Source organism: Pedobacter sp. KBW06, from assembly GCF_003852525.1.
Lineage (GTDB): Bacteria > Bacteroidota > Bacteroidia > Sphingobacteriales > Sphingobacteriaceae > Pedobacter.
In genome coordinates, this window is record NZ_QAJL01000003.1 from 1,628,701 (window position 1) to 1,826,610 (window position 197,910).

At 42.3% G+C, this 197,910-nt stretch carries 159 protein-coding genes (1 of these 159 only partly in view); 95 read left to right on the forward strand and 64 right to left on the reverse strand.

What is annotated here, in order from left to right:
• Together DBR43_RS21500 and DBR43_RS21505 are read left to right on the forward strand one after the other, a co-directional pair.
• A protein-coding gene (locus DBR43_RS21500; RefSeq protein ID WP_124584542.1) for an ABC-F family ATP-binding cassette domain-containing protein crosses the window boundary here: on the forward strand, positions 1–737 show its 3' end. The gene continues 1,180 nt to the left of window position 1, outside the view; the window shows 737 of its 1,917 coding nt (coding positions 1,181–1,917); its start codon lies beyond the left edge, outside the window; the stop codon is at positions 735–737.
• Positions 737–2,008 carry a DUF5103 domain-containing protein gene (locus DBR43_RS21505; RefSeq protein WP_124584544.1) on the forward strand — a complete coding sequence of 424 codons (1,272 nt, stop codon included), beginning with the start codon at positions 737–739 and terminating at the stop codon, positions 2,006–2,008. Before DBR43_RS21500 ends, DBR43_RS21505 begins: the two co-directional genes overlap by 1 nt.
• A 20-nt stretch (positions 2,009–2,028) precedes the next feature.
• Here the strand turns inward: DBR43_RS21505 and DBR43_RS21510 are convergent, their stop codons facing one another.
• Positions 2,029–3,519, reverse strand: a complete 1,491-nt coding sequence (locus DBR43_RS21510) for an alpha-amylase (protein WP_124584546.1) — start codon at positions 3,517–3,519, stop codon at positions 2,029–2,031.
• Positions 3,520–3,658: 139 nt separating this feature from the next.
• On the opposite strand from DBR43_RS21510, the gene DBR43_RS21515 reads away from it, so the two are divergent.
• Genes DBR43_RS21515 through DBR43_RS21525 form a run of 3 tightly spaced genes read left to right on the forward strand, consistent with a single transcriptional unit; the run spans position 3,659 to position 6,828 of the window.
• The gene (locus DBR43_RS21515; protein WP_124584548.1) at positions 3,659–5,047 is read left to right on the forward strand and encodes a phosphatase PAP2 family protein; all 1,389 of its coding nucleotides are present in this window, start codon (positions 3,659–3,661) and stop codon (positions 5,045–5,047) included.
• A gap of 28 nt (positions 5,048–5,075) precedes the next feature.
• Positions 5,076–5,597, forward strand: a complete 522-nt coding sequence (locus DBR43_RS21520) for an acyl-CoA thioesterase (protein ID WP_124584550.1) — start codon at positions 5,076–5,078, stop codon at positions 5,595–5,597.
• 40 nt (positions 5,598–5,637) lie between these two features.
• Complete coding sequence (locus tag DBR43_RS21525; RefSeq protein WP_124584552.1) at positions 5,638–6,828, forward strand: sodium:proton antiporter; 1,191 nt, start codon at positions 5,638–5,640, stop codon at positions 6,826–6,828.
• Here the strand turns inward: DBR43_RS21525 and DBR43_RS21530 are convergent.
• Both DBR43_RS21530 and DBR43_RS21535 read right to left on the reverse strand, forming a co-directional pair.
• The gene (locus DBR43_RS21530) at positions 6,825–7,232 is read right to left on the reverse strand and encodes an EVE domain-containing protein (RefSeq protein ID WP_124584554.1); all 408 of its coding nucleotides are present in this window, start codon (positions 7,230–7,232) and stop codon (positions 6,825–6,827) included. The two genes, DBR43_RS21525 and DBR43_RS21530, sit on opposite strands and share 4 nt — an antisense overlap.
• 71 nt (positions 7,233–7,303) lie before the next feature.
• Positions 7,304–7,810: a hypothetical protein gene (locus DBR43_RS21535; RefSeq protein WP_124584556.1), complete on the reverse strand. Its 507-nt coding sequence runs from the start codon at positions 7,808–7,810 to the stop codon at positions 7,304–7,306.
• 262 nt (positions 7,811–8,072) lie between these two features.
• Between DBR43_RS21535 and DBR43_RS21540 the strand changes: the two genes are divergently transcribed.
• Positions 8,073–8,441 carry a hypothetical protein gene (locus DBR43_RS21540; protein ID WP_124584558.1) on the forward strand — a complete coding sequence of 123 codons (369 nt, stop codon included), beginning with the start codon at positions 8,073–8,075 and terminating at the stop codon, positions 8,439–8,441.
• 409 nt (positions 8,442–8,850) lie between these two features.
• On the opposite strand, the gene DBR43_RS21545 is transcribed toward DBR43_RS21540, so the two are convergent.
• On the reverse strand, positions 8,851–9,093 hold the full coding sequence (locus DBR43_RS21545; RefSeq protein ID WP_124584560.1) for a hypothetical protein: 243 nt from the start codon (positions 9,091–9,093) through the stop codon (positions 8,851–8,853).
• A 543-nt stretch (positions 9,094–9,636) separates the two neighbouring features.
• Here DBR43_RS21545 and DBR43_RS21550 point away from each other — a divergent pair.
• The gene (locus DBR43_RS21550) at positions 9,637–10,407 is read left to right on the forward strand and encodes a DUF4595 domain-containing protein (RefSeq protein ID WP_124584562.1); all 771 of its coding nucleotides are present in this window, start codon (positions 9,637–9,639) and stop codon (positions 10,405–10,407) included.
• A gap of 51 nt (positions 10,408–10,458) precedes the next feature.
• Here DBR43_RS21550 and DBR43_RS21555 read toward each other — a convergent pair whose 3' ends face one another.
• The 3 genes from DBR43_RS21555 to DBR43_RS33455 are packed head-to-tail and all read right to left on the reverse strand — an operon-like array spanning position 10,459 to position 11,266.
• Positions 10,459–10,638 (reverse strand): hypothetical protein, encoded by a 180-nt coding sequence (locus tag DBR43_RS21555; protein ID WP_124584564.1) that lies wholly within the window; start codon positions 10,636–10,638, stop codon positions 10,459–10,461.
• A complete protein-coding gene (locus DBR43_RS21560; protein ID WP_124584566.1) occupies positions 10,614–10,988 on the reverse strand; it encodes a DUF6266 family protein in 375 nt (124 codons plus the stop codon). Before DBR43_RS21560 ends, DBR43_RS21555 begins: the two co-directional genes overlap by 25 nt.
• A complete protein-coding gene (locus tag DBR43_RS33455; RefSeq protein ID WP_124584568.1) occupies positions 10,931–11,266 on the reverse strand; it encodes a DUF6266 family protein in 336 nt (111 codons plus the stop codon). Before DBR43_RS33455 ends, DBR43_RS21560 begins: the two co-directional genes overlap by 58 nt.
• Before the next feature lie 419 nt (positions 11,267–11,685).
• On the opposite strand from DBR43_RS33455, the gene DBR43_RS21570 reads away from it, so the two are divergent.
• The 5 genes from DBR43_RS21570 (at position 11,686) to DBR43_RS21590 (ending at position 15,462) form a co-directional block, all read left to right on the forward strand.
• Positions 11,686–12,852, forward strand: coding sequence for an MFS transporter (locus tag DBR43_RS21570; RefSeq protein WP_124584570.1), 1,167 nt, complete (start codon positions 11,686–11,688; stop codon positions 12,850–12,852).
• Positions 12,853–12,857: 5 nt separating this feature from the next.
• On the forward strand, positions 12,858–13,523 hold the full coding sequence (locus DBR43_RS21575) for a DAPG hydrolase family protein (protein WP_124584572.1): 666 nt from the start codon (positions 12,858–12,860) through the stop codon (positions 13,521–13,523).
• A 78-nt stretch (positions 13,524–13,601) separates the two neighbouring features.
• Positions 13,602–14,417: a helix-turn-helix domain-containing protein gene (locus tag DBR43_RS21580; protein ID WP_124584574.1), complete on the forward strand. Its 816-nt coding sequence runs from the start codon at positions 13,602–13,604 to the stop codon at positions 14,415–14,417.
• Between the two features lie 35 nt (positions 14,418–14,452).
• Positions 14,453–15,019, forward strand: a complete 567-nt coding sequence (locus DBR43_RS21585; RefSeq protein WP_124584576.1) for a Crp/Fnr family transcriptional regulator — start codon at positions 14,453–14,455, stop codon at positions 15,017–15,019.
• 113 nt (positions 15,020–15,132) lie between these two features.
• Entirely contained in the window at positions 15,133–15,462 is a 330-nt protein-coding gene (locus DBR43_RS21590; protein WP_124584578.1) for a DMT family transporter, read from the forward strand.
• 223 nt (positions 15,463–15,685) lie between these two features.
• Here the strand turns inward: DBR43_RS21590 and holA are convergent, their stop codons facing one another.
• Entirely contained in the window at positions 15,686–16,711 is a 1,026-nt protein-coding gene (holA, locus tag DBR43_RS21595; RefSeq protein ID WP_124584581.1) for a DNA polymerase III subunit delta, read from the reverse strand.
• Between the two features lie 56 nt (positions 16,712–16,767).
• Here holA and DBR43_RS21600 point away from each other — a divergent pair, with 56 nt between their 5' ends.
• The gene (locus DBR43_RS21600) at positions 16,768–17,229 is read left to right on the forward strand and encodes a type I restriction enzyme HsdR N-terminal domain-containing protein (protein ID WP_124584583.1); all 462 of its coding nucleotides are present in this window, start codon (positions 16,768–16,770) and stop codon (positions 17,227–17,229) included.
• A 75-nt stretch (positions 17,230–17,304) separates the two neighbouring features.
• On the forward strand, positions 17,305–17,526 hold the full coding sequence (locus tag DBR43_RS21605; protein ID WP_124584585.1) for a DUF6965 family protein: 222 nt from the start codon (positions 17,305–17,307) through the stop codon (positions 17,524–17,526).
• 200 nt (positions 17,527–17,726) lie between these two features.
• Here DBR43_RS21605 and DBR43_RS21610 read toward each other — a convergent pair whose 3' ends face one another.
• Positions 17,727–20,396, reverse strand: a complete 2,670-nt coding sequence (locus tag DBR43_RS21610) for a valine--tRNA ligase (protein WP_124584587.1) — start codon at positions 20,394–20,396, stop codon at positions 17,727–17,729.
• 309 nt (positions 20,397–20,705) lie between these two features.
• On the opposite strand from DBR43_RS21610, the gene DBR43_RS21615 reads away from it, so the two are divergent.
• Positions 20,706–21,155: a putative immunity protein gene (locus tag DBR43_RS21615; RefSeq protein ID WP_124584589.1), complete on the forward strand. Its 450-nt coding sequence runs from the start codon at positions 20,706–20,708 to the stop codon at positions 21,153–21,155.
• A gap of 322 nt (positions 21,156–21,477) precedes the next feature.
• On the opposite strand, the gene DBR43_RS21620 is transcribed toward DBR43_RS21615, so the two are convergent.
• The 9 genes from DBR43_RS21620 to DBR43_RS21660 form a co-directional block, all read right to left on the reverse strand.
• A complete protein-coding gene (locus tag DBR43_RS21620; RefSeq protein WP_124584591.1) occupies positions 21,478–23,631 on the reverse strand; it encodes a S9 family peptidase in 2,154 nt (717 codons plus the stop codon).
• A gap of 234 nt (positions 23,632–23,865) precedes the next feature.
• On the reverse strand, positions 23,866–26,283 hold the full coding sequence (locus DBR43_RS21625) for a PQQ-binding-like beta-propeller repeat protein (RefSeq protein WP_124584593.1): 2,418 nt from the start codon (positions 26,281–26,283) through the stop codon (positions 23,866–23,868).
• A 91-nt stretch (positions 26,284–26,374) separates the two neighbouring features.
• Entirely contained in the window at positions 26,375–28,174 is a 1,800-nt protein-coding gene (locus tag DBR43_RS21630) for a RagB/SusD family nutrient uptake outer membrane protein (protein ID WP_124584595.1), read from the reverse strand.
• Positions 28,175–28,190: 16 nt separating this feature from the next.
• Positions 28,191–31,649 (reverse strand): TonB-dependent receptor, encoded by a 3,459-nt coding sequence (locus tag DBR43_RS21635; protein WP_233603140.1) that lies wholly within the window; start codon positions 31,647–31,649, stop codon positions 28,191–28,193.
• A gap of 139 nt (positions 31,650–31,788) precedes the next feature.
• The gene (locus DBR43_RS21640) at positions 31,789–32,700 is read right to left on the reverse strand and encodes a FecR family protein (RefSeq protein ID WP_124584597.1); all 912 of its coding nucleotides are present in this window, start codon (positions 32,698–32,700) and stop codon (positions 31,789–31,791) included.
• 57 nt (positions 32,701–32,757) lie between these two features.
• Positions 32,758–34,245 carry a serine hydrolase domain-containing protein gene (locus DBR43_RS21645; RefSeq protein WP_124584599.1) on the reverse strand — a complete coding sequence of 496 codons (1,488 nt, stop codon included), beginning with the start codon at positions 34,243–34,245 and terminating at the stop codon, positions 32,758–32,760.
• A 161-nt stretch (positions 34,246–34,406) separates the two neighbouring features.
• Positions 34,407–35,951: a glycoside hydrolase gene (locus DBR43_RS21650; protein ID WP_233603142.1), complete on the reverse strand. Its 1,545-nt coding sequence runs from the start codon at positions 35,949–35,951 to the stop codon at positions 34,407–34,409.
• Positions 35,952–36,098: 147 nt separating this feature from the next.
• Complete coding sequence (locus tag DBR43_RS21655) at positions 36,099–36,641, reverse strand: RNA polymerase sigma factor (protein WP_124584601.1); 543 nt, start codon at positions 36,639–36,641, stop codon at positions 36,099–36,101.
• Positions 36,642–36,791: 150 nt separating this feature from the next.
• A complete protein-coding gene (locus tag DBR43_RS21660) occupies positions 36,792–37,148 on the reverse strand; it encodes a winged helix-turn-helix transcriptional regulator (RefSeq protein WP_124584603.1) in 357 nt (118 codons plus the stop codon).
• A gap of 146 nt (positions 37,149–37,294) precedes the next feature.
• Between DBR43_RS21660 and DBR43_RS21665 the strand changes: the two genes are divergently transcribed.
• From DBR43_RS21665 to DBR43_RS21675, 3 genes are all read left to right on the forward strand, one after another.
• Positions 37,295–38,179 (forward strand): NAD(P)-dependent oxidoreductase, encoded by an 885-nt coding sequence (locus DBR43_RS21665; protein ID WP_124584605.1) that lies wholly within the window; start codon positions 37,295–37,297, stop codon positions 38,177–38,179.
• Positions 38,180–38,326: 147 nt separating this feature from the next.
• A complete protein-coding gene (locus DBR43_RS21670; RefSeq protein ID WP_124584607.1) occupies positions 38,327–39,223 on the forward strand; it encodes a DMT family transporter in 897 nt (298 codons plus the stop codon).
• 247 nt (positions 39,224–39,470) lie between these two features.
• A complete protein-coding gene (locus DBR43_RS21675; protein ID WP_124584609.1) occupies positions 39,471–41,504 on the forward strand; it encodes a M13 family metallopeptidase in 2,034 nt (677 codons plus the stop codon).
• Between the two features lie 80 nt (positions 41,505–41,584).
• Here DBR43_RS21675 and DBR43_RS21680 read toward each other — a convergent pair whose 3' ends face one another.
• A complete protein-coding gene (locus tag DBR43_RS21680) occupies positions 41,585–41,920 on the reverse strand; it encodes an MmcQ/YjbR family DNA-binding protein (protein WP_124584611.1) in 336 nt (111 codons plus the stop codon).
• Between the two features lie 99 nt (positions 41,921–42,019).
• On the opposite strand from DBR43_RS21680, the gene mnmD reads away from it, so the two are divergent.
• The 5 genes from mnmD to mazG all read left to right on the forward strand — a co-directional run bounded on the left by mnmD (position 42,020) and on the right by mazG (position 46,145).
• On the forward strand, positions 42,020–42,682 hold the full coding sequence (gene mnmD, locus DBR43_RS21685; protein ID WP_124584613.1) for a tRNA (5-methylaminomethyl-2-thiouridine)(34)-methyltransferase MnmD: 663 nt from the start codon (positions 42,020–42,022) through the stop codon (positions 42,680–42,682).
• A 160-nt stretch (positions 42,683–42,842) separates the two neighbouring features.
• Positions 42,843–43,793, forward strand: coding sequence for an aldo/keto reductase (locus DBR43_RS21690; RefSeq protein WP_124584616.1), 951 nt, complete (start codon positions 42,843–42,845; stop codon positions 43,791–43,793).
• Between the two features lie 120 nt (positions 43,794–43,913).
• Positions 43,914–45,029, forward strand: coding sequence for an AI-2E family transporter (locus tag DBR43_RS21695; RefSeq protein ID WP_124584618.1), 1,116 nt, complete (start codon positions 43,914–43,916; stop codon positions 45,027–45,029).
• Between the two features lie 3 nt (positions 45,030–45,032).
• Entirely contained in the window at positions 45,033–45,329 is a 297-nt protein-coding gene (locus DBR43_RS21700; protein WP_124584620.1) for a hypothetical protein, read from the forward strand.
• Between the two features lie 9 nt (positions 45,330–45,338).
• Entirely contained in the window at positions 45,339–46,145 is an 807-nt protein-coding gene (gene mazG / locus DBR43_RS21705; RefSeq protein WP_124584622.1) for a nucleoside triphosphate pyrophosphohydrolase, read from the forward strand.
• Positions 46,146–46,201: 56 nt separating this feature from the next.
• On the opposite strand, the gene DBR43_RS21710 is transcribed toward mazG, so the two are convergent.
• Positions 46,202–47,503 carry a DEAD/DEAH box helicase gene (locus DBR43_RS21710; protein ID WP_233603144.1) on the reverse strand — a complete coding sequence of 434 codons (1,302 nt, stop codon included), beginning with the start codon at positions 47,501–47,503 and terminating at the stop codon, positions 46,202–46,204.
• 102 nt (positions 47,504–47,605) lie between these two features.
• Here DBR43_RS21710 and DBR43_RS21715 point away from each other — a divergent pair, with 102 nt between their 5' ends.
• From DBR43_RS21715 to DBR43_RS21725, 3 genes are read left to right on the forward strand one after another with little or no spacing between them, the layout of a single operon-like run.
• Positions 47,606–48,364 (forward strand): YqjF family protein, encoded by a 759-nt coding sequence (locus DBR43_RS21715; RefSeq protein WP_199757101.1) that lies wholly within the window; start codon positions 47,606–47,608, stop codon positions 48,362–48,364.
• Between the two features lie 6 nt (positions 48,365–48,370).
• Positions 48,371–48,913 (forward strand): YfiT family bacillithiol transferase, encoded by a 543-nt coding sequence (locus DBR43_RS21720; RefSeq protein WP_124584624.1) that lies wholly within the window; start codon positions 48,371–48,373, stop codon positions 48,911–48,913.
• A 1-nt stretch (position 48,914) separates the two neighbouring features.
• Positions 48,915–49,361, forward strand: a complete 447-nt coding sequence (locus DBR43_RS21725) for a DUF2059 domain-containing protein (protein ID WP_124584625.1) — start codon at positions 48,915–48,917, stop codon at positions 49,359–49,361.
• Here the strand turns inward: DBR43_RS21725 and DBR43_RS21730 are convergent.
• From DBR43_RS21730 to DBR43_RS21740, 3 genes are read right to left on the reverse strand one after another with little or no spacing between them, the layout of a single operon-like run.
• A complete protein-coding gene (locus DBR43_RS21730; protein ID WP_124584627.1) occupies positions 49,358–51,115 on the reverse strand; it encodes an ABC transporter ATP-binding protein in 1,758 nt (585 codons plus the stop codon). The two genes, DBR43_RS21725 and DBR43_RS21730, sit on opposite strands and share 4 nt — an antisense overlap.
• Positions 51,105–52,835 carry an ABC transporter ATP-binding protein gene (locus tag DBR43_RS21735; RefSeq protein WP_124584629.1) on the reverse strand — a complete coding sequence of 577 codons (1,731 nt, stop codon included), beginning with the start codon at positions 52,833–52,835 and terminating at the stop codon, positions 51,105–51,107. Before DBR43_RS21735 ends, DBR43_RS21730 begins: the two co-directional genes overlap by 11 nt.
• A 24-nt stretch (positions 52,836–52,859) precedes the next feature.
• Positions 52,860–54,080, reverse strand: coding sequence for an ABC transporter permease (locus tag DBR43_RS21740; RefSeq protein ID WP_124584631.1), 1,221 nt, complete (start codon positions 54,078–54,080; stop codon positions 52,860–52,862).
• A gap of 81 nt (positions 54,081–54,161) precedes the next feature.
• Between DBR43_RS21740 and DBR43_RS21745 the strand changes: the two genes are divergently transcribed.
• Together DBR43_RS21745 and DBR43_RS21750 are read left to right on the forward strand one after the other, a co-directional pair.
• On the forward strand, positions 54,162–55,433 hold the full coding sequence (locus DBR43_RS21745) for an exo-beta-N-acetylmuramidase NamZ domain-containing protein (RefSeq protein ID WP_124584633.1): 1,272 nt from the start codon (positions 54,162–54,164) through the stop codon (positions 55,431–55,433).
• Between the two features lie 12 nt (positions 55,434–55,445).
• Positions 55,446–55,658, forward strand: coding sequence for a hypothetical protein (locus tag DBR43_RS21750; RefSeq protein ID WP_124584635.1), 213 nt, complete (start codon positions 55,446–55,448; stop codon positions 55,656–55,658).
• Positions 55,659–55,677: 19 nt separating this feature from the next.
• Here the strand turns inward: DBR43_RS21750 and DBR43_RS21755 are convergent, their stop codons facing one another.
• Entirely contained in the window at positions 55,678–56,733 is a 1,056-nt protein-coding gene (locus DBR43_RS21755) for a DNA topoisomerase IB (protein ID WP_124584637.1), read from the reverse strand.
• 60 nt (positions 56,734–56,793) lie between these two features.
• Between DBR43_RS21755 and fmt the strand changes: the two genes are divergently transcribed.
• Positions 56,794–57,714, forward strand: coding sequence for a methionyl-tRNA formyltransferase (gene fmt, locus DBR43_RS21760; RefSeq protein WP_124584984.1), 921 nt, complete (start codon positions 56,794–56,796; stop codon positions 57,712–57,714).
• Here fmt and DBR43_RS21765 read toward each other — a convergent pair.
• Together DBR43_RS21765 and DBR43_RS21770 are read right to left on the reverse strand one after the other, a co-directional pair.
• Positions 57,682–58,527, reverse strand: a complete 846-nt coding sequence (locus tag DBR43_RS21765) for an aminotransferase class IV (protein ID WP_124584639.1) — start codon at positions 58,525–58,527, stop codon at positions 57,682–57,684. The genes fmt and DBR43_RS21765 overlap by 33 nt on opposite strands.
• On the reverse strand, positions 58,528–59,559 hold the full coding sequence (locus DBR43_RS21770) for an RluA family pseudouridine synthase (RefSeq protein ID WP_124584641.1): 1,032 nt from the start codon (positions 59,557–59,559) through the stop codon (positions 58,528–58,530).
• 351 nt (positions 59,560–59,910) lie between these two features.
• Here DBR43_RS21770 and DBR43_RS21775 point away from each other — a divergent pair, with 351 nt between their 5' ends.
• Positions 59,911–60,783: a 1-aminocyclopropane-1-carboxylate deaminase/D-cysteine desulfhydrase gene (locus DBR43_RS21775; protein ID WP_124584643.1), complete on the forward strand. Its 873-nt coding sequence runs from the start codon at positions 59,911–59,913 to the stop codon at positions 60,781–60,783.
• Here DBR43_RS21775 and DBR43_RS21780 read toward each other — a convergent pair.
• Positions 60,776–61,165, reverse strand: coding sequence for a VOC family protein (locus tag DBR43_RS21780; protein ID WP_124584645.1), 390 nt, complete (start codon positions 61,163–61,165; stop codon positions 60,776–60,778). The two genes, DBR43_RS21775 and DBR43_RS21780, sit on opposite strands and share 8 nt — an antisense overlap.
• Before the next feature lie 96 nt (positions 61,166–61,261).
• On the opposite strand from DBR43_RS21780, the gene DBR43_RS21785 reads away from it, so the two are divergent.
• The 12 genes from DBR43_RS21785 (at position 61,262) to DBR43_RS21840 (ending at position 79,160) form a co-directional block, all read left to right on the forward strand.
• Positions 61,262–62,053, forward strand: a complete 792-nt coding sequence (locus DBR43_RS21785) for a class I SAM-dependent methyltransferase (RefSeq protein WP_124584647.1) — start codon at positions 61,262–61,264, stop codon at positions 62,051–62,053.
• A gap of 313 nt (positions 62,054–62,366) precedes the next feature.
• Positions 62,367–64,025 (forward strand): DUF3472 domain-containing protein, encoded by a 1,659-nt coding sequence (locus DBR43_RS21790; protein WP_124584649.1) that lies wholly within the window; start codon positions 62,367–62,369, stop codon positions 64,023–64,025.
• 472 nt (positions 64,026–64,497) lie between these two features.
• Positions 64,498–66,306: a type VI secretion system Vgr family protein gene (locus DBR43_RS21795; protein WP_124584651.1), complete on the forward strand. Its 1,809-nt coding sequence runs from the start codon at positions 64,498–64,500 to the stop codon at positions 66,304–66,306.
• Between the two features lie 14 nt (positions 66,307–66,320).
• Entirely contained in the window at positions 66,321–67,226 is a 906-nt protein-coding gene (locus DBR43_RS21800; RefSeq protein ID WP_124584653.1) for a hypothetical protein, read from the forward strand.
• A 15-nt stretch (positions 67,227–67,241) separates the two neighbouring features.
• The gene (locus tag DBR43_RS21805; RefSeq protein ID WP_124584655.1) at positions 67,242–67,727 is read left to right on the forward strand and encodes a DUF4280 domain-containing protein; all 486 of its coding nucleotides are present in this window, start codon (positions 67,242–67,244) and stop codon (positions 67,725–67,727) included.
• A 2-nt stretch (positions 67,728–67,729) separates the two neighbouring features.
• Positions 67,730–70,663 (forward strand): hypothetical protein, encoded by a 2,934-nt coding sequence (locus tag DBR43_RS21810; RefSeq protein WP_124584657.1) that lies wholly within the window; start codon positions 67,730–67,732, stop codon positions 70,661–70,663.
• Between the two features lie 93 nt (positions 70,664–70,756).
• Positions 70,757–71,638, forward strand: coding sequence for a hypothetical protein (locus DBR43_RS21815; protein WP_124584659.1), 882 nt, complete (start codon positions 70,757–70,759; stop codon positions 71,636–71,638).
• Positions 71,639–71,856: 218 nt separating this feature from the next.
• Positions 71,857–74,700, forward strand: a complete 2,844-nt coding sequence (locus DBR43_RS21820) for a TonB-dependent receptor domain-containing protein (protein ID WP_199757102.1) — start codon at positions 71,857–71,859, stop codon at positions 74,698–74,700.
• Positions 74,701–74,736: 36 nt separating this feature from the next.
• Entirely contained in the window at positions 74,737–75,972 is a 1,236-nt protein-coding gene (locus tag DBR43_RS21825; protein ID WP_124584661.1) for a hypothetical protein, read from the forward strand.
• A 391-nt stretch (positions 75,973–76,363) separates the two neighbouring features.
• Positions 76,364–77,266 (forward strand): prohibitin family protein, encoded by a 903-nt coding sequence (locus DBR43_RS21830; protein ID WP_124584663.1) that lies wholly within the window; start codon positions 76,364–76,366, stop codon positions 77,264–77,266.
• A 17-nt stretch (positions 77,267–77,283) separates the two neighbouring features.
• Positions 77,284–78,660, forward strand: coding sequence for an aspartate kinase (locus DBR43_RS21835; RefSeq protein WP_124584664.1), 1,377 nt, complete (start codon positions 77,284–77,286; stop codon positions 78,658–78,660).
• Complete coding sequence (locus tag DBR43_RS21840; RefSeq protein WP_124584667.1) at positions 78,660–79,160, forward strand: GNAT family N-acetyltransferase; 501 nt, start codon at positions 78,660–78,662, stop codon at positions 79,158–79,160. Before DBR43_RS21835 ends, DBR43_RS21840 begins: the two co-directional genes overlap by 1 nt.
• On the opposite strand, the gene DBR43_RS21845 is transcribed toward DBR43_RS21840, so the two are convergent.
• The 12 genes from DBR43_RS21845 to DBR43_RS21900 all read right to left on the reverse strand — a co-directional run bounded on the left by DBR43_RS21845 (position 79,157) and on the right by DBR43_RS21900 (position 95,564).
• On the reverse strand, positions 79,157–80,056 hold the full coding sequence (locus DBR43_RS21845; RefSeq protein ID WP_124584669.1) for an AraC family transcriptional regulator: 900 nt from the start codon (positions 80,054–80,056) through the stop codon (positions 79,157–79,159). The two genes, DBR43_RS21840 and DBR43_RS21845, sit on opposite strands and share 4 nt — an antisense overlap.
• Before the next feature lie 108 nt (positions 80,057–80,164).
• Positions 80,165–81,409 (reverse strand): NAD(P)/FAD-dependent oxidoreductase, encoded by a 1,245-nt coding sequence (locus DBR43_RS21850; RefSeq protein ID WP_124584670.1) that lies wholly within the window; start codon positions 81,407–81,409, stop codon positions 80,165–80,167.
• A 34-nt stretch (positions 81,410–81,443) separates the two neighbouring features.
• Positions 81,444–82,445, reverse strand: a complete 1,002-nt coding sequence (locus DBR43_RS21855) for a 4-hydroxyproline epimerase (RefSeq protein WP_124584672.1) — start codon at positions 82,443–82,445, stop codon at positions 81,444–81,446.
• Entirely contained in the window at positions 82,445–83,983 is a 1,539-nt protein-coding gene (locus DBR43_RS21860; RefSeq protein ID WP_233603145.1) for an aldehyde dehydrogenase (NADP(+)), read from the reverse strand. Before DBR43_RS21860 ends, DBR43_RS21855 begins: the two co-directional genes overlap by 1 nt.
• 11 nt (positions 83,984–83,994) lie before the next feature.
• The gene (locus DBR43_RS21865; RefSeq protein WP_124584676.1) at positions 83,995–84,912 is read right to left on the reverse strand and encodes a dihydrodipicolinate synthase family protein; all 918 of its coding nucleotides are present in this window, start codon (positions 84,910–84,912) and stop codon (positions 83,995–83,997) included.
• 292 nt (positions 84,913–85,204) lie between these two features.
• Positions 85,205–86,107, reverse strand: a complete 903-nt coding sequence (locus DBR43_RS21870; RefSeq protein ID WP_233603147.1) for an alpha/beta hydrolase — start codon at positions 86,105–86,107, stop codon at positions 85,205–85,207.
• 85 nt (positions 86,108–86,192) lie between these two features.
• The gene (locus DBR43_RS21875; RefSeq protein ID WP_124584678.1) at positions 86,193–87,107 is read right to left on the reverse strand and encodes a helix-turn-helix transcriptional regulator; all 915 of its coding nucleotides are present in this window, start codon (positions 87,105–87,107) and stop codon (positions 86,193–86,195) included.
• A 118-nt stretch (positions 87,108–87,225) separates the two neighbouring features.
• A complete protein-coding gene (locus DBR43_RS21880) occupies positions 87,226–88,986 on the reverse strand; it encodes a RagB/SusD family nutrient uptake outer membrane protein (protein ID WP_158622572.1) in 1,761 nt (586 codons plus the stop codon).
• 29 nt (positions 88,987–89,015) lie between these two features.
• On the reverse strand, positions 89,016–92,510 hold the full coding sequence (locus DBR43_RS21885; protein WP_124584682.1) for a TonB-dependent receptor: 3,495 nt from the start codon (positions 92,508–92,510) through the stop codon (positions 89,016–89,018).
• 221 nt (positions 92,511–92,731) lie between these two features.
• Positions 92,732–93,868 carry a FecR family protein gene (locus tag DBR43_RS21890; protein ID WP_124584684.1) on the reverse strand — a complete coding sequence of 379 codons (1,137 nt, stop codon included), beginning with the start codon at positions 93,866–93,868 and terminating at the stop codon, positions 92,732–92,734.
• 69 nt (positions 93,869–93,937) lie between these two features.
• On the reverse strand, positions 93,938–94,501 hold the full coding sequence (locus DBR43_RS21895; RefSeq protein WP_124584686.1) for an RNA polymerase sigma-70 factor: 564 nt from the start codon (positions 94,499–94,501) through the stop codon (positions 93,938–93,940).
• A 421-nt stretch (positions 94,502–94,922) separates the two neighbouring features.
• Positions 94,923–95,564: a DUF4272 domain-containing protein gene (locus DBR43_RS21900; RefSeq protein ID WP_124584688.1), complete on the reverse strand. Its 642-nt coding sequence runs from the start codon at positions 95,562–95,564 to the stop codon at positions 94,923–94,925.
• Positions 95,565–95,881: 317 nt separating this feature from the next.
• Here DBR43_RS21900 and DBR43_RS21905 point away from each other — a divergent pair, with 317 nt between their 5' ends.
• Positions 95,882–96,397 (forward strand): hypothetical protein, encoded by a 516-nt coding sequence (locus tag DBR43_RS21905; RefSeq protein WP_124584690.1) that lies wholly within the window; start codon positions 95,882–95,884, stop codon positions 96,395–96,397.
• Positions 96,398–96,439: 42 nt separating this feature from the next.
• Here the strand turns inward: DBR43_RS21905 and DBR43_RS21910 are convergent, their stop codons facing one another.
• On the reverse strand, positions 96,440–98,122 hold the full coding sequence (locus DBR43_RS21910; RefSeq protein WP_124584692.1) for an alkaline phosphatase family protein: 1,683 nt from the start codon (positions 98,120–98,122) through the stop codon (positions 96,440–96,442).
• A 402-nt stretch (positions 98,123–98,524) separates the two neighbouring features.
• Between DBR43_RS21910 and DBR43_RS21915 the strand changes: the two genes are divergently transcribed.
• Genes DBR43_RS21915 through DBR43_RS21950 form a run of 8 tightly spaced genes read left to right on the forward strand, consistent with a single transcriptional unit; the run spans position 98,525 to position 112,097 of the window.
• Entirely contained in the window at positions 98,525–101,455 is a 2,931-nt protein-coding gene (locus DBR43_RS21915; RefSeq protein ID WP_124584694.1) for a SusC/RagA family TonB-linked outer membrane protein, read from the forward strand.
• A 9-nt stretch (positions 101,456–101,464) separates the two neighbouring features.
• A complete protein-coding gene (locus tag DBR43_RS21920; protein WP_124584696.1) occupies positions 101,465–102,970 on the forward strand; it encodes a RagB/SusD family nutrient uptake outer membrane protein in 1,506 nt (501 codons plus the stop codon).
• A gap of 13 nt (positions 102,971–102,983) precedes the next feature.
• Positions 102,984–103,991, forward strand: a complete 1,008-nt coding sequence (locus DBR43_RS21925) for a fasciclin domain-containing protein (RefSeq protein ID WP_124584698.1) — start codon at positions 102,984–102,986, stop codon at positions 103,989–103,991.
• A 12-nt stretch (positions 103,992–104,003) separates the two neighbouring features.
• Complete coding sequence (locus DBR43_RS21930; RefSeq protein WP_158622573.1) at positions 104,004–105,050, forward strand: DUF5007 domain-containing protein; 1,047 nt, start codon at positions 104,004–104,006, stop codon at positions 105,048–105,050.
• Positions 105,051–105,091: 41 nt separating this feature from the next.
• Positions 105,092–108,244 (forward strand): SusC/RagA family TonB-linked outer membrane protein, encoded by a 3,153-nt coding sequence (locus tag DBR43_RS21935; protein ID WP_124584702.1) that lies wholly within the window; start codon positions 105,092–105,094, stop codon positions 108,242–108,244.
• A gap of 8 nt (positions 108,245–108,252) precedes the next feature.
• Positions 108,253–109,725 carry a RagB/SusD family nutrient uptake outer membrane protein gene (locus DBR43_RS21940; RefSeq protein WP_124584704.1) on the forward strand — a complete coding sequence of 491 codons (1,473 nt, stop codon included), beginning with the start codon at positions 108,253–108,255 and terminating at the stop codon, positions 109,723–109,725.
• 17 nt (positions 109,726–109,742) lie between these two features.
• Positions 109,743–110,432 carry a fasciclin domain-containing protein gene (locus tag DBR43_RS21945; RefSeq protein WP_124584707.1) on the forward strand — a complete coding sequence of 230 codons (690 nt, stop codon included), beginning with the start codon at positions 109,743–109,745 and terminating at the stop codon, positions 110,430–110,432.
• A gap of 45 nt (positions 110,433–110,477) precedes the next feature.
• Positions 110,478–112,097, forward strand: a complete 1,620-nt coding sequence (locus DBR43_RS21950) for a DUF5008 domain-containing protein (RefSeq protein WP_124584709.1) — start codon at positions 110,478–110,480, stop codon at positions 112,095–112,097.
• Between the two features lie 94 nt (positions 112,098–112,191).
• On the opposite strand, the gene DBR43_RS21955 is transcribed toward DBR43_RS21950, so the two are convergent.
• A complete protein-coding gene (locus tag DBR43_RS21955; RefSeq protein ID WP_124584711.1) occupies positions 112,192–113,208 on the reverse strand; it encodes an Rpn family recombination-promoting nuclease/putative transposase in 1,017 nt (338 codons plus the stop codon).
• Positions 113,209–113,493: 285 nt separating this feature from the next.
• On the opposite strand from DBR43_RS21955, the gene DBR43_RS21960 reads away from it, so the two are divergent.
• Complete coding sequence (locus DBR43_RS21960) at positions 113,494–114,096, forward strand: Crp/Fnr family transcriptional regulator (protein WP_124584713.1); 603 nt, start codon at positions 113,494–113,496, stop codon at positions 114,094–114,096.
• Positions 114,097–114,160: 64 nt separating this feature from the next.
• Complete coding sequence (locus DBR43_RS21965; protein WP_124584715.1) at positions 114,161–114,856, forward strand: alpha/beta hydrolase; 696 nt, start codon at positions 114,161–114,163, stop codon at positions 114,854–114,856.
• 236 nt (positions 114,857–115,092) lie between these two features.
• Here DBR43_RS21965 and DBR43_RS21970 read toward each other — a convergent pair whose 3' ends face one another.
• The 3 genes from DBR43_RS21970 to DBR43_RS21980 all read right to left on the reverse strand — a co-directional run bounded on the left by DBR43_RS21970 (position 115,093) and on the right by DBR43_RS21980 (position 120,470).
• The gene (locus tag DBR43_RS21970) at positions 115,093–116,418 is read right to left on the reverse strand and encodes a hypothetical protein (RefSeq protein ID WP_124584717.1); all 1,326 of its coding nucleotides are present in this window, start codon (positions 116,416–116,418) and stop codon (positions 115,093–115,095) included.
• Between the two features lie 507 nt (positions 116,419–116,925).
• A complete protein-coding gene (locus DBR43_RS21975) occupies positions 116,926–118,728 on the reverse strand; it encodes a serine hydrolase (RefSeq protein ID WP_124584719.1) in 1,803 nt (600 codons plus the stop codon).
• Positions 118,729–118,790: 62 nt separating this feature from the next.
• Positions 118,791–120,470, reverse strand: a complete 1,680-nt coding sequence (locus DBR43_RS21980) for a PNGase F N-terminal domain-containing protein (RefSeq protein ID WP_124584721.1) — start codon at positions 120,468–120,470, stop codon at positions 118,791–118,793.
• Between the two features lie 146 nt (positions 120,471–120,616).
• Between DBR43_RS21980 and DBR43_RS21985 the strand changes: the two genes are divergently transcribed.
• The 3 genes from DBR43_RS21985 to DBR43_RS21995 all read left to right on the forward strand — a co-directional run bounded on the left by DBR43_RS21985 (position 120,617) and on the right by DBR43_RS21995 (position 123,217).
• Positions 120,617–121,249, forward strand: coding sequence for a phosphatase PAP2 family protein (locus DBR43_RS21985; protein ID WP_124584723.1), 633 nt, complete (start codon positions 120,617–120,619; stop codon positions 121,247–121,249).
• Between the two features lie 232 nt (positions 121,250–121,481).
• On the forward strand, positions 121,482–122,813 hold the full coding sequence (gene lat / locus DBR43_RS21990; protein WP_124584725.1) for an L-lysine 6-transaminase: 1,332 nt from the start codon (positions 121,482–121,484) through the stop codon (positions 122,811–122,813).
• Complete coding sequence (locus DBR43_RS21995; protein ID WP_124584727.1) at positions 122,813–123,217, forward strand: hypothetical protein; 405 nt, start codon at positions 122,813–122,815, stop codon at positions 123,215–123,217. The genes lat and DBR43_RS21995 overlap by 1 nt, the downstream gene beginning before the upstream one ends.
• 1 nt (position 123,218) lies before the next feature.
• Here DBR43_RS21995 and DBR43_RS22000 read toward each other — a convergent pair whose 3' ends face one another.
• The 4 genes from DBR43_RS22000 to DBR43_RS22015 form a co-directional block, all read right to left on the reverse strand.
• Positions 123,219–124,580, reverse strand: coding sequence for an acyl-CoA dehydrogenase family protein (locus DBR43_RS22000; RefSeq protein ID WP_124584729.1), 1,362 nt, complete (start codon positions 124,578–124,580; stop codon positions 123,219–123,221).
• 75 nt (positions 124,581–124,655) lie between these two features.
• Complete coding sequence (gene bshB1 / locus DBR43_RS22005; protein WP_124584990.1) at positions 124,656–125,372, reverse strand: bacillithiol biosynthesis deacetylase BshB1; 717 nt, start codon at positions 125,370–125,372, stop codon at positions 124,656–124,658.
• 24 nt (positions 125,373–125,396) lie between these two features.
• On the reverse strand, positions 125,397–125,894 hold the full coding sequence (locus tag DBR43_RS22010; RefSeq protein ID WP_124584731.1) for a glutathione peroxidase: 498 nt from the start codon (positions 125,892–125,894) through the stop codon (positions 125,397–125,399).
• A 3-nt stretch (positions 125,895–125,897) separates the two neighbouring features.
• Positions 125,898–126,515, reverse strand: coding sequence for a DUF4294 domain-containing protein (locus DBR43_RS22015; RefSeq protein WP_124584733.1), 618 nt, complete (start codon positions 126,513–126,515; stop codon positions 125,898–125,900).
• Between the two features lie 347 nt (positions 126,516–126,862).
• Here DBR43_RS22015 and DBR43_RS22020 point away from each other — a divergent pair, with 347 nt between their 5' ends.
• From DBR43_RS22020 to DBR43_RS22035, 4 genes are all read left to right on the forward strand, one after another.
• Positions 126,863–129,073, forward strand: a complete 2,211-nt coding sequence (locus DBR43_RS22020) for a RelA/SpoT family protein (protein ID WP_074606775.1) — start codon at positions 126,863–126,865, stop codon at positions 129,071–129,073.
• Positions 129,074–129,136: 63 nt separating this feature from the next.
• Positions 129,137–129,628, forward strand: a complete 492-nt coding sequence (locus DBR43_RS22025) for a Fur family transcriptional regulator (protein WP_124584735.1) — start codon at positions 129,137–129,139, stop codon at positions 129,626–129,628.
• A gap of 40 nt (positions 129,629–129,668) precedes the next feature.
• Positions 129,669–130,946 carry an adenylosuccinate synthase gene (locus DBR43_RS22030; RefSeq protein ID WP_124584737.1) on the forward strand — a complete coding sequence of 426 codons (1,278 nt, stop codon included), beginning with the start codon at positions 129,669–129,671 and terminating at the stop codon, positions 130,944–130,946.
• 95 nt (positions 130,947–131,041) lie between these two features.
• Positions 131,042–132,316 carry an anthranilate synthase component I family protein gene (locus DBR43_RS22035; RefSeq protein WP_124584739.1) on the forward strand — a complete coding sequence of 425 codons (1,275 nt, stop codon included), beginning with the start codon at positions 131,042–131,044 and terminating at the stop codon, positions 132,314–132,316.
• 27 nt (positions 132,317–132,343) lie between these two features.
• Here DBR43_RS22035 and DBR43_RS22040 read toward each other — a convergent pair whose 3' ends face one another.
• From DBR43_RS22040 to DBR43_RS22055, 4 genes are read right to left on the reverse strand one after another with little or no spacing between them, the layout of a single operon-like run.
• Complete coding sequence (locus tag DBR43_RS22040) at positions 132,344–133,174, reverse strand: M48 family metallopeptidase (protein ID WP_124584741.1); 831 nt, start codon at positions 133,172–133,174, stop codon at positions 132,344–132,346.
• A gap of 12 nt (positions 133,175–133,186) precedes the next feature.
• Positions 133,187–133,834, reverse strand: a complete 648-nt coding sequence (gene plsY, locus DBR43_RS22045; RefSeq protein WP_124584743.1) for a glycerol-3-phosphate 1-O-acyltransferase PlsY — start codon at positions 133,832–133,834, stop codon at positions 133,187–133,189.
• Positions 133,835–133,886: 52 nt separating this feature from the next.
• Entirely contained in the window at positions 133,887–134,729 is an 843-nt protein-coding gene (nadC, locus tag DBR43_RS22050) for a carboxylating nicotinate-nucleotide diphosphorylase (RefSeq protein ID WP_124584745.1), read from the reverse strand.
• 36 nt (positions 134,730–134,765) lie between these two features.
• The gene (locus tag DBR43_RS22055) at positions 134,766–135,158 is read right to left on the reverse strand and encodes a DUF4783 domain-containing protein (RefSeq protein WP_124584747.1); all 393 of its coding nucleotides are present in this window, start codon (positions 135,156–135,158) and stop codon (positions 134,766–134,768) included.
• 151 nt (positions 135,159–135,309) lie between these two features.
• On the opposite strand from DBR43_RS22055, the gene gpmI reads away from it, so the two are divergent.
• From gpmI to DBR43_RS22075, 4 genes are all read left to right on the forward strand, one after another.
• The gene (gene gpmI / locus DBR43_RS22060) at positions 135,310–136,830 is read left to right on the forward strand and encodes a 2,3-bisphosphoglycerate-independent phosphoglycerate mutase (RefSeq protein ID WP_124584749.1); all 1,521 of its coding nucleotides are present in this window, start codon (positions 135,310–135,312) and stop codon (positions 136,828–136,830) included.
• The gene (locus DBR43_RS22065; RefSeq protein ID WP_124584753.1) at positions 136,830–137,363 is read left to right on the forward strand and encodes a hypothetical protein; all 534 of its coding nucleotides are present in this window, start codon (positions 136,830–136,832) and stop codon (positions 137,361–137,363) included. Before gpmI ends, DBR43_RS22065 begins: the two co-directional genes overlap by 1 nt.
• A 302-nt stretch (positions 137,364–137,665) precedes the next feature.
• Positions 137,666–138,895: a PAS domain S-box protein gene (locus DBR43_RS22070; RefSeq protein ID WP_124584755.1), complete on the forward strand. Its 1,230-nt coding sequence runs from the start codon at positions 137,666–137,668 to the stop codon at positions 138,893–138,895.
• A gap of 65 nt (positions 138,896–138,960) precedes the next feature.
• On the forward strand, positions 138,961–139,350 hold the full coding sequence (locus tag DBR43_RS22075) for a two-component system response regulator (protein WP_124584757.1): 390 nt from the start codon (positions 138,961–138,963) through the stop codon (positions 139,348–139,350).
• Between the two features lie 59 nt (positions 139,351–139,409).
• Here DBR43_RS22075 and DBR43_RS22080 read toward each other — a convergent pair whose 3' ends face one another.
• Positions 139,410–140,042 (reverse strand): tetratricopeptide repeat protein, encoded by a 633-nt coding sequence (locus DBR43_RS22080; protein ID WP_124584759.1) that lies wholly within the window; start codon positions 140,040–140,042, stop codon positions 139,410–139,412.
• Positions 140,043–140,421: 379 nt separating this feature from the next.
• Here DBR43_RS22080 and lon point away from each other — a divergent pair, with 379 nt between their 5' ends.
• The 3 genes from lon (at position 140,422) to DBR43_RS22095 (ending at position 144,467) form a co-directional block, all read left to right on the forward strand.
• Positions 140,422–142,893 carry an endopeptidase La gene (gene lon, locus DBR43_RS22085; RefSeq protein ID WP_124584761.1) on the forward strand — a complete coding sequence of 824 codons (2,472 nt, stop codon included), beginning with the start codon at positions 140,422–140,424 and terminating at the stop codon, positions 142,891–142,893.
• 39 nt (positions 142,894–142,932) lie between these two features.
• Entirely contained in the window at positions 142,933–143,442 is a 510-nt protein-coding gene (locus DBR43_RS22090; protein ID WP_124584763.1) for a hypothetical protein, read from the forward strand.
• A 62-nt stretch (positions 143,443–143,504) separates the two neighbouring features.
• On the forward strand, positions 143,505–144,467 hold the full coding sequence (locus tag DBR43_RS22095; RefSeq protein WP_124584765.1) for a lipid A deacylase LpxR family protein: 963 nt from the start codon (positions 143,505–143,507) through the stop codon (positions 144,465–144,467).
• A gap of 12 nt (positions 144,468–144,479) precedes the next feature.
• Here DBR43_RS22095 and arfB read toward each other — a convergent pair whose 3' ends face one another.
• Positions 144,480–144,890, reverse strand: coding sequence for an alternative ribosome rescue aminoacyl-tRNA hydrolase ArfB (arfB, locus tag DBR43_RS22100; protein WP_124584767.1), 411 nt, complete (start codon positions 144,888–144,890; stop codon positions 144,480–144,482).
• A gap of 81 nt (positions 144,891–144,971) precedes the next feature.
• Here arfB and cmk point away from each other — a divergent pair, with 81 nt between their 5' ends.
• From cmk to DBR43_RS22145, 9 genes are all read left to right on the forward strand, one after another.
• Positions 144,972–145,652 (forward strand): (d)CMP kinase, encoded by a 681-nt coding sequence (gene cmk / locus DBR43_RS22105; protein WP_124584769.1) that lies wholly within the window; start codon positions 144,972–144,974, stop codon positions 145,650–145,652.
• Positions 145,653–145,911: 259 nt separating this feature from the next.
• A complete protein-coding gene (locus DBR43_RS22110) occupies positions 145,912–146,499 on the forward strand; it encodes a TetR/AcrR family transcriptional regulator (RefSeq protein ID WP_124584771.1) in 588 nt (195 codons plus the stop codon).
• A gap of 29 nt (positions 146,500–146,528) precedes the next feature.
• The gene (locus tag DBR43_RS22115; RefSeq protein ID WP_124584773.1) at positions 146,529–147,689 is read left to right on the forward strand and encodes an efflux RND transporter periplasmic adaptor subunit; all 1,161 of its coding nucleotides are present in this window, start codon (positions 146,529–146,531) and stop codon (positions 147,687–147,689) included.
• Positions 147,690–147,698: 9 nt separating this feature from the next.
• Positions 147,699–150,875 carry an efflux RND transporter permease subunit gene (locus tag DBR43_RS22120; RefSeq protein ID WP_124584776.1) on the forward strand — a complete coding sequence of 1,059 codons (3,177 nt, stop codon included), beginning with the start codon at positions 147,699–147,701 and terminating at the stop codon, positions 150,873–150,875.
• Positions 150,876–150,897: 22 nt separating this feature from the next.
• The gene (locus DBR43_RS22125) at positions 150,898–152,304 is read left to right on the forward strand and encodes an efflux transporter outer membrane subunit (protein WP_124584777.1); all 1,407 of its coding nucleotides are present in this window, start codon (positions 150,898–150,900) and stop codon (positions 152,302–152,304) included.
• 108 nt (positions 152,305–152,412) lie between these two features.
• Positions 152,413–153,096, forward strand: a complete 684-nt coding sequence (locus DBR43_RS22130; RefSeq protein WP_074606814.1) for a response regulator transcription factor — start codon at positions 152,413–152,415, stop codon at positions 153,094–153,096.
• A gap of 6 nt (positions 153,097–153,102) precedes the next feature.
• Complete coding sequence (locus DBR43_RS22135; protein WP_233603149.1) at positions 153,103–154,428, forward strand: sensor histidine kinase; 1,326 nt, start codon at positions 153,103–153,105, stop codon at positions 154,426–154,428.
• 78 nt (positions 154,429–154,506) lie between these two features.
• A complete protein-coding gene (locus DBR43_RS22140; protein ID WP_124584779.1) occupies positions 154,507–154,713 on the forward strand; it encodes a hypothetical protein in 207 nt (68 codons plus the stop codon).
• Between the two features lie 106 nt (positions 154,714–154,819).
• Positions 154,820–155,650, forward strand: coding sequence for a DUF1080 domain-containing protein (locus DBR43_RS22145; protein ID WP_124584781.1), 831 nt, complete (start codon positions 154,820–154,822; stop codon positions 155,648–155,650).
• 4 nt (positions 155,651–155,654) lie between these two features.
• Here the strand turns inward: DBR43_RS22145 and DBR43_RS22150 are convergent, their stop codons facing one another.
• Together DBR43_RS22150 and serC are read right to left on the reverse strand one after the other, a co-directional pair.
• Positions 155,655–156,515, reverse strand: coding sequence for an RNA polymerase sigma factor RpoD/SigA (locus tag DBR43_RS22150; RefSeq protein ID WP_074606821.1), 861 nt, complete (start codon positions 156,513–156,515; stop codon positions 155,655–155,657).
• Positions 156,512–157,621, reverse strand: a complete 1,110-nt coding sequence (gene serC, locus DBR43_RS22155; RefSeq protein WP_233603150.1) for a 3-phosphoserine/phosphohydroxythreonine transaminase — start codon at positions 157,619–157,621, stop codon at positions 156,512–156,514. Before serC ends, DBR43_RS22150 begins: the two co-directional genes overlap by 4 nt.
• Before the next feature lie 304 nt (positions 157,622–157,925).
• Between serC and DBR43_RS22160 the strand changes: the two genes are divergently transcribed.
• The 3 genes from DBR43_RS22160 to DBR43_RS22170 all read left to right on the forward strand — a co-directional run bounded on the left by DBR43_RS22160 (position 157,926) and on the right by DBR43_RS22170 (position 160,752).
• Positions 157,926–158,387, forward strand: coding sequence for an Lrp/AsnC family transcriptional regulator (locus tag DBR43_RS22160; protein WP_069378149.1), 462 nt, complete (start codon positions 157,926–157,928; stop codon positions 158,385–158,387).
• Between the two features lie 142 nt (positions 158,388–158,529).
• Complete coding sequence (locus DBR43_RS22165; protein ID WP_124584783.1) at positions 158,530–159,678, forward strand: PepSY-associated TM helix domain-containing protein; 1,149 nt, start codon at positions 158,530–158,532, stop codon at positions 159,676–159,678.
• A gap of 99 nt (positions 159,679–159,777) precedes the next feature.
• Complete coding sequence (locus DBR43_RS22170) at positions 159,778–160,752, forward strand: GlxA family transcriptional regulator (RefSeq protein WP_124584785.1); 975 nt, start codon at positions 159,778–159,780, stop codon at positions 160,750–160,752.
• Here the strand turns inward: DBR43_RS22170 and DBR43_RS22175 are convergent.
• From DBR43_RS22175 to DBR43_RS22185, 3 genes are all read right to left on the reverse strand, one after another.
• Positions 160,733–162,058 (reverse strand): PepSY-associated TM helix domain-containing protein, encoded by a 1,326-nt coding sequence (locus tag DBR43_RS22175; RefSeq protein ID WP_124584787.1) that lies wholly within the window; start codon positions 162,056–162,058, stop codon positions 160,733–160,735. The two genes, DBR43_RS22170 and DBR43_RS22175, sit on opposite strands and share 20 nt — an antisense overlap.
• Before the next feature lie 91 nt (positions 162,059–162,149).
• The gene (locus DBR43_RS22180) at positions 162,150–163,658 is read right to left on the reverse strand and encodes a SusD/RagB family nutrient-binding outer membrane lipoprotein (RefSeq protein WP_124584789.1); all 1,509 of its coding nucleotides are present in this window, start codon (positions 163,656–163,658) and stop codon (positions 162,150–162,152) included.
• A gap of 35 nt (positions 163,659–163,693) precedes the next feature.
• Positions 163,694–166,747: a SusC/RagA family TonB-linked outer membrane protein gene (locus DBR43_RS22185; RefSeq protein WP_124584792.1), complete on the reverse strand. Its 3,054-nt coding sequence runs from the start codon at positions 166,745–166,747 to the stop codon at positions 163,694–163,696.
• Between the two features lie 76 nt (positions 166,748–166,823).
• Here DBR43_RS22185 and DBR43_RS22190 point away from each other — a divergent pair, with 76 nt between their 5' ends.
• The 5 genes from DBR43_RS22190 (at position 166,824) to DBR43_RS22210 (ending at position 172,892) form a co-directional block, all read left to right on the forward strand.
• Complete coding sequence (locus DBR43_RS22190; RefSeq protein WP_124584794.1) at positions 166,824–167,795, forward strand: helix-turn-helix transcriptional regulator; 972 nt, start codon at positions 166,824–166,826, stop codon at positions 167,793–167,795.
• A 121-nt stretch (positions 167,796–167,916) separates the two neighbouring features.
• Entirely contained in the window at positions 167,917–169,851 is a 1,935-nt protein-coding gene (gene rpsA / locus DBR43_RS22195; protein ID WP_124584796.1) for a 30S ribosomal protein S1, read from the forward strand.
• A 90-nt stretch (positions 169,852–169,941) separates the two neighbouring features.
• Entirely contained in the window at positions 169,942–171,552 is a 1,611-nt protein-coding gene (locus DBR43_RS22200; protein WP_124584798.1) for a beta-N-acetylhexosaminidase, read from the forward strand.
• Between the two features lie 68 nt (positions 171,553–171,620).
• On the forward strand, positions 171,621–172,139 hold the full coding sequence (locus DBR43_RS22205) for a hypothetical protein (RefSeq protein WP_124584800.1): 519 nt from the start codon (positions 171,621–171,623) through the stop codon (positions 172,137–172,139).
• On the forward strand, positions 172,140–172,892 hold the full coding sequence (locus DBR43_RS22210; protein WP_124584802.1) for a CPBP family intramembrane glutamic endopeptidase: 753 nt from the start codon (positions 172,140–172,142) through the stop codon (positions 172,890–172,892).
• A gap of 6 nt (positions 172,893–172,898) precedes the next feature.
• Here DBR43_RS22210 and DBR43_RS22215 read toward each other — a convergent pair whose 3' ends face one another.
• Positions 172,899–173,306 (reverse strand): thiol-disulfide oxidoreductase DCC family protein, encoded by a 408-nt coding sequence (locus tag DBR43_RS22215; protein ID WP_124584804.1) that lies wholly within the window; start codon positions 173,304–173,306, stop codon positions 172,899–172,901.
• A gap of 211 nt (positions 173,307–173,517) precedes the next feature.
• Here DBR43_RS22215 and pyrR point away from each other — a divergent pair, with 211 nt between their 5' ends.
• The 11 genes from pyrR (at position 173,518) to DBR43_RS22270 (ending at position 190,201) form a co-directional block, all read left to right on the forward strand.
• Positions 173,518–174,066: a bifunctional pyr operon transcriptional regulator/uracil phosphoribosyltransferase PyrR gene (gene pyrR / locus DBR43_RS22220; protein ID WP_073233824.1), complete on the forward strand. Its 549-nt coding sequence runs from the start codon at positions 173,518–173,520 to the stop codon at positions 174,064–174,066.
• A gap of 1 nt (position 174,067) precedes the next feature.
• Entirely contained in the window at positions 174,068–175,000 is a 933-nt protein-coding gene (locus tag DBR43_RS22225; RefSeq protein WP_074606842.1) for an aspartate carbamoyltransferase catalytic subunit, read from the forward strand.
• A gap of 132 nt (positions 175,001–175,132) precedes the next feature.
• Entirely contained in the window at positions 175,133–178,150 is a 3,018-nt protein-coding gene (locus DBR43_RS22230; protein WP_124584806.1) for a tetratricopeptide repeat protein, read from the forward strand.
• A 10-nt stretch (positions 178,151–178,160) separates the two neighbouring features.
• Positions 178,161–179,864 carry a TonB-dependent receptor gene (locus DBR43_RS22235; protein ID WP_124584808.1) on the forward strand — a complete coding sequence of 568 codons (1,704 nt, stop codon included), beginning with the start codon at positions 178,161–178,163 and terminating at the stop codon, positions 179,862–179,864.
• Between the two features lie 54 nt (positions 179,865–179,918).
• Complete coding sequence (locus DBR43_RS22240) at positions 179,919–181,673, forward strand: SPOR domain-containing protein (RefSeq protein ID WP_124584810.1); 1,755 nt, start codon at positions 179,919–179,921, stop codon at positions 181,671–181,673.
• A gap of 3 nt (positions 181,674–181,676) precedes the next feature.
• On the forward strand, positions 181,677–182,387 hold the full coding sequence (locus DBR43_RS22245; RefSeq protein WP_124584812.1) for a MotA/TolQ/ExbB proton channel family protein: 711 nt from the start codon (positions 181,677–181,679) through the stop codon (positions 182,385–182,387).
• Positions 182,387–182,788 carry an ExbD/TolR family protein gene (locus DBR43_RS22250; protein ID WP_069378162.1) on the forward strand — a complete coding sequence of 134 codons (402 nt, stop codon included), beginning with the start codon at positions 182,387–182,389 and terminating at the stop codon, positions 182,786–182,788. Before DBR43_RS22245 ends, DBR43_RS22250 begins: the two co-directional genes overlap by 1 nt.
• Positions 182,788–183,603 carry an energy transducer TonB gene (locus DBR43_RS22255; RefSeq protein WP_124584814.1) on the forward strand — a complete coding sequence of 272 codons (816 nt, stop codon included), beginning with the start codon at positions 182,788–182,790 and terminating at the stop codon, positions 183,601–183,603. Before DBR43_RS22250 ends, DBR43_RS22255 begins: the two co-directional genes overlap by 1 nt.
• A gap of 32 nt (positions 183,604–183,635) precedes the next feature.
• Entirely contained in the window at positions 183,636–184,922 is a 1,287-nt protein-coding gene (locus tag DBR43_RS22260) for a bifunctional folylpolyglutamate synthase/dihydrofolate synthase (protein ID WP_124584816.1), read from the forward strand.
• 74 nt (positions 184,923–184,996) lie between these two features.
• On the forward strand, positions 184,997–186,664 hold the full coding sequence (pafA, locus tag DBR43_RS22265; protein ID WP_124584818.1) for an alkaline phosphatase PafA: 1,668 nt from the start codon (positions 184,997–184,999) through the stop codon (positions 186,662–186,664).
• Positions 186,665–186,808: 144 nt separating this feature from the next.
• The gene (locus tag DBR43_RS22270) at positions 186,809–190,201 is read left to right on the forward strand and encodes a methylmalonyl-CoA mutase family protein (RefSeq protein ID WP_124584820.1); all 3,393 of its coding nucleotides are present in this window, start codon (positions 186,809–186,811) and stop codon (positions 190,199–190,201) included.
• Between the two features lie 76 nt (positions 190,202–190,277).
• Here DBR43_RS22270 and DBR43_RS22275 read toward each other — a convergent pair whose 3' ends face one another.
• The 4 genes from DBR43_RS22275 to DBR43_RS22290 all read right to left on the reverse strand — a co-directional run bounded on the left by DBR43_RS22275 (position 190,278) and on the right by DBR43_RS22290 (position 197,596).
• The gene (locus tag DBR43_RS22275) at positions 190,278–191,900 is read right to left on the reverse strand and encodes a RagB/SusD family nutrient uptake outer membrane protein (RefSeq protein ID WP_233603151.1); all 1,623 of its coding nucleotides are present in this window, start codon (positions 191,898–191,900) and stop codon (positions 190,278–190,280) included.
• A gap of 25 nt (positions 191,901–191,925) precedes the next feature.
• The gene (locus tag DBR43_RS22280; protein ID WP_124584822.1) at positions 191,926–195,072 is read right to left on the reverse strand and encodes a SusC/RagA family TonB-linked outer membrane protein; all 3,147 of its coding nucleotides are present in this window, start codon (positions 195,070–195,072) and stop codon (positions 191,926–191,928) included.
• A 51-nt stretch (positions 195,073–195,123) separates the two neighbouring features.
• Positions 195,124–196,347: an ROK family protein gene (locus DBR43_RS22285; RefSeq protein ID WP_124584824.1), complete on the reverse strand. Its 1,224-nt coding sequence runs from the start codon at positions 196,345–196,347 to the stop codon at positions 195,124–195,126.
• 268 nt (positions 196,348–196,615) lie between these two features.
• Entirely contained in the window at positions 196,616–197,596 is a 981-nt protein-coding gene (locus tag DBR43_RS22290) for an acyl-ACP desaturase (RefSeq protein WP_124584998.1), read from the reverse strand.
• Positions 197,597–197,910: the final 314 nt, after the last annotated feature.

A 197,910-nucleotide genomic window follows, 5' to 3' on the forward strand; every position in this document is an offset into this window, starting at 1 on the left:
TGGAGTCCTTACACCTGGACAATACCATCTTAGAAGAGCTTCAGGCATTTGCGCCTAAGCATACCGATACAGAATTGCGCGGGATCCTGGGCTGTTTCCTTTTCACCGGCGACGATGTTTTCAAAAAGATCCGCGTCCTGTCCGGAGGAGAGAAATCAAGGGTGGCACTGGCAAAATCGTTAACTACAGATTCGAACTTCCTGATTCTGGATGAGCCTACCAATCACCTGGACATCCAATCGGTAAACATCCTGATCCAAGCATTGACACAATATGAAGGAACTTTCATCGCGGTATCCCACGATAGGTATTTCCTGGATAATGTGGCCAACAAGATCTGGTTCATCGAAGATAAAGACATCAAAGAATACCCTGGTACCTATGCAGAATATGAAGAGTGGAACAGCAAAAGAGCACCTGCTGCACCTTCCAGTGTTCCGGTAAGACCAGACAAAGAGGTGAAACCAAAAGCGGTAGTAACCGAAAAACCAGCACCGAGCAATCAGCAGCAATTAAAAAAGCTGAATGAGCAATTGAAAAAGATTGAAGCAGAGATCGCTGATTTTGAACAGAATGTAAAAAATATCGAGGCAGAAATTGCAGACGAGGCTGTGTATTCAAATGCCGGAAAGTTAGCAGAAGCCAACAAAAACTATATCAGTGCAAAGCACCAGCTGGACAATGCCCAGAACAAGTGGGAAGAGCTGGCATCAGACATTATGGAGATGGAAGGATAATGATAAAATCAGGCGGATTCTTTTTCCTGCTGTTATTAAGTATACAGATTGCTGTGGCTCAGGACCGGCAATTTGTATACGATAATAAAGTGTACCTGCCCGAAATCCGGACGGTACAGTGTTACAACACAAAGAAAGAACAATCACTGCCGGTTATCGCCCTGAATTCCGATGAAAAGCTTTATTTCTCTTTTGACAACCTCAATGGAGGTGCTAAGATTTATTCCTATACGATAGAGCAGTGTACCTCAGACTGGAAGCCTTCCCGTTTGTCGCCGCTGGATTACCTGGAAGGCCTTTCGGAAGACCGCATTACGGAGTATAAATATTCTTTCAGCACCTTGCAAAAGTATACCAATTACTCCCTGGTGCTGCCCAACTCCCAGGTAAAACCAAAGATCTCCGGCAACTACTTATTGAAAGTATACGAAGAAGGCAACCCTCAGCAGGCGGTGCTTTCCCAGCGCTTTTATGTGGTCAACAACCAGGTTACTGTTGGCATTAACATTACGGCAAGTCAGCAGGTTTCCCAACGTCAAAGTAATCAGAAAGTTGATTTCACGATTGCCCATACCACGCCCATCCAGAATCCTGCTCTCGACTTAAAAGCAGTGGTGATGCAGAATGGCATCCCTCAAACCGCCATTTTAAACACCAATCCCACTTTTATCAGACCGGGCTCTCTTGTCTATAACGACCTGAACAGCAATGATTTTTCAGGAGGAAATGAATTCAGGAAATTCGACACCCGCAGCTTTCGCTATAAAGCAGAGAATGTACGGGAAATCGTCAGAGAAGACACTGCCATCAACGTCACGCTGTTTACAGACATCAATGGCAATGCTGCAAAATTCACCAACAGATTTGATGAGAACGGCAATTTCTTTATCAGGAATACTGAAGGTCGTGATCCAAATACGGACAGCGATTATGCAGACGTTCAGTTTAGCTTAAATGCAACGCCTCCGAATGCGGGAGGAGATGCCTATGTAGTTGGCCGTTTCAACAATTACGTGCTGAACGAAGCCAGCAAGCTGAGTTATGAACCCAGCCGTCGTCGTTTTTACAAGAACATCAAGTTAAAGCAAGGCTTATACGATTATAAATATGTATGGCTGGATAAACAAAGCGGAAAGACAGACCAGTCTGTTTTTGAAGGTACTTTCTTTGAAACAGAAAACACCTATCAGGTTTTCGTTTATTACCGCAGACCGGGCTCCCGCTGGGAGGAACTCATCGGTTTTTCGAATGTAAATACCACTAAAAGATAAAGTTATTCCTGCTTAAACAGTTATTTCTGCTTAAACACCCATACCGAAAGGCTTTCTGCGTTGCAGAAGAATTCTGCCCATCCCTCGTCATTTACACTGACTTCTTCTGTTCTGCCTCCGATTGCATCCACCATGACCCGGCCTGCATGCTGAACCCCCATTTCTATGGCTTTGAAGCCCTCTGCTCCATTGCTCAGCAATACCGCTAATCCAGAACCTACCTGGTCTGCAATTCCTTCCCTTGTCCAGCCAATACAATTGGGAAAATCAAGGTAATCCCTTTGTAGACCATAGGCCAGGCCTTTTCTGATTTTAATCATTTCCACCAGGCCAGACAAGACCGGAAGACTGACTTCCTGCTCCTCTCCTTCTTTATCTTCATCGGTATAAGTTGCGCCATAAAGGTCAGGGTAAAACACACAGGGAATTCCCTGTTCCCGTAGCAGGATTAAAGCATAAGCCATTGGGCGGAACCACAATTCCACATAAGACTCCAATGCCTGTAATGGCTGAGAATCGTGGTTGTCCACAAAAGTAACCGTTAACAGCGGATGTGTTTGAACGAGGGTATCTTCAAATATTTTAGTCAGGTCGTAATTTTCTCTTTCTTCCGCAGCAAGATGAAAATTCCGGTGAAGAAGCGAATCAAACAACTGCATTCTTCCTTCCGTCAGTTCCAGATACTGCTGCAATTGTTCCAGGCTTTCGATGTTCCAGTTTTCGGCCACGACAAAGAATCCTTCCGGGAAAGCATTTTTCATATGGTCCAACCAGTCGGTCAGAAAGTCGGTAGAAATGTGTTTCACTGCATCCAGCCGGAAGCCCCTCATTCCGCAGGTATTTACATACCATTCGCCCCAGCATTTCAGGTCTGCCCTGACTTCAGGGTTTCTGAACTCGACATCGTTGTACATCAGGTAATCATAATTCCCAAGCTCTGTTGAAGGAACCTCTTCCCAACCTTCCCCATATTCGTTCTGAATGGAATAGATGCCTGTTTCCTTCCGGTCTTCAGCCCAGTCGATTCCGCTAAAGCAGTCCTTGTTCCAGATAAATGCCGAATATTGCCCTTTCCTTCCCGGAAAGTTAAATTTTGTCCAGGCTTCAATCTCATAGGCTTCGGAGGTGAATTCTTCCCTGTTTTCGGGATTTACCGTTCTAACCATCATCTTTTCGAGTTCATCTCCTCCTGCTTTATGGTTAAAGACCACATCGGCGATCACTGCAATCCCTTTGTCCTGCAACACCCGGATTGCTTCCTGGTAAGCCGCTTTCGATCCGTATCTGGTTTCTATGCTGTTCTTTTGATCAAACTCACCGAGATCATAGAGGTCGTAAGGATCATAGCCAACAGAGGCTGCGCCGGAATTGGCTTTATAGGCCGGAGGAAACCAGATGGCAGTAATTCCAATTCCTGCAAGTGTTTCCGCCTCATTTTTCGCTTTAACCCATAATTTTTCTTCCTCATTGTAGTACCAGTGAAAGTACTGTATCAGCGTTTGATTGTCCATGTTTAACAATAACAGCAAGGCTTATAATTTGTTTATCAGCCTTTAAAGAATTCCGTTATCTTTGACGAAAATTAATTTTATTCGCTAATCACAGCAATTTCAGGTGGATTAGCCCGTTAAAGTTTTTTACCATTTATAAATGCAATTCAGACGCCATTTTTACCCGCTCTTATTCACCGGATGCCTTAGTTTCTTCAGTTTAGCTGGAAAAGCACAATATGCAGACAGCACTTTACAACAACCCGTTGTCAACACTTTTTGGAAAAGTACCTTTGTTAAGAAATCGACCGTTCCTTTACTCATGTTTGGTGCAACAGCCCTAACCTGGCCCCATCGTAAGGAGATCAGGGAAGTGAGAAACCGGTTTATTCCTGCTTTCAGGTATAAGTTTGACGATTACATGCAATATGCTCCGGCTGCGGCAGTGGTGGCACTGAATATGGCTGGCGTAAAAGGAAAACATACGCCTAAAAGGGCTTTTGTTTCCTATGCTTTTTCCATCGGAATTATGGGCGCCATTGTAAATGGGGTAAAACACACCTCAAGGGTGGAACGGCCAGATGCCAGTTCAAAGAACTCCTTTCCTTCGGGACATACGGCCATGGCCTTTATGAATGCGACCGTTCTGGACAAGGAATACGGCCAATATTCACATCCGCTCTATGGTGTTGCCGGCTATGCGATGGCTACGGCAACCGCTTTGGGCAGGGGACTAAACAACAGACATTGGGTAACAGATGTACTCGCAGGAGCCGGTGTGGGGATCATTTCTACTGAACTCGGCTACCTGATTACCGATCAGATTTTCAAAAACAGAGGGATGAATGAACCGGTTAAACGCAATCCTGTTCCGATTCAGGCGAAGCCAAGTTTCATTGAAATGCACCTTGGTTATGCTACGGCTACCAGTAAAGACATGACCATGGAAGAGCCCGGGGACATTCGTACGAAAGACGGATTTAACTACGGACTGGAAGGTGCCTGGTTTATCAACAAAAACTTCGGGATTGGTGGTGAGTTCGCTTTCACCAGTTTTCCTTTAAACTCAGATAAAGTAGACCTGGGCCCGGAACTGGGGGAAATCAGCAATGGCTTATTTACACAGGCACTTGGGGTAAGGTATTTGAACATTGGTCCTTATTTCAGTCTGCCTTTAGCCAACAACTGGTTTGTGACGGCAAAATTAAACGCGGGTCTGTCGTCCGGAAGTAACGGAAACATTATTTTAAACATCAAAGAGGAATACCAGAAAGAATACGGAACGGCGGAATTGCCTTACCTGAAGTATAAACCAAGGGCAGCCTTCAGCTGGTCGGCCGGAATGGGTATCCAAAAAAGAATTGGCAGAAATACAGCCATCAAAGCATATACGACTTACTTTAATTCTGCGCATAAGTTTGATATGCAGGGTCTTCAGGATATCGACGACGATGGACATTACATCTACGAACCCCTTCCTCCCGACTACAATAAAACCAGGTTTAACCACCTGACCTTTGGCCTGGGGATTACGGCTTTTCTCTGGTAACTCATTTTTACTTACTTTTGCAGCAGCTATGAGCACAAAAATAAAAAGCCCGAAAGAATCTTTCACCATCATGAATGAATTGGTATTGCCGAATGATACCAATACACTGAACAATTTAATGGGAGGCAGATTGCTTCACTGGATGGACATTGCTGCCGCTATTTCTGCTCAAAAACATTGCAACAGGATTGTGGTTACCGCATCTGTGGATAATGTATCGTTTAAACAACCAATCAAACTGGGTGATGTAATTACGATTGAAGCAAAGGTAACCCGTGCATTCAATACTTCTGTAGAAGTGAGACTGGATGTATGGGCAGAAAATATTCCTTCCGGAAGCCGTGTAAAATCTAATGAGGCCTATTATACTTTTGTGGCGGTAGACCAAAGCGGAAGGACCATTCCTGTTCCTGAGCTTAGCCCGGAGAGTCCGGAAGAAATAGAGTTATTTGCCGGAGCTTTAAGAAGAAGGCAGCTGCGCCTGATCCTTGGCGGAAAAATGAAAGCCAATGATGCTAAAGAACTTAAAGCTTTGTTCTTTGAAGATTAAAACCATCTCCGCGGAAATCCGTTATTAAAGAAAAGGAAATATGACGACATACACGACACTGATTATTTTAAGCGGACTCGTCATCTTTTCTTACCTCTTTGACCTCGTTGCCAGTAAGACCAAATTGCCTTCTGTGCTCCTGCTCCTGCTTTTAGGAATCGGGTTACGTGTCCTCGTCGATAACCTTCAGCTGCATACCTTTAATTTTCTAACGATTCTGCCTACACTGGGGACTGTTGGACTGATCCTGATCGTTTTTGAGGGCTCTCTGGAACTCAAATATGAACGGGAGAAGAACAAACTGATCAAAGGAGCGTTTCTGTCGGCCTTTTTCATTCTGATCACCACAGTATCGGTCATTACCTTTATCATCTATCAGATCACCGGAAAAGAGCTGTACGTGTGTTTTACCAACGCCATACCTTTCAGTGTGATCAGCTCGGCCATTGCCATTCCTTCTGCAGCAGCATTGAGCAATAAAAGCAAGGAGTTTATCATTTACGAATCGTCTTTTTCAGATATCCTGGGAATTATCCTCTTTAACTTTGCGATCTCCAATCCGCACATCTCAGCTTCCTCCTTTACAGGCCTGGCGCTCAGCACAACATTGATCCTGATTCTTTCTGCCATTTCCTGCATTACGCTATTGTACCTGATGGGTAGGATTTCACACCATATTAAGTTTTTCCTGATCATTTCAATTCTGATCATGGTGTATGCCATCGGACAGTCTTATCACCTGTCTTCACTGGTATTGATTCTTTCCTTTGGCTTGTTCCTGAACAATGCAGACACGATCAAACATGCCTATTTCAGGAGCATCTTTATTTATAAGAATTTATCGAATGACCTGACACAGCTCTACCAGCTGTCGGCAGAAAGTGCCTTTATTATCCGGACCTTTTTCTTTGTGATCTTCGGATTTACGATGAATATTTATGCGCTGAATGATGGCATTGTGATTGCCAACGGACTGATTATCCTGGCTACGGTCTTTATCATCCGTTTTGTTTACCTGAAGATTTTCAGAAAAGAAAACAGTGGTACAGAGTCTTTTATCGCCCCGAGGGGGCTTATCAGTATCTTATTGTATTTTAACCTGCCTCCGGAGTTGAAGATCCCGGAGGTAGGTACGGCTTTCCTGTTCCTGGTGGTACTGGGATCAAGCCTGATTATGAGTATCGGATTGCTATCTGCGAAAAAAACTGCAAAAACAGCAGCAGTACATTAAACAGAACCCATTTCCAGGATTTTATCAAACTCTTCTGCTTTCAGCTGCATCACAGATAAACGGCCTTGTCTGACTAATGAAATGTCTTTTAAGCTTTCTTCTGCTTTGATCTGCTCTAAAGTAACTGGTGTTTTTAATGCTTCCAGAGGCGCTAAATCAACCACTACCCAATTCGGATCTTCGGTAGTCGGGTCCTGATAGAACTCTCTTACCACTTTGGCAATTCCTACCACATTCTTTCCTTCATTGCTATGGTAAAATAGAACAAGGTCACCTTCTTTCATCAATTTCAGGTTGTTACGCGCCTGGTAGTTTCTTACCCCATCCCAGAAGGTTCTTCCATCCTGGTTAAACTTTTCCCAACTGTATTTAAAGGGTTCACTTTTTACGAGCCAATGATTCATGGTATTCTTTATTTAAACGGGCAATTTTGCGACTATTATTTAATAGTCCAAAACTAACAAAAGGGAATGGATTAGGAAGCAAGGTGTCCTATTTTATTCAATGCTGTATTCAACTCCTCCGGTTTATTCGTTCCGATAAGTAACCTCCCATGGTCATTAAATTCCAATTGTAATCCTTGATTTCCTGAAATATTAAAAGCTTTTCCTTCCGTTCCAATCCTGATCCCCCAACCTCCATATTCTCTAAGCGGGCTATATTGTCTGATGTAAGATCTGTCGATCTTGTCCCAGGAATAATGTTTAAAGGAACTATGAAAAGGAAAAAACCTCACATAAATCCCGTCAGTTTGAATTTTGGTTTCCAGCCGGAAGTTGAAGAACAGGATGTTCAGCAAGAAAATAAACCCTGTCCCTGCTAAAAGTACAACATCCGTTGATGACAGATTCCCAAACTTCTCCCCAACTACAACCTGCTCAAAAGCCGTAAAAACAAACAGTCCGTTTAAGCCGATCAAAATCAGCCACAACCACCATTGGTTAAACTTTTGCTTTTCCCAAAAAACAACCTCATTACTCATTTCTTTACTCCTTTTATACAGGAAAGATACCACATTACATTCAAAATTAATTCCCCGGACCAAAAAATCATTTTAAACTCAAATCGGGCTCCAATATTAATTAAAACTGTACATTCGTTCCAACATCAATACCATCATCCAGAAATTTAGTTCATTTATGAAAAATTACAGGCAAATATTACTTATAGCTCTTCTGCTTTGTGTTTCCAGCGTAGCCTTTTCTCAGCAAATCAGTATTGATCAACTGAGAAAATTTAATGAAATGGACTTAACTAGTTTTAGAAAGGAAATTAAAGAAGTACACAAATACAGTTATTACGACAAAACGGAAACAGACGATTTTCGTTTATTTGAGTACGACAGTCCGGATTACGTCAATAAAATTTCAAAATTTGATTATGTGAAGGACAAAAGCTCAAATATGATTGAGCTTTCAACAACAGATGAGAAGGCCTTTGCTGCCTACAAAAAAAACATCCTTAGCCTTGGTTATAAAGAAACAGGAACAGGCAAAGTTCCCGGCGGAGAAGCATATAAAGACTACGCTAAGAAAGAATTGCGACTCAGACTGGTATTCCCGAAAGAAAACACAGAACCTCCGAAATCATATACGATCATTGTTCTAAAATAAAGAGGATCTGTTGCCTATATCCAATTTCATACAAGGGTTCTACAAAAGCCCACGATTTCTCATGATCATTGAATAAATACTCAACCCAAATATTATAAAAGAAAAGACCATATAAATGACAACAGCAATATTTCCCTTTTTAACTGTTGCTGACGGCTCGATTTTATGTCTTTTAATTATTTTCTGATATCTCTTACGGTATTTACCTAAGATATCTATCGGCCTCCATCCGGCGACAGCAGGGAATCAATATTTTTTACATACAGCGTTCCGCAAGTATTAAAGCCACAGCCACCATTGATTAAACCGCTGTTTCTCTGAAAAAAATCACACTATTCATATTTTATTTTTTACGGAGTAGCTTCTACCGGTATTTCCTTCGTCTCCTGCTTGCACCAAACCAGGCTATTTATTTTAATAGTTTTGAAAAACTAACAGTATGATCAAAAAACTCCTCAATTATATAGAATGTGTCTACTTCTATGTCTTTTAATTTTAATATAAACACAGTTTTTCCGTCAAAAAAAGTTTCGCTGGTAGATTTTTCAACCTCCACTTCTGTGATTTTTGAAGACGCTGATATTGATTTATAAGTAAACCAACGGTATGTTTTTAAAGAAACCGTATCATTCTCAATAACTATACTTTTCACGAGATGATTTATATACTTTCTTCTCACAAAGTATGGAACACAGACAAACGCTACCACTACAATAGTTATCAGCAAGAGTGAAATAAAAAACAATCCTAAAGAAACGCCAAGAATCATACTGAAGCATCCAATAAAAAAACAAGACAGGCAGGAGCCGCCACAAAAACACTCCATTTTGTATCATTTTGCCATTTCCTATAAAAAAGCGCTCCTATATCGTTAGCGATTAAATGAACTTTATCTTTTTCTATCCTATTTTCCTTCATTACTTAAACCACCATCCATTAATATCTAAGTCACGAAAATGCCTGCTCATACCAAAACTAGCAGGTCTTAACGCTTCATCAGGTTAAAAAAATCCAACAAAGGGTTTAATTTTAATAAAATAACTCTATATGAAATAAAAATACCATAAAAATAAAACAAAACAGTAACATCAGTTAAAAAGAGCAGTCAAACAGTTGCCTTATAAGAAATCAAAACACAATCTTTGCATTACAAAACCAATTATTACAATTTTAGAAAATTACTTAAACACTCAAAATGAAAAGAACACTAATTTTAACGCTCTGCTCAGCAATACTGGCTGTCAGCTCTTGTAAAAAAAAGGACGAAATCATTGTCATCATCGATCCGCCAGTTCCCGCACCATGTCAAATGATTAAAACAAACCTCAGCTCTAATCTATTTCAGTTATCCGACGTACTGACTTATGACGACAAAGGAAGAGTCGTAAAAACACTCTCCAGCGACAAAAATGAGGTCACTTATGCCTACTCCAGTACAAATATCACCCAAACTCTGGGAAAATCTCAAACGTTCAATATCAACTATGTTCTGGATGACAAAGGCAGGGTCGGTCAGGAAAACATTTCAGAAACAGATAAGATCGTATATGTCTACAATACAGACGGCTACTTATCGGAAGTTAAGGACATAGGCAAACAAGGAGAAAATTATTCGATGGTCTATTCTTATACAAATGGAAATCTGACTAAAATCGAGAAAAAAGGAGGAACTCCAGATCCAACTTCAACCATTAATATCAGCTATGGAGCAGATATTGCGGTGTCGAACTTCTTCATTCCTTCAATTTCAGATCTACCGGAAAGCATGACCGGAGTACTTAGTCGCTATTTCGGAAAACCATCAAAAAATTTGCCTACCAAGATCACAAGAACCCTACCTGGCAGATCCTTAATATTTAGTTATGAAAAGGATGCAAAGGGAAATGTCATCAAGTTTACCAATACAACATCTGCCCCATACGAATCCCAATCATTTACATCGACTGCTGAATACAGCTGCAAATAAGAAAATGAGGAGCCACAAAATTATGGCTTCTCATTTTTACAGTAAATCTCATCACGGCCCTCTTTCATAAAACGGGTTTACAAATCCCTGGATGTCCATAACGATGTCTTTCGTCTCTGTTAATCCCGCCCTTTCATCACTATTGTCTCGTTGAGCATCCTTCATTTCCGTTTCCGGAATCACCTCCTGCGCTTCTCCTTCCTCTCTCAATACCGGCTCCGGACCTTGCACAATTTCATCCTTCCCAGATACTGGCTGTCCGACTGACTACACCTGTCTTTAGCCACTACAGCAATATAAATATCAACTTCCTTTCCAATCAAATCTTCTGAAAGCACCAGCACCTCTGTTCCGCTGCTTCTGAAATTACCTGTACTTTGAAAGGAAGCCTTTCCAGCCTCCATATCTATCGCCAGCAGCATCATCTGATCATAAGAGGAACCACCTTCAACAAAAGAAGGGTCCCAGTTAAAGCGTAACAGTCCTTCTCCTTCCTCTACAACTGCAGCTCCTGTTAAACCAGTCAGATTTCCACCGCTGATTTTAAACGCAGCCGGATCAATGTAATCTCCTTCCTCCACCGCTCTGAGGGCAATTGTCTGTTATAGGAAAGTGCAGCACGCATCCCTCCACTCTTTGTCCAATAATCTTTGAATCCAACCTTTACCAGCCCTTTAACCACATTTAAAACATCTTGTACCAGCTTAAACCGACTTCTGCTTTTCAATTCATTCTCTGTTGGCGGAGCAGTCCGCTCCGGTAAACTCCTCATCCGGTCTACACCATATAAAGTATAACCGACCACAGGGCCCACCTTTCCACTGAAACCACCCAATACACCATTTGTAATTCTTGCCATAATGCTTTATTTAAATTAATGTCATACCAACCTTATCCCTGTCTCGGGGCTAAGTTGCAGTTCACAGGACATTTACCCATTGCTTACACGCTGTTTACACGTTATCAAGCGTGTCTCCACCGAGTATAGACCGAGGATACACCTCATATAGAGCCTGGTACCGGGAAACTGATCAAGCACAAGATACGGAGCAAAACCCTTCCGGAGTGCCGGATAAGAATTGCCCTTTCATCTGTATACCCACCATAATCAACAGAAACGATCTTTAAAATGCAATTTTTGAGCAGAAGATCGTCAACACCTATTTTTCCCCCTAAAGATTACCTGTTTCCGAATAGTGCATTACCATTAGCGAATAGTACAAGATTCGCCCTCCCCCTTTCCTGACTTTTGCATCGTTGATCATTAAAACCTCAGCAATGAAAAGTCTATCAAAAACAGGAATATTTGCCCTATTACTTTGCAGCAGTCTTACCATTATGGTAGGAACAGTGATTGCCCCATCTTTAACAGAAGTTTCCATACATCTTGGTTTTACCCGCAATCCAGGTTGGTTAATCACCTTACCTGCGCTGGGGGTTGTCTTATTTGCACCCATCATTGGAAAAATAATGGACCGTAAAGGCCCTTACGTGGTCATGTGCTGGGGACTGGTTCCGTATGCCCTGTTTGGTGTCATTGGAATATGGCTGAACAATCCCATTCTCTTAATTGCAGACCGCATTCTGCTGGGTGCCGCGACTGCTGCCATTCAAGCCTCCACAACCGCACTTATTGCCTGTTTCTTTGAAAAGGAAGAGCGCATAAAAATGATCGCCTGGCAGGGGATGTCTATAGAATTAGGAGGAGTGCTGTTTCTGAGCATAGGAGGAATTCTGGCAGAAATGAATTGGCAATACCCTTTTTTCATATATCTTATGGCCCTTTTTTGCCTGTTTATGGTCCGGATTGGCATTCCAGGGATCAAGGTGAATAAAGTAACTGAGAAACTGCTCCAGCCAGAGATTATCCCTAAAAACATGATCCATATCCTGGCCTGCGTAATCATGGCCATGGTTCTGTTCTTCATCGTTGTTGTTGGCCTGCCACAATACCTCCCACAGGCTTTTGGTTTCAGCGCTTCGCTGACTGGCTATTTCATGGCATTCATTTCGGTAATTGCAGTATGTGCGGCAAGCCTGTTGCCTTACCTGATCAAACAAATCGGCTCAAAATATACGCTGGCAGCAGGTTTTACCTTCTTCGTCGCGGCACACCTCTTGTTTTCTTTTTCAGCCCATACAGGATCCCTGATCCTTGCTGCGATGGCCACAGGAATTGGATTTGGCTTTACCGTTCCCCTCCTCAACCACCTGACACTCGAAGAAAGTGATGCCTCCAACCGGGGAAGAAATCTCGGCTATTATTCCATGGGAATTTTTGGAGGCCAGTTCCTCTCTTCCTTTATGGAAATCTTATCGCTGGACCTCAAAACCACCTTTTTCATGGCCGCCGGTATCGCTGCGCTGGTTGCAGCAAGCCTCTTTTACCAGGCCAGAAAAAGCACCATCAACATTGTAAACAATAATTTTAACCTTAATAAATAAATATCATGAGAATTGAAGAAGCAAATGATCTGCTAAAACCTGGTTACCTGTCTTTTGAAGCCGGTTACAAACGTTACGAAGACGGACTGTTGGTGATTGCCGCACGTTCCAGCCTGATGAACATCACTAAAGAAATGATCGAATGGTGGGTGGGCTATGTACACAACTCCGAACAGTATTCCTGGTGGCATAAAGAAGACCATGTGTTCAGCGACTGGATCGGAGAACGTGGTACAGGCAAGTACATCGGGGGAACGCATATTGCCCATGAGCGTCTGGGTGGCGAAGAAATCCATAAGCTCAGGATCAATTTCTTAGACCCCTCAGTGATCATGGACACCAGTAAATTTGAAGCAGCCGGAGTAACGGCCATTCATGCCCGTCTGGCCCTCGACGGAGAACCTGGTTATGTGGCCAAACTGCTTCATTTTGTCCGGGATACGCCATATGGCTGTGAAATGCGCAGCAGGTTCTGGATGGGTTGTTTCGAGGGAAACGACCTGGAGAACAATTTTGAAACCCGCAGCAGGATTTACCCTGATGAAGTAGGGGCGGGATTGCTTAAACATTGTCATGAGGAAATGAGCAATCTTGGTATTTTCCTTCCCGAATTGTATGAACGCGAAACGGGCAAAAAAGTTAAAATCGGCTCCATGGCCGACGTCATGTAAGCCAATATACCAGCGGCCTGCAGGAGGAGAATGCTGCAGGCTGCTTTTCAGAATATAATCAAAATACTATCTTTACCCATGAAGTTTACCCATCGGATTGATCCGGAAAAGTTTCTTATTTACCAACTGAACGATTGTCCGGAAAGTTATCTCCAAAGCGCCCACCGCGAGGAATACTTTGAAATGATCTGGTTCAGGTACAAGGAAAATATCAATCCGCAAGCTCCTGAAGAAGGACAATACGTTTACCTGATTCCTCCGTACAGAGCTACCCCTGTCTCCATAAAAGACAAAGAAGGTTACCTGATCGCCTTTAAAAGAGATTACCTGGACGAGGATGATAAAGAATATGCGCTTGATGTTTTCAATCTCTTTAACATACAGGGTCAATATTCACTCATTCCTTTGGATGTCGCTACCGTAGGACGTTTTGTTCACCTTTATGCGCTCATTAAGGAAGAATACGGGCAACCCATGGGTACTTACCTCGTTTTAAAATCATTGCTAAAGGTTTTTCTCTTAAACCTGATCAGGATCAACCAGAAAGCTTTTTTAAATCAGGATGTAAACCAGAAACGTGTATATCAGTTTATTCTCCTGATGGATGCTCATTATGAAACAGAAAGAAAAGCATCGTTCTACGCAGGCAAACTGGGGATCAGCGTAAAAAGGCTCAACCAGATCCTGCTGGAGAAAATGCATAAAACACTCACCCAGCTGCTCCACAACCGGGTAATCCTGGAAGCCAAAAGAAGGCTGATCAGCAGTGACCATACCATTAAAGAGATCGCCTATCAGCTCAATTTTGAAGATCCGGGCTATTTCTCCAGATTTTTCAAGAAACAAACGGGCCTGAGCCCTGAAAAATTTAAAGCTTCAGCGGCGTTAAAGTAAGATCTTTATATTTGCTGAAACATCGACCTCTACGAATGGAAACCCTCAAAAAGATCATTACCGATATTGCTGCTATTTCTGAATCCTCAGCCGAAAAGCTGTGCGAGCTTTTTGAGGAAGTTCATTACCCTAAATCCCATCTCCTGTTTCGTCAGCATGAAATGGACCCTACCCTTTATGTCATCAAATCGGGAATTGCCAGGGCCTATTACCGGACCGACGACAGTGATGTTACCTTTTGGTTCGGGACCGAAGGGAGTGCTGTGGTTTCCTACAATAGTTACATCAACCAGACTCCCGGCTACGAAAGCATCGAGCTGCTGGAAGATACGGTCCTTTATCGTCTGGAACACCGGCACCTTGGTGCTTTATATGAAACCGATATAGAAATTGCCAACTGGGGGCGAAAGCTGATGGAAAAAGAAATCATCCTCGTAGAAGAAAGGCTCATTTCCAGGCTATTGCTCAATGCCACCCAACGCTACAAAAACCTGATGGACCATCAGCCGGAACTGCTGCAAAGGGTTCAGCTGACTTATATCGCCTCTTATCTGGGAATTACTCCCGTTTCTCTAAGCAGGATCAGGGCTGAGATCCGATAATTTCTTATCATTTGTTTAGTTTGCTTTCCACAGCAATTGCGGAACTTTGTCGGAGAATTTAGCAGCAATTAATGCTGTAATGCAAACCAATAAACACAAAGAACACCAATATTATGAGCTGGATATTATTAATTTTAGGAGGCCTTTTTGAAGTCGCTTTTGCTTCCTGTCTTGGAAAAATGAAAGAAACAACAGGAAACACTGCCCTGATGTGGGGAACAGGTTTCGTAGTTTGTCTGGTCATCAGTATGGGGCTGTTGATTAAGGCCACACAGACCTTACCCATCGGAACTGCTTATGCAGTGTGGACAGGGATCGGCGCAGTAGGAACAGTACTGGTTGGGATTTTTGTATTCCAGGAGCCGGCTACCTTCTGGCGTATTGTTTTCATTACGACACTGATCTGTTCTATCATCGGATTAAAAGCCGTTTCTTCTCACTAAAATCTAAGAATTAAAGGACAATAAGACTGACTTAGCAGTTTGTAAACTCATAGTAGTAAAATTGTATAAGATTCGAGGTTGCTGAGGGGTTGGTGAGGGGTTGACGTAGGGTTGACGACGTATATTACCTCAGCACCCCTTACCAACCCTTCAGCAATACCAGGGCCTATACAATTTACTGACAATTGTCCTACACTACGATAAGTTTACCTTTTGCTGTCCTTTAATGGATCATTTTAAAGAGTAATTCCTTCAACAGCTCTCCGTCCGTGATGTTTCCGGTACTGTCTACCCCTTTACTTTTCAAGTCATACTCCCTCAAAAGGCTGATGATATCAAAAGTTTTAGGCAGGCTGTAACTGCGTGCTGCAGTTTCAAAATCCTTTACAAAATAGGGGTTTACGCCCAGCTCCTTTGCCGCATCTCCTTTATTCGGCAAATAATGATATTTGAGAATCTTGGAAAAATAAGCATTCAGGTTGGCCATGACCATCACCATTGGATTGGCCTTCGGGTTGTCGGCAAAATAGTTGATGATCTGATTGCACTTCAAAACGTTCTTTACTGCCAGTGCTTTTTGCAATTCAAAAACGTTATATTCTTTACTGATCCCTATATTTCTCTGGATCAGATCGGTATCAATGGTTACTTCTTTGCCGATATTCAGCATTAGCTTCTCTACCTCATTGGCGATCTTAGAAAGGTCGGCACCCAGGTATTCAGCCATTAAGGCCGAGGCCTGAGGGGCAATCTTATACCCTTTCTCTTTCACAAAATCGTCGATCCAGGCGGCAAGCTTATAATCGCGCACCAGTTCCGACTGAAATACCAGTCCGTTTTTATCGATCGACTTATAAATTTTCTTCCGCTTGTCAAAGTTGGCATATTTATACCCGAGTACGAGGATCGTGCTGGGCATAGGTTTTTCAAAATAACTCTGAACAAACTCTGCTTCCTTACTGCTTCCTTCGGTTTCTTTGGCCCATTTCAGGTCCTGTGCTTCCTTCACCACGATCAGCTGGTAATCTGACATCATGGGATAGCGTTTAGCCGCATTCATGACAGCAGCCATATCTGTATCTTTCCCATAGAGCACCGTTTGGTTGAACCCTTTTTCCATATCAGTCAAAATATGCTCTTCCATATAATGAATAATCTGGTCTATGTAATAGGGCTCTTCACCATGTAACAGGTAAACAGGTTTAAACTTTCTGGCTTTAATGTCTTTGATTATGTCGGCAGCACTCATATATTTATCCAAATGTAACGGCTAAAAACTAAATATTAAAGGTTATTTTTGCACAAATGGCATTTACCCCTACCGCATTGAACCTTCCTGAGTATCCTTTTAAAATTACACTGAAGGATAACAGGCATTTTATCTTTGATGAAATCCGTAGAAAACACCTTGTCCTGACCCCTGAAGAATGGGTAAGGCAACATTTCATTCAGTATCTTATTCTTGAAAAAAAGTTCCCCAAAACACTGATCCAGATTGAGGGGGGACTGAACCTGAACCAACTGCAAAAAAGAAGCGACATCGTTATTTTTAACACTTCCGGAGAAAGGTTGATGGTGATTGAATGCAAAGCCCCATCGGTAAACATCACACAAGCGGTATTTGACCAGGCATCCCGCTACAATTCTGTCTATAAAGCCAAATGGCTGGTGGTGACCAACGGGCTGAAGCATTGTTACGCCCGGATTGACCATATCGCAGCGCAATTTCAGTTTAGCCCTGAGTTACCGGAATACCAACAGCTCTAAGTACCCTTCAGGAAAGGCCCTTCCTTTTTGATAAATTTATCCGGAGGAGCTTCATTTTAGTATTACCTTTGTCAAATGACAGTTCCTGAATTAGAAGATTACTTTTCCGGCATAAACCTACCGCAGTCCCTGGAGCTTTATCCGGGAACAAAACTCAATGATGTGGCACAATGTGTAGATACACATCTTACTGTACTGAAAATCTATGGCAATATCAGGCCCTATGAATGTTTCTACGACAGGCTCCTGAAGATCAAAGAAATGGTGGAGAAAGAACAGGAAAACGCCGAAGAATAAAAGAAAACTTAAAGATAAGTGCAAGGAAAAGAAGCCGCATAAAACAAATCAACGGCAGTTCATAAAACAAGCGAAAGAACAGCTGTAAAACAAGTAAAAGAGCTGCTATACAACAAGTAAAAAAACACCCCAAAAAAAGGCAACCCCTAAAGGTTGTCTTTTTCATTTGATAATGTTTATGATAAAAGAATCCTGATCAATTAAACCAGGGATTCGATCTGTCCTACAATAATGCCGATCTTAGCTTCCGCATCTGCTTTTTTATTGCGTTCGTTCTGAATGATCTCCGGTTTCGCATTCTGCACAAAACGTTCGTTGCTGAGCTTTGCATCAACAGACTTCAGGAAGCCTTGCAAGTAAACTAATTCTGCGTTTAAGCGTTCCTTTTCTGCTTCTACATCGATCGTCTCGTTCAACTGGATAAAGAACTCGTCGTTCCCCACCATAAAGCTGGCAGCTCCGACAATCTTATCATTTACAAACTCCACTTCATTGATATTTGCAAGTTTGAAAATGATGTTCATCCATTTCTCATAGTCCAGTCCGGAGTTCACCTTAATGTTTAAAGGCAAAGCTTCTTTAGGTGAGATCTGTTTGGTATTACGTACGTTTCTAATCTCTGCAACGAGGCCTTTTACGACTTCAACTTCTTTCAGCAATGCTGCATCAGCCGTTCCTACGACAGGATAAACCGCAACGATACAGCAGTCCATCTCTCCCTTTTCACCAAACAATTCATCATGCCATAATTCTTCCGTAAGGAAAGGCATATACGGGTGTAATAAGGTTAAAATCTTCTCAAAGAAACCGATGGTTACTTTCAATGTTTCCGCATCAATAGGATGCTGATAAGCAGGTTTCACCATTTCCAGATACCAGGCACAGAAATCATCCCATACCAGTTTGTAAGAAGCCATCAATGCCTCAGATAAACGGTATTGTTTAAAGTTATCTTCAATCTCAGCCAATGCTTCATTAAAGCGGTTTTCAAACCATAAGATCGCCTGTGCATTAGGATTAGCCAGGTTTTCATCTACTTCCCATCCTTTAACCAGACGGAAAGCGTTCCAGATCTTATTGGCAAAGTTCCTGCCCTGCTCGCAATAGCTCTCATCAAACATGAGGTCATTTCCTGCCGGAGAACACAGCAGCATTCCTACCCTTACCCCATCAGCACCATATTTTTCAATCAGGCCAATCGGATCAGGTGAATTGCCCAGAGATTTAGACATCTTACGTCCTTGTTTATCTCTCACAATACCGGTCAGGTATACATTGTTAAAAGGTTTCTTTCCACGGAACTCATGTCCGGCCATGATCATTCTTGCTACCCAGAAGAATAAAATCTCCGGAGCAGTAACCAGGTCATTGGTCGGATAGTAATAGTTGATCTCCGCATTGTCCGGATTTCTGATGCCATCAAAAACCGAGATCGGCCATAACCAGGCAGAGAACCAGGTATCCATTACATCGGGATCCTGTTTCACAAACGGCGCCAGCTGATGCTTAAAGCCCGCAGCTTCCGTCGCCGTAAATACACCGTCAATATCTTTAAGCTTTAAAAATTCATCTAAAGCAGCTTCTTTAGTTTTTGCAACCACCCAGTTTCCCTGGTCGTCGTACCATACCGGAATCTGGTGTCCCCACCATAACTGCCTGCTGATATTCCAATCCCGGACATTCTCCATCCAATGACGGTAAGTATTTCCAAACTTCTCCGGAATCAACTTTATATCACCGTTTAACACATCTTCCAGTGCCGGTTTAGCCATCTCATCCATCTTACAGAACCATTGTAAAGACAATTTCGGCTCAATGGCCACATCTGTACGCTCTGAAAAACCAATCTGAGATTTATAATCTTCTACCTTATCCAAATGTCCGGCCTCATCCAATAACACCGCGATCTTTTTTCTCGCAATGAAACGGTCCTCACCAACAAGGATTACCGCCAGCTCATTTAAAGTACCATCGTCATTTAAGATATCGATTACAGGAAGCTTGTGCTTAATTCCAAGTTCATAATCGTTTAAATCATGCGCAGGTGTAACTTTCAAACATCCTGTTCCGAAATCCATCGTCACGTACTCATCCTCAATCACAGGAATCTCCCTGTTGATCAACGGAACAAATACTTTCTTCCCTTTCAGGTGTGTATAACGCTCATCATTCGGATTGATACAAATTGCAGCATCCGCCATGATCGTCTCCGGGCGGGTAGTCGCAATGGTCAGGAACTCCTGATCATTCGTACCTGCAACCGTATATTTGATGTAGTATAATTTCTGATTTACCTCTTTACGGATTACCTCCTCGTCAGAAACTGCAGTCTTACCCGCAGGATCCCAGTTCACCATCCTTATACCACGGTAAATTCTTCCCTGCTTATGCAAATGAATGAAACAGTCAATCACCGCCTCAGACATTCCTTCGTCCATTGTAAAACGAGTCCGCTCCCAATCGCAGGAAGCACCCAGCTTTTTCAATTGCTCCAGGATAATACCTCCGTACTTTTCCTTCCACTCCCACGCATATTTCAGAAACTCTTCCCTGCTCAGGTCCTTCTTCTCAATACCCCGCTCCTTCAACATCGCCACAACTTTCGCCTCTGTAGCGATGGAAGCGTGGTCTGTACCAGGTACCCAGCACGCATTCTTTCCCTGCATCCTCGCCCTGCGGACCAAGACATCCTGAATCGTATTGTTCAACATGTGTCCCATGTGTAAAACACCAGTCACATTGGGCGGTGGGATTACAATGGTGTAGGGCTCGCGCTCATCCGGCTCAGAATGGAAAAAGTTCTTTGACATCCAGTAGCTGTACCATTTATCTTCAGTCGCTGCCGGGTCGTATTTTGTAGAAATGCTCATTTTAAAAAGAAAAGTATCAGTTGAGCTGCAAAAATAAGAAAAAAAATAGGGATACTATTCGCTGGCTCAAATCTTTTGCTGAAGGGCAAAACATTTGGAAGGCCAGCTCATAGCACCCAATTTTTTGTTGGGCGGCAAGGCAAGGAGGACAGTCTGGGCGTAGAAAAGAGATAGACAGGGAAACGCGCATACAGCGACAGGAGGTTTACTGTAAAGGAAAGACCATTGGGCTTAAAGAGGAATTGAAAAAATGCTAATTTAGCTTTAGAGGACAATAACCAGTAGAGATAGTGCTTTAAAGAGAAAAAAATGAGAGATAAACGATTTGTTGCTGTTCATCGTGGGGGTCCGCTTAGCAGAGACGCACATCACCAATTGATAAATTGGGCCCATAGTTGTGTTTCCCATGTATTGGCTCTTTTTCCGGGAGGCATAGATGAGCGTTTAAAGGATGCTTTGAATATTGCAGAGGCCTGGGGGAACGGGCAGGCTTCAGTTGGAGATGCCAGGAATGCTTCTTTACAAGCTATAGCTGTTGCCAATGCATCTTCCGATCCGGTTTCAATTGCCATTGCACGTGCAGTTGGACATACGGTGGCTACTGCTCATATGGCTGATCATTCGTTAAGGGCGGTAGAATATGCATTGAAAGCTATAAAGGCCGCAGACAAATCAATTGAGAAAGAAAGAAATTGGCAGGATGATCACATGCCATCAGAAGTTAGCGCACTTCTCTTATCCGCCAGATCTAAAAGTTAACAGGTCAGCATCATGCTGATACGATCCTTCTTCCGGAACTTAATTTTATAAAAAAAAAGCCTATGTGCTTTGAGGACCTGTAAAATCTTTCCTTCAAAAGATTTTGAGACCGAAAAGTACATAGGCTTTTTTTTAGTGTAAAACTTTAACACAAAACTCTAACGCAAGCTTCAACATAAAGCAATAACGCAAGCTTCGATATAAAGCACTAACACAGGCTTCAACATAAAGCGATAACTAAAGCTTCAACTTAAAGCAATAACATAAACCTCAACGCAGCGCATTAACATAAAACGTCAATACACATAACGTCAAAACCGAATTACTTCAAATGAAGCATAAAATAATCCGTTACTTTCTGATAAAGATGCGCACGGTCTTTGCCCGTCACATTGTGCTCATGCCCCGGATAAATCATATAATCTACCTGAACATTTTTATCAACCGCATGTTTTACAAAATCAACAGTGTTCTGTTGCAATACCACCGGATCCTGAATCCCGTGAATCAATAGCAGATTTCCTTTCAGATTCTCTACTTTATCAGATAAGTTAGTGGCAGCAAAACCTTCAGGATTCTCCTGAGGAGTATCCATATAACGTTCTGTATACATCACTTCATAGAACTTCCAGTTGATCACGGCACCACCTGCAACCGCAGCTTTAAAGACACCAGGATGATTTACCATAAAATCAACGGTGTTGAAACCACCAAAGCTCCAGCCAAATAGGCCCATATTGCTGCTATCTACATAAGGTAAACCTTTCAAATGATCGACAGCTTTCATCATGTCTTCCATTTGAACATCACCTACTTTTCTGAACATAGACTGCTCAAAGGCTTTACCTCTGTTATCACTGCCACGGGTATCAATGGTAAGCACCACATATCCACGCTGTGCCATGTACCTGAACCAGTAATCGCCAGCTCCGGCATTCCAGCTATTGGTAATCAATTGCGCATGAGAACCACCATACCAGTAAACAATGACAGGGTATTTTTTAGTATTGTCAAAATTGGTTGGCTTATACAGACTGCAATAAATGTCATCGCCAGTATTGCTTTTGATGGTAAAGATCGAAGACTTTTCTGTAGCATACGCCGCAAGCGGATTGGCTGCGGTAAGTAGAACTTTAGTTTTGGCAGAAGCGGTTTCTATCAGCTGGATGACCCTTGGCTGATCCTGATTGCTGTAACTGTCGATCACCGTATTCCCCGAGCTGCTCACCTGTGCATTATGAACCGCAGCTCCCAGGGTAATCCTTTTCGATTTTCCGGATTTGATGTCCAATACATATAGATTTCTTGTGATTGGCGATTCTTCGGTAGATACATAATACAGCTGATCACCTTTAGGGTTAAAGCCTTTTACTTCTATCACCTCCCAGTTGCCTTTGGTCAGTTGTTTTAGGACTTTCCCTTTAAGGTCATACAGGTATAAATGATTCCATCCATCGCGGTTGCTCTGCCAAATAAATTTTGAAGGATCGGTTTTAAGGAACAGCATTGGTACCAGTGGCTCCACGTACTTTTCATCTTTTTCCTCGAAAATGGTTTTGATAAAATCACCTGTTGCCGCATCATATTGATTGAGCTTCATGTGGTTTTGTCCGCGGTTTAAGACCGCAATATATACATATTTATCATCCGGACTCCAGGCAATATTAGTCAGGTATTGTTCTGCAGGCTGCCCGGTTTTCAGGTATACCACCGCTTTTGTTGCCGTATTATAAATGCCAACTGTAACCTCATGACTCTTGTCTCCTGCCATTGGGTATTTGATATTCACATTTTTTGCAGGGCGTGAGGTCCAGTCGATGATCGGATAGTCTGAAACCATTTGCTGATCCATTCTGTAGAAAGCCAGCTGTTTGCCGTTGTTGCTCCAGAAGGTTCCTTTGGAGATTCCAAATTCATCTCTGTGAACAGAGGAAGCATAGACGATATCTTTGGTTCCATCAGTTGTAACTTGTTTTGCTTCTTTTCCGTCGGATACGAACAGGTTGAAGTTGTCCAGATAGGCCACATAACCCGCTTCGCTTTCTTCTGCATTTGTTTTACCTGCCAGGTCTGCACTAACCACCGTTTTATAGGTATTCTTTGCGGGGTTAAAGGCTACTTTGGCACCATTCAGGAACAGGATCCAGTCGGCACCCTGGTTAAATTGAATAAAAGGCATTGCCTTTAATGTATCCTTTTGTACCGCTTTTAATTTCTGGTTCAGCTGGCTGAGGGTAAGGAAAGTTTGTTCTTCTTTAGATTTGAAATTACCGGTCATCCATACCGGGCCATTGGCCAGGCGCTTTGCATACACATAATCTTCAGTTCCATAAATGAACTGAACCTGCGAGAGGTTTTCAGGAGCAAGGGTAGTGCGGGCATTACTCATTGCATCCTGCATGGTCAGTGTTTTATTCTGGGCGATTCCATAAAAAGCAATCGATACCAACTGACATACTAAGATAAGTTTCTTCATTGTTTTTGTAATTGATGCGCCAAATGTAACAATTAACTGTGGACGAGTGTTAGGATGCAACAATATTGCAACGTTAATTTTATAACATCAGTTTTGTTTATCGTCTCATTTGAAGCATCACCCACGCTAACAGCATCATTATATAAATACTTTCAACTAAATTGTCAGGAAGGGACTCCGTTAATACCAGTTTAGATTCATGCCGAAGTCCCTCCTTCTATTCCAATAACAGATTTAGTTAATTTTCAGCGCATATACATTTCCTGCAAAATCAACCACAAAGAGCTCCTTACCCTGTAATACCGGATCAGCAAAGACAGGGGCACCGAGGTTTAGTTTTTGCAAGACCATACCTGAATCTTCATTAACCACATAAATATGGCCATCAGAAGCGCCAAACAACAATTCATTTCCGTGTTTTACAACCGTACTTTCCACTGTTCCTGATTCCGGTCCTGTATATGGAGCCGAATAAACCAGCGCATTTCCTGTAGGTCTGTTCCATACTTCTTTTAAGGTTTTCAGGTCGTAGGCCACTACTCCGTTTTTTGCCGTAGGCATCACGATATATTTATCCGTAATCAGAGGTGTAGCCATCACTTTAAACTCGTAACCTGCTTCGATTTTATCCAGGTTTTTTCCTGTTAAAGGATCGAGAATAAATAAGGTATTTAATCCTGTGATGTACAGTTTACCATCTTTATAGATCCCTGTACTGCTTCTGAAGCGGAGTCCTTCGTCGCTTCTTTTCCACAATAGTTTTCCTGTTTTACGGTCGTGCGCAAATAAGCTCTGCCAGTTGCTTCCGGTAATGATGACATCTCCTGCGATGGTCATCTTTTCCGGGGTTCCCTCCCCGCCGGTCCATTCTTTGTTTGTCCATAAGGTCTTTCCTGTTGCCACTTCCAGCGCCTGGAAATAAGCTCCGGAGCCTGTATAATAGATCCCTTTTTCTGCAATTCCGCCGGATACATAACCCGGAAGGTATTTCATTCCCAGGTCCTTTTTCCAGACCAATGTTCCATTACTGGCTTTCAACGCATAAGTAAAGCCTTCCATATCCGTACATAAGATCAGGCCTGAATCGTAAGAAATTGCGTGTTTCACAGAGTTCCGGGTTTTAAAATGCCAGGCAACTTTCCCCGTTTTAGCATCCAGTGCCGTTACGCCGCACAGCAGGTTATTCGCATCGTCTATCGTTGCTGTAAACAATTTTCCTTCCGCCAGTAAAGGGTTGGCTTTCCATACGCTTCCTTTAACGTTATTAGTCCATTTCAATGACAAATGAGTCTGCTTGTCTGATGATGATGAAGTTGTTGCTGTTGCCTGGTTACTGCTCAGTGGCAGGCTGAATTTCTGTTTCTGGATATACTCCTGTCCGTCGTTGAAGATCAGTTCCGTCTGAATCGTCAGGGATTTCCCTTTGGATAACTTTGTTACCGGAACCTGTCCGGACCAGCTCCAATCTGTATTTGCAGTTAAGGCTGTTGTGCTGAGCTGATTTCCTTTTTCATCATAGATGATGCTTTTTGCGGATTTCAGCATCGTCTCACTATCGTAGATATTTGCATTGATCTGCAATGCACCATCTTTGATCCATACCATATCCCTGCCCGAAGGACTATTCACCACCAGGTGCTTATGCAGGTAGGTATAATGCGGTTTGATCTCTTTTACTCCATCCTTATCAATCTCGATAGATAGAAATTGTCCGGCTGAATTGTCTATTCCGCCCATGCTTGGCGAAGCAGAAGAGATGTACTGAATGCCTGTTTTCTCGCTTTTTCTGACGAAGTTATTGTGCCAGTGCCCATAGACCCATGCTTTCAGGTTGTTCTCATTCAGTTGAATCGAATCGTTCTTTCCTTTGAGCACAAACTGATCATTATACGTCAGGAGGTCATGGTTAAAAATGATCACCGGCTTATTTTTATCCGTTGCCGCAAGGTCATTCTTCATCCAGCTGATCACCTCATCCACCGTGTAAGAAGGCTGAACATCTCCCGAGCGCATTGGCGTAACGATAAAATGCGCAGGCCCTGCATCGAATGAATAATATACCGGACCGAAGAGGCTTTCAAACAATTCCTCTCCGTAAGCCCCTTTTACCAGATCGTGGTTTCCGATGCAGTAAAACACCTGCTTGCCCAGGGTTTCTGCTGTTACCTGACTTGCATGGAAATTAAGACCTTTTTCATAACAGATGTCTCCGGTATGCACAATGAAGCTGATGTCCTGCTTTTTGGAGAAGTTCTTTAAGTTACCGATCCAGTCGTTGTATTTGTCGGTTTCTGTATCCGTGATTTGCAGCATTTTTACCGAAGCACCTGCACTCGTCGGATCTGGCAACAAGCCGAAGTTATACGCTTTTACTTTGTCGTCGGTTTTGATGTAGTGTTTATCGGCAAGTTTGTATCCTGCGGGAAGGGTGACGAATATAAACCTTGTTTTGGCATGTCCCGGCAGGTTAAAGTTTCCATCCTGATCCGTGCGGACCACATGCTGTCCATCAGAAACCGCCACTCCTGCCATTCCTTTTTCGGAGGCCTCGGCCGTTTTATTTCCGTTCTTATCTACAAAGACTTTGCCCTTGTATTGCGCCCCTGCAACCGAAGTCAGCAGTGCCATTGTGACCATTAAAATTAACCTCATTATTTCTATTTGTGTGTGTTTTAAAAATATAAAAAAAGCAGCAGGTCTTTCAACCTGCTGCTGGATTAAGGCATTAATTCTTCATCGTTCATTACCAACCGAATACCTGTTTCAGCTGTGGGTTCACGACCATTTCGCTGATTGGAATAGGTCTGTAATAATATTTAGGCTCTATAAAAACCCTCGGCTGATCCCTGTCGCGGGTAAAGGCGATGAAACCGGAAGTCCCCTTGCTCAGGTAGAAATTCTGGTCCTTTCCATCTTTATCCTTCAGGTAATACTTGGATAATTTTTCTTTGACAGCTGCAGGCAAGGCTGCGATCGGAGATTCATCATTTGGAGAAGCCAGGATGGCGATATCCGGTTGCCCGTCGCCCGTCACGTCCATTGCACCCAATGCGGGCACATACATTCCCTGCTGACTATCCTGAAACAGTTTACCTGATTTCCAGCGCATCAAATCATCAAAACGACGACCTTCGCAAGCCAGCTCTACCCTTCTCTCCCTGCGGATTTCCAGTAACAATGCCCGGTTTGAAGCGTTTGCATTTGGATAAGTAGCCGATAAAACAGGATCCAATGCAACACCTACATTCATTGAAGGCATTTTTACACGTGCACGCAGCAGGTTAACCGTTTGGTCCAGATCGGCCTGACCGATGGTTCCGGATTCGGCTTTCGCTTCTGCATTGATCAACAATACTTCTGCATACCTGAAGATCGGCAAATCCGTATAATTCAATTCCCATCCCTGTCTCAGGTCCGCAGAACGCGGATAAAACTTGATCTGGTTGTAACCGCCCAATGTAGGCTTGATCCGGTAAGGTTCATCCAATGTGCTCGCGCCTCTGAATGCAGGATTGATAATGGTTTCCATCATTCTCGGATCACGGTCTGCAAAAACTTCCGTGTATACTTTGGTATCATATCCGGGGCTGGACGTGAAAGGTGTACCATCAGTTTTCAGATAGGTATCTGCAAGATTTCTGCTCAGCGACCAGGTATAATCAAGAACCGTATGGCTGTTGTTTCCCAGTCCCAGTTCTTTGCTGTAATCTGCCAGCATGATCACTTCTTTATTTGCGGTAAGGTTGGCACTGGCGAACAAATCCCGGTAATCCAATCCTCCTTTTCCCGTGTTCGTGATGCTGAATCCACCATCTTTCATGATTTTTGCCGAGGCAGCAATTGCCGCATCCAGGAAGCGCTGATAATCGCCGCTCAACTGAATTTCATCATGGTATTTCCTGAACGTACCTTCATGCAAAGCGAAGCGCGACAATAAGGTTAATGCTGCCCATTTTGTAACACGGGTATTGGTGCCATCCGGTTTGATATTTTCTGCTGCATAGTTCAGATCGCTCAATACCGAGTCGGCCACCAGTGCCCTTGGGTCCTGGCCTTTCATTAAGGCTGGATCATCTGCAGTTAATGTTTTACTGAACCAGGGAACATTGTGGTATTTCCTGATTTTTTCAAAATAGAAATTGGCGCGGAAGAAGCGTGCAATACCTACAAAATGTCTGATCAATGCAGGATCGCCCTTTACCTGAGGGATGTGATCCAGCATGAAATTGATTCTGCGTAATGCTTCCCAATCTGCTTTGCCCCAACCGCTAGCATTGGCCGAGGATAAGCCACCTCTTACCAGCAGGTCTACTTCCCCATCGGCATTATAGTTCGCGATATTATCCGAATTGATGTCCGAATAACTTGGAGAAAGATACCTGTAAAAGCCATTGCTATAGGTTTCCAAATCGGCCGGCGACTGGAAGAATGAGCCTTCTGTAATTTCTGTTTGCGGATCTCTCTGCAGGAAGTCTTTCTTGCAGGCAGTCATCCCTATAGTAATCAATCCTAAAGCAAGGATATATGTTGTTCTTAGTTTCATGATGATGCTTCTTGCGTTAAAAATTAAGGTTCAAACCAAAAGAGAATGTTTTCTGGAAAGGATAGATTTTTCCGTCCAGTCCTTCAGGGTCTAATCTCGCTTTGATGTGCGACACATCAAATACGTTTTCAGCACTGAAGTACACTCTCAATTTATCCATCTTCATCTTGCTCGTTAAAGATTTAGGAAGGGTATAACCTACCGTAAGGTTCTTTAAACGCAGGTAAGAAGCATCCTGAAGGTATCTCGTCTGTGGATTTCCAAGCTCCGTTGCATCTTCAGCAATGTAAGCTTTCACCCTTGGGAAATAAGCGTTTGGTGTTTCCGGCGTCCAGTGGTCCAGGTTGTGTACCTGAACATTTGTCCATGGTTGTGCATATACACCCCAGAAGTAATGGTTGCTGGCATTTGGATACCAATCTCTTTTTCCTACACCCTGGAAGAACAGGCGGATGTCAAAACCTTTCCATCCTGCCCCCAGGTCAATTCCGTAACGATAGCGTGCTTCATCATTTCCGATGATCTTCTGATCTCCGTGATCGGCAAGTGTATTTTTTCCTTTGTTGATTTTACCATCATTGTTGAGGTCTTTGAATTTCAAATCTCCCACATCAAATTTATATCCGGTATCATCCGCACCTACTGCACTTTGATCGGCATGACTTGCCAGTTCTTCTTTGGACTGGAAGAAACCTTCGGTCTCTAATCCCCAGATTTCTCCGATTTGCCTGCCCACATAGTAATCAGATAAGAGGCCATTCGGGTTGTCGAACTTGGTAATGAAAGTTTTGCTGTCCCCCATATTGAAACCAATGTTGTAATAGAACTGGCTGTTGTCCAATAAGAAACCATCTTTCCATCCGATTCTGATCTCCCATCCTTTGGTTTTCAAATCCGCTGAATTTACTTTAGGTTCTACCGTTCCAAATGGTCCCGGAAGTGTTCTGCCTTTGGTCAGCATTCCCTCTGTATAACGGGTATAGGCATCAAAATTAAGGTCTAAGCGGTTTTTGAAGAGGCTCACATCTCCACCGAAGTTAACTGTAGATACCCTTTCCCAGGTCAGGCTTGGTGCTACTGCTGCCGGAGGTCTTACCTCTGTTGGCCTTTTGCCATCCAGAATCTGATTGATCTGTCCGGAGCCCATTGCAGGGATGTAATAATACGCGCCTACGTCCTGGTTACCCAATGCGCCATAAGAAGCGCGGAATTTCAACAGGTCGATGCCTAACTTTTCCGCCACCGGCTTAAAGAATTTCTCTTTGCTCAGCACCCATCCAACGGAAGCCGAAGGGAAGAAACCCCAGCGGTCATTGGTAGGGAAACGGGAAGTCCCGTCGTAACGGCCATTCAGTTCCAGGATATATTTATCGTCGAAAATATAATTCAAACGGTAAAACCAACCCCTTACTGCCCAGTCCTCGATGTACTCTTTACTCGTTAATTCGCCTGTAGCCAGGTTAACGGAAGGAAGTGTACTGCTGATTAGACCTTTACGGTTTACCCATGCGGCATTACGGTTTCTGTACTCCTGGTTGAAACCGGCAAGTACCTGTACATAATGTTTGGTGTCGAATGTTTTATGAAAATCCGTGTAAATGTTATAGATGTTGTGTCTGATATGTCTGTCGTCATTTTGCGCCCAGCCCGGGTTTGAACCACTATAGCTTATTGCTGAATTCGGACCTGTTTTATAAGCTACCGGAATTTCGTAAGATTTCCCTGCGGTATCGATCCTTCTGATGGTCGCATCTGCTTTCAGGTCCCAGATGTCTTTCACCAGGCTTGCTTTTGCGGTGAATGTGGTCTGGAAGTTATTGCTTCTCGTTACCGAACGGCCTCCGCTTTGCAACCTGCCAAGCAATGCTGCACCTGTAGAAGTCCAGCTTCCGTCAGGGTTTCTCGGTACGTCTAAAGAACTTTGTCTGTTCACATTGTGAAAAAATCCTTCTCCACCATACGAAGAAGCATCGTAAGTACTCGACATGAAAGAGGTATTGTTTCCGATCGTCAGCCATTTTGAAAGACTATAATCCGCTTTTGCACGCAGGTTATAGCGGTCATAGGTATCATTACCATAACGAAGCATTCCATCATTCCGGAAATACTCCGATGACATATAATAGCTCAGCTTCTCATCTTTCTTGGAGATGTTCATGTTCGCACTATAGGTCGGTGCACTTGGTTTGTACACTTCATCCATCCAGTTCGTACTGCCATAATACATCCAGGCATTGGGATCCGAAGGCGAAATAATCACTGAGGGTAAGGAAGGATTTTGAGAACGCTGTCTCGCATATTCCCTTACATTATCCGGAAAGAGGTTATACAAAGGATAAGCCGCATCATGTTTATATTCCATTACCTCTAATGGGTCGGTTACCACAGCTGGTACTTTCCCCAGGTTTCTTATGGCATAATATGTATTCACACCAACTTTCAGATCTGCACTTTTGGCGCTTTTTGTGGTGATCAATACCACGCCAAATGCACCTCTTGCACCATATATCGCAGCAGATGCCGCATCTTTCAGTGAGGTTACGCTCTCGATATCTGCAGGATTCAAAGCCATCAGCTCATCTGAGGTAAAAGGAACGTTATCTACCAGGATATAGGGTCCTCCTCCATTTACGGAAGTAAAACCACGGATATTAAAGGAAGGTGCTTTATTCACCTGTCCGCTCGTCACGCTGATGTTCAGGTTGGGAATCAATCCCTGTAAACCTGCTCCGACACTTGAAAAAGGTCTGTTTTCAATTTCTTTACTCGTCACCCCATCTACGGCACCACTCAGGTTGGTTTTCTTTTGAACACCATAACCTACTACCACTACCTCATTCAAAAATTTATCGTCGTCTTTCAGGACTACATTGATCAGCTTTCTCGTTCCGATCACTACTTTCTGTTCTGTTAGTCCGACATAAGAGAATACCAGTACATCGGCAGGAGAACCTGCTTCAATCTGATAGTTTCCATTTACATCTGTGGATACGTTTTTCTGAGTTCCCATGATGCGTACAGAAACGCCTGGAATCGGCGCGCCCTGCTCGTCGGTAACCACCCCTTTAATTAAAATTGCTTCATTGATCCAGGATAGCACCGGAACGGCATCCTGATCCCGTTTCCGGAAGATCACGACATTTTTATCTGCCTCTCTATAAGAAAAAGGCGTCCCCTTTAGCAGCTGGATCAGTACCTCATTCAATGGCATATGGCTCACGTCGAGCACAATCCCTTTCACTTTTCTCAGCTCATTATTGTTATAAGAAAAGTCCATTTTGCTCGTTTTGCTGATTTTTTCTATGGCCCTTTCCAGGGATTCGCCTTTAAGATTGATACTAACTTTAACATCTTTAAGGTTCTGGCTGAAGACCGTTTCTGCTAATAAGGTCCCCGCAGAGGTCAGTAACGTTGCAAACACTATTAATCCTACCTTCATTATCTTAAGAATTAGTGTAGTAATGTTTTTTTTCATATTTTTATTCGTTTTAAAAATTGTTTGAAACAAAGCACAGCCATCCGGAAAATTTTTCGAAGAGTTGCCCGCATGCTGTACATTCAGATCAGTATCTGCTCCAACAGGTACTGATCATTTTTTTTATACTAATGATCAATTAATTACATCCGCTACCTACTATAAGTACCTCCTTTTCTTTGATTTGGTAAGTTATTCCTTGTATATCTTTTAGGGTTTCCATTGCATCGGTCAGACTTTTTCTGGTATCGAAGTTGATCGTGGTGCTGCAGCTTTTAAACTTTTCCAAGTCGTAGTTGATTTTCACCTGAAAGGCATTCTCCATTGCCAGAATGACCTCTTCAAAACTGGCTGCATTCAGGATCACTTTGCCGCTATTCCATGCTGTCTTTTCCCGGGCTTTCACTTTTACCACGCTAGGCTTCCGGTGGTCTTTATGGTACACCACCTCCTGATCTTTTACCAATACGCTCAATTGTTTTTCGTCATCGCTTACTGCGACCTTTCCTGTGACTACCGAGACGCTCATGGTCGATAGTTTTTTATAGGATTTGACCACGAAAGATGTGCCCAGCACATTCGTCTTAATGCCCGAAGCGTCCACCACGAAAGGCACGTGTGCATCATGGACTACGTCAAAGAAACCTTCTCCATCCAACAGGTAGACCGTCCGTTTCTTTCCAAACTTCTTCGGGTATTTTAAGGTACTTGCTGAATTTAACCAGACTGTAGATCCATCGGGCAAGCGCAGTTCACGGGTCTGTCCTTTTGGAACCACCACGGTAATGTAATCCCCCTGGGATCCTGAATTTTGGTAATACAACATCAGGGCTGCGGAAATCAGGATCAGCCCGATAGCAGCAGCCATGCCGATAAAGTTTCTCTTTATGCCAGGTCTGCTTTGCTGTTTGCTATGAATTTCTTTTGTAGCCTGGATCCGTCCCAGGATTTCCTGACGGATGGCTTCCCGGTCATTTTCCCCTTCGAAAAACTCATTAGGGTCATTGATTCCGAACTCTTTATAAAGGTCTTTTTTGTCTTTTTCGTTCATATACTAAGTACATAACGAATGAGGACCAAAGAGGTACTATGCGGAAATGATCTTTTTTTATTTATTCATCAGTTTCTTCAGATGAGCAGCAGCATTGGGGTTTCCGGGCTCAAGTTCGAGCACCCGTTTATAATTAAGGATTGCAGCAGCTTTATTTCCTAAAACCTCGTAAACTTCCCCGAGGCTATCATAGGTATTTGAACTTTCGGGGAACAGGTATACATTTAGTTTAAAGATCTCCAGCGCCTTGTTCTTTTCTTTTTTTCTCAAAAACTCATAGCCCAACACATTCAATTCAGTTTCCGGCAACTTAAAAAAGGCATCCTTTTTCTTTAGCTCATTTGTGAGCACAATGGCTTGTTCAAAGCCCCGTTTATTCATGGAATCGAGTAAGATCCTGACCCCTGCAGAAAATCCGAATCCTTCTGCCGACCGCTCTTCTGCGGTAAAATAGAAAGCATTGTAAATGTTTTGAGCGAGATCAGACAATCCATCCTCCGAACCATTGTTATTTTGATTGTTCAGTACGACCACTGCAAAATTCCGCTCCGGGTAAAGCACACTATAACTCGCGAAACCAAAAGTACCTCCGGAGGCCCATATCTTACGTTTTCCATCGAAATTCGTCTTCAACCTCCAGTTTAAACCTATTCCCGAGTCGTCCGGATCTCCCCAGCGAAGCTGATGCGCCATGATCACCTGTGCTTCTTTTTCCTCCAGCTGATGACCAATATATTTGATCATATCCATCAGACTTGAGCTTAATGCCCCGGCGCTTCCTGCACTCTTTGGAATTTCCGGCATTAAAACCCCTTTCTCATTATAACCACTTGCAGCACGTGATTTTAAAGCAGCAGGTACAGTAACAAATGTGTTTTCCATTTTTAAAGGGCCGGTGATGTATTTTTTCAGTAAGTCCGTATAACTGCTCTTATAGATATTTTCCAGTAAAAAGCCCATGAGCTGCGCAGCTGTATTGGAATGTGCCGGTATTAGTCCTGGTTCCCGCGTCAATTTAACCAGATGAAGGTCTTTCAGAAACTGGCTTTGCGAATATACATCAAAAATCTTTTTTAGTTCAAAAAGCTGTCCTGCTTTGTCCTTTGATTTAAATGCGGGCATTTTTTCGGGGAGGTTATCCGGAAGTCCCGATGTGAGGTTTGCCAGATCAACCAGGCGAATCGGCTTTCCTTTATATTGCAGGTTGGGATAACTGCCTTTAAGGTATTTTCTGATGTCGTCATTTAGATCCACCTTTTTTTCATAAACTGCCTGAGCCAGTAACATGCTGGTAAAAGTCTTGGTGATGGAGCCGATCTCGTAAATCGTTTCGTTATCCGGCCTGCTGCTTTTGCCCCTCGTTGTTGTTCCAAAATGCCAGGTAGAAGCCACTCCGTTCTTCAGGACCCCAACAGAAAGTCCGGCTTTTGTTCCGTCTGCAAAGAACGGGACTGTGGCCTCCCGTACAATTGAATCTATATCCTGGGCATGAACACCCTGAATTAAACAAACAACAAGAAGGGATAAAGCGCATGTTTTTTTCATATTCAACAAATTTACCCCTGAATTAAGCAATAAGGGGTTTAACTAAGATAATCGAAATAATGAAACGAAATCAACATAGGGGGAATAAAAAAAATCTCCCGGAGGTATACACTCTGCGGGAGATTTTAATTTTATATAAAAGGACCTGTACTGTTAAACAGTTAGTTTTTCAGCCCGGTGAAAGTAGTTACACTTTGAGCCGGAATGTTCAATGTAAAACTGCCATCGGCCGCCGCACTTACAGGACTGCCCTGCTGCCAGTGTGCAGCGCTGTTTCCTGTGGTTTGATAACCGATCAGACTACCTGCAGAAAATCCCTGCAAATTCAAGGTAGTTGTCAGTTGCTGAGTTCCGGGATTGATCACCACAAGGCTAAACTTGCCCGTTGCCGGATCTTTATAAGCAGAGACTTTCAGCTCTGAGTTGTTTTGAACGTTTGCCCCAAAGCGGAAATATCCGGCACGTACATAACGGGAAAATTGCCCCATTACATCGTAGGTCTTTGGAAAATCAAGGGAACCATCTCCGTTTGTACAGATCAGCGATTCATTGTTTCTGATGGCCAGCATTCCCAGCCAATATACAAAAGCGTTGACATTACATTCTGCCATGAATTTATGCATACTTGTTGCCATTTTCAATCCACCGGTAATGCTGTTGTCGTAAGTGCCACCATCATCCGAAGTTTCGGTCATCCATACCGGCTTATTGCCTGTGGCGTAATTCCAGGTGACCGGATTTTGATTCAGGCCTCTTTTTCCTCCGATCAGCTCTCCAATTTCCACATAACCATGTCCTGCAAGAATATCTACATTGCTTTTATCCATTCCTCCGAGGAAAGTATTTGCGGTACCCCATGCTGCATTTTCGGAAGACAGGATTTTTGTTGCGTTCAGTCCCTGCTGATTTAATGCAGGTCTTAAATTATTGGTAATGAATTCTCCCAGATGAGCAGAATTCCAATAAGAAGCATCCCAATCGGAAAAGACATTTTCCGGTTCATTGGAAGGTGAGATTGCATAGAAGTTAATTCCTTCATTCTGATAGGCTTTTGCAAAACCTGCAAGATATCGCGCAAAGGCACTCGAGCTGGTGTTGAAGTTCAAGCCGTTAAACCACTTTCCGCTTTCGCTGTTTGGATTGGTTTTCATAGACAATGGCGGCGTCCAGGTACTGGCAAAGGTAATCGGTACCTGATACCTTTCTTTAATTTTCTTTAGGATCCACAATTGTCCTAAATGTTCTTTCTGAACATCTGTAAGGGTCTTATACGCATTGCTGTTTACATCCACATCAATGTCTACCCCTGTCGGCTTAATTGTCACTACTCCCGTTTGCTGGTTAAAGCCATAAGTATGCAGCACTTTGCCACGCACCATGTTCAGGTGTAAACCATTTTCGCCCCAGAGATAGGACAGGATGCTATCCCTTTTCTGGGACTCAAAGAAAGGAACAATCCTGCCACCGAAGGCACCAAAGCCATCGATCCGCTGATAAGTTTGGTCCCAGTTCAGCGTAATGCCGGCGTTTCCGGCCGCAGCGGCTGCCGACATTTCTTTTGTTTTCAGACGCGTTGCATCTGAGAGCAGATCTTCCGTAGATTTCTGCTTACAGCTTTCTGCAATGCTAAGGGTGGCCATCGCAAAAAGGGCAATTTTCAGGTTTTTGTACCTCATGGGGATTTTCGTTAAGTAACTGGTTTTCATTTACATAAATATATTTCAAGCTTTCCCATTTTTTAAATGGTTTTTACGCATAAACCGATAGTTTTTTGCGGGCTCCGAAATACATAACGGACATGAACTGAAGGAGTACTATGGCAAAAAGGGCATTTTGCCAAACTTAACAGAAACTTAATGGAAGGGATATTTTGACTTGAGTCTTTTTAAGGCACTGGTGATTTGGTTTTTCACCGTTTGTGAGGAAATGGAAAGCCGGCCGGCAATTTCATTGATAGACAACTCTTCTTCCCTGCTCATTAAAAATACCTTACGCATTCCTACCGGCATGTTTTGGATTTCCAGCTGCAGGTGTTGTGCTGTGTCCTTAGAGGCGAATTGTTCAAATAGAGAATGGTCAGTTTCGCTGCTCACTTTCAGCAGCTCATCATCATGTTTGATCCGAAGGCTTTGACGGCGGTTAAGGTCGGTGAGCTTATTTTTCAGGATGATATAAATATATCCGATAAAGGTAGTTGTGATGGTAAGGGTATGGCGCTTCATCCAGATCACCATAAACAGGTCGTGAACAACGTCTTTGGCCTCTTCCCGGTTATTCAGCTTCTTACAGGCAATGGCGTATACCACATCCCAATAACGCGCATAAATTTCATTAAATGCTTCATCATTGTCTTGTTTCAGTAAGGCCAGCAATGCCGGATCTGTCAGCGATTTCAATAAAGGTTGGTCTTAGGTGGTTTATTTGGTGATACCAATATATAAATTTATTGCAAAAATAAAGGAATAGAAAAATACCTATGGCATGGGCACCGTTAAGTTTTTATTAAGTTCTTGTCCTTATTCCTCACCTGATGACTCCAGCAGCCCTTATTCCTGTCCCTGTGGAACGACTTTCATCACATGCTCCCGGTTTTCATTTCCCCACTGGTCTAAGGCCCGGATCACAGGTAAGGTACCCTCTCCTATCTCCGTCAGGTAATATTCTACTTTTAGGGGAAGCCCGGGATAGACCTTTTTACAGATGATCCCATATTCTTCCAGCTCCCGAAGCTGCATATTGATCACCCTTGGTGCTGCAGCATCGATGTGCATGTGCAATTCACTCGGCCTTCTGATTCCCCTGTTAATGCCATCAATGATACAGGGTTTCCATTTGCCGCTCAATACTTTCATCGCTATATTAATTCCGCATTCGAGGTCTTCCGGGATTTTTCTCTCGTACATGAGCATAGATTTTATCCCACAATGTATAAAATATTTGCGGCCTGTTTTCCTTCACAGGGAATAATTATTCCCCCACTGAATCTTTTTTCCCTTATTTTCCGGCCGCACAATTCTGTTGAATTTTGTCTTCATAAAACAGCAAAAAGATGAAAACAGAAAACAACAACAAAGTAAGCGTTATAGGTCTTGGCTCAATGGGAACTACCTTGGCCAGGTTATTACTTCAGAAAGGATATGAGGTTACCGTATGGAACCGGAGCAGCGGAAAAGCCGATGAGCTGGTCAAAGAGGGGGCTATCCTTGCCAAAGACATTGCCGAAGCCATCATCGCAAGTCCCGTCATTGTCATCTGTGTTTACAACTACCAGGCCAGTCAGCAAATTTTAGATACCGCAGCAGTCAGGGCAGTACTGAATCAAAAGTTAGTCCTGCAACTCAGTACCATCAGTCCTGATGAAGCCATTGAAGCGGAATTATGGGCAGCAGAAAACGGTGCAAGCTATATCAACGGGGGCATTCAGGCAGCGCCAAGACAAATGGGACAGCCGGATACCCCGATCCTGATTTCCGGAAAAGAAGCAACCTACCTCGCTGCTGAACCAATCCTGAAAGTTTTTGGTGGTTCCATCAGTTACCTCGGCGAGAAAATAGCCGCATCCCCAACCGTAGACCTTGCCACCTTATCCTATATATATGGAGCGTCCATCGGTTTCTTCCATGGTGCCAGGATCATAGAATCCCAGGGGCTCTCTGTTGCAGCCTATGCGAAAATTATAGCAGGCATCAGTCCATCCTTTGGCGAATTTTTAAGACATGAGGGAAATATGGTACATGCCGAAAACTACACCATCACAGAAAGCCCGCTCCGCATTTCAGTGGCCGCTACTGCGCGACTGGAGCAAACAGCCATCGATGCGGGCATCAACACCCAATTCCCTGCTTTTGCCGCCGCACTCTTTAAAAAAGCAGAGCTTGCCGGTTATGGTGACCAGGAAGTTGCGGCCCTGATCAAGGTGCTCCGGGAACAGTAATCCGCATTAACATTTCATATTTCAGGATCATCATGTCATTTTTCGGACCATCGTGTCATTTTCCCGATCAATAATTTCATTTTTCCGGACCGTCATTTCATTTTAAATGGCCAGATAAACCCCCAAATTTGTTAGGTTTAACAACAAATGACAAAAGACAGCCTAAAGAACATCGGAACCGGGATATTATTTTCTATGCTTTGGGCTTCTGCATCTGTAGCTACCAAATTTGGGGTACTATCTGCTCCTCCTTTAATTCTGGCAAATATCCGTTTCCTCCTGGCCGGCCTGGTCTTACTCGGGTATTGCTATGGATGGAGCAGCAACAAAATATACCGGCTGCCCAGTGCAAGGGAATGGAAACAACTCGCCATCTTCGGCTTTTTGAACACCAGCCTTTATCTGGGCCTATACGTATATGCCATGAAGTTTACCGCCGCAGGAATCGGAAGCCTGGCCGTATCTACCAATCCCCTGCTGATTGTGCTGTTTTCTTCCTGGCTCATCGGGCGCAGGCCTACCTCTTCCGAGATCCTCAGTATTTTCCTGGGAATGTCGGGAATAGCCTTCGCCACCTATCCTTTACTGCAGGATAAAAGCACCAGCATTTTGGGCATCGGCTTGCTCCTACTCAGCATGGTGATCGTTTCTTTTGCCAGTGTTTACTATGCCCGGATTAAATGGACCTTACCGAACCTGCTGATCAACGGATGGCAGGTAAGTCTTGGTGGTTTATTCCTCTTACCTGTAACCTGCTTTTTTGCCGATTTTCAATCCTTTCATGCCGACCAGACCTTCTGGTATGCGGTACTATGGCTCAGCCTGGCCGTATCCGTGATTGGCCTCATCTGCTGGTTTTACCTGCTAAAAACAGATACTGTAAAAGCGTCTTTATGGCTCTTTCTATGTCCGCTTTTTGGCTTCTTCTACGCCTGGTGGTTAATGGATGAAGCCATCACCTGGTACACCATTTGCGGCACATTTCTCGTGATCCTTGGGCTCTATATCGGTCAGCGCAGGCGACAAAAAAAACAAACATTATAACCTATATTTTCCCCCAAGCACAATAATATATGTTAAAATATGTTAAATAGATATAAATACCCAAGATATGAAAGCGATAAAGTTAGTTTTATTTACGGGGGTGATCATCAGAAAACTCGGGTTAACCAAAATCTATTACTGGTTCAATAAGTAATATTTTCATTAAGAACATTATTTGTTAAATGGTATTTCCTAAATTGATCCCATTGAGGGATGAATACTCCTCATACTATTAACTTATTGACTTATGAACATAAAACTGAAAAGCTATTTTGCGGCTTTGGGGATTATTGCTGCGAGCTATTCTGCACAAGCCCAGTCTCCTGCAAAATTTATAGATCCTGCAAATATGGATCTTACCGTAAAACCTGGGGACGATTTCTATAAATATGCGAGTGGTACCTGGATCAAGAACAACCCTGTTCCTGCAAAAGAAACGCGTTGGGGAAGTTTCAATGCCCTTCGTGATTTCAATATCAATGCCGTTAAAGGACTGGTTGAAGATGCGGCGGCCGACAAATCTGCTCCTGCAGGTTCTGTTAAAAGACGCGTAGGTGATTTCTACACTGCAGCAATGGATAGCATTACCATCGAGAAACTGGGCTATACGCCTATCAAAGCAGATCTTGCAAAGATCCAATTGATCAAGGACATCCCTGGTATTCTGGATCATGCCGCTTACCTGCGCACTTCGGGCCTTGCTGCACCGATGTTCAGCTTCTTTGTCGGACAGGACAGAAAGAATGTTAACAAATATCTCGCACAACTCGGACAAGGAGGAACAACCCTGCCTGACCGCGATTATTATTTAAAGGACGACAGCAGGAGTGTAAAAATCAGGGAAGCCTATCAAACCTATATGACTACCCTTTTTACGCTGACAGGAAATACCGCTGCCGAGGCGAAGAAAAAAGCAACGGCAGTAATGGCCATTGAAAAGCAACTTGCAGAGGCACAAATGGCAAGGGTGGAAATGCGCGATCCACATAAAACCTATAATAAATTTACCGTTACCGAATTCAGCAAAACCACTCCGGGATTAGACTGGAGCGCAATGCTTCCTAAATTTAAGGTAAAGGGACAGGATACCATTTTAGTTTCCTCCCCTAAGTTCTTCACGAGCCTGGACGGAATGCTGAAAACCGTTTCTCTTTCAGACTGGAAAACCTATCTGGAATGGAATATTTTAAAATCTGCGGCACCGAACCTGAGTTCTCCTTTTGTTAACGCCACCTTTGCTTTTACACAGGCACAAAGCGGACAAAAAGTACAAACACCAAGATGGCAAAGGATGTCTCAGCTTACTGATGGCACCATAGGCGAGCTTTTAGGCCAGCTTTATGTGGCTAAATATTTCAAGCCTGATGCCAAAGTGCGCATGACCGAGCTGATCAGCAATCTGAGAAAAGCATTTGAGATCAGGATCAAAGGACTGGACTGGATGAGCGATGCAACCAAAGAAAAAGCATTGGCTAAACTGAATGCTTTTGTGCCAAAGATCGGTTATCCTGAAAAATGGAAAACCTATGATGGATTGGCAATAGGCCGCACTACTTATTTACAAAACCTGCGCAATTCAGGTGCATGGGCTTATAATGAAATGGTAGATCAACTGGGCAAACCTGTAGACCGGACCCGTTTCGGCATGACTCCGCCAACAGTAAATGCCTATTATAGTCCGACTATGAATGAGATTGTGTTCCCTGCGGGAATTCTTCAGTTTCCATTCTTTGACCCGAACGCTGATGATGCGGTAAATTACGGCGGTATTGGTGCAGTAATCGGACATGAGATGTCTCATGGATTTGACGATTCAGGAAGCCAGTACGATAAAGACGGAAACCTGCGCAACTGGTGGACACCGGAAGACAAAGTTAAATTTGAAGCCAAGACCAAAGCATTGGGCGAGCAGTTTGATGCCTATACAGTATTGGATACCATCCATGTCATCGGTAAATTGACCATGGGCGAAAACATTGGTGATCTTGGTGGTTTAAATGCGGCTTATACGGCATTCAAATTAACTAAACAAGGTCAGTCTGAAGATAAAATCGATGGTTTTACCCCAGATCAGCGTTTCTTCTTATCCTGGGCTCAGGTATGGAGAGGAAATGTTCTGGACGAAACCGCAGCGCAGTTGATCAAAACTGACCCGCATTCGCCAGGCCCTTACAGAACGATTGGTGCTCCGGTAAATATGGATGCCTGGTACAAAGCATTTGATGTTCAGCCAGGTGATAAACTGTATAAAAAACCTGAAGACAGAATCAGGATGTGGTAAAAACATATTGACACATAGAAATATAGATATCTATACTTCTATATATATAAAAGGCATCATTTTAATGATGCCTTTTTTGCTTATTTATACTTTTCCTGAAGCTTCTTGCTCAGCTTCGCAAGCACCAGGGCCCTTGATTCGGCAATCCTTCTTTTCAGCTCATCATCCGGCATCACTTCCAAACCATCAACCCTTACCCATTGCCTTTTGGCCATATGGGATGCCTGTTGAATTCCTGCCCTGCCAACCAGCGCATCAAAATCCTCAGGATCACATTTAATAGAAAAGCTTCCTTCTTCTAAAGAAATGATCACAAACATCTTCTCTTCAATCATGAAGCAAAGGTGTCCCCATTTCATGCCTTCGGTAGTTCCGTTTAAAGTCAGACAATGTTCTCTGAATGTTTCAATATCCATAATTTCCAAATAAAGCCTAAAGCTAATCAGCTTTTGAATAAATGCAAGCCCGTTCCTCCTGCAATTTAAAAAACATTATCTTGCGGCAGATCTGTAAAAATGAATAAAATAACCATCACTGCCGACGGCTCGAACACCTTATACAACGAGACTATTGGCGAACATTACCATTCTAAACATGGTGCACTGCAGGAAAGCAAACACGTGTTTATCGAGGCAGGCCTGAAACATGTTGCTGCGGGCCGGAAGGACATTTCCATTCTGGAGGTCGGCTTTGGTACCGGTCTTAATTTTATATTGACACTTGCACATGCAGCGGAAGAAAACCTGCAGCTCAGCTATACCGGAATAGAGGCTTTCCCCCTGGAAACGGCAGAATTGCAATCCACAGGATACGATCAATATGTTCCCGAAGAAATATGGAACAGCCTGGAAACAAATTACCTTTCCGCATTGAAGGCTCCGGTAGCAATTTTACCCGGACAACAGCTCTATATTCCACATACCACACTCGATCAGTTTCAAAGTGCCCCAACATTCGACCTGATTTATTTTGACGCTTTTTCTGTGCAGCATCAACCGGAAATGTGGTCTGATGAAATCATTGCACATACCTGTAGTTTTCTTAAACCCGGCGGCACCTTTGTGACCTATGCCATCACCGGAAAATTAAAACGTGCACTTAAGGCCAATGGGTTCAGCATTGAAAAACTGCCCGGGGCACCTGGCAAACGGGAAATGCTCAGAGGAACAAAATTGTAGTTTCAGCATAGGGTTCAAATCTACCGGCAGAAAAGTCAGCGGAATGTTTAATTCCTTCATTTCTTTATATTTTCCAGTAAGAAGCTAGATATTGTGGAACAAAATCATCCCTGATATTGTTGATCTCTCTACGTTCTCAATATCATCATATAGCTACAAAATGGAAAAAAGAAAATTAGGAAATTCAGACTTATTTGTATACCCGATCACCTTTGGTGGTAATGTTTTTGGCTGGACAGTAGATCAGGCTAAATCATTCGAAATACTGGATGGCTTCACTGAAGCCGGCTTTAACTTTATAGATACCGCAGATGTATATTCCAGATGGAAACCAGGAAATTCCGGAGGAGAATCAGAGACCATTATCGGAAACTGGATGCAGGAAAGAAAAAACCGCAGCCAGGTGATCATCGCCACTAAGGTGGGTGCCGATATGGGACATGGAAAATCCCTGTCTAAGCAAAACATCCTCGCGGCTGTAGATGCCTCCCTTAAAAGATTAAAAACAGATTACATCGACCTTTATCAGTCGCACTATGACGATCCTGCTACTCCGGTTGCGGAAACACTGGAAGCTTATGACCAGCTGATCAGGGCAGGTAAGATCCGCTGGATTGGTGCTTCCAATTATTCGGCGGAGCGTTTAAAGGAATCACTGGAGACGGCACAAAAGCTCAGTCTTCCGAAATACCAGACCTTCCAGCCGGAATATAATTTATACGCCCGTGAACGTTATGAAAAAGAACTGGAACAGGTGGCCAGTACCTACCAGCTGGGCGTGATCAATTACTATGCACTTGCCAGTGGCTTTTTAAGCGGAAAGTACCGTTCTGAGGCCGACTTAAATAAAAGTCAGCGGGGCGGTGGAATGACACAATACCTAAACGCCAGAGGTTTTAAAATCCTGAAAGCTTTGGATGAAGTTTCCGAACAATACAATGCTTCTCCTGCAAGTGTGGCCCTGGCCTGGCTGATTGCCCGCCCTTCGATAACGGCGCCAATAGCCAGTGTAACCAGCTTAAACCAGCTGGAAGACCTGAAAAGAGCTGCCGCTTTAAAATTAAACATCGAAGATATTGCCATATTAGATGAGGCAAGCGACTGGAAATAAGCCATTCAGCTTTGCTAAAAAAGAAGTCTATTAAAATATTAATGCCCTGCCGAACAATAATTGGCAGGGCATTTGTCTTTATGTGTAAATTACCTTTAATTTAAAACCCGGAAAACCCCTATGAAGAACCTCTCCTCACAACCTTTTAACACCAAACTGGCAATGGTGCTGTTCTCCATCATCTGTTTGGGATACCTGGCCATTTTAGGTCAAAGCCTGCTTGCTCCATTGCTCACCTCTTTTTTGCTTGCAGTGCTCCTGTTGCCCATGGCTAATTTCCTGGAACATAAATGGCGCTTCAAAAGGAGTATGGCTTCCATTGTATCGGTGATCATTATGATTGCCGGGATTTCCGGAATCCTTTACTTTCTGGCCAACCAGCTGACCGATCTGTGGCAGGACTGGCCACTGCTGAAGAAACAGGGAGAAACCTCTTTTCATGAGCTGCAACACTGGATCTCTTCCAGTTTTGGCGTAAATGCGCAGAAGCAGATTGAATATGTGAAAGATGGCGCTTCCAAAGCACTTTCTACCAGTGCTACCGTATTGGGTGCGACTTTACTGACCCTCTCCTCTTCTCTTTTATTTTTATTTTTTCTCCTGCTCTTCACCTTTTTCCTGCTCAATTACCGCAAGGTATTGTTCAGCTTTCTCACCTCCGTATTCGAGGAGCAGCATACAGAAAAAGTAAGTGAAATTGTAAGGCGCATACAATACATCATTAAAAAATACATTACCGGACTGTTTTTACAGATGCTCATCGTGACCATCATGATGATGCTCGTGCTTTGGGCATTGGGGGTAAAATATGCCGTATTACTGGGCTTAATAGCCGGGATTTTTAACATCATCCCTTATATCGGAATTTTCAGTGCTTTACTCATTAGTGTACTCATCACCTTTGCTACGGCAGGAGCTGCGAAAGTATTACTCGTTGTGGTGGCCTTTGCAGCGGTACATGCCGTTGACGGAAATATCCTCATGCCATTGGTGGTTGGCTCAAAAGTTAAAATCAATGCCTTGTTTGCCTTCATCGGCATTGTGGTAGGAGAAATGGTCTGGGGCATCTCGGGGATGTTTCTTTGTATTCCTTACCTCGCGATGTTAAAGATCATTTTTGACAAGGTAGATTCGCTGAAACCCTGGGGAATCCTGCTGGGTGGTGAGGACAAACCAGATAAAAAGCGAAAGGTTTACAGGATTACCAAGAACATCAAATTAGAAGAACAGGAATAGGTTATGCGAGAAAACAGGTCGCCCCATATCTTAAGTACCTCAGCAAATCTGCTGGGTTTATGTTTCATTGTACTGACCTCCATCAAGGTATCGAAGATGCAGGATGTGACGCTGATCGATGAGACCACCGCATTGGCAATTATCCTGTTTATGACCAGTTGTATCCTTTCTTTTCTGGCAATGAGAAGGAAACAGGGAAGTGACGACCGGCTGGAGAAAATTGCCGACATCATCTTTTTATCCGGCCTGATTGTTCTTTTTTTAACCACAATGATGATTACCTTTAACGTCATAAAATAATTCGTCAAAATGCCCAACCATATCGCCCCTTTAACCGCTGCTGATCCTTCTTCTGCTTTCCTCAGGTTATTAACTGTTTTAGATACCCTTCGCACAGATTGTCCATGGGATAAGAAACAAACCATGGAAAGCCTCCGTCATTTAACCATAGAAGAAACCTATGAATTGTCGGACGCCATTCTTGAAGGCGACCTGGAAGAAGTAAAGAAAGAGCTGGGAGATGTGATGATGCACCTCGTATTTTACGCAAGAATCGCCTCAGAGACCAACGATTTCAGTATTGTTGATGTATTGAATGGGGTTTGTGATAAACTCATCAACCGTCATCCGCACATCTATGGTGATGTAGAAGTTCAGGATGAAAATGATGTAAAACGCAACTGGGAGCAGATCAAACTTAAAGAAGGAAATAAATCTGTTTTAGCGGGTGTGCCTGCGGGTTTGCCTTCTTTGGTGAAAGCCAGCCGGATTCAGGAAAAAGCCAGAGGTGTTGGTTTTGACTGGGATGATAAAACCCAGGTTTGGGAAAAGGTAGAAGAAGAGCTTCAGGAATTTAAAAATGAGTTCAATACCGTAGACCATACGGCAATAGATGTGGAAAAGGCAGAAGGAGAATTTGGGGACCTTCTTTTTTCCCTGATCAATTACGCCCGTTTCATCAACATCAATCCGGAAAATGCTTTGGAGAAAACCAATAAAAAATTCATCAAACGTTTCCAGTACCTGGAAGCCAAGGCGAAGGAAAATGGAAAAGCTTTGCAGGATATGACCCTTGCCGAAATGGATGTTTACTGGAATGAAGCAAAGAAAGTATAAGTATTCTCAAAATAGCGCATAAAAAAAATGCCTTCCGGCTGGAAGGCATTTTTTTGTTAACCATGTTTCTTCTTCATGGTCATTTTGGCTTTCTGGCCAATGCCGTAGTTATAATCTTTACTATTGCTTTCTTTCTTGTCATGGTAAGCTCCGCCACCCTGAGGTGCCACATTCTTCTCCTTAACGATCCTGCTTTTATCAATACCACCTTTGGCTTTCGTTACTTTATCGATCACCAGATCCTCAGGCAATTCCATTACGGTTAGTTTCTTTCCGATAGATTGTTCGATCTTTTTCACTTCTACCAGTTCCATATCTGTAGAGAAAGTGATGGCCACCACTTCTTCCTCATTGGTTTTCACGATTCTGCTCAGGAAAGTTTCCTTTTGCTCCGGAACTTCAAAATGGAAAAGGAAAGGGATTCCGGAAAGATCTAAAGTAGAAGTACCTTCATTTGCAACGATCAGTACCCTTGCTTCAGGAGTTTCCTTGAAATCTTCGATATGGTCAAAACCTTCTTCGTCAAAGAACAAAGGGTTCAATACGGAAACGACACCAGGTCTGGCGGAATGTAAGCTTTTACCCAATTTTTGAGCCGTAAGACGGGTATTCACGAATACCACCACTTTATCAAATACCTCATCATCTCTCAACAGGAGGTTCAGCAGGTTAATTTTTGTTTTAAAGTTAGGAACAGGATACAAAATCAGTTCATGGGTATTGGCCTGGCTATCGCCCAGGTCTTCCACTTCCAGTGTTGTTGGGAAGTTCAGGAACTGATCGATCATATTGTTCAGTTTTTCATGAACCACCGTGGTAAAGATCAGGTGCTGACATTTACCGGCACTTCTTGCCAGTTCAGCAACCGGAAGCTGCATTCCCTGTTTTACGATCACTTCTGCATCATCCACAATAAACATTTGCAGTTTGCTCGTATTTAAACCCAGTTTCAGGTAAATCGCGCGGGCACGTGTTGGCAAGGCCACTACGATGTCCACGCCGTCTACCAGGTCCAGTACATCCTGTTCTGTTCCACCGGTTCCGTAAAGGCCCATGATGCGGAGATTTTTATTTCTGTTCAGTTTGTCGAATTCTGCTATGACTTCCAATACCTTTTCCTTACTCGGAACAAGGATCAGAACTTTCGGAGCTTCGTCTGTCGTATATTTAAAGCGCATTAGAACCCCAAGCACATAATTTGTTGTTTTACCCGCCCCTTCAGGAGCAACAGCTATGATATCCTGTCCGCCAAGAATTCTTGACATTGTTTTTGCCTGAATCTCTTTTGCGGATATATATCCGGCATCAGTCATCGCTGTTACCAGTTGCTTGCTTAGTTTTAATTTCTCTAATGACACAGTTTCCTTATTAGTATATAATTCTGCAAATTTACGTAATATTTAATTGAGGTCTGTAGGCTTTTCAAATTGTCTTATTAATTGCGTGTAAAAGCTGTTTAAATGATCAAAAATTGGTTTTCCGGTTACCGTTCTGCCGATCTTAATGCCATGTTAACCGAAAGCAGTCACCGGCCATGGCCCATACCTGCAGGAAAATGGCAATATTATCAGGAATGGAATAATGTATTGTTCTTTCATTGGAAAGTTCCTGCGGAGTTGTTAAGGCCCCTGATCCCTGCAGGATTGGAACTGGACCTTTTTGAAAATGAGGCCTGGATCTCCCTTGTTCCCTTTACCATGGAAAAGATCAGTCCGGCAGGACTTCCTCCTGTAGCTTTCATTTCTGATTTCCATGAAATTAACCTGAGGACATATGTGGTAACGGAGGGCAAGCCAGGCGTTTATTTCCTGAATATAGAAGGGCAAAAACATTTGTCGGTATGGATTGCAAAACTGTTATCGGGTCTTCCATACGAGAAAGCAAGGATGCAGCGCGGCAAAAACACCTATCTTTCAGACCATGCGGTAAAAGGCTTTAAGCTGGATGTTGAATTTGAGCTGAAGGCATTCATCTCTTTAAAAAGTAAGCTTGACCTTTGGCTTTCAGAAAGGTATTGCCTCTACCTGAACCGGGGGCAAAAATTGTACAGGTATGAAATCCATCACCTGGAATGGCAGATTGCGGAGATGGAATTAAAAAAAACAAAGATCAATTACGCTATAAACGGACTCAGCTTTACGGACCGGACTCCAGACCTGATCCGGTATTCTCCAGGTGTGAAAGTACTGGCCTGGGGCAGACAAGAAATTAAAAGATAAATCCCGATGTCAACAACACTTGAAAAACTTAAATTCCCGATAGGGAAACATGAAAAGCCGGCATCCATTACACCGGAATTGATGGAGCAGTACATCTCAACGATTGCGGCTTTCCCGGCAAAGCTTAAAAAGGAAGTCATCCACCTGAACGATGGGCAGCTGGATAGTCCATACCGGCCGGATGGCTGGACAATAAGGCAGGTGGTACATCATTGTGCCGACAGCCATATGAATGCCTTAATTCGTTTCAAACTGGCTTTAACGGAAGACAATCCTGTGATCAAACCCTACCATGAGGAAATCTGGGCAGAACTCGCAGACAGCAAAACAATGGAAATCGCGCCGAGCCTAACTTTACTTGAAGGATTACATGCCCGCTGGGCGCAATTGCTTCGCAGCCTTTCTCCTTCGGATCTGGAACGCAGTTTTATTCATCCGGCACATGGGAATAAAGTCTTGCTAAATGAAAATACCAGCATCTATGCCTGGCATGGGGAACATCACCTGGCACACATTACTGAATTAAAAAAGAGACAAAACTGGAATTAATATGAAAAAAATCATCATCACCCTTACTTTAATCTTAGCCGCTGCAACACTTTCCTTTGGCCAGGACAATTCTGTCTACAAAACCACGCTTCAGGACATGATGAATATTTCCGGCGCTACAGAAAGCTATAAAGTGGTCATTACACAGACCTTTAAAATGCTCAAAGAGCAAAAATCTGAGGTTCCTGCTGAAGTATGGATACAGTTTGAAAAGTCATTTCTCGAGGCTTCCCAGGAAGAACTGTTGGAAATATTACTCCCTATTTATCAGAAACACATCAGCCTGCCCGATATGAAAGCCATTATCGCTTTCTATCAAAGTCCTGCAGGCAAGAGGTTCTCAGAAAAAACACCCCTCATTATGCAGGAATCTATGCAAGCTGGCCAGCAATGGGGCTTAAGACTGGCAGATCAGTTCAATAAAAAGCTAAAAGAGAAGGGCTATTAGCTCTTCCTCTTTCCTTTAAGCAGCATGTCCATTGCATGATCAAGTGTACCGGCCCTGATCACTTCTCCCGAGTTCACAAAAAAGATTTCATCGGCATTCTCAATGGTATTTAAGCGGTGTGCAATGATGACAAGGGTGGTATCCTTAGACAGCTTTTTTAAGATCATACCCAGCAACTGTTCTGTAATGGTATCGATGTTTGCCGTTGCTTCATCCAGGATTAGCAATTCCGGATTTCGCAGCACCGCCCTCATGAAAGCAATCAATTGCTTTTGTCCGAGGCTGATGTTGTCCGATCCCGAGGTAACTGGTGTTTCCAATCCTTCGTCAAATATCGCCAGCAGAGCTTCCAGATTGGCATCTTTGATCACCTCTTCCAATTGTGCATTCGAATAATCCTTATATTTAGGATTGCCGTATAAGATGTTGTCTTTCACCGATCCGCTAAAGAGAAAAGGTTCCTGCAAGATAAACCCGATCTTGCTGCTTCTTTCCTCATCCGTATACGAACGGATGTCCTTACCGCTGAGCAGCACCGTTCCCTGGGTGGCATCATACAACCTGGCAATCAGCGAGGCTGTGGTTGTTTTTCCGCCTCCCGTAGGACCGATCAAGGCATATGTTTTGCCTTTTTCCAGACTGAAATTGATGTGATGGAGGATTTCCTGTCCCTCTGCATAGGAAAAATGTACGTTTCGGAATTCCAGCAGTGAACCGGAGGTTTCAACAGTATCTTTCAGCTGAGGAAGGTCATTTTCCAGGGATAAAATCTGTGAAACCCTGTCCCAGCTTGCCATGGCCACCTGAAAACTGGCCCATAAGGCTGCCAGCTGTCTTAATGGATTGTAAAAGTTAGTGGCATAAGACAGGTAACTCACCAATAGGCCGATCGTGAATTGCCCCTGGGAAATCAGGTAAATTCCAAACAGCAATACAATCAATTGTGCCATACCGGAAAGCAAACCATAAACCGGCATTAAAATATTATTGGCCAGTCCGGCCCCTATTGCCGTACGGTAATTATTCTGGTTGGCCTCATCAAATCGTTTTCTGAAATAATCCCTTCTGTTAAAGGCAATGATCACTTTAAAGTTATTCAGGCTTTCCTGAATCTCGGCACTCATCCCCCCTACACTCTTTAAGTTGGCTGCATTCCTTCTTTTTACCCAGGGTGAAACCACTGCCGTAAAGATCAGGATCAGTACTGCCGGTAACAATGCCACAGACCCCAGCTCAAAATTGATCAGCAACAGGAAAATACCAGCTCCTGCCATCGTTACGATACTCCCGATAAACTGCATCAGGGACTGAGAGAAAAACTGGTTAATTTTATCGGTATCACTATTTACCCGCGAAATCAGGTCGCCGGCTTTGTTCTCATTAAAAAAAGCAACCGGCAATTCCTGTAACTTATTAAAGATGGCATTTCTTAAAGTAAACAGCATTCGCTGTCCCACTCCTCCCATCAGTTTTGTTTGCAGGTATCCCGTACAAAAGGTAATCATATACATGACCAGCAAGATGCCGGAAAACTTCAAGACACCCGAATATTGTTTCGTCCGCACATAGGCATCGATCGTATGTCCGATCAGCAAAGGCCCCAGCAACAGCAAGCCTGAGTTTAAAAGGATCGTCCCTGAAGCAATCCATAAATTTCTCCGCTCATCACTGATCAGTGCTATCAGCTTTTTCAGCGCCTGATAAGTAGATCGCTTTTTCTGCGTGGTACTTTCCTGGTTAAGATTATAATTCATAATTGCTGGTGCTCTGTTGTGAGGTATAAATCTGAACGTACTCAGGACTGCTTTTCATCAGCTCCGTATGTGTTCCCTGGGCAACGATCTCGCCCTGCATCAACACAATAACCTTATCATAATGCGCTACAGACACGATTTTCTGAGTTACAGAAAGTAAGGTGATGCCCGGATAATTTCGCTGGACATTTTCTAAGATCCTCTTTTCTGTATTGTGGTCTACGCGGGAAGTGAAATCATCCAAAAGCAATACCTTAGGATTTAAAGCTAAAGCCCTTGCCAGCATGATGCGCTGTTTCTGGCCACCGGAAAGGTTCGAACCGCGTTCAGAAACAATTGTATTCAGCTGATCGGGAAGCCCTGCCACAAAATCGTTCAGCTCGGCGGTTTCAATCGCCATTTCCAGCGACTGATCTGTCACCGTATCACTAAATGCAATGTTTTCCCTGATGCTCATGTTAAAGATGATGCTATCCTGAAAAACGAAGCCTACCTGCTGGTGAAAAACTTCCTGGTTATAACTGTTGATATCATGTCCGTCAAACAAGACTTCGCCCGATTCCGGGAGGATCAATCCGGTGAGGATGTACAGTAATTGCGACTTTCCTGCTGCAGTGGGGCCGATAATGGCCGTTTTAGAACCCGCTTTTAAAGCAAAGGAAATGTTTTTCAAGGCAGGTTTCTGTCCGTAAGAGACCGAAACATCTTTCAGTTCCAGCTCCCCCCTCAATGTTGCCTTGATATTGCCATCTGCAGGATTTTCTGCAATGTTCAATACGCCTTCAATCCTTTGATAAGAGGTGGTGGCCTGGGCAATCACATTGCTCATGAAACCAATCACCAGAATCGGAAAGATCAGCAAGCTCAGATAACTCGTAAAAGCAGCAAATTCTCCCAGACTCATCGTTCCCTGGATCACGAAATGACCGCCCAGGGCAAGGATCGTTAATCCGGCCATATTGGCAACAAAGATGATCAGTGGAATCAGTCCTGCAAATAATTTAAGAATAGACAAGCCCAGGTTCTTTGCCTGGGTATTTGCCGACAGGAATTTATCATATTCCAGCTGCTGCGAGTTGATCACCCTGATCAACGCCGCGCCAAGGATGCTTTCACTGATGACTTTATTGAGCCAGTCGATCACCTCCCTGCTCTTTTTAAACAATGGCTTCACTTTACTAAGGACCAGGTAAAAAGAAGTCCCGATGATGGGAACAATCGCAATTACCGCCAAAGCGAGCTTCCAGTTCAGACTCAGCAGCAGGATACTCGCGCCGACAATAAGAAATATGGAAGAGGCAATGGACACAATGGCTTGTGAGACAAAAGATTTGATCGCATCTACATCCGTAGTCAGGTTAGTCAGCAATTTCGAAGGGTTGGCTTTTTCGATATAGGCATGGCTCTGACGGGAAATCTGATTGGAGAGCCTCGTCCTCAGGTCCCTTGCTACCCGCTCTGATGCATAAGTCTGCACCAGGCTTTGAAGGTAAGTAAACAGGAAAATGAAAAGAATGGCAATCCCGAATTCCAGGAATACTGCGCGGATTCCAAAAGTACCTGCAGTATAAGCATCAATACTGTCCGCTATAATTTTAGGGAGCAGCAGGTTCACACCATTGCTCAGCAAGGCCAGGAATATCAACAAAAAGATCATTCCCCGATATGGCTTTAGCAGACTAAAAACACTTGACTTCTTCTCTGCTTTGTTTTTTTTCATATCCTGATGAGTTGTTATAATCTGCTATTTGAACCGGATCGCTTTGAGTGGTGAGATTTTACTGACCAGCATGGAAGGCAGGATCAATACCATAAAACAGATGATCACCGTACAGACATTGAGTATTAATACTTCTGAAAAATGAATTTCTATAGGGACATAAGATAAATAATAAGATCCCTGATCCAGCTTAAACAGGTGTGTGTATTGCTGCAGGAAGCAAAGACCAAGGCCCAGTATATTTCCCAGCAACAATCCGATCCCTACCAGATAAACCGCATTGTAAAGGAAAATCTTCATCACACTAAAATCTGTCATCCCGAATGCTTTCAGCATTCCTATCATATTGGTACGCTCTAAAATCATGATCAGCAGGGCGGTAATCATATTGATCACCCCAACAATCATCATTAAGATCAGCAAGACCCTTGTATTGACATCCAGTAAAGACAACCAGGTAAAAATTGCCGGAAAAAACTCATAAACCGATTCTGATTTAAGGTTCACCTCAAGGTTCGTATAGATGTCCATTGAAACCGGCTTGAGTTTCGAGAAATCTTTAATCCGGACCTCTATTCCTCCGATCTCGTCTGCTGACCAGTTGTTTAACCTGCGGATTACATTCAGGTCTCCCAAAACAAAACCTTTATCAATTTCCTCTACGCCAACGCTATATATACCTACGATTTTAAATTTCCTGCTCCGGGGTGGGTTCTGTACGAAATTCATGATAAAAGAATCTCCCGTTTTCAGCTTGAGCCGGTTTGCAGTAAATTGAGAGATCATAATTTCCTTCATCGCCGCTGCGCTATCGGTGAAACTGATCACCCTTCCACTCACTAAATGCTCAGAAATATATTTCCAGTTGAAGCTCTTGTCTATCCCTTTAAAATTAATGCCTTCGACTTCGTCGTTCACCGAAATAATGGCAGGCTTTGTCGCATAAGGCTGAAAGTAAGCTACATCCTTGTTTTTCTTAAGGTTGCTAATCGTTTCTGCCCCCGGAACAAAAGGTGTAAGCTCAAAGGAATTATTCAGGTCGAACTTAAAGATGCGGACATCCCCGATATAGCCCCTTACCTTTTCCCGGATCTCTGTCTTAAAACCATTGATAATGGCGACCGACAGAATCATCACCGCTAAACTGAGCATGACGCCTGCTATCGCAATGCGAACGATCAGCTTGGAAAAAGTACGCTCAGATTTAATGGCTATCCGCCCTGCTATGAAATATTCTGTATTCAATCTTTTGCTATAAATGGTAACTTAGCAAAAATGCTCAATTGATTTTGATTTAAAGTTATAATTATAAAAAAAGGTTCCCCAATGAGACAATCACTTACCTATATCGTACAAGCTGCATTTCTTACTTTTAGTCTTCAGGCTTGCGCTTCCAGTCGGCCTGCAAAGATGAAACCGGCAATAACCCATTCTTCGGCAGCCAGTACCAGTAGTGCGAAACTGCAGGAAAACCCCATCCGTACCGGAGCTGAACAAACGGAAAAATACTTTCCCTACCTGAAAGGCAAGCGCATTGGAATGGTGGTCAACCCAACTTCCGTGATCGGAAATGAAACTTCCGTAGACAGCCTGTTGAAACTGGGTGTAAATATTGTAAAGATCTTTGGTCCGGAACACGGTTTCCGTGGCAATGCCAGTGCAGGGATTCATGTGAACGATGCCATAGATACCAAAACGGGAATTAAAGCGGTTTCCCTTTATGGAAAGCATTCTACACCCACCAAAGAAGACCTTGCAGATGTAGACCTCATGATCTTTGACATTCAGGATGTGGGCGTTCGTTTTTACACCTATATCAATACCCTGCAACATGTGATGGAAGCCTGCGCCGCAGAAAACAAGGAAGTACTGATCCTTGACCGCCCCAATCCGAACGGGTTCTATATCGATGGCCCCATTCTGGACCCGAAACTCGTTTCCGGAATAGGCCTGCAGGCCATTCCTATTGTTCATGGCTTAACCGTTGGGGAATACGCACAGATGCTGAATGGTGAAGGCTGGCTGAAGAACAAGGTAAAGTGTAAAATCAAGATCATCACCGTAGAAAATTACAACCACGATCTTCCATATGACCTTCCGGTAAAACCCTCACCGAACCTGAATACCCAGCAATCTATTTTACTGTATCCGACCTTATGTCTTTTTGAAGGCACTTATCTGAGCCAGGGACGGGGAACCCAGTTTCCATTTACGGTATTAGGTGCACCGGCATTGAAAGGAAAATACGATTTCAGCTTTACCCCTAAAAGTATCAAAGGAATGGCAGAAACGCCTTTGCATCAAAACAAAGTATGTTATGGCATGGACCTGAGAACTTACGATGTGGCAAAGATCCGAAGGAATAAAGCCCTGAATTTAAACTGGCTGATCGAGCTTTATAAGGCTTACCCCAATAAAGCAGATTTTTTCAACTTTAAACTCAGTACCCAGATGGGAAGTTTTGACAAGCTTTCCGGAGATTATAACCTGAAACAGCAAATCATTGACGGGAAATCAGAAAAAGAAATCAGGGCCAGCTGGGAGCCTGGATTAACTAGGTATAAAACAATGCGTCAGCAGTACTTGTTGTATCCTTAAAAAAGGATCCCAATGAACAGCGAACCCAAAAAGAAAAGCGGAAAACCGGGGAGCAATTACCTGGAAGAAATCCCTAAGGATAAGGTTCCTGCCGGAGATAAGGCAGTAAAGAAACCGGAAGACAAAGATTATCAGAAAGAAGAAGCCGATTTTAAACATCCGGCTAAAGAAAGAGAACAGGGAGAACAACCGGTACACCCTATAAAAAACGCACCTAAAACATAATCAAGGCCCTGAATTTCTCTCAGGGCCTCTTTTTTTTCTGTACCGCACGGAGAAACGACATCAGCACTTTCTCATCGTTTTTTATTCCCGCCAAAGTATTCCTCTGAGCAGGATTGATTTTTTTCAGGTACTTTGTAAGTTCCCCCTGTTCAAAGGCCTCCAGCAACATCGGATACACATAAGAACTCTTACATACTGCCCGGGTATTTCCAAGTCTTGCCGCTACACAATCCAATACTTCAACAATCATCTTTTTCTTTGGCTGCTCTTCACTGGCTCCCGCTTCACAAACTGCCAGTTGCCGCAATGCTTCCAGTGTCCCTCCCCAGGTCCGAAAATCCTTGGCACTGAAATCGCCTCCGGTGATTTCTTTAATGTAATTGTTTACCATTCCTGAATCTATCGCACGGCGTTCCGCATCATCGGCATAATACTGAAACAAGTCCTGGCCGGGGATTTCTTTACATTTCCGAAGCAAGGCAGCCAGGCTTTTATCGTTCAGGCTCAGCTCCTGCTGAACTCCCTTTTTGCCAACAAAGCTGAGTAACAAATGATTTCCATTGATCTTCACATGTTTATTCCGAAGCGTACTCAATCCGTAACTTCCGTATAATTGTTTGTAGGATTGATTACCAATCCTGATTAAGGTTTTCTGCATAAACTCCACACAGATGGCCAGCACTTTTAATTCATCAAAACTTTTGCGCCTCAGGTCCTTTGCAATCCTTGTCCTTGCCTGGGGCAGCGATTTTCCGAAATCCAGCAGCCTGAAATATTTGCTGTCCGACCGCCTGGAGGTCCATTCCGCATGATAACGGTATTGTTTCCTTCCTGCCACATCCATCCCCGTAGCCTGCAGGTAACCGTTCTTCTTTGGAGAGATCCAGACCTCTGTCCATGCCGGAGGAAGGACCAGCTTTGCGATCCTGCTCAGTTCATTTTCGTCCTTCAGCAGATTTCCGTCTTTATCTTCGTACCGAAAATGCCCTGGCTTTCCCTTCCTGTATATCCCAGGTTTGCTGTCTGTTACATAAACCAATCCGCTTGATTTGAGCGCTTCCAGTGTCTCCACCATATACTTTCCATAAAATATGCGTGAAATTTTTAGTTATTTTGTTATCTAAAACAACGGATGATGAGATTAGTTTTTATGGGTACCCCCGATTTTGCAGTAGCTTCTTTAAGCGCTTTGGTGGAAGCTGGATTTGATGTGGTTGGTGTCGTTACGGCTGCCGACAAGCCTGCCGGAAGAGGCCAGAAGCTTCAGGAAAGTGCCGTAAAACAATATGCTGCAGCAAAAGGGATCAAGGTATTGCAACCCTTAAAACTAAAAGATCCGGAGTTTATCACTGAATTAAAAGCCTTAAACGCCGATTTACAGGTAGTTGTTGCTTTCCGTATGTTACCGGAAGTGGTCTGGGATATGCCAGCAAAAGGAACGATCAACCTTCATGGCTCGCTATTGCCGCAGTATCGTGGAGCCGCCCCGATCAACCATGCCATCATCAACGGAGAAAAAGAATCCGGGGTAACCACATTTTTTCTGAAACATGAAATAGATACCGGCGATGTGATCTTCTCTGCAAGTGTGCCTATCGGCGATACCACAACCGCAGGTGAGCTTCATGATCAATTGATGAATGTAGGTGCGGAACTCCTGGTAAAGACCGTAAAAGCAATTGAGGAAGGAAATTATGAAGAACAGCCGCAGCCTCAGCATGAAGAGCTGAAACATGCGCCCAAAATATTTAAAGAAAACTGTCTGATTGACTGGAACCAGCCGTCCAGAACGATTTACAATATGATCCGCGGACTGAGCCCGTATCCTACCGCCTTTACCAGGCTCAACGACAAAACACTGAAAGTATTCCGCGCGGAGCTGGAAGAAAAAGAAACGGGCATCTCTCCCGGAGGATTCCTTTCGGATGGAAAGACCTTCCTTAAATTTGCCGCAAAAGACGGTTTCATTAAGCTGACCGACCTTCAGTACGAAGGCAAAAAACGCATGTCAACGGAGGAATTCCTAAGGGGTTACCGCATTGAGTCTGGCGCTTAGGTCTTTGGAGATCTCGTTAAAATAACGTTTCCTCCCATAGCCCATCACCCACCTGATCCCGCCTGTTGCATTCGTGATAAAAACCTCTTCTGCTTCTTTAAGCACTTCAGGATTGATCTGCGCTTCAATAAGCGGGATGTTATTGCTTTTGGCCATATTCATCACCACACTGCGCATCACTCCCGCAACACAGCCTTCCGATAAGGCAGGGGTATAAATCTGCTTATCATAAACGACAAATACATTGGAGCTGATGCTTTCACATAGAAAACCATGCTGGTTTAAAATAAAAGCCTCATCCAGGTTGTGCTGTTTTTTATACAATCCCGCCATCACATACAATAGAGAATTGGTGGTCTTGTAATTGGACAATTTGTTCACAGGCTTCGTGATTTCATCGTAAACATCTACGATCAATCCTTTCTTATTCAGCTCATAGGTTGGCTGAGCCAGTGGACTTGCTTCCAGGACATAGCCGGCTTTATTGCTTTCAGGGGTATATAAACCTTCTCCCTCCCTGTACACAGAAAGACGGAAACGGATATGGTCCTTCAGCTTGTTCTTTTTGGAAAGCTCCGCAGTTTTCTGCTTCAGAAAATACTCGTCCATCAGGTTACTGCCATCCATTTTCAAAGCCTTCATCCCTGCCCTGAGGCGATCGGCATGCTGCTCTGCAAACTTCAGTTTCCCATTGTCCATGCGCATAGATTCGAACAAGCCATCACCGTATCTGAATGCACGGTTCTGCACTCCGATCACAGGATGGTTTGCCGCTACAAACTCATCATTATGTAAAATATATTCCTGTTGCATTTACGACGGCTCAACGATATAGTTTCTCCATTTGTTTAATACCGAATCAAAATCAGCAGGTAAAGGCGCCTCAAATTCCATGTACTCTTTAGTAGTCGGGTGGATAAACCCTAACGTTTGTGCATGTAATGCCTGACGTGGCAACATCTGAAAACAGTTTTGAACGAACTGTTTGTATTTGTTGAAAGTCGTTCCTTTTAAGATCTTATCTCCGCCGTAATTGGCATCGTTAAATAAAGGGTGTCCGATATGCTGCATGTGCGCTCTGATTTGGTGTGTGCGGCCAGTTTCCAGCTGACAACTGATTAGGGTTACATATCCTAAACGCTCTAATACCGAATAATGTGTTACCGACCACTTACCTTTTTCTTCCTCATCATATACATCCATCACAATCCTGTTCTTTGCACTCCTTCCGATGTAGCCCGTCACGGTGCCATCTTCCATCACATCTCCCCAGGCCATGGCAATATATTTACGGGTAATGGTATGGTCAAAAAATTGTTTCGCCAGTTTGGTCATGGTGATCTCGTTCTTACTGATCAGCAACAAACCGGAAGTATCTTTATCAATCCGGTGAACCAGGCCAGGCCTGCCTTCATTTCCCGGTAATTGTGGTAATTTTTCAAAATGGTAGGCCAGCGCGTTGACCAATGTTCCGGTATAATTATTAAATCCCGGGTGAACCACCATGCCCGCCGGTTTATTCACCACCAACAGATCGTCATCTTCGTAAACAATATCCAATGGGATATTTTCCGGATAAACTTCCGTATCTCTCGGCGGGTGCGGGAAGACGATAGAAATCTCATCCGCAGGCTTAACCTTATAACTCGCTTTAACGGTCGACTGGTTAACGAGCACATTTCCAGCATCAATTGCATTCTGAATCCGGTTACGTGAAGCATTTTCCAGGCGCCCCATTAAGAACTTGTCTACTCTTAACAAAGACTGTCCTTTATCAACAACAATATTAAAATGTTCGTATAAATCCTGCTCTTCTAACTCCTGCACATTGCTGCTATTTTCCATGAAATGTATCTCTGTTTATGATTGTGGAAGCCATATTCTAGGATGGTTCCATAATGCAAAACTAATCTTTAACTACTACATAATTCAAAAAAAATAAATTGGTCTGCTTTTTGATAACCCCGTAGTCCGATAACAAATATAATTTTTGTGAATTCTTCAGGGCTTAGGCTAATAAAAAAGCGGGTAGCAAAGGTCTCGACGAATCAGAATTGTTAAATTTTAATTCAAGGATTATGAAAAACTTTACTCAGAACGTTAAAATTATCTTAAACTTTTTTCCTTACCTACTTAGGAAGATCTATTTTAAGCCCTAATTTATCTGCTTAACAAAAGGCGCCTATCTTTGCAGGCATGTTTACAGATATTTATAGCCCGCTACAACAATTAAAGCATCCTGTTCTTCGGGAATTCTGGATGAAAAGAGATGATTTAATTGACCCTTATATCTCGGGAAATAAATGGCGTAAACTTAAATACCTTTTATCAAAAGCATTTAAAGAGAATAAGCATCACCTCATTACTTTTGGGGGTGCTTATTCTAATCATTTACTCGCTACCGCAGCTGCTGCCTCAAGAGCAGGGTTGAAATCTTCCGCATTTGTACGGGGTGAGGCAGTAGAAAATGAAATGCTCATGCTCTGCCGGCTGTTCGGAATGAACCTGATCTTTACCGACAGAACCAGTTACAGAGAGAAAACTCAATTATTTCAGCAACACTTTGGCGATGATCCCAATGCCCTCTTTATTGATGAAGGTGGTGCAAGCCTGGAGGCAGTACAAGGCTGTGCGGAGATCATTGCAGAACTTCCAGGAGATATCGACCATCTTTTCTGCGCTGCCGGAACCGGGACTACCGCAGCAGGATTATTGAAAGGGATTCAGCAGCAAGGGTTAAAAACCATCCTCCATGTAGTTCCTGCTCTAAAAGCAGGAAGCTTTATTGAAGAAGAGGTCTTCAAATATCTGGGCAATACCGATCAGCTCATCCTCCATACGGATTACCATTTCGGAGGTTATGCAAAGACCCAACCGCCCCTCATCGACTTCATGAAAAATTTTGTAAGCAGCCAGGGCATTTTAATCGATCCGGTATACACCTCAAAGATGCTCTACGCAATTGAGGATCTTTCTGCGAAGAATTACTTTAAAAAGGAAGACAAAATCGTTGCCCTTCATACCGGCGGCTTACTCGGCATCCTTGGGATGAAGGAGAAATTTAAATAGGTGCAGAATGCAAGGCCACCCTGTTTCCTTCCGTATCCAGAAAAACAGCCATAAAACCATACTCCGGTGAAATTTCTGTTTTAGGCGCAATAATTTTTCCGCCCGCCGCTTCGATTTTATCTAAAACAAGCTGTACATCGGGATTTGCATTCAGGTAGACAAGCGTCCCGCTATCTGATGAAGGAGTATGAAAGCCCTCACACTTTACCAATGTCCCTCCAATATCGTCCATCATATTTTCAAGAGGAAACATCCGCATCTCGTAACCGGGAGAGTCCATATGAACCATTTGGATGTCAAAGATGGTTTCGTAAAATTTTTGCGCCCGGTCAAGGTCAACTGCCGGTATTTCAAACCAGCTTACTGCATTTTTAAAAATCATATCCGTAAATTTTAATAAATGAAATACACCTAAATATAATAAGAAAAATGCATCCGGCGTTTATTAAATTAGCCCCCAAGAACCTGAGCTTAACCTATGGATTTATACCATCAAACCGGACAAACCTACAATAGCACCAGAACTGCAGATCCCCTGATCACCAAACGCCTTTCTGCCCTGACCGGCAATAAAAAAGACGATAAAATCCTTGATGTAGGCTGTGGAACCGGAAACTATACCCTGGAACTCTCTGCAAGCGGTTTACAGATGTATGGAACGGACCCTTCGGATCAAATGCTGAAAATTGCAGCAGAAAATGGCAGCTCCGTTGTCTGGAAAAAAGGCTATGCAGAACATATAGATTTTCCTGATGCTACGTTTGATGGCGCTATTGCAACCTTAACTATCCACCATTGGATTGATCTGGCCAAAGCTTTAAAGGAGCTGTACAGGGTCCTTAAACCGGGCTCAGACCTCGTCATATTTACCTCCACTTCCGAGCAGATGCGCAATTACTGGCTGCATCATTATTTTCCAAAGATGATGAGCGCTGCGATGAACCAGATGCCCTCTTTTTCAAAGATCTGGGAATACGGTACCGATGCAGGTTTTGAAATTACTAAAACAGAAAAATACTTCGTCGCCACTGATCTTGAAGACCTCTTCCTCTATGCAGGAAAGCGAAAACCGGAAATGTACCTCGACCCGGAAATCAGAAAAGGGATCTCCTCTTTTTCAGATCTGGCCCAGGCCGATGAAATTTCCTCCGGACTGGAATTGCTGGAGCGGGATCTCAAATCGCAAAAGATCAATATTGTCAGGGACAGGTTTGATGACCGCATGGGCGATTACCTTTTTATTGTGCTGTCTAAAACAAATGAGTTTTAAAAATATTTCCGACAAAACAGGCCTGCCCCCAAGCTCCACACAAACGTTTGCATTATAGATCATTGACTGCAAAAAACCACAGAAACTATCCTCAGGCCGCTTTTTTAAAACACAAAAAGAAAAACCAAACAGACAACTGTCAGTCAAAGTCATAAAGCACTCATTTTATGGCATTTAAAATCCTCCGCTTATCCGCTCAGCGGCTAAATTCAGTGGTTTCGAGCTACACAATCGTTTGCGTAAAGGAAGAACCTCACATTACCATGCTTTTTAGGGAACTTCAATATAACCTAAACCCTTAACCAACAAAGACATGAAATCAACCCGATTTTTTTCCTGGCCTGTAATGGCCATGCTCTTGCTCTGTGCTGCACTTTCTGCCTGTCACAAATCCCTGGTTCCCGAAAACCCGGCGAAACAACGTGCTGAACTCAGCGCGGCAAATGCTGCCCTGGCAGGCACAGAAAATGCCGCTCCCTCCGAGCACATCTACTTTAACTTTCCTTCGGATGCGATTGTTAAATTACACAAGATAAAAATTACCGCTTCGGCCAACGCGGAATATTTCTCTGTACACAATTATTCAGGCGGCTATGCAGGCCTGCAGCAAACGCCAGACAATTCTTTTGGAACGCCCAACATCCTGATCTCCTCTTTATGGGATCCCAATACTGCGGGAGGCATCTTTTCAGAAGTCGCCTACACCGCTCCGGGAACCATCAGCAGCAGATTTGGTGGAGAGGGAGATGGCTATAAAACCATCAATCCCTACCAATGGGCCCTCAATACCTGGTACAACATTGCCCTCCGGGCCTGGAAACTGAATGGGAAACTGTACATCGGCACCTTTATTCAGAACATGACTACCGGAAACTGGTTCCATACCTCCACACTGGCTGTTCCTGAACGGACTACTTTCCTGGGATCGGGTAATGATGCCTTTCTGGAAAACTGGACAGGCAGCAATGCCGCCTACGATGGCCGTTTTATCCGAAAGGCATTCTTTAAAGATTGCTGGAACCTGAATACCGCCAATAGCTGGCAAAAACACAGCAGCAGAAGTTTCAGCGCCAATGATGGCGATCAGGGCCGGAACGGCATTTATGACCGGGCTTTTAATTCCGGATATGATGTTACTGAGGATGCCTATTTCATGGAACATGGCGGTACCGTTCAACCCAGTGCAGGTTTTGGAACAGGGCGTACACTGGCACTTCCTGATCAAACCAATCAGGGCACTGCACCCCTGCTGACCATCGCAGAGGTCCAGTCTGCCACCGCCACAAGCAGCGGAAACACCGTTACCGTAAACTGGATAAACAATCCGACTAAAAGTCCTCAGTTCTCTTCAAAGGTGGAATTGCTGAACCCTGCAGGCGGAGTGGTCAGTACCGTTAACGAGGTATTGCCTCAAAAGAGATCGGCCAGCATTTCCAGTACATTGGGAACCGGAACCTATTCAGTAAGAATTACGGTCACAGATATCTTTAACCAAAGCTCCAGTCCCATCACCATTCCTGTAACTTCAGGTATTTCCGGAACAACCTGGTATAAAATAAAGAACGCCTCCAGCGGACTCTACCTGGCACTGGAAAACAACAGTACCGCCAATAGTGCTTTTCTTGTTCAGGCAACCAGCAGTACCGGAAATGGTCAGAAATGGAAATTTACCGCGCAGGGAACAGCCTATGTGATCGTCAACGCAAACAGCAACAAGGCCATCGATATTTCAGGAGGCACACAAACCATAGGGGCAAATGTGATTCAGTACACCATCAGCAATGCAGTTAACCAGCAATGGAACCTCGTTTCTGCAGGCAGCAATCAATATGTGATCCAAAGTAACATGTCGAGTCACTATGTACTGGACAATCCGGGGAGCAGCAGTACTTCCGGCACTAAAATTACACTCTACTCCATCAATGGTGCATCAGGATCTCCAAATCAACAATGGATTCTGGAAGCGCAATAACATTGTAAAAATCAGCAAATCAATCTAAAAGCAGGAGTGAATCATTTTCATTTCTGCTTTTTTGTAATAATCTTGTTTCTCAGCGCCATTCATTCGCAAGCCAAACAAAATCCCCGGGATTAAGTCAATAATACATTCAAACTGGCAACATTTTTGTATCAACAGAGCCATACCGAATGATAATTTATTTAATAACAAGGTTTATGGCTTTCATAGTAAGACCAATTTTTTCAAATAAGAATTATAAAATTCTTCCAAATTTCATAGTGCAGGAAGCCTCTTCCTATAGAATCAAGCATTTTGAACTATTTTCCATAGTACCGAAGTCCTGCTCAGCGGACTGATTTATAAAACATTAATCTTCTAAAATTTAATTCCCCGAAAAAGCACAGGCAAAGAACTGTCCGCAATTTTAGGGAAAGAGACCATTTAAACATACACGATAGCATGAACCCTATTACAATTAAAACTTATGGAAAAAAGAACCACTATAGAAATAGAAATTAATGGAACAGAAATTCTGCACATCAGTTCTTTTAAACTAATTCAGAAATTCAATAAACACCATGAGTTCGAGTTAGTCATCAATTATGATGTTGTGGAACAAAGCGGGACACATAAGCTTGACCAGGCACAGAAATGGGTGGGAACGATCCTGACGGCCAGTTTTGATCAGGGTGCCAACAATTTCAAAGGGATCATTTGCGAAATTGGTCTTTCCCAGAATCATGGCTTAAGGTCAAATATTGTGGTAAGAGGATATTCTACAACCATCCTTTTAGACTCAGTAAAACAGATCCGTTCTTTCAGCGCAATGACCTTAGAGGAGATCGTTCAGAAAATTGCCGACCCTGAATTGTCCGGCTTCTCCAGTATGATCATCAACAATAGTTTCAAAGATCAGATTCTATATCAAACGCAGTTCAAAGAAAGCAATTTTGATTTTATAAACCGTTTGTCTTCAGAATATGGCCAATGGTTCTATAACAACGGCGTGGACATTTGTTTTGGCAAACCCCGTGACTTAAAGAGTGTACACCTCGTTCTGGGCCAGAACCTGTCCTATTTAAACTCTTCCCTACGCGTAATTCCATTGCAGTTCTCCTACTATAGCTACCAGTCTGAAGAAGACAACATGCTCGACGAGCATACCGGATCTTCGGTAAACATCAGCAACCACTATGTGGGAACCGCAGTTTCCGGATCTATGGATATCTTCCCTTCAAAAGGAAATATTCCTGTAAAACCAAGACCAGCCAATAAAAGCCAGCTTTCCAGGTTTATCCGGGACCATCAGGCCGGGCAGGCCGCAAATTTAACAGATGTGACCGGGGAAAGCACCAATTCGGCATTGGCCATCGGTTCGGTTGCCGACATCAATGTTTCCCTGAGGGATGGATTGGATAGCTTTAAAAAAGAAGCGCTCGACAAATACCTCATTACAGAAATCACCCATCAGATTGATGGCTTGGGAAGATATAGCAATACCTTTAAAGGAATCCCAGCCGATGTGAGTGTGGTGCCGGCAGATAATGTCCATAGTCCACAGGCAGAGTCGCAGGTGGCGACCGTGAAAGACAACAAGGATCCCAGCAATCAGGGCAGGGTTAAAGTACAGATGCTTTGGCAAAAACACAATGAAACCACAGACTGGATCAGGGTATTGACCCCCGATGCAGGAAGCAGTAATCTCGTCACTCAAAACAGGGGCTATGTCTTTGTTCCGGAAATCGGTGACCAGGTCATTCTTGGTTTCCGTTATAATGATCCGAACCGTCCTTTTGTACTCGGCAGTATCTTCCATGGAAAAACAGGTGCCGGAGGATATGAGAAGAATCACCTTAAGCAAATCTCGACAAGAAGTGGCCACCTCATTGAATTTGATGATGAAGAAGGAACCCAGGGGATTAAAATCACTGATCATCACAAAAACAGCATTCTCATCGATACCAAGGGCAATAATATTACCATTACTGCTTTGGAAACGATGACCTTTAATGCAAAGAACATGCAGATCAATGTGGAGGAAAACATGCAGGTCAATGTGATGAAAGACATGAATACCCAGGTGAGTCAGAACCATAAGATCAGTGTGGCAAAACAATCTACCTTACTTGCAGAAAACATTACAGAACGGGCAACGAATGATTATAAAATCACCGCTAAGAAAGTAGAAAAAACCGCAGACCATGTCAACATCAACAGTAAAGTTGAAAACCTGACCCTTTATTCGGGGAAATCTGTAGTTTCCAAAAGTGTGGAGAAAAATAAACTCTTTTAACCTGCCAAAAAACAATGCAAAAGGTAGATCTAACCAGCACCTCCCCACTTTTCTATAACCCTACAGGCTTAAAGCGAACCTATGGGGTAATTTTTGATCTGGCAAACGGAGAAAAAAAACTGCATGTTCATTTCGAGGTTGTCATAAAATACCTGGGAAAGCTTCAGGACCAATATCTTTTGATAGAAATGGATAAAAAGGACGTTTTTATCAATAATCAGATGCCCGAGAATACAATTGACCAGTTCACGGCTGCCTGTGGTGCCATATTATATCCACTGGAGGTCATCACCAGCAGCCATGGTGAGTTTCTTGGCATCAACAATAAAAAGGCGATACGGGAAAGGTGGGAAGAGAAAAAGCCGAAACTACAACAGTATTACAAGGGGGAAAAAGCAGAAGAAATTTTCACCTATATGGACCTTGCCCTGGGCAGTGATCACCACCTGGTGAATTCCGTATTTGAGGATCAGTTTGTGGCACTTTATTTTTCTAAAGCCATTGCCATCAGTCATAAGATCGGCCTTGAAACTTTCGAAATCTCGATTCCCGGGCTTCCTTACACGAGGGCGGTAAAATACGAAATCAAACAGGAAACAGACGGGAGTCCAACAGATAACGGAACTATTCAGCTCTCACAAAAAGGGCACTGTACCGATGAACGGGACCAGATTGATCCTGGTAAAGGTGAGGTAAACCTGCGTTACTCTCTGTACCGTAAAGACCATACGATCAATTCGATCACCGGAAGTTTCGACCTCTTTACAAAAGGAACCTTAAGGGCCATTCAGGTACAGGTATATCACTTAAGGGAAAAAGATGAAGCGGGAACAGCAGCGTTACAAGACAACAAAGAAGAAGAAGAAGAAGAAAAGAAAGTAGAAAAAAAGCGCAGAAGCTTTTTTTCATTTCTTGATTAAATAATTCAGAGCACTATGAGTGAGAAACATTTAGTATGTCAGGGCGCCATTTGCGAATGTAAATTCGGTTCTACACCGGATCAGCTCATGGTCCTTTCGCAGAAAAAACATTATATCAACGACGAACAGGGCTCCGAGAAGCCACTGGGTAACACCATGGACCTCGGGCAACCCTTTAAGGCAAAAACTTTTGGCAGCTGCAAGTTAATGAACAATGCAAAATGTAGTCCGGCGATTACGGCCTGGTTAAAATTTTACGAGAACGTGGTGCTCGACAACGGTGGAAAACTGTTGCTCGAAAACAGCAAAGGAACCTGTGCAGTTGCCGGGGCACCCTGTGTGGAGTTCACTTTTCACGGACAAACTGCTGCAGTTTCCAGTCAGAATACAAAAAAAGCAGAGGAGGATAGTTCCAGTTACCTGAACCCACTGATGAACGTAACGAAGATAGCCGATAAACTTTTCCGATTTGACCTTCCGGCAGCAGCGGATAACCTATAGATATGCGTATAATTAAAGAAGTAAAGATAAACGTTAGTCCTACCAAAGGAGTAGTGAACCGTGCAACGAATCAACTCACACTTTACGCTGCCGGCGATTTTAATGTGGAGGTAACGACTACCGGAGAAGAAGAGCCGGGTCCTATAGTGATTACCGCCAACCGGATCAAGGGTAAGAAAAAAAAACCTGGAACACCTGAAAAACCTCCGGTTGAACCGGTTCCTGAAATGGATTGGATCTGGAGCAGTCTTGGTGGTAAATCAAGCTTTCAAAGTATCGATAGGAACGCCAAATTATTTGGCCCTAAATTACAGATCAATTTCCCTAAGGTCATGGAAGGCGGGGGGCTGGTCTGGCTAGAGCCTTTTGTTCCTGGAACCGAACCTACAAATAAAGCACCCAACGGCTATTTTATCTCCGCCAAAGGGGAGCCTAAAATCCTTTCCGCAGTATGGCGGGAATACAGCAAGAATAACGATGGCAGGATCATCAATGGTTCCTTAAAAAAAATCAACCAGAGTGTACAGCTCCATGTTTATACACAGGCCATGTACGGTCATGACCTGCAGATCACCCTGATGGACCATGATACTTTCGATCCCAACGATATGTTGATCATTGACCAGAAATCCCAGTATGGTGCACCGGTCGCATTTTTCACTACTGAAGTCAGGGTTCATCAAATGTTGCCTGATGAAGAGAAATCCAAATTAAGGGTTGCCTCTACCCTTGCCCAGAGAGATGCTTCAAAGCCCAAGGTACTGACCGATACGAGTAAATACCATGTCCAGAAAACGGTAATAGATGTCTACCTTGAAGAAGGATGGCTGATTAATGGTGGAAGTCGTTTGCAAATTTATCCTAAAGTGAGAGGAATAGGCCGGGCCAAAGAAGAGGAATTTACAGACGCCTTTATCAATGTTCAGGGAGTGGCGAAAGAAGAATCTGCCTTAACCTTTTCCGGCAATAACCCCGTTGTGGTAGACTATATCCCTACGGAGATCGGCACTTACCATGCCTGTAAATATACAGGAATCACTTTATTGATCCCTGAGAAAGATGAAGTGAGTCAAAAGGACATCGTAAAAGATGTTATTCTCTACGAACAAAACGGCACTTACCGGAACATGAGAGAGTTTGAAGTGGTGGTAGGGGAAACCAAAAATGCCAAGAAAATCAGCATCAGGCTCGACAACCTGGAAACGCTGGAAAGTGATTGTTCTCAGCCTCAGGGGCAAAAACATAAAGGAAATGTCATGAGAATGGTTGGCTATCCTGAAAGTTCCATTGGTAAGAGTAAACCAGGGGCTGTTGTGGAAAAAAGCAAATGGAGTTCTACGTGGAAACATGGGTTTGAAGGCTTTGGTTTAGGGAAGACAGAAGAACATGCCTCAACAACGGGCGAGAATGCGCTGGAAATCCTGACCAGCACGGATGCTTTATTCGAATTCAATGCCAGATACATTTACAACAAGCAGCAGTTGAACCTGGCAGGTTTAGCCATACACTGGATTTTCAGGTATTTCTGGATCGGCAAAAATGTGCTCATCGAACCTTACGTGGTGCTGGCCAGAACCTGCCGGCATCAGCGGGAAATAAAAATATTCACTTATCCTGATGTTTCCTGGGAAATTGCACTGGAGTTTAAATCCAGCAGGTCTAAAAAGAAAGCAACCTATAGCCCCTTACCTGCCCCTCCTACTCCTCCAATTAAATTTAAACTCGGACTGGAATGGGAAATTACACTTGCACTGCATGCCAAATGGGATGACGGAGAGAAACTAGACCTTGCTGAAGACCTGAAAGACAACATCTTAAAAAAGATAAAGACCTTTACAGAGATTGCTGACATGGTCAAAAGCATTTTCAATGGAGAGCAAAACAGCAACACTTCAGAACATACCCAGCCGGATGCTGCAGCCAGGGAAAGGTTAAAAGAGGCCAGAAAGAAGTTTGGCACCGAGCAGGACGAAGCCGCTCAGAAAAGAGCAGATCTGCTTCGCCTGAAACAGCAGGTGGAGGATAGCAAAGACAAAGTAAAGGCAAATTCTGCCGATAAAAACAGTGACGAATACAAAGATGCGAGGTCCGAACAGAAAGACCTTTTCAATAGTGTCTCAGACCTCAAGAGGTCGGTTGTAGGTTTTGATGTAGAATGGCCGGAGATCGCCTTATCCTTCAGCTGGTGCAGGGTAAACACCAATGCAAAACAACGACAGGACCTTCGCAATCAAACCGGTATTTTACTAAGTGGCAGCGTTGAAGCCAAACCATTGATCGGACTGTCTGCTTATCTGGACTTCCTGGCATTGATCCAAAGGGCACACCCGATCGCACTGGCCGTAATCGCGGCAGTCGACCTGAGCATGAAACTCATCGGAGATGGCAGTAAAATTGTTTGTGAGCTTCGTGCAAAAGGAACCATCGGTGGAAAACTGGAAGGTTTCTTTAATACCGTAACGAAGGAAAACTCGTTTAACAAGGTAGACCAAGCCAATAACGCAAAGCCTCTGGCGACCATTAACGGCGACCTTGAGTTTACCCTTCTTGTACAGATTAAAATTGAAGTCAGAAAAGATTATGTACTCGTACAGGTTCAGGGAAGCGTGGAAGCCAGTCTGGAAGCCAAAGCAAAGTTCTCCGGAAGGGGAACTGTTGGCTATGACGACAAGGGATTTTATACCCAGTATTATGGTAACTTCGCCGGACTGGAAGTCGTAGGTAAAGCCAAGATCAGTGGACAGGTAAGTGGGAAAAAGTACAAAGACCCCGTACCTCCTCCTCCGGCAGGTGCTGCTCCTCCTTCCGCCGAAGAAGCAAAAAAGCCTACAGAAACCTCTTCTGCCGGAAAAGTTAACCTGGAAAAATCAATTAAATACCAGGCGATTGATAAGCAGGATGAAAAGGAACTGGGTAGATTATACCTGGGAATATGATCGAATCAACTCAATAACCATAAAATGAAAAAAACAATTCTGTATTTATTAATTGGCTGCTCACTGGCATCCTGTGCACAAGAAAAGAAAAAAATGAACGATAATTTAATTCCGGATTTATACAAAGAAGTAAAGTTTAAAGATCAAAAAATCAGCTACCGTGCCGGTATTCAGGTGGGTGCTTCCAATTTCGTTTTATTGATCAATGATGTTCCGGTAGCTCAGAATTTTGAAGAAGCAGGCGGTACTTTTAACACCAGTGCCCCTATTAACGACATGATCCTGAAAAGCGGAAAACAACACTTTAAACTCATCTTATACCCTGGTTTTAAAAACAGCCAGCCACTGACTGCCTTATCTGAAAATGTGCTTGCGAAAATCACCATCGAAGGTTTAAAATATGAAGGAGAAGGGGTAAAAACCGTGGTGGAGCCTTTCACTATTCTTGAAATCGGTGAAAATGGCAAGGCTTTTACTGAAAAAGGAAAACCCACTGCCATTTATGAAGGAACATTTGATGCCAAAGTTCCTTACGACCTGACTGCCTGGTCGAAAAGCAAAGACCTTAGAAAGGAAGATCCGAAAGTCCTGGAAAAAGAGGTACTCGCCTTTTATCAGCAATACATCAACATCGTAAAAAATAAAGATGCTGGCGCACTGGCCAAACTGGTTTATAAAAAAGAAAAGAATTATGCCCAGGCCTTGTTTCTGGATCGGGAAGGCACCCAAAATCAATGGGACTCCTACCTGGAACTGGTAAAAGACCCTACACTAGTGATGGAGCCTGTAGAAAAATATAAAATGAATTTTTATGCAAATGGCCGTCTTGTGACCCTTGAGCGCATAGATTATCCCAATATTGGTGAACCCGCATTGCGTTCTGAATCCAAAGAGAATGGAAGAGCAGTCGTGGGCTTTTATTTCTGCCAATTGCATAAACCGGAAGGCAGTAACACCCTCGAACTTATTCATTAATTCTATACCCGTTATCCAAAAAACCACCTCACATGTATTTGTAAGGTGGTTTTTTCGTTTAGAACCATCTATTTCAGATATCTCTTGACTTTTTTATAAGAATTCTTACCTTTGCGGCCGATTAGTCTTATTTAGACTTAAACTAAATAGCTATCCAAATCTCCGGGGCTTTCTCAGGAGGGGTACCATCGTTTCCGCGAACAATTAGAATACACAATATGAATAGATTTTTTACCATTTTAGGACTCACTATGCTCCTTTGCACTGCTGCACATGCGCAGCTGATCAAAGGCACCATATATGATAAGCATACAGGAGAGAGCATCATCGGGGCAAGCATTGCCATCAAAGAGCGCCCGGGAAAGGGAGTAATGGCCGATGAAAAAGGACAATTCAGCATCCAGCTTCAATCCGGAGAAACCATGATCGTTAAAATGGTCGGTTATAAAACCTACCAAAAGCAGTACCAGAGCAAAGATGGACAGCAACTGGCCATTTATCTTGAATCCGGGCTCGCTTTAAATGAAGTGATGGTGACCGCCAGTTTGGCAAATTCAAGAAGTAAAAAAGCAATTGGAACGAACGTAGACCATATTGATGCCGCAGCTGTTGCCGCAACAAGTAACCCATCTTCCCTTGCTGACATTGTAAATGGAAGAATCAGTGGTGCACAGGTTTTCAATACCAACGGTAAAGTAGGAATGCCCATTCGCTTTGACATCCGCTCTGCGGCAACGTTCAGCATGGAGCGTGATCCGCTGATCTTTATCGACGGTGTGCGTTACAACAACAGCAACACTGCCGACGTCAACTCTTCACAGGAGGCGATGAGTGCATTAAACGACCTGCCTTTAAATGACATTGCTTCGATCGATGTCATCAAAGGTCCTGCTGCTGCTGCCTCTTACGGTGCAGAAGCAGCAAATGGTGTAGTCATTATTCAGACCAAACGCGGATTAAGCGGACAAAAAGGAATTGCCGTAAATGTAAAATATACTGCCGGTTTCAGTGAACTGGCCAAAAAGTACGATCAGTTTGTCAACAATGCCCCCTTGAATGACTTCTTCAGAAAAGGATCAGAGCAACAATTGTACGCCAATCTAACTGCACAGCTGGATCAGAGCAACAGCATTTTCTTCTCTGCAAATACCAATAAAAATGCAGGTATTGTTCCGGGAAACCAGGACAACAGACAAACTTTCCGTACGGGTTACGACCTGGTAAAAGACCGTTTCAAATTATCTGTTACTGCGGGTTATGTGAAAGGAAAGCTCAGCATTCCTCAATCGGCCTCCGGACGTGATGATGCAATCTGGAACTTAATGAGAGACCGTACACCATGGCCTTTTATTTCGGAAGAAACCTGGAGAGCCATTCAAAAACAATACGACAATGACCGTTTTACCGGAAGTGTAAGATTGGGGTATACCCTTCCATTTGAAATCAAGATGGAAACGCTTGTAGGATTGGACTTAAACCACATTGAAGGCTTAAACTACCTTCCTTACGGTTATCTTCAAGGCACAAACAACACGGGAGCAAAACAAGTGAGTACCCGCCGTAATCAAAATATGAACTGGGACTTTAAACTGTCCAAAAACTTTGTGTTCAGTCCGAAATGGCAATTAAATTTAAGTGTACTTTCCCAGCTGACCAGTGCTACAGAACGGGTGAACGGAATCAGTGTCAAGAACTTTGCGGTACCGGGCATCAGTAACATCGCTTCAGCAGCGGAGATCCTGACCGTAACAGATACGGATTATGAGAAACGTACCCATGGTTTATATGCAGAAGCTTTCCTGAATTACGACAACAAATTGTTCATCAACGCAGGACTCAGAAGAGATGTTTCCAATATGATTGGCGCCAATGTGGCCAACATCTGGTACCCTACCGTTAGTGTTGCCTACAATGTGGCCGACATGCCTTTCCTGAAAGGTAAAGTGGAGGAATGGAAGTTCAGGGCAGCTTACGGAGAATCCGGCCGCCTGCCTTATCCTAACGACGCCCAAACGGCTTACCTCGTAGAAGGTTCTTCTTTTGGAACCCTGGTGAGACCTTTGAGAAAAGGAAATCCTGACATCAGACCGGAAAGAACGGGAGAATTGGAAATGGGAACCGACATCAGCCTGTTTGGTCAGCGCTTTGGCTTTACCTATTACGAACAACATACCCGTGACGCCATTGTATATACTACGCTATTGCCTTCTTTAGGCTGGCCTTCCAGCTTAAGCGGCGACTACCCGGAGAACATTGGAAAGATCAGGGGAAGAGGAATTGAAGTCACTTATAATGGCCGTGTATTTACCAGCAGCAATAAAAAACATAGCCTTGATATCTTCGCCATCTTCAACCATCAATCCAACGAAGTGGTGAACTCAGGCGGCAGGGATATCCTGAATACCGTGAACCTGATCCGTGAGGGATTGCCTGCTTTTGCCTTTTATTCCAACGTTTCTGAAGGCCCGCTCTTCAATGCAAAAGGGGAATATACCGGCGCTAAAGAAAGTGCTTTAAAAGAATTGGGCAAGCCCTTCCCTACTTATAACGGGTCATTCGGATTCGGTCTTCAGTTATTTGAAAACCTTCGTCTGCAATCGTTATTTACCTATTCAAAAGGCGCGAAAGTGTATAACATTTCACACCGTAACGTAGCAAGTCAGGGAACAAACTTTAAAGCCAAAGAAAGCCTGAAAGAACAACTGGCCACACAAACTCCAGGCACACCGGATTATATCGCCACTGCAACCCAATTGTCTAAATACGAAGGAACAAGGGGTGATTATATTCAGAAAGCAGATTTCCTGAGGTTGAGCAATTTAACCCTTTCTTACGACCTGGGTTCATGGGCAAAGAAACAAAGTAATGGTGTTTTGAAACGTTGTGTAGTTTCTGTGACCGGAAATAACCTTTGGCTCAGCAGCAATTATGGTGGAGCTGAACCTCAGATCGATTCTCAGGGAGGAAGTAAAAGAACCAGAGGCATTGGTTACCTGTCTTCAGACTGGACCACCGTTCCTGCTCCCCGCACTTATGCATTTAGTTTAAATATTGGATTTTAATAAAGACTGCCTTCAGTCTGTTGATATAAATAATTTATGTTAAAGAAAACAAAAAGCCTTTTGAGCACCGCAGCAATGTTTGCCCTTGCTTTCAGCCTTTCTTCCTGCGACAAGTGGGTGAACGACTCAAAATTGCCCAACAATACCGTTGATGAATCCCAACTGAGCAATATTCAGATGCTGGGACGCATTGAAAAAGGAAATTATGTATACGGACCTGTTATCGCCGGAGTATGGCGTGCAGGTGCTTCCTCTGCTTCAGACCTATTGGTAGCTTCCGGTGCTATCGTGGATGAAATTGTTCCAACGGCAGTCCCAAATTCGCCCTTCTACAAAGAACTGGATGAAGATAAACTTGCTCCGGACAACACTTCTCTTTTTAGCGTATGGTCTAATGTACAAAACTACAGGGCCCGTGCAGAAGATGCCATCAAAATTGCAGAACAGCTGAACCCTGTTGATGCAGACCAGATCAAGGTGAAACAATCCGCTACTTTTAACGCGAAACTTCATGCTGGTTATGCCTGGATGCTCATGGCTGATTATTTTAGCGTGAGTGAAACAAATCAGGCCGTTTATGCAGACCATCAGCTGGTAAAACATGCCGATGCTTATGCAAAAGCCCAACGCTACTGGGAAGAAGCCTTGCCCCTGGCCAACGACCAGGAGAAAAGATTGCTGCATTCCCTGCTGGCTAAGCTTGGCATTCATACCAGCAACTTCCCGCTTGCCGTATCGCACATCAATTCGTCTTTTAAACCAACAGAGAATTTCTCTTTCCTGAATACTATAGGTACAACAAGCAATGCCTTTTTTACGGCATTAAATGTCAATGTAAGGGATGCCGCAGTTGATCCTACCTTAGTAGCTCAGCTGAAAACAGTGGCAGAACAAACCCGGATTCCTGTAGTCAAAGCCGCAAAAGGGCATTGGTCATTAACTTATTATAAAGAAAGAGATCCTTTGATGGTCACTGATGAGGAAGAAATGCAGCTGATCAGGGCAGAGCTTGTGATCCGCGGCCTGATTCCGGGTGATGCCACTGCACTGGTTAACAGCGTGATTCAAAAATATGATGCGAGCGGTAACTCAAACCTCAAAACCGCGTTGTCGGATCTAGGCACGCTTACTGCCATCCGTCGTATTTTCCTATCCTGGAGAGGGACGCGCTTGATTGACCTGAGAAGGTTCAATGTCGATGGTGACCTGAACCCGGGTTTTACGAAGAGGAAATGGCACTGGATCAGTGTTCCTGAAATTGAAACCCGTTAAAATCTTATATCTATCAAAACACCCGGTATGAATCTAATTTCATACCGGGTGTTTTGTTTCGGAGCAAATGCAACCCTGATTTCAGCTCCCCCCGTTCGGAATCAGGAAACGAACAATTACAGGTTCAAAATGAAAAACACCACCCCATTTTGAAAGACTACAGCTAATCCCCCTTCCTTCTTAAAAAAAAAAATACATTTCAGATGCCCTGAGGGGCATTTATTGATTATACCCAGTTTAAGGCATCCCCTTTGCCGCTTTCCGCGTATAAAAATCAAAAAGATGGAAAACTACAAACTCCTCCAACATCCGGCGCATCATTCTGTGCCCCGATTACCATTCAAAAAAGTAACTGTAAACCTGGATTTTAACCTTAATTAACCCTCAGACGATGTTTCTTATTATTTTAGGATTGCTGATCACCACCATCAGCTTCATTATTGCCAGAACTGATCAGCAGATTGCAAAATTCAGCAAACTTATCCGTATTGCAGGTATCGTTCTCACCTTACTGGGCGCCGCACTTTCTATGTTCAAGGTAGTCGACGCAGGACAGGTAGGCGTAAAAACCTTATACGGAAAAGTAGATAATGATGTACTTTACAGTGGACTTAACATTATTAACCCTCTGGTTGAGGTCACTACTTTTGACGTTAAAACACAAAACTATACCATGTCTGCCATTCACGATGAAGGCAGTAAATCAGGTGATGATGCCATCCGGATTTTAACCTCCGATGGACTGGAAGTCACGATCGACCTTTCCGTTTTATTCAGTGTTCAGCCAAAGGATGCACCAAAAATTTTGAAAGAAATCGGTGGGGATTACCTGGATAAAGTGGTCCGTCCGATCGCAAGAACGGCCATCCGCGACAATGCCGTGTCCTATGAAGCAGTTGCCCTGTACTCCACCAAACGCCAGGAATTTCAGAACAAGATCTTTTCTACCATCAATCATAGTTTTGCCAAAAGAGGGCTTAAACTGGAGCAGCTGCTGATCAGAAATGTCACTTTACCTGAATCTGTCCGCAAAACGATTGAATCAAAGATCAATGCTGAGCAGGACGCACAGAAAATGCAGTTCGTATTACAGAAAGAAAAACAGGAAGCAGAGCGGAAACGGGTGGAAGCACAGGGTATCGCCGATTATCAGCATATTTTGTCTACCGGTCTGAGCGATAAACAACTCCAGTACGAATCTATAAAGGCACAAAAAGAGATCGCCTTATCTCCAAATACCAAGATCATCATTATGGGGAACGGAAAAAATCCTGTAATTTTAGGCTCAAACTAAGTCGTTATAAACCTTACATGTTAACAGTAGAAAAAATAGGCGGCACTTCGATGAGTGCCTTACAGGAAGTCATAAAAAATATCATATTATTTGAGCGTAGCGGTCAACAATTATATAACAGGATATTCGTAGTCTCTGCATTTTCAGGGGTAACGGATCTGCTGCTGGAGAACAAGAAAACCGGGGCTCCGGGTGTTTACCACCGTATTGCAAAACAGCAGGATTTTCATCGTCCCTTAAAGGAACTGATTGTTAAATTAAAAACGATCAATAAAAAATATGTGGACCTGGGTCTGGACCTTGCCGTTGCTGACCGTTTTATTGAGAACCACGTTAAAGAAGCGCAGACCTACCTGGAAAACCTGGCCAATATTCTGGCTTCGGGTTATGTGAGCAGAGAGGGCATCCTTCAGGCAGCACGTGAAATTCTTGCATCCATCGGAGAAAGCCATTCGGCATTCAACTTCACCAATATCCTGCAGAATATGGGCATCAATACCCGCCTGGTTGACCTGAGTGGATTTGGTGATCACCGTCCGTTTACGATTGACCAGCGTATCAAACATGCCTTCAAAAATATTGATTTTGAACAGACCATTTGCATTACAACCGGTTATGCGAAGGGTACGGAAGGGATCATGAGGGAGTTTGACCGTGGTTATTCTGAAGTGACTTTCAGTAAGATTGCGGAGTTCCTGAAACCTCAGGAAGCAATCATTCATAAAGAATATCACCTTTCCACGGCCGATCCGGCATTGGTAGGCATAGACAATTGTATTCCTGTAGGCTATACCAATTACGACATTGCTGATCAACTGGCGGATGTGGGTATGGAGGCCATCCACCCTAAAGCTTCAAAACCGCTTGAAGTAAGTGGCATTCACCTGAGGATTAAAAACACCTTTGAGCCTTCACATCCGGGAACATTGATTACCCGTGAATTTATATGTGAACACAAACGTGTGGAAGTTATCACAGGAACGGATAAACTGATGATGATCGATGTGTATGACCCTTCCATGGTAGGAAATGTAGGAAGTGACCTTCAGATCATGCAGACCTTTTTCGATTATAATGTAAGTTATACCTTTAAAGCAACAAGTGCCAACAGCATCTCTATCGTTATCTGGGCACGTGATTTTAATAAAAAACTCATCAGTAAACTGGAAGAGGATTTTGAGAAAGTGACCGTAGAAAGTGTGGCGATGGTTTGTTTGCTGGGTACGAACATGGATCAGCCGGGTTTATTGGCAAAAAGCGCCTACGCCCTTACGGAAGATGGAATCAACATCAAAAGTGCGGGTTTTGCGCTAAGAAAAGTAAACATCCAGTTCTTAATTGCACCGGAGCACTTCAAAAGAGCCATTATCGCATTAAATAAAGCTATGGGCTAATGACAAACAGAATTTACCTCAAAAAATTCTCTGCATATACTGATTTTTCAGACTATTACCTGCTCGTTTCCAATGAGCAGGTAATGGCTATGGTTACTGAAAGGGGGCTTCCCATGGAAGAAGCCACAGCAGAATTTGAAAACGTCCTCAAAAGGAATGAGAAATATCCTGATTTTGGTCGTTTCAAAATATTCGACTCCGCTACCGATCAATTTATAGGCTTAGGAAAAATGGACCTGAGTGATACCGTGACCGGTGAAGCAGAACTCGGCTATTTACTATTGCCCGAATATTGGGGTAAAGGTTATGGAACTGAAATCGCACAGCATTTAATGGCACTTGCAGAATCCAGTCCCTTTCTCCATAAGATTACCGCCATCATTGATCCTGCAAATGCCGCTTCAAGAAAAATTCTGATCAATCAGGGTTTTGTATCTGAGCAGATTGCCGAAATAGACGGACTTCCGGGAGAAATATTGGGGAAAAAGATCAAAGGCTAAAGTGCCAGATTAGCCCGGCTCAGGCCATGATAAGCATCAATATAAGCACGGGGCGATTGCCCGGTCACGCTCTTAAACACGCGGTTAAAATTGGTAATGCTGTTAAATCCGGCCTTGTAGGCAACTCCGGAAATGCCATCGGTTTTTGTTCCTGCAAGTAAACTTTTGCAGGCATCATTTACCCTCACTTCATTCAAAAAGGAAACAAAGGTATGTCCGGTATGCTGTTTAAAATAGCGGCAAAATGCCGGTGGAGTCATATAAGCGGTATTTGCAATGTCGTCCAGCGTGATCTGCCGGTTATAATTGCGCATGATAAAATTGATGATATTACTCAGCCTGATCCCTTCATCTTCAGAAATATCTGAAGAATAAACCTCGGAACAAAGAACTTCCACCTCCTCATTTATCCCCTGAAGTGTATTCAGCAACTGAACAAGGTTAAACAGAACATGGGTCCCCGATGACTGATGAACTTCAAGAATCTGGTTAGAAATCTCCTGAGCCCATTGCTGCGGGATTTTAAAACCATGTTTATTGTTCTTGAAAAAGGAATTCAGCAGCTTCATCTCCGGTAAGTCAAATAAGGCTTTCAGGATCCCCGAAGGGTTAAAATAAAGAGAACAGGCAGAGATATTTTTATTTTCATCACCAGCAAAGTACTCAGGATTCGACTTAAAAAGATGTGGCAGATTCGCTCCTATCAGAAAAACATCCCCTGAGGAAAAGGAATGCATGTTATTCCCCGCAATTAAAGTCCCCTCTCCTTTCTGAACCCAGGTAATCTGCCATTCGTCATGACGGTGAAGATACTGGTAAAAGTAAGGCTGGGAAATGTACTCCGATATGACACTTTTATCGTCTGGTACAAACAACGTAAATGGAAATACTTTCATATCTGGTCGGTTTACTGAATGTTAATATACGGATATTAACATTCAGTAAAGACGTAAAACCATTATCATGTTAAAATACGGTTACACCTAGTTAATATTTGCCAAGCGTTAAAACCTTGAAAGAGAAAAAGCACTGATTTCTATTTCCGTTTTTTGGCCTGAAATGAGTTGGCTTACCAGGGCACCCGTTGCAGGGCCCAAACTTAATCCCATCATGCCATGTCCCGTAGCGACAACTAAATTTTTCAATTTCTCACTATGTCCGATATAAGGTAAACCATCAGGCGAAGAGGGTCTGAATCCAAACCAGACCTTTTCGGCAGCAGGAAGCTGCGGATGCAGGTTACTGAAATACTTCGGTACTGCCTCCACAATGCCTTTTACCCTTTGCATATTGACGCGATTGTTAATTTTATCCAGCTCCATTGTACCGCTATACCTGATCGATCCATTCATCGGCGTGATCGCCACCCTTGCTTCACAAAGCAAGGCCGGAATTGTCATGCGTTGTTCAGGTTCCTTTTCCATAAAAGAATAACCTTTGCCCGGCATCAGTGGCACACGGATGTCCATCATTTTTGCAAGGGCCGGCGACCATGAGCCGGAAGCCAGGACATAATGATCTGCCTCCCAGGTTTTATCTCCGGTAAACACTTTTGTTATTTTTGTTCCGTTTTGTTCGATTCTGCTCACTTCCGAACGCCGCACAATATTGACCCCATTGTGCTCCAGGTAATGAACCAAGGCCTCCATTAACTTTGGCGGATACAAATGTCCGTCGCAGCGATAATGCACTGCGCCAAGCACATCCAACCGGAGTTCAGGCTGGAGCAGCTGACATTCCGCAGCATTTAACACCCCCATATCCAGACCTAATTCTTTTGCTTTTCCGGCAAGATGGGCTTCCTCTTCTGCTACCTGCTCCGTTTTATAGAAAGCAAGTATCCCTTTGCTTTTCAATTCAAAATCAAAACCGGGTTCCCTGGCAAGGGTTTCAAAAAGTTGCTTACTGAGTAATGATAAATCTCTTAAAGGCACTGCTGAACGGGATACATGTCCGGAATTTGCAGATTTCAGGAACTTCAGTCCCCAACTGATCAGGCTCAGGTCTGCTGATGGCCGTACATAAAACGGGCTCTTGCTGTTGAACATCCAGCGGATTCCCTGCTGAACCATTCCCGGCGAAGCAAGGGGTACAAAATGACTCGGCACAATCATCCCTGCGTTTCCAAAAGAACAGCTATCAGTGACCTCTCCTTTATCTAAAACCGTGACCTGATGACCTTGCTTGTGGAGGTAATAGGCAGAACTTAATCCGACAATCCCAGCCCCTATAATTAAAACATGCGACATTTATTTTTTTCCTTTTTCTTGAAACAACAGACTATTAAATCACTTGAAATCCATGAGCGTAGGGATCATCATCATCAATCTTGATGGTATTGTATCCATAAACCTTCGCCCAGCCTTCCACACTTGGAATAATTGCATCAAAGTCTGCCAACTTCAGCACCTCCTCTACCTTACCGGTAAATTTGCTTCCTATAAAGCTTTCGTGAATAAAGGGCTGTCCCGGTAATAACTTACCTTTTGCGTGCCATTGTGCCATACGTGCAGAAGTTCCCGTTCCGCAAGGAGAGCGGTCTATCGCTTTATCTCCATAAAAAACGGCGTTGCGTGCGGTTGATGTAGGGTCTAAAGGATCTCCGGCCCATAGGATATGGCTGCAACCGTTGATCGTTTCATCCAGAGGGTGGACAAACGTATGTTGTTCATTGATGCGTTTACGGATCACCTGACTCCAGCTTATCAATTGCGAGGCGGTATAGTCCTGTACTCCCGAAAAGTTAGGCTGAGGGTCTACAATTGCATAGAAATTACCCCCATAGGCCACATCAAAACTAAGCTTTCCAAGTTCCGGACAGTCTACCTCAAGATTTGATGCAGCGAGATAGGCAGGAACATTTCGCAGTTTTACGGCGGTCACTTTTTTTCCTTCCTGCTTATATTCAATCAGGACCAGGCCTGCCGGAGCTTCCATTCTCACGATTCCCGGGATACGGGGGCTGATCAAGCCTTCTTCTATGGCGATGGTAATTGTTCCGATCGTTCCATGCCCGCACATCGGCAAACAACCACTTGTTTCTATGAACAGCACAGCCACATCATTTGCAGGGTCATGTGGCGGATAAAGAATACTCCCCGACATCATATCATGGCCCCTTGGTTCGAACATTAAGCCCGTACGGATCCAGTCGTATTCCCGTAAAAAATGTTGTCTTTTTTCACTCATATTGGCTCCTCTAAGCTGGGGGCCGCCCCCGGCTACTAATCTTACCGGATTTCCACAGGTATGTGCATCTACACAAAAGAAGGTTTTACTAGACATTATGTGTTGGTTCTGTTTTGGTTGATCAATCTATAAATCCCCAGAGGGTTGCCATCTTTTAGTGCGTCCGGCAAGAGTTCCAGTGCCCAGTCCTGCCAGGCAAGAGGCCTTACAAAACGATAAATTGCAGTCGTACCCACTGAGCTAAACCTACTGTCGTTCGTAGCTGGGTAAGGTCCGCCATGCTGCATGGCGCTGCAAACCTCCACTCCTGTAGGCACCCCATTCCTGATCATCCGCCCTGTTTTATCCTGGATTTTACTGATTAGTTCCGGGTATTGGCTCAGCTCATTTTCCGCAGCAAAAAGCGTTACCGTGAGTTGTCCCTCCAAAGCATCCAGCACTTCTTCCATTTGCCGGATGTCTTCCGCAATGACCAGCAAGGAATATGGACCAAAGATTTCTTCCTGAAGATGCGCTGACTGGAGAAAACCTGTAGCGCTAACCTGAGCTATTTTAGCGATAGACTGATTTTGTAAATCAGTATTCTTCAATCCTGACTCCGCCAATAAGCTAACTTCAGCCGCGTTCAATACCTGCTGCGTACGTTGCTCATAGTTGCTGAAGATTCCTTCAGTCAGCATTGTTGCTGAAGGTGTTCTGGAGATGATCCGGTTCAATTCCTGTTTAAACTGGTCCAGTTCCTCAGACTGCACAGCGATTAACAGACCGGGATTGGTACAAAACTGTCCTGCGCCCAGGGTGATCGATGCAGCACATTTTGCAGCAAGCTCAGTTGCTTTTTCTGCAATTGCCTCCGGCAATAAAACCACCGGATTGATGCTACCCATTTCTGCAAATACCGGAATGGGTTGCTTACGTTGTTGCGCCAGTCTGACCAGCGCCATCCCTCCTTTAAGAGATCCCGTGAAGGTCACTGCCTTAGTTTTTGGATGGGTCACCAGATAGGTTCCGATTTCATAGCCATCGTCATACAGTAAAGAGAAGATTCCATCAGGAAGCCCGGATTTACGAACCGCATTTACTATTGCCGAACCCACCAACCTGCTTGTTCCCAAATGCGCCGGATGTGCCTTTACAATTACCGGACAGCCTGAAGCAAGCGCAGAAGCGGTATCTCCTCCTGCAACAGAAAATGCGAGGGGAAAATTACTCGCTCCAAAAACTACTACCGGCCCCAGTGGAACCAGCATCCGTCGGATATCCGGTCGCGCAAGCGGTTGTCTTTCAGGCATTGCAGTATCTATGATCGCCTCCACCCATGATCCCTCTTCCACCAGCTGAGCGAACAACTTTAACTGTCCTGTTGTACGGCCAAGCTCTCCCTGCAATCTTCCTATCGGCAAACCACTTTCTTCAGCTGCCCTATTGATCAGGATATCGCCCAATGCAGCAATCTCATCCGCAATGCACCTTAAAAAAGCTGCTTTGACATCCTTGTTAATGTTTTTATAACTTTGAAAGGCCTGTTCAGCAGCCGTAAGTGCTTCATCGGCCTCGCTTAGTCCGGATTTTAAAAACTCACCTTCCAGGGCTTTGCCCGTAGCCGGATTTAAGGCATAAAAAGTCCCATTCATATGTTCCATATTTAGATCCCCCAGCTACCTTCCGGCAATTGCGGACGATTCGCCAATGCATCATTAATGACCTTTAGCACCCTTTCTCTTTCTTCGCCTTTTATTGCCAAACGCGGTGCCCTTACGGTTTCCGTTCCTATGCCTGTAGCGGTTTCGGCAAGCTTGATATACTGAACCAGTTTAGGGTGGATATCGAGCTCCAATACCGGAAGGAACCAACGGTAAATCGCCAATGCTTCGGGAATACGGTTTTGTTTTACCAATCTGAAAATGGCAACGGTCTCTTTTGGAAAGGCATCTACCAGTCCGGCTACCCATCCATGAGCACCCATCACCAGGCTTTCCATTGCTAAAGGATCTACACCTGTAAGGATCTTAAACCTGTCGCCAAAACGATTGATCATCCTGGTTACATTGGAAATATCCCTTGTCGACTCTTTTACCGCCTGAATATTCGGATATTTCGATAAAACCTCGAACATATCCAGGGTAACTTCAATCTTATAATCCACCGGATTGTTGTAAATCATGATCGGTAGTGGTGTGCTCAGGGCAACCGCTTCAAAAAAGGCCAGCGTTTCTTCCGGATCAGCATAATAGCGCATTGGAGGAAGCAGCATTAAGCCGTTTGCACCGAGTTTTTCTGCCTTTTTTGCTGCTGCAACCGCTTTTTTTGTCGTTGGTTCTGCAATGTTCAACAAGACGGGAACCCTGCCGTTCACCACCTTTAAAGTGTGTGACAACAATTCAAACTTTTCTTCATCACTCAATACGCTCGCTTCTCCTAAAGAACCACCCAGGATAATTCCACCGGCGCCTGCGGCCAACTGCGCCTCCAGGTTAATGTTAAACATGTTAAAATCCAACTCATCCTGATCTGTGAATTTTGTCGTCACAGCGGGAAATACCCCATTCCAATTGATACTCATACGTTGTTTGGTTTATTTTTTAATTAAAAACAGGGACTGATTATTTTTCATAGCCCTTGATCAGAATCAAATTTAGGCGTTTAAAAGGCCTGCAAATGCCCGGATATTAACCAATATGCCCTGTAAATACACCAGAACATCTTGCTTAACATGAATGGATTTTGATCATTTCTGCAAACAAAGGTGGAAGAAGTTACCCCCATTATCTGTGCGCCCGTTATGGAAACGTCCTTAGGCAAGGTGCCGGAGACTGGACCGCTCCTTTTTCTATATGCCAAAGTAATCGATGATATCAGAACCCGTTCTCCTCCAGCCAGTGCTGGCACATGTCGATCCATTTATCTTTATTTTTAGGATTGTCTAGTCCAAATCCGTGTTCGCCAGCCTGAAAAATATGCATGCCTGCTTTGACTTTAGCTTTCAATAAGGCATCAAAAAAATCAAGGCTGTTTTTAACCGGTACGGTATCGTCATCTGCGGTATGCACCAGGAATGTCGGTGGTGTATCGGGGCTCACATGTTTTTCATTGCTAAAGCGGTCTAACAATTCTTTAGATGGCGTCATTCCGATTAACCGTTCCCTCACCCCACTTGGGATTTCTGGATCAAAAAGAATCACCGGATAAACCAGGATCATAAAATCAGGCCGCAGGCTGATATTTTCTTTGTTATCGATCACCGTCCATCCCTGATGTGTTCCCAATGTAGTTGCGAGGTGGCCACCGGCAGAGAAACCCACAACACCAATTTTATTCGGGTTTATCCCCCATTCTGCTGCCCTTTTACGGACGATGAGCATCGCTCTTTGCAGGTCCTGTAATGGCCCGATCGTTTTATCGATCATCACCTTATCATTTGGCATCCGGTATTTCAAAACAAAAACAGTAACGCCCATTTTATTAAAGGCTTTTACCGTAGCCAAAGTATTTTCCATAGCTGGCAAAACCAGATAACCACCACCCGGACAAATAATGACGGCAGTTCCCGTCGCTGTGCCTTTTTCCGGAAAATAAGGCCTGATGTTTGGATTGCTTGAATTGCGGGTCAGACCAGCACTATCGACATACTCCACATAATCTGCCGGAGCTATTTTTGAATTGGGAATCATGCCTTCGTACAAAGGAATGGCCTTCTCCTGGCCATAAGAAGGCTTAAAGAATAGGGCCAGCACTAAAATTAAGATTACTTTTTTCAATGTTTTCAGATTTACTTAATCATACAATTGATTGACATCAAAATTATGCTTTCAGCAAGAAGGGAAATATGCAGAAATGCTCAATCTACCCCTGCAATTTCCTGAAATTCAGAGGCTGTATACCGTAACCCAATTTGAAAGCGCGACAAAAAGCACTGACATTTTCAAAGCCAGTCATCCAGGTAATTTCATGAACCGGTTTATCCGTAAACTTTAACAAATCAGCCGCATGTTTCAGCCGGACCCGGATCAGGTATTGATGAGGAGTGATGTGAAAGACAGCTTTAAACTGTCTGACCAGTTGAGGAACCGACAAACAGGCTAAGCTGCTGATATGAGCCAGGTCTGTATGTTCCATATAAGTTGAATACAGGATGTCCCTGGCAATACATAACCTTTTGTAGATTTCAGTTCTTGTAGTTGGTTTAAGCGCCGCAACCTGTCCTACGCGGTTAAAAGCGGATTGATGTGTCCGGATGAGCTGATGCAATAAGAAAACCAGGTGTTCATCCATCATGTTCTCCTGATAACCCTGTTGGTCAAGCAAAGTCAGCAGTCCTGATAACTGCAATTGTAATTCGGGTGTGATCTGGTTTAAAGTCTGAAAAAACTCCAGGGTCTGCGCGCCATTATTGAGGGGTTCGTCCAACAAGAATGACTCCGTATGCAAGGCATCGCGAAATACAGCGGAGGCAAATTCCTTTTTAAAAAACACCGACAGGATCCTTAATTTTTCGCCATTATCACTCCTGCAGGAATAGTTCTGGTCATCGTTTAAAATCAGGAATTGTCCTGGTCTGACCGCAAGTTTCCGGCTATTAATGCCATACCACTCTTCCCCGCTCAGCACTGTTTTAAAAGAAAGGCAGCCGACATGACTGTCGCAATTACTCCCACTGCTTTCTGCATTAAAAATGATGTTGTGCTTCCTGAATCTGCTGAAATGTAATGCTTCATCAAATCCTGGTTTGGTATGGTCTGGCAGACTTGTAAAATACATACCTACAAGATAATGATTTCCGCTAAGATCTTAAAAAAGAAACAGGTACGCGACCAAACGCACCTGTAACTTCATTAACCTAACCGGAGAGCGTTAGTTCTTTCTTATCTTTTTTTTATTACCATCCCGGGTTCTGTTTAATGTCCGGATTCAGGCTCATTTGGTCAATTGCAATCGGAGCCAGATAATCTCTTAATACATTAAACTGATAGCCGGAAGCCATCGCCGGAATATTTTTAAACAACTCGATATAGCCATTGGCGTCGACCGGATAAGTAGCAAGGCTGGCAGCCGGAACCAATCCAGTCCATTGACTCAGGATTGCTCCTTTTGGTTTCCATCCCACCAGTAATTCATCAGCCGCAGCCCAGCGATACACATCATCTCTGCGGTATCCTTCACAGGCCAGCTCTATCCTTCTTTCTCTGCGCACTTCATTGATTACCGGGCTCAGCGTTGGAAACTCCCATTTAGGATCGTTCACAATACCGCCTACCATCAGGTTAGGCATGCCTACACGGCTTCTTAGTTTGTTCAGAGATAAATCGGCATCTGCCTGACTAAAAGTTCCCAATTCAGCTTTGGCTTCTGCATAAATCAGGAGTGCCTCTGCAAACCTGAAAATGATGTAGCCTGTGGTTCCTCTGTCCTGTTGCTGTGTATAATCCGGATTATGTCCTTTATACACCTGATACCCGGTAGCTGGTTTCTGTTCATTTGGAGAGGTAAAAGTCGGTACTTCAAAAATTGCAGCAGCAGCTCCGTTTGGTCTGTTGTTCGTAACGATATGGTTTCCGTCATTCACATATAGGGTTTGCAACATCCGTGGATCTCTGTTTTTGACTACATTTAGCAAGTTGGCATCTCCCTGATACAATGGATTCCCGGTAATTGGTTTTCCATCCGTACATAAATAGTAATCGATCAGATTTTTGGTGATTCCTCTTCCTGCACCTGTGTTTGTATAGCGGTGCCAATAGTGGCCTCCATTTGCATTCAGGTCAAACTGTCGCCAGAGCATGATTTCCGGATTTCCATTGTAATTACTTTGATTGAACAATTTCCAATAACCATCCGTTCCCGGTGTAGCGGCCAATCCGTTTCCATCCGGATTGTCAATCAGGTCTTTAGTTACCGTTGCTGCCTTTTGCAGGAATTTAGTACCATCGGCACCACTTACTCCGAAAGGGGTATTGGCATGGTATTTCTCCCAGGTTCCTTCGAAAAGTGCAATTCTTGCCTGAAGCAATTGTGCAATCTGTTTATTTACCCTGGAAGGTTGAGCTTTGCCTTTAGAAGGCAGGTAATTTACTGCTTTATCCAGGTCGTTCATGATGGAATCTACAATGACTGCCCTGGATAAGCGTGCACCCTTTAACTGATCCAATACCGGGTTCAGGGGCGTATTTATCCATGGAAGGTCTCCGAATTGTCTCAGTTTACCAAAATAAAACCATGCCCTGAAGAACAATGCTTCACCAACATAACTTTTTTGATTGTCCCAGGCTGCGTTTACCTTATTGTAATTCACCATAAAATAATTGATATTCCTCAGCATGCTCCAATCTCCCGGAGCCCATCCCCCACCAGATCCCGGCACCACCCTTGTTCCGTTTAAAGGGCCATCCACAGACATCGTGATCATATTGTCGCTGCCCTGATCCGCATCCAGTCCGTAAGGGCCTATGGTACCAAAGCCACCGATGGTAGAAGGAAAGGTCGAATAAAAGTTATTGACATAGAGTTGAAGGTCGTTGGGTGTTTTCCAGAATTCCGCTTCACTAATGCTTGTTTCCGGAGTCTCATTCAGAAAGTCTTTCTTACAGGCAGCCAGAGTGGTCAGGCCTGCAAGAATCAACAGATATAGTTTATTGCGCATAATCGTATTTTTTTTCATTGCCTGTAGAATTAAAATGTCACACTTAGTCCTGCTGAATAGCTCCGCTGAAGCGGATATACTTTTCCTTCGTTTAAAGTCAGTTCAGGATCAAGTGCCTTGGTAAATTTGGTAAAGGTGGCCAGGTTTTCGATGCTGACATAAAACCTTACTTTACTGATATTGATGCGGTCAAGCAGTGCTTTTTTCAGGGTGTAGCCCAACTGAACATTCTTGATCCTCATATAGGCTGCATTTTGAAGATACTTGCTCTGTACCTGTGTATTTTTACCGTTTTGTTCACTCATGTAATACTTAGGATAATATCCATTCGGATTCTCGGGAGTCCACCTGTCCAGATGGGTTGTAAACAAAGAGCTTTGCCATTCATCACCTACGATACCCCAGAAATAGTTACCTCCGATTGCAGCATCACGTTTTCCTACCCCCTGAATAAAGATCATAGCATCAAAGCCATTCCAGTTTGCATCGGCAGTAAAGCCATAGCTGTATCGTGGTGTGTTATTTCCGATGACCTTACGGTCGCCGGGATTACTGAGTGTATTTGTTCCGGCATCAATTTTACCATCTCCATTTAAATCTGCATACCTGATGTCCCCTGCGGTCCATGGATTGCCGTTGATTCTGGATTGGGAAGGTGCAGCAGCAACTTCTTCCGCACTTTTGAAAAAGCCTATTGTTTGGTATCCCCAGATCTCTCCCATTTGCAGTCCCTGATAATAGGTCCCTAAATCGCCTGTTGGATTTGGATAACGCACCACTTTTGCTTTATAATCGCTCAGTACTCCTTTCAGTCCATAGCTCACATTGCCGATTTTATCTCTCCATCCGACAGATAGTTCCCATCCTCTGGTTTCAATGGCAGAGTTGTTAATCCCCGGTGCTGAGGTTCCTAAAATTGCTGGCAATGCAGCTGCTGGTCCCATTACATCATTTGCTTTACGGATAAACCAGTCGAAAGTTGTATTCAACCTGTTGTCTAAAAAGGCGGCATCGGTTCCAAAGTTCAAAGTGGAAGTACTCACCCAGGTCAATGACCTGTCTACCAGACCAGGCTGACTTACCGCAGCTTGTCTTGATCCACCAAAGAGCCAGGATGTACTGGTCGGACTCGTCGTTCCCAAGCTCGGATAGAAAGGATAATAGTTATTTTCTAAAAACAACTGATCTCCCAGTTTGCCGTAAGATCCCCGGAATTTCAAAACGTTCACATATTTTTTTACCGGTTCAAAGAAAGCCTCCTTATCGATATTCCATCCCGCAGAAATTCCCGGATAAGCTTTCCATCTTACATCAGACAGGAAACGGGAAGTTCCATCATAACGGGCACTCAGTTCCAACAAGTACTTTTCTTTATAATTGTAATTAAATCTTCCAAAAAAACCTTCTGAAGCCAGTTTTCTAACACCATCAGAGATAGAAGGCGTAGTTCCATACGAAGTAGACAATGATGGAATATTATCCGAATATAAGTTTGTGTTGCTCGCTCCATAAGATTGGAAAGCGTTATAATCGCTTACAAAACCACCCATCACACTCAGATAATGGTCGCCCAGCTGTTTTTCATACTGAGAATAAATGTTCACTACCTCATGCTGGATTCTTTCGTTATACCTCGCATATCCATTAGGAGTAGTTCCTCCAACGGTTGCCTGTGAACCATCCGGTAAAAAGGTATACAGGGTTTTCAGGTGTGTACTTCTGTCGAAATAGGTTCCATCAAAAGTATAATTTGCCGTTGCAGTCCAGCCTTTTACCAGTTTCAGGTTCAACTCTCCTGTCAACAGACCTTTATCTTTAGTCGTAATTTCTCTTCCTCCCTCACTCTGCAACTGGATATTACTTTCTGCAGAGATCCGTCCATCGGGGTTGTACAATTGTACCGTAGGAAACTTGCGGGCAATCTGGTGCATATAAGCCCTTTCGCCACCGCCTGTTTGCGCGGCATAGAGATTCGGCGTATCGAACAACTCTCTGGAAAAACTCCCCCTGAAACTAAAAGTAAGCCATTTGGTAACGTCAGTAGTTAGGTTTGTTCTCAGGTTATAGCGTTTGTATTTATCATTTCCATAATTATACATACCGCTTCTGTCGTTAAATCCGGCACCTACAAAATAGCTGGAAGATTCCGATCCTCCGTTTACACTCACATTGTGTTGCTGACTATAAGAACGGTCTTTATAATAGATTTTAAACCAATCGTTATTTGAATTGGCTGCATTCCAGGACAAATAGCTGTTGTTTGCCGGGTTGGGATCTTTTATCGTTTCGGTAGTCAACGCACCCGATTGATAATCTTTAATGCGCTGCAGCGTTGGTGCATCATAGAAAGGAGACCTGCCCGCGTTCACAAAAGCTTCATTATAGATGTTTGCAAAATCCAGGGAATTCACCATCGTTGGCAAATTGAAGATTTTGTTCATCGAAATGTTATTGTTGTAGGTGATGCTTGGTGTCTTTCCACGACCACCTTGTTTGGTTTTAATCAGGATCACTCCATAGGGAGCACTTGATCCATAAATCGCCGCAGATGCCGCATCTTTCAATACAGAAATATTCTCAATATCATCCGGATTAAGGCTATTGATATCACCTCCCTGAATTCCATCAATTACAATCAATGGCGAAGCGCTTGTTCCAAGGCCTGTATAGCCACGGATATTAATACCCTGCGTTGCATTTGGTGATCCCCCAGCCCCTCCGATACTGATATTCAGGTTGGCTACCTGTCCCTGTAAAGCCTGAGTGACCCTTGTGATCGGACGATCGGCAAGGTCTTTTCCCGTCACCTGTGCTACGGCACCGGTAAGGCGCGTTTTTCTTTGGCTCCCGTAAGCCACCACAACCACATCATCCAGTTCGTTGGGTTTTGGGAGTAGCTTAATGACCATATTTTGAGAAGAGGCCTTGATTTCCTGACTGATATAACCAACAAAGGAAACTTCAAGAGTTGCATTCTCCGCGACATCTGAAAGGATAAAAGCACCGTTTTGATCGGTAACAGCTCCCTTATTTGCACCTTTAACTTTGATAGAGGCGCCTGGCAAAGGACCACCATTCTCATCCACTACCTTTCCTCTGACCTCCAGGAAGCGCAGGAACTGGTTTAATTTTTCAGAGATGACCGTTTCTTTTTCCCTGATGACTACGATTTTATCTTCAATTATGTAGGCCAAAGGCAAGTCTTTAAGACAGACATCCAAGACTGTTTCAAGAGAAGCGTTGTTAAAATTTGCATTTACACTGGTGGTATTTTTTACTTTTTTTGCCGACCAGATGATGTTATACCCTGTTTGTTTATTGATTTCATTAAACACTTGTTTAAGGGTAGCATTTTTTCTGGAGTAGGTCACTTTTTGTGCAAAGCCTGTTGCACTTACCTGCAAGGCGGTTGCGATTAAAAAGATGACGGTCAGCTTTATACTCACCAGAAATTTTAGGGTATAGCCGGGAGGCACACCAAGACTTTTAGTATAATTTTTATACATTTGGTTGTTCTTTTTCATCTGACTGCCACAGCTTTCGAAGGTTTCGGGCAATCAGAAAAGGATTTAAGAAAATGGTTGAATCAATTGTTTTCAGTGATCACAGAACATTCGGTCAGGGGCGTTCCAGCGCTCCTGATCTCGTTATCTGAATTCTGACAGCGGTTCGGATTTAAGGGTCTTTTCCTTGAGGTTTCATACTTGGTTAGGTTTGGTTAGTAATCTATTTTCTTTCTGGTCTCTTATTTCTTTTGTTTGATGATGATCTTATTCCCTTCCAGCTTAAAGCTCATTGTTGTTGTGAGTTCCAACATCCTTAATACTTTAGATACTTTCTCTGATCTGCTGACAATTCCTCCAAATTCCAGTTCCTTAAGATCAGGGTCCTGAAATTCGACCTCCACATCGTACCATCTTGACACCTTCTTCATGATGCTTTCCAGCGATTCATCATCAAACCTGAAATATCCCATTTTCCAGGCCATCACACTTTCCAGATCTGCAGGAAGAATTTTAATATTTTTTCCGTTGAGGATGGATTGTTGTTCTGGCTTGAGCAGGGTTCCATTTACGCTTACACTGCCCTCCAACAGGGTGGTATAAGTATTTTGTTCGTCAGGATAGCTGCTAATGTTAAAATGGGTTCCAAAAACACTGACTTCCTGTCCGGCTGAGCTCACTTTAAATGCTTTTTTCGGGTCTTTGGCTACTTCAAAATAAGCTTCTCCTACGAGTTCCACTTTACGCTCCCTGGTGGCCGAGAAATTTGTTGGAAACCTGAGGGAGGATGCGGCATTTAGCCAGACTTGTGTTCCATCCGGCAGGTTCACCTGATACTGACCCGCCCTGGGGGTACTGATGGTATTGTATTCTAACTTACTTCCTGCGGAAGGCAATACCGTATAAATCAACTGGTCATCTTTTCCTTTGGTAATTTTCACACCAGCCTGTTCTGCAAGTTTTCCGGATTTAAGATCGGTCAGAGAGAGCCTGGTGCCATCCGCAAGTGTAAGAAAAGCCTTATTTGTGCCTGGTGAAATATCGCCGTTGGCGAAATTCTGCGGAACGTTCTGAAGATTTGAGGGATAATGGTAGAAGAATAATCCGAAGGAAAGACTGATCAGCAGGATTGCTGCGATCGCGAAACGGTAGCGGATCAGAAAAGGTTTTTCGGGACGGATCTCCTGCTGGATTTTTTTAAACATCCTGCTTTTATGCCAATCTTCATTGTTGACAAACGTTTCCGGAATATCCAGTTCCAGGTCCTGGTCTCTATTGTACCAATTGGCAAATTCGACTTCTTCTTCCGCTGTAATTGTCTTATCCAGCCATTTAGAGGCCAGTTCCTGGTATCGTTTATTTTCTTTAGAATCGTCCATCCGTTATAGGGGCTATATAACAGAGGTCTCTTGTGAAAGACGAATCCCTTACTCCGCTGAAAAATATTTTTACAACAAGGTCATCATAAATTGATTTAGCCCTGCACGCAAAGATTTCATCGCCTTTCCTAGATGTGCTTCAACCGTCTTTTCAGAGATCTCCAGCTCTTCCGCAATCTTTTTCTGAGACAAGCCCTGTTCTTTACTCATTCGGTATACCAGGCGGCATTTTTCCGGTAAGGCACAAACCAATTTCTCCAGCCGCTCTTTAAGCTCCAGAAAATCCAGCCATTCCTGAGTAGAATCATCGGCGATTCCTTTCATCCCAAGACTATCAGTGTACTTTTGTTGATGGTATTGCTTGTCCAGCGCTTTGATGACCCTATATTTTACAGATACAGACAGGTAAGCGGATAAACTGGAAGTAATCTTTAAGCTTTCTCTCCGGTTCCAGAGGGAAACGAAAATATGCTGTACAATTTCTTCTGCCTCTTCCAGGTCCCTGACTTTATGTGCTGCAACGAGAAATAGCTTTTTCCAATACCGGTTATAGATCTCTGTAAAGGCCGTATGGTCTCCATCTTCCAATAAGCCAGTTAATTCCGGATCAGTAAAACTGCGATACCTATTCATGATGCGCTCCTTTTCTTAAGTTCTAAAGAATAAGACCATAGAGATTGGCCTTGCTGTATTGTGTTCCCTCACAATTGTAACAAAATAATTAGGTAAAAAGAACTGAGGGATGCCATAAAAAGTTGCGCATACGTTTGCATTCGACATTTCAAACGTATGCGTAAATTAGGTAGTCTGAAAAATCAATGGCGTAATTTTGACCGGCAATAGATATTGACATCTTAATATCAAGAAATCATGACATCATGATACATTTATACGTTTATAAACGAGGTCCTGATTTTCCGGCTGTTTTGAACTACTTTGAGCGCAGCAAACATAAAACTCCTTTGAAAATATTTTTCATTTCCTATTGAAATGCTTTTCACTTTCGTTTTAGTCCTATTGATCGTCTTTTATTTTTTTTCATTTTGAAGACTGCTTAAGTCCCCATTTCTACATCATCCCAGTCATTTGTTCTATTGAAAGCCCATTCCAAAGCTTTTCGTCTTTCATATACCTGTCCTTCGTTTAGCTTTGGTTCACGGCCATTTAACCTTTCGTCAACACAATACCAATGAAGGCGATAATAGTAATCCAGCGTGGTGTAAATCTCCAATTCAGGCCGAATTTCTTTTATGTTATCAAGCTTTTCATTGGTATCACCATCTTCCAGATTTGGCAATAGAGAAGCCATATTGTCTCCCACATGTTTTTCGGCCTCCAGCTTATCCACCATCTTTGTCAGCCACATCAATGCCCATAAGGCTTCCAGATACCACATTAGTGTATTGATCTCTTCTTCTGTTAGTTCTTCATTTTCCTTTGCTAAAATCTCTTTTTCTGAATCTGAAAGAAACGCAGTTAGTTTTTGAGCTTTGATCCATTCATCAATGATATAAGTAGGTGCTTCAAAGGCAATGTTGATCATTGCATTCATGACCGACATACGTCCTTTTATTTCTTCGGCTGTCCTTAACTTCGGTGTATCTAAGATTGGCAGCCAATTGTTGACGCGGAATCCTTTTTCGTTAATAATCTGATCGTTTTCTAATTTTATTTGCTGTTTCTGTTCGTCTGTCATAAATGATAACTGCTAAAGTTTAAAGTAATGTCCCAGGATGCTCAATAAAGAATCCGGATGGTCTTCCAGCTATACAAAAACCATGCTAAGGTATCCCATTCGAAACTATTCGAAAAAAATCCTGATTTACTTAACTTCTATAAAATGACTGCCAAACAAAATTTACACAGTTTTTATTACATTTATCATCACCACATGACTCAGTTGCCAACGATTTAAAAACCAGGCCCTGAAGCTTTTTAAAGAAGAAATGATAACAGAGCCGTCTTTAGCGCCAATCCAATAATCAGATAGATCTTATAAATTGACCAATAAGCATGAAAATTGAAACCGGATACTATTTAGAGAAATTTCAAAAAAGCCTGGAGCAACTGGATAAACAGGAAGCTTTTCATCAAAAAAAGCTGGAATGTAAAGTTGGGATATGGTTAGACTCTGTGGTGTTAAAAATTCAGAAACAAAACTGGACCAATGCCTCTGCTGAGCCTTTTGGGGAGGGCATTTTCTTCTCTGTCTGGTTAAACGACGAGTCCATCGGAAAAGGTAAACTTTACTATAATATACACGCCTTAAAATTAAGAGGACTAACAGGACATACCATCAAGAGCAGAGCATTTGCGGAGGCTTTCAGATTGCAATTCAAATCTTTTGAAAGTAAATGGCCAAATGTCAGTGTAGATTTTGGTCCTTTGACACTTATGGAGGGCTGGGTCTCTATTATTGATCATGAACAGATTCCGGATATCGTCACAAATTTGGCTTCCGGATTCTCAGAAATAGATTTTATTATTAATGATTTACTGTCGGAAAGAAAAATAGGGTTAAAAAGATAAGTCGGATATACCTATGTTTTTAACCCTATACGAATAAATTGTTTAATTATTGATCCAGACCTTACCGTCAAGGCTCCATTCCGGCCTTATTGGGATGCGTAACCAGGAGTAAACCTGCGCTGTGACATCAACAGTTTTGGGCACATCGGCCTGCACAATTGCACTACATAAATTCTTTCCTGTTTCTTCCCATTTAGGCGCACCAAATATTTTCAGATTGCTATTTTTAAGGCTATAATCCTTCAATATTGCACCTTTTGCATCATTTCCTTTCCACCAACCAAGTAAGTTTTCGTAATAAGGATGATTTGTTGTAACAGTCGTATCACATTTGGCATATGTAGCCAAAGTAGTGGGATCGATCACAGTATTCCATAGCCTCACATCTGCAAAATTTGCCTTAAGCTCATAGCCCCATTGGTTTCTGCTGTTTATGGTTCCATCTTCAAGGATAGCCAGGGTTGCCTTTTGATTTCCTTCCCAGTTTGTAACCCCTGATACATTAATTTCACCAAGAAAGGCGCCATCCTGATAAATTTTAGCAAGACTGCTTTTATTAACAGAAACGGCCAAATGGTGCCATTTACCATCGCTTAATACCGCTGCAGTTTCCGGTGCAACAAGATCTCTTCTGTTTGCAGAGATTCCGTCTCCAACATTAAACCTCCATCGTTGTCCCGAAACAAATAAACCCCATCCGGGATTACCTCCACTCCCCCAATCCTTATTAGAGGCAAATGCCGGATCACTTTTCATGCTTACATCCACTTTGACACGCATTTCGAAAGTAAACTGTGGATACTTGTTGAATTTATAAAGACTCGAATCTGAGTAGGCATATTGCAAACCATCTACCTGATTGATTTTTAAGAAGGTGGTATTGGTTTGGGACTTCACAATAGGATTGGCATTAAAACTTTTATTATAAAATACGGTAAAGATGTTCCTTGATTCGTATTCATTTCCACCGTGGCCGGTCAAAGTTCCTCCATGATCTGAAGAAATCACGATCAGCCAGTCTTCTTCATTGATTGAAGCTCTGGCTTCTACCGCAGCAAGCAATTCTCCAACATAGGCATCTGCAGTTGCAATCGCCTGCATATATTCAGGAATTGATGCGTCAAAACCATATTGATCACCCGCAGCATCCAGGCCTTTAAAGTTAACCAGAACCACATCTGAACTGACATCAGCAAGCTGGGCCAAAGCTTTATCCTTCACGGCCAGATCTCCATTCCCGGGGCTTTCCTTTACGTCTGCATCACTAACCAGACTCGCATTTAATGCAGCGTCTGCTGATATTGAAACCGTTTTAAGTTTCGCGTTGAACTCTTTGATGTGCTTAAAAAGCATGGGGTATTTCTCGAAATTATTTCCTGCATAACCTTCGCTGATCACGCCATGTTTTGCTCCCCAAACACCGGTTAACGTTGAAGACCAGCCGGTACTTTCCAGGGTAGGGGCTTCTGTCAACGCATCAAAACTATAAATTGAATTGGTCAGCATTTTACGAATGTTAGGGATCGGAGCTTTTAAAATGACATCGCCCCTCCCCCCACTTATGCCTACGATTAAAACTTTCCGATGTTTTCCCGCAGGATTTCCATCATCAGTTGCTCCGGTCAGATCATACCTCGGTTTGTTACAGCCCGCTGCAATGAGCAGCAGCACCAGTATCAAAAGTCCGCTACTTTTTGTACCAATTCCATTGTAAAATTTTCTCATATCGTTTAATTTTTCTTAGCTAATAAAATCCAAATCTTAGTGTAAAAACAACACCATAACGATGCAAAGCATCGAGGCTAATAATTTAGTATATGTAAACTTATTATTTCAATAATATTAATGTAACATTCCAATAAACGCAGACATCAAAGCAGTAATACGCACTAAAGTAGTATGTTACAAAAACAAGCAACTTAAATGGGCTACTGAACAAAGTTTACAAATATTAAAAAAAATATTTTATTATCTGCAATTTTTATTTTACAATTGCATTACAATAGCAATCCATAGCTATTCAGAGTTTTCGAAAAAAACAGGGGAATACGAGAACTTTTTTTGATTAAAGCTCAGCTACCAACAACATTATTTAAATAATAGTAAAACACTAATAAACCAAACTCTATGCAAAATTGTTACTCACTATTTTCGCGGAAACTATTAGCGATAGCATTACCATTAAGCTTCTTAATGCTGGCTGTTGAGGGCTTCGCTCAAGATGTAAAAATTGCCAGCCGGACAGACACTGCCAGGTCGGTAATTGATACTTTGGCAAAGTTCTCTGATAAGAGAAAGATTTCCGACCTCAACATTGCCAAAGCAATTCAAACTCCTTTTTCAAACATCGTGCAATTGCTTCAAAGCAATGTCACCGGGCTCGATTACCGCAGAACCACAGCTGAACCCGGAGTTCCCTCCTCCACATTAATCAGGGGTACATCAACCTGGTTTATCAACGGAAAGAGCAGCTATTATGCACAACCCACTTACGTAATTGATGGTGTTCCCATGATTGTAGAACACCCTTTTGCCTTTGACATCAAACCCTATGATTACGAGAGAATAGGCCCTAACACAGACATTAGCTCTATTATAGACCTAAATGACGTCGCTTCCATCAGGGTATTAAAAAACTATGGGGAGAGTGCAAAATACGGCCCCCTGGCTGCGAACGGCATTATAGAAATCAATACAAAGCGGCCTTATGCCAATCAGGGAAAAGTACTATTCAATACCTATTTCGGATTGAGTCAGAAAGGAGCCGCAAACACGGTCAATGGGGCATTTGAGAATGATTTCAGGATGCAGTTCTACAACAAATATGCTTCTGCTACCCTTAAAGCGAATTACCCCATTTACCTCTCTGATGCCTCTCAACAGGCCTATTTTGGTGCAGCAAACTGGGACGAGCTATACTATAGCAACAACTATATTACCGGGAATTCCTTCTCGATCTCGGGTGGTAAGCAGCGGGCAAATTTCTCTTTCGGAGTAGGACAACAAAGAGAAGCAGGAACCGTAGACAAAACAGGCTTAGACCGCTACAATGTATACCTGAAAATCAACATCCTACCCATTAAAGATTTAGAAATATACACCAACCTATCTGGTGCTTTATTGAACAGAAAACGCAATCAATCTCTGTTAAGCAGGTATACTGAAGAAGAGTATTTACCCGATTTAACCACCCCTCTTCCGCCAAATAAAGATCATCTGGACATCTTTTACCGCAATTCGGAGAAACTTTCAGACGTCAATAAAAATGCTTACCTGCAAGGCCAGCTTATTGCCAAGTATAATGTATCTGATAAAATTCAGATCAGGTCACTTTCCGCGATGGTGGTTGGCGACAATACCAGAGAGTATTTTGTGCCTGCTTCCATTAACGAAGGCAATAGTTTCATTTCTTATTACACAGGCTTCAACAGAAGGGTATACATGGATAACTCCATTTCTTACAACAATAGCCTGAACGGAAAGCACAGAATTTCGCTTACCCTTGGTCAGACCCTGCGGTATGACAAGTACAAATACGACTATACAAAAGCATACCGGGGTCCTTCAGACTTCATAAAGGTTATTAAAAGCAATGGTTATCAAAACAATACGTTCGATCCAACCATGGTATTTAGCTACAAAGACTACGTGAACCAAAACATGACTTCTTTTTACGGAAGTATGGGCTATAGTTACCAGGAAAAATATGGCATTGAGGTAATGTTGCGTACAGATGGAAGTTCAACATTATATCAAAACGGGACCAGCTGGTTCTTCTCTCCATCAGCAAATGCTTACTGGAATCTAACGAAGGAAGATTTCCTCAGCAAATCAAAACTGATTAACAATTTAAAATTGTATGCTGGTTACGGCAGAATAGGTCGTACATTTTTAGACAACAATGGATATGGCCCGGGATATACAGTAGACATCGGTTGGAGCGGCAGTCAAAACATTCCCTCATATGCAGGAATCCCAACCCTAAGCTTACCATTTAGCAAAGGCTACGTTGGTTTTGGCTTAACCTCACCCTACACCGAACAATTAAACCTCGGTTTTGACCTCTCTATGTTCAACAACCGGATCAATACCAATATTGAACTTTATTCCAAGTCTGATAAAAACCTGGCTTTACAGATCCCTACTCCCTCTGAATATGGCTTTAGCAACCGGCTTCTGAATGGCATGAACGTAAGAAACCAAGGGATTGAACTGAGTTTAAACGCCCTCGTGATTCATGGCAAAGACTTCCAGTGGACTCCGGGGATCAGCATACAAACCAATCAGAACAAACTGATTGCTTTACCAGGCAATGCAACCAGCATCATTAGCAACAACAGAAAAATAACGATCGGTAAACCAATCGACAATTACTGGCTACTACAGAATGAGGGGATTTACAATACCGATGCGGAGGTTCCTGTCAATGCCAGTACAGGCAAAAAACTCAGCTATAACGGAATCCCATTCACCGCAGGCGATCCGATATGGAAAGATACCAATGGTGATTTTGTGATTGACGACCGCGATAAAACACTTAAAGGTCATATCAGTCCTAGTCTCTCCGGAGGAATCAGCAACAATTTCAGCTATAAAAACCTCTCTCTAAGCATCTTATTTTCTTATGCATTAGGTCGCGACATCATCAACAGTCAGGTAGCAAATCATTTTGATTTTGCCAACAGAGAAGGTATAGATAAGTTAAGTGGCATCAAAGAAATCACCTTCTGGAGTAAAACAGGAGATTACACAAAGTACCCGGTTTACAATCCATGGAGCTCTGTAAACCCCTATCAGACGGATCAGACGCTGTTTCTGGAAAATGGGTCTTATGCCAAACTCAGGTCGGCAACGTTAAGCTACGACCTGAGCAATGCCGCATGGTTTAAAAGGCGTAAGATCTCAGGAATTCGGGTCTATGCCACCGGAAACAACCTGTTCACCATTACCAATTATACCGGCGCAGACCCCGAACTGGTCAACTATATGGGTTACGATACCGGCTACGGGATGCCTATACCGAGAACCTACACCATTGGTTTGAACCTAACTCTTTAAAGCAGTCAAATGAAAACAAAACTACTATTTATCATAACCGGCCTCCTGCTTTTAGGCGGTTCCGGATGCAAAAAGACGCTCGACGTCAATACTACCAGTCTGGTTATGGCAGAACAGATGTGGAAGGTTAAAAATGATGCCAGGTCGGCAGTTTTTGCAACCTATGGTCTACTTCGTGCTGCTTTATCCAATGAGAACGCCTTCTTTGTCTATGGCGAATTAAGGGGAGGAGATTTTAAAGTCTCCAACAGACAGGACATCAGCGCTGTGACAAAGCAGGATTTGAATGCCGATTACGGCTCGATGGCGGAATGGAAAGACTGGAGAAGATTTTACGCCGTTATTGCACAGGCAAACCTATGCCTTGAAAAACTCCCGCTGATCCGTCAGAACGATTTCCGGTACCGTCAGGAAGATTTAAAACTTGACCTCGCCAATATCCGGTTCTTAAGAGCCTTGTCTTATTTTTACCTGGCCAGAATCTGGGGTGATGTACCTTTGATCAGGTCGAATGTGGAGGGGGATTTCACAGAAAAACCACAGACACCTGAAGCAGACATTTTAGCATTTGCTGCATCAGAGGCTGCTGCAGCTGCTGCAGATTTACCCTGGCGTTATAATGGCTTATGGCCTGAACAAGAGGGCTTATATTATGCTCAGACTGATGCACAACTCCAATCCATTATCGCCACCAAAGCCGCAGCCTATGCCCTTTCTGCTCATATTGGAGCCTGGCAGGGTGATTATGCTACTGCAGAAAAAAACTGCAGGTTAATCATCGATAACAATTCGAATGGAGGATACAACACTACATCAAGCTCTAATCTGACTTCTCCAAACGGTGTATTTACCGGGCAGGGCTTCAGTGTAATCTTCTCCATTAACTTCGCCGCAAAAAATCAGGAAGCTTCAGTCAGAGGTCATGTGGAAGACTGGACCTTAAGTGAACCTTTTATCCCCAAGAAAACAGCAGACATTTATGTCCCTAAAGACAGCATCACCAAAATATTCAATGAACCTAACGATGCCAGGTTCTCATTGGCTGCGGATGGCTCTACAGTAGGAGATTATTTCACCAATTTTAGCAATACTGCACCCATGTTCTCCAAGATCAGGAACCTGAGTGTCTCCCAGGTCCCGGTATTTAAAAGCTATCAGTCGGCAATTGTAATTTTCCGTTTTGAGGAAATCCTGCTGCTTCGTGCTGAAGCTGCGATATTTCTAAATTTCAGGTCGGATGCACTCAGTAACCTCAACAAGGTGAGGACTGCGAGAAATCTGTCTGAGTTCTCCTCCACAGACAATCAAGTGATCCTGGAAGCCATCTTTAAAGAAAGAAGGAGAGAATTGCTGGGTGAAGGCTGGAGATGGTATGACCTGGTCAGGTTCAAAAAAGTCAAAGAATTCAGCAAGTTAAGCGCTTCAGATATCGCCAATGGCGCAACCAAATGGCCAATTTCCAAGGTCGTACTGAGCAACAACTCAAAATTAATTCAAAATAATTTCTGGCATTAATAAACCTAGACTCATGTTACGTAAGCAATTCATACTTCTTTTATCTGTACTGATCACCGCCATTGTGCTGACACAAGGTTGTTCGAAAACAGATGACACCTATAGAAACAGTGTTCCCATTAATAAAGTGGACCTGAATGTATATGATTATCTCCTTAGCAAAAAGGAAACTTTTGAGACCCTTGTTTATATTGTTGATCAGGCACAGCTGGCCGACACGCTTCGAAAAACAAAGATCACCTTTTTCGCGCCGACGAATCAGAGTATTTTAACTGCATTAGAAAACCTCAATGTCAACAGAAGCCTAACAGGCCTGCCGCCTTTAAAAATCACAGAAGTTCCCCCTTTTATATGGAGAGCAATGCTGATGCGGTACATCATCCCGGGTGAATTTACCAGTGAAAATTTTGCATTGGCGGACGGACTGGATGTCATCACCATGAACAAAAGAAAACTACATGTAAATGCACAGGCTACCACAACACAAGGCAGCATGGGCTCCGGCAGTTTATTATTAAAATACAGTGACCTAAATGGCTCCCGTTTCACCAAGGACTGGGTTTTCTCATATGTAACCAGCAGCAACCTGCAGGCAAAAAACGGGATCATTCATACCCTGGAGCCCAGTCATGTTTTTGGCTTCAGGAGCTTTGTCCAGTTTGCCGGCACTCTGCAAAATCTATATTCAGACAGGTATTATATTTCTTCCGGAAGGATTATTTTACCCACCGCAACCCGCGACTGGCTGGAACTCGGTAAAGAACTCATCGCGATTGACGAAAGTACCGTACAAACTGACGGGGCCGATCTAAAGTCCAGCGGATATTTTATGCGTTTGAAGGTAAATCCGGAAAACAACCTCGTAACGGTTAGCCCCGCGCCTTCTTCCGTTAATCAAACCCTGAGAAATAATGGCGATTGTCATTACGACCCAATCAACCAGGAGTTCGTACTGAACTACAAATACACGACAAGCGCCGACCGCTTCATATCAGAACGTATCAAACTTAGAAACTATTAAATGAGGACAAAAATGATGTTCAAAAGGAATATAAATATACTGTATGCCGTAAGTTTAATGGCATTCTTCCTGGTGTCCTGCAAGAAAGCACCAGCAGAAAAAGATTACCTGAGCGATAAAGCCACCTTTTCAAATGTGGCCATCTATGAACCCGTTTTAGGTAGAACTTTTTTATACAAAACCAATTTTAGTGCAGATGGATCCAGTTATCCTTTAAATTTCTCATTGGAGAATATGCGCCATTTTGATGGCAGTGCAGCCCCTGAGCTGATGAAGTCTGCCCAGGTTTTAGAATGGACTGGTTTATACGACGGCAAAGAAAAAACGTTAAAGGAAATTGAAGAGAAACGGAGAGTGGTGAATAAGCCATTCTTTGAAATCAGACCAGGCTCCGGAGATCTTATCTTCTATAAATCAGGTTCAGGAATCGTCAGCTCCTATCCAAATGAAGGCTATCTTTTTGACATTAAGGTTAGCAATAAGGGGAACGAGCGGCTCATCAAAAATTTAAGGTTACGCCCGATTCAGGATATTGCCTATGAACCTTTCGAATATGATCCCTATACCAGAATACGGAAACAAGAGTCCAGGGTAAGGCCAAACGGAGTTCCTTATACCACTGCATTTGTTAATCATGCGACCATGTCCAATGTCTACCTTTCCAAAGACACCCTGATGAACGACTCTCTGAGCAGGGTTTATTTCAGGAAAACAGGAAATGGCAATTCTTTAACCTTTAAGTTTTTTGATAAGGATTCTGCAGTGATCGACCCGGCCAGGTTTAACCTTACAAAATGGGAAGAACTGGTACATGGGTTCAACCTCATCAAAACCAACACCCAGGTGAGTTATGAGGTGGCCTATCCGATCCCGCTGACCGACCTGGATACAAAGTTTGCCATATCAAATAAAGCAAAAATCAATATTGGCTATACCAGAACAGGTTTCAGCTCCACGAGGATTGATGCCAATCTGCTGTTAAACTTCAGCATCTACGAAAAGGGCGATTGGGTAATTATTTTCAAGTTCCAGCGAACGCCACGTTTCCAGAACGAATAATGCCAAACTAAAAAATTTAATTAAAACCAAACAAAGATATTATGATGCCAGGATTTACAAAATTTCTGCTTTTCAGTTCGGTACTTCTGCTTCTCTTTTCGGGCGCATTATCAGCCCAGGAGGTGATTACAGTAAAAGGAAAGGTGTTAGAAGGTACCGAACCTCTTCCCGGGGTGTCCATTTCGATGATCAATGCCAATGGCAAAAAGCAAGCCATAGCAAGTACGGACAATGACGGGAATTTCAGTATTAAAGTGAGCAAAACTGCGAAACTTGAATTTAATTACATTGGTTATTCCAGTAAGATTGTAGAAGTAAAAGGTCAGACTTACCTCAGTGTAAAGATGATCTCCAGCACACAGAATCTGGAAGGAACTGTTATTGTTGGTTACCAGCGCAAAACCAAGGAAACAGTTACCGGCTCTGTCACCAGAATCACTTCAGATCAGATCAAGGACATTCCGGTATCCAGTGTTGAACAACTTTTGCAAGGTAAAGTTGCCGGTCTGAACATCCAGAATAATACCGGAGCACCAGGATTCAGAGGCTCTACAGCCATCAGGGGACTATCACAGATTGGCGTGAAGGGTTCCGGAAATAACGCTTATCTAACCCCCTCTTCTCCTTTATATGTCGTAGATGGAATCCCTATTGATGCCAATTCCGGATTTGAGTATGGTTTCGAATCAAAAGGTCCGGGGACAAGTCCGCTTGCACTGATTCCACCTGAAGATGTGGAATCGATAGATGTCATGAAAGATGCTGATGCAGCTTCTCTATATGGTTCCAGAGGCGCAAATGGGGTAATTGTCATCACGACAAAAAGAGGAAACTCCCCTGTTCCGATCATTCGCCTGACCAGTAGTTTCTTTGTCAACACCGTCCCACAACTGAGACAAACCATCGGAGGTAAAGAAGAAAGAGACAACCTGATGAACAGGATTATCAATACGAATGATTACCGGGAACTTTACAAAGTTTCTTTATCTCCATTCCTGTCTGACAGCTTAAATGCGTTTTACAACAATGCAACCGACTGGCAGGGCTTGTATTATCAGCCCACCTTTAACCAAACCCACAATCTTTCAGTAAGTGGTGGAAATCAAGGATTGAACTACAAGAGTAACCTCAACTATTATAACGAACGCGGAGTGATTAAAAATACCGGTTTTGACCGGTACTCCCTGTCTTCCCAGGTCAACTACAAACCAAATCCTAAATTGAATTTAACAGGTTCTGTAACCTTATCCTTGGGCAATAAGCTGAAAGGCAGCGGCAATGGGCTTACGGATGTCGGTGCAGGAGGAAGTCTGAGCTCTTCCTTATTACCAGGTCCTTCCTATTTCCTGAACGATTCCAGATTTACCAGCGCACTGAACAGTAAAAATGATTCCAAGACCTATAGCGTATCTTCTTATCTGGATGGATCATATGAACTCCTTCCTGCCCTGAGACTGGGAACCACATTGAGCGTTTCTTACCTCCAGAACAATGAAGATTCCTTTATTCCCTCTCTGGCCAATAATGATCGGTCAAAGGTCTACGGCTATGTCGGCAGAACCACAAACCTTTACAACAGGACTGCATTAAACTACTCTAAATCTTTTGGAGATGACCATACCATTTATGCTGGTATCTTCTCCGAAATTACCTCCACCCAAAATATCGCCAGGGAAGCAAACCTCATAAATGGTCCAAACGACCATTATTTCGGACCGCTTGGCTACTCTTCCTTATACAATGGCTTTATTGGAATTACACCAAACCTTGAAGATCCCAATGATGCCAATGATTTCAGCAAAGTTCACTCTGTTGGCGCGGGCGCTAATTTCTCCTATGATTACAAGAAAAGATATGTCGTCAATTTCAACTATCGTGCAGATGGCAACTCCTATGCAGGCGTCAAGTCCAGATGGGCAAAAAGCCCCTCTTTAGGTGCAAGATGGAACATCGAAAAGGAAGATTTCGTAAGTCATTTTAAATGGCTTGATTATGCTTCTGCCAGATTTTCTTATGGAATTAACCTGAGGCCCTCTACCAATGTTTATGCTTCTTTGGGGTCTTACAGCGTGGCCGGGAATTATAACAATATACCCCGGATCAGTCCAAAACTTGGGGTGATGCCTAACCCTTTTTTAAAGCCTGAACGTGTGGAACAGTACAATGCCGGTTTTGACATTAGTGTCCTTAAAAGCAAATTCGGATTAACAGTTGATGTTTACCAAAAGGTCATCACAGACATGCTATTTACACAGGACCTCGCCACCTCTACCGGTTTCAGCACCGTAATCACCAACAGTGCTTCCATGATGAACAAAGGGATTGAACTCACGTTAAACTTCCGGCCTTTGCCCAGCAGTTCCAAGCTTTACTGGAATATGAGCGTAAATGGAGCGATTAACCGCGATGTTCTCCTGTCACTACCAGGTGGGGCAACCCAGCTCCTTTCGGATGGAGGTGCTATCATTTCTAAGGTAGGCAGAAATACACAAAACAACTTCCTCTACATCTCGCAGGGAGTTTACAGCAGAGATCAGGATGTACCTGTGGATCCGGTAACCGGAAGGGCTTACAGAAATGCCAGAGGTGGCGAATATAAGGGCGGGGACTTAATCTACAAAGATGTAGATGGCAATTTCATTACCGATAAAAATGATTTGCAAATCGCCGGCAATCCTGTCGCCAGGCTCACAGGTGGTTTTTACTCCGTCCTGACTTATGGTAAATTCGGATTAACACTTAGCGGAAGTTTCACTGTTAAACGTGATTTGTTAAACAATGCCTTATCCTCCAGCCTCAGCAACAATTACAACCCATTCTCAACCGATAAATCGGCGATGGTAGACATTTCACAGTACAACTACTGGAAACAGCCCGGCGATCAGGCAAAGTATCCTAATCCCTTGAGATACCTGAGCAATACAGATCCATACAATTCTTCGCAAACCTTATTTCAGGAAGATGGTACTTATTTTAAGCTCAACTCCGCGACGTTTAGCTATGCCCTTAAAAAGGAATTTTTAAACCGTTACGGGATCAACAACCTCAGGTTTTATGTGACCGGAAACAACCTGTTCATTCTTTCGAAATACTCAGGACCAAATCCTGAAAACGTAACCGAGCTGGGACGCGACCGGATAGACTCTTATCCCAATTCTCCATCTTATGTACTTGGTCTTAACCTTGAATTTTAAATCAGCACATGATGAAATTATTAAAACACACCATACTATTATTTGGGGCATGCAGTTTAATACTGGTTAGTTCCTGCAAAAAATTTCTTGATGTTGAGCCTGTCGACAGACTGGGATCCAATTCTTTCTGGAAAACAAAGTCGGACGTAGAGTCTGCTGTTGCAGATTGCTATGGATTGATCTATGACCGCCTTACAGTAGGCCCCTATCATAACCTGAATGGCGACATCAGGGCTGGAGAATTTATTTGCCCCGGCTTTCCTGTATTTCCTACTGTTGCAAAGAATGACCTTTCCAATTCCAGTCAGATTGCACTTCCTGCAAGGTATAAAGGAGATCTACTCGCAGACTGGTATCCATTTTACCAGGCCATTGCGGCCTGCAATATTGCATTAGACCGACTCGATGAGCTGACTTTTTTAGACAACAATGAAAAAGCGAGGTATAAGGCTGAAGTGAAGTTTATCCGCGCCTTTACTTATTTTTATATTTCGCGCATTTATGGAGATGTCCCCCTATATACCAAAGCTTATGACGGCACGGCAAAAGGAAGAACGAATTTCATCGATGTCCTTAAATTTTGCATCCAGGAGCTGGAGGAAACAAAAGAAGCATTGCCATGGCAATATACTGACCCTACCAACTGGGGAGTAAGGGCCTCCCGCGCCTCTTCAGAAACACTGATCGCAAACTGCTATATGTGGATCGCAGGTTTCGATAAATCCAATCAGCAAGTCTATTGGCAAAAAGCTGCTGACGCGGCCCTAAACGTAAAAAACTCAGGCTTCTTTCAGTTGTTGCCAATTGAAGATTTCAAGAAGATCTTTAAAGGCAAAACCCGGGAAAGCATTTTTGAGTTCTCAGTAAACAAGAACTATGGCTCGGAAACCAAATATGTATCATTAGGGCAATGGAGCACCCATGCCCCAATCGTTAATTACGGTTCTACCAGTGATGGTTACTACCTCGCTTCCTATGTACAGAAACTATACCCCGCCAATGCTCCCGACAAAAGAAGGGACGTTTGGTTCTACCTTCCTTACATCAATAATACGACCCAGATGTTTCTGAAATATTCAAACGTCACAGATGTAAACAATTTCCTTTTTGATGACAACATGATCATTTTCCGCTATTCAGGAATTTTGCTGTTAGGCGCTGAAGCCTTAGCTAACCTGGGTAAAAACGGAGAGGCCATTCCTTTACTGAATATGGTTAGAAACCGTGCAGGTGCAACCGAATACAGCCCATCAGAAAGTTCGCTTGTTGATGCTGTTTTTATGGAAGAACAGAAGGAACTGATTGGAGAAGGCGTTCGGTGGTATGACCTGATCCGCACAGGACGGGTGATGGACATCGGTCAATGTGTAGACTTTCTAACTCCTGAACAATTCAATCAGGGTGCCTGGACCTGGCCAATAAATCCAAAAGCGAGAGTAAACAATCCGAATATCGTCCTGAACCAATATTGGGTAAAGTAGTGCTAAAACTAAATTTTATGAAAAGAAAAAATCAATGGCTGCTACTCTTTGGGGTCCTCCTGTCTGTAGCGGTTATCTCTTGTAAAAAAGATTATTTTAATGGTGGAAGCTTACAAAATGGGGTCTTCAAGATGAGCGCTTATGAGTTCATGAAAACCAAACCATTCTATTTTGACACCCTGATCACAGTGATCGATAAATCCGGACTAAAGGAAGTATTTGAGAAAGAAGATATTACCTTTTTTGCACCGACAGACCATGCGATAAAACTCAGCATGGATCTGTTGAATTCTACACGTTATTCTGCATCAAAAGATTCCATCTTTATTAAAGACATTCCACCGTCTATATGGAGAAAGTATTTGTCCCAATACCTGATCAAAGATAAATACCTGTTAAAGGACATTGCAAGATATGATCCGGTCCAGGCGAACGTTTATCCAGGCCAGTACATGGCTTCTTACGATGGCTATATCATGAATCTTGGCGTACAGTTTAGTGATTATAAAGGCACCAGAGACGTAGGTCCACGTACGGTCGTGATCAGGAACATTGGCGATATTGGCAATCCCTTAAATTTCGGGGCAACGATTGCCACTTCAGATCTGCAAACCAATAACAGCATTATCCATGTCATCAATGACATGCACAATTTTGGTTTTAATCCTTTCTTATTTATTACTGACGTGAATGAATATTTCAAATAGACCACAAATTCAGATCAGCATTTCATCAAAATAAAATACCGCCTTATGATTTTTATTTCTAAATATAATATAGTTCAGTTTCTTTCGGCAGCCAGTATCGCGTTCATTTGTAGCCTGACTGCCTGCAAAAAGAATGAAAACATCGGTAAAGATCCTTATGGAGACGCCAAGCCGCCCCTGGATTTAAAAGTCAACGCCGTTGCTTCAAGCCCAGTCCAGGGAGATATCGCTTCCACCGTCACCTTAACCGGCTCCGGATTCCTAAAATACAAAACGGCGCTCAGCATATTGTTCAATGGAGAAAAGGGAGAAGTATTATCGTTATCAGATACAGAAGCCAAAGTGAAAGTTCCGGAATGGGCCAGTAGCGGAGTGATCACCGTCATGGTTGGAGCACAAATCCTGCCTGGTCCAAAGTTTCGGGTAAACGGAAACACCAAAACAGACAAAACCTTTAATTCTTATGTTGGTGCCAATGAAGACATCAATAACATTACCGCGCTTCCGGATGGCCGGATGCTAATTGTGGGTAATTTTACAGACTACAATAATTCTGGTATCCGTTCGGGATACAGCAAACTGGCAATCATTTCGGCAGAAGGAACATTAGATAAATCCTTTAAACCGGGCAAAGGAATTCCTTCGGGTAGTTTAGCTAAGGCTGCACTACTTTTAGACGGAAAAATCCTGATTGGGGGACAGTTCAATACCTATAACAATAAGAAAGACAGGATCGGTAACATAGGAAAAATCTCTTTGAGCGGTGCAATGGACTCTACCATTTACTCATTTATTGATCGATCCGGTGAGCCGAAAAAAGACACTGTACCTTCCTTTGGAGCATTCTTTGACGGCCCTGTTACCGAAATGATGGTCCAGCCTGATGGCAACATCATTGTTGCAGGAGCCTTCAAATATTACATGACCAAAAGATATTATCCGAATCAAAAAGACACCATCATTACCGACTCTGTAATCGTAAACAACATTGCCAGAATTAAACCCGATGGTGCACTGGATAAAACTTACAACTTCAATCAGTCGGCAAACAGAGCCAACGACAACTTTAATGGCTACATATATGATGCCTATATGCAAGCAGACGGGAAGATCATCGTTGCAGGTGCTTTTAGTAGTTATAACGGAGAAAATACCAATAGAATTGCCAGGATCAATACAGATGGAACACTGGATAAAACCTTCATTACAGGCTCTGGTCCAAACGATCTGATTAGTTCCATACAACCCTATCCGAACGGACAGATTTTAATTTCCGGTAGTTTTTCGGCTTTCAATGGAAAAGCGATAGCGAGGGTCGCGATCTTAAATCAAAACGGAAATGTAGAGGAGCGCTTTAATACTGGAGCAGGCGCAGACGGAGCGGTGACTCTGGCTGTCCGACTGGGCAATGGAAAAATATTGCTGACAGGTCCATTTCAAAAATTCAATGGCATTAACAGGAATGGTTTCGCCATTGTAGAACCCACAGGCCAATTAAGTGCAAACAACAATACTATCGGAGGGTTTACTTTCTCAGACAATAGGTTCAGAAAACCTGTTTTTGATGTGATTAATACAGATAATGGAGCTGCGGCAATTCTGGTAGGAGGGTTCAACTCCCTGGACCTCCAGCAAAACAACCGGTTGGTTAAGATCACTTATTAATTGTCCGATTTAGCTGCTCAACAAAATGATTCTGGTCTTTAACCAGGATCATTTTGCATTTGATTCCGAGATTTCTATTCAACAGGCTATACAATTACAAAGTCTCGATTTCTTCAATTGAAAGTTCGTTGAATTCAGCTATCTGCTTAATAGACATGCCCTGTTGCTTTTGTTTCCGGGCTGTAATGATTTTTTGTTTGTAAATACCTTCCTGCACTCCTTTTTCAATACCCTTTTCCATACCCTTTTCCATGCCTTTTTCCATGCCTTTTTCCATGCCATCCCTGAGTCCTTTTTCGACTCCCTCCTTGAGCCCTTCTTCTATTCCTTCCCTCCTCCCCTCGATTTTCGCCTTTTCTCCAGCTTCTTTACTGGCCCAGGCAATACTATGCTCATAATCCCACTTTGCCTTTAAGTTCGACTCATAAAGTGTCCGTTGCTCCTTTGTTAATTTACTCACCTCTGCGATTTTAAACATTTTTTTGAAAATTCCCTGATTGAGGTGTAATGGTACCTTTTCCATCCTGCTCATATTTTTAAGAATATAAAACCACTTATCTAAATCGGACGACAGCTCATTCACCTCTTTGTCGAAGTTAGGTAATTCCAGAAATTTAAACCTAAACTTGTCGTAGAAAACTTTGCCGGTATCCTTATTCATTAAAACAATATCATGTAAAAACCGCTCATCATCCTTATCTCTGAATTTGAAATCCAGAACTGCTATCAGATACACCTCTTTAAGCTGACCATTCCAATTGGATTCTCCTTTAGGAATCTGCTCGCTCACTAATCGGGATAAATAGTATACACAGCGCTCACGAAAGCCCCCATGTTCAACACGTTGCATCTCAATGATAAACTGCTCACCACCGCTTCCCCTGCACATCAGATCAAAAAACACTTTCTTATTCTCATTAGTGCTTGCTGCATGTTCTGTGGGACTAAAAACCAAATCAACGATTGTCTTTTGTCCGGCAAAAATGGCATTCAAAAATTCAATTATGATCTCCTTGTTTGGTTCGCCTCCTAAAAGGTGCTTAAATCCAAAATCTGTAAGTGGGTCAATAAATCGTCGGTTCGTACCGGAGGCTATAGTAGTAACTGTCATTGTCTAACTTATATAGTTAAAACAACAAAAACAAAATATTAATTAAATAATTATCTTAAAAATAAACAAAACCACCTAAAAACAAATAAAAAGAACATCCCAAAAATGCATTTAAAGAAGATTGATTTGTACAGCCGAATCTATAAATACAGGTGACAGAAAAAAAACTTCAACATAGACCTTGATACCAAGATATTTTTAAACCTTGACATCTTGATATCATACACTAAGCTTTATTATAGAATGAATAACGGAACTATAGTAAAACAGGTTAACTTTAAAAGCATGGAACTGATCTATTTACAAACCATGTTAAAGGCTTTTGCCAATATCTCGGCAGAAGACTACGCCTTATCAAAAGATTTCTGGAGTATAAAGACCTATAAAAAGGGTAGCTTTTTTAATAACTATAGGGGAATTTGTAAAACTGCCGGATTTATTATGGATGGCGCATTTCGTGCCTATCATATTGACGAAAAAACGGAAGCAGAAAAGAATGTCTTTTTATATTCTAAAGATCAGATTGTGGTGGCGTATAAAAGTTTTATCGATCAGGTGCCCTGTAATTATTACACCCAGGCACTCACAGATGCAACCATCATTTCTATTTCTTACGACAAATTGATTAAACTTTATACTTTATCGCATGGATGGGAACGATTCGGAAGATTAATGGCTGAATATGCCAGTAAGATCGCCGTAGAACGCATGGAGAGTTTTTTATTTCAGACACCGGAAGAGCGATACCTGAACATGATGAACAATCATCCGGAAATTTTAAATACTGTTCAGCTTTACCATATATCTTCTTATCTTGGAATTCAGGGTCCTTCTTTAAGCCGGATCAGAAAAAGATTATGCCATGTGAACGATTTTAACCGAGGTTAAATTTTTTGGCTTTGTTTCTGCTGAACTTTGGACTCAATATCTCTTTACCTAAAATTCAACAATTATGAAAAAGAAAATCAACATTGCACTGGTACATGGAGCCTGGGGCGATGGTTCTCACTGGCGCAAGGTGATTCCAATATTAACTGCAGCGGGATATACCGTCGGTTCAGTTCAAAACCCATTGACTTCCCTTTCCGACGATGCGGAGCGGACCCGCAGGCTCGTAGAATCTTTTGATGGCCCAACGCTTCTGGTAGGACATTCTTATGGTGGAGCCGTAATTACAGAAGCTGCAGGAAAGAGTGATAAGGTAGTAGGGTTGGTTTATATTGCTGCTTTTGCACCGGACGAGAATGAGAATCTTGGCATGTTATTGGGCAGAACTACTGCTCCGGCCGGCGCCGCAGCATTACGCCCCGATCAATATGGTTTTCTATGGATTGAAAAAAGCATGTTTGCGGAAAACTTCGCACATGACCTTCCTGCAGAAGAATCTCTGGTGATGGCCCTTGCACAAAAACCAACCTCAGGAAAATGCTTTGAAGATAAACCGGACTATGTGGCCTGGAAAAATTTACCAACCTGGTATCAGGTATCTGAACTGGATAGAATGATCCCACCTGAAACACAACATTTTTTCGCAGAAAGAATGAAAGCAGAAACGATTAGTTTGTCATCAAGTCACGCTTCTATGGCTTCTCATCCGCAGGAAATTGCTAATTTGATTATAAAAGCAGCAGAAACACTGGAAGGATAATCTTCTTCTCTCTCAAAAATAATCTGATCGCAGGTCTCATTAAAGCCTTCGATCAGATTAATATTTTTTTTATTTACCTCAGTTTCGTAAAATAAGGGCCCAGGCTTTCTTCAGGAATAAACTCCCCGCAAGGCATAATGCTCGTACTTAACATCGTTAAGAAGGCGCCTGCAAAGTTTGTAAGCACCACAATATGCCGTTTCCCTCATATACATAGCCTCTGGAAAACCTTAGATTTAAGGAAGAGGAGAAAATGAATAAGCTGGAAAGTTATAGTCATTATACGTACTAAAAAATGCTGTTCCACAATTTTCCGGTAAAGTAGCCAAACCAAAAAGCATAGAAGAAAAGTCTATTCCCTGAACTTCATTGGCAGTCCATGAAGGGTTGCTAACACTATAGCGCCATAGAATCTTGTAGGCCGTTCCCGGAAGTGTATATACTCCTTTATTCGCATTATACAAACTGAGCAAGTCTGTTTTTGCAGTTGCGTTAATGGGAATAAAACCGCTAATAATATGAGGAGAAACGACCTTACCCGCATTATCGTTGATGCGGTTGGCATGATAGCCTGAAGGGTCGCTGCCGGCACCTAAACCCCACTCGTAAGCAGCAATACCAGTAGTAAACGTCCACCATTTTTTATCAGCCTGCATCGCATTATTCATATACTGCATGTATTGGGCATTTGCTGAATAAGGATGACACAAATAATAGCAAAACTGAGGTATAAAATCAGAAAGAAAAGCACCAGGATAATCGGTTAAAACTTCAAAACCTGAATAGGTTGATTTAGGTAAGTTCGTGGTATTGGCATAAAAATTATTCCATAAAGTAGTTGCCGGTCCAGCTGCTCCGTTTTCGGATTTAAAAGCAAGGTAAGCGACAATCATGTATTCGTTAAAAACAGCTGTATTTCCGATCCCATTGCCATTCGCGTCTAGTGATAAATAGATTGACCCGGTCGCGGGGTTCGCGATTGCCTTAGACCAGTTGATAGATTTATACAGGCGATCCACGAGCGTGGCAATGGTGGTGTTTGTACTGAAATATTTCTTACAGAACAATGCTCCGGAGACCATTATAGCTGCATCAATGGTACTATATTCTGAATTCCAGGCTCGGGCTCCGGTTTCCATATCTACAAAATGCCTTGGAAAGCCTGCGGTGTTCACATCCAGTTTAAAGTTGCTGTTCTGACCGATTAAGGTTTGCAAAGTTGTAACCGCCTGCTGACTACCATCGGAAATCCAGCCCATTTTATCGGCAATGCAAAGAGAGACAAGGCCTGTTCCTATATTGGCAACCGAAGCCGGGTGATAGTCTGTTCCGCTAAAAAGTTTTGAATCCCTGTAAATTCCTTTCGCATTCCGTTGCATTTCATATACACGGTAGGAATTTCTGAACAGATCTGTTAAAATAGGAGAAACAACAGGTTTTCCATTTACGTCTTCTCCTGTTGAAGGTTCATTCTTCTGTTTCGAACAAGAGGTCATCATGACCGTAAGAAACAATAAGGCAATAAAAGGCAATTTTGCCTGGTTTAGAAATTTTAGGTTCATCACAATCAATAGGTTTGGTTTAACATAATATTAAGGAATCAAATTAGCTCCGGCAATAAAAAGCACCTCTACATTACTACATCATCAATGGATGATATACTTCCTTAAGGAAGCCAAAACATCGTTTCAATCCTCAAAAAGCAGTATACATCTTAGATCATATTCAAAAAACAGCTAAAAATACCGACTTGAAAAAGAAAGATTAGAGAGGTAATGACGTAGTCTATCTTACCCCTTCTCTAAAGTTTACCAAAGCTAAACTTATGTTTACAAAAAAAACACCGGTAGTTTATTTTGAATAGAGGTCGAAATCAGGAGAGTCATTCAGGTAAGTCATACTATTTTATACTATCTGAGGTGTATCCGATCAGGATTTGATAATACTTCCCAGGTTTTACATCCGGAATTTCATCTTCATATGTAGAGATTGGAGATGGCTTCGTCACTCATCAAAAAGGCTTTCCGGAGATCCGGAAAGCCTTTTTAATTGACAATATCTGATTTTAATTATTTCTTACGGATCGCTTTAAAATTCCCGTTTGGCTGTTTGAAGGTCAATGATTCTGCCTGATATCCTTTGAGTTCAAACTTCAGGCTATATCCTATTAAAGTCTTGATTTGAAAAGTATCTGCTCCTATAGCAATCGTTTCATAATCCGGTTGTCCGGAGATTGATACGAAAAGAACCTTATCTTTAAGGTATACTTTAACTGCCGTTTTACCCAGATTGTAATCGCCTGTATATTTTTCGAGCATTTCTTTAGTCAAAGCGACTTCTTTAGGGCGAAAAGCAAATACTACCTGTTTGCCATCCAGTGGTAGACTGACTCCTGCTATCTTACCATCTGTTCCGGAGCTGAAATTGATTCTGAAGCTACTTGTTGCTGTATCAATTTTCCCCTTTTTATCGATATCTCTCGCTTCAAAAACATCATAATGATAGTGCTTAAGAAAAACACGCTCTTTTCCGAATGCAGCAAACAGAGAGTCGGCTCTTTGGGACACGTCAATTGTTCCTGCTATTGGATTTTCATAGAAACCGACATAACTTTTTGCGGGATGTGAAGGCTTTGTATTTAATACCTGCTCTGCTTCCGCTTCCGGCTTTTCGGCTTTCTTCTTTTTCATGGCCTCGTCTTTCTTCTTATTTTGTTCCGCATTCCAATCGGTCTTGTTTAGATTAAGGATCCGGTCGGCGATGGTGTTACGAACCAGGCCAGGAACAGCGGAAACATTCTGATTGCTCAGGACAACGATTCCGATATCGTCTGAAGGAAAGAAAGCGGCATTTGCTGAGAAGCCATCAATATTTCCACCATGTTCAACCAGGTAATGTCCACGGTAAGAGCTGATCATCCATCCCAGACCATAACTGGCAGAATAAATGTCCTTAAACTCTCCCGGTAAACCGCCACCCATTACCATTTGTGCAGTCGCAGCCTGCTCAATATAAGACGGAGGCAAAATCTCCTTACCATGATAGCGACCACCACTTGTCCAAAGCTGTAACCAGTGGGCCATTTCATTGACGCTACTGTTGATCGATCCTGCAGGTCCCATACCAGAAATATCGTAATAATCCATCTTCTTAATGATGCTATCCTTTTCCAGTGTATATGGCAGGGAAGCATCCGCATCCTTCTGCATATCATAGATGCTGGTATTTGATCTGGTCATCTCCAGCGGGATAAAAAACTTTTCCTTTATATTTTGCTCCCAGGTTTTTCCGGTAATCTTTTCGGCAATCATGCCCTGTGCAAGAAACATGTAATTGTTATACTGCCATTTCTCTCTGAGCCCGGCATTTGGTTCCATATACTTTACACGTTGCAAGATGCTGTCTCTGTTAGGCGTATTGAAGAGGTACCAGGAATAATCATAACGGGACAATCCAGTCCGATGGCACATCATGTCCCGAACCGTAATCTGGCTGTTCATGTTATCATTGAAAAACCGCAGCTGTGGCAGGTAAGTTGTTGCTTTGCCATCCAATGAAAGTTTACCATCTTTTTCCAGCAAACCAAGCAAGGCTGAGGTAAAAGCCTTAGAGCTTGAACCTATGGCAAAAAGTGTATTTGGCGTAACCGGTTTTTTCCCTTCTACATCCCTATATCCGAAACCTTTACTATATATGATTTTATCACCTTCCGTTACCGCTACTGCAAAACCGGCCACTTTTTGATCTTTCAGTACCTTATTCAGCACTGCATCCAAATCTGCAAGCCGGCTATCCGGTTTAACATTCTTTTGCTGAGCAACTACCGTTAAGCTGAGAAAAGAAAGAAAAAGGTAAGTAAATGTTTTTTTCATATCAAATGTTTAGTTTTTTGATGGGACGTAGGATTTGAAAAATAGTTACAGGATTTAAATAATTATTCCCTTTCCCCAATCAGTACCCCCGATACATTCCATGCACTAAAGCTTGTTCCTTCAGGCTTGCCGAGCGGAATAGCTACCTTTAAAGTATGTTTTCCTGGTTTAAGTTCTGGCAAAGGGATTTCTACCGGAAGGGTTAAGGTTCCCGGGCACCAGTTAGAACGGCTCAGATCTGAAGAAGATAAACCATTACCAAAATTACCTGAGGCAGGATTCAGCATGCGGTAGGTTGCGCAATCCTCTCTCCATGGAATAAAGTGATAGACGCGTTTTCCATCCACAAATATTTCATTTTGTTTGGGCACAAATTCATCGCCGTTCCCCCATCCGCCATGTCCGGTGGTCAGGTATCTCAAACGAAGATTTTTTACGCCTGCCGGTACCTCTACCGAAACGGTAAGGGAATCTTTGTCGAACATCGTTCCATATTCCTGTCCGGACATTTCCATCAGATTCGTGGTATTAAACACAGGCATCATCCAGTTTTTCTTACCATTTTTATCATCATCCTCATCTCCGGGATAGTATTTAAAATACAAACTGGCTTTATGACCACCTTTGTCGTAATTACCAATAAAAACCCCGATCCAGACCTCACCTTGCAGGCTAGGTAATAAAGCAGTAATGTCTTGTTTATACACCACTGAATCCGCCCAGTTGTATCCCTTTATTTTAGCCTGCTCATTAAACTTCCCTACACCGAAAGAAGTGAAAAAGCGCATCAGTTCCAGGGGAGGAAGGTATTGATCCGTAGCAGTTACACCCTGGTATTTCTTTCCGTTCTTTGCGTTATATACCGGAAGAACCTGTACACCATTTTGCAGTGCCTGTAAAAAAGAAATCTTTTTGTCGACCGGAATCATGAATACAGATCCGGTACGGTCATAGGCATCGCCGTTAGAATGTTGCACCAATTCCGCAAACAAATGCTGTCCTGCTGAAGTCTCCGGAAGTTTCACTTTTTTAAGAATAACTGTACCGCCTGAAAAGTGGTAAGTAAGGTTCGCCTGTTCTCCTGCAGGATTTTCTATTTTCCTACCAAAGTTGATTTGTTCGTCATTAAAAATTTGGAGGGTGGTATACCTGCTTTCAATGATTTGGCGCTGGTAAGCAGGTTCATCCAATAGATTTCCCCATTTTGATGGCCATTTAAGTTCTTCCGGAGTCACGGTCCGGTACTCTATATTCGTAGCTACGGTTTCAGAATTTCCGTTACGGATCACTTTTAACACAAGGCCCATTGCCGGAGCAATAGAGATGGTGGGTGTTCCTTTAATCTTTAAATCCGTATTGTACCATATTTCGATGGTGTTGGAGCGGATGAAAAGTTTCGCTTTTTTACAGGGAATGCCGGCAATAGTATCTATACCCGGAAGCAGCTCTGCCTTCACATAGTCTGAAAATGGTTTCTTAAGGCTGTAAGAAAGGCCATTGTTGCTGAGTACCTGGTAGGTTGCCGCTTCTTTAAACTGCAGAAACTGTTGTTCAGTCTGCGCCCCCTGCCTGGCGATGCGTGCCTGTGCTCCTTTTGTAAATAATTTCAGTTCTCCTCCAAGCTCTTTTCCGTTGCTACGAAACTTGTACGTAACTACAGCCTGGGAAACATCAGTGCTCTTTTGTGCAAATAGTGATGTGCTCATAAAGAATAACACACATCCGGTTAGTAAGATTTTCATGGAGGGTAAAGTTAGCATTTGTGCTAAAGATTTATGGACAAGTAAATCCAGATTTTCTACAAAATCATCTGTTATTTTGGCATTAAATCGTTTAAACCAGCGTTATGTATGTATTTTGAAATCAAATTGATCATATTACCAATAAAATGAATAAACAAAGAAACCTTATTTTAACCTATCTCTTGATTTCAGCCCTGCTGGGGTTTATCCTGCTAACCATTTTCATCAGCTATATGCCCTTATCTGACCTGGATAAGAACTTCTCCACTTTCATACAAAGTTACCAAAGCCCCTCCCTCGATCCTTGGATGAAATTTATCAGCTTTATCGGTGTGATGCCTTATTCGGTGATCATGGTCCTGCTGACGGCCTTGCTGTTTTTCGTTTTCAAATTAAAGAGGGAAGCGTTATTTACCCTCAGCACCTTATTTGCAGGTGTGGCCAGTACCATCGTCAAGATTCTTGTAGACCGGCCCAGACCTGCCGCACCTTTAGTGCATGTTCTGGAAAAGACAGTTCAACAGAGTTTTCCCAGTGGGCATGTAAATTTCTATGTTGTCTTTTTTGGATTTCTGATTGTCGTCATGTCTCATGTCAAGACCATACCTTTCATTTTAAGAGTTATAGTGATCATTGTTTGTAACTTGCTGATTATACTCATTCCAATCTCCAGGGTATATCAAGGTGCCCATTGGTTTACCGATGTACTTGGAGGGAGTTTATTGGGTGGCTTGATATTGTTTGTCAACAGCTATTTTTATTTCAGGGTTAAGGCATAAGGAATTTACATAAAATGTAAAATCATCGAGCATTTCTGATGGAATTTCTGAGAAACCGGCCTAAATTTTGTCCCGAAAATTATTAACATTTGTGAGCGTAAAATTTATTTTTCACTAAAATCATACTTTAAACAGTTTAAACCTAGTTTTTGGGTTTTCGAGTCCAAATAGTGCCTGCATTTGTTAATTTGGCACTTTTTGTTACATTTGGTTACACCAAAATATAGATTTTATGTATCAACTAACTGTAGCTCCCGATCAGGTAAATGAAACTTTAAGCAAACACATTTTAGCCGATGGTTTTGACCTTACCTATGATATGGAAAAAAGTCAGGGGGCTTATATTTACGACTCGAAGTATAAGCGGAACTTACTGGATTTCTTTACTTGTTTTGCCTCTGTCCCATTGGGATACAACCATCCGAAAATGGTCAATGACGAAGCCTTCAAAAAAAGCCTTCTATTGGCAGCAATGTCGAATCCTTCCAATTCTGATGTTTATACACAACAATATGCTCAGTTTGTAGATACGTTCTCTAAAGTTGGAATCCCCTCTTACCTGCCTCATGCTTTTTTTATTGCAGGTGGCGCATTGGCAGTTGAAAATGCCATTAAGGTAGCGATGGACTGGAAAGTTCAGAAGAACTTTGCCAAAGGGATTAAAGAAGAAAAGGGATTTAAAGTTCTGCATTTTGAAAAAGCTTTTCATGGCAGAACCGGATATACCTTAAGTTTAACCAATACTCTTCCTGATAAGACGAAATGGTTTGCGAAGTTCGACTGGCCAAGGGTTTCCGTACCAACCATTAAATTTCCTTTACAGGATGAAAACTTAAAAAAAGCAATTGACACTGAAGAAGCTTCTATTGCTCAGATCAAACAAGCTTTCGCAGACAATAAAGATGAAATCTGTGCCATTATTGTGGAGCCTATTCAATCTGAAGGTGGTGACAATCATTTGCGTGAAGAGTTTTTAATTCAGTTAAAAACGCTTGCAGATGAGAACGATGCCTTTTTAATTTACGATGAGGTTCAAACTGGTGTGGGCCTTACCGGTAAATTCTGGTGTCACCAGCATTACAGCGAAAAAGCACGTCCTGATATTGTTGCTTTTGGTAAAAAGATGCAGGTATGTGGAATTCTGGTGGGCGATAAGGTAGATCAGGTGGAGGGCAATGTATTCAGGGTTCCTTCCAGAATCAATTCTACATGGGGTGGTAACCTTGTAGACATGGTTCGCTCAACACAAATCTTACAGATCCTTCAGGACGATAATTTATGTGACAATGCAACAATCGTAGGGCAATATCTAAAAGAAAATCTGGAACATCTTGCGCAGAAACATGATAAAATCAGCAATGTAAGAGGTAAAGGTTTGCTTTGTGCATTCGATTTCCCAAATAAAGATATGCGTAACGCCTTTATTCAAAAAGGAATGGATCAGAACGTTATGTTCTTAGGCTGTGGCAACCAGACCATTCGTTTCAGACCGGCACTTTGTATCGAGAAAAAACACATTGATGATGGCTTAGCCGTAATGGAAAAAATCTTACCTGCGTTATAATGGGTAAAAAGAAGATCAATATTTTTCTTGGTATCCTCGTGGTACTGCTTGTAGCCTGGATGATGAAGGGTACTTTTACCCAACCGGGTATTGAGGACCTGAAAGGAGAATTCACAGAAGTGGCACACTATCGGAACGACAACAATACCGGCCCCATACAGCATGTGTTTGCGGTAACGGTTAAAGATACACTCTGGTCTGAAATGGAAACTTATGGTAATTTCAAACCCCATCATAAAGGCGGAAATACCAAGGTATATTTTTTCATCAAAGGCAGTCCGGCTCCCAATCAGCTAGGTCCTGGAAAACAGAATTTTGATCCTTCATTTAACAATACTTGTATTGCCCTTTACGAAAAAAGTGCAATGGGCAATACAAGTATTACCAAATATCCTTTTAAATAGATTATACAAAGGCAGAAAAGCCGGTGATGGCCCTGCCTACAATCAGTGTATTGATTTCTTTTGTTCCTTCATAAGAATAAATGGCTTCAGCATCCGCTACAAAACGGGCCACGTCATATTCCAACAGAATCCCGTTCCCTCCCATTACTTCTCTCGCCCTGCTTACTACATCCCTGGTTTTCATAGAACAGAATACTTTAGCCAGTGAAGCGTGTTCGTCGGTTAACAGATTCTGATCCTGTAGCTGAGACAACCGGAAACAAAGGGTTTGCATTGCAGTCAGGTTAGATAACATTTCCACCAAATGGTTTTGAATCAGCTGAAAGGAAGCAATCGGTTTTCCGAACTGTTTTCTTGTCCGGGTATAATGCAAAGCGCTTTCATACGCTCCCCTCGCACAGCCTACAGCCTGCCAGGCTACTCCTGCCCTTGTCATCTTTAATACTTTTGCAGTATCCTTGAAGGAATTGGCATTTTGAAGACGATCGGTTTCTTCCACTTCACAATTTGTTAAGGTAATCAGGCCGTTTTGTACAATTCGCAAAGCCATTTTGTCTTCCATCTTCTCTACAGCAAAACCTTTGGCCCCTTTTCTTACCAAAAATCCTTTTACTTCCTGATCATCCAGGTCTCTGGCCCAGATAATCGTCACATCAGAAAAAGTAGAATTACCGATCCATTTTTTCTGCCCGTTGAGCACCCATTTGCTCCCCACCCGTTTTGCCGTCGTCGTTAATCCTCCGGCAACACCTGAGCCCACTTCCGGTTCTGTCAATCCGAATGCGCCAATCAGTTTCAATTGCTGCATATCGGGCAGCCATTCTTGTTTTTGAGCTTCAGATCCAAGCAGATAAATGGAGCCCATGGCCAATCCACTTTGTACCCCAAAAAAAGTAGACATAGAAGTATCCACTCTCGCCATTTCCATTGCCAGCATGCCTTCCATCAGATTTGATTTATTGGGACAGCCATAACCTTCGTAGGTAAGGCCACAAATATTGAGTTCTGCAATTCCGGGAATCAGCTCAAAAGGAAATTCTGCTCTAAGCCAGTACTTATTGACTACAGGCTTAACTTCCTTTTCCAGAAATGCACGGACTTTCAATTGCAAAGCACGATCATCATCACTCAGTGCTTCATCTCCGAGGTGATAAAAATCTCCTTCTATCGGAGGAAGTTCTCTTTTCTTATGGGGTCCGCCCATCATCTTCATCAACCCCTGTAACTGGGTTTCATCAAGGTTGGATACCGAATCTACAATTTTAGTCAGGTCTACCTTTTTAGAAAGCGCTTCCAGTTTCTGAAAATCGACGGTTTTAAAAAGGGTATATGCGTTTTTTAAGGAGGAGAAGATATTGGCCATGTTTTGCTGTTTCCTTTAAAAACAGCAAAACAGCCAATTTGTTGGCTTAGCCAGATAAAGATCGTTTAAAGAGTGTTAGCTCAGGTTAAAAAGATCATTTACACCTAAAAGTTTACGACAAGTAAATCCTTCCCCATAAGTTGTTCCTATTGATTTTCCGAATTCACGGGCACGGCCGATCACACTATCGAAAAATTCAGGAGAAGAGATATAGGTTTCCGCTTCTTCATGATCAGGATTAAAGAACTGTGTTTTAAAAGCCTTAATCGAATCAATTTTGGTTTGGATGTAAGGGGTAATGTCTACAATGATATCAGGTTCGATATAACGGTCCTGAATATACTGAAGGATCAGACGTGGTCGCCAGGCTTCCTGTTCCTGTCCCTCGATATTCGTAGAAATTTTGGACAATCCGGATAAGAAACAAGCATCATTAGCCAGGTCTCCGGCCCTTCCATGATCCGGATGCCTGTCGTGCAAAGCATTTGTCAAAATGATTTCCGGTTGATACTTACGGATCATTTTGATTACTGCGATTTTATGCGCTTCGTCGTTTGCAAAAAAGCCATCTTTGAACCTCAGATTTTCCCGGGCATGAAGACCTAAGATCTTTGCAGAATCTGCTGCTTCCAGGTCTCTGATCTCTGCGGAACCTCTTGTTCCAAGCTCTCCCCGGGTAAAATCTACAATTCCGACTTTCTTTCCCATTGCGATATGTTTGGCAATAGTTCCGGAACATCCCAACTCTGCATCGTCCGGATGAACGGCAAGGACTAATATATCTAACTTCATCATGTGTTCTAAAATGTTTTGGGCTTAACCCAGACGCTGTATTTTTTTCTTCACTTTTGTGGATAAGGGTTTGGTAAAAGGGAAGAAATAGTCCACCACTTCTCCTTTTTTATTCACCAGGTATTTGTGAAAATTCCACCTCGGGGTGGAAGTCAATTTTCCATTGAGTTTTTTATCCCCCAGAAATTTAAATAAAGGGTGTGCCTGTTCTCCTCTGACCATGATTTTTTCAAAGACAGGAAATTGAACACCATAGTTTAGTTCGCAGAAAGAATGGATCGCTTCCCCTTCAAGCGGCTCTTGTCTTCCGAAGTCATTGGATGGAAAAGCAAGAACTTCAAAGTCCTGAGATTTAAGCTCTTCCCTAAGCTGTTGCAACTCCTTTAACTGGGGCGCAAAGCCGCATGCAGAAGCAATGTTTACAATTAATAAGTTTTTGTTTTTATAGTCAGAAAGTTTCTTTTCTGTTCCATTGATCAATTTTACCTTAAACTGGTGTATACTTTTTGAGTTATCAGACATATTTTATTGGTAAAACCCGGAAGAAAGAATAATGGATTCGATGTCCCGCTCTTCCGATGGGTTGTATTTACTTTTAAGATTATGGCCAACAACTCTGGCCACAGATTGATATAAAAATGCGGTGATTCCACCTTTGGTTTCCTTAACGATTTCATAGGTAGTCCTTCCGAGCTCCCTGTCGATCAGTTTTGTTAAAATCTGTCCCTGAGAAATGGTCAGTTCTTTGATTTCCCGGTTAAACATGTCTTTAATTTCTTTATCACATTGTTTAACGAGTTTCTTTTGCAACTTTTTATCTTCGGCTCCTGCCAGGTCCTTTTCCAGCTGTTCATACCTTCTTTTTGCATATAAAGCATAAGGCATCACTTTCATCACATTGTAGCGTAAGCGGTTGAAGGCGGCACGGTCTTCAGGGGTTTTGAAGATTCTATAACCGTAGATGATTACTTCATTGAGCGGGATCCAGGGGATCATTTCTCCATCTTCATTGGTAGAGGCTACCCGAATCGTGTCATTCTTTCCCAATACGGGAAATTTCACTTTCACAGTGCTTTGCTGCGCTTTAGCAGAAGCACCTGTAATAATGACAATTGACAGAAAAAATAACCTGTAAAATTTCATAAATTTATACCTCTTTCCATTTACGGCAAAAATAATATATTAGTTTTATTTCATGTCTAAGATAATCTTTTAACAACAAATCGTTATCATCCTGACGTAAATAATACAATTGAAACCGACCTCATTTAAAAAGGTCTTCAATAAGAACGAACCAGAGTCTTACCTAATATGACAAACTTAAATTTGGAGGAATTATTGCATATACTAACATGATCTTTACAAAAAGCTTATATTAACAAAAGTATCCGGTAATGGACTGATAAATGCGTAAATTCGTATGTTCATGTGCCCTTTCAGGATGAACAACCGACAAAATAGCAGATTAAGAAAAAACACCATATATATTGATGAAGAACACATTAGTGATTGATTTAGAAGCAGAGAAGCAAGAGATATTGAAGCGATACCGTGCGCTTTTGCGTGCCTGTAAGCCAACACTTCAAAGGGGAGATAAGAAAGAGATTCGTAAAGCATTTGATATGGCCCTTGAAAGTCATAAAAATATGCGAAGGAAATCAGGAGAGCCTTATATTTATCACCCTATTGCTGTTGCACAGATTGCCGCGGAAGAAATCGGATTGGGAACCACTTCGATTGTATGTGCTTTATTACACGATGTTGTAGAAGATACCGACATCACATTAGAGGATATTGAAAGGGAATTTGGAAAGAAAACGGCAAAGATCATTGATGGTCTGACTAAGATATCCGGTGTTTTCGATTATAACAGTTCTTTGCAAGCGGAGAATTTCCGGAAAATGCTGCTGACTTTAGCGGATGATGTACGGGTGATCCTGATCAAACTTGCTGACCGGCTGCACAACATGCGGACGATGGACTTTATGCCGAGGCAAAAGCAGTTAAAGATTGCTTCTGAAACCATTTATTTATATGCCCCCCTGGCCCATCGTCTGGGTCTGTATGCCATTAAATCTGAACTGGAAGATCTCTCCATGAAGTATCTGGAGCCAGACACCTATAAATATATTGCCACTCAGCTGAACGAAAAAAAAGCAGAACGAACCTTATTCATCAAAAGATTCGTCGAGCCTATCAATGAAATTCTGGCGGAGCAGGGACTAACGGCTGATATATATGGCCGTCCGAAATCAATTCATTCGATCTGGAATAAGATGAAGAGCAAAAATATCCCTTTTGATGAGGTTTATGATCTTTTTGCCATCCGGATCATTCTGGACAGCAATCCTGAAAATGAAAAAGCAGATTGCTGGAAAGCCTATTCCATTGTGACCGACCTCTACCGTCCGAACCCGGACCGCTTACGTGACTGGGTTTCCTCTCCGAAAGGAAACGGATATGAGTCGCTGCATACCACGGTTATGGGACCTAAGGGACAATGGGTAGAAGTTCAGATCCGTACCCAAAGAATGAATGAGATTGCGGAGAAAGGTTTTGCCGCACACTGGAAATACAAAGAATCGAGTAATGACAATGGTCTTGACCAATGGATCATGAAAGTGAGGGAAATGCTGAACAATCCGGAAGCCAATGCTTTAGACTTCCTGGATGATTTTAAAATGAACCTATTCTCGGATGAAATTTTCATTTTTACGCCTAAAGGGGCATTGTTACAATTGCCTTTAGGAGCTACTGCTTTAGATTTTGCTTTTGAGATCCATACTGATGTAGGGGCAAAATGTATTGGTGCAAAAGTGAACCACAAACTGGTTCCTTTATCTTATAAACTACAGAATGGAGATCAGGTAGAAATTATTACCTCCAGTAAACAGACACCTAAAGAGGACTGGCTGAATATTGTAGTTACAGCGAAGGCCAAATCGAAAATCAAGTCTTCTTTAAAAGAAGAAAAAAGGAAAATTGCGGAGCAGGGCAAAGAAACTTTGGAGCGTAAGCTTAAATCTTTAAAGATTACTTACAATACAGATAACCTGAATAAGCTGACCTACTTTTTTAAATTACCTTCTACACAGGAGTTGTTCATCAACATTGCCAATGGTAAGATTGAGTTAAAGGATTTAAAAGATTACCTGGCGAGTGAAAAAGAAATCGAGAACAGGGGTTCTTCGGAGAAAAGCGATAATCAAAAGATTGAAGCATTACTGAGCCGTGTTAAAGGCCCTGAATCTGATATCCTATTGATTGGTGAAGATCTTCAAAAGATCGACTACACCCTTGCAGCCTGTTGCAATCCTATTCCGGGAGACGATGTATTTGGATTTGTGACGGTTAATGAGGGAATCAAGATCCACCGCACCAATTGTCCGAATGCCGCACAACTGATGGCAAACTATGGCTATCGGGTAGTAAAAGCAAAATGGAACCGTCAGCAGGAGCTCACGTTTTTAACCGGATTACACATTATCGGAATTGATGACGTAGGTTTGATCAATAACATCACTAAAGTAATTTCGGGAGATTTCAAGGTAAATATGCGTTCTATTACTGTAGACACAGATAATGGCATTTTCGATGGATCAATTATGATCTTTGTAAATGATAAAGAGCACTTAGACAACCTGATTAAAAACCTGCTGGAAGTAAAAGGCGTAACGGGTGTTACCCGTTTTGATGCCTAAAAAAACGAATAAAACATACAGATTTATATAAAAATTGGTACCTTTGAAAGGAGTTTAAAAACTATGTCTACAAACCACAACAGCGAGTTAGTAAGAAAAATATTCGAAGCTTATCTCGAAAATAAAAGTCTGAGAAAAACACCGGAACGTTTTGCCATCTTAGAAGAAATATATTCCAGAGATGACCATTTCGATGTAGAGACCCTCTATATCCACATGAAAAACCAAAAGTATCGTGTAAGCAGGGCTACTGTATACAACACTTTGGAGCTATTAGTTTCATGTGATCTGGTTACTAAACATCAGTTTGGTAAAAATATGGCCCAATTTGAGAAATCATATGGCTATCATCAGCACGACCATATCATTTGTATTGACTGCGGGAAAGTAGTAGAATTCTGTGATCCACGGATCCATCAGATCCAGAGTATGGTTGGTGATTTATTAAAGTTTGAGATCAAACATCACTCTCTTAATCTTTATGGCAGCTGTTTCGATTGTTCTGCAAAAAATGCGATGAACAATCAGAATGCCGACATTAAACATGCAAGTTAACATATCCAATTTATAATATTTCTATTCTTAAATTTAAATAATGACGCAAGTAGACGTGCTTCTGGGCCTGCAATGGGGCGATGAAGGCAAGGGAAAAATTGTTGATGTTCTAAGTCCGCAATATGATTTGATAGCTCGTTTTCAAGGCGGTCCGAATGCCGGACATACTTTAGAGTTTGATGGCAAAAAATTTGTTTTAAATACCATTCCATCTGGTATTTTCAATGAGAAAACAATGAACTTGATTGGAAATGGTGTGGTTATTGACCCTATCATTCTAAAAAGAGAGTTAGACAACCTTAAAGCAGCTGGCCATGATCCTGTAGCAAAAGGGAAATTGGTAATTGCCCGTAAAGCACATCTAATTTTGCCAACACACCAGTTACTGGATGCGGCAAATGAGCAAAAAATGGGCAAGGACAAAATTGGTTCTACGCTAAAAGGTATTGGACCGACTTATATGGACAAGACCGGACGTAATGGATTAAGAGTTGGTGATACTACCCTTCCTGATTTCAAAGACCGTTACAACAAACTGGTTGAGAAACATAAAGACATGCTTTCTCATTATAATTTTGAATATGACCTGACGGAAAAAGAGGCTGCATTTTTTGAAGCAATCGAATTCCTGAAAAGCATTCCTCATGTAGATAGTGAGCATTATGTAAATGGATTCCTTAAAGAAGGAAAAACAGTATTGGCAGAAGGTGCACAGGGAACACTCCTGGACGTAGATTTCGGATCTTATCCATTTGTAACTTCTTCAAACACCACTACCGCTGGTGCATGTACAGGTTTAGGGATTGCCCCAAACAGAATCGGTCATGTATACGGTATTTTTAAAGCTTATTGTACCCGTGTTGGTGGTGGACCTTTCCCTACTGAACTGGACAATGAAGTTGGAGAAAACCTTCGCCAGGTTGGTCATGAGTTCGGTGCAACTACCGGACGTGCCCGTCGTTGCGGATGGATTGATCTGCCTGCATTAAAATACGCGATCATGTTAAATGGTGTAACTGAGCTGATCATGATGAAAGCAGACGTATTAGATGGTTTTGATACCATTTATGCCTGTACACATTATGAGCACAATGGCGAAACCATTGACTACATGCCATATGACATCATTACAGTAAAACCTACTCCGGTATTGAAAGCGATTGAAGGTTGGAAAACAGATGTGACCAAAGTAAATAAAGTATCTGAAATTCCTGCGAAACTTGCGGACTATATTGCTTTCTTAGAGAAAGAGTTAGCGGTACCTGTAAAATATCTTTCAGTTGGACCAGACAGGGTTCAAACTTTAGAATTGAACTAGAACGTAATTTTTAATATAAAAGGCGGCCGATGGCCGCCTTTTTTGTTTTACAAAATCAGGATTCAGTAAATTATTTTTTTTAACTTTAGCTTCAAATGAATTACCTAGATATATCGTTATTTAAAAGCAAGGCACTTCAATGGGCCAATTCCTTCGACATCTGCTGTTGCCTGGATTCTAACAGCTACAGCGATCCTTTCGGAAAATTCGATTTTGTAATTGCTGCCGGTGCAGATCAGGTTTTGGATATACCTACAGGGCAAGCTTTTGAAGCCTTAAGGTCTTTCTACAATTTGCATAAAACCTGGATGTTTGGTTTATTTAGCTATGACCTGAAGAATGAGCAGGAAGAATTGTATTCCAGGAACCCGGATTCCCTCCATTTTCCGGATCTCTTCTTTTTTGTTCCTGAATACCTGATTACCGTAAAAGATGGCCAGATCGCTGTAATCCTTGGCGATCAGGAAGTCCTTAAAGAAATCAGTCAAATGGAGCCGGTTGCTCCAATTCCTGGACAAACATTAAATATTCAACATAAGCTGGATAGAGCTGCTTACCTGAAAAAAATATCGGAGTTACGGCAGCATATCAATAGAGGCGATATTTATGAAGTTACTTATTGTCAGGAGTTCTTTGCAGAACATGCAGAAATAGATCCTTTAGCCATATTCAACCAGCTCAATACACTTTCCCCTACCCCATTTGCAGGATATTTCAAAATTCAGGATCAATACATTCTTTCCGCGAGTCCGGAGAGGTTCTTATGTAAACGTGAGGAAAAACTCATCTCCCAGCCCATCAAAGGTACAGCCAGAAGAAATCCGGATGCCATTATCGATGAACAGGTCAAACTGGACCTGAGAAAAAATGAAAAGGAGCAGGCAGAAAATGTAATGATCGTAGACCTGGTTAGAAATGATCTGACCAAAAGTGCCGTAAAAGGCAGTGTAAAAGTAGAAGAGTTATTCGGCATATACAGTTTTCCTCAGGTACATCAGATGATCTCGACCATCAGCTGTAAGTTAAACCCTGAATTACATTTTATTGATGCCATAAAGAATACTTTCCCGATGGGTTCCATGACCGGTGCTCCAAAAATCAGGGCAATGGAATTGATTGAATCTCATGAACTGAGCAAGCGTGGTGCCTATTCAGGCTCCATTGGATACATCAGTCCGGAGGGTGATTTTGATTTTAACGTCATCATCCGCAGCATCTTGTATCAGGAAACAGCAAAATATTTATCCTTCCAGGTTGGGGGTGCCATCACCTATGCTTCAAGTCCTGAGGGCGAATATGAAGAATGTATGGTCAAAGCATCCGCCATTATCCAGACACTGGCCCCAATAAAAAAGGCCGTTATTAGCTAACGGCCTTTTTTCCAAAATTGGTTTCAACTACCTGATTGGTTTCCCTGTAGTAGAGTTATAATATCTTTGTGCCTGTGGTAAAAGTCTTTGAATTTGGGCAATACGTGTTGCGTCTGCAGGGTGTGTACTTAGAAATTCAGGTGGTTTTTGAGATCCTCGGCTCGCATTTGCCATACGTTGCCAGAAAGTAACCGCTGTAGCAGGATCGTATCCGGCAATGGCCATAAAGGTAAGACCTAAATTATCGGCTTCCAGCTCTTGTTTTCTGGAATTGGGCAACAATACAAAACCCTGAGCTCCTAATCCATAAGCCTGACTAATCATCTCCTGAGTAGCACTTGATTTACCAGCTGTAGCTACGCCCAGGATTCCGCTTCCCGCTTGTGCCAGGGCAGCTTGAGAAGCACGCTCTGACGAGTGCTGTGCAATCGCATGGGCAATTTCATGTCCCATTACTGTAGCCAGTCCTGCATCGTCTTTTGCCACCGGCAAAAGACCGGTATAAACCGCTACTTTACCACCTGGCATACACCAGGCATTTACTTCTTTACTGTCTATCAGGTTAAATTCCCAGGCGAAGCCCTGAATCTGACTGGCATAACCATTCGCATTCATGTATTTGGTGATAGCGGCCTGAATTTTCTGTCCTACACGTTTTACCCTTTGGGCATCTGCATTATTAAGGACTTTGGTTCCCGGATCCCTCAACATCTTGCTGTATTCCAGTGAGGCCGCGCCTCTCATTTCACTTTCACTGATTAAACTCAGCCTGCTACGTCCGGTTAGGGGAACTGTTGAGCAGGAGGATATCGAAAACATCGCTGCCGCAGCAATGACCATTAAATTTAAAGCTTTCATGAATTCTTTGTTTTAGTTGTTTTTCTTTTTAAACAGGTAAACTTTGGATTCTTTGCCTTTGAGAAGTCGCTCCAGATTTTTCTGGTGGGTTACGAGGATAAGGATACATACGCACATCCCGTATAAAACCTCCGATTTAACCGAAGAATGAAATAGGAATACAATGCTCAACGGGAAGGTGAAACCTGCACATATAGAGCCTAAGGAAACGTATTTAGTGGTTAATAAGACGACTACAAAAACAAGAACACAAAGCATCGCTGCAGGGAAGTTAACTGCCAAAATCATTCCAAAAAGTGTAGCGACTCCCTTTCCGCCTCTAAATCCGGCGAATATAGGGAACAAATGTCCCATCACGGCAGTCACTCCCAATGCAAGCTCATAGTTAATGAACTGCGAAGAATTTTGTGGACCGGTAACAGATAGACCTATAAAGTAGGCAAGTTTGGTTGCAGTATAACCTTTGGCAATATCTATGGTCATTACGGCAAGGCCGGCGCGCTTTCCAAGAACCCTGAAAGTGTTGGTCGCTCCTGCGTTTCCACTTCCGTATTCCCTGACATCGACACCATAAAATGCTTGTCCGAGCCACACCGCTGTCGGTATAGACCCAAATAGATATGCTAAAATTACTGCTGATATAGAATAGACCGAAATCATTAACTACAATTATAGTAAAAAAACAGAATCAAATTCTGGTGAATTATGGTTTTTAGCATGCCTTTAAGCTCATGTCTAAACTTTTGACAGAATGGGTTAAAGCGCCCATAGATATAAAATCTACCCCACAGGCTGCATATTCGACTACATTTTCTTCGGTAATTCCACCGGAAGCTTCTGTAACAAATCTGCCATCAATGAGGTTTACAGCTGCCTTTAAATCAGCGAAGCTAAAATTATCGAGCATAATCCTGTCTACACCTCTTGTAGTTAAAACATCATTTAGCTCAGAAAGGTTTCTCACTTCGATTTCTATCTGCAATTCTTTTCCTTTATCTGCCAGGTATTGGTTTGCGGCTTTTATTGCGTTAGAGATGCCGCCTGCATAATCAACATGGTTATCTTTGATGAGGATCATATCGTATAAACCGATGCGGTGATTTACCCCACCACCAATACGAACGGCCCATTTTTCCAGATACCTCAGGCCAGGTGTAGTTTTACGGGTATCTAATAATTTAGTGGGGTAAGCAGTAAGCAGACTAACAATACGGTTTGTTTTCGTCGCAATTCCACTCATCCGCTGCATGCAGTTTAAAACCAGGCGCTCAGCCAGTAAAATAGAATGTGTACTTCCCGAAACCGTAAGTGCAATGTCGCCGTATTTAACTTCCGAACCATCGGTAATCATTACTTCCGTAACCAGTTTCGCATCTATATAATTGAAAATCTCCACTGCAAGTTCAACCCCGGCAATGATTCCATCCTCTTTGATCAGCAATTTTGCTTTGCCTTGTGCATTGGCTGGAATGGTTGAAAGTGAGGTATGATCTCCGTCGCCTAAATCTTCAGCAACAGCGTTCTTTATGAATTGATCTATGATTTGCTTATCCAAAACTTATAATTAAACCCAAAAATAGCATTTTTACTATTATTTATCCGGCTCTATTCTTAATTCTGTAATAAAAAAAGCATTGTTAGACTTTTTCATCGTGATAGAAACCCTGAATTTTCCATTCTTGGTGTGCAAGGAAAGGATGCCAAACCTAAAATTGGGATTTGCATTGATGAGGTGAATAACCGAAGATTTTACGGGTGGATATTTAGTGAAAAAATTTCTTAAAATTTGTTCAGCCTGTGCTTTAGAGTAGACATCCTCTTCATCAATTATGATTAATTCGACAGAAGAAGAGAAATATCCCGCAACATCTTTAGAACTTCCACTCTTAAAGTAAGTAGATAAGTTATCAATAATATCGCTTTGTGTAGCAATAGAAGAGGAAAGGGAGGTAAACAGGATCGTCAAAAAAAGTAAGGGCTTCATATTCTCTATATGGCTAATGTATCACCTGCACATAAATTATGCCATTAATGGCGGCTAAAAAAAACAAAGATACTACAGAGGAATTACAATTTGACTCAAAAAAAACACACAATAGGTTTATATTTGTTAGATATTAAAAAGCAATTCACTGATGAATCATAAAAAATTAGTCCTACTTATTCTTGATGGCTGGGGATATGGAAAACAAGACAGTTCCGATGCTGCATATGCCGCCAACACTCCTTTCTTTGACTCTTTAATTAAAAACTACCCGAACTCCAAACTGGAAGCTTCTGGTGAAGCGGTGGGTTTACCTGCCGGACAAATGGGCAATTCAGAGGTTGGCCATATGAATTTAGGTGCAGGAAGGGTAGTTTATCAGGAATTAGGCCGGATTAATAAAGCGATTACAGACAGGACGCTTCATCAGAATGAAGTGCTGCTGAATGCTTTCAATTATGCTAAACAAAACAATAAAGCAGTTCATTTCATCGGATTAGTTTCTGATGGAGGGGTACATGCACATATCAATCACCTGAAGGCTTTGTGTGATGCAGCTACTGAACAGGGATTAAAAGATGTATTTGTGCATGCTTTCCTTGATGGCAGGGATACTGACCCGAATTCAGGATTAAATTTCATTAAAGACCTTGATCATCATCTGGAAAACAATACCGCGAAGATCGCCAGTTTAATTGGCCGTTATTATGCGATGGACAGGGATTCACGTTGGGAAAGGGTAAAACTGGCTTATGATCTTTTAACCAAAGGCGTTGGACAGCCAACAAGCAATGCCGCAATGGCCATTGAGCAGTCATATAGTGAAGGCATTACGGATGAGTTTATAAAACCAATTGTTTTGACCCAGGCTGATGGCAGTCCGGTAGCAACAATCCAACCGGGTGATGTAGTGATCTGTTTCAATTACAGAACGGACAGGGGCCGGGAAATTACTGCTGTATTGAGTCAGCATGATTATCCTGATTTCCAGATGCACAAGTTACCGTTATATTACGTGACGATGACTACCTATGATGAGAACTTCCAGGATGTGAAGGTGATCTTCACCAAAGATGACCTTTCTGAAACATTGGGTGAAGTATTAGAGAAAAACCATAAAAATCAAATCCGTATTGCGGAAACCGAAAAATATCCACACGTTACCTTCTTCTTCTCAGGAGGAAGAGAAGCTGTATTTGAAAATGAGAAAAGAATTCTGATTCCCTCACCGAAGGTAGCTACTTACGATCTGCAACCGGAAATGAGTGCTGCAGGAATCACGGAAGCGATCAGTAAAGAACTGGAAAGTGGCTGGGCAGATTTCGTTTGTCTGAATTTTGCCAATCCTGATATGGTAGGCCATACCGGTGTTTTCGAAGCTGTAATTAAAGCGGTGGAGACTGCAGATAGTTGTGCGGAGATTGTGGTAAACAAAGGGATTGAAAACGGATATTCTTTCATCATTCTTGCGGATCACGGAAATTCGGAATATATGCTGAATGCTGACGGCTCGGTAAATACCGCTCATACCACCAACCTGGTTCCCTGCATTTTGATAGATAATGACTATAAAACTGTAGCTGATGGAAAACTTGGCGATATTGCCCCTACTATTTTAAAAATATTAGGTATTCCGGCACCGGCCATCATGACTGGTAATTGCCTGGTATAATGAGATACAATCATTTATTATGTGGCTTTCTTTTGTTGCTATGCTATAGCTGTGGGGATTCCACAGTAGCCGGGCAAAAGAATGCCCATACTTATTTTAACCTTAAAGAATATATTGAACAGGAAATCAGCAGGTTAAACAGCTCAAATCCAAGCATCTTCAAGACCGTAATGGTTAATGATTCTTCCGAAAGTAAAGAGATAAAAATTCAGGACTGGAAGAAAGAGTTATCGACTTTTTCTGATGCAGATATGAACAGGGCAGCATGGAAAGGATTATTCCAGGTGAAAAAATCCGGGGAGCAGGAAATATATACTTCTGACCATAAAAAGGTACCGGTGAAGGAAGTGATCATCACCCGGCGCAATGGTCAGCTTTATGGCCTGCAGATATTCATCCGAAATTCCAACACGCTATACACCTCAGCTGACACGCTTAGCTATTACCCTGATAGTTTGTATGAGGTAAAGAAAACCCAAAACATCAGGCTCCTTTCCACAAAGAATTACCGGATCACCGGAAAATTTAAATAACCCGGAATTCTTCCGGCTTCCAGCCATACATCATTTATTGCAACCTCCTTTTATCCAGTTCAGTATCTAACTGAATAAAAGGCAGGTATGGCATGATAATAGGCCTATTAACAGAGATAGATATCGCTTTTTTTAGCGTTCAAATGCCTGACAAGCCTGAGAACGTGTCTTTTATGATTTACAACGAATTGGTTTAGCAATGTCGCGATATCTGTTTAAACAGATATCGGGAAATATATTCCTCATTTAATGGATTCATATCAGCGGTATATATCAAAGTCATTGAAATAGATCTCAAAAAAATGGGAGGAGTAAAATTATACTGGAAAAAATACAGGAAAGCAATCGAGCATGTTATTCCTGTGGAAAATCAGTTTACACTCTTCCGGATCAGTTCATGGCGGGTCATTTTATTCAGGAATACGGTTTTGTATTGTATTCCGGTAAGCCTGGTTGGACTGGTTCTTTTTCTGATCCATGAATTTATGACAGGGAAGGTATTCTTCCCTGTATTTATGGTTATTGTCGTGATAATGCTTATGGGTTTTGTAATAAATAGAAAAATTGAGCTGGATTACAGAATGGTCATTGTGGTCATCCTTCTTTATCTTATTGCCTTAATTTACCTGATTTTTGTGGGTTCTGATGGACCTGGGGCGCTTTACTTACTGATCATCACCTTTTTTACTGCGATGATTTTCCCACCAAAAGCAACCTATATTCCATTGATCATTAATACCCTGATCTGTATTGGAATTGGTCTGGTCATTAAATTCAATATTTTCCCCACCCCACTCTCGGATACCTACGACCTTACTTTATGGATTGCCTATTCAGTAAACCTGATTTTCGTCAGTTTTGTAAGCGTCCTTATGATCAGCAGCATTCTCAATGGATTTGAGAAGACCAGAATAAAGGAGGTGATGTTGTTAAAAAAACTGGATGCCTCTGAACGGTACTACCGGAATGTTTTCGATTCCAATCCAGTCCCTATGTACATTTTTGAGTTAAATACCGGTAATTTCTTAAAGGTAAATGATGCCGCGGTTAAAAAGTACGGATATTCTAAGGAGGAGTTTCTATCAATGAACATCACCAAAATAAGGCCGACTTCAGAAATCAGTAAACTGATGGACATCTTCAGCACAATTAAGACCAGGACCTATTCCGGCATATTGACACATATGAATAAAGAAGGGCATTCTTTTCCAGTAGAAATAGACACCAATATCGTCAGTTTAGATGGCGTTGAGGCCAGGTTGGTATTGGCAACAGACGTATCTAAGCGTGTCAATTATGTACGTATGATCGAGAAACAAAATCAGGATTTCAAAGATATTGCCTGGATTCAAAGTCATAAGGTACGCGCTCCGCTAACAAATATCATGAGCCTGACAGAGATGATGCTTCAGAATCCGCATGGAGATCATATTGATCTATTATACATGCTTAAAGAATCTACGACACAACTAAATGAAACCATAGCGTCTATTGTTCATCAGGCAGAGGAAAACCAAATCCCACCTGAATAAACGGGGCTAAATAAGAATTTATTAAACAAAGAATACAGCGATAACGAACCAATAAATATATTCCAATGAAAAGATTTTATCTGATAGATGACGATTCTATATTCGTTTTTTTGACCAGAAAAACATTACAGGTTGCCAATCTAAATACCGACCTCACCGTCTTCGAAGACGGGCAAAAAGCTTTATTAGACCTAGAGCTGAGTGCAAATCAGCCTGGACTATTGCCTGACATTATATTTTTGGATCTTAATATGCCGGTATTAGACGGCTGGGGATTTCTGGACAAGTACCAACAGCTGGCCCCCCTGATGAGCAAGAAGATCGCCATTTACATCGTATCGTCTTCCATCTCTCCTTCAGAACTGGAACGTTCGCAGGGGATTCCTGTGGTCACAGATTTCCTCACCAAACCGTTGAGCCGCTCAAAGTTTGTAGAAATCTTCGAGGAAGCATAAATAAAAAAGGGTTGCTTTTGNNCAAAAGCAACCCTTTTTTATCTGATGCCAGAATTTCTTTATTTTAAGCTGGAGATCTGTGCTTTGACATAATCGATTAAAGAAATGATGTCTTTACGTAAAGGCTGGACAACCAATACCTTTTGAAAATCGGCAATTGAATTGTTAAATAAAGCGACTACAGCAGCCTTTTCAGTGGATTTCTTGATCTTATAAGATTTATAGATTCCATAATCCTTATAGGCCAATGCCCTGTTCTGCAACAATTGGGTATCTTCTTCCCCGTTAATCTCAATTCCTTTAGTAAAATCCTTAATTGCAGAAATGTAAAAGCTCTCCCTGATTTGATTTAAAGATTCTTTAGGGTCATTGGCTACGTTTAACCTGGCCTTACCCCTATAGTAATAGGCAGAATTATCTGAGGGTTTCAAGGCAATTAAGCGGCTGTAAGTTGCAATAGAATTTTCAAAATCACCACACTGGAAATAAGAATACCCTAACATTTTCAATACTATTGGATTATTCGGGTTTTTTGTATCCGCCTTTTCTAATTGTCCTACCGCACCTTTAAAATCGCGTTTCATCATGGCATCCATACCCAATTTATCATAACCGCTGCTTTGAGCGATGCTCAATTGAGTAGAAAAGACAAATAATAATAATAATAAGATGATTTGCTTGGAATAGTTCATTAAGTTTTATTTAAAAAAAATAAATATATTTAGATTTAGTTCAATACCCTAATAAAATCTACAAAACGTATTTATCGGGAGTATTGGGATAAAGATATTTGTAGGCAACTATCATACCATTTACAAATATTCCTCTTAAACGCTAAATAAATGAAAATATGATAAGGGGAGAAATTATTGTTTTTTTATCCAAAGAAACAGCGGACAATCAGACCTGTTTTTAAGTTATAAAGGAAATAGCCCTGACTTTTTAACAGGGAAAAGAAGGTATCACTGTTTTGGCACAAGAGTTGAAAATATGGATAGTTCAATATAATTAATAATTTCGTAAACGACATGCTGTCAGATTGTCGTTTTTATTTTAGAAAGACTTACTTAAATGAGTAAACAAGATCATTTTGATTTTAGCAATGCACTACCCATCATAAATGAAGATACAGAGTTCTTTCCCTTGATGTCTCAACAAGACGAAGATGAAATGAATAATGAAGAGACTCCTGAGATACTAGCTATTCTTCCATTAAGGAATACCGTGCTATTTCCGGGCGTTGTCATTCCGATTACTGTTGGCAGGGATAAATCCATAAAACTTATAAAAGAAGCATACAAAGGTGATAAGATCATTGGTGTTGTTTCTCAGCGTGATGTTTCCATTGAAGATCCTACGTTTGAGCAATTGAATAGTGTGGGTACTGTGGCCCACATCATCAAGATGCTGCAGATGCCGGACGGAAACACTACCGTGATCATTCAGGGAAAACAGCGTTTCCGTTTAATTGAAGAAGTTCAGTCTGAACCTTATATTAAAGTGACCATCAGCAAATTTGAGGAAGGTAAACATAAGGCAGATAAAGAATTTAAAGCGATGGTAGCCTCGATCAAGGAAATGTCTTCTCAGATCATTCAGTTATCACCGAATATTCCAAGTGAAGCAGGAATCGCACTGAAGAACATTGAAAGCACTTCGTTCCTGATCAATTTCATCTCTTCAAATATGAATGCAGATGTTTCTGATAAGCAAAAAATGCTGGAAATGACCAATCAGCGCGAGCGTGCAATGATGGTCATGGAACTTCTGACCTTAGAGCTTCAAATGCTGGAGTTAAAGAATCAGATTCAATCTAAAGTTCGCACAGACCTCGATAAACAACAACGTGATTATTTTCTGAATCAGCAATTGAAAACGATTCAGGAAGAACTGGGCGGAAATTCATCAGATCTGGAATATGAAGCTTTACAGATTCGTGCCAAGAAGAAAAAATGGTCGGATCCCGTAAAAGAGCATTTCAACAAGGAACTGGATAAACTGGGAAGAATGAACCCCGCTGCGCCTGATTATTCGGTACAGATCAATTACCTGGAACTCTTATTAGACCTTCCATGGAATGATTTCACCAAAGACAATTTCGATCTGAAACGTGCTCAGCGCGTATTAGATAAGGATCATTTTGGCTTAGAGAAAGTGAAGCAGCGTATTATCGAATACCTGGCTGTGCTGAAGCTGAAACGTGACATGAAGGCACCTATCATTTGTCTGGTGGGCCCTCCGGGAGTTGGTAAAACTTCATTGGGAAAATCTATCGCAAAAGCACTGAACCGTAAATATGTACGGATGGCATTAGGAGGTATCAGAGATGAAGCTGAAATCCGCGGCCATAGAAAAACATATATTGGTGCAATGCCAGGGCGTATTATTCAGTCTATTAAAAAGGCAGGAGCAGCTAACCCGGTATTTGTACTTGATGAGATTGATAAAGTAGGTTCTGACTTTAGAGGGGACCCTTCTTCTGCATTGCTGGAAGTTTTAGACCCTGAACAAAACAGCGCCTTTAATGACCATTATGTAGAAGCAGATTATGACCTTTCCAATGTGCTTTTTATTGCGACAGCAAACTCACTGAGCAGCATCCAGCCGGCATTGTTAGACCGTATGGAGATCATTGAAGTGAACGGTTATACGATAGAGGAAAAAATTGAGATCGCAAAGAAATACCTGATGCCTAAGCAAAAGGAACAACATGGGATCAAAACAAAAGACATCAATCTGAAAAGCGCTTTAATTGAGAAAGTGATTGAAGATTACACCAGAGAATCTGGTGTTCGTGGTTTAGAAAAAAAGATAGGTTCATTAGTACGCGGTGTGGCCACTAAGATTGCCATGGAAGAAAGCTATGAACCTAACCTGACCATTGAAGATGTGGAACGCATTTTAGGGGCGCCGATTTACGACAAAGACCTTTATGAAGGAAATGAAGTTGCCGGTGTAGTTACAGGACTTGCCTGGACACAGGTAGGTGGTGACATTCTGTTCATTGAAGCGAGCTTAAGTCCCGGTAAAGGCAAGTTAACCCTGACGGGAAACCTGGGCGAAGTGATGAAAGAGTCGGCAGTTATTGCACTGGCTTATCTCCGTGCTCATGCAGACTTGTTTAACATCGATTATGCTTTGTTTGACAATTGGGATATCCATGTGCACGTTCCGGCAGGAGCAACGCCAAAAGATGGTCCATCTGCAGGGATAACAATGCTAACCGCATTGACTTCTGCTTTCACCCAACGTAAAGTAAAATCAAACCTGGCGATGACGGGCGAGATCACTTTAAGGGGAAAAGTGCTACCTGTAGGAGGAATTAAAGAGAAAATTCTGGCGGCAAAACGTGCCAACATTAAAGACATCATTTTATGTAAATCCAATAGAAAGGATATTCTGGAGATCAAGGAAAGCTATATCAAAGATTTAAACTTCCATTATGTTTCTGAAATGAAGGAAGTGATTGAGCTGGCCTTAACAAAGGAAAAAGTGAAAAATGCACAGGACCTTAGTGTAAAAATTAAGCCGATTGCAAACTAGGTTGATTTTTCTTAATATTGCGCCACCAAACAAACAAAAATGAGAAAATTAACATTAGTTTTTAGTCTGCTGTTAACGGGACTAAGTGTACAATCCCTTTTTGCACAACAAAGCACTACACCTGCTCCTGTTGCCGCAAGGGCACAGAACATATTCATTGAACTTGGTGGTCAGGGTTTAACTTTCACAGCGAACTATGACTCCCGTTTTTTCAATAAGAGAGATGGTTTAGGCGGTAGAGCTGGTATTGGTTATTTTTCCGTTGATGGGGACAAAGTGACTACTGTTCCGCTTTCCTTAAACTACCTGCTGGGAAAAGGAAACAAATTCTTCGAACTGGGGCTTGGTGCAACGTATATTTCTACGAGCGGTAACGCTGAGATACTTTTCAATAAGAACGAGAGTAACGTTGTTGGAACAATGAGTTTCTTCTACCGGGTTCAACCGGAAGACAGTGGTTTTGCCTTCCGTATAGGTTTAAGTCCTGTGTTCAGCAAAGATTTCTTTTTACCTTATTACGGTGGTCTAAGTCTTGGCTATACTTTTTAAGAATAAAAATACGATATTCAACTCCGGCAAATCTGCCGGAGTTTTTTTTTAGAAAAATAATAATGAAAGCATTAAGTAAAGTACTTCTCCCCTTCTCCCTGATCTATCTGCTTGCTGTAAATACAGCTGATGCACAAACCTTTAAAAACGAGTTTGGCTTTAGCAGCGATAACGATTCCTATTTACTTCAGGGCTCGGATAAATACTATACCAATGGTCTGTTTATTAATTTCCGTCACGCTTTAGATCAGCAAAAGCTTAACGAAAAGCTGGAAAAGAAAACTTATGAAATTACCCTTGGTCAAAAGATGTACAATCCTTATTCAGGTTCAGCACCAGACCCGGCAAAGCAGGACCGTCCTTTTGCAGGGTATTTATACGCAGAAGGAGCTATGAACTGGTTTTATAAGAATGAAAGTATTTTAAAAACCAGCGTTCAAATTGGTGTAACGGGTCCGGCATCCCTGGCAGAAAAGGGACAGGAACTCCTGCACAATACTGTTGGCTTCTATAAGCTTGAAGGTTGGGACTATCAGATCAAGGAAGAAATGCAAGTCAATCTTTCCGCAAAATACACGCGCTTACTACACCGTCTTGACAGCAAGGCCGCAGATTTCTCCTTTGAGGGCTATGCAAATGTAGGAACCACCTTTAGTGGTGCCGGTGCAGGCATTTTATTCAGGGCTGGCCGGATTAACCAACTTTTTAACGCAGCCTATACCAATTCGATGATCGGAAACAATTCAAAGACCAAAGGATTAGTGAATAGTGAATTATTCTTCTACGCCAAACCGCAGCTTAACTTTGTGGCTTATGACGCTACAATACAAGGGAATATGTTTAACGATAAAAGTCCGGTAACTTTTGGGGTAAAACCAGTGGTTTTTGCACAGCAGCTGGGATTTAATTACAGCAGTCAGCGCTTTACCTTTGATTTCGGTATGTTGTTTAAAACCAAAGAAGTAAAGAGCAGTGCCAAAGCCCATCAATATGGCACGATCAGTATGTTTTACAGGTTCAATTAACCATTATATGATTTAGTCGAGAGAAGGACGTTTACGGAATTCCTTTTTTGCAGATACAGACTGTTTATCTGCCAGTCTTTTTCTAATTACCGATTTAGGAGTTTTCGTAGGCTTTCTTTTTTTCTGAATGTGCAAGGCTGATTTGAGCAGGGCGATCAATTTAAGGATCGTGCGTTCTTTATTCATCAGCTGGCTTCTATCTTCCTGCGACACGATATGCAGGTTTCCTTCCTGATCCAAACGATGGGCAAGCCGCTCATGTAAAAGTAAACGCTCTTCTTCCGTAAAAATGCCGGAAGAATCAATATGGAGGATTAACTCCACTTTACTGGAAACCTTATTTACATTTTGGCCGCCTTTTCCACCACTGCGTGATGTTTTAAAGGTCACTACTTTAACGAGATCTTCTTTAACAGGTAACATAGCTGCAAAAGTAATAAAGAAAACCGGGGACAAATAAAAAATGATTTAAAACAATTCCATAAAATATTACCTTTGCCCTATATGAGAAAAAACCTGGTTGTAGCTATAGATGGTTATTCATCTTGTGGAAAGAGTACATTGGCGAAGGCATTAGCAAAGAAACTCGGTTTTATTTATATAGACAGCGGTGCGATGTATCGCGCAGTAACGCTTTACTTCATTCGCAATCACGTTGACATGAATGATCCTGAGGTAGTCAAAGATGCACTTCAGCATATTGAATTAAACTTTCATTCCAGAGATTACCAATCGCATATCACTTTAAACGGAGAAGAAGTTTCAGATGAAATCAGGCAAATGCCGGTTTCTGAAAATGTAAGTGAAGTTGCCGCAAACAAGTTTGTCCGCAAAGACATGGTGAAGCAGCAACAACGCATGGGAAAATCAAAAAACATTGTCATGGATGGTCGTGATATCGGCACTACTGTATTCCCGGATGCGCAGATTAAATTCTTCATGACAGCAGACCCAAAGGTTCGTGCAGAACGTCGTTTCAAAGAATTGCAAAGCAAGGGAGATACGACAACCACTATGGAAGATGTTTTTGAAAACATTGCGCACCGTGATTATTTAGATACGACCCGTGCAGAGAGTCCGCTAACCAGAGCAGAAGACGCGGTCATCTTAGACAATACGGAAATTACAGAGCAGGAACAACTTGATTTTGCGATTGAACAGGTAAAACTCCATTTTCCTGAGTAAGTATTTCTCCCGAATAACTACTTCTTTTTCTACATAAGACGCTTAGGCAGAAAGGTTTACTTATTCATTACATTTTAATGTATTCAGTAAATTTTACCATTTCTGCTATTTTCTTTTTCCTATACAAGCCTTTCATCGTTGTATTTTTGTCAATATTCAGTTACAAAAGGGCTGCTCAGCTAAACATTACATTTCAATGTTTTAAGTAAAAAATACGATTGATACTTTTGTTTAACAATTTTGTTAAACTCAAAAGTCTATGTCTACCCGAGATACAGGTACAGAACAATTAATTAAAGATACCGCCAAGCATCTATTTTTTGCGGAGGGCAAATTACACGCCACCACCCAGGAAATTGCAGATGCTGCAGGAGTAAACCGTACGCTGGTAAATTATTATTTCCGCTCCCGCGACATTCTCTTCGATCAGGTATTTACTGAGGCTCAGGAAGGTTTCTCCAGTACATTGGATGAAGTATTCAGATCCAGCATGCCTTTCAAAGAGAAAATCAGGAACCTGATTCATGTATTTATTGATGAGACCACGAAATATCCTTACCGCCAGCTTTTCATCATCACGGAAATGAACAGGCATGTAGTGTTTACTGCCAAGAAATCAAGGGCAAAAGAAGTAAAGATTTTTCTTGCTGAAATACAGGCAGAAATGGACCAGGGAAACGTCCGGCAAATGGAACCTAAGCAATTCATTATGAATCTTTTTGCCCTAATGGCATACCCCCTGATTACAGCTCCATTGCATCAAGCTCTTTTTGGCATGAATGATGACGAATACGCAAAACTGATGGAAGAAAGAAAAGAATTAATTTTTGAAACCATTTTCCGATAAAAAAAGCAAACCCTCCAATATCCATAACAATGAAACATTCAATTCAATTACTATTATTACTTCCGGCAGTCCTGATCCTTAGTTCTTGCGGAGGTGGTGCCCCTCAAAAAGGTGGCGCTCCTGGCGATCAGGTTAAAGAATTTAAAGTATTAGAACTTCAACCCCGCGTAGCGGTATTGAATACAGATTATCCAGCCAGCGTTCAGGGACAGGAAAATATAGAAATCAGACCTAGAGTAGATGGGTATGTAGAGAAGATTTACGTCGATGAAGGTTCTGTAGTCAAGAAAGGACAACTGCTCTTTAAAATCAACGCTCCTCAATATGAGCAGGAAGTACGCACTGCTACTGCGAGTATTAAAAGTGCGGAGGCAGAAGTAAGTTCCGCGAATATGGCGGTAAATAAAGTAAAGCCGTTGGTAGAGAAAGATATCGTCAGCAAATACGAGTTGGAATCTGCTCAATATACCTATCAGGCAAAAGTCGCTGCATTGGCACAAGCTAAGGCGGCCCTTTCCAATGCCAGAACAAATCTTGGCTATACTTCAGTAACCAGCCCGGTAAACGGAGTTGTTGGTGCGATTCCTTTCCGTTTGGGAAGTTTGGTAAGCGGCAATAACGCCGAACCTTTAACCACCGTATCCAGCATCGGGAATGTATACGCTTACTTTGCATTTAATGAAAAGCTATTGCTGAACTTCTCTAAAGAAGGCGAAGGCAGCAGCCTGGCGCAGAAGCTGGCAAAGTTACCTGAGGTCTCCCTACTGCTTTCTGACGGCACTTTATATGAACTGAAAGGGCGCATTCAAACCATCACAGGACAAATCAATACCGCAACAGGATCTGCGAACGTACGTGCAACGTTCCCTAATCCTAAAGGACTCATCCGCAGTGGGGCAAGTGCAACGGTAAGAATTCCTAATGAAATCAAAGAAGGTTTATTGATCCCTCAAAGTGCGACTTACGAATTACAGGACAAACGTTTTGCAGTGGTTGTAGACAAAGATGGTAAAACCAGAGGTGTGGCCATCACTGTATTACAAAACACAGCAGGTAATTTCTATGTCATTCAAGATGGATTAAAAGCAGGCGACAGGATTGTCCTTGAAGGCGTAGCTACACTTAAAGATGGCACACCAATCAAAGCAACTGCGGCAAGCGCAGAAAGTGTTTACGCTGACCTAAAATAAGAAGCAGATATGTTTAAGCAATTTATACAGCGCCCAGTGCTGTCGACCGTGATCTCCGTGATCATCGTCATACTGGGACTTTTAGGGTTACTTGCGTTGCCCATTTCACAATATCCTGATATTGCGCCTCCTACGGTTCAGGTTTCTGCTTCATACACTGGAGCAAACGCAGACGTTGTACTAAAAAGTGTAATTATTCCTCTGGAAGAGCAGATCAACGGGGTAGAGAATATGACTTACATGACCTCTACCGCAACGAATGAAGGATCAGCAAGTATCAACATCTTTTTCAAGGTAGGTACTGATCCAGATTTAGCAGCAGTAAACGTACAGAACAGGGTTTCCAGAGCAACGAGCTTACTCCCTCAGGAAGTTACACAAGCCGGGGTTACGGTGACGAAGAGTCAGAGTAGTAACCTTTTGATTGTTTCCCTAAACAGTGACAACAAAGCTTACGACCAGACATTTCTTCAGAATTATATAAAAATCAATCTTGTACCTCAGATTCAAAGGGTAACAGGTGTTGGTAACGTAAACGTTTTCGGTTCAAAGGATTACTCAATGAGAATCTGGCTGAAGCCGGATGTAATGGCACAATATAGCCTGATCCCTGCTGATATTTCTGCCGCATTAGCCGAACAGAACATTGAAGCGGCACCGGGTAAATTCGGAGAGAACGGCAACGAATCGTTTCAATATGTAATCAAGTTTAAAGGAAGGCTGACAAAAGCCAGTGAGTTTGAAAATATTATTGTTAAATCTGCCGGAAATGGACAATTGCTGAGACTTAAAGATGTTGCCCGCGTAGAATTGGGTTCACTGACATATTCATCCAACATTGTAACCAACGGTTTACCATCAGTAGCCTTCGCGGTGAGCCAGACTCCCGGATCAAATGCAAGGGACGTTATCAATCAGTCTAAAAAGATCCTTGATGCTGCGGCTAAAGATTTCCCTAAAGGAATTAAACACATCTACCTGGTGGATGTGAACGAGAACTTAGATGCTTCTATTGAAAAGGTAATCCATACCCTTGTGGAGGCCTTTATTCTCGTATTTATCGTGGTATTTATCTTCCTTCAGGATTTCCGTTCTACATTAATCCCGGCGATTTCAGTTCCGGTGGCCATTGTGGGTACATTCTTCTTCCTGAATTTATTTGGGTTTACCATTAACTTACTGACGCTATTTGCGCTCGTCCTCGCGATTGGTATTGTGGTCGATGATGCGATTGTGGTCGTCGAAGCGGTCCATGCCAAGTTAGACCAGGGCTATAAATCGGCCAGGAAAGCAACGGTGGATGCCATGGGCGAGATCTCCGGTGCGATTATTTCCATTACATTGGTGATGGCTGCGGTATTTATTCCGGTAACTTTTATCACCGGATCAACCGGGGTATTCTACAAGCAATTCGGACTTACCCTTGCTGTAGCGATTATTTTATCTGCAATCAATGCCTTGACTTTAAGTCCGGCCTTATGTGCGATTTTATTAAAACCACATGCAGATGACCATAAACACAGTAGTTTTATCCAACGTTTTTACACCGCTTTTAACGTTGCATTTGACAATGTAACCAGTAAATACAAACGTTCCATTCAATTCTTTTCTGTAAAGAAATGGATGATCATTGCCTCGATTGCCTTTTTTGGAATTGCCCTGGGGTATATGATGAAAACTACGCCTTCCTCTTTCGTTCCTTCGGAAGATCAGGGAACGATTTTCGCCAACATCAGTTTACCTCCATCCGCATCGATGGAAAGATCTGAAGTCGTGACCAAATATGTAGATAGTCTTGCAAAATCCATTCCTGAGGTTAAAAATACCTTGAGAATTGTAGGACAGAACTTTACTGCAGGCCAGGGTAGTGCCTATAGTATGGTAATTTTGAAGCTAAAAACATGGTCCGATCGTGACCGGAGTGTGGACCAGGTTATCGGGGAACTTTTCGCCAAGACCTCAGGAATACGTGATGCAAAGATCTTCTTTATCGCTCCTCCTACTATTCAGGGATTCGGACAGAGTGGAGGGTTTGAGTTCCAGCTTCAGGATAAAGGCGGGCACAGCATTCAGGAGTTATTTAAAGTAAACACCGACTTCCTTGCCGCATTGTCAAAACGTAAGGAGATTCAATATGCACAGACTTCCTTCAATCCTAATTTCCCACAATACATGCTGGACATTAACCTGGAGAAATGTAAAGAAGCAGGAATTACTGTAAACTCTGTACTGAATACTTTACAAGGTTATTATGGTGGATTGTATGCTTCGAACTTTAACCAGTTTGGAAAGCAATACCGCGTGATGATTCAGGCAGACGCGAATTATCGTAAAAATCCGGAAGGATTGAATAAGATCTTTGTCAGGAACAGTAAAGGGGCGATGGCACCGATTACCGAATTTATCCACTTAACAAGGGTATATGGTCCGGAGTCGATCACCAGGTTTAACCTTTTCAGTTCCATTGCGATCACGGGAGCACCAAATCCGGGTTACAGTTCAGGAGATGCCATCAAAGCGATTCAGGAAGTTGCAGCAGAATCTTTACCTGCAGGCTATGGTTATGACTTTTCTGGTCTGACCAGGGAAGAGCTTGCTTCTGGTAGTCAGACTGCATTTATCTTTATCTTATGTCTGGTATTCGTTTACTTCCTGTTAAGTGCGCAATATGAGAGTTATATTCTGCCATTTGCCGTGTTGCTTTCAGTACCATTCGGTTTAGCAGGTGCCTACATCTTCTCGATTATATTTGGCTTGAACAACAGTATTTACCTGCAGATCTCTCTCATCATGCTCATTGGTCTATTGGCCAAGAACGGAATTTTGATAGTGGAGTTTGCTTTAGAGCGCAGACGCCACGGCCTGCCAATTGTACAATCTGCAGTGGAAGGAGCAGTTGCCCGTTTGAGGCCGATTCTAATGACTTCCTTCGCCTTCATCTTCGGATTGGCGCCATTGATGATCGCTACCGGAGCAGGTGCTGTAGGTAATAAATCTATTGGTACTGGTGCTGTGGGTGGGATGCTCATCGGAACAATTCTAGGGGTATTCGTGATCCCTGTATTGTTCATTATCTTCCAGACTTTACAGGAAAAAGTGAGTGGTCCTCCGCATTTGAAAAAGCACGATGACGATGATCCAAATCCAATCGACCCGGCTTTAGCGAAAAAGCTCCCAGTGATTTAAGTTCATATATCAGAGAAAGACAATGATTCAGACATATAAAAAACAGCTTTTCACCCTGGCAATTGCAGCTACAGTATTTGCATCCTGCAAGGTGACCAAGACTTACGAGAACCCTTCGCTGAAAACAGCCGGTTTGTTCCGTGAGCAGACAGCTACAGATACCACTACCATGGCGAATACGCCATGGAAAACCCTTTTTGCTGATCCTTTATTATCAGGATTGATCCAGGAAGGTCTTGACCAGAACCTGGATTTGAAAAATGCCCTGCAAAATATTGTACAGGCGCAGGCCACCTTACAACAAAGTAAGGCCGCTTTTCTTCCATCTTTAACATTGGATGCCAATGTAACCAGGTCAAAGCAATCTGAAGCAGGTTTAAACTTTCCTCCGGGAATTAACATCAATACCCTGACCACCACTTACAAAGCGCAGCTGAGTACCAGCTGGGAAGCGGACATCTGGGGCAAGCTGAGCAGCACTAAAAGATCTGCTTTAGCAGCTTATTTCAGGACTGATGCAGCCAAACGTGCAATTCAAACACAATTGATCGCTGACATTGCCAACAACTATTATAACCTGCTTGCTTTAGACAGACAACTGGAAATTACTCAGGAGACTTTAAAGAGCAGGATTGCAGGTGTAGAAACCATGAAAACTTTGAAAGAAGGTGCCGTAGTCAATGGCGCTGCAGTGGTTCAAAGTGAGGCCAGCCGTTATGCGACAGAGGTAACCATTCCTGATTTGAAAAGAACGATCAGAGAAACGGAAAATGCGCTTAACATTTTATTATCAAGAGCTCCGGGACCTATCAGCCGCAGCAAACTGGCAGATCAAAGTTTGAGTCCGGATGTCAAAATTGGCGTCCCTACGCAATTACTGGAAAACAGGCCTGATGTTCAGGGGGCTGAATTTGCTTTCAGAGCAGCCTTTGAAAACACCAACCTTGCCCGTACTTACTTCTACCCTTCTTTGACCATCACGGCAGCAGGAGGATTATCAAGTCTGGATATCAAGGATTTCTTTAGCAAGTCTATCTTTTACAACCTGGTTGGTGGTCTAACACAACCGATCTTTAACAAGGGCCTAAATAAACAAAGACTTGTTACGGCTAAATCTGCTCAGGAACAAGCTTTAAATACTTTCCAAAAAACCTTATTGGTGGCCGGACAGGAAGTATCCAATGCCTTGTATACTTATCAGACAGCAGTTGAAAAGGAAGAAGCGAGGGCAAAACAAATTGCAGCATTGGAAAAATCAGTAAACTATACTCAGGAATTACTAAGGTATAGCTCTGCTACAAATTATACTGATGTATTGACTTCAGAACAAAGTCTTTTAGCCGCTCAATTGAGTGGAGTGAATGATAAACTACAAAAACTACAATCTGTAGTTAATCTTTACAGGGCCTTAGGCGGAGGCTGGAAATAGTCTTTTCCAAATCACAAAAAAGGGGATTTCTGAACAGGAATCCCCTTTTTTTATGGATCAGCATTTTGGTTCTCCTGATTAAATAATTTTTTACGTAATATTGAACGCATGAATATCCTGATCGTTGAAGATGAAAAAAACTTAGGGCTGGAGATTGCAGAATTCCTTGGTAAAGAAGGTTATACTATAGAACATGCCTGGAAGAAGTCCTCAGCTGAAGAGAAAATATTTGTGAATACTTACGACTTTATCTTGCTTGACCTCGGCTTGCCCGGAGGAGATGGGTTTGAACTCCTGCATCAGCTCAAACAACTTAAAGACCGGGAAGATGCCGTGATTATTCTTACTGCCAGAGGCGATGTGGAAGACCGGATTAAAGGACTGGAAGCCGGGGCTGATGATTACCTGCCCAAGCCTTTTTCTTTAACAGAACTGCTGGCACGCATGCATGCCATCATCCGGAGAAAACACAAACTGGAAATGAATGAAGTAAACATCCATAACTTCATTCTGGATATTAAAAACCATAAGGTGAGTTTTGAAGGGCAAAAAATCAGCCTTACCGGTAAAGAATTTGAGATTTTCAATTACCTGGTATTGAATAAGGACCGTGTGATCTCAAGAATCAACCTGACGGAGCATGTTTGGGGTGATATCCTGGAAATCAATTCCGACTCCAATTTTGTAGATGTTCATGTTAAAAACTTACGCAAAAAACTCTCAGGCCACGCCCCTATTGAATGGTTTGAGACCGTCAGAAGTATTGGCTACAGAATAAATTCCGGCAAATAAAGATCGATGATGAAACTGCAACTAAAACTGGCCTTATATAATACGCTGACCAAAGTTGCGATCATCACAATGATGGGCATCTTAATCCTGGTTTCCATTAACAGGATTTCTGTAAATCACATCCATCAGCGGCTGATTCAGAAAAAGAACAAACTCATTACCAATCTTTCCAGTGTAAAGATAAACGACCTGTTAACTCAGCAAAAGACCTTTACAGACTACAACCTTCTAAAAGAAGAGTACATCATTCTGAAAGAAGTAAAAAACAGCGATACTTCAAAACTGAAGCATTATTTCAGTCAGGAAACCAGGGAGATTGAGGACAGCCAGGAAGAATACCAGATCCTCAGTGCCGAGTTTAAATATGGAGGCAGACGATATTTGCTGGAGCTGGGAGAAACGATGTCTACCGTAGGCCAGCTGGAGCATACCATTTCCGTATTTACCTTTCTCATTCTCCTTGCAGCAGTAATTCTGACCTTACTGACAGACCTTGCTTTCAGTAAATTTTTACTCGCACCTTTTTATCAGATCATTGATCAGAAACTCAATAAGGTGAATGATCCCATCAGTTTCAATTATGAGCCTGTAAAAACGACAACGGAAGATTTTAAGATCTTAGACCAGAGCATTAGTATTCTGATGAATAAAATTGCGGACCTGTTCATTACTGAAAAAGAGTTCATCGCCAATGTTTCCCATGAGCTGCTCACCCCCATTTCTATTCTGAATACCCGTTTGGAAAATCTGCTGAATGATGAAAAATTAAGCCCTGAAGGGGAAAATAAGGTCTTTGCCTGTTTAAAAACATTAAACAGACTCAAATCGATCATTAACAGCCTGTTGCTCATCTCAAAAGTAGAAAACAACCAATACAAGAAACCAGACAGTATTTTTATCAGGGAGTTGGTTCATGAAGTTTATGAAGAACTGGAACACCGTTTAATGATGATGGATTTGAAATTTACAATTAACTTATCCGAAGATCATCATTTTACGGGGAACCGTTCCTTATTCAACACCTTATTGATGAACGTGGTCAATAATGCAATTAAGTATAATTTACCTTCCGGAAGCGTAAGCATTTACGACACCTACGTAGACAAGCATTATGAACTCATCATAGAAGATACCGGTCAGGGAATGGACCTCAATGAGGTTCAGCATGCTTTTCAACGGTTTGAAAAGTTCCAGTCGGAAAAGGAAGACAGTCATGGTCTGGGGCTTTCTATTGTCCGGAGTATTGCTTCTTTCCATGACATTGAAATCGAAATTGAGTCGGAAAAAGGGAAGGGAACACGGGTAATCATTATTTTTCCCGAAAAAGATTAGTCCCTCTTTCATCTTCATGAAATCTTCATGTTTGATATGCAACTTTGATCTAACAAATCACATTAAATATTAAAAAACATGAAAAGAACAATTTTAGCGTTAGCATTAGTTGCAACAACTTTCGGCGCATTCGCACAAACTCCAGCTGCTACTGCAAAACCTGTAGCTCATAAAGTAAAAGCAACTAAAAAAGCTGAAGTAAAAAAAGCAGAAGCAACTAAACCAGTTGAAGCAGCAAAAACTGCTCCTGTTGCAGCTCCAAAAGCACCAGCAAAACATAAATAAGGTCTAAACACCTCGTTAAGAACTATAGCCTAAGAGGATGTCCAACCATGGATATCCTCTTTTTTTTGTATTTTGTGATCAACCAAACACCGCTGTGAACTGAATCATGAAAACAAACTTATTAGCCCCAATCCTTTGCTGCATTATTTTTTTTGGCTGTAGTACGACAAAACGCCAGTCTCAGGAAGCTAAGACTGACCAGGATAGATGGATTTCCCTTTTCAACAAAAAAGACATTAAAGATTGGTTTGTAAAAATTCATCACCATGGGATAGATGAGAATTTCGGCAATACTTTTCGCGTAGAAGATGGCATGGTCAAAGTGAGGTACGATCAATACGGTGATTTCAATGATCAGTTCGGTCATTTATATTATAAAGTCCCTTACTCCTATTATCACCTCGTGGTGGAATATCGTTTCGTAGGCGAACTTCAAAAGGGAGCCCCATCTTATACCCTGCGAAATAGCGGTGTGATGTTTCATTCCCAGGACCCAAGGACGATGCTTAAAGAGCAAGACTGGCCGATATCTGTGGAAATGCAATTCCTGGGTGGTTTAGGAGATGGAAAACCAAGACCAACAGGAAATATGTGTTCACCAGGGACAAATGTAGTTTATCAGGGCAAGCTCGCCGACGCTCATTGTCTTAATTCCAGTTCAAAAACCTATGATGGCGATCAATGGGTACGTGCAGAGCTGATCGTTCTTGGCGATTCTCTCATTACCCATATCATTAATGGAGATACGGTATTGCAATATTCAAAACCTCAGATTGGAGGAGGAGTGGCAAACGGCTATGACCCAAAAATGAAAATAGATGGTAAGCTACTCAGTAGTGGTTACATCGCCCTGCAAAGCGAAGGACAACCTATAGATTTCCGCAAAGTGGAACTTAAAGATTTATCGGCACTAAAAGAAAAAGCGAAGCGCAGGTAATTTATTAGAAATATTCTGCCAGGTATGGGGTTCTGCAATTCTGTCTCAGGGTTTTCAAGGCTCTGTCTTTTAACTGTCGGATTCTTTCTTTGCTCAGGTTGAATACTTCCACCATATCATCCAATGTTAATGCAGTGTGGTTATCCAGACCAAAGAAAAGGGTAATGATCCATTTTTCCCGCTCCGGCAGCACGCCCAACGTCCGGTTGAGGTCTTCACTCAATGACTCCGTCATCATTAATGCATCGGTATTGGGAACATTGTCGTTGGCCAGGGTATCCATGAGGGTAAAACCACTTTCTTCGTTGGTGGTCATATCCAGAGAATAAGACAGGGGCGCGCTGGACAAATAATCTGCTACTTTTTCCTGAGAAAGTTCAGTAGCTACAGAAAGCTCTTCATAAGTAGGCAACCTTTCCAGCTTTTGCTCTAACAGGTCGGCGGCCTTGTTAATTTTAATAATTCCCAGCACCTGGTTTCCAGGAAGCCTGATCATTCTTTTCTGATCGGCAAGGGCCTGCATGATACTTTGGCGGATCCACCAAACAGCAAAAGAGATAAACTTGAAACCTTTGGTATCGTCAAAACGGTGCGCTGCTTTAATGAGCCCCAGATTTCCTTCGCTGATGAGGTCGGCCAGCTGAAGACCCCTGTTCTGATATTTTTTTGCGACTGAAACGACAAAACGTAAATTGGTTTTCACCAATTTATCCAATGCCACAGTATCTCCTTTTTTTATCCTTTTAGCCAGGCTCAATTCCTCATCGATGCTCAGAAGGTCGATCCTTCCAATATCTGTGAGGTATTTATCAATGGAATCTGTATCTCTGTTGGTAATGGATTGCGCGATCTTTAATTGTCTCATACAGATTCACTTTGTGCTAGTTCTATTTCTTTATTTTCTTTTTCAAAATCATTCATGCAGTTTACCAGAACTTCCACACTTGAAATTGGCAGTGCATTATATAAGGACGCCCTGAAGCCACCCACCGAACGGTATCCTTTCACACCTACCACTCCTCTTGCAGCGGCGAAGTCAAGGAATTCCTGCTCCTGAGCCGGATTCTTCATTTTAAAGGTTACGTTCATTCTTGACCTATGGTCCGGATCAGCAAGGCCATAGAACAATGGGTTACGGTCAATTTCGTGATATAGTAATATTGCTTTCGCAATATTCTCCGTTTCAATCTGTGATACGCCCCCTTTTTCCTTTAGCCACCTTAGATTTAACATCGCCACATAGATGGAGAATACCGGAGGTGTATTAAAAAGAGAACCATTGTCTCTATAAATGCGGTAATCGGACATGGATGGAACCTGACGTTGTATTTTTTCCAGCAAGCTATCTTTTACCACCACCAGGGTCATTCCTGCCGGTCCCATATTTTTTTGTGCCCCTGCGTAAATCAGTTCAAAATCTGCAACATTTACCCTTCTGCTAAAGATATCTGATGACATGTCACAAATCACGGGAACAGTAGTTGGCGGAAAGCTGAACATTTCAGTTCCCTCAATTGTATTGTTAGAAGTATAATGAAAGTAGGCGGCATCTTCCGGGATTTCATATCCAAGAGGGATGTAGTTATATCCTTTATCTTTTGAAGAGGCTACAATATCAACACCGCCAAACAATAAAGCTTCTTTAATTGCTTTTTGAGAGAAATATCCGCAATCCAGATATGCTGCTTTTTTGTCCTGATGAAGAAAGTTCATCGCAAGCATTGAAAACTGAGTACTTGCTCCTCCCTGCAAAAAGAGAATGCTGTAGCCATCGGGTACTTCCAGCAATTCTTTTACTAAATCCTCAGTTTCTTTCATGACCGATTCGAATTCCGGAGTACGGTGCGAGATTTCCAGAATACTCAAGCCAATGCCATTGAAATTCCTGACAGCATCTGCTGCCTCATCTAAAACTTTAGCAGGTAAGATACAAGGCCCGGCTCCGAAATTGTGTTTGATAATTGTTGTCATTAGTTGCAGTTGATTGCTCCAAAGTTCGGAAGGCCAAAACAGATATCTAATTTTTCCACTACATTCAGCAAATTTTTCTGTTTTGACTACTTTAAACCATACAATTTTTGGTAGTTATTTATTATCTATCCATCAGGCAAAATATAATTTCCCTACTATCCTATTTTTTAGCGAGTTAAGGTATTAAGTACACTATCCTTAATGCACAAGGGACAAAATGTTTCATAAAAAATAAATAATACTATATTTGACAGGAATAACGTTATAAAAAGATACACTAAGTCAGAAATTCATTCTCAGAGCAATGTCTAAATTAGATCCTACACATCTTGGAATTTTACGCCTGTTACAGGAGGATGCCAGAATGACTCACAAGGAGTTGGCAAGACGATTGAGAAAAAGTGTTTCCCCAATTTTTGAACGGGTAAAATGGCTCGAGCAAAATGGCTATATTAAAGGATATACCGCATTGGTAGATTTGCAAAAGAGCAGTAACAGCATCATTTCTTATACACATATTCAAATGAATGACCATTCTGAGGAGGCTTTGAGTGCTTTCCAAAGAGAAGTTGTTCTTTTTGAGGATGTCAGAGAATGTTATTACATCACTGGAAATTTCGACTTCATCCTAAAGATTGTATCTCCGGATATGAAAGGGTATAATGATTTTCTACGCGGCCAATTGTCTAAATTACCCAATGTAGGAAGTGTGCAAAGCTTCCTGGTCTTATCCGAAGAGAAAAGGGATACGACTTATAAAATATAGCCTCCCCCCTTCTTAGCCTGTTGAAAAAATCCCATTTCAGACCGGCAGAATTATTCCAATTTATTTTGTGGATAAGAGCGGAGTTGCTTTCTTTGTAACTAACTGGATTTAATCCAAATAGAAGCAACCAAATTCAAACCCTTTGAATAAAAACAAAAACAGGTTCAAATACTGGATCGGACAAATACACCTGTGGCTGGGATTGGTTTCCGGAATTTTTGTATGCTTCTTAGGCATTACAGGATGCATACTGGCATTTGAGCGTGAGATAGAAGACCTCGCACAAGATTATCGCTTTACCCGGGTACAAAAATCAGCGCTGCTCCCCCCTTCCAGGCTAAAACAGATTGCAGACCAACAGGTACCTGGAAAACACGCGCACAGCATCGGTTATCAGGTTGGTAAATCTGCTCAGGTTGTTTATTATGCTGCAGATCCTGAATATTACTGGATTGTATTCTTAAATCCTTATACCGGAGAAGTTCTAAAAGTAAAAAACATGGATGACGACTTTTTCAGAATTGTCATTATGGGACATTATTACTTATGGCTTCCACCGAATGTGGGACAACCTGTATTGGCCAGCGCCACTTTAATGTTCCTCTTCCTCCTGCTTTCCGGTTTGATCTTATGGTGGCCTAAAAACAAAGCTGCCAGCAAGAAGCGGTTTTCTATAAAACTAAATGCCAAATGGAAAAGAGTCAATTATGATTTACACAATGTACTCGGCTTTTACATGACCTGGATCCTGATCTTTATTGCGGTCTCCGGATTGGTCATGGGCTTTCAATGGTTTGCTGGTTCAGTATACTGGATTTCTTCTGGTGGAGAAAGCATGAAACCTTTTAAAGAAACCTACTCAGATACCACAACGATAAAACCCGGGATTCACAAACAGCCGGCAATTGATCTTTTATGGGCAAGAACAATGGCAGGGCTTCCCGGCTATACAGGAGGAATAGAAGTCCATGTACCGGAGAATGATAAATTGGCCATTGAAGTAGCCGTTAACCCGGATACAGAGACCTATTGGAAAGCCGATTATCTCTACTATGACCAATATACATTGAAGGAAATTCCAGTAGATCACATTTTTGGAAAGCTGTCGGATACAAGCCTGGCCGACCGGATTTCCCGAATGAATTATGACATCCATATTGGGGCAATCGCCGGACTGCCCGGCAAGATCATGGCATTTTTTGCCAGCCTGATTGCTGCAAGTTTACCCATCACCGGCTTTATCATTTGGTGGGGAAGAAAAAAGAAGCAAAAAACAAAAGCCCAGGCCTAGTCCGCAGATCAACAAGGGATTACGATTGATTAAAAATAGAGAAGAGAGGGGTATTTGAGACAAATTTTCTTAATTTGCATTCTATAAACATATAACGTTATGATACAGGTAGGCTTATTATTAACCAACAAATACCGTTTACTTAGTGTCGCAGCAATCCTGGATGTGTTCGATACAGTTAACAGTTATTATAAAAATAATGGAGAGGCCCCTTTCTTCAAGATCAATCTGATCCGTAACGGAAGTTCAGCTTATGAGGGCGCTTCTTTTGAAAAGTATTCCTCTCTTTCCTTAAACGAATCCGGACAACAAGACCTGGTTCTAATTCCAGCATTTGATGGAAGCGACCTCAATTCTTCTATCCACAACAATCTGGAGTTTTTACCCTGGATGCAACAACAATATAAAAAGGGTGCAGAACTCGCTAGTTTTTGCACAGGAGCGTTTTTACTGGCTGCCAGCGGACTTTTAAATGGAAAAAGCGCCACAACTCACGTCAATGCCAGTCAGGCTTTCTCCTCTAGCTTTCCGGATGTTTACTTTAAACCGGATAAGGTGGTTACCATTGACAAAGGAATCTATACCAGTGGTGGCGCCACGAGTAGTTTTCATTTAATGCTAACACTCATTCACAATTACTGTAACCGTGACCTGGCCATTCATATTGCAAAAATTTTTGCGATCGATATGAACAGGGAGCAGCAAAGTTATTTCGGAACTTTTCATCCGGCCAAAGATCATGGAGATGAGCTGGTCGTTAAAACACAGCTTTGCATTGAAAATGCTTATAAAGAAGCGGTCACTATTGAGGATATCTTACAGCAAATTCCATCCAGCAGGCGTAATATTGTGCGTCGTTTTAAACAAGCTACCGGAAATACGCTGATCGAATATTTGCAGAAAACCAGAATAGAGGCTGCTAAAAAGCTGTTGGAGCAAACCAATTTCAGCATTTTAGAGATCATGCTCCATTCCGGTTACAATGACTTAAAGACATTCCGGCAGCTTTTTAAGAAAAACTCCGGAATGACTCCTAAAGATTACCGGGATAAGTTTAAGCCGAAAGCTGCATAGCAGGTTTCTGTTTTACTTTTTTATTCTTTTTCTTCATCTTGTTCAACCAGATCAAAGTTCCGGTAATGGGTAAACTTGTGGCAATCAGACAGGCGAGAAAATAAATGATTTTTGTAAACATACCGTAGACATCCCCTAGGTGTAATGCCTTAATTGAGCCAGAGATGCGCTCATTAAATGGTTTATCTTTAAATACGTCTATCTTAAGTACGCCAGCAGTGTATTGGTCCAACAGCAATTTATCTCCCGCTGAAGGTGCAAAAAAGCCGACTTTATTTTTTGTGATGGCAATTGCAGAACTGGAATCTTTAGGCAGGCTAATGCTGTAATCTCCGGAGTAGGGTAAAACTGCATCTGCTTTTTTAATATAATCGGCTAAGTTAAGAGGGGCGCCGGATGTTCCTGCTTTAATGACTGAAACAGGATCTTTTGGTGGCTCAAAGCCTTCCGGCTGATAAGTACCTAATGTTTTACGCAAGGCTTCCCGGTACCAGGGGAAAGACCATTGAGGTCCTGTAATGCCCATCAGAAATAAAAAGATGCAAGCATAAAAACCCAGACTATTGTGCAGGTCGTGATTGGTTCTTTTCCAGCTTCCGGTCCATTTAACCTTTAATCCCTGTTTCCAGGATTTCAATCTCTGCGGAAACCAGATGACCATTCCTGTGATGACCCCAAGTGTAAAAAGGATCGTTGCAGCACCGGAAATATAACTCCCTAACTTTCTGTTTTCCAATTCTCCGAAAATGGGCTTTTCAATCTTATCTAAGAGCAGCCATCTGTGAAGGCTAAACATCGTCTTCATGAAAGAAGCTGCTGCACTTTTTGTTTCAGAAATATTGCCAATTACTTCTCCGGTGTATGGATTCACTGCAAAAGCTGAAGGGCGCTTCCCTTCTGCAGGTTTGTCTTTTCCTGCTTTCCCTTTCTCTCCTTTATCTTTCTCTTCTTTAGCCGGTGTCTTCGCTGCTTCTCCTTCTTTTTTCTCCTCTTTCATTTTAACCATGAACTGATAAGTCCGGTTCGGATCTGAAGGGATTTTTACAGAAACAACTTTTCCACCTGTATTGGCTTTCACTTTTCCGATGAGTTCTTCAACAGGCAAAGCTACTGCTCCCGCTGTACGTTCTACTTTATACAACTCAGGGGTTGCCATTTCTTTAATTTCCGTATTAAATACATAAAGTGTTCCGCTGAGACAAACTACAATGACAATAATTCCGCTGGCTAATCCCAGCCATAAGTGAATGTCATTAAAAAGTTTACGCGTAATCTGCCAGGCAGATTTTGGTGTTGACTGTTTCATTTAGGCCTTGTGTTTTTTTCAAATTTAGCATAATTCCCCAAGCATTAAGAACTAGTCTAAATACCCGGGGAATTATTTATCGTTCTTTAACTTATTTATCCCACCAGATTTTACTTTCGGTGACTTCATCATTACCCTGCAAACCAGTTTGTTGCGCATTGGTTTGGCGTTCAGATTCAGGATACATCAATCTCAATGGCCTTGCCGTAACCGAAGGGGCAAGCAGGGAATTGGGAATTTCAGGAAAACCTAATCTTCTGTAATCGCTCCAGGCTTCCAGACTACTGATGCTGTTTAAAGCCAGCCATTTCTGTTCTATGATTCTTTTTAATTTATCAGGGGCGGCATCCAGGCTCACACTGCTCTGTTGATTATAGGCTGCAAAGTTTGATGCAGCCACTTCCATATATTTAAAAGACTCCGCAATTCCCTGCTCGTAAAATGTTTTTGGAACACCTGGAATCCAACCGCGTAAAGCAGCTTCTGCCTGGATAAATAAACTTTCAAAGGAAGCCAGCAGGACCGATGGCTGGTCGAAACTTTTGAAAAGTCCGGATGCTTTACCCCCATTCTCAACAGGGCCTTTAAAAGCAGAAGTGTTCGCGGCACTATATTGTGCATCTACATTTGGATTACCAAAAAGTACACCTTTATAAGTACCGTTTACACTCGTATATAAAGTTGCCAGTCGTGGATCCTTAAGTGTGGTATATTGATCTATAATATAGGCTGTGGGGCGCAAACTGATATGGTTCGTCGTTTGTCCGCCCGCATTCCGGTAATTCACTTCCCAAAAAGGGTTCATTTTATCTTTTGAATTCAGATATCCGGGTTTAGCATAAGCATTTTCTCCCAGCCCTAAAAAGCCGCTTCCTTCCTGGTTAATCCTGGCAATTTCTGCCGAAATATAGGCATCATTACCTGTTTCACTCTGGCGAAGCAGTGCCCTTAATTTCAGGGTATTTCCAAATTTTGCCCACAGTTGCCTGTTTCCTTCAAAAATCACATCGGCTTTCCCCGGAGCGTCCAATGAAGAAGCCGATTTAATGTCGTTAACTCCCTCAGTAATGAGCTGCAGTGATTTTTCATATACAGTTTTGCCGTTCTCATATTTAGGTGTCAGAAACTGGGTTCCCAGCAAAGCCTCTTCAAAAGGAACATTATTATAAAGGTCCACCAGGTGTAAAAAATGCCAGGCCTGCATAATTTTGGCAATCCCGGAATAAAAAAGCGCGCCTTCCTTTTGTGCCTGTTCCTTTATCAGCTGGTAATACAATAAGGTGTTATAACTACCTTCCCAAATCTGGATCCCATCTCTCGTTCCACGGATGGCCACCCCATTATACGTCTTTTCTTTAAAGAACTGATTGGTAGCTTCACTTGTTGTGCCCCAATAACCTGCCCATAAAGCGGCGAGCTGGTTCATCTGTCCGGTTTCCTGATTAACGGTGCTAATTAAAGCGGCGGGCAACTTCGCGCTCAACAACAGGTTTTCGTTTATCGGTGCATTGGGATTATCATTTACATCCAGAAATTTTTCACAAGAGCTCAGACCAAACAGGCCTGTTGCAAGAATGAATATTTTTATACTTGTCTTCATTTTATTTGTTATTCAGCGTATATATCTTAATTGAATTAGAAGGTCACGTTTATATTAAAACCAAACATCCTTGAAGGAGGGATTTGTCTGAAACTCAGGTATCCGTCTGTTTGATTGTATAAAGATTCCGGATCTCCGTAGGTATTGTCCTTATGTCTGAGGATAAACAGGTTCGTTCCAACGAATCCAATGCTTGCCTGACGAATGATCTTCTGTCCATCTAACAATGATTTTGGCAGGGCATAGCTGATGTTCAGTTCCCTGAGTTTAAAGAAATCAGATTTGGCAGCAGTATTTCGCTGTACTTTACCCTGAGCATCCCAAAAAGCTTTATCGCCCTTGGAATAAATCGTTGTATTTTCTACGTAAACAGGATTTTTGTCTGTGCCTGTATTAATGACAGAGTTTGGAAAAATGAATGGCTGACGATCATACGCTATTGTTGCCGGATGAGTTCCGGCGGTATACATTCTTGGAACAACCTCGGAATATAACCAGCCTCCCAGGCGGGCATCAAACTGAGCACCTATACTGAATCCTTTAAAGTTAACCATCGTGCTTAATCCCATCTGATAAGGTGGTACCATGGTCCCAAGTGGCGCGCTGTCTGCTATCGTAGTTGTGTTTCCTTTAGCATCTACGATTACCCTTCCCTGGTCATCTCTTTTGTAATCACTTACTTTTAACAAAGGATAAGCCTCACCTACTCTGGCATAGGCTTGTCTGAACATTCTGAATTCTTCCTGTCCGCCAAAAATAGTCTTTACCTGGTTATTGATATGAGTGAAATTAAACCCGATATTCCATTTAAAATCATCCTTACGGATCACATCTCCATTGATGCTCAACTCAATAATTTTGTTCGTCAGGCGGCCAGCGTTTACCATCATGTTATTGTAACCTGTGGAACTGGAAACCGGTGCCTGAAAAATTTGTCCGTCAGAATCTGAATACACATAAGCAGCTTCAAAATTTAAGCGGTCATTGAAGAGTCCCAGTTGTAACCCGGCTTCATAAGATTTCACAAATTCAGGTTTGATATTTCTGTTCGGATTGAGCAGACTTGGGGTAAAACCTACGAGTCCGCCAAAAGGAAACCCATTGATCTGGCTATACGCATTATTTAAACCGTAAGGATTTAAAGTTACATTTCCTGTTCTGTTATAAGAAGCAAAGATTTTTCCAAAGCTAAGGATATTGCTGCCCTTAAGGCCTTTAATCGCCTCACTGAACACAAATGAAGTACTTAGCCCCGGATAAAAATAAGAGCGGTTTTCCTTGCTCAGTACAGACACTACATCGTTTCTTCCGGTTAGCGTCAGAAACAGGTAGTTATGGTATCCCGCAGTGAACTCTCCATAGGTTCCTAATGCACGATATTTAGTCAAAGCAGCACTTCCATTCAACTCCCCTGTACGACTTCCTGGATTAAACAAATCCGGGAACAATAAGTTGGCACTACCAACTGCCGTGTTCTTCGTATCGTCCATTCGGATGTTCTGCCCCAGCAATAAGCGGGTGGTAAATTTTCCAAAGTCCTTCTTAAAATTCAGGATTAAATCACTGTTGATCCTGCGGAAAATATTATTCCCATCAGTTACAGAACCATTCACATTTCTATTTCCGGAAGTTGAGGAAAGCTTATTCGTTGTCACTCTGCTTTCTTCCACAGTACTAAACAAGCCCATACGGTAAATTGCACTGAACCATGGCGTGAATGCATAATCCAGCTCGATTTTACCATTGATCGTTTGCTGATCAGACATATTTCTATTATTGTCCATTAAAAAGAATGGATTCTTGGCTCCTGTCGCGTCTGTATAATAATTCAGGGGATGCGCGGCTGAATTAGGATTTCTCCAATTTCTCAGCCCTGCAACGTCCAGGTTTGCGGGTTGGATGTAAAGATTGAACCAGGGGCCATCTGGTGTTGTATTTCTATTGGCAAATACATAGTTTACATTATAAGAAGTATTCAGTTTGCCGAATTTCTTTGAACCATTGAACCTTGCACCTGTTCTTGCGCTTTTATCCCCGGGGATGACCCCTCTGATGGTGACGTTCTGTACGGAAAAAAAATAGGTAGAGGTTTCATCTCCACCAGAAAAAGACAAATCGTTTTGTAAGGTAGTTCCGGTATTGAACATATCCAGACGGTTGTCTTTTGCCGGAGCGCCAAAGAGCGCCTGAGGCTGTATACCATCAGGTAGTTTCAATCCAAGATCCCTGGTTGTTCCGTCAAATGCAGGTCCCCAGGATTCGTATTCTGTTGCAGAATAGACACCGTTCTGTCCCTGCCCGAATTTGTTTTGTGCGGGAGGCAACAGGTATACTTCGGAGAAAGAGGTGGTATTGGAAAAACTCACCGTTCCCTTTCCTCTGCTTCCTTTTTTGGTACTAATCATTAAGGCTCCGTTTACACCTTCAGAACCATACAGTGCCGCTGCATTCGCTCCTTTGAGTACAGTGATATTTTCGATATCGTTCGGATTCAACCGACCGATATCAGGAACAGGAACCCCATCTACTACATAAATAGGATTATTTTTTTCATCATTAAATGAGCGCGAGCCCCTGAGTCTGATTTGAATAAGGGGATCTGTTTTCCCGGTCGTCGCATCGTTCATATTGATTCTTAATCCCGCTACTTTACTCGTCAAGCCAAATAAAGGGTTTACGGTTTTTCCCTGATTCAGGTTTTCCGAATTCACTACCTGTGCCGAAGTTCCAAGTTCCCTTGCCTGACGTTTGATTCCCAAAGCCCCGGTAACCACAATTTCCGACAACTGGTTTACGTTCTCTTCCAAATAGGCATTAATCGTATTCTTCCTGGCATCTACTTTCAGTTCTGCCGTCACATATCCGGTATAAGAAAAGGAAAGCAACTCTCCGATTTCAGCGCTGATGGTATATTTACCTTCTGCGTCTGTGCTCACCACTTCTTTAGTGCTTTTCCGGAGCACCGTTGCCCCAGGTAGAGTGGCACCTGATTTTTGATCAATAACTTTTCCTGAAATCGTCCTTACCTGTGCAGAAACACCGATAGAAATCATAAACAGGATCATAAATAACGTAACTTTTTTATTCATACTTAACATTACTTTAATGATGTATTAAGATTTAGTCTTAATAATCCTAACTTCGCGGCAAAGATATCATCAGCCAATGACGTATAAGGGAGAACAGGTGACGCATAAAGGAGAATTTCAAGGGAGACTATTTAGGGAGTCGAGAGACATTTCAGCATTCTATTTAAGGGCTTCATCCGCTCATTTACTGAGAGAAATGCAGGAATCACTTCTTCAGAAAGCACCGAATCCCGTTTATCAAATGATTTTTGTCATTAAGGGTAAACTCTCCTTTTCTACTCCCGGTTCTCCTGCCCCTCTATTTACAATGGAAAGTCAGCAGCACAACCTGATCCGCACAGATCAGGAAGTTTTGACATTGAACGCTTCCTTCATTGAAGCAAACGAGATCATCTTTATTCATATCAGTGCGGATTTTCTATCCAGGTATTTTCCTTACGATCATCCTGCCTTCAGTAACTTATCTTCAGGAAATCTCCACGATAGCAAAACGGCCTTATTTTCCGAACAGCAGCTTCACCTGACACCGGAAATAAATGCCATTTTAAACAGCATGGAAAATTCTACACATACCGGATTTTGTGGTAAGCTTTTTTTGGAATCAAAAGTAATAGAGCTGCTGGCCATCCAGCTCTCACAGTTTGCACTGTTACAGGAACAACCAAAACCACTGTTAAAACCTGATGAACTGGATAGAATGGAAGAAATCAGGTCTATACTGATCAACAATATGGACCGCCAGCTTTCGCTCAAAACCCTGGCACACATGGTGGGCACCAATGAGTTTAACTTGAAAAAACAATTCAAGGCTGCCTATGGGACTACTGTATATGGTTACCTGAACCAATACAAAATGGAGCAGGCAAAAGCGATGCTGATTCAGGGGGACAGCAGGATCTCTGAAGTATCCGGAAAAATGGGTTATAAGCATGCCACTCATTTCACCAGTGCCTTCAAGAAGTACTTTGGTTACCTGCCCAATAAGATCAAAATGCTGATGCTGGTATTTGATCCGGAATTCTGTCTGGTTTTATTCCCGATATCCTGATAATTCCATGTTTTCTCTACAATCTGTTCTAAATCAACAACATTTATCACAAAATTCTTTTCTTTAAAATAATTAATTTCTATCTTTGCCGTCCCTCACGGGAAAAGGAGATTAAATTTTAATGGCTAAAAAACAAGTAGCAGAAAAAGAACTAGAGGCTAAAAAAGCCGAATTACAAGGTGCAGACGCTCGTCTGACCGAGAAAGAAACCATTGAGTCAGAAGCTGATTCAGTGTCGATCGAACAGATCAAATCATCATTAGCTACCCCTGATCAAGATTTTGACTGGGATGCAGATGACAAAGTTTTCGGAAAATATTCTGATGAAGACCGTAAAAAGTTTGAAGACATGTATACCGATACTTTCAATCAAATCAACCAGGGTGAAATCATCAGCGGTATTGTTGTATCAATCAACAATAAAGATGTAGTATTAAACGTAGGATTTAAATCTGACGGATTAGTATCTACTTCTGAATTCCGTGATACACCTGACTTGAAAATTGGTGATACAGTTGACGTATTCGTTGAAGCTCCGGAAGATGCGAATGGTCAGTTAATTTTGTCTCGTAAAAGAGCTAAAACCCAAAGATCATGGGAGTCTATCAATGAGGCTCTTGACAATGACAGAATCATCAACGGATTTGTTAAAAGCCGTACTAAAGGTGGTCTTATCGTTGACATCATGGGTGTTGAAGCTTTCTTACCTGGTTCACAAATTGACATCAAACCTATCCGCGATTACGATGTATACGTGGGTAAAACAATGGAATTCAAAGTTGTTAAGATCAACCATGAGTTTAAAAACGTAGTAGTTTCTCATAAAATCTTAATCGAAGACGATTTAGAAAGCCAAAAAGTTGAAATCGTATCTAAACTTGAAAAAGGACAGGTATTAGAAGGAACAGTTAAAAACATTACTGACTTCGGTGTATTCATCGATTTAGGTGGAGTTGACGGTTTACTTCACATCACTGATATTTCTTGGGGCCGCATAGAGCATCCAAAAGAAGTATTGAGCTTAGATGAGAAAATCAACGTTGTAGTTCTTGACTTTGATGACGAGAAAAAACGTATTGCATTAGGTTTAAAACAATTGACTCCACACCCTTGGGAATCTTTAGACGCTAACTTAGCTGTTGGATCTAAAGTTAAAGGTAAAATTGTTACTGTTGCTGATTACGGAGCTTTCTTAGAAATCATTCCTGGTGTTGAAGGTTTAATCCACGTATCAGAAATGTCTTGGTCACAAAACTTACGCAGCCCACAAGAATTCTTGAAAGTTAGCGATGAAATCGAAGCTGAAGTATTAACTTTAGACAGAGACGAACGCAAAATGAGCTTAGGTATTAAGCAATTAACTCAAGATCCTTGGCAAAATGTTGCTGAAAGATATCCTATCGGAAGCAAACATACTGCAGTAGTTAAAAACATGACTAACTTCGGTGTATTCGTAGAAATTGAAGAAGGTATTGATGGATTAATCCATATCTCTGATCTTTCTTGGTCTAAAAAAGTTAACCACCCTAACGAATTCACTAAAGTAGGTGATACATTAGACGTAGTTGTTCTTGAATTAGATGTTGAAAGCCGTAAATTAAGCTTAGGTCACAAACAATTAGAAGAAAACCCTTGGGATACTTTTGAAACTATCTTCACGTTAGATTCAATCCACCAGGGAACTGTTGTTAAAGTAACTGATAAAGGTGCTGTTATTGCTTTACCATATGGTGTAGAAGGTTTCGTACCAACTAAACACATGGCTAAAGAAGACGGAACAACTATCAAAGCTGAAGAAACTAATGATTTCAAAATCATTGAGTTTAACAAAGATGCTAAACGTATCGTTGTTTCTCATGCCCGTATCTGGGAAGAGGCTAAAGCTGAAGCTGTTGCTGAAGAAAGAGCTACTAAGAAAAAAGAAGCTAAAGCATCAAGCAGTGCAGTTAAGAAAGTTAAAGATTCAGTTGAGAAATCAACGCTTGGCGATCTAGGTGTATTGGCTCAGTTAAAAGAGCAGATGGAGGGTGAAGAAAGCAAAAACAAAGCTAAATAATCTTTAAAGCTTATATATTAAAGGCATCCCCAACCGGGATGCCTTTTTTTTTGTTACTTTGTTTCATAAAACCAATACCCCATTCATTTTATGAGAATCTTAATCAGCATCATCAGCACCCTGCTGTTGTTCCAGGTAAGTCGCGCACAACTCCCATCACTTATCCCACAACCTGTGGAAATGACCATAGGAAAAGCATCAGAGAACTTTTCTATCGACAACCGTAGCACCCAGTTATTCATCAGCGACAATAAACTGAAACCAGCTGCAGATTTCTTCATTAACTATATTAAAAAATATTATAACCTGGACCTTAGCCTGACCACAGCAACTGATTTAAACAGAAAAAATGTGATCAATCTAACCCTCACAAAAGTCGCTGATCCAAATCCGGAGCAATATGCTTTGGGTGTAAGCAGTAAATCTGTCAACATTCGCTCTTCTTCAGCCACAGGCGTATTCTATGGCATACAAACCCTGATCCAGCTGTTGCCTCCAAATGCAAAGGCATTTCCTTTGCAGGTTCAGGCAGTAACGATTACGGACTATCCCCGTTTTGCCTATCGGGGAATGCACCTGGATGTCAGCAGGCATTTTTTTGACCTGAGCTTTGTCAAAAAGTACATTGATTACCTTGCTATACACAAACTCAATTATTTCCATTGGCACCTGACCGATGATCACGGATGGCGTATAGAAATCAAAAAACATCCAAAACTTACCCAGATCGGCGCCTGGAGGGCCGGCACCATCATCGGTCTGTATCCCGGAAACGGAAACGACGGCATCCGGTATGGTGGCTATTATACACAGGAAGAAGTAAAAGAAGTGATCCGGTATGCCGCAGAACGCTACATCACCATTATTCCGGAGATCGAAATGCCGGGACATAGCATGGCAGTACTCGCCGCTTACCCGGAACTGAGTACCACACCTAAATTGCCGAAAAAAGTAGCAGAAACCTGGGGAATCTTCAATAAATTCAACAATGTATTACTTCCTTCTGAGCAAACTTTTACTTTCCTTGAAGAAGTACTCACCGAAGTGATGGACCTCTTCCCTTCCCCTTACATCCATATTGGCGGAGATGAATGCTCAAAGATCTGGTGGAAGCAATCTGCATTTTCCCAGCAGCTGATTAAAGAGAAAGGATTGAAAAACGAAACCGGACTGCAAAGCTATTTTATCCATAGGGTAGAAAAGTTTGTGAACAGTAAAGGAAAAACCATTATCGGATGGGATGAAATCCTTGATGGCGGCCTCGCCCCTAACGCCATAGTAATGAGCTGGCGCGGAGAAAAGGGAGGCATTGCAGCGGCAAAACAAAAGCATAAAGTCATCATGACCCCGGAGAACTTCATGTACTTTAACCATGCACAGTTTTTAAAGGACGATTCCCTTACAGCTGCGAAATTCCTACCCCTGGCCAATGTCTATAATTATGAACCTGTGCCTGCAGAGCTGAGTTCTGCTGAAGCCAAATACATCTGGGGAGCACAAGGTAACCTCTGGTCGGAATACATCAGCAACCCCGCTAAAGCGGAGTACATGTTATTCCCAAGACTGGATGCTTTAAGCGAGGTATTATGGAGCCCTAAAGCCAAACGCAATTTCAGTAATTTTCAACAAAGGTTAAAGCAGCAACTCAGGAGGTATGACCAAATGGGAATAAAATACAGCAAACGATATTGGGAGAATTAAGTTCTCCCATAAAAGTTTCGTAGTTTCCCATTGCAATTATATATTTACACTAAACAAACGCGCTCTTAATGGAAAATATAAATTATTGTAACTGCTGTGCGGTTAAATATGAAGCAATGGATGCTTTTTGCAATGCCTGTGGGTTTCCTTTACAAGGGACAAAACAGGAGCAGGACTTTTATATATCAGAACGAAATGTAAAAGAGATCGAACTGATTGACCTCGACGAGAAAGTAGAAAGGGCACGCAGATCTCTGTATTGGATTTCCGGACTCACCTTATTCTCCCTGGTTTTTGTTGTATTTAAACCATCACCGGACGAAGATGTTTCTTTCCTTGTCATCACCACCCTTATTTTATCCACGGCCTTCTTAGGCCTTGCCGTCTGGGGCAAAACAAGAACCTCAACCGCACTAATTTCCGGCCTCTCGCTCTATCTGATCATCCATATTCTGAACGCAATTCTGGATCCCCGCACCATACTTTCCGGGATCATTGTAAAGGTCGTCATTATCGTATACCTTGTTAAAGGCATTAAATCTGTGATCGAGCGCGAGAAAATAAAGAAGGAACTCAACCTCATTTAATTGGAGACCCAGGATCAAGCTCCCTTGTATTGCAGCAATTGTGAGCAACCGGTACTGCTGACAAACAGGTTCTGTCCTACCTGCGGTACCTCGCAAAATCAGCGGGAACTTGTAGATGATTCAAAAAAATGGTCGCAGCTTCAGGGGCTTGCTTTGTTTTTTATCCTTGAAATCGTCACCTGTCTTTCCACCTTATTCGTTGCTCATCCAACCATACAAACGGACATTTTCTTTGGTGTCCTGATGGCCATCATTTCCGTCTTATTTTTCAGCTCCGACTGGAAAAACAACAAGCACCTTTTAAAATGGCCTGGTTTCTCATTTGTGAAATTACTGACCTTTATTATTTTAGCAATCATCGGATCACTGATGGTGCAAGTCATAGCCTGGTACTTAAATCAACATGTTTTCCATGAGGAATTTTTCGATTTTCCATTATATCAATCGCATCCTTTTGGAACTTACATTATGATTGTTTCGATTGCGGTTTTCCCTGCACTATTTGAAGAACTGGCCTACCGGGGATATCTCCTGCAAAAACTATTGAATATAGTCGACAGAAAAGAAGCGATGTATATCACTTCGATCTTGTTTTTTCTCATACACTTCTCTTTGTTTTCTTTTTTTTGGCTGTTGCCTTTTGCACTGCTGCTGGCTTATATCCGGATAAAAGAAAACACGATCTGGTACGGAATTCTAATCCATTTTGTGTTCAATTTAACGGCTTGTCTCGTAGACATTATCTATTCTTAACAACTACTACAGGAATTTCGATTTGAGTTCCGGAGAAGGAACCATACAACTCTCTGTTTTCCCCCATATCCGGTACCTGTTATTGGCAATAAGCTTGTATACAAAATCCCGTATTACTGCCGGAATAATGATCAATCCAAACAGGATGGGCCAGCCTCCACCCAGCTGTCTCGCAATGCGAAGCGCGGCAGTGGAGCGGAAATAAACCTGGCCATTTTCCAAAAGAATGATCGTTTTCAGATTTTCAGCATTGAATTCAAAGTCCGACAATTTCTGCGTTGCAATATCACTTTGCAAAGCTGCAAACCGGAAGTAATCTTTATGGTCTCTCTTAATGATGAACTGCACAGAATGATTACACAAATTGCAAACTCCATCAAAAAAAATCACCGCATGATCTCGATCTTCATTCATTTGATTGTTTTCCTCTTAATAGCCCCAGATATTGGATTTATACAAATATAATTTTTTAAATCCAGAGCTTCATTCTATAGTTTTATAAATAAGACAGTTAAAAGTTTGATCGCTTTTAAAATCAGCGTAATTCATCAATCCCGGATAATAAATCCACATTCAACTTTACAGAATTGAAACATTTTCCTATATTTGGCCAATCCTTTAGTCAATGCAAAAGAGAACCCTGCTAGACGGTCAAAAATTCCAGATCACAATTAAGAGACTTTGTCATCAATTAATTGAGAACCATACCGATTTTTCAAATACTGTTTTAATTGGCATTCAGCCAAGAGGCAGTTACTTTGCCGATAGAGTACAGACCGAACTCTCCCAAATCCTTAAGAAAAACACCATCAAAAAAGGGAATTTAGACATTACCTTTTTCCGTGATGATTTCAGAAGGAAGGACGGAATTGTTTCTGCAAACAGCAACACCATAGATTTTATTATCGAAGGAAAGAACGTAATCCTGATTGATGATGTACTCTGGACCGGACGCACCATTCGCGCCGCTATGGATGCATTACTGGCTTACGGCAGACCCGAAAGAGTAGAACTGATGGTCTTGATTGACAGGCGTTTTTCAAGACATCTGCCTATTGAACCCGATTATATCGGTCAGCAGGTAGACAGCTTAAACTCACAACAGGTAAGGGTGAGCTGGAAAGAAACAGAAGGAGAAGACAAAGTAATCTTAATATCAGAAAGCAATAAATAACATGGCAGCAGACAAATTATCGACCCGACATCTTTTAGGTATCAAAGATATTAACCGAAATGATATCGAATTGATCTTAGAAACTGCAGATAATTTTAAAGATGTGATCAACAGGCCAATTAAAAAAGTGCCTTCCCTGAGAGACATCACCATTGCCAATATTTTCTTTGAGAATTCTACCCGTACCAAGCTTTCTTTTGAACTCGCAGAAAAGAGACTTTCTGCAGATACGATCAATTTTGCGGCTTCCTCCTCTTCGGTAAGTAAAGGAGAAACGCTGATTGACACGGTAAACAATATCCTTGCCATGAAGGTGGATATGGTGGTCATGAGACACCCCTATGCCGGAGCAGGTCAGTTCCTGAGCAAACACATTAATGCACAAATCGTAAACGCCGGAGATGGCGCACATGAACACCCGACACAAGCCCTTTTAGATGCCTTCTCTATCCGCCAGAAACTGGGCGATGTAGCTGGTAAAAAAGTGGTGATTGTAGGTGATATTTTACATTCCAGGGTGGCGATATCCAACATTCTATGCCTGCAAAAGCTAGGTGCAGAAGTGATGGTATGCGGCCCTACTACCCTGATCCCTAAACACATTGAAAGTTTGGGCGTAAAGGTAGAACACAACCTGATCAAAGCTTTAAACTGGTGTGATGTAGCCAATATGCTGCGCATCCAGCTGGAAAGACAAGATATCAAATATTTCCCTTCCCTTAGGGAATACGCCATGATGTACGGCTTGAACAAGCAAATCCTGGATAATTTAGATAAAGAGATCATTGTAATGCACCCAGGCCCGATTAACCGTGGTGTGGAGATCACCAGTGATGTTGCCGACAGCAAACAATCCATCATCCTTGAACAGGTGGAAAATGGTGTTGCTGTAAGGATGGCTGTACTTTATCTGCTGGCTTCTCAGAGAGATTAAAATCTCCGGCAAGTTTTTTATACCAATCTCGTTTTCTTTTCGTTAAACCAGTGTTATCAACAGTTGTTAATTTCTTATGTTAATAAGACATAATACTATTTTTATATTAGTACCAACCATATTTGAAACCAGATGCAGAAAAAATACCTTTTTATTCCGCTATTATTAGCAGGTAGCTTTACGTCTAGTTATGCGCAGTCCAGCATACTAGTCAATTTAAATCAGAATTACCGAACCGGTCTGGAGTTACTGGACAATGAAAAGTACATCGCAGCAGCACAACAATTTAGGTTGGTAGAACAAGCCAGACAAAAACCGGGTGCGCAACAGGAAAGTAACTCAGAACTATCCCTTCTTAAAGAAAATGCAAAGTTCTATGCTGCCGTTTGTGCACTGGAACTTGGAAACAATGATGCGGAAAGCCTCTTCCAGAACTTTATCAAAGATTACCCGCTGAATGCAAATACCAAACTGGCTTATTTCCATGTCGGTAAATCCTATTTTGCTCAGGAAAACTATCAGAAAGCATTGGATTGGTTTGAAAAAACAGACCCTTCTACCCTTTCCGGAAAACAACGTCTGGAATATCAGTTCAAACAAGGTTATGCTTATTTCATGTTGAAAAACACAGAGAAAGCTGAACCTCTTTTTGAGATTGTAAAAAAAGAAAAATCCCCATATCAGGAAAGTGCAACTTACTATTTTGCGTACATCAATTACCTGAACAAGGAGTATAAAACCGCATTGGCGAATTTTGAGAAATTAAAAGGCTCGCCAACATATGAAGCAAGTTATCCTTACTACATCACATCCATGTATTACCTGGATGAGCGTTATGATGATGTCATTTCCTATGCCATTCCCATTCTAAAAACATCAAAGCAACAGTACGAAGCAGAAATGCTGAGCTTAATCGCAGCCTCTTATTTTGCCAAATCTGATTATACCAATGCAGAGAAATATTTTAGTGAATATTATGCAAAAGACAAATCAGAGGTGAAGAATAACCTGTTTATCTATCAGTATGGATATTCCTTATTTCACCTGAAAAGATACCAGGAATCTGTAGCGATTCTGGAAAAACTGGATACAGATGATGTATACCTGCAAAGCGGGATGTATACGCTGGGCCGCTCTTTCATTCAATTGAAAAATAAAGAAAAAGCGCGCAGTGCCTTCTTCAGGTCTTCAAGACTTGACTTTGATAAATTCATACAGGAGGAAGCATGGATCAACTATGCCCGCCTGAGCTATGAGCTGGATTTCAATCAGCAGGCCTTAGAATCTACCCAGAATTTCTTAAAGCAATTCCCAAAATCAAGGAAAGCCAATGAAGCTAAAACCTTATTGGGTGAGATCCTGTTAACGAGTAAAAACTACCAGGCGGCGATAGACATTCTCGAGCCTATCCCGGACAAATCACCGGAAGCAAAAGAAGCTTACCAGAAAGTAACCTATTTCCGCGGACTGGAGTTCTACAATGAAAGGGCTTTCCCTAATGCATTGTCTATGTTCCTGCGTTCAGAGAAGTTCCCTGAGGACAAAGAAATCCATGCCTTAAGTACTTATTGGAAAGCAGAAGCCAGCTATGAACTGAGAAAATTCGGAGAGGCAGTGAAAAACTTTGAACTGTTCCTCGACATGCCGGGAGCAGACAAAACAGAAGTTTACAATTTCGCCAATTATGCTTTGGCTTATGCCGCTTTCGAAGATGAACGTTATGGAAAAGCAGCTACCTATTTTGAACGCTTCCTGAAAGGAAATGATAAAGACCAGAAAACGGTAACAGATGCAACCATCAGGTTAGCGGATTCCTATTTTGTGAATAAAAGCTATGGCAATGCCTTAGAAAATTACAATAAGATCATTGCTTCAAAATCTACGGGAGAAGATTATGCCCTTTTCCAACGTGGAATGATCCAGGGACTTGAAAACCAAAATGATGCAAAGATCAATACGATGCAGAGTTTATTAAAACAGTTTCCTGCTTCTAATTATGCAGATGATGCCGGATTTGAAACTGCCTATACTTATTTCAATAAAGGAGATCTGGACAGATCAAAAACAGATTTGACTTCCCTGATCAGCCAATACCCGCGCAGTAGTTATGTACCGCGTGCCTTGGTGACCATCGGATTGGTACAATACAACCAGGACCAGGATGATGCAGCTGCAGCAACTTTCAAAAAAGTAATTGCCGACTATGGAAGCAGCGAAGAGGCCAAACAAGCTTTGGAATCCATCAAGAACATTTACGTAGACAAAGGAGATTCAGAAGGTTTCATCAGCTATGCAAAGACCACTCCGATCGGAGATTTTTCTTTAGCTGAACAAGACAACATCATCTTTACCGCGGCAAATAACCGTTACCTGAAAGGTGATGCCAAAGGAGCTTTCGAAGCCATCAATGCTTATTTCGACAAGTTCCCTAAAGCCATTCATACCAAAGAAGCTAAATTTATCAGAGCAGAATCACTGGTGAAATTAGGAAGACCAGATGAAGCAATCCCTGACTATGAGTTCATCCTGAACGACTGGACCAGTGATTATACAGAACGCTCCTTAGTTTCTATCTCCAAATTATTCCTGGATCAGAAGAAATACAATGAAGCCATTGTCTACCTGAAAAGACTGGAAACAACGGCAGATTATAAAGTTCACTATACTTATGCCATCAATAACCTGTTGAAAGCTTACAGTGCTTTAAACATGCCTGATGATGTCATCAAATATGTGGCACTGATCAAAGAGTCAGACAAATCTTCACAGGAAGAAAAAAGCAGCTCCGAACTATACGCCGGAAAAGCTTACCTGGCAAAAGCAGATACGACCCTCGCTGTGAAGTCCTTCAACATGGTGGTGGAGAAAACAAAAACGCTTGCTGCCGCAGAAGCAAAATATAACCTTGCTGCAATTCAGTATGCAAAAAGAGAATATAAAACTTCTACAAAAACCTGTTTTGACCTGATCAATAACTTATCATCTTATGATTATTGGGTGGCTAAATCTTTCATTCTGTTAGCAGATAACTATGTTGCATTAAAAGACAATCTACAAGCTAAAAGCACGCTCCTTAGCCTTATAGACAATTATGATGGCAAGGACGATATCGTCCAGACTGCTAAGGAAAAATTACAAAAAATTAAATAAGACAAGCACGATGAGATTGACGAAATTAATATATACCACCCTGTTTTTTATTACCGCTGGAACGCTGAGCACATTGGCCCAGGATACCAAGACTAATGAAAAGAAAACTGAAGAGAAAGCCGTAACAGAAGAGATTGAAGTTGTAAGGCCTTATAAACCAGTTCTGGCAGAAGCCGTAAAACTGAGAAGAAGCCCGGACCTGAATACGGTAAAGACCTATAAAGCAAAATTCAATTATAGCCTGACCGACAGGAAGCTGGAATTGAATTCAGACATCAATAAATTACAGGCAGAACAGGTTGCCAAGGAAAGAGAAGCAGAACTGATCAACAATTATGTGAAAGGTGGTTTTGGAATCCGTACCACGATCTTAGGAGAAGCCTACATCAACCTGGGCAGAGATGAAGCCTTACAGGCAGGTGCTTTCTTTAAGCATTTCGGACAAAAAGGAAAGCTTGCGGGACAAGAAGTAAACCAGCAGCAACTCAGCGTCTTTGGAAGAAGCATCGGGGATCAGGTGACCATGAGTGGCCGCATCAATTACCAGAGAAACGGATTGTTCTTTTATGGCTTTAATCCGGCAAAACCAGAGCTGAACCTTAACCCGGACAGACAAACCCTGAACTTCATCGAAGCAGAAGGAGAAATCGTAAATAAGTATACAGACGATCCTGATGCCCTTAGCTATGCGGTAAAATTAAACGGATATCTATGGAACGATAAATATGCTGCAAAAGAAAATTCTATCGTTCTCAACGGTTACGTGAACAAAAGAATCAGCAGTTTTAACTTAGGACTTGCCGCTTCGGCAGAATTTGGAAATACCAAAGATGCCCTGGTGAGTGTTGGAAATAACCTGTTAAAATTAAACCCTTACATCAGGCTTCAGGCAAATGGGGTAAAGATCAATGCAGGTATTAACTTCGTACAGGAATTTGGTGCTTTCTCGAAAAGCAGAATCTTCCCTGCAATTACTGCAGACCTGACACTAATCCCGGACTACCTGCAATTGTTTGCTGAAGTGAAAGGTGATGTAAACCGCAACTCTTTAAAACAGTTTACGGATGAGAACCCATTCCTGAACTCGAATATCCAAATCAGAAATTCAGTAGAGAAATTAGGTTTCAGTGCAGGTATTAAAGGAACTGGTGGCCCGGGCTTCGGTTATAAAGCAAGAGTTTACCACAAGAAAATCTCCGACATGCCACTTTTCGTCAACAACTTCGCAAACCCTACCCGTTTCGATGTGATCTATGATTTTGGATCTACAACAATGACTGGTCTTGAAGGTGAGATTTCGGTACAGGTGAGCAATTCCCTGAAATGGACAGGAAAACTGAACTTTGAAGACTATAAACCGGCTCAGGAAACTGAAAGCTGGTTTAAACCTCAAATGAGAATCAGTTCGGACTTATTGTTTAACATCACGGATAAGATCGGATTAAATGCATCCGTAGCCATTCAGGATGCCAGCAAAGCAAAAGTTTACACTGCTGCACCAGCTAGTCCTTATCTGATTCCTGACCGTTCTATCGAAACCGTAGCAAGTGTGAAAGCTTTTGTAGATCTTGGTGTTGGTGCCAGCTATAAAATCAACAACAAATTTTCTGCCTTTGCAAGAGCAAACAATCTGTTGAATACCTCTTACAGCAGGTACCTGTATTATCCAACCATTGGAACCAATATTTTCGGAGGTTTAACGTACTCCTTCTAAGCGGTTTTCAATTATTAATTGGTTGATATAGAATTAAAATTTAATTTTACCAGAATGGACATGCTAGCGTACCTTACAGAGCTTATTAAAACCCGTAAAGAGGTTGGGATCCCCGGACTTGGAACGATCTATAAAAAGAAATCACCAGGAAGGTATGATGCAGAAACACATTCTTTTCTGCCACCCAGTTATGTATTGGATTTCAGTTCTGAATTAAGAGAGCAAGCACTGTTAATTGCCCATATCTGTAAAAAAAGAAATATATCCCCGGATGCGGCCAACTATTATGTGGATCAGTTTTCGGACGAAATAAAAAAACAATTAGAGGAGCAAAAGGAAGCCAGTTTATACCCCCTGGGTACTTTATATGGCTCCCCGGAAACAATCAGCTTTAAACCTGTAAATAATCAAAACTTCGGTTTTGATTTTTACGGTTTACCGCCAGTCAAAGAAGAAGCAGATCTGCTGGCTCAGCCGGAAGAAATCCTGCCTTATTCCGCAGAACCGGTGATCGCAGATCTTCAGTCCGGGGAAGAAAACCCTGAAGAAGATTCCAGGACACATCAGGTTACTGAGGAGCAACTGGAACTGGAAAACAGTAATGCAGACCTGAGAGAAGAAGAAATTGCTTCCCTTAATCCTGCAGAACAACAAGAGCTTTCTGAACGTGTTGACGAAGCAACTGCAGCAGAAGAAGTTCCAGTCATCGAAGAAATACCTGCTCAGCAAGAAGAAGAACAAATTGCCCTGCCTGTAACCCATTCTGAAGATGCAACAGCAGCAGGATCAGATCTGGATGCTAAAGATGTACCTGATGATGAAGTAGCTGATGAAGATATACCTCATGAAAATACACAGGCTGAAGAAGCACCTAAAACAGAAATCCCTGCAGCAGCGCTTCCTGTAGCAGCAGTATCCGGAATTGAGGAAGAAGCTCAACCTTTAGCTGTTCCTGATGAACAACCTGTTTATGAAGAAATCGCAGAAGTTGAACTTCCTAAAAAACCGATAGAACAACCCGTAATTGAAACAGTAGTCCCAACTACCCTCAACGATACTTATGCGCAAGCCAACAGGGCCATTTTTGAGCCCCGGCCAGCACCGGTACGGGAACAGCCGGTAGAACGGGAGCAACCAACAGAAAGGGAACAACTCACAGAAACAGGATTCTACAATTCCGACGGAGAATATTCAGACAAAGCTAAAACCCCTGTTTATTTAAAAATCCTGATTGCACTATTGCTGATTCTGATCGGACTTGCGGCGGCTTACTTCATCCGCCCTGATCTTTTTGACCCCATTCTGAAAAGAGGGCAAAACCCAGCAGTATTGCCTGCAGCCTCAGGCCCGGGCATTCAGGATGCTAAATTAACAGCAGACTCTCTTGCAAAAGCAGACAGCCTTAAAAGAAGTTCAGCGGAAGTAGTTCCGGTAAAAGACAGCACTAAAAAAGACAGTTCAACAGCCACAAAACCGGCTGCTGCAAAACCTGTAGTTCCAAAACAGGAAACAGCGGTCCCTGTAGCTCCAAAAACCATTGCAACAACTCCTCCTGCAGCAGAAACCGAAACAACCTACGAGGTTATAGGTTCTTCGGTAACCAGCCAGAAGGAAGCAGAGCGCTTTATTGCCAATATGAAATCTTTGGGAATTACAGCGAAAGCCATCCCTCCTACCAATGGCAGAAAAATAATAAAGCTCAGTGTTGGCTCGTTTAAAGACTACAACACCGCGCATCAGGAAAGACCAAAATTAGAAAAGAAGTTAGGTATTAAAGACACATACATACACACAAATAAACCATTATAAATTATGATCGCATTAATACAGGGTGCTACTGATAGCCTGAACAAACTTGCTGATACTGCTAACAACGCTACTCAAGCCCTCGCTGCAGCACCACCGGAATTACACTTTATCGACCTGTTGTTAAAAGGTGGATGGGTAATGCTTCCCCTGGCTTTCCTTGCTTTTTTAGGATTAGTCATTTTTGTTGAAAGATACCTGACCATCAGAAAAGCGTCTAAAACAGAATCCAATCTGATGCTTCAGATTAAACAATATATCCATGATGGCCGCCTGGACAATGCAATTGCTTTATGCAAGAACAACAACTCTCCTTTAGCCAGAATGTTGGAAAAAGGGCTAAAACGTATTGGCCGTCCGATTAAAGATATTGAAGCTGCAATTGAAAACAATGGAAAACTGGAAGTATCCAAACTGGAAAAAAACATTGGTGTACTTGGTATTATTGCCGGTATTGCACCGATGCTTGGTTTCGTTGGTACCATTATTGGGGTAATTACCATTTTCCATGATGTGTCTATCAAAGGCGCTATTGAGATCGGAACCATATCCGGAGGTTTATATACTAAAATGATCACTTCCGCAACTGGTCTGATCATCGGTATCATCGCTTATGTATTATATCATATCCTGAATATGATGGTAGAGCGCATCATACTAAGAATGGAAACTGATGCTATTGAGTTTATTGATCTATTAGAGGAGCCAGGTAAATAATGAATCTACGCAAAAGAAATAAGGGAACTGTAGAGGTTCATACTTCTGCATTGAACGACATCATGTTCTTCCTCCTGCTGTTTTTCCTATTGGCATCAGCCGTAGTTAACCCACAGGTAGTGAAACTGCTGTTACCCAGATCAGAGTCAGGACAACAATCTTCTGCTCAGAAAACCGTTACGGTATCTATAGACGAAAAGCTGAATTATTTTGTAGACAAGCAACCTACAACGCTGGAGAATATCCAGGCCGCAATTGAGACTTATCAGAAAGCATCGCCTGATCTGACCATTGTGCTTTACGTGGCCAGAGGAGTTTCCATCGAAAATACCATGCTTGTATTTGATATCGCCAATAAGTTAAAACTGAAAGTTGTACTCGCTGTAGAACCTAAGAAATAATGATGTACCCTAAGGAAGAAAACAATTATCCTAAAGCAGTAGCCATCTCTACTGGTATTATGATTTTCCTCATCGCCCTGAGTTTCTTCATCGCGATAGGAACATTCCAGCCTCCTGTAGAGGCAGGTATGGGAGGGATTGTGGTCAATTATGGTACATCGGTCACCGGAATGGGAACAGACTATACGAGTATAGAAGAACCTTCTGCAGATCCGAATGCCAACAATAAACCACCGGATAAGGTGGTTCCAAAAGAACCCACCAAAGAGACACCGACCAATCAGAACAGTACCAAAGAGATCGTTACCCAAAGTACAGAAGAAGCCGTTAGTGTGAACACGAAAAGTAGTAATAAAAGTACTGCACCTACGGCAACTACAGAGACTAAGCCGGCAAAACCTGTCATCAATCAAAACGCTTTGTATAAAGGTAAAGCCAATAAAGGCACAGGTGGCGGTGATGGAACCGGGACTACCCCGGGAAATCAGGGCGATAAAGACGGCGATCCCTTGGCCAATAATTATGGCGACGGTGGCTCCGGATTTGGCGAAACCCCAATTGCACTTAGAAAGTTTACGAATCTGGTCACCCCTCAGGATGACGGGCAAAAGACCGGAAAAATCGCGGTAAGGATAAAGATCAATAAAAGCGGTATCGTGATAGACGCAACTCCGGGAGTTAAAGGGACTACCCTGAACGACAGAGAGCTCTGGCAAAAGTGTAAAGATGCCGTAATGGGCGCTCGTTTAACCCAATCCGAATCTGCCCCTGATGTTCAGATCGGAGTGGTCGTATTCAACTTTAAAGTGAAATAACACCTCTGGTATTCTTTTATTGGAACTCCAAAATGAACTATAAACAAACTCTGGATTATCTGTACGGTAAACTACCTATGTTTACCCGTGTTGGAGCCGTAGCCTTCAAAAAAGACCTGCACAACACCATCGCCATGTGCGAGAAACTGGGAAACCCTCAGCATAAATTCAAAACCATACATGTCGGTGGAACCAATGGTAAGGGTTCCACCTCACACATGCTCGCCGCCATCCTGCAACAGGCAGGTTATAAAACCGGACTGTATACTTCCCCTCATCTTAAAGATTTCCGGGAACGCATCCGGATCAACGGGGAAATGATTGCCGAAGATTTCGTCACTGATTTTGTTGCACAGCAACAAGACATCATGGAAGAAATCAACCCTTCATTTTTTGAGGTAACCGTTGCCATGGCTTTCTCTTATTTTGCAGAAGAGCAGGTAGACATTGCCATTATCGAAGTTGGTTTGGGTGGCAGATTAGATTCTACGAATATCATTACACCGGAGCTTTCAGTGATCACCAACATCAGCCTTGACCATACCAATATCCTGGGCAATACCCTACCCGAAATTGCGAAGGAAAAAGCCGGGATCATCAAACCAGGAATTCCCGTAGTGATCGGTGAACAACAGGAAGAGACCAAAGCTGTATTCCTGGAAAAAGCGGCGGAAACCAATAGCCCGATTACTTTTGCAGATCAGGAATTAAAGATCATACACCTGGTTAAAAAGGAGAAATACCTGCATGCAGATGTCTTCTCCGGAAACACGCCCTTATACCAGGAGCTGGAACTGGACCTGAACGGATCTTATCAAAGGAAAAATATCCTGACGGTGATTCAATCCATACAAATTTTAAAAGAAAAAGGTTATCGGATCAGTGACGGGGCGCTCTATCCAGCTTTAAAAGATGTGAAAGGACTAACCGGCCTGCAAGGCAGATGGCAAACCCTGGGAGAAAATCCATTGATCATCTGTGATACCGGGCATAATATTGGTGGAATCACCGAGGTGGTACAAAACATCAACGATACCCCGCACGATCAGCTCCACATCGTCATCGGAATGGTGAAGGATAAAGACATCAGTGGTGTATTAAAAATACTTCCAAAGGATGCGCATTATTATTTTTGTCAGCCTGAACTGGAAAGGGCACTCCCAGCTGCTGAGCTGGCAGAGGAAGCAAAGCAGCATGAACTTATCGGAGATGTCTTTCCAACGGTTCAGCTCGCTTTTCATGCCGCAAAAGACAATGCCGATTCCAATGACCTGATCTTCGTAGGCGGAAGCACCTTTGTCGTGGCAGAAGTCCTATAAAATCTTTACATTACAGTCAATTCATTAATTACATGGATTAACTACCTTTAAAAATTCTTAATACACACAAATCAATGAAAAGAATTTACCTGTTATTTTCTGCACTACTTGTTACCTGTAGTGTATCTATGGCACAAAAAAAGACAGTTGCCCCTGCCAAAAAAGACTTCCCCGCTTCCATCAACAGACCTAAACTGGTCGTTGGTATGGTCATAGATCAAATGAGATGGGATTACCTGTATCGTTATTACAGCAGATACGGTTCAGGAGGCTTTAAAAGACTGATCAATGAAGGTTTCTCTGCCGAAAACACTTTTATTCCTTACACCCCTACTTATACCGCTTGCGGACATGCCAGTATCTATACCGGTTCTGTTCCGGCTATCAATGGCATTATTGGTAACGACTGGTATGATCCTCAGTTGGGCCGCAATGTATATTGCGCGGAAGATACTTCTGTAACCAGTGTGGGAAGTACCACTATGGCAGGTGTAATGTCGCCAAAAAACATGCTGACGACCACCATCACTGATGAACTTCGACTGGCTACTAATTTCCAGGGTAAAGTAATCGGCATCTCCCTGAAAGACCGTGGATCTATTCTTCCTGCAGGTCATTCCGCCAATGCGGCTTACTGGTTTGACGGACAAACCGGCGACTGGATCACGAGTACCTTTTATATGTCTAAACTGCCTGCATGGGTAGAAGACTACAATAAAATCAAACTGGTAAACAAATTTTACGAGAAAAACTGGCCTACACTTTACCCAATCGAAACGTATACCCAGAGTACAGCAGACGACAAGTCTTATGAAGGAAAAGCAAGAGGCGAACAAAGCCCTGTTTTCCCTCATCCTTTGAAACTGTATGCAGGAAAGAATTTCGAGATGATCAAAAGCACGCCTTACGGAAATACCATGACTTTAGACCTGGCTAAACTGGCCATCCTTTCTGAAGACCTGGGTAAGGACAACATCACTGATTTTCTTGCAGTAAGCTGCTCTTCTACAGATTATGTAGGCCATATGTATGGTCCGAACTCGATTGAAGCAGAAGATACCTACCTCAGGTTAGACAAAGACCTGGCAGAGTTTTTTGATTACCTGGACAGCAAAGTAGGTAAAGGAAACTACCTGTTCTTTTTGTCCGCAGATCATGGTGCAGCGCATGTACCGGGATTCATGGCAGAGCACAAATTACCTGGCGGAACAATTGACGACAGTCCGGTAGTAAAAGAGCTGAATACCCGTCTGGAAGCTAAGTTTGGCATCAAACAGGCGATCATCAAATCCATGAACAACCAGATCTATTTTAACCATAAGAACATAGAGAATGCAAAACTAGATTTTGATACCCTTAAAGCTTTCAGCATTGAATTCCTGAAAACTCAAAATGGTTTTGTCAATGCAGTAGACCTGAATAAAGTTGGCGCAAGCACCCTGCCTGAACCAATCAAAACCAGAATCACCAATGGTTACAATGCCAGAAGAAGCGGAGATATCTATTTCATCCTTCAACCCAACTATTTCGATAGCAGCAGCAAAACCGGTACCACTCATGGTTCATGGAACCCTTACGATTCCCATATCCCTTGTGTATTCATGGGATGGAATGTAAAACCGGGAAAGACCAATAAAACACATTACATGACTGATATCGCAGCAACTTTAGCGGCGATGCTCCACATACAGATGCCAAGTGGCTGTGTCGGAGAGCCGATCACCGAGCTTACTCATCAGTAAATCAATTTAAAAGAAAGAAAAGCTCCCCTGAACAAGATTCAGGGGAGCTTTTTTTATGCATCATGCAATTGTATTGATTTGGCTATTTTAACCACCCTACGCTCAGTTTTTGTTACCTTTACCTACCAATTATAAAACCTTCCTATGGAGAAAATTGAAATCTATAAGCCCAAACATAAAATACGTTTTGTTACTGCTGCCGCCCTGTTTGACGGACACGATGCAACGATCAATATCATGCGCCGGATCCTTCAGTCTTCAGGAGCTGAGGTCATACACCTGGGGCATAACCGTTCTGTAGATGAGGTGGTAAATTGTGCCATTCAGGAAGATGTGCAAGGTATTGCCATGACTTCTTATCAGGGTGGCCACATCGAATATTTCAAATACATGTACGACCTGTTACAGGAACGTGGTGCCTCACATATTAAAATCTTTGGTGGTGGTGGCGGAGTGATCCTCCCTTCCGAGATCGCCGAACTACAGGCATATGGCATCACCAGAATCTATTCGCCCGATGACGGACGTAAAATGGGCCTGCAAGGCATGATCAATAACATGCTCGAACAAACGGATTACATCACTACAACCACGCTTAACGGAGAACTTAAATCCATTCCTCAAAAGAATGTAAAGAGCATTGCTTCTGCCATTACTGTGGCAGAAAATGATCCGGAAGGTGCACAGGCATTTGTGAATGAGCTCAAAAAACTCACCCTAAAAAGTCAGGCCCCGGTACTTGGAATCACAGGCACAGGCGGCTCGGGTAAATCTTCACTCGTAGATGAACTCGTAAGACGCTTCCTGATAGAAGTTAAAGATAAAACCATGGCCATCATCTCTGTAGACCCCTCCAAACGTAAAACCGGAGGTGCTTTACTGGGCGATCGGATCCGGATGAATGCCATCAATAACCCAAGGATCTATATGCGCTCCCTGGCCACCAGACAAGCCAACCTCGCTTTATCTAAAAACGTTCAGGAAAGCATAGACATCTGTAAGGCCGCTGGTTACGACCTGATCATTGTCGAAACTTCCGGAATCGGCCAGTCGGACACAGAAATTACCGAACATTGCGATGTTTCCCTATATGTCATGACTCCTGAATTTGGAGCTGCAACACAGTTGGAAAAGATCGACATGCTTGATTTTGCTGATCTGGTAGCGATCAATAAATTTGATAAACGTGGTGCCTTGGATGCCCTGCGCGACGTTCGCAAACAATACAAACGAAACCACAACCTTTTTGACGCTAAAGACGACACGATTCCTGTTTTTGGAACCATGGCTTCCCAGTTCAACGATCCTGGCATGAACAACCTCTTCACCGCCCTGATGGACAAGATCAAAGAGAAAACCAAGGTCGATTTCAATGCGCAAATGGAGCTGACTTCAGAGCAGTCAGAAAAGATCTATATCATTCCGCCAGACCGGACAAGGTATCTCGCAGAGATTGCCGAAGCCAGCCAGACTTACAATGAATGGGTAGAAAAACAAAGTGCCATTGCCAGGAAACTATACCAGCTTCAGGGCGTGATCCAGCTGTCAAAAGAACAGAAACTGATTAAAGACCTCCCTGCAACTGAAAATATTGGCGACGCATTACAGGACATCTATCAGCACCTGGAAGAACAACTGGACGGAGAGTGCAGAAGGTTATTGCGCCAATGGCCGGACACAAAGCTCAAATACAAACAGGAATTCTTTGTCTATAAAGTAAGGGATAAAGAGATCAAACAACCTTTGTTCTACGAGTCTTTATCCAAACTTCAAATCCCCAAAGTATCCCTTCCCCGTTATGAAGACTGGGGAGATATCCTGCGTTGGCTGCTGACAGAAAATGTTCCGGGAGAATTTCCCTATGCTGCAGGCGTATTCCCGCTAAAGCGTGATGGCGAAGATCCGACAAGGATGTTTGCCGGAGAAGGTGGCCCGGAAAGAACGAATAAAAGATTTCACTATGTGTCTTTAGGCCAGCCTGCACATCGCTTATCTACGGCATTTGACTCGGTGACTTTATATGGTGAAGATCCACACATCAGACCCGATATTTATGGTAAAATAGGAAACTCAGGCGTAAGCATTGCCACCATAGATGATGCTAAGAAACTGTACTCTGGTTTCGACCTCTGTGCACCTTCCACCTCGGTGTCGATGACCATCAACGGCCCTGCACCTATGTTACTGGGTTTCTTTATGAATGCAGCCATCGATCAGCAATGTGAAAAATACATTATTGAACATGAGCTTCAGGAAGAAACAGAATCTAAAATAGCGGCCTTTTATAAAGGCAAAGGAATAGAAAGGCCCAGTTATAGCGGCGACCTTCCGGCGGGCAATAACGGCTTAGGCCTGATGTTGCTTGGTGTAACCGGAGATCAGGTGCTGCCGGCTGATGTATATGCCAAAATCAGGGCTTATGCCATCAGTACGGTAAGGGGAACTGTACAGGCCGATATCCTGAAGGAAGATCAGGCGCAAAATACCTGTATTTTCTCTACAGAATTCGCATTGCGGATGATGGGCGATATTCAGAACTATTTCATCACCGAAAAAGTAAGGAATTTTTACTCTGTATCGATTTCAGGTTATCATATCGCCGAAGCCGGTGCGAACCCTATTTCACAACTCGCCTTTACCCTGAGTAACGGATTTACTTTTGTAGAGTATTACCTGAGCAGAGGGATGAATATTGATGATTTTGCCCCTAACTTATCCTTTTTCTTCTCCAACGGAATCGACCCGGAATATTCGGTTATAGGCCGTGTCGCCAGAAGAATCTGGGCGAAAGCCATCAAGAACAAGTATAAAGGAAATGACCGCTCGCAAAAACTAAAATACCATATCCAGACCTCCGGCCGTTCCTTACATGCGCAGGAGATTGATTTTAATGATATCCGGACCACCTTACAGGCTTTGTATGCGATTTACGACAACTGTAACTCACTGCATACCAATGCTTATGATGAAGCGATTACCACACCTACAGAAGAATCTGTACGCAGGGCGATGGCCATCCAGCTGATCATCAACAGGGAATTAGGTCTGGCAAAGAATGAAAATCCATTACAGGGCGCTTTTATCATCGAAGACCTGACCGATTTAGTGGAAGAAGCCGTATTACTCGAATTCAAGCGGATCAACGACAGAGGTGGCGTACTAGGTGCCATGGAAACCATGTATCAGCGCGGTAAGATCCAGGAAGAAAGCCTGTACTATGAAACCCTGAAACATACAGGCGAATACCCTATCGTAGGCGTAAATACTTTCCTGAATAAAAACGGTTCTCCTACAATTGTTCCAGGAGAAGTGATCCGTGCTACAGAAGAGGAAAAGCAATACCAGATTACTGCATTAAAGGCCTTCCAGGACCGAAATGCCGATCAGGCGAACGCTGCACTCAGAAATTTACAAAAGTCTGCTATCGCAGGAGATAACATCTTTGAAGAGCTAATGGAAGTTTGTAAGATCTGTTCATTGGGGCAAATATCAAATGCCTTATACGAAGTAGGCGGACAATACAGAAGAAACATGTAAAACCTTCTTTATTTCCGGTATATAAAAAAAGCTCCGCCAAAATGACGGAGCTTTTTTTATGAAGATATCAACTTCCTTAAAAATTAGGCTTATTCACATCCCACCATAGTCTCGTCCCGCCATTATCTGGTCCGCCCAGTAACTGAACGGCTTTCTGAACTTCAGCTCCATTCGTAGAATATTCATTAGCCGGATAAGCCAGTCTTCTGATCTGAACCTGTGTATCTATCGCTCCGTTGCTGTTGTTGTTTACTACGGTAAACAATTTAGGATATCCGGTACGACGGAATTCTGTCCATGCCTCCTGCCCTTCCGGGAACATGGCCAACCATTTTTGCGTAATGATTCTTTCCAGTTTACGTTCACTGGAAGCTGCAGCATCCCAGCTGATGGTCACCGTAGAAACAGCAGGAGCGTTATTGGCCGCATTCAGCGGATCAACATAAGCTTTAGGCAGGCTTGTCGCATCGTCTTTATAAGTACCTGCCGATACTCCCCATTGGTCCATTGAAGCCTGGATACCGGTTTCGTAATTAAGCTTTACATCTCCTGCACCTGTCCAGCTACGCAATGCCGCCTCTGCTTTTAGAAAATAAACCTCAGCAGCAGTCATCATCCACATCGGTGAGGATGAACCGAAGGCAGTAGCCCCATTCAAGGTCGAAAATCCGTTATAACCCGGCTTTGCAGTTACTGCTGATCCGATACGGATTCCTTTATACTGGCCTTTAAAAAGAGGGTCAGTAGCAGGGGTGACATATTTAGGCAAACGTGGATCGTTGTAACCCGTCATGTAAGACTCTAAAGAAGCCCCCATGGAAATATCTGTCCAGCTGGTTGCAATGACATTTAAAGGATTGTGGTATCCTCCACCTGAAATCCCTGCATTGTCTGCATTTGTGGCCAATAACCCACCATTGGCAGGGTCCAAGGCTTTCTGGCCCTGTGTCTGAGCGGTAGCAGGGTCGGCTTTTACAATGTGCATTGCCAAACGCAACCTTAGAGAATTTGCCAGTTTAATCCATTTCTCATAATCTCCTCCATATACCAGATCGAATTTTTCAAAAGGCTTTTTCTCCATGCTTGAGTTTAGAGCGGCAGCTTTTACGTAAGTATTCAGATTCGTTACTGCAGTATCTAATTCCAGAAAAAACTGCTTGTATAGGTTCTGTTGACTATCGTAAGGAGTTGCGATCAAAGAGCTTCCTGCTTTACTATAAGCAATTGGACCGAATTTATCAGTTAAACGGCTAAAGGTCTCCACCTTGAGAATCAGGGCAATTCCCCAAAAATCAGGAAGTTTAGTTCTCGTTCCGGCCTGGGCGATCGAGTTGATTGCAAATAACGAATTCGTATAAGAAACGATAAATGACTGTCTGTTCCAACCATCTACAAGGTCATAGTTTAGGTTATTGATGTTTCCCCTGAAAGGATTGGGAGACATCATATACCCTGCATAACAATCTGCATTTAAGTTCTGGGTCAGCTGATAATCGCCTTCCAGCCCAAAGATGGCACTTTGAATTCCGGGATAAACCAGGCCGATATGATATTGTTCCGGAGTAAAACCGGTATTGTCTGTATTGAATTTTTCAAAGTCTTTTGTACAGCTGCCAAACGAAAATAACAGGAGGAAACATAAGACTGCCTGGCAGAACTTAGCTCCATGATGTACCATTAATATATGAGGTGTTTTCATTGCTTTTTCTTTTAAATTGAATAATTTATAGGGTAACATTCAGGCTAAAACCAATGTTACGTGTTGCTGGCTGACTAAATACGTCTACACCAGAAAGTCCGTTACCTGTAGACATGGTAACTTCCGGATCAAATGGCGCTTTCTTATGAATGTATAAAAGGTTCCTTCCGATTAAAGAAAGTCTTAAATTTTTCACAAATCCCTTTGTAATCGGTACGCTATACCCAAGAGATACCTCACGCAAACGAATTGCCGTAGCGCTATAAATATAATTTTCGGTGATCCCATCACGTCCACCAACAGTAGTAAACCATTTTTTAGGATCAACACTGCTGATTGGCTTGCCATTAGTAGCATCCACACCATTGATATTTACACCACCGCGGTCTCTTGCTTCTCCGGAAGCTTTAGACACCCCATATTTATCCAATAAAGCCTCTGTAAGAGAAAGAACCTCACCTCCAAATTTACCATCTACCAGGAAGCTCAGGCTAAAGCTTTTATAGTCGAAAGTATTGCTCCATCCCAATTGAAATTTAGGGTTAGGGTTTCCGATATAATTAAATCCTGGATTTACCATTGGCGTACCACCGCTGCCAATCAAAATTCTGCCCTGTGCATCACGCTGGAAAGTAACACCATGAATATCGCCGAAAGAACCTCCGGTACTCAATACGGATTCGTAGGTATTGTTGCGGTTAGGCGTCAATACAAAGCGGTTTATTCCATCTTTTGAATCGACATCGATAACTTTGTTTTTATTGGCAGATCCGTTAAATGAGGTGTTCCAGTTAAAATCGCCATTTTTGATCACATCATATCCTAAGTTAAATTCAATACCTGAGTTTTGAATATCACCTGCATTTACATATCCCAGAGAGAATGTTGTCGTATAAGCTGGAATTACCTGAATAAATTGATTCAACGTATTTGACTTATAATAAGTGAAACTAAGGCTCAGTCTGTTGCTGAGAAAGCGGAAGTCTGCACCAAGCTCAAAGGATTTCGTTTTTTCAGGTTTCAACTGAGGGAATGGGGCAACGGAGTTCAAAAGTACACCACCACCAATAAACATGTGGGTTAAAGGCCTGGTTACATAAGAAGGTACCGTATTTCCCACCTGTGCATAAGTACCTCTGATTTTAGCATAGCTGATTACCTCTGGCAATGTCAGTGCCTGATTCAAAATAAAAGACAAACCTGCTGAAGGATAAAAATAAGATTTATTGGGCGTGAAGGCCAGATTTGACGACCAGTCATTTCTACCGGTAAGGGTTAAAAAAGCCCAGTTTTTATAAGAGAAATTCGCGTTGGCAAATACAGATTGAATCTGACTATGGTTATTTGGCAAGGTCAGTGTCGGAGGTCCCCCGGCAGCTGTTGCAATGTTTTCAGGCAAAAAGATATTAGGAATGGTCAATCCCGGTTCGGTGTAATTATTACTGGCATCCGGACCAGTACGTGTCCCTACCGTTTTTGAATCGGTAATACTCGTACCCAAAACTCCATCAATTTTCAAATCCGACTCGCCGGGTACAGAAAAAGTAAGCAATAAATCCGCATATTTTTGTTCATTAGTCTGGTCGCTCATCAACAGCTGACCATTCTTTTTCGCCAGTACAGGGTGCGTGCCCGCGTAAAGACGTTGTTCATACTTATCGTTTGTACGGTCAATACTACCACGTGCCTGTAAGTTCAGCCAATTGGTAAAATCATATTTTGCACTTGCATTCAACAAGATCCTGTTTCTCTTGGATTCATTAAGGTTACGGTTCAGAATCCACCATGGATTCTGTTGTACATCCTCATTAAAAGGCCAGTTTTGAGTTGGAGCACCATTCCCTCCGGGAACTGCAGCCAATTCAAATTGACTTCTGTATGGAGAAAGGTCTTTTCCCCTTGGAAACAAATACAAACCGGTTAAAGGGTTCAGATACAATCCCAATCCGGGACTGTTTTTGATCGTTTGAGAAATGTAGTTTATATTTCCGTCAACGCTTAACTTGTTGTCGAAAAATTTAGCACTCTCGCGGAAGTTAAGGTTATGTCTGGAAAGCTCATTCGTAGGTTCTGTTCCTCTCGATGCCGTATTAGCATAAGAAAAATAAGATTGCGCCGCTTCGGTACCTCCTGAAAGGTTAATCGAATTTGTCCAGTTTCTTCCGGTTTGATAAAAGGAAGACACATTGTCCGTTGCACCGTTTAATTTCGCGCCCCAGCTATCTGTTGCCCCGGCTTTTGTTTCACCATAACCATCCTGCAATTTTGGCTTATAAGCAATCTTATCCAGGGTAAAAGAAGAAGAATAATTAACGACAGGCTTTCCTGCTTTTCCTTTTTTAGTGGTGATCATGATGACTCCGTTCTGCGCCTGGCTACCATATAAGGCAGAGGCTGAAGCTCCCTTCAATACCGTGATGTTCTCTATATCGTCCGGATTCAGGTTAGAAATACCGTCACCACCATCCTGACTCGCACTAACAGGCGTAGTTCCTCCTTGTCCGACGTTGGATCCAAAGGTATTATTAGGCTGTCCGTTGGCATTTGATCCATTGGAGATGGGTACACCATCGATCACATAGAGTGGCTGATTGTTACCACCAGCTGATTTATTACCCCTCAGGACGACTTTAGCAGATCCCCCCACACCAGAAGCACTGGGTGAAATGGTTACACCTGCGATTTTACCATTCAGAGAGTTCATCAGGTTGTCGCTTTTTGCCCTGGTTAATTCAGATCCGGCCAACTGCTGACTGGAATAGGTGATTGATTTCTCTGATTTTTTAATTCCGAGGGCGGTTACCACAACTTCACCAAGTTGTTGGGCATCCTCTTCAAGAACAATATTTAATTGTTTAGCACTGATCACGACTTCTTTCGTCGTATATCCGAGATAGCTAACGACCAATACATCACCAATATTAGCTTGTATTGTAAACTGCCCGTTTCCATTAGCGGAAACACCAGTCTTTGTACCTTTGAGTAAAATGTTAACACCTGCCAGAGGCTGCCCTTTGGCATCCCTTATGGTTCCGTTGATAACTTCTACTCTTTTTACAAGTTCGATCCCGGTTACGGATCGAATTCTTAATGCACCATGATCTGCATTGGAAGCCAAAGCTCCCAGCGCAAGACAGGGCATTACTACGGTCAATAGTAATGATTTTTTCATTGTAAGTTTGTGGTTGGGTTAGGTTAATAGAGTTGGGTTGATTAATTATGTTTATATATTCATTTGAATTCTTTTAGTGTTAATAATTAGTTTTTCCTGATCAAAGTTCTCCATCACCAATACAGCAGCGCCAATAATCTCCCCGTCGAAACCAAGTTCCGAAATCAAAATTTCTATGTTTGCTGCCAGTCTTGGGATACAATATTTGTTGAGTGCGAGTTGAATGGGTGCCATCATGATCTTACCACCCTTTGCCCCTCTTCCACTCAGTACTATAGTTTTTGGATTCATGATATGGATCAGAATGGCCAGTGCCTTCCCAATCTTATACCCGGCATCAGAGAGCAATTCAATCACAAAAGGATCTCCTGTTGCAGCCACTTCAAAAATGGCGTCTCCCATTAATTTCAAAGGATCATCAATAACGGATTGCAAAGTAGATAAGCGACCTTGTTTAATTCCTTCCTTTGCTTTTTCTACCACGACTAACATGGATGCTTCCGCCTCAAGGCAACCTTGTTTGCCACAGATGCACAATGCACCGTCTTCAAATAAGGGAATGTGACTAAATTCTCCGGCGAAACCGTCGTAACCTCTAAACACCTCGCCTTTAACAATCATTCCAAGACCGATTCCCCAGCCCAGGTTGATGACCATTACCTCTTCCTGAGCTTTTGCTACGCCGAACTTCTGCTCTGCCAGCGCGATTACACTGGAGTCATTGGCCACATAAGTAGGTAAACCTGTTGCCGAAAAGATATATTCATTCAGGCTCTGACCATGTGCATCCAGGTAAGAATAATTGATCCCATCTGCTGCACTTACAAAACCAGGCATTCCGATCCCGATTCCTAATATTCGTTCTTTAGCTATTCCGGTTTTTAAAATATAGGCATTGATGTATTCTATCAGTTTATCTAATGCTACTGCATTGTTGTTCAAAAGCAATTCCACCATCTCCACTTCTGCAACCGGCCGGTTGCAGAGGTCCACAATTGCAATCCTTGTAGAAAGCTGATCCATTGCAATTGCCATAATATACATTGCATCGGCTTTAACGGCATAGTTCAAAGGTCTTCTTCCTCCGCTCGACGGCGCATATCCAACTTCGACAACAAATCCTTCATCAATCAGCTCGTTAATGGCTTTCATAATGATCGGTAAACTTTTACCAAACAGGACGCTTAATTCTGCACATGAAAGAGCATTTTCATAGTAAAGCTTTTTTAAAATCTCGCTTTTCAACTCAGATGCTTTTACAAGTTTAATCTTCATAAAAAATAGTTTGTTTATTAAACTTAATAAATTATTTTAATATCTTTCAATTATTATTAAAATATTTCAATTATTTATGTATAATATCAAATATATAGCAATAACTAATCGCAGTTAATGAGATAAATCAGAAAGAAGAAACGTCGGTTAATTCCCGCGCAGCACTGATAAAAGGGATTCCCTGTCAATCCGGGATAAAAAAAATACGGATAACAAAAAAGCCCGGATAAGAGTATCCGGGCTTTTCTGTTATATTAAGGAGTTTAGACTAAGAGTGTATCCAGCTAAATTTGTAATCCATTGTTGGAGTTTTCATTCTTTCAGCAACGCGCAGTAACCTGTTAGGCAAAGCCATGATATAGTCGCGGGCCTTTTCGCCGGCATCATTTAAATCACGCATGCTTTCCAGTTTCCACTCTTCGATCAGCTGCTGCATAATTTCCACATAATCAACTGCAGTATATACGCCCAGACGTTGTGCCGCATCTGTAAAGTGTCCAAAAGTCTGTCCGATCTTAAGTCCCATTTCACGCAAGAAATGCGCAGGCATAACGATCTTCTTACGCATCATATCTTCAAAAGCGATCATGGCTTCATTAGGATCAACTTCAAAGATTTTAGCCATAAAGTCCTTATATGCTTTTGCATGACGTGCCTCATCAGAAGCAATCACTCCGCACATTTTAGAAAGTAAGGTATCGCCATCTTTTTTTGCCATCGATGCAACCCTTCTGTGCGAGATATTCGTTGCCAATTCCTGAAAACTTGTGTAAACAAAGTTTCTATATGGATCATGGCCTGTTCCAATATCAAAACCATCAGCAATTAAATACTGGGTAGAAATTTCCATCTGACGCATGTCAACGCGTCCTGACAGGTAAAGATATTTATTTAATAAGTCTCCGTGTCTATTCTCTTCAGCAGTCCAATGACGTACCCATTTCATCCAGCCACCTTGCTCATTTTTTGTGATACCATCAACCATTGTTAACCATGATTCATAAGTAGGCAAAGCCTCTTCTGTGATGGTATCTCCGATCAATACTGCAACAAGGTCATAAGATAACCCGTCAGCATTCTCACGCAATAGTTTTATATCCTGGAAAAATGTATCGCTGGTTGAATCAGGCAGGAAGTCAGACGGTTGCCAATTAGTGTCAATCGGTTTCAAGTAGGTGTCCATCATATCCAGCATATAGCCTTCAATGTGTAGCATCACTTCCCTTCTCTTTTCTGCGAAAAAACTCATTGTTTTTTTATGTTTTAAATTAGTTCCAAAGATAACCAAAAATTGCATATTTTATCGTTTCGACATTATTTTATTCGCAATTAAGGGCCTTATAAAGGAGCTTTCCCGACATAATATTTGGCGATATATCTAAACAACATCCGATAAAAGAATAAGTTTTAAATACCAGGAATAATGGCCGAAATAAGGGCTTTCAATATAGAATGGAGTCAATCTTTCAGGGTATTCCGGAAAAGCTTGTAAACAAGAAAACCCTATAAACAAGAAAAGCCTGTAGTTTTCACTACAGGCTTACTTTTAAGATTTGGCACCGA

Bases quoted from the DNA above. Each gene is read 5' to 3' on its own strand.
- serC (WP_233603150.1), bottom strand. From the start codon at position 157,621: ATGACAACAATTATCAAACACAATTTCGGAGCCGGGCCTTGTATCTTA.
- DBR43_RS22000 (WP_124584729.1), bottom strand. From the start codon at position 124,580: ATGGCCAATATCTTCTCCTCCTTAAAAAACGCATATACCCTTTTTAAA.
- DBR43_RS21820 (WP_199757102.1), top strand. From the start codon at position 71,857: ATGAATAGATTTTTTACCATTTTAGGACTCACTATGCTCCTTTGCACT.
- DBR43_RS21580 (WP_124584574.1), top strand. From the start codon at position 13,602: ATGAAGTTTACCCATCGGATTGATCCGGAAAAGTTTCTTATTTACCAA.
- lon (WP_124584761.1), top strand. From the start codon at position 140,422: ATGAGTAAACAAGATCATTTTGATTTTAGCAATGCACTACCCATCATA.
- DBR43_RS21630 (WP_124584595.1), bottom strand. From the start codon at position 28,174: ATGAAACTAAGAACAACATATATCCTTGCTTTAGGATTGATTACTATA.
- DBR43_RS21905 (WP_124584690.1), top strand. From the start codon at position 95,882: ATGAAAATTGAAACCGGATACTATTTAGAGAAATTTCAAAAAAGCCTG.
- DBR43_RS21885 (WP_124584682.1), bottom strand. From the start codon at position 92,510: ATGAAAAAGAACAACCAAATGTATAAAAATTATACTAAAAGTCTTGGT.
- DBR43_RS22200 (WP_124584798.1), top strand. From the start codon at position 169,942: ATGAGAATCTTAATCAGCATCATCAGCACCCTGCTGTTGTTCCAGGTA.
- DBR43_RS21575 (WP_124584572.1), top strand. From the start codon at position 12,858: ATGAGAATTGAAGAAGCAAATGATCTGCTAAAACCTGGTTACCTGTCT.
- DBR43_RS21650 (WP_233603142.1), bottom strand. From the start codon at position 35,951: ATGAAAACCAGTTACTTAACGAAAATCCCCATGAGGTACAAAAACCTG.
- DBR43_RS21770 (WP_124584641.1), bottom strand. From the start codon at position 59,559: ATGGAAAATAGCAGCAATGTGCAGGAGTTAGAAGAGCAGGATTTATAC.
- DBR43_RS22175 (WP_124584787.1), bottom strand. From the start codon at position 162,058: ATGAAACAGTCAACACCAAAATCTGCCTGGCAGATTACGCGTAAACTT.
- DBR43_RS21855 (WP_124584672.1), bottom strand. From the start codon at position 82,445: ATGTCTAGTAAAACCTTCTTTTGTGTAGATGCACATACCTGTGGAAAT.
- holA (WP_124584581.1), bottom strand. From the start codon at position 16,711: ATGAGTGCTGCCGACATAATCAAAGACATTAAAGCCAGAAAGTTTAAA.
- DBR43_RS21815 (WP_124584659.1), top strand. From the start codon at position 70,757: ATGAACGATAATTTAATTCCGGATTTATACAAAGAAGTAAAGTTTAAA.
- DBR43_RS21505 (WP_124584544.1), top strand. From the start codon at position 737: ATGATAAAATCAGGCGGATTCTTTTTCCTGCTGTTATTAAGTATACAG.
- DBR43_RS22025 (WP_124584735.1), top strand. From the start codon at position 129,137: ATGTCTACAAACCACAACAGCGAGTTAGTAAGAAAAATATTCGAAGCT.
- DBR43_RS22270 (WP_124584820.1), top strand. From the start codon at position 186,809: ATGGAGAAAATTGAAATCTATAAGCCCAAACATAAAATACGTTTTGTT.
- DBR43_RS22115 (WP_124584773.1), top strand. From the start codon at position 146,529: ATGAAACATTCAATTCAATTACTATTATTACTTCCGGCAGTCCTGATC.
- DBR43_RS21745 (WP_124584633.1), top strand. From the start codon at position 54,162: ATGAGACAATCACTTACCTATATCGTACAAGCTGCATTTCTTACTTTT.
- DBR43_RS21570 (WP_124584570.1), top strand. From the start codon at position 11,686: ATGAAAAGTCTATCAAAAACAGGAATATTTGCCCTATTACTTTGCAGC.
- DBR43_RS22260 (WP_124584816.1), top strand. From the start codon at position 183,636: ATGAACTATAAACAAACTCTGGATTATCTGTACGGTAAACTACCTATG.
- DBR43_RS22150 (WP_074606821.1), bottom strand. From the start codon at position 156,515: ATGAGACAATTAAAGATCGCGCAATCCATTACCAACAGAGATACAGAT.
- DBR43_RS21735 (WP_124584629.1), bottom strand. From the start codon at position 52,835: ATGAAAAAAAACAAAGCAGAGAAGAAGTCAAGTGTTTTTAGTCTGCTA.
- DBR43_RS21845 (WP_124584669.1), bottom strand. From the start codon at position 80,056: ATGAAAGTATTTCCATTTACGTTGTTTGTACCAGACGATAAAAGTGTC.
- DBR43_RS22245 (WP_124584812.1), top strand. From the start codon at position 181,677: ATGATCGCATTAATACAGGGTGCTACTGATAGCCTGAACAAACTTGCT.
- DBR43_RS22095 (WP_124584765.1), top strand. From the start codon at position 143,505: ATGAAAGCATTAAGTAAAGTACTTCTCCCCTTCTCCCTGATCTATCTG.
- DBR43_RS22280 (WP_124584822.1), bottom strand. From the start codon at position 195,072: ATGAAAAAATCATTACTATTGACCGTAGTAATGCCCTGTCTTGCGCTG.
- bshB1 (WP_124584990.1), bottom strand. From the start codon at position 125,372: ATGAAGTTAGATATATTAGTCCTTGCCGTTCATCCGGACGATGCAGAG.
- DBR43_RS21920 (WP_124584696.1), top strand. From the start codon at position 101,465: ATGAAAACAAAACTACTATTTATCATAACCGGCCTCCTGCTTTTAGGC.
- DBR43_RS21850 (WP_124584670.1), bottom strand. From the start codon at position 81,409: ATGTCGCATGTTTTAATTATAGGGGCTGGGATTGTCGGATTAAGTTCT.
- DBR43_RS21525 (WP_124584552.1), top strand. From the start codon at position 5,638: ATGACGACATACACGACACTGATTATTTTAAGCGGACTCGTCATCTTT.
- DBR43_RS22290 (WP_124584998.1), bottom strand. From the start codon at position 197,596: ATGAGTTTTTTCGCAGAAAAGAGAAGGGAAGTGATGCTACACATTGAA.
- DBR43_RS22180 (WP_124584789.1), bottom strand. From the start codon at position 163,658: ATGAAGACAAGTATAAAAATATTCATTCTTGCAACAGGCCTGTTTGGT.
- cmk (WP_124584769.1), top strand. From the start codon at position 144,972: ATGAGAAAAAACCTGGTTGTAGCTATAGATGGTTATTCATCTTGTGGA.
- mnmD (WP_124584613.1), top strand. From the start codon at position 42,020: ATGAATAAAATAACCATCACTGCCGACGGCTCGAACACCTTATACAAC.
- pafA (WP_124584818.1), top strand. From the start codon at position 184,997: ATGAAAAGAATTTACCTGTTATTTTCTGCACTACTTGTTACCTGTAGT.
- DBR43_RS21825 (WP_124584661.1), top strand. From the start codon at position 74,737: ATGTTAAAGAAAACAAAAAGCCTTTTGAGCACCGCAGCAATGTTTGCC.
- DBR43_RS21935 (WP_124584702.1), top strand. From the start codon at position 105,092: ATGATGCCAGGATTTACAAAATTTCTGCTTTTCAGTTCGGTACTTCTG.
- DBR43_RS21900 (WP_124584688.1), bottom strand. From the start codon at position 95,564: ATGACAGACGAACAGAAACAGCAAATAAAATTAGAAAACGATCAGATT.
- DBR43_RS21715 (WP_199757101.1), top strand. From the start codon at position 47,606: ATGATCAAAAATTGGTTTTCCGGTTACCGTTCTGCCGATCTTAATGCC.
- DBR43_RS21980 (WP_124584721.1), bottom strand. From the start codon at position 120,470: ATGAAAATCTTACTAACCGGATGTGTGTTATTCTTTATGAGCACATCA.
- DBR43_RS21540 (WP_124584558.1), top strand. From the start codon at position 8,073: ATGGACTTAACTAGTTTTAGAAAGGAAATTAAAGAAGTACACAAATAC.
- DBR43_RS21520 (WP_124584550.1), top strand. From the start codon at position 5,076: ATGAGCACAAAAATAAAAAGCCCGAAAGAATCTTTCACCATCATGAAT.
- DBR43_RS22035 (WP_124584739.1), top strand. From the start codon at position 131,042: ATGAATTACCTAGATATATCGTTATTTAAAAGCAAGGCACTTCAATGG.
- DBR43_RS21680 (WP_124584611.1), bottom strand. From the start codon at position 41,920: ATGGATATTGAAACATTCAGAGAACATTGTCTGACTTTAAACGGAACT.
- DBR43_RS21895 (WP_124584686.1), bottom strand. From the start codon at position 94,501: ATGAATAGGTATCGCAGTTTTACTGATCCGGAATTAACTGGCTTATTG.
- DBR43_RS22055 (WP_124584747.1), bottom strand. From the start codon at position 135,158: ATGAAGCCCTTACTTTTTTTGACGATCCTGTTTACCTCCCTTTCCTCT.
- DBR43_RS21780 (WP_124584645.1), bottom strand. From the start codon at position 61,165: ATGATTTTTAAAAATGCAGTAAGCTGGTTTGAAATACCGGCAGTTGAC.
- DBR43_RS21985 (WP_124584723.1), top strand. From the start codon at position 120,617: ATGAATAAACAAAGAAACCTTATTTTAACCTATCTCTTGATTTCAGCC.
- gpmI (WP_124584749.1), top strand. From the start codon at position 135,310: ATGAATCATAAAAAATTAGTCCTACTTATTCTTGATGGCTGGGGATAT.
- DBR43_RS22015 (WP_124584733.1), bottom strand. From the start codon at position 126,515: ATGAAATTTTACAGGTTATTTTTTCTGTCAATTGTCATTATTACAGGT.
- DBR43_RS21725 (WP_124584625.1), top strand. From the start codon at position 48,915: ATGAAAAAAATCATCATCACCCTTACTTTAATCTTAGCCGCTGCAACA.
- rpsA (WP_124584796.1), top strand. From the start codon at position 167,917: ATGGCTAAAAAACAAGTAGCAGAAAAAGAACTAGAGGCTAAAAAAGCC.
- DBR43_RS33455 (WP_124584568.1), bottom strand. From the start codon at position 11,266: ATGGCAAGAATTACAAATGGTGTATTGGGTGGTTTCAGTGGAAAGGTG.
- DBR43_RS21585 (WP_124584576.1), top strand. From the start codon at position 14,453: ATGGAAACCCTCAAAAAGATCATTACCGATATTGCTGCTATTTCTGAA.
- DBR43_RS22215 (WP_124584804.1), bottom strand. From the start codon at position 173,306: ATGAATGAAGATCGAGATCATGCGGTGATTTTTTTTGATGGAGTTTGC.
- DBR43_RS22230 (WP_124584806.1), top strand. From the start codon at position 175,133: ATGCAGAAAAAATACCTTTTTATTCCGCTATTATTAGCAGGTAGCTTT.
- DBR43_RS22080 (WP_124584759.1), bottom strand. From the start codon at position 140,042: ATGAACTATTCCAAGCAAATCATCTTATTATTATTATTATTTGTCTTT.
- DBR43_RS21635 (WP_233603140.1), bottom strand. From the start codon at position 31,649: ATGAAAAAAAACATTACTACACTAATTCTTAAGATAATGAAGGTAGGA.
- DBR43_RS21600 (WP_124584583.1), top strand. From the start codon at position 16,768: ATGGCATTTACCCCTACCGCATTGAACCTTCCTGAGTATCCTTTTAAA.
- DBR43_RS21625 (WP_124584593.1), bottom strand. From the start codon at position 26,283: ATGAGGTTAATTTTAATGGTCACAATGGCACTGCTGACTTCGGTTGCA.
- DBR43_RS21515 (WP_124584548.1), top strand. From the start codon at position 3,659: ATGCAATTCAGACGCCATTTTTACCCGCTCTTATTCACCGGATGCCTT.
- DBR43_RS21615 (WP_124584589.1), top strand. From the start codon at position 20,706: ATGAGAGATAAACGATTTGTTGCTGTTCATCGTGGGGGTCCGCTTAGC.
- DBR43_RS21605 (WP_124584585.1), top strand. From the start codon at position 17,305: ATGACAGTTCCTGAATTAGAAGATTACTTTTCCGGCATAAACCTACCG.
- DBR43_RS21750 (WP_124584635.1), top strand. From the start codon at position 55,446: ATGAACAGCGAACCCAAAAAGAAAAGCGGAAAACCGGGGAGCAATTAC.
- arfB (WP_124584767.1), bottom strand. From the start codon at position 144,890: ATGTTACCTGTTAAAGAAGATCTCGTTAAAGTAGTGACCTTTAAAACA.
- DBR43_RS21950 (WP_124584709.1), top strand. From the start codon at position 110,478: ATGATTTTTATTTCTAAATATAATATAGTTCAGTTTCTTTCGGCAGCC.
- DBR43_RS21835 (WP_124584664.1), top strand. From the start codon at position 77,284: ATGTTAACAGTAGAAAAAATAGGCGGCACTTCGATGAGTGCCTTACAG.
- DBR43_RS22140 (WP_124584779.1), top strand. From the start codon at position 154,507: ATGAAAAGAACAATTTTAGCGTTAGCATTAGTTGCAACAACTTTCGGC.
- DBR43_RS21590 (WP_124584578.1), top strand. From the start codon at position 15,133: ATGAGCTGGATATTATTAATTTTAGGAGGCCTTTTTGAAGTCGCTTTT.
- DBR43_RS22125 (WP_124584777.1), top strand. From the start codon at position 150,898: ATGATTCAGACATATAAAAAACAGCTTTTCACCCTGGCAATTGCAGCT.
- DBR43_RS21675 (WP_124584609.1), top strand. From the start codon at position 39,471: ATGAACATAAAACTGAAAAGCTATTTTGCGGCTTTGGGGATTATTGCT.
- DBR43_RS22275 (WP_233603151.1), bottom strand. From the start codon at position 191,900: ATGAAAACACCTCATATATTAATGGTACATCATGGAGCTAAGTTCTGC.
- DBR43_RS22130 (WP_074606814.1), top strand. From the start codon at position 152,413: ATGAATATCCTGATCGTTGAAGATGAAAAAAACTTAGGGCTGGAGATT.
- DBR43_RS21510 (WP_124584546.1), bottom strand. From the start codon at position 3,519: ATGGACAATCAAACGCTGATACAGTACTTTCACTGGTACTACAATGAG.
- DBR43_RS22065 (WP_124584753.1), top strand. From the start codon at position 136,830: ATGAGATACAATCATTTATTATGTGGCTTTCTTTTGTTGCTATGCTAT.
- DBR43_RS22010 (WP_124584731.1), bottom strand. From the start codon at position 125,894: ATGTCTGATAACTCAAAAAGTATACACCAGTTTAAGGTAAAATTGATC.
- DBR43_RS21830 (WP_124584663.1), top strand. From the start codon at position 76,364: ATGTTTCTTATTATTTTAGGATTGCTGATCACCACCATCAGCTTCATT.
- DBR43_RS21765 (WP_124584639.1), bottom strand. From the start codon at position 58,527: ATGCAACAGGAATATATTTTACATAATGATGAGTTTGTAGCGGCAAAC.
- DBR43_RS22040 (WP_124584741.1), bottom strand. From the start codon at position 133,174: ATGAAAGCTTTAAATTTAATGGTCATTGCTGCGGCAGCGATGTTTTCG.
- DBR43_RS21535 (WP_124584556.1), bottom strand. From the start codon at position 7,810: ATGAGTAATGAGGTTGTTTTTTGGGAAAAGCAAAAGTTTAACCAATGG.
- DBR43_RS21875 (WP_124584678.1), bottom strand. From the start codon at position 87,107: ATGTATTTTACAAGTCTGCCAGACCATACCAAACCAGGATTTGATGAA.
- DBR43_RS22090 (WP_124584763.1), top strand. From the start codon at position 142,933: ATGAGAAAATTAACATTAGTTTTTAGTCTGCTGTTAACGGGACTAAGT.
- DBR43_RS22070 (WP_124584755.1), top strand. From the start codon at position 137,666: ATGGGAGGAGTAAAATTATACTGGAAAAAATACAGGAAAGCAATCGAG.
- lat (WP_124584725.1), top strand. From the start codon at position 121,482: ATGTATCAACTAACTGTAGCTCCCGATCAGGTAAATGAAACTTTAAGC.
- DBR43_RS21660 (WP_124584603.1), bottom strand. From the start codon at position 37,148: ATGTACGAGAGAAAAATCCCGGAAGACCTCGAATGCGGAATTAATATA.
- DBR43_RS22255 (WP_124584814.1), top strand. From the start codon at position 182,788: ATGATGTACCCTAAGGAAGAAAACAATTATCCTAAAGCAGTAGCCATC.
- DBR43_RS21775 (WP_124584643.1), top strand. From the start codon at position 59,911: ATGTTTACAGATATTTATAGCCCGCTACAACAATTAAAGCATCCTGTT.
- DBR43_RS22235 (WP_124584808.1), top strand. From the start codon at position 178,161: ATGAGATTGACGAAATTAATATATACCACCCTGTTTTTTATTACCGCT.
- DBR43_RS21945 (WP_124584707.1), top strand. From the start codon at position 109,743: ATGAAAAGAAAAAATCAATGGCTGCTACTCTTTGGGGTCCTCCTGTCT.
- DBR43_RS21925 (WP_124584698.1), top strand. From the start codon at position 102,984: ATGTTACGTAAGCAATTCATACTTCTTTTATCTGTACTGATCACCGCC.
- DBR43_RS21610 (WP_124584587.1), bottom strand. From the start codon at position 20,396: ATGAGCATTTCTACAAAATACGACCCGGCAGCGACTGAAGATAAATGG.
- DBR43_RS21805 (WP_124584655.1), top strand. From the start codon at position 67,242: ATGAGTGAGAAACATTTAGTATGTCAGGGCGCCATTTGCGAATGTAAA.
- DBR43_RS21690 (WP_124584616.1), top strand. From the start codon at position 42,843: ATGGAAAAAAGAAAATTAGGAAATTCAGACTTATTTGTATACCCGATC.
- DBR43_RS21880 (WP_158622572.1), bottom strand. From the start codon at position 88,986: ATGCGCAATAAACTATATCTGTTGATTCTTGCAGGCCTGACCACTCTG.
- DBR43_RS21640 (WP_124584597.1), bottom strand. From the start codon at position 32,700: ATGAACGAAAAAGACAAAAAAGACCTTTATAAAGAGTTCGGAATCAAT.
- DBR43_RS21865 (WP_124584676.1), bottom strand. From the start codon at position 84,912: ATGAGTATCAATTGGAATGGGGTATTTCCCGCTGTGACGACAAAATTC.
- DBR43_RS21970 (WP_124584717.1), bottom strand. From the start codon at position 116,418: ATGAACCTAAAATTTCTAAACCAGGCAAAATTGCCTTTTATTGCCTTA.
- DBR43_RS21915 (WP_124584694.1), top strand. From the start codon at position 98,525: ATGCAAAATTGTTACTCACTATTTTCGCGGAAACTATTAGCGATAGCA.
- DBR43_RS21755 (WP_124584637.1), bottom strand. From the start codon at position 56,733: ATGGTGGAGACACTGGAAGCGCTCAAATCAAGCGGATTGGTTTATGTA.
- DBR43_RS21670 (WP_124584607.1), top strand. From the start codon at position 38,327: ATGACAAAAGACAGCCTAAAGAACATCGGAACCGGGATATTATTTTCT.
- DBR43_RS22225 (WP_074606842.1), top strand. From the start codon at position 174,068: ATGGCAGCAGACAAATTATCGACCCGACATCTTTTAGGTATCAAAGAT.
- DBR43_RS22030 (WP_124584737.1), top strand. From the start codon at position 129,669: ATGACGCAAGTAGACGTGCTTCTGGGCCTGCAATGGGGCGATGAAGGC.
- DBR43_RS22020 (WP_074606775.1), top strand. From the start codon at position 126,863: ATGAAGAACACATTAGTGATTGATTTAGAAGCAGAGAAGCAAGAGATA.
- DBR43_RS21785 (WP_124584647.1), top strand. From the start codon at position 61,262: ATGGATTTATACCATCAAACCGGACAAACCTACAATAGCACCAGAACT.
- DBR43_RS22120 (WP_124584776.1), top strand. From the start codon at position 147,699: ATGTTTAAGCAATTTATACAGCGCCCAGTGCTGTCGACCGTGATCTCC.
- DBR43_RS22205 (WP_124584800.1), top strand. From the start codon at position 171,621: ATGGAAAATATAAATTATTGTAACTGCTGTGCGGTTAAATATGAAGCA.
- pyrR (WP_073233824.1), top strand. From the start codon at position 173,518: ATGCAAAAGAGAACCCTGCTAGACGGTCAAAAATTCCAGATCACAATT.
- DBR43_RS21530 (WP_124584554.1), bottom strand. From the start codon at position 7,232: ATGAATCATTGGCTCGTAAAAAGTGAACCCTTTAAATACAGTTGGGAA.
- fmt (WP_124584984.1), top strand. From the start codon at position 56,794: ATGAGATTAGTTTTTATGGGTACCCCCGATTTTGCAGTAGCTTCTTTA.
- DBR43_RS21860 (WP_233603145.1), bottom strand. From the start codon at position 83,983: ATGAATGGGACTTTTTATGCCTTAAATCCGGCTACGGGCAAAGCCCTG.
- DBR43_RS21810 (WP_124584657.1), top strand. From the start codon at position 67,730: ATGCGTATAATTAAAGAAGTAAAGATAAACGTTAGTCCTACCAAAGGA.
- DBR43_RS21955 (WP_124584711.1), bottom strand. From the start codon at position 113,208: ATGACAGTTACTACTATAGCCTCCGGTACGAACCGACGATTTATTGAC.
- DBR43_RS22185 (WP_124584792.1), bottom strand. From the start codon at position 166,747: ATGAATAAAAAAGTTACGTTATTTATGATCCTGTTTATGATTTCTATC.
- DBR43_RS22250 (WP_069378162.1), top strand. From the start codon at position 182,387: ATGAATCTACGCAAAAGAAATAAGGGAACTGTAGAGGTTCATACTTCT.
- DBR43_RS21720 (WP_124584624.1), top strand. From the start codon at position 48,371: ATGTCAACAACACTTGAAAAACTTAAATTCCCGATAGGGAAACATGAA.
- DBR43_RS22240 (WP_124584810.1), top strand. From the start codon at position 179,919: ATGGACATGCTAGCGTACCTTACAGAGCTTATTAAAACCCGTAAAGAG.
- DBR43_RS21940 (WP_124584704.1), top strand. From the start codon at position 108,253: ATGATGAAATTATTAAAACACACCATACTATTATTTGGGGCATGCAGT.
- DBR43_RS21700 (WP_124584620.1), top strand. From the start codon at position 45,033: ATGCGAGAAAACAGGTCGCCCCATATCTTAAGTACCTCAGCAAATCTG.
- DBR43_RS21550 (WP_124584562.1), top strand. From the start codon at position 9,637: ATGAAAAGAACACTAATTTTAACGCTCTGCTCAGCAATACTGGCTGTC.
- DBR43_RS21795 (WP_124584651.1), top strand. From the start codon at position 64,498: ATGGAAAAAAGAACCACTATAGAAATAGAAATTAATGGAACAGAAATT.
- DBR43_RS21620 (WP_124584591.1), bottom strand. From the start codon at position 23,631: ATGAAGAAACTTATCTTAGTATGTCAGTTGGTATCGATTGCTTTTTAT.
- plsY (WP_124584743.1), bottom strand. From the start codon at position 133,834: ATGATTTCGGTCTATTCTATATCAGCAGTAATTTTAGCATATCTATTT.
- DBR43_RS22190 (WP_124584794.1), top strand. From the start codon at position 166,824: ATGACGTATAAGGGAGAACAGGTGACGCATAAAGGAGAATTTCAAGGG.
- DBR43_RS21665 (WP_124584605.1), top strand. From the start codon at position 37,295: ATGAAAACAGAAAACAACAACAAAGTAAGCGTTATAGGTCTTGGCTCA.
- DBR43_RS22170 (WP_124584785.1), top strand. From the start codon at position 159,778: ATGATACAGGTAGGCTTATTATTAACCAACAAATACCGTTTACTTAGT.
- DBR43_RS21975 (WP_124584719.1), bottom strand. From the start codon at position 118,728: ATGAAAAAAACATTTACTTACCTTTTTCTTTCTTTTCTCAGCTTAACG.
- DBR43_RS21910 (WP_124584692.1), bottom strand. From the start codon at position 98,122: ATGAGAAAATTTTACAATGGAATTGGTACAAAAAGTAGCGGACTTTTG.
- DBR43_RS22110 (WP_124584771.1), top strand. From the start codon at position 145,912: ATGTCTACCCGAGATACAGGTACAGAACAATTAATTAAAGATACCGCC.
- DBR43_RS21840 (WP_124584667.1), top strand. From the start codon at position 78,660: ATGACAAACAGAATTTACCTCAAAAAATTCTCTGCATATACTGATTTT.
- DBR43_RS21960 (WP_124584713.1), top strand. From the start codon at position 113,494: ATGGAACTGATCTATTTACAAACCATGTTAAAGGCTTTTGCCAATATC.
- DBR43_RS22285 (WP_124584824.1), bottom strand. From the start codon at position 196,347: ATGAAGATTAAACTTGTAAAAGCATCTGAGTTGAAAAGCGAGATTTTA.
- DBR43_RS21695 (WP_124584618.1), top strand. From the start codon at position 43,914: ATGAAGAACCTCTCCTCACAACCTTTTAACACCAAACTGGCAATGGTG.
- DBR43_RS21790 (WP_124584649.1), top strand. From the start codon at position 62,367: ATGAAATCAACCCGATTTTTTTCCTGGCCTGTAATGGCCATGCTCTTG.
- DBR43_RS21995 (WP_124584727.1), top strand. From the start codon at position 122,813: ATGGGTAAAAAGAAGATCAATATTTTTCTTGGTATCCTCGTGGTACTG.
- mazG (WP_124584622.1), top strand. From the start codon at position 45,339: ATGCCCAACCATATCGCCCCTTTAACCGCTGCTGATCCTTCTTCTGCT.
- DBR43_RS22145 (WP_124584781.1), top strand. From the start codon at position 154,820: ATGAAAACAAACTTATTAGCCCCAATCCTTTGCTGCATTATTTTTTTT.
- DBR43_RS22160 (WP_069378149.1), top strand. From the start codon at position 157,926: ATGTCTAAATTAGATCCTACACATCTTGGAATTTTACGCCTGTTACAG.
- DBR43_RS21645 (WP_124584599.1), bottom strand. From the start codon at position 34,245: ATGAAAAAAACATGCGCTTTATCCCTTCTTGTTGTTTGTTTAATTCAG.
- DBR43_RS22135 (WP_233603149.1), top strand. From the start codon at position 153,103: ATGATGAAACTGCAACTAAAACTGGCCTTATATAATACGCTGACCAAA.
- DBR43_RS21890 (WP_124584684.1), bottom strand. From the start codon at position 93,868: ATGGACGATTCTAAAGAAAATAAACGATACCAGGAACTGGCCTCTAAA.
- DBR43_RS21800 (WP_124584653.1), top strand. From the start codon at position 66,321: ATGCAAAAGGTAGATCTAACCAGCACCTCCCCACTTTTCTATAACCCT.
- DBR43_RS21730 (WP_124584627.1), bottom strand. From the start codon at position 51,115: ATGAATTATAATCTTAACCAGGAAAGTACCACGCAGAAAAAGCGATCT.
- DBR43_RS21930 (WP_158622573.1), top strand. From the start codon at position 104,004: ATGATGTTCAAAAGGAATATAAATATACTGTATGCCGTAAGTTTAATG.
- DBR43_RS21965 (WP_124584715.1), top strand. From the start codon at position 114,161: ATGAAAAAGAAAATCAACATTGCACTGGTACATGGAGCCTGGGGCGAT.
- DBR43_RS22075 (WP_124584757.1), top strand. From the start codon at position 138,961: ATGAAAAGATTTTATCTGATAGATGACGATTCTATATTCGTTTTTTTG.